The 230,686-nt window shown below is 43.2% G+C and carries 180 protein-coding genes (2 of these 180 cut by a window edge); 93 read left to right on the top strand and 87 right to left on the bottom strand.

Annotated elements, in window-relative coordinates:
* Positions 1-6, top strand: partial view of an NAD-dependent epimerase gene (locus ACIGBM_RS05865; RefSeq protein ID WP_397477069.1) — the 3' portion only. Its footprint begins 1,008 nt before the window's first position; only the last 6 of its 1,014 coding nucleotides appear in the window; the start codon falls outside the window, past its left edge; it ends in the stop codon at positions 4-6.
* A 93-nt stretch (positions 7-99) separates the two neighbouring features.
* Positions 100-867, top strand: a complete 768-nt coding sequence (locus tag ACIGBM_RS05860; protein ID WP_397477068.1) for a hypothetical protein — start codon at positions 100-102, stop codon at positions 865-867.
* On the opposite strand, the gene ACIGBM_RS05855 is transcribed toward ACIGBM_RS05860, so the two are convergent.
* From ACIGBM_RS05855 to glnE, 5 genes are all read right to left on the bottom strand, one after another.
* The gene (locus ACIGBM_RS05855) at positions 864-1,964 is read right to left on the bottom strand and encodes a glycosyltransferase (protein ID WP_341609089.1); all 1,101 of its coding nucleotides are present in this window, start codon (positions 1,962-1,964) and stop codon (positions 864-866) included. The two genes, ACIGBM_RS05860 and ACIGBM_RS05855, sit on opposite strands and share 4 nt — an antisense overlap.
* Before the next feature lie 64 nt (positions 1,965-2,028).
* On the bottom strand, positions 2,029-2,895 hold the full coding sequence (locus tag ACIGBM_RS05850; protein ID WP_397477067.1) for a glycosyltransferase: 867 nt from the start codon (positions 2,893-2,895) through the stop codon (positions 2,029-2,031).
* Positions 2,896-2,998: 103 nt separating this feature from the next.
* Entirely contained in the window at positions 2,999-3,835 is an 837-nt protein-coding gene (locus ACIGBM_RS05845) for a glycosyl transferase (protein ID WP_397477066.1), read from the bottom strand.
* Between the two features lie 106 nt (positions 3,836-3,941).
* Positions 3,942-4,871: a branched-chain amino acid transaminase gene (locus tag ACIGBM_RS05840; protein ID WP_238069605.1), complete on the bottom strand. Its 930-nt coding sequence runs from the start codon at positions 4,869-4,871 to the stop codon at positions 3,942-3,944.
* Positions 4,872-5,247: 376 nt separating this feature from the next.
* Positions 5,248-8,112 carry a bifunctional [glutamate--ammonia ligase]-adenylyl-L-tyrosine phosphorylase/[glutamate--ammonia-ligase] adenylyltransferase gene (gene glnE / locus ACIGBM_RS05835; RefSeq protein ID WP_397477065.1) on the bottom strand — a complete coding sequence of 955 codons (2,865 nt, stop codon included), beginning with the start codon at positions 8,110-8,112 and terminating at the stop codon, positions 5,248-5,250.
* Between the two features lie 408 nt (positions 8,113-8,520).
* On the opposite strand from glnE, the gene tusD reads away from it, so the two are divergent.
* The 4 genes from tusD to ACIGBM_RS05815 all read left to right on the top strand — a co-directional run bounded on the left by tusD (position 8,521) and on the right by ACIGBM_RS05815 (position 10,116).
* Positions 8,521-8,988 carry a sulfurtransferase complex subunit TusD gene (gene tusD / locus ACIGBM_RS05830; RefSeq protein WP_296207729.1) on the top strand — a complete coding sequence of 156 codons (468 nt, stop codon included), beginning with the start codon at positions 8,521-8,523 and terminating at the stop codon, positions 8,986-8,988.
* Positions 8,989-9,055: 67 nt separating this feature from the next.
* Complete coding sequence (locus ACIGBM_RS05825) at positions 9,056-9,379, top strand: hypothetical protein (protein WP_101204423.1); 324 nt, start codon at positions 9,056-9,058, stop codon at positions 9,377-9,379.
* A 54-nt stretch (positions 9,380-9,433) separates the two neighbouring features.
* On the top strand, positions 9,434-9,763 hold the full coding sequence (locus ACIGBM_RS05820; protein WP_397477064.1) for a hypothetical protein: 330 nt from the start codon (positions 9,434-9,436) through the stop codon (positions 9,761-9,763).
* Positions 9,764-9,771: 8 nt separating this feature from the next.
* Positions 9,772-10,116 carry a TusE/DsrC/DsvC family sulfur relay protein gene (locus ACIGBM_RS05815; RefSeq protein ID WP_224737920.1) on the top strand — a complete coding sequence of 115 codons (345 nt, stop codon included), beginning with the start codon at positions 9,772-9,774 and terminating at the stop codon, positions 10,114-10,116.
* A 135-nt stretch (positions 10,117-10,251) separates the two neighbouring features.
* Here the strand turns inward: ACIGBM_RS05815 and ACIGBM_RS05810 are convergent, their stop codons facing one another.
* A complete protein-coding gene (locus ACIGBM_RS05810) occupies positions 10,252-10,812 on the bottom strand; it encodes a tRNA (cytidine(34)-2'-O)-methyltransferase (RefSeq protein ID WP_102092185.1) in 561 nt (186 codons plus the stop codon).
* A gap of 257 nt (positions 10,813-11,069) precedes the next feature.
* Here ACIGBM_RS05810 and ACIGBM_RS05805 point away from each other — a divergent pair, with 257 nt between their 5' ends.
* A complete protein-coding gene (locus ACIGBM_RS05805; protein ID WP_057759705.1) occupies positions 11,070-11,210 on the top strand; it encodes an entericidin A/B family lipoprotein in 141 nt (46 codons plus the stop codon).
* Positions 11,211-11,311: 101 nt separating this feature from the next.
* Here the strand turns inward: ACIGBM_RS05805 and hemW are convergent, their stop codons facing one another.
* Complete coding sequence (gene hemW, locus ACIGBM_RS05800) at positions 11,312-12,613, bottom strand: radical SAM family heme chaperone HemW (protein ID WP_397477119.1); 1,302 nt, start codon at positions 12,611-12,613, stop codon at positions 11,312-11,314.
* A 317-nt stretch (positions 12,614-12,930) separates the two neighbouring features.
* On the opposite strand from hemW, the gene ACIGBM_RS05795 reads away from it, so the two are divergent.
* The 4 genes from ACIGBM_RS05795 to accC all read left to right on the top strand — a co-directional run bounded on the left by ACIGBM_RS05795 (position 12,931) and on the right by accC (position 17,329).
* Positions 12,931-13,419 (top strand): EVE domain-containing protein, encoded by a 489-nt coding sequence (locus ACIGBM_RS05795; protein WP_397477063.1) that lies wholly within the window; start codon positions 12,931-12,933, stop codon positions 13,417-13,419.
* A gap of 383 nt (positions 13,420-13,802) precedes the next feature.
* Positions 13,803-15,170 carry an MATE family efflux transporter gene (locus ACIGBM_RS05790; RefSeq protein WP_397477062.1) on the top strand — a complete coding sequence of 456 codons (1,368 nt, stop codon included), beginning with the start codon at positions 13,803-13,805 and terminating at the stop codon, positions 15,168-15,170.
* Between the two features lie 240 nt (positions 15,171-15,410).
* Complete coding sequence (gene accB / locus ACIGBM_RS05785; RefSeq protein ID WP_102092842.1) at positions 15,411-15,842, top strand: acetyl-CoA carboxylase biotin carboxyl carrier protein; 432 nt, start codon at positions 15,411-15,413, stop codon at positions 15,840-15,842.
* A gap of 125 nt (positions 15,843-15,967) precedes the next feature.
* Positions 15,968-17,329 carry an acetyl-CoA carboxylase biotin carboxylase subunit gene (gene accC, locus ACIGBM_RS05780; RefSeq protein ID WP_057759692.1) on the top strand — a complete coding sequence of 454 codons (1,362 nt, stop codon included), beginning with the start codon at positions 15,968-15,970 and terminating at the stop codon, positions 17,327-17,329.
* A gap of 129 nt (positions 17,330-17,458) precedes the next feature.
* Here the strand turns inward: accC and ACIGBM_RS05775 are convergent, their stop codons facing one another.
* Positions 17,459-18,094 (bottom strand): hypothetical protein, encoded by a 636-nt coding sequence (locus tag ACIGBM_RS05775; RefSeq protein ID WP_397477061.1) that lies wholly within the window; start codon positions 18,092-18,094, stop codon positions 17,459-17,461.
* 217 nt (positions 18,095-18,311) lie between these two features.
* The gene (leuA, locus tag ACIGBM_RS05770; RefSeq protein ID WP_397477060.1) at positions 18,312-20,096 is read right to left on the bottom strand and encodes a 2-isopropylmalate synthase; all 1,785 of its coding nucleotides are present in this window, start codon (positions 20,094-20,096) and stop codon (positions 18,312-18,314) included.
* A gap of 221 nt (positions 20,097-20,317) precedes the next feature.
* On the opposite strand from leuA, the gene ACIGBM_RS05765 reads away from it, so the two are divergent.
* Entirely contained in the window at positions 20,318-20,806 is a 489-nt protein-coding gene (locus tag ACIGBM_RS05765) for an Lrp/AsnC family transcriptional regulator (RefSeq protein ID WP_397477059.1), read from the top strand.
* 5 nt (positions 20,807-20,811) lie between these two features.
* Here ACIGBM_RS05765 and ACIGBM_RS05760 read toward each other — a convergent pair whose 3' ends face one another.
* From ACIGBM_RS05760 to ACIGBM_RS05740, 5 genes are all read right to left on the bottom strand, one after another.
* A complete protein-coding gene (locus tag ACIGBM_RS05760; RefSeq protein ID WP_397477058.1) occupies positions 20,812-22,068 on the bottom strand; it encodes a YbfB/YjiJ family MFS transporter in 1,257 nt (418 codons plus the stop codon).
* Positions 22,069-22,192: 124 nt separating this feature from the next.
* Positions 22,193-23,536 carry an ABC1 kinase family protein gene (locus ACIGBM_RS05755; protein ID WP_397477057.1) on the bottom strand — a complete coding sequence of 448 codons (1,344 nt, stop codon included), beginning with the start codon at positions 23,534-23,536 and terminating at the stop codon, positions 22,193-22,195.
* A 170-nt stretch (positions 23,537-23,706) separates the two neighbouring features.
* Positions 23,707-24,510, bottom strand: coding sequence for a HesA/MoeB/ThiF family protein (locus ACIGBM_RS05750; protein WP_397477118.1), 804 nt, complete (start codon positions 24,508-24,510; stop codon positions 23,707-23,709).
* A 47-nt stretch (positions 24,511-24,557) separates the two neighbouring features.
* Entirely contained in the window at positions 24,558-25,430 is an 873-nt protein-coding gene (gene prmC, locus ACIGBM_RS05745) for a peptide chain release factor N(5)-glutamine methyltransferase (protein ID WP_397477056.1), read from the bottom strand.
* Positions 25,431-25,480: 50 nt separating this feature from the next.
* Complete coding sequence (locus tag ACIGBM_RS05740) at positions 25,481-27,397, bottom strand: AmpG family muropeptide MFS transporter (RefSeq protein WP_397477055.1); 1,917 nt, start codon at positions 27,395-27,397, stop codon at positions 25,481-25,483.
* A 783-nt stretch (positions 27,398-28,180) separates the two neighbouring features.
* On the opposite strand from ACIGBM_RS05740, the gene katG reads away from it, so the two are divergent.
* The 5 genes from katG to ACIGBM_RS05715 all read left to right on the top strand — a co-directional run bounded on the left by katG (position 28,181) and on the right by ACIGBM_RS05715 (position 35,905).
* The gene (katG, locus tag ACIGBM_RS05735; RefSeq protein ID WP_397477117.1) at positions 28,181-30,364 is read left to right on the top strand and encodes a catalase/peroxidase HPI; all 2,184 of its coding nucleotides are present in this window, start codon (positions 28,181-28,183) and stop codon (positions 30,362-30,364) included.
* 361 nt (positions 30,365-30,725) lie between these two features.
* Positions 30,726-31,655, top strand: coding sequence for a LysR substrate-binding domain-containing protein (locus tag ACIGBM_RS05730; RefSeq protein ID WP_057759664.1), 930 nt, complete (start codon positions 30,726-30,728; stop codon positions 31,653-31,655).
* Positions 31,656-31,859: 204 nt separating this feature from the next.
* The gene (locus tag ACIGBM_RS05725) at positions 31,860-34,343 is read left to right on the top strand and encodes a glucose/quinate/shikimate family membrane-bound PQQ-dependent dehydrogenase (protein WP_397477054.1); all 2,484 of its coding nucleotides are present in this window, start codon (positions 31,860-31,862) and stop codon (positions 34,341-34,343) included.
* Between the two features lie 347 nt (positions 34,344-34,690).
* Positions 34,691-35,692 carry an LLM class flavin-dependent oxidoreductase gene (locus ACIGBM_RS05720; protein WP_397477053.1) on the top strand — a complete coding sequence of 334 codons (1,002 nt, stop codon included), beginning with the start codon at positions 34,691-34,693 and terminating at the stop codon, positions 35,690-35,692.
* A 48-nt stretch (positions 35,693-35,740) separates the two neighbouring features.
* Positions 35,741-35,905 carry a hypothetical protein gene (locus ACIGBM_RS05715; RefSeq protein ID WP_160021934.1) on the top strand — a complete coding sequence of 55 codons (165 nt, stop codon included), beginning with the start codon at positions 35,741-35,743 and terminating at the stop codon, positions 35,903-35,905.
* A gap of 110 nt (positions 35,906-36,015) precedes the next feature.
* On the opposite strand, the gene ACIGBM_RS05710 is transcribed toward ACIGBM_RS05715, so the two are convergent.
* From ACIGBM_RS05710 to ispF, 5 genes are all read right to left on the bottom strand, one after another.
* Positions 36,016-36,975, bottom strand: coding sequence for an AEC family transporter (locus ACIGBM_RS05710; RefSeq protein WP_397477052.1), 960 nt, complete (start codon positions 36,973-36,975; stop codon positions 36,016-36,018).
* Positions 36,976-37,214: 239 nt separating this feature from the next.
* The gene (mnmG, locus tag ACIGBM_RS05705) at positions 37,215-39,110 is read right to left on the bottom strand and encodes a tRNA uridine-5-carboxymethylaminomethyl(34) synthesis enzyme MnmG (RefSeq protein ID WP_397477051.1); all 1,896 of its coding nucleotides are present in this window, start codon (positions 39,108-39,110) and stop codon (positions 37,215-37,217) included.
* 600 nt (positions 39,111-39,710) lie between these two features.
* The gene (locus tag ACIGBM_RS05700) at positions 39,711-40,259 is read right to left on the bottom strand and encodes a hypothetical protein (protein WP_191115162.1); all 549 of its coding nucleotides are present in this window, start codon (positions 40,257-40,259) and stop codon (positions 39,711-39,713) included.
* Positions 40,260-40,527: 268 nt separating this feature from the next.
* Positions 40,528-40,878: a Grx4 family monothiol glutaredoxin gene (gene grxD, locus ACIGBM_RS05695; RefSeq protein WP_057759647.1), complete on the bottom strand. Its 351-nt coding sequence runs from the start codon at positions 40,876-40,878 to the stop codon at positions 40,528-40,530.
* A 117-nt stretch (positions 40,879-40,995) separates the two neighbouring features.
* Positions 40,996-41,499 carry a 2-C-methyl-D-erythritol 2,4-cyclodiphosphate synthase gene (gene ispF, locus ACIGBM_RS05690; protein ID WP_179797303.1) on the bottom strand — a complete coding sequence of 168 codons (504 nt, stop codon included), beginning with the start codon at positions 41,497-41,499 and terminating at the stop codon, positions 40,996-40,998.
* A 374-nt stretch (positions 41,500-41,873) separates the two neighbouring features.
* Between ispF and mnmA the strand changes: the two genes are divergently transcribed.
* Both mnmA and purB read left to right on the top strand, forming a co-directional pair.
* Positions 41,874-42,986, top strand: coding sequence for a tRNA 2-thiouridine(34) synthase MnmA (gene mnmA / locus ACIGBM_RS05685; RefSeq protein ID WP_397477116.1), 1,113 nt, complete (start codon positions 41,874-41,876; stop codon positions 42,984-42,986).
* A gap of 212 nt (positions 42,987-43,198) precedes the next feature.
* Positions 43,199-44,590 (top strand): adenylosuccinate lyase, encoded by a 1,392-nt coding sequence (gene purB, locus ACIGBM_RS05680; RefSeq protein ID WP_057759636.1) that lies wholly within the window; start codon positions 43,199-43,201, stop codon positions 44,588-44,590.
* Between the two features lie 213 nt (positions 44,591-44,803).
* Here purB and ACIGBM_RS05675 read toward each other — a convergent pair whose 3' ends face one another.
* A complete protein-coding gene (locus tag ACIGBM_RS05675; protein ID WP_057759633.1) occupies positions 44,804-44,989 on the bottom strand; it encodes an NF038104 family lipoprotein in 186 nt (61 codons plus the stop codon).
* 190 nt (positions 44,990-45,179) lie between these two features.
* On the opposite strand from ACIGBM_RS05675, the gene ACIGBM_RS05670 reads away from it, so the two are divergent.
* Positions 45,180-46,352 carry a JmjC domain-containing protein gene (locus ACIGBM_RS05670; RefSeq protein WP_397477050.1) on the top strand — a complete coding sequence of 391 codons (1,173 nt, stop codon included), beginning with the start codon at positions 45,180-45,182 and terminating at the stop codon, positions 46,350-46,352.
* 191 nt (positions 46,353-46,543) lie between these two features.
* On the opposite strand, the gene ACIGBM_RS05665 is transcribed toward ACIGBM_RS05670, so the two are convergent.
* The 3 genes from ACIGBM_RS05665 to ACIGBM_RS05655 form a co-directional block, all read right to left on the bottom strand.
* The gene (locus ACIGBM_RS05665; RefSeq protein WP_397477049.1) at positions 46,544-47,236 is read right to left on the bottom strand and encodes a 1-pyrroline-5-carboxylate dehydrogenase; all 693 of its coding nucleotides are present in this window, start codon (positions 47,234-47,236) and stop codon (positions 46,544-46,546) included.
* A gap of 11 nt (positions 47,237-47,247) precedes the next feature.
* Positions 47,248-50,511 carry a bifunctional proline dehydrogenase/L-glutamate gamma-semialdehyde dehydrogenase PutA gene (putA, locus tag ACIGBM_RS05660; RefSeq protein WP_397477048.1) on the bottom strand — a complete coding sequence of 1,088 codons (3,264 nt, stop codon included), beginning with the start codon at positions 50,509-50,511 and terminating at the stop codon, positions 47,248-47,250.
* 738 nt (positions 50,512-51,249) lie between these two features.
* Positions 51,250-52,545: an NCS2 family permease gene (locus ACIGBM_RS05655; RefSeq protein ID WP_101204806.1), complete on the bottom strand. Its 1,296-nt coding sequence runs from the start codon at positions 52,543-52,545 to the stop codon at positions 51,250-51,252.
* A 628-nt stretch (positions 52,546-53,173) separates the two neighbouring features.
* Here ACIGBM_RS05655 and tolQ point away from each other — a divergent pair.
* From tolQ to ACIGBM_RS05630, 5 genes are all read left to right on the top strand, one after another.
* The gene (tolQ, locus tag ACIGBM_RS05650) at positions 53,174-53,896 is read left to right on the top strand and encodes a protein TolQ (RefSeq protein ID WP_057759620.1); all 723 of its coding nucleotides are present in this window, start codon (positions 53,174-53,176) and stop codon (positions 53,894-53,896) included.
* Complete coding sequence (tolR, locus tag ACIGBM_RS05645; RefSeq protein ID WP_397477047.1) at positions 53,893-54,351, top strand: protein TolR; 459 nt, start codon at positions 53,893-53,895, stop codon at positions 54,349-54,351. Before tolQ ends, tolR begins: the two co-directional genes overlap by 4 nt.
* Before the next feature lie 73 nt (positions 54,352-54,424).
* Complete coding sequence (locus ACIGBM_RS05640) at positions 54,425-55,447, top strand: cell envelope integrity protein TolA (RefSeq protein WP_397477046.1); 1,023 nt, start codon at positions 54,425-54,427, stop codon at positions 55,445-55,447.
* A gap of 136 nt (positions 55,448-55,583) precedes the next feature.
* Complete coding sequence (locus ACIGBM_RS05635; protein WP_397477045.1) at positions 55,584-56,876, top strand: translocation protein TolB; 1,293 nt, start codon at positions 55,584-55,586, stop codon at positions 56,874-56,876.
* Between the two features lie 505 nt (positions 56,877-57,381).
* Entirely contained in the window at positions 57,382-58,788 is a 1,407-nt protein-coding gene (locus ACIGBM_RS05630; RefSeq protein WP_397477044.1) for a nucleobase:cation symporter-2 family protein, read from the top strand.
* 318 nt (positions 58,789-59,106) lie between these two features.
* Here ACIGBM_RS05630 and ACIGBM_RS05625 read toward each other — a convergent pair whose 3' ends face one another.
* Positions 59,107-59,772 (bottom strand): TetR family transcriptional regulator C-terminal domain-containing protein, encoded by a 666-nt coding sequence (locus ACIGBM_RS05625; protein WP_057759606.1) that lies wholly within the window; start codon positions 59,770-59,772, stop codon positions 59,107-59,109.
* 523 nt (positions 59,773-60,295) lie between these two features.
* Here ACIGBM_RS05625 and uraD point away from each other — a divergent pair.
* From uraD to ACIGBM_RS05590, 7 genes are all read left to right on the top strand, one after another.
* Complete coding sequence (gene uraD, locus ACIGBM_RS05620) at positions 60,296-60,817, top strand: 2-oxo-4-hydroxy-4-carboxy-5-ureidoimidazoline decarboxylase (RefSeq protein ID WP_397477043.1); 522 nt, start codon at positions 60,296-60,298, stop codon at positions 60,815-60,817.
* Between the two features lie 77 nt (positions 60,818-60,894).
* Positions 60,895-61,263, top strand: a complete 369-nt coding sequence (uraH, locus tag ACIGBM_RS05615; protein ID WP_397477042.1) for a hydroxyisourate hydrolase — start codon at positions 60,895-60,897, stop codon at positions 61,261-61,263.
* A gap of 111 nt (positions 61,264-61,374) precedes the next feature.
* Complete coding sequence (locus ACIGBM_RS05610) at positions 61,375-62,706, top strand: urate hydroxylase PuuD (RefSeq protein ID WP_397477041.1); 1,332 nt, start codon at positions 61,375-61,377, stop codon at positions 62,704-62,706.
* A gap of 81 nt (positions 62,707-62,787) precedes the next feature.
* Complete coding sequence (puuE, locus tag ACIGBM_RS05605) at positions 62,788-63,768, top strand: allantoinase PuuE (RefSeq protein WP_397477040.1); 981 nt, start codon at positions 62,788-62,790, stop codon at positions 63,766-63,768.
* A gap of 150 nt (positions 63,769-63,918) precedes the next feature.
* Complete coding sequence (gene alc, locus ACIGBM_RS05600) at positions 63,919-65,019, top strand: allantoicase (RefSeq protein WP_397477115.1); 1,101 nt, start codon at positions 63,919-63,921, stop codon at positions 65,017-65,019.
* Positions 65,019-65,549: an ureidoglycolate lyase gene (locus ACIGBM_RS05595; protein WP_397477039.1), complete on the top strand. Its 531-nt coding sequence runs from the start codon at positions 65,019-65,021 to the stop codon at positions 65,547-65,549. The genes alc and ACIGBM_RS05595 overlap by 1 nt, the downstream gene beginning before the upstream one ends.
* A gap of 499 nt (positions 65,550-66,048) precedes the next feature.
* Entirely contained in the window at positions 66,049-66,843 is a 795-nt protein-coding gene (locus tag ACIGBM_RS05590; RefSeq protein ID WP_397477038.1) for a DUF5020 family protein, read from the top strand.
* Between the two features lie 126 nt (positions 66,844-66,969).
* On the opposite strand, the gene guaD is transcribed toward ACIGBM_RS05590, so the two are convergent.
* The 5 genes from guaD to ACIGBM_RS05565 form a co-directional block, all read right to left on the bottom strand.
* Complete coding sequence (gene guaD, locus ACIGBM_RS05585) at positions 66,970-68,376, bottom strand: guanine deaminase (RefSeq protein ID WP_397477037.1); 1,407 nt, start codon at positions 68,374-68,376, stop codon at positions 66,970-66,972.
* Positions 68,377-68,495: 119 nt separating this feature from the next.
* Positions 68,496-69,467 (bottom strand): XdhC family protein, encoded by a 972-nt coding sequence (locus ACIGBM_RS05580; RefSeq protein WP_397477036.1) that lies wholly within the window; start codon positions 69,465-69,467, stop codon positions 68,496-68,498.
* Entirely contained in the window at positions 69,460-72,033 is a 2,574-nt protein-coding gene (xdhB, locus tag ACIGBM_RS05575; protein WP_397477035.1) for a xanthine dehydrogenase molybdopterin binding subunit, read from the bottom strand. Before xdhB ends, ACIGBM_RS05580 begins: the two co-directional genes overlap by 8 nt.
* 95 nt (positions 72,034-72,128) lie before the next feature.
* Positions 72,129-73,847, bottom strand: a complete 1,719-nt coding sequence (locus ACIGBM_RS05570) for a xanthine dehydrogenase small subunit (RefSeq protein WP_397477034.1) — start codon at positions 73,845-73,847, stop codon at positions 72,129-72,131.
* A gap of 916 nt (positions 73,848-74,763) precedes the next feature.
* Positions 74,764-75,381: a flavodoxin family protein gene (locus ACIGBM_RS05565; RefSeq protein ID WP_397477033.1), complete on the bottom strand. Its 618-nt coding sequence runs from the start codon at positions 75,379-75,381 to the stop codon at positions 74,764-74,766.
* A gap of 689 nt (positions 75,382-76,070) precedes the next feature.
* Between ACIGBM_RS05565 and ACIGBM_RS05560 the strand changes: the two genes are divergently transcribed.
* Entirely contained in the window at positions 76,071-77,324 is a 1,254-nt protein-coding gene (locus tag ACIGBM_RS05560; protein ID WP_397477032.1) for a YeeE/YedE family protein, read from the top strand.
* 236 nt (positions 77,325-77,560) lie between these two features.
* Here the strand turns inward: ACIGBM_RS05560 and ACIGBM_RS05555 are convergent, their stop codons facing one another.
* A complete protein-coding gene (locus ACIGBM_RS05555; protein ID WP_397477031.1) occupies positions 77,561-78,439 on the bottom strand; it encodes a polyphenol oxidase family protein in 879 nt (292 codons plus the stop codon).
* A gap of 40 nt (positions 78,440-78,479) precedes the next feature.
* The gene (locus ACIGBM_RS05550; RefSeq protein WP_397477030.1) at positions 78,480-79,745 is read right to left on the bottom strand and encodes an RluA family pseudouridine synthase; all 1,266 of its coding nucleotides are present in this window, start codon (positions 79,743-79,745) and stop codon (positions 78,480-78,482) included.
* A gap of 720 nt (positions 79,746-80,465) precedes the next feature.
* Between ACIGBM_RS05550 and ACIGBM_RS05545 the strand changes: the two genes are divergently transcribed.
* The 7 genes from ACIGBM_RS05545 to ACIGBM_RS05515 all read left to right on the top strand — a co-directional run bounded on the left by ACIGBM_RS05545 (position 80,466) and on the right by ACIGBM_RS05515 (position 89,510).
* A complete protein-coding gene (locus ACIGBM_RS05545) occupies positions 80,466-81,647 on the top strand; it encodes an outer membrane protein assembly factor BamD (protein ID WP_101204786.1) in 1,182 nt (393 codons plus the stop codon).
* A gap of 142 nt (positions 81,648-81,789) precedes the next feature.
* Positions 81,790-84,009: a DNA primase gene (locus ACIGBM_RS05540; RefSeq protein ID WP_397477029.1), complete on the top strand. Its 2,220-nt coding sequence runs from the start codon at positions 81,790-81,792 to the stop codon at positions 84,007-84,009.
* Positions 84,010-84,539: 530 nt separating this feature from the next.
* The gene (gene rpoD, locus ACIGBM_RS05535; RefSeq protein WP_191115137.1) at positions 84,540-86,462 is read left to right on the top strand and encodes an RNA polymerase sigma factor RpoD; all 1,923 of its coding nucleotides are present in this window, start codon (positions 84,540-84,542) and stop codon (positions 86,460-86,462) included.
* Positions 86,463-86,842: 380 nt separating this feature from the next.
* On the top strand, positions 86,843-87,286 hold the full coding sequence (locus ACIGBM_RS05530; RefSeq protein ID WP_397477028.1) for a MarR family winged helix-turn-helix transcriptional regulator: 444 nt from the start codon (positions 86,843-86,845) through the stop codon (positions 87,284-87,286).
* 16 nt (positions 87,287-87,302) lie between these two features.
* On the top strand, positions 87,303-88,097 hold the full coding sequence (locus tag ACIGBM_RS05525; protein ID WP_397477027.1) for a siderophore-interacting protein: 795 nt from the start codon (positions 87,303-87,305) through the stop codon (positions 88,095-88,097).
* 30 nt (positions 88,098-88,127) lie between these two features.
* A complete protein-coding gene (locus ACIGBM_RS05520) occupies positions 88,128-88,658 on the top strand; it encodes a DUF2798 domain-containing protein (RefSeq protein ID WP_397477026.1) in 531 nt (176 codons plus the stop codon).
* Positions 88,659-89,201: 543 nt separating this feature from the next.
* A complete protein-coding gene (locus tag ACIGBM_RS05515; protein ID WP_101204781.1) occupies positions 89,202-89,510 on the top strand; it encodes a helix-turn-helix transcriptional regulator in 309 nt (102 codons plus the stop codon).
* A 275-nt stretch (positions 89,511-89,785) separates the two neighbouring features.
* Here the strand turns inward: ACIGBM_RS05515 and ACIGBM_RS05510 are convergent, their stop codons facing one another.
* Positions 89,786-91,285: a SulP family inorganic anion transporter gene (locus tag ACIGBM_RS05510; RefSeq protein ID WP_397477025.1), complete on the bottom strand. Its 1,500-nt coding sequence runs from the start codon at positions 91,283-91,285 to the stop codon at positions 89,786-89,788.
* A 664-nt stretch (positions 91,286-91,949) separates the two neighbouring features.
* Between ACIGBM_RS05510 and ACIGBM_RS05505 the strand changes: the two genes are divergently transcribed.
* The 7 genes from ACIGBM_RS05505 to yfaE all read left to right on the top strand — a co-directional run bounded on the left by ACIGBM_RS05505 (position 91,950) and on the right by yfaE (position 99,833).
* A complete protein-coding gene (locus ACIGBM_RS05505) occupies positions 91,950-92,909 on the top strand; it encodes a bestrophin family protein (RefSeq protein WP_397477024.1) in 960 nt (319 codons plus the stop codon).
* A gap of 546 nt (positions 92,910-93,455) precedes the next feature.
* Entirely contained in the window at positions 93,456-93,746 is a 291-nt protein-coding gene (locus tag ACIGBM_RS05500; RefSeq protein ID WP_057762424.1) for a YbeD family protein, read from the top strand.
* Between the two features lie 490 nt (positions 93,747-94,236).
* Positions 94,237-96,513, top strand: coding sequence for a class 1a ribonucleoside-diphosphate reductase subunit alpha (gene nrdA, locus ACIGBM_RS05495; protein ID WP_102090443.1), 2,277 nt, complete (start codon positions 94,237-94,239; stop codon positions 96,511-96,513).
* A 201-nt stretch (positions 96,514-96,714) separates the two neighbouring features.
* On the top strand, positions 96,715-97,479 hold the full coding sequence (locus tag ACIGBM_RS05490; protein ID WP_397477023.1) for a DUF4145 domain-containing protein: 765 nt from the start codon (positions 96,715-96,717) through the stop codon (positions 97,477-97,479).
* 342 nt (positions 97,480-97,821) lie between these two features.
* The gene (locus ACIGBM_RS05485; RefSeq protein WP_397477022.1) at positions 97,822-98,193 is read left to right on the top strand and encodes a hypothetical protein; all 372 of its coding nucleotides are present in this window, start codon (positions 97,822-97,824) and stop codon (positions 98,191-98,193) included.
* 97 nt (positions 98,194-98,290) lie between these two features.
* A complete protein-coding gene (gene nrdB, locus ACIGBM_RS05480; protein WP_057759544.1) occupies positions 98,291-99,424 on the top strand; it encodes a class Ia ribonucleoside-diphosphate reductase subunit beta in 1,134 nt (377 codons plus the stop codon).
* A 139-nt stretch (positions 99,425-99,563) separates the two neighbouring features.
* A complete protein-coding gene (yfaE, locus tag ACIGBM_RS05475) occupies positions 99,564-99,833 on the top strand; it encodes a class I ribonucleotide reductase maintenance protein YfaE (RefSeq protein ID WP_057759542.1) in 270 nt (89 codons plus the stop codon).
* Positions 99,834-99,998: 165 nt separating this feature from the next.
* On the opposite strand, the gene ACIGBM_RS05470 is transcribed toward yfaE, so the two are convergent.
* Positions 99,999-101,324 carry a S1C family serine protease gene (locus ACIGBM_RS05470; RefSeq protein WP_201566687.1) on the bottom strand — a complete coding sequence of 442 codons (1,326 nt, stop codon included), beginning with the start codon at positions 101,322-101,324 and terminating at the stop codon, positions 99,999-100,001.
* Between the two features lie 380 nt (positions 101,325-101,704).
* Between ACIGBM_RS05470 and ACIGBM_RS05465 the strand changes: the two genes are divergently transcribed.
* Both ACIGBM_RS05465 and ACIGBM_RS05460 read left to right on the top strand, forming a co-directional pair.
* Entirely contained in the window at positions 101,705-102,529 is an 825-nt protein-coding gene (locus ACIGBM_RS05465) for a Nif3-like dinuclear metal center hexameric protein (protein ID WP_397477021.1), read from the top strand.
* A gap of 1,095 nt (positions 102,530-103,624) precedes the next feature.
* Positions 103,625-104,833, top strand: a complete 1,209-nt coding sequence (locus tag ACIGBM_RS05460) for a transglycosylase SLT domain-containing protein (protein ID WP_102077942.1) — start codon at positions 103,625-103,627, stop codon at positions 104,831-104,833.
* A 164-nt stretch (positions 104,834-104,997) separates the two neighbouring features.
* On the opposite strand, the gene ACIGBM_RS05455 is transcribed toward ACIGBM_RS05460, so the two are convergent.
* From ACIGBM_RS05455 to ACIGBM_RS05445, 3 genes are all read right to left on the bottom strand, one after another.
* Positions 104,998-107,988 (bottom strand): LysM peptidoglycan-binding domain-containing protein, encoded by a 2,991-nt coding sequence (locus tag ACIGBM_RS05455; protein ID WP_397477020.1) that lies wholly within the window; start codon positions 107,986-107,988, stop codon positions 104,998-105,000.
* A gap of 243 nt (positions 107,989-108,231) precedes the next feature.
* On the bottom strand, positions 108,232-108,726 hold the full coding sequence (locus ACIGBM_RS05450; protein WP_101205368.1) for a hypothetical protein: 495 nt from the start codon (positions 108,724-108,726) through the stop codon (positions 108,232-108,234).
* 374 nt (positions 108,727-109,100) lie between these two features.
* Entirely contained in the window at positions 109,101-110,399 is a 1,299-nt protein-coding gene (locus ACIGBM_RS05445) for a CNNM domain-containing protein (protein WP_165597340.1), read from the bottom strand.
* 547 nt (positions 110,400-110,946) lie between these two features.
* On the opposite strand from ACIGBM_RS05445, the gene yajC reads away from it, so the two are divergent.
* The 6 genes from yajC (at position 110,947) to ACIGBM_RS05415 (ending at position 117,692) form a co-directional block, all read left to right on the top strand.
* The gene (yajC, locus tag ACIGBM_RS05440; protein WP_057759529.1) at positions 110,947-111,276 is read left to right on the top strand and encodes a preprotein translocase subunit YajC; all 330 of its coding nucleotides are present in this window, start codon (positions 110,947-110,949) and stop codon (positions 111,274-111,276) included.
* A 392-nt stretch (positions 111,277-111,668) separates the two neighbouring features.
* The gene (gene secD, locus ACIGBM_RS05435) at positions 111,669-113,546 is read left to right on the top strand and encodes a protein translocase subunit SecD (protein ID WP_397477019.1); all 1,878 of its coding nucleotides are present in this window, start codon (positions 111,669-111,671) and stop codon (positions 113,544-113,546) included.
* A 9-nt stretch (positions 113,547-113,555) separates the two neighbouring features.
* Entirely contained in the window at positions 113,556-114,818 is a 1,263-nt protein-coding gene (gene secF, locus ACIGBM_RS05430; RefSeq protein ID WP_290177817.1) for a protein translocase subunit SecF, read from the top strand.
* A gap of 231 nt (positions 114,819-115,049) precedes the next feature.
* Entirely contained in the window at positions 115,050-116,456 is a 1,407-nt protein-coding gene (locus tag ACIGBM_RS05425; protein ID WP_397477018.1) for an MATE family efflux transporter, read from the top strand.
* 155 nt (positions 116,457-116,611) lie between these two features.
* Positions 116,612-117,343, top strand: a complete 732-nt coding sequence (locus tag ACIGBM_RS05420; protein ID WP_397477017.1) for an AzlC family ABC transporter permease — start codon at positions 116,612-116,614, stop codon at positions 117,341-117,343.
* Positions 117,333-117,692 (top strand): AzlD domain-containing protein, encoded by a 360-nt coding sequence (locus tag ACIGBM_RS05415; RefSeq protein WP_397477016.1) that lies wholly within the window; start codon positions 117,333-117,335, stop codon positions 117,690-117,692. Before ACIGBM_RS05420 ends, ACIGBM_RS05415 begins: the two co-directional genes overlap by 11 nt.
* 118 nt (positions 117,693-117,810) lie before the next feature.
* Here ACIGBM_RS05415 and purF read toward each other — a convergent pair whose 3' ends face one another.
* The 11 genes from purF to ACIGBM_RS05360 form a co-directional block, all read right to left on the bottom strand.
* Positions 117,811-119,346, bottom strand: coding sequence for an amidophosphoribosyltransferase (gene purF / locus ACIGBM_RS05410; RefSeq protein WP_101205374.1), 1,536 nt, complete (start codon positions 119,344-119,346; stop codon positions 117,811-117,813).
* A gap of 236 nt (positions 119,347-119,582) precedes the next feature.
* Positions 119,583-120,080 carry a CvpA family protein gene (locus ACIGBM_RS05405; protein WP_102090972.1) on the bottom strand — a complete coding sequence of 166 codons (498 nt, stop codon included), beginning with the start codon at positions 120,078-120,080 and terminating at the stop codon, positions 119,583-119,585.
* 30 nt (positions 120,081-120,110) lie between these two features.
* Positions 120,111-121,145 (bottom strand): quinone-dependent dihydroorotate dehydrogenase, encoded by a 1,035-nt coding sequence (locus ACIGBM_RS05400; RefSeq protein WP_397477015.1) that lies wholly within the window; start codon positions 121,143-121,145, stop codon positions 120,111-120,113.
* Positions 121,146-121,359: 214 nt separating this feature from the next.
* Positions 121,360-121,761 carry a hypothetical protein gene (locus tag ACIGBM_RS05395; RefSeq protein WP_227526596.1) on the bottom strand — a complete coding sequence of 134 codons (402 nt, stop codon included), beginning with the start codon at positions 121,759-121,761 and terminating at the stop codon, positions 121,360-121,362.
* A gap of 224 nt (positions 121,762-121,985) precedes the next feature.
* Positions 121,986-122,555 carry a type II secretion system protein GspM gene (gene gspM / locus ACIGBM_RS05390; protein ID WP_296211010.1) on the bottom strand — a complete coding sequence of 190 codons (570 nt, stop codon included), beginning with the start codon at positions 122,553-122,555 and terminating at the stop codon, positions 121,986-121,988.
* A gap of 32 nt (positions 122,556-122,587) precedes the next feature.
* Positions 122,588-123,859: a type II secretion system protein GspL gene (gspL, locus tag ACIGBM_RS05385; RefSeq protein WP_397477014.1), complete on the bottom strand. Its 1,272-nt coding sequence runs from the start codon at positions 123,857-123,859 to the stop codon at positions 122,588-122,590.
* 191 nt (positions 123,860-124,050) lie between these two features.
* A complete protein-coding gene (locus tag ACIGBM_RS05380; protein WP_397477013.1) occupies positions 124,051-124,509 on the bottom strand; it encodes a SixA phosphatase family protein in 459 nt (152 codons plus the stop codon).
* Between the two features lie 57 nt (positions 124,510-124,566).
* Positions 124,567-125,859: an NAD(P)H-dependent glycerol-3-phosphate dehydrogenase gene (locus ACIGBM_RS05375; protein ID WP_397477012.1), complete on the bottom strand. Its 1,293-nt coding sequence runs from the start codon at positions 125,857-125,859 to the stop codon at positions 124,567-124,569.
* 127 nt (positions 125,860-125,986) lie between these two features.
* A complete protein-coding gene (locus ACIGBM_RS05370) occupies positions 125,987-126,655 on the bottom strand; it encodes a nitroreductase (RefSeq protein WP_397477011.1) in 669 nt (222 codons plus the stop codon).
* 122 nt (positions 126,656-126,777) lie between these two features.
* Positions 126,778-127,878: a cell division protein ZapE gene (zapE, locus tag ACIGBM_RS05365; RefSeq protein WP_057759500.1), complete on the bottom strand. Its 1,101-nt coding sequence runs from the start codon at positions 127,876-127,878 to the stop codon at positions 126,778-126,780.
* A 142-nt stretch (positions 127,879-128,020) separates the two neighbouring features.
* Complete coding sequence (locus ACIGBM_RS05360) at positions 128,021-128,671, bottom strand: alpha/beta hydrolase (protein WP_397477010.1); 651 nt, start codon at positions 128,669-128,671, stop codon at positions 128,021-128,023.
* 302 nt (positions 128,672-128,973) lie between these two features.
* Here ACIGBM_RS05360 and ACIGBM_RS05355 point away from each other — a divergent pair, with 302 nt between their 5' ends.
* The 3 genes from ACIGBM_RS05355 to xseB all read left to right on the top strand — a co-directional run bounded on the left by ACIGBM_RS05355 (position 128,974) and on the right by xseB (position 131,564).
* A complete protein-coding gene (locus ACIGBM_RS05355; RefSeq protein WP_397477009.1) occupies positions 128,974-129,342 on the top strand; it encodes a hypothetical protein in 369 nt (122 codons plus the stop codon).
* 385 nt (positions 129,343-129,727) lie between these two features.
* Positions 129,728-131,260: an exodeoxyribonuclease VII large subunit gene (gene xseA / locus ACIGBM_RS05350; RefSeq protein ID WP_397477008.1), complete on the top strand. Its 1,533-nt coding sequence runs from the start codon at positions 129,728-129,730 to the stop codon at positions 131,258-131,260.
* Positions 131,261-131,318: 58 nt separating this feature from the next.
* Complete coding sequence (gene xseB, locus ACIGBM_RS05345; RefSeq protein ID WP_296210982.1) at positions 131,319-131,564, top strand: exodeoxyribonuclease VII small subunit; 246 nt, start codon at positions 131,319-131,321, stop codon at positions 131,562-131,564.
* Positions 131,565-131,658: 94 nt separating this feature from the next.
* Here the strand turns inward: xseB and pncB are convergent, their stop codons facing one another.
* The 4 genes from pncB to ACIGBM_RS05325 all read right to left on the bottom strand — a co-directional run bounded on the left by pncB (position 131,659) and on the right by ACIGBM_RS05325 (position 138,044).
* Positions 131,659-132,885, bottom strand: a complete 1,227-nt coding sequence (gene pncB, locus ACIGBM_RS05340; RefSeq protein ID WP_397477007.1) for a nicotinate phosphoribosyltransferase — start codon at positions 132,883-132,885, stop codon at positions 131,659-131,661.
* Between the two features lie 301 nt (positions 132,886-133,186).
* Positions 133,187-134,098, bottom strand: coding sequence for an ATP-binding cassette domain-containing protein (locus tag ACIGBM_RS05335; protein WP_397477006.1), 912 nt, complete (start codon positions 134,096-134,098; stop codon positions 133,187-133,189).
* A gap of 85 nt (positions 134,099-134,183) precedes the next feature.
* A complete protein-coding gene (locus ACIGBM_RS05330; protein ID WP_397477005.1) occupies positions 134,184-136,106 on the bottom strand; it encodes a glycine betaine ABC transporter substrate-binding protein in 1,923 nt (640 codons plus the stop codon).
* A gap of 453 nt (positions 136,107-136,559) precedes the next feature.
* Positions 136,560-138,044 carry a coniferyl aldehyde dehydrogenase gene (locus ACIGBM_RS05325; protein WP_397477004.1) on the bottom strand — a complete coding sequence of 495 codons (1,485 nt, stop codon included), beginning with the start codon at positions 138,042-138,044 and terminating at the stop codon, positions 136,560-136,562.
* Positions 138,045-138,437: 393 nt separating this feature from the next.
* On the opposite strand from ACIGBM_RS05325, the gene lipB reads away from it, so the two are divergent.
* From lipB to ACIGBM_RS05310, 3 genes are all read left to right on the top strand, one after another.
* On the top strand, positions 138,438-139,277 hold the full coding sequence (lipB, locus tag ACIGBM_RS05320) for a lipoyl(octanoyl) transferase LipB (RefSeq protein ID WP_397477003.1): 840 nt from the start codon (positions 138,438-138,440) through the stop codon (positions 139,275-139,277).
* Positions 139,278-139,471: 194 nt separating this feature from the next.
* A complete protein-coding gene (locus tag ACIGBM_RS05315) occupies positions 139,472-140,002 on the top strand; it encodes an inorganic diphosphatase (RefSeq protein WP_057759479.1) in 531 nt (176 codons plus the stop codon).
* 157 nt (positions 140,003-140,159) lie between these two features.
* Positions 140,160-140,624: a hypothetical protein gene (locus ACIGBM_RS05310; protein ID WP_379544100.1), complete on the top strand. Its 465-nt coding sequence runs from the start codon at positions 140,160-140,162 to the stop codon at positions 140,622-140,624.
* Between the two features lie 146 nt (positions 140,625-140,770).
* On the opposite strand, the gene ACIGBM_RS05305 is transcribed toward ACIGBM_RS05310, so the two are convergent.
* The 5 genes from ACIGBM_RS05305 to ACIGBM_RS05285 form a co-directional block, all read right to left on the bottom strand.
* A complete protein-coding gene (locus tag ACIGBM_RS05305; protein WP_397477002.1) occupies positions 140,771-141,586 on the bottom strand; it encodes a sulfite exporter TauE/SafE family protein in 816 nt (271 codons plus the stop codon).
* Positions 141,587-141,699: 113 nt separating this feature from the next.
* The gene (locus tag ACIGBM_RS05300; protein WP_397477001.1) at positions 141,700-142,215 is read right to left on the bottom strand and encodes a flavin reductase; all 516 of its coding nucleotides are present in this window, start codon (positions 142,213-142,215) and stop codon (positions 141,700-141,702) included.
* A gap of 105 nt (positions 142,216-142,320) precedes the next feature.
* Positions 142,321-143,349, bottom strand: a complete 1,029-nt coding sequence (locus ACIGBM_RS05295; protein WP_397477000.1) for a methionine synthase — start codon at positions 143,347-143,349, stop codon at positions 142,321-142,323.
* A 54-nt stretch (positions 143,350-143,403) separates the two neighbouring features.
* A complete protein-coding gene (locus ACIGBM_RS05290) occupies positions 143,404-144,441 on the bottom strand; it encodes a DUF1852 domain-containing protein (RefSeq protein ID WP_397476999.1) in 1,038 nt (345 codons plus the stop codon).
* A gap of 309 nt (positions 144,442-144,750) precedes the next feature.
* Entirely contained in the window at positions 144,751-145,638 is an 888-nt protein-coding gene (locus tag ACIGBM_RS05285; protein WP_057759469.1) for an SDR family NAD(P)-dependent oxidoreductase, read from the bottom strand.
* Positions 145,639-145,848: 210 nt separating this feature from the next.
* On the opposite strand from ACIGBM_RS05285, the gene ACIGBM_RS05280 reads away from it, so the two are divergent.
* The gene (locus ACIGBM_RS05280) at positions 145,849-146,250 is read left to right on the top strand and encodes a DUF1622 domain-containing protein (RefSeq protein ID WP_298807801.1); all 402 of its coding nucleotides are present in this window, start codon (positions 145,849-145,851) and stop codon (positions 146,248-146,250) included.
* 79 nt (positions 146,251-146,329) lie between these two features.
* On the opposite strand, the gene dusB is transcribed toward ACIGBM_RS05280, so the two are convergent.
* The 3 genes from dusB to ACIGBM_RS05265 all read right to left on the bottom strand — a co-directional run bounded on the left by dusB (position 146,330) and on the right by ACIGBM_RS05265 (position 150,282).
* The gene (dusB, locus tag ACIGBM_RS05275) at positions 146,330-147,361 is read right to left on the bottom strand and encodes a tRNA dihydrouridine synthase DusB (protein ID WP_397476998.1); all 1,032 of its coding nucleotides are present in this window, start codon (positions 147,359-147,361) and stop codon (positions 146,330-146,332) included.
* A gap of 121 nt (positions 147,362-147,482) precedes the next feature.
* On the bottom strand, positions 147,483-149,528 hold the full coding sequence (locus tag ACIGBM_RS05270) for a BCCT family transporter (RefSeq protein ID WP_397476997.1): 2,046 nt from the start codon (positions 149,526-149,528) through the stop codon (positions 147,483-147,485).
* A gap of 313 nt (positions 149,529-149,841) precedes the next feature.
* A complete protein-coding gene (locus ACIGBM_RS05265) occupies positions 149,842-150,282 on the bottom strand; it encodes an HIT family protein (RefSeq protein ID WP_397476996.1) in 441 nt (146 codons plus the stop codon).
* A 232-nt stretch (positions 150,283-150,514) separates the two neighbouring features.
* On the opposite strand from ACIGBM_RS05265, the gene ACIGBM_RS05260 reads away from it, so the two are divergent.
* From ACIGBM_RS05260 to ACIGBM_RS05250, 3 genes are all read left to right on the top strand, one after another.
* Positions 150,515-151,270, top strand: a complete 756-nt coding sequence (locus tag ACIGBM_RS05260; protein ID WP_397476995.1) for a hypothetical protein — start codon at positions 150,515-150,517, stop codon at positions 151,268-151,270.
* Between the two features lie 220 nt (positions 151,271-151,490).
* The gene (gene ilvD / locus ACIGBM_RS05255) at positions 151,491-153,377 is read left to right on the top strand and encodes a dihydroxy-acid dehydratase (RefSeq protein ID WP_057759459.1); all 1,887 of its coding nucleotides are present in this window, start codon (positions 151,491-151,493) and stop codon (positions 153,375-153,377) included.
* Positions 153,378-153,627: 250 nt separating this feature from the next.
* Positions 153,628-154,875, top strand: a complete 1,248-nt coding sequence (locus ACIGBM_RS05250) for a cation:proton antiporter (RefSeq protein WP_397476994.1) — start codon at positions 153,628-153,630, stop codon at positions 154,873-154,875.
* A 55-nt stretch (positions 154,876-154,930) separates the two neighbouring features.
* Here the strand turns inward: ACIGBM_RS05250 and ACIGBM_RS05245 are convergent, their stop codons facing one another.
* From ACIGBM_RS05245 to ACIGBM_RS05230, 4 genes are all read right to left on the bottom strand, one after another.
* Entirely contained in the window at positions 154,931-156,355 is a 1,425-nt protein-coding gene (locus ACIGBM_RS05245) for a serine hydrolase domain-containing protein (protein ID WP_397476993.1), read from the bottom strand.
* A 211-nt stretch (positions 156,356-156,566) separates the two neighbouring features.
* Positions 156,567-157,139, bottom strand: a complete 573-nt coding sequence (locus tag ACIGBM_RS05240; RefSeq protein ID WP_397476992.1) for a serine/threonine protein phosphatase — start codon at positions 157,137-157,139, stop codon at positions 156,567-156,569.
* A gap of 58 nt (positions 157,140-157,197) precedes the next feature.
* A complete protein-coding gene (locus ACIGBM_RS05235) occupies positions 157,198-158,112 on the bottom strand; it encodes a MaoC family dehydratase (protein WP_394124174.1) in 915 nt (304 codons plus the stop codon).
* 324 nt (positions 158,113-158,436) lie between these two features.
* The gene (locus ACIGBM_RS05230; RefSeq protein WP_397476991.1) at positions 158,437-159,837 is read right to left on the bottom strand and encodes a 3-oxoacyl-ACP reductase; all 1,401 of its coding nucleotides are present in this window, start codon (positions 159,835-159,837) and stop codon (positions 158,437-158,439) included.
* A 549-nt stretch (positions 159,838-160,386) separates the two neighbouring features.
* Between ACIGBM_RS05230 and ACIGBM_RS05225 the strand changes: the two genes are divergently transcribed.
* Together ACIGBM_RS05225 and ppk2 are read left to right on the top strand one after the other, a co-directional pair.
* Positions 160,387-161,916 (top strand): acetyl-CoA C-acetyltransferase, encoded by a 1,530-nt coding sequence (locus ACIGBM_RS05225; RefSeq protein WP_397476990.1) that lies wholly within the window; start codon positions 160,387-160,389, stop codon positions 161,914-161,916.
* A gap of 186 nt (positions 161,917-162,102) precedes the next feature.
* Positions 162,103-163,182, top strand: coding sequence for a polyphosphate kinase 2 (gene ppk2 / locus ACIGBM_RS05220; RefSeq protein WP_397476989.1), 1,080 nt, complete (start codon positions 162,103-162,105; stop codon positions 163,180-163,182).
* Between the two features lie 187 nt (positions 163,183-163,369).
* Here the strand turns inward: ppk2 and ACIGBM_RS05215 are convergent, their stop codons facing one another.
* From ACIGBM_RS05215 to rsmG, 10 genes are all read right to left on the bottom strand, one after another.
* The gene (locus ACIGBM_RS05215) at positions 163,370-163,717 is read right to left on the bottom strand and encodes a PilZ domain-containing protein (RefSeq protein WP_101205408.1); all 348 of its coding nucleotides are present in this window, start codon (positions 163,715-163,717) and stop codon (positions 163,370-163,372) included.
* A 111-nt stretch (positions 163,718-163,828) separates the two neighbouring features.
* Entirely contained in the window at positions 163,829-164,959 is a 1,131-nt protein-coding gene (locus ACIGBM_RS05210; RefSeq protein ID WP_397476988.1) for a DNA polymerase III subunit delta', read from the bottom strand.
* A gap of 104 nt (positions 164,960-165,063) precedes the next feature.
* Entirely contained in the window at positions 165,064-165,876 is an 813-nt protein-coding gene (gene kdsB / locus ACIGBM_RS05205; RefSeq protein WP_397476987.1) for a 3-deoxy-manno-octulosonate cytidylyltransferase, read from the bottom strand.
* A 49-nt stretch (positions 165,877-165,925) separates the two neighbouring features.
* Positions 165,926-167,056 carry a tetraacyldisaccharide 4'-kinase gene (gene lpxK, locus ACIGBM_RS05200; RefSeq protein WP_397476986.1) on the bottom strand — a complete coding sequence of 377 codons (1,131 nt, stop codon included), beginning with the start codon at positions 167,054-167,056 and terminating at the stop codon, positions 165,926-165,928.
* 66 nt (positions 167,057-167,122) lie between these two features.
* On the bottom strand, positions 167,123-168,910 hold the full coding sequence (gene msbA / locus ACIGBM_RS05195) for a lipid A export permease/ATP-binding protein MsbA (RefSeq protein WP_397476985.1): 1,788 nt from the start codon (positions 168,908-168,910) through the stop codon (positions 167,123-167,125).
* Positions 168,911-168,985: 75 nt separating this feature from the next.
* Positions 168,986-169,417 carry a biopolymer transporter ExbD gene (locus tag ACIGBM_RS05190; protein ID WP_057759437.1) on the bottom strand — a complete coding sequence of 144 codons (432 nt, stop codon included), beginning with the start codon at positions 169,415-169,417 and terminating at the stop codon, positions 168,986-168,988.
* Between the two features lie 65 nt (positions 169,418-169,482).
* On the bottom strand, positions 169,483-170,208 hold the full coding sequence (locus ACIGBM_RS05185; protein WP_397476984.1) for a MotA/TolQ/ExbB proton channel family protein: 726 nt from the start codon (positions 170,206-170,208) through the stop codon (positions 169,483-169,485).
* An 86-nt stretch (positions 170,209-170,294) separates the two neighbouring features.
* Positions 170,295-171,461 carry a ParB/RepB/Spo0J family partition protein gene (locus ACIGBM_RS05180; RefSeq protein ID WP_397476983.1) on the bottom strand — a complete coding sequence of 389 codons (1,167 nt, stop codon included), beginning with the start codon at positions 171,459-171,461 and terminating at the stop codon, positions 170,295-170,297.
* Between the two features lie 157 nt (positions 171,462-171,618).
* Positions 171,619-172,398 carry a ParA family protein gene (locus ACIGBM_RS05175; RefSeq protein ID WP_102078567.1) on the bottom strand — a complete coding sequence of 260 codons (780 nt, stop codon included), beginning with the start codon at positions 172,396-172,398 and terminating at the stop codon, positions 171,619-171,621.
* Between the two features lie 240 nt (positions 172,399-172,638).
* Entirely contained in the window at positions 172,639-173,355 is a 717-nt protein-coding gene (rsmG, locus tag ACIGBM_RS05170; RefSeq protein WP_397476982.1) for a 16S rRNA (guanine(527)-N(7))-methyltransferase RsmG, read from the bottom strand.
* Between the two features lie 357 nt (positions 173,356-173,712).
* On the opposite strand from rsmG, the gene ACIGBM_RS05165 reads away from it, so the two are divergent.
* From ACIGBM_RS05165 to ACIGBM_RS05155, 3 genes are all read left to right on the top strand, one after another.
* Entirely contained in the window at positions 173,713-176,553 is a 2,841-nt protein-coding gene (locus ACIGBM_RS05165) for an AAA family ATPase (RefSeq protein WP_397476981.1), read from the top strand.
* A 241-nt stretch (positions 176,554-176,794) separates the two neighbouring features.
* Positions 176,795-177,937, top strand: coding sequence for a helix-turn-helix transcriptional regulator (locus ACIGBM_RS05160; protein ID WP_397476980.1), 1,143 nt, complete (start codon positions 176,795-176,797; stop codon positions 177,935-177,937).
* Positions 177,938-178,034: 97 nt separating this feature from the next.
* Positions 178,035-178,682, top strand: a complete 648-nt coding sequence (locus ACIGBM_RS05155) for a TerD family protein (RefSeq protein WP_397476979.1) — start codon at positions 178,035-178,037, stop codon at positions 178,680-178,682.
* Positions 178,683-178,809: 127 nt separating this feature from the next.
* Here the strand turns inward: ACIGBM_RS05155 and ACIGBM_RS05150 are convergent, their stop codons facing one another.
* Positions 178,810-179,793, bottom strand: coding sequence for an ion transporter (locus ACIGBM_RS05150; protein WP_397476978.1), 984 nt, complete (start codon positions 179,791-179,793; stop codon positions 178,810-178,812).
* Between the two features lie 713 nt (positions 179,794-180,506).
* Between ACIGBM_RS05150 and ACIGBM_RS05145 the strand changes: the two genes are divergently transcribed.
* Complete coding sequence (locus ACIGBM_RS05145) at positions 180,507-181,139, top strand: OmpW family protein (protein ID WP_296207900.1); 633 nt, start codon at positions 180,507-180,509, stop codon at positions 181,137-181,139.
* Positions 181,140-181,330: 191 nt separating this feature from the next.
* Here ACIGBM_RS05145 and ACIGBM_RS05140 read toward each other — a convergent pair whose 3' ends face one another.
* Both ACIGBM_RS05140 and aceE read right to left on the bottom strand, forming a co-directional pair.
* Positions 181,331-183,028 (bottom strand): 2-oxo acid dehydrogenase subunit E2, encoded by a 1,698-nt coding sequence (locus ACIGBM_RS05140; RefSeq protein WP_397476977.1) that lies wholly within the window; start codon positions 183,026-183,028, stop codon positions 181,331-181,333.
* Positions 183,029-183,056: 28 nt separating this feature from the next.
* Entirely contained in the window at positions 183,057-185,867 is a 2,811-nt protein-coding gene (gene aceE / locus ACIGBM_RS05135) for a pyruvate dehydrogenase (acetyl-transferring), homodimeric type (RefSeq protein ID WP_397476976.1), read from the bottom strand.
* A 608-nt stretch (positions 185,868-186,475) separates the two neighbouring features.
* Here aceE and ACIGBM_RS05130 point away from each other — a divergent pair.
* From ACIGBM_RS05130 to ACIGBM_RS05110, 5 genes are all read left to right on the top strand, one after another.
* Positions 186,476-188,389: a hypothetical protein gene (locus ACIGBM_RS05130; RefSeq protein ID WP_397476975.1), complete on the top strand. Its 1,914-nt coding sequence runs from the start codon at positions 186,476-186,478 to the stop codon at positions 188,387-188,389.
* A 241-nt stretch (positions 188,390-188,630) separates the two neighbouring features.
* Positions 188,631-189,095: a hypothetical protein gene (locus tag ACIGBM_RS05125; RefSeq protein WP_191115072.1), complete on the top strand. Its 465-nt coding sequence runs from the start codon at positions 188,631-188,633 to the stop codon at positions 189,093-189,095.
* A 77-nt stretch (positions 189,096-189,172) separates the two neighbouring features.
* Positions 189,173-191,284, top strand: a complete 2,112-nt coding sequence (locus ACIGBM_RS05120) for a beta strand repeat-containing protein (protein WP_397476974.1) — start codon at positions 189,173-189,175, stop codon at positions 191,282-191,284.
* A gap of 139 nt (positions 191,285-191,423) precedes the next feature.
* Positions 191,424-196,751, top strand: coding sequence for an SdrD B-like domain-containing protein (locus tag ACIGBM_RS05115; protein WP_397476973.1), 5,328 nt, complete (start codon positions 191,424-191,426; stop codon positions 196,749-196,751).
* Between the two features lie 71 nt (positions 196,752-196,822).
* Complete coding sequence (locus tag ACIGBM_RS05110; protein ID WP_397476972.1) at positions 196,823-197,599, top strand: hypothetical protein; 777 nt, start codon at positions 196,823-196,825, stop codon at positions 197,597-197,599.
* Between the two features lie 53 nt (positions 197,600-197,652).
* On the opposite strand, the gene ACIGBM_RS05105 is transcribed toward ACIGBM_RS05110, so the two are convergent.
* The 4 genes from ACIGBM_RS05105 to glpK form a co-directional block, all read right to left on the bottom strand.
* On the bottom strand, positions 197,653-198,345 hold the full coding sequence (locus tag ACIGBM_RS05105) for a TetR/AcrR family transcriptional regulator (RefSeq protein WP_057759404.1): 693 nt from the start codon (positions 198,343-198,345) through the stop codon (positions 197,653-197,655).
* A 237-nt stretch (positions 198,346-198,582) separates the two neighbouring features.
* Positions 198,583-199,605, bottom strand: a complete 1,023-nt coding sequence (locus tag ACIGBM_RS05100; RefSeq protein ID WP_397476971.1) for an endonuclease/exonuclease/phosphatase family protein — start codon at positions 199,603-199,605, stop codon at positions 198,583-198,585.
* Positions 199,606-199,872: 267 nt separating this feature from the next.
* Positions 199,873-200,385, bottom strand: a complete 513-nt coding sequence (locus ACIGBM_RS05095; protein ID WP_057759401.1) for a hypothetical protein — start codon at positions 200,383-200,385, stop codon at positions 199,873-199,875.
* A 235-nt stretch (positions 200,386-200,620) separates the two neighbouring features.
* Positions 200,621-202,231 (bottom strand): glycerol kinase GlpK, encoded by a 1,611-nt coding sequence (gene glpK, locus ACIGBM_RS05090; RefSeq protein ID WP_397476970.1) that lies wholly within the window; start codon positions 202,229-202,231, stop codon positions 200,621-200,623.
* 527 nt (positions 202,232-202,758) lie between these two features.
* On the opposite strand from glpK, the gene ACIGBM_RS05085 reads away from it, so the two are divergent.
* From ACIGBM_RS05085 to ACIGBM_RS05065, 5 genes are all read left to right on the top strand, one after another.
* Positions 202,759-204,417 (top strand): TolC family protein, encoded by a 1,659-nt coding sequence (locus ACIGBM_RS05085; RefSeq protein ID WP_397476969.1) that lies wholly within the window; start codon positions 202,759-202,761, stop codon positions 204,415-204,417.
* Between the two features lie 102 nt (positions 204,418-204,519).
* Complete coding sequence (locus ACIGBM_RS05080; RefSeq protein WP_397476968.1) at positions 204,520-205,386, top strand: YihY/virulence factor BrkB family protein; 867 nt, start codon at positions 204,520-204,522, stop codon at positions 205,384-205,386.
* A gap of 48 nt (positions 205,387-205,434) precedes the next feature.
* Positions 205,435-206,634, top strand: a complete 1,200-nt coding sequence (locus ACIGBM_RS05075) for an HlyD family secretion protein (protein ID WP_397476967.1) — start codon at positions 205,435-205,437, stop codon at positions 206,632-206,634.
* Between the two features lie 3 nt (positions 206,635-206,637).
* Complete coding sequence (locus ACIGBM_RS05070; protein WP_397476966.1) at positions 206,638-207,948, top strand: ABC transporter permease; 1,311 nt, start codon at positions 206,638-206,640, stop codon at positions 207,946-207,948.
* A complete protein-coding gene (locus ACIGBM_RS05065) occupies positions 207,948-209,138 on the top strand; it encodes an ABC transporter permease (RefSeq protein WP_397476965.1) in 1,191 nt (396 codons plus the stop codon). The genes ACIGBM_RS05070 and ACIGBM_RS05065 overlap by 1 nt, the downstream gene beginning before the upstream one ends.
* Before the next feature lie 93 nt (positions 209,139-209,231).
* Here the strand turns inward: ACIGBM_RS05065 and sthA are convergent, their stop codons facing one another.
* The 3 genes from sthA to ACIGBM_RS05050 form a co-directional block, all read right to left on the bottom strand.
* On the bottom strand, positions 209,232-210,881 hold the full coding sequence (gene sthA / locus ACIGBM_RS05060) for a Si-specific NAD(P)(+) transhydrogenase (RefSeq protein WP_057759390.1): 1,650 nt from the start codon (positions 210,879-210,881) through the stop codon (positions 209,232-209,234).
* Between the two features lie 100 nt (positions 210,882-210,981).
* Positions 210,982-211,383: a DUF4377 domain-containing protein gene (locus ACIGBM_RS05055; protein WP_397476964.1), complete on the bottom strand. Its 402-nt coding sequence runs from the start codon at positions 211,381-211,383 to the stop codon at positions 210,982-210,984.
* 129 nt (positions 211,384-211,512) lie between these two features.
* The gene (locus ACIGBM_RS05050; RefSeq protein WP_101205440.1) at positions 211,513-212,409 is read right to left on the bottom strand and encodes a pyruvate, water dikinase regulatory protein; all 897 of its coding nucleotides are present in this window, start codon (positions 212,407-212,409) and stop codon (positions 211,513-211,515) included.
* Positions 212,410-213,087: 678 nt separating this feature from the next.
* On the opposite strand from ACIGBM_RS05050, the gene ppsA reads away from it, so the two are divergent.
* The 8 genes from ppsA (at position 213,088) to ACIGBM_RS05010 (ending at position 221,707) form a co-directional block, all read left to right on the top strand.
* On the top strand, positions 213,088-215,472 hold the full coding sequence (ppsA, locus tag ACIGBM_RS05045) for a phosphoenolpyruvate synthase (RefSeq protein WP_102091300.1): 2,385 nt from the start codon (positions 213,088-213,090) through the stop codon (positions 215,470-215,472).
* A gap of 114 nt (positions 215,473-215,586) precedes the next feature.
* Positions 215,587-216,567, top strand: a complete 981-nt coding sequence (locus tag ACIGBM_RS05040; RefSeq protein ID WP_397476963.1) for an RDD family protein — start codon at positions 215,587-215,589, stop codon at positions 216,565-216,567.
* A gap of 291 nt (positions 216,568-216,858) precedes the next feature.
* The gene (rpsF, locus tag ACIGBM_RS05035; RefSeq protein WP_101205443.1) at positions 216,859-217,263 is read left to right on the top strand and encodes a 30S ribosomal protein S6; all 405 of its coding nucleotides are present in this window, start codon (positions 216,859-216,861) and stop codon (positions 217,261-217,263) included.
* Between the two features lie 16 nt (positions 217,264-217,279).
* Complete coding sequence (gene rpsR / locus ACIGBM_RS05030; protein WP_010198808.1) at positions 217,280-217,510, top strand: 30S ribosomal protein S18; 231 nt, start codon at positions 217,280-217,282, stop codon at positions 217,508-217,510.
* A 20-nt stretch (positions 217,511-217,530) separates the two neighbouring features.
* Positions 217,531-218,037 (top strand): 50S ribosomal protein L9, encoded by a 507-nt coding sequence (gene rplI / locus ACIGBM_RS05025; RefSeq protein ID WP_057759378.1) that lies wholly within the window; start codon positions 217,531-217,533, stop codon positions 218,035-218,037.
* Positions 218,038-218,391: 354 nt separating this feature from the next.
* Positions 218,392-218,631: a hypothetical protein gene (locus tag ACIGBM_RS05020; protein WP_397476962.1), complete on the top strand. Its 240-nt coding sequence runs from the start codon at positions 218,392-218,394 to the stop codon at positions 218,629-218,631.
* Between the two features lie 468 nt (positions 218,632-219,099).
* Positions 219,100-220,458 (top strand): GntP family permease, encoded by a 1,359-nt coding sequence (locus tag ACIGBM_RS05015; RefSeq protein WP_397476961.1) that lies wholly within the window; start codon positions 219,100-219,102, stop codon positions 220,456-220,458.
* A 112-nt stretch (positions 220,459-220,570) separates the two neighbouring features.
* The gene (locus ACIGBM_RS05010) at positions 220,571-221,707 is read left to right on the top strand and encodes a glycerate kinase (RefSeq protein ID WP_397476960.1); all 1,137 of its coding nucleotides are present in this window, start codon (positions 220,571-220,573) and stop codon (positions 221,705-221,707) included.
* 111 nt (positions 221,708-221,818) lie between these two features.
* Here the strand turns inward: ACIGBM_RS05010 and ACIGBM_RS05005 are convergent, their stop codons facing one another.
* A complete protein-coding gene (locus ACIGBM_RS05005) occupies positions 221,819-222,688 on the bottom strand; it encodes a LysR family transcriptional regulator (RefSeq protein ID WP_397476959.1) in 870 nt (289 codons plus the stop codon).
* A 107-nt stretch (positions 222,689-222,795) separates the two neighbouring features.
* Between ACIGBM_RS05005 and ACIGBM_RS05000 the strand changes: the two genes are divergently transcribed.
* Positions 222,796-223,296, top strand: coding sequence for a lactoylglutathione lyase family protein (locus ACIGBM_RS05000; RefSeq protein ID WP_101205448.1), 501 nt, complete (start codon positions 222,796-222,798; stop codon positions 223,294-223,296).
* Between the two features lie 194 nt (positions 223,297-223,490).
* Positions 223,491-224,303 carry an enoyl-CoA hydratase gene (locus ACIGBM_RS04995; RefSeq protein ID WP_397476958.1) on the top strand — a complete coding sequence of 271 codons (813 nt, stop codon included), beginning with the start codon at positions 223,491-223,493 and terminating at the stop codon, positions 224,301-224,303.
* A gap of 178 nt (positions 224,304-224,481) precedes the next feature.
* Here ACIGBM_RS04995 and ACIGBM_RS04990 read toward each other — a convergent pair whose 3' ends face one another.
* From ACIGBM_RS04990 to ACIGBM_RS04980, 3 genes are all read right to left on the bottom strand, one after another.
* Complete coding sequence (locus ACIGBM_RS04990; RefSeq protein ID WP_102091315.1) at positions 224,482-224,820, bottom strand: RidA family protein; 339 nt, start codon at positions 224,818-224,820, stop codon at positions 224,482-224,484.
* Between the two features lie 163 nt (positions 224,821-224,983).
* Entirely contained in the window at positions 224,984-226,231 is a 1,248-nt protein-coding gene (locus ACIGBM_RS04985; protein WP_397476957.1) for an NAD(P)/FAD-dependent oxidoreductase, read from the bottom strand.
* 343 nt (positions 226,232-226,574) lie between these two features.
* Positions 226,575-228,779 carry an ATP-dependent helicase gene (locus tag ACIGBM_RS04980; protein ID WP_397476956.1) on the bottom strand — a complete coding sequence of 735 codons (2,205 nt, stop codon included), beginning with the start codon at positions 228,777-228,779 and terminating at the stop codon, positions 226,575-226,577.
* Positions 228,780-229,188: 409 nt separating this feature from the next.
* Between ACIGBM_RS04980 and ychF the strand changes: the two genes are divergently transcribed.
* Complete coding sequence (gene ychF, locus ACIGBM_RS04975) at positions 229,189-230,280, top strand: redox-regulated ATPase YchF (protein ID WP_102094907.1); 1,092 nt, start codon at positions 229,189-229,191, stop codon at positions 230,278-230,280.
* Between the two features lie 128 nt (positions 230,281-230,408).
* Positions 230,409-230,686 carry the 5' portion of a hypothetical protein gene (locus tag ACIGBM_RS04970; RefSeq protein ID WP_397476955.1) on the top strand. 334 nt of this gene lie beyond the right edge of the window, so the window shows 278 of its 612 coding nt (coding positions 1-278); the start codon lies at positions 230,409-230,411; its stop codon lies beyond the right edge, outside the window.

Genomic DNA, 230,686 nt, shown 5'->3' with positions numbered 1-230,686 from the left:
GTTTAAGCAGGAATATTTCATAAATTATTTTGGTATCAATTTTTTCGACAGACGTTTAAGCTCTAATTGCATCATACTTGTTCAAAGGATTTTAGTGACATGACTACACCTTCAAACTGGCAAAGAAAACTGCTATTGATATTTCTAAGTGAAAAAAGATTGAATGCGGGTAAGATTGTCAAAAACTATGATGGTAAAAGCTTTGATGAGATGAAAACGACAATAATCACCGAGTCATCGTGTGATATCGAAGCACTGACAGATGAGCGTAAAAGTACAGACTTAGAAATCCACTTAAATAATTTAAAGTATCAATCTTTAGGAGATTCTGAGCTCTGCTTTTATCACAATACGCTTATTATATTAATGCGCCGCAAATACAAAATAGATAAAACTTTTACTGAATTTGAGAAGCTTTGGGAGTCAGAAAGCGACTATTTATTAGAGCATCTTTCGCTGCGCTGGATTGTCTCAGCCTGCGATACTTTCATTGATCACTCAAATAACAGTCTTAGAGCTGCTATTTTAATGAACGTCATCACTCTAATGAATACCTTAAGAGTTCATGAGACCAAAAACTTTTTACAACTGAGCACTAATGCTGAACCTATGCCGTTATTAAACGAAAAAACCGACATACTTTATGCCGGCGATTTGCCTCTATACGATGGGCTTACTTATTTCCGTATTGGTACCGATGATAGCTTAAGAAATATGCGTAAACGCTATAATAAATTTCAGAAAGTCGATAAATTGGCTACGACTATACTGCTTGCTGTATTCGAAAAACTACAGAATAACCAGAGTGCTTTCGCTACTCTACGGCAATTGCATAGAGATGATTGGTCCAAATGGTGGTTAGATTAAGACCTTTTATCTATATTCTTAACATTCGATGCAAATTCAATATACTTCTTGGCTATTGTGACAGGAAGAAGTGCTTCGCTAAATTCAGAGTGGAATTGCTCTGGATCTTTCATAGCTAGGCTTAATTTAGCTGCAATAGCATCTATGTCTCTCATAGGCATTAGGTTTTTTTGAGGTAACAACTCACTTGGCCCGGATTGGCAGTCAGTACTGATAACTGGTGTTCCTAACACTAAAGACTCTGCTATCACCAAGGCAAACCCTTCCCAATCAGAAGTCAATACTTTAAATTGCGCATGCTTTATATACGGAAAAGGGTTTTCATGGAAACCTAAAAAGACAACTTTATCTTCTAAGTTGAGCTCTGCTACCAACGCCTCTGTACTGCTTTGAAGCTTACCTTTACCCAAAAGAAGCAACGGCAAAGACTGATCTGTCTTTGCGTAAGCTCTCAATAGCACATCATGACGTTTTGCTTCTTTAAAACTGCCAACGTGAATAATATAATTTTGATATTCTGGAATGAAAGCATCAGCTAACTTTTGAATACCGTCTCTATCAATAGGATTATGTATTGCTGTAGTTGAGGTAACATGACCAAAGTTTTCTACAAAATCTTTTTCTACTCCGTTACTAACACAGGCACAAGGATTTTTGGAATAAATTCTCGTAAAGTTTTCTTTTCTCTGATGACCAACATCTGTTTTTGCAAACTTATACAATAATGACAAAGTATTATGAATCACGTAAATGATGTTCGGCAGGCTACTATAGCTAAAAATACTGTCTGAACGATCAAGGTTAGACAAAATGATATCAGGCTGTCCGATATTTTTTTTGACATAACGATCTACCGCATGAGCGAAAAATTTATCGCGACGCTGTGTTCCTGGTATCATCTTGTAGGGCTTGAATTTGAGCACATGATAAATAAGGTTTGGATTAAGATCATATTCAACCCGTGGTTTGAATCTTAAAATATGTACTTCGTATCCTAATTCGTAAAACCCCTGCCCCAAAGTAAGAACGACTCGCTCTGCCCCTCCACCTTGTAAACAATTAATAGCGAGCAACGCTACTTTTTTATCCTGCTTCATAAACGACAACCTATGGATGAATTTCTATTCATTTAATGTGTGAAATATTATTATATTAAATGAATCAACGTTTAAATAATTTTGCAAATAGCGATTTAGAAGCCTTTGGACGAGTTACTTTATTGCCTATATATCCTTGTTGTGATTTTTTTGGAAAACTACCAAATGGCTCGATTCGATAACTTTCTAAATCATATCCAGCAGTAAGCGCTTCATTATAGTAGGTATCGAAAAGATCGACCAAATCCTGTCTTGGATGTGGTAATACTTCGCCATCAAACCAATGCTCAATCCCTTCCTCACTCACTCTAGGTAAGGAGTACTTATGACTGAATTGCGTGCCCATATCCGAATAATGCAAAATTTTGATTTCTTCTATTGCTAAGTCTTCACCATCGATACAGTTATAGCTATCTTGATAAGGCTCAATCAGTTGCGTCTTTTTCTTAAACAAAGCCATCATCTCTTTGTGACTTTTGGGATCTTTTTTAAGTTTCTCGATAGGCAAAACCACATTTTTTGCAGCATCACAATCCCACACACAGGTGCATAGACGAGTCATATCAGCATTTGCTTTAGCGGCTACTATAGACTGCCCTTGGATAGGATGCTGCCATAGCTTTGCTAGATCGTCTAAAATAACAACATCAGCATCCATATAGATCGCACGTCCAGAGTAATTGCAATACTCTGGAATCGCCCATCTAAAACCAGAAAAAGGTGTTGACCATTTAGTAGTATCCCAGCCCTTACCAGTCTCAGGATTTGAATACCAGTAGCTGTGCGGATCGCGCGATAACTGCATCCATACTATTTCCACTGGTATACTAGTATGTTTATGAATACTATAATCCAGAACCATCATCTGCTCTAAATCACAGTTATTTGGGTCACAGCCAACAAAGACTCTGATGGTATCATTTGTTTTCATAATTTTATCCATTCACTGGGTCATGCTTCTATCTTCACGAATATAAAGATAGAAAGCATCAATACTAACGTTTGCTAATATGGTAATAACTATAAAATTAAATCTATTCTTTCCAGTACTTCTCAATCCACCCTACTGGCAAAATAAAATGACGCAAATGGCGCAATGGGCGTTTCAAGTTTTTAGGTTCAGTAAGTCTTTTTAAATGGTCTTTAGCATTATTGGCGGCGTTTTTATTGTATCTGCCTTCAATAGCGTGCGTAGGATACAAATCACCTGGGAAGATAACAATACGAGCGCCTTTAGGAATCTTCGGTTCTTTGAGGTAGTTAAGCGGAAATGGTTGGCGACATTTACGTCTAAAGTGTGCGACCCAAGCTTTTGGAAATAGTTTTACACCACCTGGTGCATTGCGGGTGACAAAGCGCTGCTCAAAACGATATTCATCAGCGATACCTTGTGGATCAGCTTTGAACTTCTCTTGGAGTGAAACAAGTGACCCTATCTGAAATCTAAAGCAAGAGGTCTGCCCCAAGCGCTCTAATGGATTGCTTGGGTTATAAGACAAGATAACATCATCTGGCTCGCCATATTCAAAGAAAGGATCGAGACTATTAACGATAATCACGTCCAAATCTACAAATAATACTGTCCCTGTTAAATCACCGAGCTTTTCACCCCACAAACGAGATTTCGGCCACTTTCCTAACGTATTCGTTGGCATAGTGACATCTAATGGTGGCAGTTCTTGACATTCGATTTCTGGACGTACATCAGTCGTATCATCCGTAAAACACACAAAACGAAATGGCGGGGTGATATTACGAGATACCATACCATATAGTTTATTGGCGTAATCAGCACCGTACTTTGTACCCCATTTAATACAAATAATTTGTTTGATATTTTTATTATCAGCTGTACTAGAATCTATTGGCATTGACTGCTCACTTTAATCGTATGGATAAATATGATGGCTATATTAGCATAAAAAAAAGACTGAACAATTATGTTCAGCCTTTTTGGCCTTTAAAGTAACGGCATTATTAATCAATAAAGCTTAACCAGTCCATATATTTCTCATTACGACCATGAACCACATCAAAGTATAGGGTCTGTAGTTTTTCAGTCAATGGACCGCGGCCACCATTACCGATGATGCGATCGTCATATTCACGAATAGGCGTGACTTCAGCAGCAGTACCTGTCATAAATATCTCGTCAGCCAAGTAAAACTCATCACGAGTGATACGGCGTTCGATGACATTGATACCTAGGTCAGCCGCGAACTGCAAGATAGTACGACGAGTGATACCGTCTAATGCACCACCTGATAGGTCTGGCGTATGTAGCTCACCATTTTTTACCAAAAATAAGTTCTCGCCTGCGCCCTGACATACAAATCCTTGTGGATCCATCAAGATAGCTTCGTCATAGCCATTACGCGTCACTTCTTGGTTGGCCATGATAGACACAGGATAGTTACTAGAGGCTTTAGCCTTACACATAGTCACGTTTGGCATGTGATGCGTATATGATGACGTTTTTACACGGATACCGTTTTTGATGCCTTCTTCACCAAGATAAGCACCCCAATGCCAAGCAGCAACCATGGCATTGATGCTGTTGTCACGTGAAGACAAGCCAAGTTTTTCTGCACCCACCCAAATGAGCGGACGAATATAAGCTTCTGCCAAGTTGTTTTGCTTGACCACATCCTTATGTGCTTGCTCTAAAGTGGCAGCATCAAAAGGCACGTCCATTTGAAAGATTTTGGCTGAGCCAAGTAGACGCTCGGTATGTTCTTTTAAGCGGAAAATAGCAGTACGATTATCCGCGGTTTGGTAAGCGCGTACGCCTTCAAACACAGCCATACCGTAATGCAAGCTATGTGTAAGCACATGAACTTTAGCATCTGGCTGTTCGATCATTGTGCCATTCATCCAAAGCTTACCATCTTGTGTTGCCATATTCATTTTATTGTCCTTATGCTAGCACTGACGTCTAACTTTTTTTAGGTAGGTTTTATTTAACAGTATTGATCAACATCGTATGATAACACCGCAGCGTCAATTTTTATTGCCTAAACAACAGCTTCATTATGACAAACGACTGACAGTGTTATGATGATGTGTGACCGATTATATCACTGGCCGTCTTGGCAAATGAAATCTTTTGGTTTGGCACTATATGGTTTTTAATTATATCGTTCCTAGCTACCAATTCTATCCATAGTTTTTGTTCATAGCTTTTATTGATAGTTTTTGTTCATAGCTTCTATTTATCGTAACGCATTACAGTTTAAGCGTCTCTTGGACTATCGGCAAGACCTTAATCATACAAGTTACGATATTACTCGTCGTCTGTCTCCACACCCATAAGATGCTGCCATTGTGACTGTACTAACGCTCGCGTCTCCTGCCACAATAACTCATCAACGAGCAAAGACTGCTCTGATAGTGCCAACTGATGCGTGGCAGCACGTATTCTTAGATAGGCATCGGTCAAATCCTGACAGACTTGGTCATCCCAAATACCAAGCAAAGCAACTTCTGCAAAAATTCGCACATTATCGCTCCATTTGGTCAAACTTGGATATTCATGCGAGTAGGCCAATACGGCAAACTGTGCTAAAAACTCAATGTCTACAATCCCGCCTGCATCTTGCTTAAGATGAAACTTGCCCGCCTCCTGCTGCCATTGGCTCGTGCCTAGATGCTTTTGCATTTTGATACGCATGCTGGTGACTTCGCTACGTACTTGATCCAGTGTCCGTGGCAACGACAATACATCGCGGCGAATATCACAAAAGCGTGCAGTGACTCGTCTGTCCCCACAAATCGCACGAGCACGTACCAACGCTTGATGCTCCCATGACCATGCTTTATCCATTTGATAGGTTTCAAACGCATGACAAGACACCACCATCATGCCAGCATTTCCTGAGGGTCGCAGACGCATATCAATCTCATAAGCACGGCCATCACGGGTTTGAGTATTGAGATAATTCATCAGCTTTTGTACAAGACGCGCGGCAAACTTCATACCACTGACTGATTTTTCACCAGTGGTCATACCTTGCTCTTTTATCTTGTGTAAGAATACCAAGTCCAAATCTGAAGAATACGATAACTCTAAGCCACCAAGCTTGCCATAACCAATAATTGCAAAGCCACAGTCCGCTTCAGTAACCGGATCGCCATCTTGGCCAATAGGATACCCATAACGGTTAACAATCTCTGCAAAAGCACGCTCTAATGCTGCTTCTAGTACGACTTCAGCGATATAAGTCAATGAATCCGACACTTTCATAATCGGGCGTTCAGCCAATACATCACTAGCCGCGACCGCCAACACCTGATTCTTTTTAAACAGTCGCAGGACGCTTAACAGCTCTTCTTCATCGTTTGGCTCGACGCGTAGCAACTGTTGGCGCAAGATATCACGTAGCTCACGCTTATCTGGCAGGTGGCGATAACGCTGCTGCAAAAATGTGTCTAATAATACAGGATACTGAGCCAACTCTTTTGCGATCCACGGGCTGGCAGATAACATTGGAATCAGCTCAATCGTTGCATTGGGGTTTTCAGCAATCATGACCAAGTAGATAGAACGGCGGCAAATCGCTTCAAGCAGTGAGATCAATCTTGGTAAAGCAGTATTGGCAAGTTGCTGCTGTTCTTGATGCGCTAACAACGCATGGACAATGACAGGATATGCGTCGTCTAAACGCTCTCTGGCCTCATCACTTAAGTTAGCCACCATTTTTGATTGCCAAAAGTTCTGTAGTAACTCGCGATTTTCTTTTGTTAGCACTTCATTTAAACGGGCAATTTGCTCATCTAAGTGCTCTGGTTCTAGATCAGTATCTTCATTATCAGGTACTTGGCGCTCAGTGACCATACGCTCAAACGGTACATTGACACTCTCGCGATGACGATTAAGCTGGTCTAATAAGGAATGCCAGTTTTCAAAATTTAGCGTCACGGCTAGATTATGCTGCCATTGCTCATCGTGTGGTAAGCGCTGGGTCTGCTGATCATTAATCGCTTGAATAGCATGCTCAAGCCGGCGTAAAAACCGATACGCTGCCTGTAGCTGCTCGTAAGTTGAATGCTCCAGATAGCCAAGCTCACACAATACTTGCATCGCTTGCAAGCAAGGTTTGATTTGCAGCTGTGGATGCCTGCCGCCATAGATAAGCTGAAAGGCCTGTACGATAAACTCAATATCTCTAATACCACCCGCGCCAAGCTTGATATTGTCCAAGTCTTCACGCTGTGCAACTTGGTTTTGAATAAGAGACTTCATCTCTCTCAATGCCGAAAACGCACTGTAGTCCACGTAATAACGAAAAACAAATGGCTTAATTAGCGCTTGTATCTCTTCATAAAATGGCTGATCTATTTGTCCGACTACGCGTGCTTTTAACCAAGCAAAACGCTCCCATGCACGCCCATGCATCGTAAAGTATTTTTGCAATGCAGACAGATGAATGGCCAAATCACTTCCATCGCCCCATGGACGTAAGCGCATATCTACACGAAAGACAAAACCGTCAGCGGTCTTGTTATCAAGTAGTTTAATAATGCCTTGACCCAATCTAGTCATAAAGCGTTTGTTATCTATACTACGTGTGCCTTGTTCTTTATTGCCATTGGTCTCGCCGCGCGCTTGATGCACAAAGATTAGATCAATATCACTTGATAAATTCAGCTCTTGCGCACCAAGCTTACCCATGGCCATGATTGCCATATCATCAATCTGTACATTGCCTTGTTCATTGATAAAGGTCGGCTCGCCATATTTAGCAACCAAATGCTGATAGGTATAATCCTTAGCAAAAGAGATACAGCCATCTGCAAACTCAGACAACTCATCGGTCAGCTGCTCCAGACTGATCGTCTGCAAGGCATCTTGCCAAATCCAGCGCATCATTAGTAGCGTGCGCAAGTGACGCAAACCACTCATGACCTTGATTTCATCAGCGAGTTGATAGTTCTCATCTAACGTATAATCTTGTATCAGATCATCGATTTGCTGACGGGTCAGCGTACTATTCAATGGATAGCTACGCAAAAACGTCTGACATGAAACGGTCCGACTTTCCCAAATCTGATAAGCGAACTCGCTCGCTGTCTGCAGGACTTGCAGTTGTTCTACGGTAGGCTGATAATCTGTACCATTGTTCACACGTGAGGGCATAGCAGGTAACATAGTGACAAAAACTCCTTACATAGAATGGTAAGACTACGTGAACCTAGCTCATAAGTTTATTGTTTTTTCTTACGAGGCAGTCACAGCATCAGATAATAATACTCAGTGTGCCTACACTTGAGATAAAACCACGTTAAATAACAGTGACTCTATTTGGTTTGCGGCGCTTTATGGTAGCATAAACATCTTTGATAGAGACGACGCACCTCTCTTTTATGACATAACGCTATTTGATATGACAGTATGATCCGCTGTATGTCTCATTATCAGTATAAATTCTGTTTTCTGTCACGCAAATTTGCACACAAGCACTATAATAATAACGACCAAATTACTTTATACAAAGCATTTATAGCAACTCGGCCATAATTTTTAAACTCTTATTTATAATATGTGATACCGCGCCTTATGACGACCACTACCCCGTTACTACTGATTACTGCTGACCCTAGTCACCCATTGGCACACTTGGCGTTACGCTATGCGCGCGCTTACCTGAATGGCGCAGCGAATAGTGATGATATTGATAACAATGACACTAATAGTACAGGTACAGGTAGCAGCGATAATGCTACCTCTGAACAACCCCTGCTCAATGTCTTCTTTTATGGTGATTCGGCTCACATAGCCAATCGATTACGTTGGCAGTCAGCCGATCAATTAGACTTGACCAAAGAATGGCAGTCTTTGGCTGAGCAGTATCAATTACCCTTGCCCGTCTGTGTCAGCACAGCCCTTAGCCGCGGTGTGAGTGATGTAGACAACAGCTCACGTCATCAGCTTGACGGTGCCAATCTTGCGACAGGGTTTACGTTAGTGGGACTCAGTGAGCTTGCGATGATGATGCAGGATGACTGTCGTTTGATACAGTTTTGATAGCGTATCGTTGGATAACTTGTCTATTGAGATCACTGGTAGCGGTAAATATTTTTAGGAATAAATAATGAGATTATTAATTCAGCTGCACACGCCCACTGAAGCAGCAAGCTACGAAGGTTGTGCGCTTGCGCTAACTTTAGCGACATTTGGTCATGAGGTGCAATTGTTCTTAGATGCGCCGGTCTTTGGCCTATTGATGCAATCTGACTCGCGGCTACATGGCATGATTCAGTCACTTGAGCTTTACGATATGCCCGCAGCTTGGCTACCCGATGACGTCTTTAGTGGCTGGGTCACCGGTATGTTGCCGACAGATCTGGCATCACAGCTCACACTCGTGCCAGAGGTCATTAACTCGCAAGACTTTGAGCAGATACTTACCTTTTAAATCGCTATATAACTTAGATTTATAAAATAATAAAGCACGTAATCGGATACCTTTATGGCAACTTTATATCAATTGCATAGCACGATGGCTACCCTCAGACACAGTACAGAAGAGATGTCTCGCACTTGGCGCACAGGTGATAGTATCCTTCTGCTTGGCAGCACCCCTGCTTTTATCGACTGGCTCAATGCTTATTTAAATGATAGCGATATCGAGGATATTGCTGGTATTTACGCATTGGCAGATGACATCGCACAGCTCACGGCAAATACAACTGGCAAGCTTAATTTAGAGACTAAGTTGACTGCTATTTTAAACGACGCAGAATGGGTCGAACTGACTCAGAGCAGTGAGTTTGACAAAGTGGTGACGATTGCCTTATGAGTAATGATATGACCACTCACAACGCTGCATTATCAGCGGCTGATATCGAATTAGATCAAGACGGCCATCTGTGTGACCATACGATTTGGACACCTGTTATCGCGCAGCAATTGGCAGACACATTAGAGGTCAATCTGAGCGACGAGCATTTAGAAGTTTTGCAACAAGTGCGCGCGTTTTTTGACAAATTTAATCACGCGCCAGCAACCCGTCCATTAATCAAATGGCTGCAAAAGACTTTGCCAGAACTCGATATTAGCAATCAAAAGCTACAGCAATTGTTTAATACAGGTTTAGTCGCGCGTCATGTCAATCGCTTAGCAGGACTACCCAAACCACCAAACTGTTTATAAGTGCTTTATAGTCGATAAGATACAATCGATAGCGCACTAGAAAATTATCATATGTACATGAGCAGCATCTAATACTTCACTGCTCATTGAGTACGCAAATATTTCTAAGTCTATAGCTATTGTTTAAAAAAATAGCTATTTTGGGTCATAGACTGTCAATGTCTCATACCCAATACTACGACCTTCATCGCCTGAAAATCCTTGCTGTCGCCATATCTCGTACAAACAAATGGCTACGCTATTTGATAAGTTCAAACTACGCGAGTCAGCCAGCATGGGTAGTCTTAACCAGTTATCCGCACCGATATCTTCACGTATATCATCTGCCAGACCTGCCGTCTCAGAACCAAAGACTAGCGCAATATTGGGCATAGCAGCCTTATCAGATGCTTCAGAGTCCGAGTGCTTACCAAAGTCATAATCGTAGAATGGTTTGCTTAGCTTGGTTGTCAATGCGGTAACGACATGGCAATCAGCGGCTTTTAGTGCTTGCCTTGCAGCCGTCCAATCATCATGCACTTGCAAATGCGCATATTCATGATAATCGAGACCTGCGCGGCGTAGCTTTTTATCATCAAGCTCAAACCCTAACGGTCTTACTAAATGCAGCTGTGCCCCGCTATTGGCACACAGTCGAATAATATTGCCAGTATTGCTCGGCATTTTTGGTGCTACTAACACGATATGGATAGTCATTCTTACTCCACAAATATTCAACGCTCTAATATTTAAATTTATGAGCGGTAGGTAATCGAAAGTTACAGTTTACTGCCAATAATTACATTTTGATACTGTGCAGCGTTTTTAACTTTCACTATGATGTCTGTAATGGATAACGCGATAGCATTTATGTATGACTGTCTCATCCAATACCCCTTCAGTGAAGCTTGAGCACGATGCTTAGCGTCACTGTTGTTATTTATAACCATTCATTTATCTTTGAGGATACTATTATGAAAAAAGTAATCATCGCATCTTTAACTGCTATGTTCGTTCTAACTGGTTGCAACACGTTCAAAGGCTTTGGCCAAGACGTATCAAGCGCTGGTGATGCTGTAACTGGCGGCGCACAAGAAGTACAAAACAAAATCTAAGGTCTGCTTTTTTTAGATTTTTAAAAGGGCTTATCATTCATTTGATAAGCCTTTTTTGTGTTCTTACTTCGCTGTTATTAAACAATCGCCCAAGCACGATTTTATAAAAACGCGCGTAATATCTGATTGAGATAACGCTGGCCTAATACCGTCGGTTGCAACTGCGTATCACTATCTACCAACAATCCTTGTTTGACCAAACTGTTTACTTGTTCAGCAATACTATCAAGGGTTAATCCAGTTCTCTCTTCAAACAGTGACCAAGCGACGCCGCCATGTAAGCGCAGTGCGTTTAGCATAAACTCGCTCACCAACTCTTCTTGATCAATCGCTTGCCAGCCAACCATCTTTGGTGTGATTTGGCGTATATCAGACATCTCCGTGGCATCTGGATTCATTACTACATAATCTTTTGGCAAACGTGATTTGCTAAAACGATAGATACCTGACGCTACTAACAAGTCCTCTTTCATTTTATCTTTTACGTCTGATGAATTGCTATCGTTACGACAAATCGTCACCTTACCATGTGCTCCAGCGCCAATAGCTAGATAGTCGCCAAACTGCCAATAATTGATATTATGACGGCATGGTTTGTCTGACGCACCTGCCCATGCTGACACCTCATAATTGCTATAACCTAATTGCTGCAATAGCGACTGACCTGCTTGTTCAATATCTGCCAAATTGTCTTCATCAGGTAAAATAGGTTGGCTACGGTAAAACACGGTATTTGGCTCAATGGTTAGTTGATACCAAGAGATATGCGTTGCACCAGCATTATGCGCCATTTGGATATCTTCTAGCGCTTCATTCATGGTTTGCTGCGGTAGACCGTGCATCAAGTCGACGTTGACCCGTGCAAATCCAGCCGCTTTGGCAGCGCGAATTGCTGATAACGCTTGTACAGGATCGTGGATACGCCCAAGTACCTTTAGCTTATCAGCAGCGAAACTCTGTACGCCGATAGACAGACGATTGATACCAACCTCTAAATACTGCGCAAATGGTGCATGCTCAAGCGTGCCAGGATTGGCCTCCATCGTGACTTCGATGTCTTCTGCAAATTCAAAACATGTACGTAACCCAGAGAACAATCGCTGATACTGAGAAATGGGTAGCAAAGACGGCGTACCACCACCGATAAATATCGAACCAATTTTTCGGTCCTGAGCTAAAGGTTGCTGCATTGCGGCATCTAACAGTAACGCATCGACGTATTCCTCATACATGGATAGCTCACTGTCTATCGGTAGCTCATGCGAATTAAAATCGCAATAAGGACATTTCTTCACACACCACGGAATGTGAATGTAAAGAGACAATGGAATGTCGGTCACGTCTACCGCGATAGTATCCGTCGTTGGTTCAGTAAGACTTAACGTATTCAGGTCATTTAGCATACTGTCTGTATTCACTTTGGGCATAAATAAACTTATTTTGTAGTGAGCAATAATGATCGATATCAAAAGTAACGCTAGGATAGCGATTAGATGAGATAAAGAAAAGCCTATCTATCATAAAACTATTAACAAAAACACGTAGAAACGTCCTATTCACCATGGCAACTTATGGGCAGTATATAGAGGGTCTGTTAAAAACAGCCTCTACTAAAAACAGAAACTATTAAAAACGGGTTTGAGAGTGAGTCAATAGAAACTAACTCTGATAATTTTAAGAACCAATTAAAGAATAAAATAAAAAATCGAAGGACAAATATATGGCGTATTGGTTAATGAAATCCAACCCTAAATTTTTTGGTATTGAAGATTTGCATCGCTTGGGCACCGACGGTTGGGACGGCGTTCGCAACTATCGCGCGCGTAATTTTATGCGTGATGATATGAAAGTTGGTGACAAGGTATTCTTTTATCACTCTAGCGCCAAACCGTCTGGAGTCGCTGGTATCATGACAGTCACTACAGCAGGGTATCCCGATCCTACTCAGTTTCACCCTGAGCATCGTCATTATGATCCTATTGCGACTGAAGAGGAACCTCGTTGGTATATGGTCGATCTCACTTTTGAGCAAGCTTTTACAGAGGTGTTACCACTATCAGAGCTAAAGTTTTTGCCAGCTTTGGAAGACTCGTTATTACTAAGGAAAGGCTGTCAGCAATTAACAGTGATTCCATTAGAGCCCAAACATTGGCGAGCGATTATGGATATGGCGGAGACACTTGAGTTGTTACCGGAGCAAACTTATTGAATTGGCTATTGGCTATTGGCTATTGGCTATTGGCTATTGGCTATGAAGCAGAGTACAAAAAACCTAAGATTAATACCTGCATAGCGGCGCTAAAGCGTTGACATCATAGTGCGGCTTCTTTACCATCTTACTATGTATATGACCTGTCAATCCACTACTTGGATCGACGGGTTATTTTTATTTTAGTGTCTTTACTTTTATTTTCATACTCTGTCTATCTACTTATGCAACATTATAAGCTTGCTCATATTATTTATCGGAGTATTATCGTCGGCACTACGCTCTCCTTGCTGCGTCAATCTTAGTCGATTGATAGCAGTGTTTGTTTATTAATAATAACTACCTTAATAACAATTACCGCAAAGAATAAAAAGTTGCTTACTATGGTTTTTCCATTGTCTTTCAAAGATTTTAAAAGCTACAGCTTACGTCTAGGCGTACTCGCCCTCCCTATCTTAATCACTCAGTTTTGCCAAGCAGCACTTGGCGTGGTCGATGCCATCATGGCAGGTCAAGTATCGGCGCTTGATTTGGCTGCGGTAGCAGTTGGGTCTGGTATTTGGCTACCATTGTTTTTATTGGCCACAGGTGTACTAATTGCAACCACACCTCTGATTGGTGAAGCGATTGGTCAAGACCAGCACGGCCAAGTGCCGCATATCACGCAGCAGTCTCTATGGACCGCAGGTGTCATTGGCATTATCGGTTTTATCATTGTTAATTTAGCTCCCAATGTCCTTGGCATTATGGGTGTCCCAGAAAACATTCAGCCGATAGCGACACAGTATTTACATGGTGTCTCATTTGGTTTCCCAGCGCTCGCTGTATATGCCGTTCTACGCAGTTATTGTGAAGCATTGGGTCGTCCTGAGCCTGTCACTGTCATTAGTATTATTGGCCTACTTGCAGATATTCCTTTGAACTATATTTTTATTCATGGGTTATTTGGCATGCCAGAAATGGGCGGTGCAGGCTGCGGGGTGGCTACAGCGCTAGTATTATGGATAAATGTCCTATTATTGGCTGCCTATACTAGCTTCACAAAACGCCGTGAATTTGTGAGCACGCGTTTCTTCTACGGCTTCTCTAGTCCCAATCGTACACAGATTAAAAAGCTGTTAAAACTTGGTATTCCTATTGGCATCTCTATCTTCTTTGAAGCCAGTTTATTTAGCTTAGGCGCACTCGTTATCAGTCCATTGGGTGAGCTAGCAACAGCATCGCATCAAGTGGCGCTGTCAGTGACCTCACAGCTATTTATGATACCGATATCTGTCGCCATGGCGCTCACTATCATGGTCTCCAATCGGTTTGGTCAAAAAAACCTATTAGCACTGCGCCAAGTGCAAGCTACCGGACTGGTATGGACCGTATTGATCGCTTTGACCTGTATGCTTGGAATATGGCTATTCAGACCAGAACTGGCAGCAGCATTCACAGATAACCCAGAGGTTAGAGCCCAGTCTATGCATTTGCTTATCTTTGCGCTTGCCTATCAGTTATTTGATGGCTGGCAGGTTAACGTCGCTGGTATATTACGCGGCATGCAAGACACCACCATACCTATGTGGGTAACGCTCTTCTGCTATTGGTTAGTTGCCTTACCACTTGGCGTCTATCTAGTGCGTTTCACTGACGTTGGTGCACAAGGGTTTTGGATGGCGTTGATTACAGGTTTGTTCTTATCATCTATTTTACTTACTTTGCGTCTACGCTATCAGCAAAAACGCTTAACTATGCTATGGGGTTAAGCCAATTGCTTATTGATTGAATTTTATAGTCATTGTTAGCGTCATTTGATCATACAGACTATGAAAAATCGTAGATATTTTCTTGCTAAAAAGATGGCTTACGTCAAAATATGTAAAAATTCTCAGTTAACAACTGTACATTGATTGCTCATTGCCCTGAATCTAGGTATCATTAGCAATTAATTAGACAATATTTAGTTACACTATTTCTCGAATTTAGTACAAGGCCAGATAAAAACTATGGATATTGAAAAAATACGCACCCTCATCGCCCTTATGGAAGAAAGTGAACTGGTTAATTTAGAAATCAGTTCTGACGACGAGCATATTAGCTTAACTCGTCACTATGACGCCCCTGCGCCAACTATGATGGCTGCCCCTGCTGCGAGCGCTGCTCCTGCTGCCGCTGTCGAAGGCAAACCTGCAGAAAAAGCGGGTAGCGTTGAGTCTTCACCAATGGTTGGTGTTTTCTATTCAGCACCAAGTCCTAATGACCCACCATTTGTGAAAGTCGGTCAAAAAGTTCAGGCAGGTGATACCTTAGGTATCATCGAAGCTATGAAAATCATGAACCCGCTTGAAGCGACTCAAAGTGGTATTGTTGACGAAATCTTGGTAGATAACTCTGAAGTCGTACAGTTCGGTCAACCTGTCATACGCTATAAAGCGTAACGATATTTGCCATACTTTATTTCATTATGGCTGACTTTTGGTATATATACCGCGTCACTGCTAAATAACATGATGCTATGTATCGAAACTCAGTCAATGACTGACGCTTCGACAAGGATGAACCCATGATAAAAAAATTGCTCATTGCCAACAGAGGTGAAATTGCCCTGCGCATCGTCCGCGCCTGTAAAGCGCTAGGTATCGAAACGGTAGGTGTCTACTCTACTGCGGATGCCAACTTGATGCACTTGCGCTTTGTTGATGAGGCAATTTGTATTGGCAAGCCTAATGCTAACCAAAGCTACCTTGATATCAATACCATCTTAACTGCTGCTGAAATCACTGGTGCAGATGCTATCCATCCTGGTTATGGCTTTTTGTCTGAGAATGCTGAATTTGCTGAACAAGTAGAAGAAGCAGGATTGACCTTCGTTGGTCCTAATGCTGATCATATTCGCCTTATGGGCAACAAAGTTTCTGCCATCAACGCTATGAAAAAAGCTGGCGTACCAACTGTACCTGGTTCAGTTGGCGCTGTGACTCTGCATAATGCTGAAGAGCAAGCACGCAATATCGGCTTCCCACTATTGATTAAAGCGGCTTCTGGCGGCGGTGGACGCGGTATGCGTGTGGTTGAGCGCTTTGACGAACTAATTGGTCAAGTACAAGCGGCCAAACAAGAAGCTGAGCTTTGGTTCGGTGATGACACTGTCTATATGGAGCGCTATCTACAAAACCCGCGCCACGTAGAAGTACAGGTACTAGGCGATGGTAATGGTAATGCTATCCATCTATATGACCGTGATTGCTCATTGCAGCGTCGCCATCAAAAAGTACTAGAAGAAGCACCTGCCCCAGACATCCCAGATGATGTACGTGAGCCAATCTTAAAGGCGTGTGTAAAAGCGTGTGAGCTTGTTAAGTATCGCGGTGCTGGTACGTTTGAATTCTTGTTTGAAAATAACGAGTTTTTCTTCATTGAAATGAACACTCGTGTACAGGTTGAACATCCAGTGACTGAGATGATTACTGGTATCGATGTTGTCGTCGAGCAGCTCAAAATCGCAGCTGGTTACGGTCTGTCTTATCGCCAAAGCGAGATTGAGATCCAAGGTCATGCGATCGAATGTCGTATTAACGCCGAAGATGCAGCGACTTTCGTACCTTGCCCAGGCACTATCAGTCAATTGTTCACGCCAAGTGGTTCTGGCATTCGCTTTGACTCTCATCTATACCCTGGCTATGAGATACCGACCTATTATGATTCATTGATTGGTAAATTGATCTGTCATGGTCAAACTCGTCAGCAAGCCATTGCTAAGACAGTACATGCCCTTGATGAGCTGATTATTGAAGGTATCAAAACCAATATACCTTTGCATCGTGATGTGATTTTGGCGGATGATAACTTTACTCGTGAAGCGCAAAATATTCATTATCTCGAAAGAGAGCTGCTGACTGCGAATAAAGCCAAAAAAGACTCGTAGGCTAAAATACTTGTAGAGTTTGCTAAGTTTAATTAAAACAGTACATAAAAAAACCGCTATTAATATAGCGGTTTTTTTATGTCATCAATAAGCTGTCAATCATACGTAAAGTACAACGAGCATATCTGATTACGGCAACACTCTATTGAAGTTCATAAAGCACTCGTTACCATCAGGGTCAGCGCACCATTGCATCTGGTTGCCATCATGATTGATAAATGCAATCAACGCTTCATCAGTTTGATCGATCTGATTGCCTGAGCAGTCTACTTCATTATTATCATAAACGGTCTTGATCGCAATAACTGGCAGTCCTTCTTCACGGTGGGTGACTAGATAGCGGCCGTATGTCCACTCTTTGCCACTGACAGACCACATTTCATTATCCGCACTAAAGTTATATAGCTCGCGGCACTGATTAGACTTACCAACTGACGCAAGTAAGTTCTTACTAGTAGTTGGTTTGATGTTTAGAACCCGCTCTTCACTTTGAGTTAGTACGCCGCCGTCCATGCCCGTCATCACTTTAGGCTCTACACTGCTAGGCTGTTGCACACTATTTGATGCAGACTGATTAGCTTCCGCTTCCCTAGTCATCGTGGCGTGAGTAGAATGAGCGCTGCTGTCCAAGTCTATTTCCCACTGTCCGGCAATGGCTGGACTAATGTGAGTGGTGATGGTCGGCTTGGTAATAGCCTCACCGTTCGCAGGCAATGAAGCCAAAATAGATGCTAGCGTGAATGAAGCAAATGAGATAGGTTCCATAATTAACCTTTTATTTATAATATTTTAATATATACATTAGCGTAAGTCTTAGACACCAAAAACACAAGTAACATTATGCTATTGCTCATAAACCTATAGTCGGAACTTCATAGGTATTTATAGAAAAAAATAACGCCATCGCTTTACTTGCTAGAGACAAGAAGCGATGGCGTTATTAGCATACAGAATTCTGCGTGATATTAATGACTACTTAATATTAAGCAGCTTCTGTATTTAGCGCTTGGGCAAAAGCTGATAACGCCCCTTTTAGCATGGCTGATACTGTACTGCTACAAGTACCGATGCCTGAGTATACCTCGCCATCTACATTAAGCTGTATATAAGCGGCAGCATTGGCATTGGTTTTGTTATCACTATTGGTATCATCATCGATACCATTACCGCTGTTATGATGCGGGTTAATCGCATGCTCTGCATAGTTAATAATATGTAGTGATTTGCCCGTATGCTGTGCAAGTCCGTCAATAAACGATGATAATGGGCCGTTACCCGTGCCATCAATATCAATGGTATCGCTATTCATCTGCACCTGACCACTAAAGTAAACCGCGCCGCCTTTATTGTTGACGCTATAGTCTAGCAGCTCAAACTTGCCTTGCTGCAAGTAAGTATCTTCAAAGGTCTGCAAGATTTCATCATTCTGCAATTCTCGTGCTGCTGCTTCAGCTTGCTTTTGTACCACACGGCTAAAGTCAATCTGCATCCAACGTGGTAGGTTAAAACCGTAGTTACGCTGCAAAATATATGCGACGCCGCCTTTGCCTGACTGGCTATTGATACGTACTACATCTTGGTAGCTACGGCCAATATGCGCAGGATCGATAGGTAGATAAGCCACGTCCCAGACATTGTCTGTTTCGCTCTGATTGCTTTCATTGTAATCGAGAGATTTTTTGATAGCATCTTGATGTGAGCCACTAAATGCCGTGAAGACCAACTCGCCTACATAAGGATGACGAGGGTGCAATGGTAAGTTATTGCATTCGCTCACAACCTGTACGATTTCGCTCATGTTGCTAAAATCAAGCTCAGGATCGATACCTTGGCTAAATAAGTTCATGGCCATGACCATGATATCCATGTTACCTGTACGCTCACCGTTACCAAGCAATGTGCCTTCGATACGATCTGCACCCGCCAGCACACCTAACTCAGCCGCTGCTACCGCACAGCCACGGTCATTATGGGTATGCAAGCTCACAATCACGTGCTCACGCTGCGCTAAATTGCGGCAGAAGTACTCTACTTGATCAGCAAAGACATTGGGCATAGAAGCCTCAACCGTCGCTGGCAAGTTAAAAATAACTTCCTGACCCTGCTGTGGTTGCCACACGTCACACACTGCATCGCAAACCTCTACGGCATATTCAGTTTCTGTCTGGCTAAAGCTCTCTGGCGAGTACTGAAATACCCAATCTGTCTCAGGGCATTTTGCTGCATACTCTTGCAATAGCTTGGCACCTGCAATCGCAATCTCTTTGATTTCAGCTTTATCTTTGCCATAGACTTTTTCGCGTTGTACACGGCTGGTTGAGTTATAGACATGGACAACCGCACGTTTAGCACCTTTTAATGATTCAAAAGTACGGGCAATCAAATGCTCGCGCGCTTGTACCAATACTTGTAGCGTTACATCTTCAGGTACGTGGTTTTCTTCAATAAGCTTACGCGCAAAGTCAAACTCTACCTGCGCCGCTGACGGAAAACCAATCTCAATCTCTTTAAAACCAACATCTACTAAGGTCTTAAAGAAGCGCATTTTTTGTTCAATGGTCATCGGATCAATCAGTGCTTGGTTACCATCACGCAGATCCACACTTGCCCATATCGGTGACTTCTCAATCGTTTTGCTTGGCCAAGTACGATCTGGCAGCGATGGCGCAAATGCAAATGGACGGTATTTACGGAAGTCAAAAGCGGCACTTTTTGGTATGATCTTTGCAGTCCCTGTGACTGCAGTGTGCGTGGCTTGGTCAGACATAATCAATCCTTAGATGATATGGTTATTTATATATTTAGCTAGGCGATTAGCTGTTGATTAGATCAGTATTTATCATATGAGATAACTAGTGTTTATACCATAATAATATCAAAGTTTAACAGAGAGAAACCTGCTTTCTTTTACTTTATTTTCTGTTATTTTAGTGGAAAAACATAATTTAGACATTATAATCGAATAAATTCACTATTAAGGCTTAAGAAATGCCAGATAATCATATTGATAGTACAGGGACTGCAGATATAGACGAGATAGATAGAAAGTTGCTACGCTTATTGCAAACGCAGGCGCGCATGAGCATTACTGAACTCGCTGAGCGCGTCAACCTGTCTGCTACCCCTTGCGCACGTCGTATCAAACGCTTAGAGGATGCGAACATTATCAGTGGCTACCACACCAAAACCGATGCACAAAAACTTGGCTATCCGCTAGCCGTGTTTATCGCTATTAGTATGGATCGTCATACAGCAGAACGTTTTGAGCAATTTGAACGCAAAGTTCAAAGCTTTGAGGAAGTCATCAGCTGTAGTATTGTCACAGGTCGCACCGAAGACTATCTGATTAAGGTCAGAGTACGTGATATGACACATTACGAAGAGTTTTTATTGCATCGCCTTAATCGTATCGAAGGCGTGGCTCAAGTTCATACCAGTTTTGAATTACGAGAAGTATTTAGCCGTAGCGTGGTTTAGACAATCTAAGCGGTCTTTGGTGACTGTCGACGGAACCATACTAATAGTACAAATCCGATCATCAACCCGACAGCAGCGACAAGTAATCCTGCGTTGAAATTGCCATCTTTCCCTGCCAGTGCCACTGTCACCAAGGGTCCTAAAAACTGCCCCAATGCATAAGCTAACGTCGCTAGTGCAATCAGTAAATTAGAATAGGCAGGATTGATGTTTTTAAATAAACTCAGTGTCATCGATACCATACCGACAAAGGTCAATCCTAAAATTGCAGCATTGCCATACAATCCAAGCGCCCCATCAAACCATATCGGCAAGCACATGCCAAATGCTTGCAATACCGTCAGCCCCATTAAGGTTTTTATCTCACCGATACGTTTGGCAAGCGCGCCCCATAGGGGGTTTGACAACATTGCAAAAATACCAACGACCAACCAAATCATTAATCCAGCATACGTCTGTGTCGTTAGCCGCTGTGCTGCCATAACGGGCAAAAAAGTCGCTGAGCTAATATAACCAAACCCTGCCAGTACGTAGCTGACGAAAAGTAAAGCAAGCGCTTTATGATGTCCAGAAATTGCCTCATATAAGGAGCGTTTAAAGTTCAAATAAGCCTTATGCACTGATACGTGTTGTTTGGCATCAATCTGCTGTGAATCAACAGCCTGTACTTGTTTTGGCTTTATCGCATAAAGTAGCCATACAAGTGGCAAACTGGTGACACCTGCGACTAGCCAAATTACATCGAAGTGATAGCCTAATTTTAATAGACACCATGTCACTATGGCAGAAGCGCTAATGCCGACACCAATACCTGCATAATGGACTGCTGATAATACAGAACGGCGCTCAGGGCTGAGGGTTTGAATCACAAAAGATGAGCTTAGAATCATCGCCACACCACTTGCAATACCTGCAATTAAACGAATGATATACCATAGCGTGAGCGACATATTTGGTATGACGAGTAGCATCGTTGTGGCAACACTGATAACCGCCCAAAGTGTCATCGCCTGCCACGTTGAGCGCTGAGGCACAAACATAGCAATAAGCGCACCGATAAAGTAGCCGATATAATTGATTGATGCCAGCCAGCCTGCAATCGTCGTTGATAGCGACAATTGCACCATAATATCAGGTAAGGTGGCGGTAAACAGAAAGCGGCCATAACCCATAACGACTGCCATGCAGTACATACCGATACAGGCAATGGCAGCTTCGTTGGTAATCGTCGGAACCATACGGCTTTTAAAAGCAGTCATCATGACAGCGCCATTTTTGTGGCAATTAGCACACAATCCTTTGTGTTAGACAGTCAAAAGCAGTAGTAAAAAAGCAAGAATGAACAGTTATTAGATATGTTAGGTCGAGATGAAATATCAGCAAAAACTATGATACGTCTAACGTTGGTGTCTCTACCGTATCTTGTCCTAGCATCTGTACACGCTGATCGCTAAACATATCCATATCTGGAGCTAGCGTACGCATAAATCGATCAAAATACAACATCTGTTTGGTTAGTAAAGCAAAGTCGCGTGGGAAATGGATACCATGACGTTTACCAACTTCGACAATCTCAAGCATCATTTTATTAAGCTCATCGGCTTGCTCTTTACTATTGAAAGGTACACCGCTCGTAAAGGTCTTATCTTCTGCCATGATGGTTGTCATCATACGCTGCAAATCATTCCCCAGTGCAGCCACATCGACTTTATTACCACCATGCGTCATTTCCATATCAATCATATGGCGTGCCATGGCTTGATAGTCGCTGTCTTGCATGGCTTGCATCATGCCCATGCACGCACGCCAGCTCTCAGCTTTGAGTTTACCCACAATACCAAAATCCAAAAATCCAATACGACCATCAGTCAATAGCATTAAATTGCCCGCATGCAGATCAGCATGGAAGCTGTTACACAGCATGAGGCTGGCAAACCATGTGTTCAAAGTGTCTGCCATGACTTGTGCAGGATCGGCACAGTATTGGCGCATGAGCGACTCATCGACCATAGAGACGCCATATAGACGGCTCATCGTTAGCACACGCTTGGTGGTCAGCTCTTCATAGACAGTTGGTGCCACCACGCGAGTATTGCCTGATACGGCTAAGAACTGCTGAAAATCGCGAATATTCTGTGCTTCAGCGATAAAATCAGTCTCGGCAAGCATACGCAGACGAATCTCATCGATAATCGGCGCAATACTCGCAAACTTCATCGATGGCATTAGTATTTCAAGTAGCTTAGTTACGCCATGTAATACACCCAAGTCAGTCTGCATGATGGTTTCGACACCAGGCTTTTGCACCTTTAGCACCACTTCGTCACCATTGTGCAACCGTGCTGCATGCACTTGAGCGATAGAAGCTGAGGCTAATGGCTCTGAGTCAATATGCGCAAACGTATCATCAAGCGTCCTGCCATCAGTCGCTAGCTCCTCTCTTAGCACTTGCTCGATATAAGCGTAAGACAATGGCGTGGTTTGATCCAAGCAGCTCTGGAAAGCCTTGACATAGTCACGTGGAAACAGCGACGGTGTACTGGCGATAAATTGACCGATTTTGATATAAGTCGTACCTAACTGCTCAAAGGTTTCTTTGAGTAGCATCGCGTCAGGCTTCTCACCTTTTGCCACTCTCAGCGCAGACAGACCTGCCACACTCGCTGTTTGGCGAACACGGTTCATGACATTAAAAGTATGCTTTAATAAATGCGGACGATGAATTTTCATAAAAAACAACTATGGTAATAAGAAGGAGGTTTGAAGATAGGCAATACAATATAAAAATGCGTTAAAATCAGATTACTCAGTTATAGTCGGTTCAATATAATTTGGATATAAGGAAGGCGAGTGAAAGTACTACAACTCGTAGACTAAGCAAGCCTGACACCGTATCCAATTTATAGAGAGTTGATTATAGGACTACTACAGACAGGACACTGTGGGTCTTTCCGATAACCCATTAGCCGCTGCTGCATCTGACTACCATCCCATATGAGCAGCTTGTTTGTCAGTGGATTTTTGGTTAATCCTAAATATTGCAGTGCAGCATTGGCTTGCAGATTCCCCATGACGGCAGTGGTACTGGCCAGCACTCCTGAATTGGCACACGTACGTTCGTCAGCGGCTTCGTCAAGCACTACGGAGCCAAATACGCAATGGTAACAACCAGTATCGAGTTGAGGTTCGAACAGTGCTAGCTGTCCTTGCATAGCAATCGCTGAGGCAGATAACAGGGGAATCTGGTATCGCACGCTGATACGATTGATGATGTCGCGCGTGGCAAAATTATCCGTACAGTCTAAGAGTAAGTCAGGCTTGCCTGCTGCCATATCGAGCAATTCATAAGCGTTGTCTTCATCTAACCGTGCGACTGTGCCGTAAGTCTTTATCAAGGGATTGATGCGCGCTAATATGGCTACTGCGGTCAGTGCTTTGGGCTTACTGATATCGTCAGGTAAAAACAGCGTCTGCCGTTGTAAGTTGCTCGCCTCAATCTCGTCATCATCAATCAGATGGACATAACCCACCCCAGCACGCACCAATGTCTCAGACGCAGGACAACCAAGGCCGCCTGCCCCTATTATGACCACACGAGCTGTCTTTAGTCGCAGCTGAGCATCCATATCCCAACCGTCTAATAAAACTTGCCGAGCATAACGGAGCAGCTCGTCATCTGATAGCTGTACCATCTCTTTTACCATATTCATCTACAACCTATAACCAAAGAAATCTACTATCAAGAAACTATCTATTGAACTTGCCCTAGCGTAACGCGATCATTACCACCATAATCTTTTACGGTATGTACTGACTCAAACCCATTGTCTAGAAACAGCTGCCGAACCGCATCACCTTGATCATGGCCATGCTCGATAGCCAATAACCCACCTGTACAGAGATATGTCGTTGCTTGCTGGACGATATGCTCAATATCAGCCAGACCATGATTGGGTGCACTGAGCGCACTAATAGGTTCAGCTGTTAGACCCGCCAAATGCTCGTCTGTCTCGTCAATATAAGGAGGGTTTGACACAATAATATCAAACTGATGCTCATCATTAGTAGGTAGCGCTTGATACCAACTGCTTTGGACAAACTCAACATTGGCAACATTATTGCTCATGGCATTGTACTGAGCAACTTCAAGCACCTCTGACGATAAATCAACCGCCACGACTTGCCAGTTAGCGTGTTTTAATTCATGGGCAAGACTGATAGCGATACAACCTGACCCTGTGCCCAAGTCTAACAATCGCTTATTATTGAGTTGCGCTGGCTGAGTGTTTATCCAATTCAATACTTGCTCAACCAATACTTCGGTATCGGGTCTAGGAATCAAGGTATGCTCGTTTACCCTAAAGCTAAGCGACCAAAACTCCTGCTGTCCAGTCAGGTACGCAAGCGGTATGCCTTGCTGCATTTTTACCACACCGTCATTGAAACGTGCGACCTCACTATCAGCTAACTGATAATCTTCATCCGTCATTAACGCTATCGCAGGCTTATCAATGACATGCAATAACCAGTCCGTGAACCAAAACGACGGCAGCTGATTATCTGACTCACCATTCGTCAGTTGTTGAATCTGCTGCTTAATTTGACGAATGGTTGATACGGTCATAGATAGCTCTTAAAAAACAATGAATGGATAAAGGTAAAATACTGCTTAGCCTATTCTGATGCGCGTGGTGGCTCTTTGGTATCGGTCAGGTTAGGATTGGTTTTACTCAGTTTGTCACCTACCCTATTGCCACCGCTGCCATCATTATTGTCATCGCCATAAATATCATCGTTATCACCAATGACAATATGTCTATCGACAAAGTAGATCAGTGCCAGAATTGGAATACCAATAGCGAAGGTAAAGATAAAGAAAAATGGATAACCCATATTATCGACGATAGCACCTGAGTACCCACCCATCACTTTTGGTATCAGGGTCATCAATGAGGAAAAAATCGCATACTGTACTGCGGTAAAGCGAATCGATGTCAGTGCTGATAAGAAAGCGATAAATACAGCACTCGCAAGGCCCGCAGCCAAGTTATCAAATATCACTGCCATATACATGATCGGCAGGCTACCTGGGTTGTATGTCAATACCACAAACAACAGGTTGGTCGCACACGCTAAAATCGCACCAATCATCATGGCATGCATGATACGGAAACGCTGAGCCAAAATCCCGCCCAAGAAGCCACCTGCAATTGCCATAATCACACCGACCAGCTTTACGGCATTGGCGATATCAGTTTTGCTAAAGCCCATGTCTTGATAAAAGACGTTGGAGATCACGCCTGCGACGATATCTGAGATACGGTATAGACCAATCAATGCTAATAGTAGCAGGGCTTTTTTGCCATAACGTCGGAAAAAATCTAAAACAGGCTCGATCCATGTTGCCATGGCCACTTCTTTTTTCACCAGTCCTACTTGTACCAGGGCATAACCTGCTGCCATCGCCGCGCCTAGGCTTACTAATAAGTGCAAAGTTTCTACAAAGAAGCTAGAAAAAGCGCCTTCGAACTCCGGTAAGACTTGTCCCATCAATATGTAAGCAGCGATAAAAGCAATCACTGAAAATACAAACAACGCTACCAGTCTGACGTAATCTTCACGAGTTTCAGCAACCAACGGAGCTTTGTTAATGATTTTTGGTTGATTGATAATAAAGTACAGCAATAATAATGGCGCGCACGCGACCAATGCTAAAAAGTAAAACTTAATCGCTGGCATTACCATTAGTGGTATCAAGACCATTGTGCTATCAAATACTGTATTGATCAAAATATTAACTAGGTAAATAACACCAAACAGCAGGCCTGGGATAAGCAGTAACGCTGAATAAATCAGGAATACTTTTAAGTTACCCTTTTGCTTTTTACTTTGCAGGGTCTCAGCGGTTGGCTCATAACTGGCAAACGTCGTTAATACCCCTAATGTCATAACCCCTGCCATGATGTAATAGGTATTGCGCCACGCTTCATAACTATAAAATGTCTCATTTGAGCCGAAATAATCAGCCAAATATAACGCGCCTGCCCCTGCGACAATCATGCCGATACGGTAGCCTGACACATAGATAGAGGACAAGATAGACTGCATAGACGGCGGTGCAAGCTCAATACGGTACGCATCAATTACGATATCTTGCGTCGCAGAAGAGAACCCAAGCAACACGGCCGCGCCTGCCATATAAACCAAGACATCTTCGCTAACAGGATTTACCCTTGCCATCAAAAAGATCGCCAGCACGATAAGCAGCTGTGATACCACCATCCAACTACGACGACGCCCCAGCCACTTGGTCAAAAACGGCACAGGGAGCGCATCAATCAATGGCGCCCAAATAAATTTGAACGAATACCCCAGTGCCGCCCAGCTGAACATAGTGACGACACTACGATCAATACCTGCTTCTCTCAGCCATAGCGACAGACTTGAGAAAATCAGCAGAATAGGTATACCCGCTGAAAACCCCAAAAACAGCATAATAATGACACGAGGGTCGAGATAAGCTTTTGTAGCCTCGCCCCATGACTTTTTGGCAATTGGTTGATTGGGCGGTACAGATTTGACAGCAGACATAATAACTCACCAACAATTCAGACAAAGAACACAACCGCGCACAATTTTTATCAATCTTTAGAATCAGTTATCGACAAAAGGATCGATAAAAATTGCTCTACGTTGCACCAATATTATCATTACAACAAAATCCAGTTATGGTACTTGAGAACCTTTATCTTGACTAGATGTTTTTGCATTAACTTAGCGATTGTAGGCCATGAGCAATCGCTTATATTTCTTAATAGTAACGCAAAAAACTGCAATGTTTTACCAAGGTTATCTTAGCTCTCTTTTTTATTGCTAATTTCTATTTTGAAAGATGTCTGACAATGACATTATTTATAGGTAATATAAAGGTAGTAGTAAAACTGACGCAGGCTTGATTGGTTAGGTGCACTCTATTGGTTTACTCTTAACTGGCGATGATAAGCACGGGCGTTAATGAAGATTGAGATAAACAAAACATCAAGCTTTTTATGATTAGTAATTTAAAACTTATAATTCTTATATATTAGTTTTATAAATCTACTCAGCTTAGTTATGCTTTGTACATAAACAACGACTACCGAGATTCACGGTTTGTTCTTTCTATTATCATAGCCTAGGAGTTATACCATGTCCGACTCAACCAATAACACCACCGACAAAAACACTGCCCCAGATGCTGCTCGTTGTCCTGTAGATCACGAAAGCAACAATAATACTGAATCAACCAATACCACTTATGACAAAGGCGATGGTCAAGGTCCAACGATCCATAGCGAAAACGTTGATAACTCGCATGAGCCTGAGCGTCCGAGCATGGGTGGCTGCCCTGTTATGCATCAAGCGCACACTACTACTGCTTCTGCTGCGACAGATTGGTGGCCAAATGCACTGAACTTAGACATATTGCATCAGCAAGACAAAAAGACTGACCCAATGGGTGAAGACTTTGACTATGCTGAAGCTTTTAAACAGCTAGATCTAGAAGCGGTCAAAACTGACTTAAAAAACCTAATGACTGAGTCGCAAGAATGGTGGCCAGCGGATTGGGGGCACTATGGCGGCTTGATGATTCGTATGGCTTGGCATTCAGCTGGTACGTATCGCGGTGCTGATGGTCGCGGCGGCTCTAATACTGGTAACCAACGCTTTGCACCATTGAATAGCTGGCCTGACAACGTCAACCTTGATAAAGCCCGCCGTCTATTGTGGCCAATCAAGAAAAAATACGGCAACAAATTGTCTTGGGCCGATTTGATGATTTTGGCAGGTAACATGGCTTATGAATCTATGGGCTTCAAAACCCTAGGATTTGCTGGTGGCCGAGCTGATATTTGGCATCCAGAAAAAGACATCTATTGGGGTTCTGAGCGCGAATGGTTAGCCGCTACCAAAAACCGTTATGATAGCGACGAAGACCGCGCGTCACTAGAAAACCCACTAGCAGCAGTACAAATGGGCTTGATTTATGTTAACCCTGAAGGTGTAGATGGTAACCCTGACCCACTAAAGACCGCTCAAGATATGCGTACTACTTTTGCTCGTATGTCAATGAATGATGAAGAGACTGTCGCTCTAACCGCTGGTGGGCACACCGTTGGTAAATGTCACGGTAATGGTGATGCAACGATACTAGAAGACGAGCCAGAAGCCGCTGATATTAAAGAGCAAGGTCTAGGCTGGCGCAATCCTAAGGGTCGTGGTAATGCAGGCGATACTGTTTCAAGTGGTATCGAAGGCGCATGGACCACCAACCCTACCCAGTGGGATCATGGTTACTTTGAGCTTCTATTGAACCATGAATGGGCATTGACCAAAAGTCCAGCGGGCGCATGGCAGTGGGAACCAACTGACATCAAAGAGGAAGATCGTCCGTTAGATGCTCATGATCCAAGTGTACGTCGTAACCCAATCATGACTGATGCAGATATGGCATTGAGCAAAGATCCTATCTATCGTGAGATTTCAGAGAAGTTCCATAACAACCCAGAGTACTTTGATAAAGTATTCGCTAGAGCGTGGTTCAAACTGACTCACCGCGATTTGGGACCGAAATCTCGTTACTTAGGTGCCGACGTACCGAGCGAAGACTTTGTATGGCAAGACCCTATTCCTACAGGTAATGCGGACTTGACTGCTGATGATATTGCAACGCTAAAATCGCAAATATTAGACAGTGACATTAGTCGTCGTGAGTTGATCATTACAGCATGGGACAGCGCTCGTACATTCCGCGCTTCGGACTATCGCGGCGGTGCCAACGGTGCACGCATCCGTTTAGCCCCACAAAAATACTGGGCAGGCAACGAGCCAGAACAATTACAGCGTGTGCTTGAGACATTGACAAGTATTCAGTCTGGCTTTGAGAAAGAGGTTAGCTTAGCAGACCTTATTGTGTTGGCTGGTAACACCGCTATTGAACAAGCAGCAAACGATGCAGGTATAGATATTACTGTACCGTTTAATCCAGGTCGCGGTGATGCTGACGCTGAAATGACTGACGCCGAATCTTTCGCTGATTTAGAACCACTACATGATGGCTATCGTAACTGGATTCAGGGCGACTATGCGGTATCACCGGAAGAGATGCTGCTTGATCGTACGCAGTTGATGGGATTGACAGCACCTGAGATGGTCGTATTGCTTGGTGGTATGCGAGTGCTTGATACCAACCACGGTCAGAGCCAACATGGCGTCTTTACTGAACGCGCTGGCGTACTTACCAACGACTTCTTTGTCAATTTAACAGACATGAACTACACATGGCACCCTGTAAAAGCAGCCGACAATACTGCTAATAGCTACGAAGTACGTGAACGTGGTACAGGAAACGTCAAATGGCAAGCAAGCCGTGTAGACTTGGTATTTGGCTCTAACTCTATATTACGTGCTTATGCTGAGCTATACGCGCAGGATGACAACTTAGAGAAATTCGTTCGTGACTTCGTCCGCGCTTGGAACAAGGTTATGAATGCAGATCGCTTTGATATTGCAAAATAAACCAAGTTTGAAGTTGGTCAGTATCAACTAATTACCAGTAGTAAATAACTTTATAACTAACGAACAGCTATCTTTTAGAAGGTAGCTGTTTTTTTATGCTTAGTTTTTTATGCTTAATAATGACCGCTCTTTATGAGTTGTTAGATCAAATGGCTTCACTGACTAGACAGCGTTTACGGAACGAATAATTTTTTAGCATTGCAAAATACAAGTTCTATATTCATAATTATCATAAATTGATAGCTATTTATTATATACAAGAATAATAACTTTGTTTTACACTACTTTATTACTGTATGTTCAGACATTTTTACTTTCATATACAGACGAGGTTTGTATATTTATACAATAGGATTAAGTTATGGCAATCGACGTAGTGGTCAACCAACGGCATTTGCAGATTCAGCTCAAACAGCTAGAAACAGTATGGCATACGGTGATTAACGGTTATAACTTAAGCCAAGCGGCGACCGTGCTACATACCAGTCAATCAAGCTTATCAAAGCATATTGCTGCGCTAGAAAACCAGTTAAAGACGGAAGTGTTTGTGCGTCAAGGCAAACGCCTGACGGGACTGACCACCATGGGCACAGCGCTTATGCCTCATATCGAGTCTATATTCGCTGAAATTCGTACTATTGAAAATCTCAGTCTAGATTTTAATAATCCAAACATCGGTACGCTGACGATTGCTACCACTCACACACAAGCGCGTTATGTACTGCCGCAAGTGGTTAAAGAATTCAAAGATCGTTTCCCTAAAGTAAATTTGATTTTGCAACAGGCAGATCCTGAGACCATCGCTCAGATGGTCATACGTGGTCAAGCCGATATCGGTATCGCCACTGAGTCCTTATTACATAATAATTATCTTAGATGCTATCGTTACTATGACTGGACGCATCGCGTTATCGTACCGAGTGATCACGAACTGGCTAGCCAAGAGTCTATCGACCTGCCCACGCTTGCCAGCTATCCGATTGTGACCTATCACGGTGGTTTTACAGGACGCGGCGCGATTGACAAGACGTTTGATGAAGCAGGACTGGAGCCAGATATCGTATTAGCGGCGCTCGATGCCGATGTGATCAGCACCTATGTCGGTCTGGGCCTAGGTATTGGTATCATCGCAGAAATGGCATTTGAGCCAAGCCATTATCAAAACCTGACGGCCATCCCCGTCGATCATTTTGGTCGCTTTACCAGTTGGATGGCGGTACGTGATGATGCAGAAATCCGTCAGTATGGTCGCGCTTTCATGGAGCTATGCCAAAAGCAATTTGCAAATTAATGAGCATTTGTTAAATAAAGTATCTCAGACTTGCTCACCCTTACTCGACTGAGCTGTGGATGATAAAATAGATTCTAGAACGTTATTCAATGTTTCTTTTATATATTATTCACACTTGTATTGATATTTGGTCGAATGAAATTGATTAGCGACTAAATATCAATACATATTAACTTGCTCTTTTGTAAACAGGTGATACCGCTCATGGAAAAATTCGTAGCGATCATTATGGCAATTTTTGCCGCCCCTCTACTCATTGGCGGCGCTTATTTATTGTCCTTAGGCGGTAGTCCTTACTACCTCATTGCTGGCGTTATTATACTAACGACAGCTTTTTTATTGTTCAAAAAACACTGGAGTGCTTACGGGTTATATGCGCTATTTATCGTAGCAACCATGGCTTGGGCACTTTGGGAATCTGGGTTCTATTGGTGGGCGCTAGCACCTCGAGTTGGCTTCCCGCTTATATTTGGTTTGCTCATGCTATTGCCATGGGTATCCAACAAAATGCGTGGGCCTAAAACTCAAGTAGCCGCAAATGCTGCAGCTAATACATCAACCACAAACAACGCTAAGAAAAGCCCTCTGTATTATTGGGGTCTACTCGTAAGCGTGGCCGTAGGTGCACTGCTCTCTTTTGGTAGTTTAGCTAACAATGCCACTGACAAACTCGGTGAACTAGACTTGACTGCTGCAAATGATGACGAGCAAAACGTCAGCTCAGATGAGACGTCAGCCAACCTTGGTGATCCGTTATCAAACGGTCAACAAACACCAGATGGTGAGTGGAGTGCGTATGGTCGTACTGATTATGGTCAGCGCTACTCGCCTCTCGATAAAATCAATACCGATAACGTCAAAGATTTAGAACTGGCATGGCAAATCCAAACAGGTGATGTCAAAGGTCCTAACGATGTCGGTGAGACCACTTATCAAGCAACACCATTAAAAATTGGCAACGGTTTGTACCTATGTACCCCTCATAACTGGGTACTAGCGCTAGATGCCGACTCTGGTGAGACGTTATGGAAGTTTGATCCTCAAGTAGAGGAAAACTTACAACGACAGCATCAAACCTGTCGCGGCGTATCTTATTATGCGGGTCAAGCGACCAGTCCTGTGCAAGTACAAAAAATTGCTGGTAATACCTTTGAAAATGCATCTAAGCAATGTGATGCCAAGATATTTATCCCAACTTCTGATGCGAAACTATATGCACTCGATCCAAATACTGGGCAACGCTGCCAAGACTTTGGGGATGATGGTGCATTAGACTTGATGCATAACATGCCGTTCAATCAAGCAGGTTACTATTACTCAACGTCACCACCAGTTATCGCGGGTGATACCATCATCGTCGCTGGTGCTGTCAATGATAACTATGATGTTAACTCGCCTTCTGGTGTAATCCGTGCGTATGATGTTAATACTGGTGAGCTTCTTTGGAACTGGGACTCAGGCGATCCTGATAATACAGCGCCTTTCGATGTTAATGATCCAACCCAAACTTATAAGACCAGCTCGCCAAATTCATGGTCAGTCGCTACTGCCGATGAAGAGCTTGGATTGGCGTACTTCCCTATGGGCAACCGCACACCGGATCAGCTAGGTAGCTACCGAAATGCCGCTGAAGAAAAGTATGCAACGTCTGTTGTCGCATTAGATATCGAAACTGGTGAAGCACGCTGGGTTCAGCAGTTTGTCCATCATGACCTTTGGGACATGGACACGCCTGCTCAGCCGACCTTACTCGATCTAGATACGGCCGACGGCGTACAGCCTGCGCTGGTTGTACCAACCAAACAAGGCGATGTATACGTCTTGAACCGCGCAACGGGTGAGCCTATTGTACCGATTAAGGAGCGTCCTGCACCACAAGGCTATCTCATAGCGGGAGAGCACGCAGCGCCAACTCAGCCTTATTCTGGCTTGAGCTTTGAGCCTGAACCACTAACTGAAAAAGACATGTGGGGTGCCAGTCTCGTCGATCAAATGATGTGCCGTATTGAGTTCAATCAGCTCAACTATGATGGTCGCTATACCCCACCATCAACCAATGGTAGCTTAGTCTATCCTGGTAACTTTGGTACCTTTAACTGGGGCGGTATTGCAGTCGATCCTGAGAATGGCGTGATGTTCGGTATGCCGACATACTTGGCATTTACCTCAAAACTCATTCCTAGAGACACGTTGGGTGATGCAGAGACCAATAAAGGCGAGCAAGGCGTCAATGCCAATGAAGGTGCAGATTACGCAGTAGAATTGGGTCCCTTCTTGTCACCGCTAGGCGTACCTTGTCAGCAGCCACCATGGGGCACGATCGCTGGTGCTGACCTGGCCACAGGTGATATCGCTTATCAACGCAAAAATGGTACGGTACAAGACTTGTCTCCTATTCCTATCAAACTGGAATTGGGCGTACCTGGTATCGGCGGACCTATCATCACTAAAGGTGGCGTCGCGTTCTTGTCAGCGGCGACAGAAAACAACTTCCGAGCTTATGACTTGAAAAATGGTGACGTGCTATGGAATGTCCGTATTCCAGCAGGTGGTCAAGCGACGCCAATGACTTACTTGAACTCTAAAGGTGAGCAAATGGTCGTATTGGTCGCAGGTGGTCATGGTTCAGTTGGCACAACCATTGGTGATTATGTCTTAGCTTACAAGCTTAGTGACCAAGATAAATAATGTTGTATTTGGTTCTTAAGATAGTGATTATTTAATTTATCATTATCTTATAATCGACTAATTAGAGAAGCAGGTAACTTAGGTTGCCTGCTTTTTTTGATGCCATCTTTTTTTAATGCCATAGTGTAATACTGCTAAATCCTTTTATGACCTTACTTACAGTTTATTTATCGCTTATTTTGACCAACGACAACCTTCATAAATACACCTTAATAATTGTTAAGCGAGCTTAAAAACACAGTTAGCTGGCTTTGTTATGATTCATTAACAGTGGCTAGTGGCACTTGAAACTACCACTGTCTATAAGCATATCAGTAGAAAATAATTTACACACTACTGGAACATTTATGAGTAACAAAATCCCCTTATCTTTCTTAGACCTCGCACCTGTGCCTCAAGGCAAAACCATCGCTGAAGGCATCGCCCAAACAGTCGAAACCGCACAGCAAGCAGAAAAATCAGGCTTAAACCGCTACTGGATGGCAGAGCATCACAATATGCCCGGTATTGCCAGTGCAGCCACCTCAGTACTACTATCGCATATCGGTAGTCGAACTGACCGTATCCGTATCGGTGCTGGCGGCGTCATGCTACCGAACCATGCCCCCCTCGTGATTGCCGAGCAGTTTGGCACTTTGCAGGCACTATATGGCGACCGTGTAGACTTAGGTCTAGGCCGTGCGCCTGGTACTGATGGTGCGACGTTTCAGGCACTTCGTCGACAAATGAAAGATGCAGAACGCTTTCCACAAGATGTGCAAGAGCTGATGTATTTCTTAGGTAATGATACAGATGGCAGTCCTGTACAGGCATTTCCTGGCGCAAAATCAGGCATACCGATTTGGATATTAGGCTCTTCTCTATTTGGAGCGACTTTGGCTGCACATTTAGGACTACCTTATGTGTTTGCCTCTCACTTCGCCCCGCAAATGCTTGGGCAAGCAATTGAGGCTTACCGTGAGCAGTTTAAACCGTCTGTCTATCTAGATAAGCCTTATGTGATGTTGGCTGCAAACTTGTTACTGGCTGATGATGATGCGACCGCGCAGTATCACTTTACCTCAGCACAGCAGAGCTTTGTACGTCTGCGCCGTGGTGAGACAGGTCAAATGCCTAAGCCTACTCACGATATGGACAGTATCTGGAGTCAAGCAGAGAAAATGATGGTAGACAATGCATTGTCAGTATCATTCATTGGCTCTGTCGACACGGTCAAACCAAGACTCGCTGCGTTTTTGGCAACCTATCAGCCAGATGAGCTGATTGTGACGGCCAATATTTATGACCAAGCTGCCCGTATCCGTTCACTTGAACTTACACCTGAGCTAAACTTATTTACTTTACAATGAAATGAGACACTTGCATAATTATTGATGAACCTTAACTGGATTTTTGACATGGAAGCAACTCCCATTATCGGTGCATCGCTCATGATTGGCTCGTCGATATTTATGTATATCATCGCCTTTCTTGCAGTTATGGCTATCGGTGGTTATTTGACCTACCGTACTAGTCCAAAGCGAAAGCAGCGTCGTGAAGACAAGCGCAATAGTGAACGCTAAGTTAATACCAAAAGCCCTCTTTTCTTATTTGAAAAGAGGGCTTTTTTAAGGCTATCAAAGTTAGATAAAGCGGAAGTACTCACTTATTTAAAAATAGTACAAAATCTGCATTACATCAGTCCAAGCGCACGTAACGTCGCTGCCCCAATCGCCATACCAAACATGCCGACAACAGTAGTAAATGCCAAAATATTAGCCGCCAATACATCATTGCCACCCATTGCTTTTGCCATGACATAGCTGGCTGCAGCTGTGGGCGATGCGACCATCAAGAACAACACCCCCATATGCACGCCTGATAATCCAAAGCCGAGCCCAACAGCGATAGCAATCAATGGTGCGATGACAATTCGCCCAATGCTTGCTTGCATGGATAAGCCCGAAGGATGCAACATGGACTTTAGGTTAATACTAGCACCTGCACAGATCAGTGCTAACGGTAGAGCCACCGCTGCCAGTAAGTCACCAGTCGTATGAATCACCCCAGTGAGTGGCGGTAGCGGCAGCGCCTTATAGACGAATGCCCCAACCAATGCCAAAATTAAAGGATTGGTTAGCAACTTTTTCACAATCATCGTACCGCGACTAACCCATGTGTCATCCATGCTTTTGGATACGCGGCTCAAGGTAATGACCGCCAAAATATTAAACAGTATCGTCACCACGCCCATATAGACAGCACCGATACTTAATCCTTGCGCGCCATAAGCATTAGCCACGGTTGCAAGGCCAATGATGGCCATGTTGCTACGGAATACGCCTTGTACAAACACACCTTGGTCTTTAGGACGCTTGACGAAGCGTTTGGCATAAAACTCTGCGCCAATAAATAATATAAACGTCACCAAGATACCAACAATGATAAGCGTAATTTGCTTACCATAATCGACGTCGCTATCGACCACGCTAAAAAACAATAAACACGGCAAGCAATAATTAAAGACAAAACTTGATGCCTGATCGATAAAAGTTTGGCTTGCTTCACCACGTCGTTGCATAAAAAAACCCAACCACATTAAGGCAAGGTTGGGTAAGACAATGGTAGTAGCAAAAACAATAGCATCAATCATAAGTAGACTCAGTTCGGTGACAAGCCCATGAATATATGGACATCAGCGAGACAAATTAACAAGTAGTAAGGAAATTTACTGACCTAGTATAGAGACAAAGTAGCAAGTAGGACAAGGTTACATATGATTTTCTTTCAAAATCGATCGTTTTTTTGGCAAACAAAAGCCCGTAACGACATGTCGTTACGGGCTTTTTATACTATAAGTACTTTATTATAAAAGGCTTTATTACATAGCTATTATGAGTCCAAGGCAGCTTTTGCTTTTTTATGCTTTTTAACCGTCATTGCCAACAACTGAATAGCAGCAGGGGTTACACCGCTTACGCGTCCCGCTTGAGCTAGCGTCGCAGGACGAATTTGCGTAAGTTTCTGTACTATCTCATTCGATAGACCTGACACGATACTATAATCAAAATCTAGCGGCAGCGCCGTGTTTTCTAAACGCTTCATTTGATCAATATCTTCTTGTTGACGGTCGATATAGCCAGCATATTTGACAGAAATCTCTATCTGCTCACCCACTTGTGCATCAACAGTTGAGTCAGTGATAGCTGCGATATCGGCAAAATGTATTTGCGGACGCTTTAGCAAATCAAAGGCAGTCGACTCTTTAGACAACACTTCACCCGTTTGCTCAGTCACTTGCTTACCTAAAGCATTAGCAGGCGTGGCCCACATATCTTTTAGGCGTGAAGTTTCTGTCGCAATGGCTTCCATTTTCTCTTGATAGGCTTGCCAGCGTACATCGTCTACCAGACCTAGCTTACGACCAGTCTCAGTCAAACGCTGATCTGCATTGTCTTCACGTAAGAGCAAGCGATATTCTGCACGGCTCGTAAACATACGATACGGCTCGGTAGTACCATGGGTAATCAAGTCATCAACAAGCACACCAAGATACGCTTCATCGCGGCGCGGGGTCCATGTGTCAAACTCGCTATTGTTAGTAGTGACCAATGCCGCATTGGTACCTGCTAGCAAACCCTGCACGCCCGCTTCTTCATAGCCTGTCGTACCGTTGATCTGACCCGCAAAGTACAGACGATCAATCGACTTGGTTTCAAGCGTTGGCTTTAGGTTTTGCGGATCAAAGTAATCATACTCAATCGCATAACCCGGACGAGTAATATGGGCATTTTCTAAGCCTTTCATACTATGAATAAAGTCTAACTGCACATCAAATGGCAAACTGGTTGAGATACCATTGGGATACAACTCATGTGTGGTCAGACCTTCTGGCTCGATGAAAATCTGATGGCTGTCTTTATCCGCAAAGCGATGAATCTTATCTTCGATAGATGGGCAATAACGCGGGCCTACGCCTTCGATTTTGCCAGAGAACATTGGTGAACGGTCAAGGTTTTCACGAATAATGTCATGAGTACGCGCATTGGTATGGGTTATATAACAATTGACCTGCTCAGGATGCATAGAAACATCACCCATATAGCTCATCACTGGCAATGGTGTATCACCCGGCTGTACCGTCATTACACTAAAGTCAACGCTACGCGCGTCGATACGTGCCGGCGTACCTGTCTTTAGACGACCAACTGGCAGCTTAAGCTCACGTAAACGATCTGCCAACTTGATAGAAGGCTGATCCCCTGCACGGCCACCATTTGAGTTCTCTAAACCGATATGAATCACGCCGCCCAAGAAAGTCCCTGAGGTCAATACGACTGTTTCGGTCTTAAAGATAATACCTGTAGAAGTAACGACTGCGGTCGCACGACCGTTTTCAACCAAGATATCATCAGCAGCTTGCTGGAATATATCTAGGTTTGGCTGGTTTTCTAGCGTATGGCGGATAGCTGCTTTATACAAGATGCGATCTGCTTGCGCACGCGTGGCACGAACGGCAGCCCCTTTACGGCTGTTTAGTACGCGAAACTGAATACCAGCCTTGTCCGTTGCCAATGCCATTGCACCGCCCAACGCATCAATCTCACGCACCAGATGCGATTTACCGATACCGCCAATCGCAGGGTTACAACTCATCTGCCCGAGCGTCTCAATATTATGCGTCAACAATAAGGTCTGTGCGCCCATGCGTGCAGCCGCTAAAGCAGCTTCTGTACCAGCATGACCACCGCCGATCACTATCACGTCGTAATGTTTTGGGTATTGCATGTGTGCCTCACTTGACTCATAACGCTGCTGATTGCCATATCTTATGTTCAAATAAGAAAACAATCAGCAAATAAACGTCAGTCGAATTTATAAGAAGATAACGACTCAGATAAGTCGTTCATAATTGGTTAGGGCGTGTTCTTATTTTGAAAATGGTGATAAGAATGAGATAAATTGCAGCCAAACAAGGAAAATAGCGCAGATAATATCAGGGCATTAACCAGCTATTTGACATAGTTTGGCAATATTTAACCATTTTTAGCCCATTCAGATGCTTTTTTTCAGATTAAGGACACGACCTGAATAACCCATAATTATAACAATTTTTTGATACTTAAAAAACGTTAGAACAAAAACTATTAAATTTAAGCAAAAAGTTCTCTACTCTGGTTATTGTCTTGCTAGTTGTTGCCTTACTAGGGCGTGTCTTCATTTCAAAAATGGTGATAAAAATGAGATAAATTGCCGTCAAACAAGAAAAATAGCGCAGATAATATCGGGATATTAAACAGCTATTTGACGATGTTTGGCAAGATTTAGCCATTTTTAGCCCATTTAGATGACTATCGGGTGAATTGAAGACACGCCCTAGTTACTATTTTAGTCATCATTTTGATTATTATTGCCAGGGCTAAGCGGTACGATCTGATCTGATTGACCACTAGACAGCATATGATGGCTACCATACCCTTCTGGATTGATCTGTAGATAGGCGTTCATTTGACCAATCGCCTCACCATCATCACTGGCCAAAATCTGCTCTTTAATGAGCTCAACCGGCGGTAATGGTAAGTTTTTAAGCAATGCCAAGCGTTGATGGTTATCACCCTTGTTGACTACCAACTCGATAAGCTGACGGGCATCGATAGGCAAATCTGGTGTGTTTTGTGCTAAAAGTGCCAAATGATAAGCACCTGCAGGATCTTGGTCTACAACGATGCGCTGCTCGATAGCGACATATGTCGCTTCAGTTGCACCGCCTGCCACACTAAGCTGATGAATACATTTAAGTGCTGAGTATGACTCATTATTAGCAATCTCAATAATGCGTGTCGATTCATTTTTTAACCGTTCACGGCGTTTTTCAATCGCTGCCTGCTCAGCCGCTTCTCTTTGCTCATTTAACTGTTCGCTGGTTTGGTTATTCATAAAGCTCTCTTACTCATCTGATAATTATTATTTATATCGCTGATATCTTGGACACTATATGGGGGTAAATCCTATAAAAACAACGAAGCCTGATGACATAGGCGCGTGGAAATACTAGTAGGGACAGAAATAGATATGCTACTAACAACACTAATAGCGACAATAAAAAAAACCCAAACAGCCATTAAATGACTATCTGGGTTTGCTGTGCTTGTATCTTGCAAAGGCTAATTGGACATTAAAGACATCCAATTCACACTTTCAAGTATTAAGCAGCAGGGCTGTTTGCTTCAACCAATGGCTTTAGCTCGCCTGACTGATACATTTGCAAGATGATGTCTGATCCACCCATTAGCTCGCCATCAATCCATAACTGCGGGAACGTTGGCCAGTTCGCAATTTTTGGCAACGTTGCACGGATTTCTGGGTTTTCTAAAATATTTACAAACGCAAATGGACGACCAATCTGAGTCAACACTTCGATAGAGCGCGCTGAAAAGCCACACTGTGGAAATTGCGGTGTGCCTTTCATGTAGATAATAACTTTATTGTCACGGATTTGATCACGGATCAATTGTTCAACGTCGTTTGCAGCAGTGTTTGGGGTTTGCTCACTCATAAAAGCTCCTATTGATAAAGCGGTTCATTAAAATGATTATTTATATAAAAATAATTGTGTAAAGACGTGGCTGATACATGGGGCGACTGCCGCTGTATTACAAGCACGAATTTCTATCTATGTAGGTTCGATAGCATTAGGGACTAATAATACCACGGCATTGGCCATGATGCCCTCTTGACGACCTGTAAATCCCAATTTTTCAGTCGTGGTGGCTTTCACGCTGATATTGCTAATATCTGTTTGCAGGTCACTAGCGATATTAGCTCGCATTGCCAGATTATGCGGCGCTAACTTTGGACGCTCGCACATCACCGTAATATCAGCGTTGCCTAGGCTATAACCAGCCTCTTGCACTTTGCTATAAACATAACGCAGCAGTACTCGTGAATCCAATCCAGCATGTGCCGCATCGGTATCGGGAAAATGCTGCCCGATATCGCCAAGCGCCAATGCACCAAGTAGTGCATCAGCAAGTGCGTGCAAGACCACATCCCCATCAGAGTGTGCGAGCAAACTGTGAGTATGCTCAATAGGTACGCCCGCTAGTATGACATATTGTTGCTGCTGACCATTATTATGGAAAGCATGAACGTCGATACCTTGACCAATTTTTATCATTATTATTCCAAGATGAGTTAAAGGTGATTAAAATAATTCAAAACCACTATCTGAATTTTCAAAGTGGTTTTACTGGTAGCCAGACACCATCGGTCGCCACCAGTTTCAATTAACTGGTATAATATGACGTTTATTTTATCATAATACCAGATCTAAAAGACAAGCTGACATTATGGTGTTGAGACTACGTGTTGTAGTGATTGCATAACACTTAGCGTCGGCATGTACTTTGGATAACGTATAAATAGTTGAGCCGTTTTATGTCAGCCATACAAAATACCTCAAGCACAACCGTTTCTGAGTCTTTTAATGCTCATCGCCCTTTAACACTTGCTGATGTCGAAAATCCTAGCACCAAGCATGTGATTGTCGGTATGTCAGGCGGGGTCGATTCTTCTGTATCAGCCGTATTACTTCAACAGGCAGGCTTCAAGGTCGAAGGCTTGTTTATGAAGAACTGGGAAGAAGATGACGGCACCGAATACTGTACGGCGATGGATGATCTAGCAGACGCGCAAGCCGTATGTGACAAAATCGGTATGAAGCTGCACACGGCCAACTTTGCTATGGAATATTGGGATCGCGTATTCGAGCACTTTTTAGCGGAATATAAAGCAGGCCGCACCCCAAACCCTGATATCTTGTGTAATAAAGAAATTAAGTTTAAGGCGTTTTTGGATTATGCGTTGACCCTTGGTGCAGATTATATCGCTACAGGTCACTATACACGCCGCAGTGTGAACTATACCAATGCTGAAGGTGAAGAGGTTGCACAGCTATTGCGCGGGCTTGATAATAATAAAGACCAAAGCTATTTCTTGCATGCGGTTGGCGGTGACAAAATCGCCAAAACGCTATTCCCAGTCGGCGAGCTTGAAAAGCCAGTGGTACGTCAGATCGCTGAAGAGCATGACTTAGCGACGGCTAAAAAGAAAGACTCTACAGGTATTTGCTTTATTGGTGAACGCCGTTTTAAAGACTTCTTACAACAATATCTGCCTGCCCAAAAAGGCGAGATACTTACTGATGATAATAAAGTCATCGGCACTCATGACGGTCTCATGTATTACACATTGGGTCAACGCGGCGGCATCGGTATTGGCGGCGTTAAAGACCGTCCTGAAGAACCATGGTTTGTATTGGCAAAAGATTTAGAGAAAAATCGTTTAATCGTCGGTCAAGGGCATGAACATTCAATGCTAATGAGCAACGAGCTAAAAGCCTATAAGCTCGACTGGATTGATGGTTTACCGCCTGCGGATGTGTTTAGCGACGAAGGTCTAGCATGTATGGAAAAGTCTCGCTATCGCCAGCCAGACCAAGCCTGCCGCGTATTTGCGACCAATGCTGATGGCAGCGAAGTGCGCGTGGTATTTGATGAGCCACAGCGCGCTGTCACCCCTGGTCAGTCAGCGGTATTTTATATCGATGAAGTATGTCTAGGCGGCGGCGTGATTGAATCTATCGATGCACCTTGCGGATTCTAATTGATTCCTAAGACCCAACTTAAAGCACAGATGTTGACACAGTGAATAGATTGATTTTAGCGGGCGTCAACATCGCTTTATTTGCATAGACCGCTTTTTTAATATCATATTTCTGCTATATTACGCGCAACGATTTCGACGTCGTTTTTTATATGGTAATTTTTTATCTAGACTCTTGCAGTTTTTTATTTCATAACTACTGAGGCATAACCATGACCCCACTTACCGCTCTCTCTCCAATTGATGGCCGTTACGCATCGAAGGCTGACAGCTTACGTCCTTATTTATCTGAATTTGGTCTAATCAAAGCTCGCGTTACGGTAGAGATTCGCTGGTTGCAGTCTTTGGCTGACAACAGCGCAATTGGTGAATTAGCAGCATTTGATGACCAGACCAACGCTTTTTTGAATGCAATCGTTGATGATTTTAGCGAAGCAGATGCTCAAGCTATCAAAGACATCGAAGCGACGACCAATCACGATGTAAAAGCGGTTGAGTACTTTATCAAAGACAAGTTCCGTGGTCAGGATGCCTTGATTGACTCACTTGAGTTCATTCACTTTGCCTGTACCAGTGAAGACATCAATAACCTATCATATGCGTTGATGCTCAAAGACAGCCGCGAGCTGGTCGTTGCGAAAATGCAGCAAGTGACTGATAGCATCGTTGACTTATCTATTGCTCACGCTGATCAGCCAATGTTATCACGTACACATGGTCAGACAGCCAGTCCAACGACACTTGGTAAAGAGATGGCAAACGTGGCCTACCGCCTAGCCCGTCAAATCAAGCAAATCAATCAAGTAGAGCTATTAGGTAAAATCAATGGCGCCGTCGGTAACTATAATGCGCATTTTTCAGCGTATCCTGACGTCGACTGGCAGAGCCATGCTGAAGCGTTTATCAATCAGCGTTTAGAGCTAACATTTAACCCTTATACGACTCAAATTGAGCCACACGACTATATCGCTGAGTTGTTTGATGCCGTTAAGCGCTTCAATACCATCTTGATCGATTTCAACCGTGATATCTGGCAATATATTAGCTTAGGCTATTTTAAACAGCGCCTAAAAGACGGTGAAGTTGGCTCTTCTACCATGCCGCATAAAGTTAATCCAATTGACTTTGAAAACTCTGAAGGTAACTTAGGCGTTGCCAATGCGATGCTAGCCCATTTGGGTGAGAAGCTACCAATTTCACGTATGCAGCGTGACCTATCGGACTCAACGGTATTGCGTAATATCGGTGTTGGTCTAGCACAGAGTATGATTGCTTTTGACGCTTGTCTAAAAGGCGTGGGTAAACTTGAGCTAAATGCACAGCGTTTAAATGATGACTTGAATCAAGCGCAAGAAGTGTTGGCAGAGCCGATTCAAACGGTCATGCGTCGCTACCGTGTTGAAAACCCATACGAGAAGCTAAAAGCCTTGACTCGTGGTAATGCCATGACTCGTGAAGCCATGCTAACGTTCGTCGAAAGCGATGAGCTATCGGCAGTTAGTGATGCGGATAAAGAACGTCTACGTGCATTGACGCCTGCTACTTATATCGGTAATGCCGCTGAGCAAGCACGCGCTATTAAAGAATGGATTGCCAAGCTTTAATAACTAATAAGAGCATACTGATAATAAGATCGGACTAGAAAGGTAGGAGCGCATAGTATTGTTTACTCGCTCCTATCTTTCTAGCACTTTTATCTTATTCAATTGTTATCTTAATAGCTATTATCTGGATAAATAGTAACCTTACTTTGAACGCTATGATTGGTTTTGATTCGATTGCTTTTGATTCAAAACTCATAGTCGATAAGTAAGGTTTTATTTTTTATCATCATCGTCATCACTGTCGCCTGGTATGATGGCTTTACCCACAGCAACGGTTCCTTTGACCACGCCTTTGGTAGTTTTGTAAGCGATTTTTGCGGGTACTGTGACGATTTTATGGACACAGGCTTGTAGCAAAAATACGCTAGCGATGATGACAACAAAATGCAGCTTTTTCATAACGTTCCTACGATTGAGTGGATGCTCTGATGACAGCTATTATTTTGATAATCGTTATTGCTTATATGTACTATATAAACGTCACCAAAATAATAGACATCAAATAGATGACAATCTTAAACTATTAAAACCCTCCTATAAAGCATCCCTTATTATTAATCTTGTACACCGCCAAAATATGGATTTATCAATGACTTCTATTTCTCTTTGTTTACCCGACTCTATCACACCTGAGCAATTCTTATCTGAATACTGGCAAAAGAAGCCACTGCTTATTAAGCAAGGGTTGCCGCAGCTAGTTGATATGTTTGAACCAGATGATATGATTGGTCTTGCGCTTGAAGAAGATGCTAGTGCAAGATTGCTGACTCAGGCAGCCAGTAAAAAAGAAGGTCAGGCACAGTGGCAACTTAAAAAAAGCCCACTGAATGAAACGGATTTTGAAAACCTACCAGAGCAATGGACCGTATTGGTACAGAATCTTGAGCAGTGGTCACCAGAGCTTGGTCAATTGTGGCAAGCATTTGACTTTATTCCGCAATGGCAGCGCGATGACATCATGGTCTCTTATGCGCCAGCAGGTGGGTCGGTTGGTAAACATTATGACGACTACGATGTGTTTTTGGCACAAGGCTATGGCTCTAGACGTTGGCAACTAGGCAAATTCTGTGATGACCAGACAGAGTTTGTTGCTGATGAGCCGCTGCGTTTATTTGACGACATGGGCGAACTGATCTTTGATGAGATACTAGAAGCGGGTGATGTCCTTTATGTACCGCCTAAATTATCACATTTCGGTGTGGCACAAGACGACTGTCTGACTTTCTCGTTTGGTTGCCGCCGTCCAAACCTGATGCAAATCATCGATAGCGTGGCCGATATCGCAACCAATGACAGCAAGTTATTTATCCCGATGTTACTACCGCAAGCGCTACAAGCGTCAGGTGAATTGCAATCAGATAGCATTGCGGCTATCAAGGCGCAATTGCTAGAAATGCTACAATCTGATCGCGGTGATGATATGATTCGCCAAGCAGTCTCTGAAGTGGTTAGTAAGCGCCAATATGATGCGCTGATGCCAGAAGAAACGTTAGATACCGATGAGCTTATGCAAGCGCTATCAGAAGGGGCCACATTGCAGGCGGACTATAGCAACCGCCTACTCTATAGCCAGACCACTGATGGCACCGTGCTGTACGCCAATGGTCAACGTATCGATGGGCTCGATGAAGCTGCGATAGCAGTACTAGTACGCTTGGCCAATGGTGAAGCATTACAACATAGAGACGTCACCGATGTTGATGCAGATGATTTGAGCGAATGGCTAGAGAACGGTTGGGTATGGGTGGATGTGGCTGAATAAAATCTCATAATCAAACTTCAGCCAAACAACGCAAACAAAAAAACCGCTATCTGATAATTACGCAGATAGCGGTTTTTTCTTATACATTTTTTGCAATTACTAGTTTGGCATTTATAGCCCTACCAAACACCGCTTAGCCTTTATGAGAATTGATATAAAGGCTAAGCGGATTCGTAATTAATGCAGTGATTCTACTCTGTACCAAGCTCAAGCAAGCTCGCGTTACCACCGATTGCTGTGGTATTGATAGTCTTGACTCGCTCAGTGACAAAACGATGTAGGTAATCAGGCGTTAGCATTTCTGACAAGCCTTCCATATCAGTAACACTAATAACCTGCGTCAAAATACCATCAGTATTGGCAAGCTCTTGACTGATGACTTGCACTTCGCTGCGGCTACCAGAGACAGCCACCTGTGCTAGACGATCGATATATAAAAGCGTGACCGTTTGCGAATCGTTAGCCACACTTAGTACATCTTCGCTGATACCTGTGTCGTGCAGTATCTTAGCAGCTTCATTACACATCTCATCTTGGCTTGGGCAATGCAGTATAACTTCATTACCTGTCAACAATGCCGCGATGAGCTGACCTAATACTGCCATGGCTCTAGCAGTTTCGCCGCCGATGACCATCGTCTTACCACGACCAGTCACATACAAGTCATTGGACTCGCCTGTTGCCCCTGTCATACGATGCATCTCATCCAAGCTAGGCGCACCGCTCAACAAATGGTTGAATAAACGCTTTGCTTTATTGGCATCGCCAGTGAGCAATGCCAGTTTTGGAATGGCTGCTTGTAGATACGTTGCGCGATTCACTGCGCCGAGTAATCGCCAAGATTCACAAACCTGGGCATGATTTTTTTTGAATTCAGTCGCCATGTTGCTACTCCTTATGCGAGTTCTGTTTGAGTGGTAGTTTGGGTTTCGGTCGCTGTCATATGAGCAGCTGACTGTTCAGCATTGACTGATTCTGAGCTAAGTTGCATGAGACGCGCGACATAGTGCGGGCCACCAGCTTTAGGGCCAGTACCAGATAGGCCACAACCACCGAATGGCTGTACGTTTACGACCGCGCCGATTTGGTTACGGTTGATGTAAGTATTACCAACAAAGGCACGGCGCTCAATGTGTTCAACAGTATTTTCGATACGGCTATGGATACCTAACGTCAAGCCAAAGCCTGTGTTGTTAATGGCATCAATCAGCTTATTCAAATCACGTGCTTGGTAACGCAGTACGTGTAGAATTGGGCCAAAGTGCTCACCACCGATCACATCAATGCTCTTCACTTCGATTGCGGTTGGCAATACAAAGGTGGACTTCTCTTGACTGACGACTGAGCTCGAGCTCATCGGCGTCTGCGCCAAAATAGTAGCAGTCGGCTCAGCACTCATACGTTCGATGTGCGCCTCTAAACCATGCTTAGCATCTGCATCAATTACTGGACCTACATCTGTCGCAGCATATAGAGGATTACCTACAGACAGCTCAGCCATATTACCTTGCAAGAGCTCGATTAAATCATCCGCCATTTCTTCTTGTACACACAATATGCGACAAGCTGAACAACGCTGACCTGCTGAACCAAATGCTGATAGTACCGCATCTCTAACGACTTGCTCTGGCAATGCTGTTGAGTCAACGATCATCGCATTTTGACCGCCAGTCTCAGCGATAAAGACAGGCAATTCGCCACTGGTTTGTGCATGATCATTTAGGCTTTGGTTAATACGTTGAGCTGTTTGAGTAGAGCCTGTAAATATCACACCTGCGATATTATCAGCAGCCGTCAAAGCACCACCTACGTCGCCTGCACCAATGACCAATTGCAATGCTTCTGCTGGTATACCCGCTTGATACATCAACTGGGCACCAAAGTGAGCTACCAAACTGGTTTGTTCAGCAGGTTTCGCTACTACCGTGTTACCTGCAGCAAGTGCAGCTACGATCTGTCCCGTATAGATAGCCAATGGGAAGTTCCATGGACTGATACAAACGAAAGTGCCACGTGCTTTATACACTTGACGAGACTGCTTACCAGCCAAGTCTGTGAACTCATGTACGACGTCATCTAGACGCTCTGCTTCGTCAGCATAGAAACGACAGAAATCAACAGCTTCTTTGATTTCATCGATACCATCCTGCATGGTTTTGCCCGCTTCAACTTGGCATAGTGCCATTAGCTCAGCGTAGTTTTCTTCGTATAGCTCAGCAATCTTACGTAATATCTCAGCACGCTTAGCAGCTGGTACATTTTTCCATACATCTTGACCGGCAACAGCAACGTCAATCGCTTGGCGAGCCACTTCAGCGTTGGCATAAGTTACTTTACCAGCACTAACTTCGTGGTTCCAAGGCGCAAGTACAGTTTGCGTATCAAGCTGATTCGTTTGACCATCTACTTCGTAAGTATCAACAGCTTTACCATTAATGATAGAGGTTGCTGACCATGTCTTATGCAGATGGCTATCAATAGCTGATTTGAACGGCAACCATTGTGACTCTACAAAGATATTAGGGCCAAAACTTGCACGACGTTCACCGTAAATCTCTAACGGTAACGGGATGTCTGGATTGTGCAATGTTGCATTACCAAGCAGCTTGTCGTATGGATGCACTGTTAGCTTTTCGATTGGGTAAGACTTGTCTAGCAACTGATGAACAAACGAGCTGTTGGCGCCGTTTTCTAACAAGCGGCGTACCAAGTATGGTAGCAAATCTTTGTGTGCACCTACTGGCGCATAGATACGTACAGGAATCTCATAAGCTTGCAAAATATGATCATAAAGCGCATCGCCCATGCCGTGCAGACGTTGGAATTCAAAGTCTCTATGTGCACTCATGGTCATGATTGATGACAGTGTATGCGCATTATGCGTCGCAAACTGTGGCCAGATTAGCCCGCGCAGATGGTCTGACAATAAGAAGCGCGCACAAGCAAGGTATGCAGTATCCGTACCTTCTTTACGTGTCCAAACGGGATAGCCTGATAGACCTTTTTGCTGAGCAAGTTTGATCTCAGTATCCCAGTAAGCACCTTTTACTAGACGTACTGGAATACGATCACCGACTTCAGTAGACAAACGAGCAAGCCATGCTAATACAGCGATAGCACGTTTAGAGTACCCTTGTACAACGATACCTAAACCATCCCAGTCCGCTGTCAAATTATCACGGTACAAAGACTCAAACAGTTTTAGAGAAATCTCAAGGCGATCTGCTTCTTCAGCATCAATACTGATATCGACATTGACTTCACGTGCCGCTTCAATCAATAGCAGGCAGCGCTGACGCAATAAGCCCATTACTTGTGCTTCTTGCGTAGCTTCATAGCGAGGATGCAGTGCTGATAATTTGATAGACACTGACGGCTTTGGCATGCCTTCTTTAACTTTTACGTTCGCCGTAGCTCTGATCGCATGTAGATAGTCGTTGAAGTATTTTTCCGCATCTTTATGCGTGATCGCCGCTTCGCCTAACATATCAAATGAATAGGTATAGCCTCTATTACGATATGGTTGGCTGTTTTTATTGGCGTCTTCGATGGTTTCGCCCAATACAAACTGATGGCCCATGATACGCATGGCTTTTTGCATCGCACTACGAATGACAGGCTCACCCATCTTCTTAGTCATGCGATCCAAGAAACCTGATGCAGTGGTGCTGCTGTCAATACTGACAACGCGACCAGTCATCATCATGCCCCAAGTAGAGGCATTGACCATAAAGCCATTGTCATTTTTAATGTGCTTTTTCCAGTCAGCCACACTCATTTTGTCATGAATCAATGCATCAGCCGTATAGTTGTCTGGCACACGAATCAAGGCTTCTGCCAAGCTCATTAGCAAGATACCTTCTTGGGTATCAAGGCTATACTCAAGCAATAATGAGTCAACCATCTTGACGGCTTTACCATCATTACGTACGTGCTCGACCAGTTTGCGCGTTTGCTCAGCAGCAGCATCGCGTTCTTCTATACTGGGTTTGGCAAGTGGCAATAACTCAGACAACCAACGTTCTTCATCGGCGCTATATAGCGGCGAAATACGCTTATTTAGCGCTTCTGCTGACTGGGCGAGATACTCAGGCGACAGCATATCAACAGGATTAAACAAGATCGGCTCTTGCGGGGTAAACTGGTCTACTGGGTTCATAATAACTCCATAACTATCGTTTAAAAACCATAATAAATGGTGCTTTAGGAAGTCTGATCGTCCTGTATAACTGCTCATAACCGCTATCAAAAAATAGGGGTTATTGACGGATATTCACAGCAATAATCAAAAGACCAAACGGCGCCATCACAAAACTAAAAATCCAGCATAGGCTGGAGACGGTTAAGTAGGTCGTTCGACTGTTAAACGGGCTACGTTAACAATACAAAGGCAACAACGAAAAGCTAAGCGGCATTAGTGCCTTCTTCTTGTTAGTAGTGAAAGGAGTGTGATGACCAAATATCGCCTTATTGAACCGAAAAATCGCTCTAATAATCACAAATCTGTCATCTTTGGTGATGCTAATTCACTGTAAGAAAAACCTCTACGGCGTTGATTGAGGTGATGCGCTTAACTCGGCTATAATATCACGAAAGTTTTTTTCAAACTAACGAAATTTATTATTTTCATAAATTAATATATATCTAAATAACAATAACTTACAAGCACTTTATTGGCCATGACGCTTTGGTTACGTTTTTTTGTTTACTATTGCCCATAGTTTGGCATCACCCTACTTAATACTGGTATCAGAAATACTAAACATTACCCCCAAGAATACTGAGCTCAAATTAAGACGATAGGCTTATAATGCTGACAAAAAAAACCCTCCTTATCATCAGCTGGTAAGGAGGGTTTTTTGTTTAAGATGCTATTAATGTCTTACTACACTTTGCATTATAAGAAAATAATCTTGAACAACAATATAGCAGTCAAAATCCAGACAGCGATACTGATATCTGCAAACTTGCCTGCAATTGCTTTTACAGCTGTAAAGGTAATAAAACCAAGTGCGATACCGTCAGCGATAGAGTATGTAAGTGGTGTGAATAGCAATACCACGACCACTGGTGCCGCTTCTGTTAAGTCGCTCCAGTTAATGTCCTTTAGGGTACCCATCATAAGTACGGCTACATAAAAGATAGCGCCAGCCGTTGCATAAGCTGGAATCATACCTGCTAGTGGCGAGAAGAAAATACTAAACAGGAATAACACACCTACCGTAACAGCCATTAAGCCTGTACGGCCACCTGAGGCGATACCAGAGATACTCTCGATATAGCTGGTCGTCGATGAAGTACCCAATAAAGAACCCGCTACTGTCGCTGTTGAATCAGCGAGTAGTGCTTTACCCATGTTCGGGATATTGCCATCTTTGTCCGTTAGTTTTGCTTGGCTAGTGGTAGCAATCAAAGTACCAGCAGTATCAAACAAATCGACAAATAAGAAAGCAAAAATAACACTGATCATACCTACATCAAATGCACCAGCAATGTCTAACTGCATAAGCGTCGGTGCAATAGAAGGCGGTGAAGAGATGATACCTGTGAACTGTGTATAGCCCATTAATAAGCTAATCAGTGCAACCAATAAAATACCAATGGTTACCGCACCTGGGACTCTCTTATAAGACAGGCCAATGATAACAACAAAACCTAATGAAGCCATGACAGGACCAAATGACGTCATGTCACCAAGGCCAACTAAGGTTGCATCATGATTGACGATGATGCCTGCGCTTTGCAATGCAATAAACGCCAAGAACGCACCAATACCAGCGACTACGCCGTTTTTGAGAGACGTTGGAATGGCATTAATGATTGCTTCACGAATCTTAAATAGACTCAATAGTACGAAGATACAACCAGACAAGAACACCGCACCTAACGCTGTCTGCCATGCGTAGCCCATACCAAGCACCACACCATAGGTAAAGAAGGCATTAAGACCCATACCTGGTGCGAGCGCAACTGGTAGTCGGGCGTAGATACCCATGATGAAACAACCTACTGCTGCTGCTATACAGGTCGCTACAAATACGGCCCCTTTATCCATACCTGCATCGGCTAAGACGTTAGGGTTGACAAAGATAATATAAGCCATCGTCAAGAACGTGGTTATACCAGCGATGATTTCTGTTTTGATCGTGGTATTTTCACCATTAATCCCAAAATAGCGTTCAATTGCATTCATAAGTGTCGCCCCCGACTGGCTAATAAAAAGTCATCATTACCTAAAATTAAACATGACCTCAGCGAAAAAATAATGATGCCACAATAAGAATAATGTAGTAACAAAGCGTAACATATTAGACCAGTTATCTTACAAACTCAATCGTTGATAATGTCTATCTCGTACAAAATGCGATTTTGAGAGACTTCAAGACTATTGGTCAGAAAAGCCATATGAAAAGCCACATACAGCCATGTTGCCCTACGCTATTCGAAAAACTACTTTCTATTCGTCATTAAGGTGATATTCGGTTTGAGTCATGAGTTTTAGGTAGTAAGTATTTGCTCGGTCATTATTCATGTTATCCAACTAACTATTGAATGAATCAATAGCAGCCCAACTAAATAGTCGTTTAACACATTAATAATGACCTTTCTCTCATTTAGAAGTAAACTAGGGGGTTATTATACCGATACCTAAATCGCGATACTTACTGTTGCAGCATTTTTCTAAGCACAGTTACAAATTTTTAGTAAAGAAACGTGCTGCGTATTAAATAATAAAAAGTAAATAGTGTTTGTTTAGAGGTTGTCTGGTTCGGATATCACTATTCCAGCCAGCTGTTATCAATTATTCGTGAGTCCATTACATGCCTGAATCATTAAATATTGTCGATCTTATTACCCAAGCCAGTCTATTGGTGCAGATTGTGATGGCACTATTGTTATTAGCCTCTTTGCTCAGCTGGGTTATTATCTTTCGCATGAGTGCGCGACTTGGTACAGCCAAAAACTTTGATCAACAATTTGAGACTTGGTTTTGGTCAGGCGAAGATTTGGCCAAGCTATATCAAGGCATTCAGGGCTCTCCTGACCGTCAAGGACTTGAGCAAATTTTTTATGTGGGCTTTTCAGAATACCTGAGAATGCATAAAAAGCGTCAACCTAAAGACGACATTATCGATGGTGTTGAACGCAAGCTACGCGTGGGCTTAGGTCGTCAGCAGCAATTGCTCGAGTCAGGACTGACGACGCTAGCCAGCATTGGCTCCGTTGCTCCGTACATCGGACTGTTCGGTACAGTATGGGGCATCATGAATGCCTTTTTGGGACTGTCTCAAACTGAGCAAGCTACCCTCGCCTCTGTCGCTCCCGGTATCGCCGAAGCACTGATTGCCACAGCCATGGGTTTGTTTGCCGCTATCCCTGCGGTATTGGCATATAACCACTTCACAGCAAAATCGAGCCGACTATATGACTCGCGTGCCTTATTTTGTGATGAGATGACAGGCATGCTGCAGCGTGAGACCAGCGTACAAGCGCCTATTAGCAAAGAAACCCAAGTTAATGCAGGTCAGGTGACAGGGCTATGAAACCAAACCCCTACGGCCGTGAAAAAAAAGCCCTTAATGCAGAAATGAACGTCGTACCTTACATTGACGTCATGCTGGTGCTACTGGTGATATTTATGGTGACAGCGCCGATGCTGATTACAGGCGTCGATGTTGATCTGCCAAAAGAGCAAACCAATACCATGAGTCAAAGCCAATTACCTGTGATTGTCTCGTTGACTGATAAAGGTGATATTTTTATCAGCTATGAAAGCAATGTCGACATGCCTGTAAGTGAGCCTGAGCTGATTAATACATTATCTAACCTGCAGTCTCAGAGCGATAATAGTAACGCTGAGCCAGTACAGGTAATGATCAATGCCGACCAAAACAATCAGTACGGTGCCATCATGACACTCATGGCAACCTTGCAACAAGCAGGTATCGAAAAGGTGGGTTTACTGACTGGTGCACCACTACCCACGCCTTCTTTATAGTGATCAGCGTCCTTTAGTAAATATCTTATATCATAATAGCCAATCCTAGTAATCATTCTGAAAAATCACGTTCATGAGTATCCTTACCATGCATAATGCTCCTGCCGTCTATGTACCTACCGAACCAGAAAGCAATGGGCTAACACTGCCTACATTGCTAAGCTTACTGGCGCATGGCCTTGTCATTGGCATACTGGTTTATAACTATCAAACCACTGAAGTTGAGACTGCTGGTAGTATCGAGACGGTCATGGTATCTCCTGAGCAGCTTGCTGAAATGCAAGGACAAATACTGGCCAACCGTGCAGCAGCCAGTGCAATGCAGATGGATAGTAGCACTAGCGACTCGTCCACTAGTGCTCAGCCAGAAGTATCTGGTAGTAGCGTCAGTGTGCAAAATCCAAGTCAGTCAAGCTCTCAGCGCGTACCTGTATTTACACGATCTGAGGAGCCAGCTGGTCAACCTATACTTATGAGCGAAGACCATCAACAACGGCTATTTGAGCAGAATCAAGAGTATGAACGCAAAATGGCTGAGTGGGCAGCACAACTAGACGAATCAGCCATGGAAGAGCTTGATCAAGTCGATCAAAGCAAACGTGATCAGCTCATAGAAGAACAAAAAAGGCTGGGAGAGTTTCGTCAAAAGCAAAACAATCCACCAAAGATAAAACGTCCCACTGCTACTGATCGCAATATTGAGATTGATACTGCTGGCTCTGGTAATGCAGGGAAAACTTTTAGCCTATCAGATGGGCAGTCTACTATGTCTGGTGATACGTCAACCTCTAGTACGTCCAAGGGCAGTAGTCGTTCTGCATCCAGTGGCAGTCGCGGTGCCAGCAACAGCGAAATCATCAATTTAATCAAGCGCAACTATACGCCGCCTACCGCCGCGCGAGGCTCTACTCAACGCGCCACCCTAACCATCACTGTCAATGCAAATGGCAATGTGATCAATGTGACCGCCTCTGGACCTGATAGCACGGTCAACGAAGCGGCAAGACAAGCGGTACTCAATACTGGCAGTCTCCCGATTGATGCTGATGACCCTAAATACCCGACTTTTACCATACAGTTTAAAGGCAGCAATTAATCGGTTGCTAGGTTCTTATAATATTGGTAACGTGACGTTAAGCGGCTTGTCTCGCATAGGTTGCTGCCTCATCTAGATGCTTGTCTCATTAAATAAAAAATGAATATCATACTAATTTTAGGAGCTCCATTTACTCATGCGTACCCAAAAAAAATTACTAGTATCGTTACTCGCCAGTACCTCAGCATTACTAGCATCGCAAAGCGTGCTCGCTGCACCTGTTGTACTAGAATTGGACTATGAGATTCCTGTTCAGCAAAACCAAGTCGCGTTTGTGCCGTTTGCGGGTGACTCGGTCTTATCACCGATTGTATTAAATGACTTGAGTAAAACCGAGCTAAAAGTAACCAATCAAGATCTACCGCAGCAGCCGCACAGTAGTAAAGAGCTGACAGGTACATTACCTGTTTGGCAAAGCATGGGCATACCGTATCTGGTTGTCGGCAGTACGCGTACCAGTCGTGGCAAAATAATCACCGATTATGAAGTCATCGATGTCAAATCTGGTCGTGTGATAGAAGGCAAGCAAAGCCTAAGCGCTGACAACAATAGAGAAAGCATGCGTTATGCCGGTCATGTCATCGCAGACAAAGTGTACGAGCTGATTACTGGTATTCCAGGGGATTTCTCAGGACGCATTGCTTATATTGAAGAAACAGGAACTGGCAAGCAAAAGATCTCGCGTCTCAAAGTGATGGATGCTGATGGCGAAAATGCTAGAACCATTACTGAAGTGACAGGCTCTATCTTCTCACCAGCATGGTCACCTGATGGCAACCGTATCGCCTACTCAGTACAACGTGAAAAATCATATCCCGTCATCTACGTGCAAAACGTCAGTGGCGGCGGCGCAACTGCCCTGACGCCTTTTTCAGGTAGTAACCTAAGCCCGTCTTTCTCTCCTGATGGCAGCAAGATATTATTCTCTAGTAGTTTTGAAGGTAGCGCTGATATCTATGAGATGAGCGCCAGCGGCGGTACACCTAGAAGGCTCACTAATTTACCAAGCAGTGAAGTACAACCAAGCTATGCACCAGACGGTAAATCTTTTGTGTTTGTCAGTGATAAAACTGGCTTTAACAAGCCGCAAGTCTATCGCTACGAGTTTGCTACGGGCCAAACGACTAAAGTGTCAAACGGTGGTTATGCAACCAGCCCGCAGTTTAGCAGTGACGGTACACAAATTGCCTTTTTGAGTGGGCGCTCAGCAGCTATTATGAATAGTAATGGTGCTATCACTACCAATCTTGGCAATACAGGTATCGACGAAGCACCAAGCTTCTCACCAAACGGTAAACGCGTGGTCTACGCATCGACCCAAGGCGGCAAAGGCGTACTAACCATCAAATCACTCAACGGTGGCGAAGCGTTTGGTAAATCAGGACAAGGCGTTATCCGCTCACCCGTATGGTCATCAAGCCCAAAATAATTGGTCGTACACTAAAGTAGCAATTTTGGTTATAGTGGAATAAGTATCAACCGTTAAGCAAAATTGAAATGCCCCAATCATAGTCGTTATGGTTGGGCTTTTTTTTGTTTAAAAAACAGCAATAGAAATAACGATAGGTCTTAGTACTTATTTACTTTCAATAGTCAGCACCCCTCGTCTTTGATCTACCTTCCAATGTTACCTAACCCTCCCTCTTTCGTAACAAAACTGTAAACGCACTAGTACCAAAAAAAACATTGCAATGACTTGTATTTTACCTATACCCTAAATAGACCTGACTAATTGGTCAGGTTGTTCAAATATTAGCCAACATATATTAGTTATTTTCATTGTTTATCTTACAGACGGATGCGTACCCCTATTGTTTACATCGATAAAAAAACAAGTCAAAGATTGGGTTAAAACTTTGATCTCGTGATCTACCACATTGTCTGATATCTACAGTTAAGCGGGTGCTAAGCAGTTATTTTAGGAGGAAACCACCATGAGTGAAAACGTTCCAGCGAATACCGATTTACTGTATAGACTGCATGACCGTCCTACACCCATTAAAGCATTTTTAGGTGCTATACAGCACGTACTTGCAGCGTTTGTAGGTATCATCACACCCTCTCTTATCATAGGTGGCACATTAGGTTTAGGAGAGCATATCCCCTACCTTCTCAGTATGTCATTGATAGTATCTGGCGTCGCAACCTTTATTCAGACTCGTAAAGTAGGTCCTGTTGGCTCTGGCCTCATGGCGTTGCAAGGTACCAGCTTTGGATTTTTGGCAGCAGTACTGACGGCAGGGTTTGTGGTAAAAAACCGCGGCGGTGGTCCAGAAGAGATATTATCCGTTATTTTTGGCGTTTCATTTCTCGGTGCATTTGTTGAGATATTTTTGAGTCAATTTATAACCAAACTCAAATCTTTTATGAGCCCTATTGTTACAGGCTGCGTGATTGTCACGATTGGTTTGTCATTAACCAAGGTAGGTCTGACTGACTTAGCGGGCGGGTTTGGTGCTGAGGATTTTGGTAGCATTCCGAACTTACTTTTGGGCGGTGGTGTGCTGGCAAGTGTCGTACTGATTAGCATCATCAATAATAAAGTCATTCGCTCAAGCGCCATCTTTATCGGTTTGATGCTCGGCCTTATCGCGGCCGTATTTATGGGACGTATCGATTTTTCATTGGTTTCTGAAGCGGCTTTTTTTACGGTGCCGATCCCTTTTAAGTATGGCTTTGGTTTTGATTGGCAGGCTTTTATTCCTATTGCCTTTATGTACATCATTACCAGTATCGAGACCTCAGGCGATTTGACGGCTACCTCAATGATATCAGGTGAACCGATCAAAGGCCCTCTTTATGAGAAACGCATCAAGGGCGGCGTACTAGGAGATGGTGTTAACTCTCTGATTGCTGCAGTATTCAATACCTTCCCTGTGACGACCTTTAGCCAAAACAATGGTGTGATCCAAATGACGGGTATTGCCAGTCGCTATGTGGGTTTCTATGTAGGCGGCCTCCTATGCCTGATGGGACTATTCCCTGTCCTTGGTGCTATTTTTACGCAATTACCGAAGCCTGTCGTTGGCGGTGTCACGCTACTTATGTTTGCGACGGTGGCGACTGCTGGCATTCGCATCTTATCTACCGTGCAATTTACGCATCGTAATGTCTTAATCATTGCCACCTCACTGGGTCTGGCAACGGGTATCGCCTTTGTCCCTGACGTACTGTCACAAACGCCGCAGTTCTTTCAGAATATCTTTGGCTCAGCGGTAACGATGGCAGGGATTGTGGCCATCACCCTTGATATGATTTTACCCAAAAACTATGGCATCGAGTTTGATACCAAAGCACAGCATGCTGACGACGGTTTAGAACCAACGCAAGAAGTAGCGTAAGGCTAAGCGTAAGCTAGGGCTGAACATATCGAAGTGTTTCGCCGTAAATGAGGTGCACAGAAAAATAGAAACAATCTGTGCACTTCGCTGATTAAGCACCTGACTTATTGAATAGACACCCTGTCAAATAGACACCCTGTCAAATAGACACCCTGTCAAATAGACACCCTGTCAAATAGGCACCCTGTCAAATAGGCACCCTGTCAAATAGGCACCTTGTCAAATAGGCACCCTGTCAAATAGGCACCTTGTCAAATAGGCACCCTGTCAAATAGGCACCTTGTCAAATAGGCACCCTGTCAAATAGGTACCTTGTCATCATTCAAGGCCACAGCCTTTTAAAATAAAAGGTACCAGAAAGTCTGCCGCACGTGCTTCATCTGCTGCGTCATAAGCGGTCTTATCCATTAATCCAACGATTTCAATCTCAAATTCAGCATAACGTTGGGTAGTCGCCCAAATCAAAATCAGTAGTTGTAGAGGATCAGTAATCCCAATTTTGCCTTGCTTGTGCCACTCTTTCATTACCTGTGCTTTATCGTGTACCCACTCCTTCATCGTGGTGGACATAAATTCATGCAAATGCGGTGCACCGCCGATGACTTCAATTGCAAATAGTTTATGGCGACTTGGATTGACAAAGGCTTGATGTAGCTTGGTACGGACGAATTTTTCGATGACTGTTTTTGGGTCGCTATCTACCGTCATGGTTACCAAGCCTTCATTCCATTCTTGAATGATCGAGCGTAGCACTGCCATGTAGAGGTTTTTTTTATTTTTAAAGTAGTAGTGAACATTGGCTTTAGGTAAGCCTGCCCTATCGGCAATGCCCTGCATCGTAGCGCCGCGATAGCTCTGAAGCACAAACTCTTCTTCAGCTGCCGCTAAGATAAGCGCTTGATTCTGTGCGCGAATGGCTTGTTGGCTACGGTGCGAGGGCGTATCAGTCACTGAGGTTTCTTCCTTTTGATTGTTTTGAGTCATAGCAGTGGTATCTCACTTTAAGAGACAGGTTCGACAAAATAGTCGCTATATTTTGCTGTGTATTCTTATATAAACACATAGATTTGATCAGCATAACCTGTTAAATAAAAATATTTCGCATAAAACAGTTGACCAATTAGTCAGGTTTTAGCAAAATGGGAACTGTAAATCAATTACGCCGTCATTAACTACCTCTTGCCAGACGTTTTGGACGGCTAAAATATCAGTGTTTCCTTAGCAAATCTGTTTCATATTGTCAGTTCACTATAACTTGAAATTATGCAAAGCGTATATAAGCGCCAAAGCTCTGACTACGAACACATAGATTATCAGCTTTTGATTTTATGCAAATTAGTAGCTGCTAGCTTAATCAAATTATTCATGAAGCTGAAGCAACCGCCACTTATCAAGATTACTGCTTATACCTATAAGTTTATGCAAATAATCATAAGGTATAAACCTCTATCAAACATTTATCGCCCGATACAGATAACGGGCTGTTCTATTAGAAAAGGATGTCATCGTGAGCTTAACCTTAGCGCAATTCAACGACCTATCACAAGAAGTCGCCATCGCTCAGCTATTGACTTGCTGCACCAGTAAAAGTTGGGCCTATAAACTTGCAGACGCTCGCCCTTTTGCAGACGTTGATGCACTGCTAGAAAGTAGCGACGCTATCTGGGACAAAGTACAAAACGATGAGGCTAACTTATTAGAAGCGTTTGATGGACATCCGCAAATCGGTAACGTGGCATCTCTAAAAGAAAAATACCGCAACACACAAAGTAGCGCTGCACACGAACAGTCAGGCGCTAACGATGCAGCAGATGAGGTGCTCGAAGCACTTGCCAAAGGCAATCGAGACTATCTTGATAAATTTGGTTTTATTTTTATTGTCTTTGCGACCGGTAAAAGCGCGCAGCAAATGCTGGATCTGTTATTAGCGCGTCTGCCTAATGATCGTGCTACTGAACTGGCAAATGCAGCCGCTGAACAGAATAAAATTACGCGTTTACGTTTAACTAAATTGCTAGACAATGCTTAGACAAGCAAATAGTAGTCGCAGAGTTAGACTAGCATTTTCACCCGATTTATATTTTTCACAAATTTAAAGGAAGCATCATGTCTGCCACCCTATCATCACATATCCTAGACACTCATCTTGGCAAACCTGCCGCTGATGTCGCCGTTACCTTACACCGCGTACAAGACAATGGTGTCGCCACATTACTAGCGCATGGTACAACCAATAGTGATGGCCGTGTCACACCAGACGCTTGGCAGTTTGATACAGCCATCGATAGCACAGAGCATCAGCTAGATACCGGACGCTATACCGTAACGTTCGATACTCAGTCTTATTTTGATGCTCAGCAGCTGACAGCATTTTACCCGCAAGTGGTTATCGACTTTGTGGTAAACGATGCCAGTCATTATCACGTGCCACTTCTGCTTAGTGCGCACGGTTATAGCACTTATCGCGGATCGTAGCTTTGGCGCTGTTTAGCTCTCTGCGTTGTTATTAGTGTTCAAGAAATACTATCAAAAGAAATTATCAAGACATTTTATCAAGACACTGTCATATTAAAGGACATTTATTACATGGGCGCCTATCTTCTCGAATGGTTGAGTTTATTTTTCCGCTGGTTTCATGTTATCGCTGGGGTAGCATGGATTGGTGCATCGTTTTATTTTGTGTGGCTAGATCTAAGCCTACGCAAACCGCCACAGTGGAAAACAGACAAAGGCATTTCGGGTGATCTTTGGGCCGTCCATGGCGGCGGATTTTATGAGATTGCCAAATACAAACTCGAACCCGAAGAGATGCCCAAAACGCTACATTGGTTTAAGTGGGAAGCTTATACCACTTGGCTGACGGGTGCGGCGATGATGTCTATCGTCTATTATGCCAATGCAACTGCCTACCTGATCGACCCAAGCAAAGTGCCTTTTACTAGTATCGGTGCCATTGCCACCAGCTTGCTTTTCTTGTTTGGCAGTTACTTCATTTATGAAGTTATCGTGCGCAGTCATTTGGGTAAAAACGCGTTTATCTTTAGTACCTTGATTTTTATCTTGCTGGTCATCGCGAGCTGGGGTTCTTACCAGCTATTTAGTGATCGCGCCTCATTTATACATATCGGTGCTATCTTGGGCACGGTGATGGTAGGTAACGTATTCTTCGGTATTATGCCGGCTCAGCGTGCACTCGTTGACTGTGTGCGGCGCGGTGAAAAACCGGGTAAAGAAGTGGCTGAATTGGCATTACAAGCCAAAAATCGCTCACTGATGAATAACTATTTTACCCTACCGCTGATTTTTACCATGATCAGCAACCATTACCCAATGATGTATGCTCATGAGAAAGGTTGGTTGGTATTGGTCTTCGTCGGTATCATTACCGCGACTGCCCGTCATTACTTTAACCAAAAGCACTTAGGTCATAAAAAACCACGCTACTTGGTCATTCCAGCCGTATTAACCGTATTGTTGATTATTTGGATGCGACCTGAGCCGATTGAGCCATTGCCTGCAATGCCTGCTACTGCCTCCGTAGCACCTACAACAACTGATAGCACGCCGCCAGCTATAAGCGCGACTACTGACTCAAGCACTGATACCGTTGCTAATGCTAATAACAGTATTAGCACTGATGCAGCTACTGCTGAAGCCGTACCCGTGAGCGCATCAGCAGATGACGCTATGATGGATGTCGTGCATACGCGCTGTAGCACCTGTCATGCTGTGCAGCCAACACAGCAAGGCTTCGCCGCACCACCAGCAGGAATCATTTTGCAGACACCAGAAGACTTAAAAATTCATAAAGCGAAAATCGTCACTGCGGTACAGACTGGCTATATGCCGCTTGGTAATATTACTCAGTTGACGGATGCGGAGCGTCAGCAGCTCGTGGCCTATGCATCATCACTTTAATTTGTGATAAAAAATAACTGTCCTTTACGAGCAATATTTAAACAAATATCTAAGGCTCTAAGCGATATAGGAATATAAATAATGAGCAAAAAAATTACCAGTGACTTTGATCTGAGCACATACCCTCGTGACCTAAAAGGCTATGCTGGCAATCCACCGAAAGCGAACTGGCCAGGCGGCGCAAAAATCGCCGTACAGTTTGTATTAAACATCGAAGAAGGTGCAGAAAATAGCGTCATCCATGGCGATGGTCAATCAGAGCGTTTTTTGTCTGATATCTTAGGCACACCAGAATTTAACAACCGTCACCAGTCTATCGAGTCTGCATTCGAATACGGTAGCCGTGTCGGTGTATGGCGTGTGCTAGATGTCTTTAAAGAATATGGCGTGCCAATCACCACGTTTACCTGTGCCGCCGCTGCTGAAAAAACCCCGCATATTATCGAGCGTGTATTAGAAGACGGTCATGAGATTGCCAGTCATGGTCTACGCTGGATCACTTATCAGGATATGTACCGTGAGACGGAGCGCGAACACATTCACTGTGCCACCCAGATATTTAAACGTATGCTCGGTGGTCAACCTCTCGGCTGGTATACAGGACGCGATAGTCCAAATACTCGTGAACTGGTCGCTGAACAAGGTGGCTATACCTATGACTCTGACTCGTACGGTGATGAGTTACCATATTGGCTCAATGTAAAGGTCCAAGATGGCAATCTGATCACGCGCAAGCCGCATTTGGTCATACCTTATAGCCTCGAGACCAATGACATGCGTTTTTCTTCTAGCCCAGGATTCACCCACGCTGAACCATTTTATCAATATCTCAAAGACAGCTTTGACACCTTATACGAAGAAGGCGCACACACTCCTAAAATGCTAACCATTGGGCTGCATTGTCGCATTATCGGACGTGCAGGACGCATCAAAGCGCTAAAGCAGTTTTTGCAATATATCACCGCTAAGCCTGACGTATGGATATGCCGCCGTGATGATATCGCCAAGCACTGGTACGAAAACCATCCTGCCGCGCCGGACAACACGGCTAACTGGATGTAAGCTCAGTCTATCGTCCTAGTATCCGTTCTGCTTAGCTGAGCGAGTGCGAATTAGCATAGATTAATATATAAAATAATACATACGTTATTAATAAACACCATTATTAAAAAAGGAATCATTGTGAGTCAAAACACTTCAGAAGTTGGACAAATTATTTCCGCAAACAATCTACCTGATACCCTGCCAGCGTTTACCAAGAAATCAAACGTCGCTGACAGTCGCTTGGGTGCAAAATCACTATTCGCTACCGATGACTTCTTTGCGGATAAAAGCCGTATTCTAAATCCTGATGCACCTATATTTGTCGTGGGTAAGTTCGATGACAACGGTAAGTGGATGGACGGCTGGGAAACTCGTCGCAAGCGCCACTTGGGTTACGATTATTTAGTTATCCAGCTTGCTCGCCCAACCAAAATTTCTGGTCTCGATATTGATACCAGTCACTTTACGGGTAATTTTCCATCTTCCGCCAGTGTCGATGCTTTATACGCGCCCGAGCTACTGCAGCAAGATGAAGCTGAACTTACTAGTCTAAGCAAAGAAGATTGGGACAATAAAAACTGGCAGGCACTAGTGGGTATGACCCCGCTTCAAGGTCACAATCATGAGCTTGTCGAGATTGATCATGAGCAAACGGTCACCCATATTCGTTTAAACATTTATCCAGATGGCGGCGTTGCCCGACTACGTGTCTATGGTGATATTCAACTTGATGCGAGCCTAAATACACAAGATGAGACACTTGACTTAGCGGGCGCATTAAATGGTGGTCGTGCCATTGCCAGTAACGATGCGCACTTTGGTGCGGCTAGTAATTTACTACTACCAACTAAAGCGCCTAACATGGGTGATGGTTGGGAGACTCGTCGTCGCCGTGAGCCAGGCAATGACTGGTGCATCATCGCACTAGGTCAAGCAGGTATCGTTGACGCTATCGAGATAGATACTGCCCATTTTAAAGGCAATTACCCTGATAAAGTCTCGATCCAAGCCGTCTACTCACCAAATACACCAGAGCAAACTTTAGTGACTCAGAGTATGTTTTGGGAGACCTTGCTTGAGCCGCAAAAAACCAATGCTGACGACGTTCATACTTTTAGTAAAGATAAGCTTAAGATAGGCCAGCCTATCACCCATATTCGGGTCAATATTTTCCCAGATGGTGGCATTAGCCGTGTACGCGTGTATGGCAAAATTGCTGAGGCTAATATTGACACTGGTACTGATGTTGATAGTAAAGAGGCTAAATAATGAGTGTCACTTTAACAGCTAAGCCTTTAACCAAGGCAAACTTTGCCCCTTACGGCTCGGTTATCGAGCGCTATAGTGATAATGAGCAAACGGCTGACAATACTTATGAAATCAATAATGGCTATGCGGTTCGTCATCATGAACTTGCCGAAAGTAAACTAGACGGTGGTTCAGTTGGCATGAGTATCTTTCGAGCCAAAAAACGTGAGAATCCGATTGCGCTCTCGGTCATGGAATACCATCCGCTTGGAACACAAGCATTTGTATCTATGGAAGGCCAAGACTATATAGTCGTCGTCGCTAAAGCTGGTGTGCCGCCGCAGTCGCCTGATGACCTAGCCGTGTTTTATGCAAAATCTCATCAAGGTGTACAGTACGACGCTAATGTCTGGCATCACCCTCTACTCGCTCTTGGCCGTGACAGTGATTTCTTAGTTATTGATCGTATCAATGGTGAGGGTAATAATTGTCATGAGATTGATATCACGGATTGGCGTGTGTCTATTGAGGTAGAAGATGAATGCAGTTAATTGAATAGAAAATAGTCGCATCCAACATGTACAAACTTAACGCCAGCTAATGTCTATTAGCTGGCTTTTTTATGTTCATCGAGTTATTAAATCATATGCCTATCAATTGATTAAAGCCTGTCAGACGACCCAATTTGGGGCACATAGATATCCATTTTGGTGCTTTTATGGCGGATCTGATACTTCGAAAAACATTGTTTGCCACATATATATAAATGCACGGAAATTGGCTCTATCATTTGAGAACAGTTAAAGACTATTTTGCTTATTTCTACCCTAATTAGTGGTTAATAAGACTAAAAGTTATACGACTCTGTAGATGACAGCTCTCTAGGTCATTTGTGGCACAGTTATTGAATGCTCTTTAGTAGTAAGCATTTAAGCGCTATCAATCAACCGTTGTCTAACGAGCATTGGATTAATAGTTTGTTTACTAGCAGATAATAACGATGCAGTTTTGGGGCAATCAACAATCAATTGTACATAAAGGGGTCATATTTTGCGTTTTGATTTATTAACGAGCTTATCCTGTCATACCAAATCATCTAGCCAAAAGCTAGCTTTACTCAAACCATTGTCGATGGCAGCTGTTGCTATCGCTGCTTTAGGTAGCATGTCGAACATCCATGCTAAGACCTTCTTTACTGATACGAGTGTCTCCGTACTTTACGGTAATGACTATGAACTTGTAGAAGACGGAGAGCTGACGACCGTTACATTAGAGCATGCTTCTGCGCATGACTGGGGCGGCGTGTTCTTCTTTGTCGATCGAAACCAAGGTGCCGATGACATTGAAAACAATAGATTTAGAGAAACTTATGGCGAGCTGTCTCCTACATTCAAAATAGCAACTTTTAATGACAGTTTTATCAAGCAGGTTAATTTAGCCGCTACTTATGAATTTGGTTCGAACAGTACGGGCTTTGACCAAGATAATTATTTGGTTGGTATTGGTGCAGATCTCAATGTGCCTATTCCAGGTACGACGTTTGCGTCGGCTACTCTATATCATGCTTTTAACGACAATACTGACGATGATCAGCAAATTACCTTAACCTATGGTTGGGAACGCAATAATTTTGTCGTAGACGGCTTTATTGATTATTCATTTAATAATGATGATATTGAAGATAATATTCATATCAATCCGCAAATTAAATACAACTTACAAGAAGTGCTCGGTATTGATAACCGTTTAGAAGTCGGTATGGAGTATAGCTATTGGAAAAATAAATACGGTGTTGATGGCGTGAATCAAAACTCCCCTAGTGCATTGGTAAAGTTCCATTTTTAATGTCTAATAAAAACTCTCTTGGCAGAAATAAACCCTTGTTCCAACTATATAGGAACAAGGGTTTATTTTTTATATCTGAAAGAAGTCTCACTTATTTTCAGATTTAGGTACAGCGTTTATTTACACCTATAAAGTTGATTTACGATAGCGACTCACGCCTGCGATTACCGTCTGATCAATTACTCTATCATCGCCTAGCATCATTAGTACAAACAACTGCTCTTCAAGTGTCTTAGTCTGCGCCATACGCCGCTCAAGCAATGCCGTTGCACCCATATCGATCACCACAAAATCTGCTTCTTTATTGGGCATAAAGTTACCGATTTTATTGTCCAATAATAGCGACTGGGCATTACCCAACGTAATTTGATATAGCCCTTGGTGAGCTGATAGCTGATTGCTTTGTAGTTGTTGGATTTTATACGCTTCTGACAGAGTCGTCAGCATCGATAGACTTGTACCTGCTCCAACGTCGGTGGCGATACTGACACCGGTATAACTTAACGTCTTGGGTAAATCGAACAGCCCACTACCCAGAAACAGATTGGACGTCGGACAGTGTGATATCTGCGTACCAGTCGCACGCAGACGCTCATACTCAGATATTTCAAGGTGAATACCATGTGCCAAGGTGGTACGTCGACCCAATAATCCCATCGTATCATAGACATCAAGATAGCCTTTATGATTGGGATACAATTGTTTTACAAAGGCAATTTCATCATGATTTTCTGCTAGATGCGTCTGCAGATAAACACTCTCGTAACTGGCATACAGCTCACCTGCCATTTGTAGTTGCTTGGGTGTCGAAGTAATAGCAAATCTTGGCGTAATAGCCACATGTTGGCGACCGCGCTCATGCCAATTATCAATGATGTTTTGGGTATCTCGAATGCCTTGCTCAGCAGGCACACACAAGTTATCAGGCGCATTTTGGTCCATCAAGACATTACCTGTGATCATGCGGGTGTTAAGCTTATGACTTTCCGTAAAAAATGCGTTCACTGATTCAGGGTGACTGGTAGAAAATACCATGGCGCTCGTTGTACCATTGGCCAGCAGCTGATTTAAAAAGAACTGCGCTGTGTCATGTGCTACTTTTGGATCGCCAAAATTGGCTTCGGTGACGAAAGTATAATTATTAAGCCAATCAAGTAATTGTTCACCGTAAGCAGCAATCATATCTATTTGCGGATAATGCACATGAGTATCAATAAAACCTGGCATAACAAGTTTGTCGCGATAGTCATGTACTTTGACTACTAACTGGCCTATTTGCTCAGAGGTATTATTATATTTCGCTAATATTGTCTCGTTATGCCCATACTCTACAACGCACCCTGTCACATCATCTACGACAAGCGCACCATCAGCGATATATTCAGGATACGCCTGTACACCTTCAATCACTGGTAGTAACGTAATGTCTCGTTCCACAGCTAATGTCTGTGAATGATCAGAGGTTGCACGCTCAGTACGATCGCTTTCGGTCAAGTAGTGCAGCAGTCGAGCTTGATAAATATGTAGGGTCATTCGTAGATCTCACAATGGCTTGGTAGTCCTGAGCGTTTTAATAAATAGTACTGAGCGCTTTAATAATTTGATAAAAAGTATAAAAGTTATATGGAGTGAACCGTTATGGAGTGAACCGTTCAAGAAATAGCTTGATGATACTGCTGTAAGAGCTGTGCCACGATAGAAACCGCCACCGCCATCGGCTCTTTCCCACCAACTTGCAATCCGATTGGCATGACCAACTGATTGACCAGTTGCTCACTGTAGCCACGCTGCATCAAGCGATCTCTAAAACGCTTGGCTTTGGTTGCCGAGGCAATGCAGCCTATGTAAGGTGCTGAAATATCTGAACATTGATCCTCAGACGAGCTAGTATCATAAATAGTATCTAATGCCGCCCGCACTAACTCAAAATCAACACTATGGTCATGAGTCATAACCAGAATAAAACGCTGACCACCCTGCTCGATAAATGGGCGCACAAAATCTACAGGCTCATCATCGATATGCGGACGGATATGCGCTGGTAAGTTATAAAGTTTGGATTGATTAGTAGTAGATTCATCAACTAAGTAACGCTTAAACATCTCTGGGCGACTGTCCACCCAATCTACCTGACAAGGTAGCTCAGCGAGGATGGTCATTAGCGCTGATGCTACATGCCCTGCACCAAACACTAGTACTGACATCGGCGGCGTTACATTGAAGCATTCGAACATAACGGTGACGCTACCGCCGCAACACTGTGCCAATTTCGCACCTAGCGGGTAGTGCTTGGTGTAGACAGCATCACGGCGCACTGCTTTAGAAGGTATTAACGTGCTTTTACCGTCAGTTTCAGCGACTTTTGGTTTTACTTCTTTTGATACCGTTGCCGCTATTTCACCATTCAATAGCTGCCGTGCCGTATTGACAACGTCGTGCTCTAGACCGCCGCCGCCTAGCGTATCCACGATACTATCTTGCGTGACAATCATTTTTGCCTGTAGCGCTCGAGGAGCAGATCCATTCACAGCCACGACCGTCGCCAATACGTGAGCAATGCCTTGCTGCTGATATCGCGCTAGACCTTCATACCAGACGACTGGCGGTGCTAACGACTCATTCACTGTGCGCAGGACCTCTTGCCCCTGCTACATTCGGATGCTCTATCGCATTAGGCTGATCATCGGTTTGTTTGCCAACCACCTCCAATGGGTCGATGTCTTTAGCGTGACGTACGTCTTGTGGCATTGCTTTTTCGTTGTAAAGGTCACTGTTCTCTTCTGCACCTTTGACTAAGCTATCAACCGTATCTGTATCTGCTTTAGTTTCTAAATCCCACGACGTACCTTGCATGCGCATGACTGCTTTTAATACCGCTTCTGGCGTCGCAGGCATGGTCAGCTCTGGATTATTTTTATAGTCACCAAGGCTCGCGACTGCATTATTGAGTGCGCACCAAACGCTGGCTGCCAGCATAAACGGCGGCTCGCCAACGGCTTTAGAGTTATAAATCGTTTGTTCTTCGTTTTTGCGATCGTACAGTTTGACATTCCACTGCTTAGGTAAGTCATGGGCAGTTGGGATTTTATAATTGGCAGGACTGTCGGATGCCAGCTTTCCTTTGTCATTCCAAATCAGCTCTTCTGCCGTGAGCCAACCCATGCCTTGCACAAAACCCCCTTCAATCTGCCCAATATCAATGGCAGGGTTGATCGATTGTCCTGCATCATGTAACACGTCACAGCGTAGTACTTTATACTCACCTGTCAACGTATCAATCTCAACCTCAGCACAAGCTGCACCCAAGGCAAAGTAGAAGAACGGACGTCCCCATGCTTTAGAGCGATCATAAAATATTTTAGGCGTTTTATAGTAGCCAGTAGATGATAGACTAATACGGTTTTGGTACGACAGTTGAATCATTTCAGCAAAAGTCAGCGTTTCTTTATCACCGATATAGACATGATTTTTTTCAAAACGTATGTCTTCTTGTGCTACGTCGAAGTGCTCAGCAGCAAATTCAAGTATGCGCGCTTTAATGCTTAGACAAGCGTTCTGTGCTGCCTTACCATTAATGTCTGTACCTGATGACGCGGCAGTTGGTGAAGTATTAGGCACTTTGTCGGTACGTGTCGCTGACACCTTAACCGTGTCCAGATCAACATCAAATTCATTGGCAACAATTTGGGCAATTTTGATATATAGCCCTTGTCCCATCTCCGTACCACCATGATTGAGATGGATACTGCCATCAGTATAAATATGTACCAATGCACCTGCCTGATTAAGCGTCTGCACCGTAAATGAAATACCGAATTTTACTGGCGTTAGAGCAAGCCCTAAGCGCTTATCACTGCCTTCAGCGGCAGCTTTTTGATTGGCTTCTAGAATTTGTTGACGGCGATTGTCATAATCGCAATCGTCTGCCAACTTGGTCATGATAGTCGCTAAATCAAAATGCTCAATCGTCTGACCGTAATGCGTACTTTGACCATCTTGATATAAGTTTGCCAAGCGTACTTGTAATGGATCTTGCCCCATCGTATAGGCAATATGATCCATCATATATTCAGCAGTCATCAGACCTTGTGGACCACCAAATCCTCGATAGGCAGTATTGGATACAGTATGCGTTTTGCAGCGATGCCCTGCTACATGAGCAGCTGGATAGTAATAGGCATTATCACAGTGGAACATCGCTCTATCAACGATGGCATCAGACAAATCTGGCGCATAGCCACACAAACCAGCCAGCTGCATATCGACGCCCAATATACGCCCAGACTCGTCTAAACCAACCTCATAACGGTTGGCAAACTCATGACGCTTACCCGTCACCACCATGTCATCTTGACGATCTAGACGCATACTGACAGGGACATTATGGCGTTTGGCGATGATACCGCATAGACACGCCCAAGCAGCGGCTTGCGTTTCTTTACCACCAAACCCGCCACCCATACGGCGCACGACTGTGTTTACCGCATGAAATGGCAAGTCTGTCACTTCGGCGACCAGCTGCTGTACTTCGCTTGGATGCTGTGACGACGTGTACACCTCTAGCCCGCCATCATCACAAGGCACCACATAAGACACTTGGCCTTCGAGATAAAAGTGCTCTTGCCCGCGCATATGAATATGACCTTCAATGCGAATCGGTGCGTTCTCAAGCGCAGTCGCCGCGTCACCACGCTTCATAAAGTGACTCGGACGCACAAATAACTCTTGCTCTAATGCTTTATCAATACTAAGTACTGCTGGCAATGGCTCATATTCTACCACTGCCTTGGTAGCCGCTTTTTTGGCAGCGCGATGACTGCTCGCTACTACTACAAATAACGTCTGACCCACATACTCTGTGATGTCATCCACCATCAGTGGCTCACCGTCGAATACCGCACCGATATCCGTCTGCGCAGGCAAATCTTTAAAACTTAAGACATCTACCACCCCATCCGCATCTCTAACAGCGCTTAAATCCATACTCAGTACACGTGCATGAGCATGGCTGCTTTTACCTACTGCCAGATGTAGCGTGCCTTGCGGTTTTGCAATATCATCCACATAAGTCGCCGTCCCCATGACATGACTAATCGCACTATCATGCTTAGCCGAGGTACCAATTTTATTTTTTGGCGGACGCACGCGGCGGATACTATAACTGTCAAATAAGGACGAATGATGGCTCATGGCGGATCTCTTCTATTAGGACGCTTTGATTAATGCTCTGTTATTCTTGGCAAATATAACGATAAGGCGGTATTAGCAAACAACAATTCTGCTAGTTAAGCAGTCTCAGTCTGTCTACCTGCTACCAACTGCTTACCGCACTTCACTAGCAGACGCTGTACCACATGTGAGCGATATTCACGGCTGGCTCTGACATCAGTCATAGGCGTAACGTCTGCAGACAAGACTTGTGCTGCTTGCTCAAAACTCGCAACTTCAGCCGCTTGCCCAATGAGCGCTTGCTGACAGGTTGTGGCTAATAACGGTATGGCAGCCATACCACCAAGTCCAAGCTTTGCATTCTCTATCGTCATGCCATCTGCTGATACATCGATTCGCGCAGCCAATAGACACGCTGAAATATCATCCTCATAACGTTTGCTAATTTTATGAATAAATAAGTGCTGATTGTCATGCATCAGAGGAATATGGATAGCGACTACGTAACTGCCTGCTTGCAGTTTGGTCTTTTTATAATCTAAGAAAAATTCTGATAAAGGTATAATCTCATCCGTATAAACCGAATCACTATTATCTAAATCGTTACCTGATTCTTCATGATTAGGCGCGCAATGACGCAGATGAATTGACGCATCTAACGCCAATAAAATCGGTGGTAAATCACCAATCGGCGACGCGTTGGCTATATTGCCACCGATGGTGCCCATATTACGAATTTGCGGAGAAGCAATACGCTCAAATACTTGCGCAAAACTTGGAAAATACTGCTCAAGCACAGGCAACATCTGCTGATAGCTCATGCCAGCACCTAATACTAGTGATTGGCTAGGAGCTTGCTCGTTATCTAACCCTTCATTGCTTGAGTCAGACTTTGCGTCAAGTAATGACCATGATTTTAGTGCCTCAATACCTGAAAGCTGGATAATGACCTCGTGATCAACCAAATGCTGGGTTACACTCAATCCCAAATCCGTACCGCCTGCCCAAATCGTTGCCTGCGGATAGGCCGCTAATACTTGGTTAAGCTCATCTAGTGACTTGGGCATATATAATTGTCGCCCAGCATCACTGATTACAGGGGCAATCGCTTTCGACTCTTCATTCTTTAATTCGACGTTATCTAGCACGTTTTCAGATACTGCTGATTCTTTTGTACTACGCATCGCGTCTGTGGCTAGACTGATAGTCAGGTCTTTCACCGCTGACTGCTCCGCCTCTCTCTGCTGACCGATATCGCTCATCAATAGGCCCGCCTCGATAATCGGTCGATAACCTGTACAGCGACATAGGTTGCCAGAGATTGAAGCAACCACTTCATCATAGCTTAGTTGCTTGGCATCGTTCTGACTTGCTGTCTCTTGACTTGTCTGCATACGATTGTTTTCGTAAACACAAGCCAGCGACATCACAAACCCAGGTGTACAAAAACCGCACTGCGATCCGTGACATTCAACCATCGCTTGCTGTGCTGGATGCAGCAAAGCACGTTCTGGGTGATGTTCTGGATTATCTGCTAAATAAGAAGCCGTCATCAGATGATGACCATCCATAAGCGACACTAGCGTAATGCAAGAGTTGACTGTATAGAACGGTGGCGTAGCATTTTTTTCGTCGCCATTTTCATCATTAAGCACTTGCTGGCTAGCGTTAGGCAGGCGCTGAACCATCACAGTACAGGCACCGCAATCACCACTACCACAGCCTTCCTTCGTATCCGTTTGGCCTTCATGCAATCGTAGATACTCAAGCACCGTCGTATTAGGGTTAAGCTGGGTTAGCTCGTGGCGTTTCCCATTTAAGTAAAAACTAATCATAGCAAGACTCGGCTAAAATAAAATAATGAAGATAAGCATAAGGCTTAAGGAATTTAACGGCTTAAATGCTGAACGTAAGCACTTGGTTTACATCATGCTGCAACCGTTCAAGTACGGTTATTCTGTTTTATTCGCTAACACATTCTTAAGAGACCAAAGAATCTAGGACAGCGCACTTTTTATATCAGGTAAATCGGTTGCAAATATCAGCAATCATCGAACAATTTTGTTAGAAAAATCGTACTATAGGATACTTGACTATTTGGTCAGCTTTCAACATATTATCACTATTCTTATTTATAACACAACCCGTTAAAATGCCTATAGATACTATCGAATAGTTGGTAAATATTTGGCGAATAACTTCAATCTAAGGAAATACTTACACGTTTTGTAGACTTTATTGATTGCTCAGCTACTTAATACCAGACGTTATTTTTATAAATAGCTTTAATTTTATACATGACAAATCAAACGAAGTATTAGATAAGCCATACTCTAAATAGCGAGATAGTCTGCGTAAAAACAATATCGAATACATATATCGCCTTTAAACTGCTATGAACAGCTGATTTTTATATATAATGTCTGCAAATAAGCCTGACTCTTCACTGTTGTGACTTCTAATGATAAGTAATCGTGACATATCGTTGGGCTAAAATCGTTTTTGAGATATTACTATGAAGTCATTTGCCTTTACCTATTTGCTAATAGCAACGATGCTTTTAGGAGGTTGTCAATCATTTCAATTCGTTGACAGTCCTATCCCCGTGAAGCCCGCCCCTACTAAGCTTGTTGCTCCATGAAAATCCTAGCGCTTAATAGCACTTATCGCTCGATAAAAATTGGCACAAAAAAAGCAGACATTGATAATGTCTGCTTTTTTATTTGATTGCTCTGTCGTTTCTAGCTTTTTTTAGAGCTTAGCATCAGCTGGTTGATGCTTAATAATCGTTTTGGCCAGATGATCACCAAACCAAATAGCAGTATCAATATCACCCGAACCTGGTGTCTCTTCAGGTGGCCCATCAAGCGATTGAGTCATCAAACCCAAAAAGCTAGACAGACGGTTTAAGTCGTGAGCCTTATGACCTGTCGGCATCAATGGCAGACCAATCCAGTTCATACCATGTTGCATCGCATATAGAGAAATCTGCTGCAATACAGCAAGTTTATCACCGCTCAGGCCGCCCGAATTGGCAAACGCTGCTGCCCATTTACCCTCCCACTTACGATGATACCAACGCTTAGAAGTCTCATCCATAAAGGTTTTAAATTCAGCCGTCACACTGCCCATATACACTGCACTACCGAAAACCAGCAAATCTGCCTGATCTAAATAATCCCAATCAACATCATAAACATCGACAGCCTTGGCTTGCGCTTCTGGCAATTGCTGATGCGCACCTTGTACTATCGCCTCAGCGACACGCTTGGTATGACCATAATTACTATGGAAGATAACGGCGATTGAGACATTAGGCGCATTATCAGTAGATGTAGAGGTGTTAGACGATTTAGCAGGTGTATTCATACGTACTCTAATAATAAATAATTGGTTGAATATAAAACTTATAAAATATTGGATACTTAGCCACAGCCGACAGTTAGTGGCCTCACTTTCACTGATAAGTACTTATCGATAGCTCAAACTTTCGAACTATCAGGCGATATAACAGAATCAAGCAACGCTTCTTTGAGTCAATTTAACTGGCATAAACATCAATGGTGATGGAGCAATCGCATAGTCTTTATACGTCAGCATATACATACCAGTATATATGCGATGAACTCCATTGAATTCAAGCCCATTGTATCAGACGTATTTTCGTTTTTAAGTTATTTATTAAAGTCTGACTAATCAGAGCACATATATTTTTAATAAATTTTATATAAATGGGTCAGTCGCATTAACTGATAATGTGACACAAACAACTTCCTAATAACTGATAAACCTATGATTATTAGCACTATAGGAAACTATTAATATCAAATAATATATACAGCAATTTATTTATTCCATATCCTCATATACTAATTCTATTTTTTCTAATCTCTCCGTATTTACATTAATAACAATAGGATTATGATGTAACGCTTGTTACTGCTAAACCAAATTAACAGAAATACAGTTTCCAATTCTGCAAACCTGCGTAACTATACTCATATAAATTCTTATAAAAATGATATCTGATAACATCATCGGATAAGGAAGCTATTACCTTGACTACTCTCGTTCAACCTGTAAATGATACGAAAGATCCTATCATTAGAGATGATCTGGCCCTAAATGCACCGCAAAAACCCTTGATTATGGGTGGTGGCATCGTAGGATTGATGGTGCTTGCGTATCTATTAGCCACTCAACATATTTCTCAATCATTGCTACTTGGCATAGGTCTTTTGTTAGGCTATACCCTTTTTCATGCCCGCTTTGGCTTTACCTCTGCTTTTAGACGTATGATGGCAGTGGGCAACGGTCAGGCGATGCGCTCACACATGCTAATGTTGGCAGTTGCTGTCACGCTATTTGCGCCAATCCTTGCTTATGGCACGACGCTATTTGGCGGTCCTGTCGCAGGTTATGTCGCGCCATTAGGGGTCAGTCTAGTCGTAGGCGCATTTGTATTTGGTATCGGCATGCAACTTGGTGGCGGCTGTGCCTCTGGTACGCTCTATGCGGTAGGCGGTGGACGCTCTGTTATGTTCATCACCTTTATTTTCTTCATAGTGGGCGCCACGATTGGTGCTTATCATTTGCCATTCTGGACAGAAGAAATGCCCGCTTATGCGCCTTTCTCTTTGGCAACCTCTACAGGTCTTGGCTATACAGGAGCGTGGCTGGTGTCGCTTGCTATATTCGGCATTATCGCATGGGTGACGTTAATCGTTGAGAAAAAAAGAAACGCACCGAAGATGGCACCTGTACCTTCTGAGTCTGGTTGGAAACGAATCTTTCGTGGTTCTTGGCCGCTATTTGCTGCCGCAATCGTCTTAGCTTTACTTAACGGTCTGACATTGCTTACACGTGGTCAACCGTGGGGCATTACGTCAGCATTCACATTGTGGGGCTCTAAAATTGCAAGCGGCTTTGGTATGGATGTGGCTAGCTGGGGCTACTGGCAAGGGGGCAATGCAGCAGCGCTTGAAGCTTCTATATTTGCAGATTCGACCACTGTATTAAATATCGGTATTATCATTGGCGCGTTTATCGCATCTGCTGCGGGTGGCTTGTTCAAGTTTACTAAGATTACTGCAGGTAACTTTGCAGCGTCAGTCATCGGCGGATTGATGATGGGGTACGGTGCACGTCTCGCGTTCGGTTGTAATATTGGCGCTTACTTCGGTGGTATCGCTTCTTTTAGCTTACATGGCTATATCTGGGGCATACTGGCAATGGCAGGTACGTTCTTGGCACTATATTTACGTCCTCTATTTGGCTTATCAGTACCAAAATCTAGCGACTCCGTTTGTTAATACAGATTTTTTGTTAATACAGACCTTGTGTTAGTACAAACTTAGTACTCAAACAAAAAAAACAGCAGAATAATCTGCTGTTTTTTTATTGTTTATCACTTCCTTGCCACTACTCATTATTATATAGTCAAAGAAATCTAAAACAGCTACAAGGCAGCCGACCGTAGATTGTACATATAGTACATCTAGGGAGGGTAACACCGTAGCGGTTTAGTAGTTCGCTGACTATAAAGCTGCTAACGACGAACGATGACCAGTGCCATCCGACCTGTGGCAGCTTGCTGCATATGAGTCTGGCGGCGATACGAGTAATAGTGAGTATCTGCGTAACTACAGTCAACAGGTAAATCATTCACAACTGTAGCACCAGCAGCTTCTAACTGCATGGCAGCAAGCTTCGGTAAATCCAACTTTATTTTGTCATTATGAGACGATATAGAAAATAGCGAAACAAAGTTATCGATATGCGTCTCTGGCAACGTCTGGTTGACTATACACCCAGCCAATAACTTATCGCGAACGTCTACATTTACTTCATAATTTTCCTGACTGATACACACTCCTATCCAAGCTTGTATAGGGCCTGAATCAGTAAAGCGACTAACAGTCTCTTGTATCACACCGCAGGCCAATCCTTGCCAGCCTGCATGAATCGCTGCGATTTTTCCACTGGTTGGCTGATATAATACGATAGGCACACAGTCCGCCGTCATGATTGCCAGACCGCGACCACTTTGTTGACTGACCATCGCATCAGCAGACATTGGCGCCATATTCAGCGTAGTAGCATCGACATCATGAATATGTTTGCCATGAACCTGACTGACCCAATGTAAGCGATTAATAGCCGCATGCTGCTCATTTTGTGCAGACTTATCTGTCAGTTGCTCATTGATAGCAGCTAATAGATTCATGCGGTTATCTAATACTTGCAGTGCATTATCATTGACATGCAGACCTAAATTCAGCTCACCGTAATTTGACTGACCCGCATACCCTGTACGCTGGTTTTTAGCAGCAGAGTCATCAATATTATCAAATGCAAAAGCAGCCGTCTGAAAAACAGCCACATTATCAATTTGCGCAATCATTGTCATCGGGAACGTGTTCGTCATGGCTGCTCGCTCTCACCTCTTATCTAGTAAACGTTAGCGTTTACTCTTCATAATAACCGTCGCTTAGTACGGCCATCAGTTTTTGCATGTCTTCAGGTAGTGGCGTCGTGACTTCAATATCCTCACCTGTCGTCGGATGCACAAATCCTAACGTATAGGCATGCAATGCTTGGCGTGGGAAATTATTGATAGCTTGGCGCTGAGCTTCTGTCAATCCAGAGCGCAACTGACGACGGCCACCATAGACACGGTCGCCGACTAGTGGATAAGTAATGTGACTTAGATGCACACGAATTTGATGCGTACGTCCAGTCTCAAGTCCAACATCTAGCAGACAGTAATTTTCGTTCAATGGTGTGACATTTAATAGATGCGTTACCGCTTCACGGCCAGCGGTCATCACCGTCATTTTAGTACGCTGATTGCGATGTCGACCAATCGGTGCATCGATACGACGATGACGAGATAAACTTGCTTGGTCCCCTGCCACCACACACTTATAGTGACGATAAACAGACTTGTCTTTTAGCTGTTCCATCAGTGCCATCTGAGCAGGTTTGGTTTTGCCAATCAATAGCAATCCAGAGGTGTCTTTATCAATACGGTGCACGAGACCTGCACGCGGTAAATGATGCTGCTGAGGATAATGATATAGCAATGCATTGACCAAAGTGCCATTTTGATTACCCGCGCCTGGGTGAACCACCATACCGACAGGTTTATTGATTACTAATACGTCATCATCTTCATAGACAACATCGATATCTATGTTTTCTGGTTGGTCTTCGCCATGCTGCTGTAACGTCGTTGATAGATGCAATACGTCATCTGCTTTGACACGGACTTTCGGTTTTTGGACACTGCCGTTATAGAGCAGACTGCCGTCAGTGATCCAGTTTTGTAGTTGCACACGCGAAAAGTCTGAAAACGCTTGTGAGGCGACCTTATCAATACGCAGACCAGCTTGATCTTCTGTGACCACATGCGTCATGTCTACAATCACTGGTACAGCTTGACCCGCTACTGGGGCTTCATCGTCGTCGCCGTCCATATCGCTGTCATCAATATCATTATCATCAATGTCACTATCGTTCAGACCATTACCATCATCGATGAGCAACTCTTCATTATCAAACGCATCATCATGCACTTGCTCATTTATTACTGGTTGATTATCAGGTAGCTCATTATTGTTCAAAACATCATTTGGCATTGGTGACTCTTGTGCTGATGAATCAGTATCTAGCGATTGATTCGGTGATAAATTGGTAGTCATGGCATCATTATTCATAGCGGATTGATACATGGCAAAGTCCCTGACAGTGTTTTGTGAGGTGACTTCGAAGATAGTATTATAAATAGCAGTATAAAAAATTGTCGTTTTTTGATTATCGTGTTTCGCCTATAAATAGCAGATAACAACCTTCAAGGTACAAAAAAGCGAAGACAATACCGCTCTAGTGTATCATGTCGCACGCATAAGCCCTATAGAAGCTGCATGCTATCTGTGAATTTTTGAGCATACCTTTGGGCTGTAAGATGCATCGCTTAACTCTCTAGAACATGACATTGCTGTAATTTACTGTATATTTACTCATGCTAGCGACATTCGATATCGCTCGTGACAGCCGCTCATGTTAAACTGCCTATACAATATAGATGGCGAAAAAATAGACGTAGCAAATGTTATTCTATAAAGTATAGCCATGTTTTGCTGTATGCTATGGCACTGTATGCGAATGCCGTATTTAGATACAGTATGAAAATAGCATGGGGTTTTGTTGATCGTGTTTGCCATTTAAACCGTTTGACTATGATTAAATGCATGTGGTCTATGACAGGCTTACTATACAAGCACTATGTATCAGACCCAATCTATCAGTACAATACGTCATAACAAAAACTGCATTCGATAAAAAATTTTTGCTAGTGGATCGCTGACTATTTAGCGTCGTTTTTTATCACTAACCTTTTATATAGCATGATAGCGCCGCTGCTATTATGCGTCTTGTGTCGGAGAAGAAGTATGCAAGCTGTTGGCAATACGTTTATCAAACTGTCCTCAATAACCCTACTGGCGCTTAGCGTCAATCTAGTGGGTTGCCAGACTTTCAAAAATCTAACTGGCGCCAAAGATGGTGAGGCAGTAGAAACAGCTGAAAAATCAGAGCAAGGGTATTATAACGAGGCCGTCAATCAGATTGACAAAGGTCACTATATCCAAGGTATCGAAGAGCTGACCAATCTGCGTACATTCTACCCAACCGGACAGTACGCTGAGCAAGCCTTGCTTGACATGATGTATGCACAATACGAAGGCGACAAGTATGAAATGGCAGCAGCAAGTGCTGAGCAGTTTATCCGTCTCTACCCGTCTAACCCACAAGTCAGCTACGCCTACTATGTGCGCGGTGTTGCCAATATGGAAGGTTCATCTGAGAGCCTAAAGCTATTTAAACTGAACCAAGCTGAGCGTGATACCGCGTATTTGCGTATTGCCTTTGCCAACTTCCAAGAGCTTATCAATAAATATCCAAACAGCCCTTATGCACCAGATGCCGCTCAACGTATGACGTTCATCTATAACCAGTTTGCTGAGAGCGAAATGAGTGCAGCCAATTGGTATATCGAGCGTGAAGCTTATGTAGCAGCAGTTAACCGTGCCAAATGGGTATTCCAGTACTACCCGCTGAGTGAGTCAACGCCAGATGCTCTTGCGGTACTAGCCTATAGCCATGAAAAACTTGGTCTAACCGATTTGGCCAATGAGTACAAAACGCTGTTGCAGATCAACTATCCAGAAATGTTGACCAGCAACGGTAGTGTGAAATTAAGCACCAAACGTGACCGTACTTGGCTCAATAAGATTACCTTTGGCAAGCTTGGTCGTTCGAACACAACTGACAAATCAGTCGCATCTGGCGAGTATAACGGCGCAACCAAGACACAAATGATTCGTAATGCTGCCCAGTTGAGACTAGCAGGGACAAATACGACGCCTGCTAATACTCCAGTCGCCAATAATACTGCTGCACGTAATGGTATTAGCGTAGGCTTAGGTCTGCCTGAAGCGTCAGCTGAGCGCGTGACCAGTCAATCAAGTACTGGCTCAACTGCACGAGAAGCCAACGTCGATCCACTAAATACCAATCCAACACGTCGCACTACGCTAAATGACGACAGTGTGAGTGATATGGATAATAATTGATTACGTTAAGTCTCTTCTTAGCCTAGCTAACACAGTCTGTATTCATTGATAATAAGGTCAACATTATGTTGGCCTTATTTTTCTAGCAGTACCTTATTACCTCTGCCCCAACATAATCGACCTATGGTAAACTGTTTTTTGTATGAGCATTCCTAACCATATTCTTGAACAACTCAATAGCCAAGCTGACCTGATCAGCATCATTGGTAAACACACCACGCTTAAACGCGCTGGTAGTGAATATAAAGGCTGCTGCCCTTTTCACGGTGAAAAATCGCCTTCTTTTTATGTCAATCCACAAAAAAACATCTATCACTGCTTTGGCTGTAGCGTCGGTGGCAATGCCATCAGTTTTTTGCGTGATTATGAGAATTTGACATTCATTGAAGCGGTCAATGAACTATCAAAACAAACAGGCATCGAAGTACCGAAAGAAGAACAGCAAAACGTTAGTTATCAACGTCGCGCACCCAAACCTATTGCACCGCCGCCAGTTCACAATGTACCTAGTCCAACGATAGAACACAGCAAAGTAAATCAAGACGGTGCAGACCAAGACAACTATCGAAATAATCGTCAAGACATTTATCAAGACAATCATCAAAACAATGTTGCCCAAAGTGACCAAAACTACATAGACCAGCCCAGTTACGATGACAATCAGGGCTATGAGAATTTTCCACCGTTAGAGGCGTATGATTCAGCGTCCTATTCGATGGACTCGTATTCCTCCGAGCCGTATTTGCCAAACCATGCAGACGACAGTGGCTATCCGCCAGCATGGTTGACAGATACGGATGCTAGCACTGGTATGCAGGACACTCATGGTATTGAACAAAGCGATGATAAAGATGGCAATCTATATGAGCTACTAGAGCAAATCCAGCAGTTCTATCAGCACAATTTGACCACGCATCCCCATGCCAAGCACTACTTTTTATCACGCGGTATCACCGAAGACATCTTTGAGACCTTTGGTCTGGGCTATGCGCCATTTGGCTGGCAGCATCTTGAGCATCAATTTCCGCAGGATATTGAGGGTCTAAAAGCCTTAGGATTGGTACGTCAGTCAGAGTCTGGCCGCGACTACGATCTATTGCGCGACCGAGTCATCTTCCCAATTCGTGATAACCGAGGCCGCACTATTGGTTTTGGCGGTCGAGCGCTCGATGACGAAGTAAAGCCTAAATATATCAACTCCTCAGACTCGCCCGTCTTTCATAAACAGCATGTACTGTATGGCTATTATGAATCACGTCAGCAGCGTGCAGACAGTTGGCTGGTGGTCGAAGGCTATATGGATGTGATCGCCCTGTATCAAGCAGGTATCTATGGGGCAATCGCCTCGATGGGTACAGCAATTAATGAAAGCCAAATATCGCGTCTACTGACACTCAATCCAACGCTTACCTTGAGCTTTGATGGAGATAGTGCAGGCCAAAAAGCCGCTTGGCGTACACTTGAAGTTGCTCTGCCTGTATTGGCCGATGACAAAGAGCTGCGGTTTTTAACCCTGCCTAACAATCATGATCCTGATACTTTTATTAAGAGTCAGGGCAGCGGTGCCATGCGTGAGCAAATCGCTAATGCCATGCCGCTATCACAGTATATTTTTGCGTATTTGAGTGAGCGTTATGACATGAGTCTGGCTGAAGGCAAAGCCAAGCTCATGTCTCAAGTACGCTCGCTGACGACTGCTTTACCCAAAGGCAGTAGCTTTCGCTATTTGCTCAACAATGACGTTTATCAAAAGCTTGGCGGTAAACGCAGTCAAAATGTCGAGGCCAAAGATGCGCTGCTAGACTTTGATGGTGATATGACCATCAGTCAGCAATTGCAGCTTTGCTTTTTGTTTCAGCCGCGCGCGTTAATTGACGACCCTATTGAGTCTATTTGGCAACAATCAGGGATTAATGGCTTACATCTACCTGCTCATATCAAACAAAAAGCATCGCCTGATACTCTGCGTCCTCTTGCTTGGGAAGACTTGCAAGATGCCGCCCTGCTAGACATCGTAAGCACCATCAAGCGCTGTCTTAATTACCTACCAAAAGATGTCAATGCAGCGGCGCATTTTATTTTATCGAACGTAAAACCTGCGACCCAAGACATGCTCAGCCGTAATTGGGGCGGCTTCTATAAAGCGCTAACTGCACGTAATATTTTGGGGCTTGATGGCCTAATCGAAGAGCTAGTCAGTCAGCTGCTTGAGCGCAACATGAAGAAAAAAATACAAGAGCTGATACAGAACCCAGATCATATTAAGCTTGCGATCGTCCGTAAACAAACCCAATTATTGAATGATTGGCTACGCGCACAGCAGGCAGAGCAATCGGCACAGATGGTCACTGTACAGTCTTAATGTTTAATTTCAAATGTTGACCCTTTAAAAGTCTAGCAGCTGCCCCCACTACTAATGATTATGCCCAGTAGCATGAGTCGCTCCCAAATCATTTAGCTGATGGCAAATAATCAGTAAAAAATGGTCGGTAGCTATCACTAGCTCGTGCTTGACCACTGTGGTCTGTGTTAAACTGTGTCGCTGTATATTGACAGCACTGCTTGGTGAATGATTGTGAGCATGCATCGTTAAGCACAAATTTTAGGTATTATTTTTACGTATCAGCTTTTAGATACTATTTTTGAGTATTAAATTTTAAGTACTGTATTTTTTTAAGTACCATATTGAAGTCTTTTGAGCTTTTCTAATTTTTAGCTGTTTATCAGCATTGTTATTGTAGTGTTTTGAGCCTTTATTCATATCAACTCATTTTTGATATTATTGACAACCTCTACGCCATATTTTGATCAATCGATTGATAAGATCAACGCAAAGAGCGAGCGATAGCGAGTCACAATATAAAAATGTCCGATGCAAGTAAGCGAGTATTTATGAACGATAAGTCAGTTTCTAAGTCCACATCTCAACTGGCCACCTTAATCCAAATGGGCAAAGAGCAAGGGTATCTTACCTATGCTGAGGTGAATGACCAGCTGCCCGACTCTATTACCGAAAGCGATCAGATCGAAGACATTGTGCAAATGCTGACCGATGTCGGTATCAAAATCTTTGAATCAGCTCCTGATGCCGATGACATCTTGATGAACGATGATTCAAGTGATGATGATATGGCAGCAGATGAGGCAGCGGCAGTACTTGCCTCTGTTGAAACTGAGCCTGGTCGTACCACTGACCCTGTACGTATGTATATGCGTGAAATGGGTACGGTTGACCTACTAACTCGCGAAGGCGAGATTGCCATTGCGAAGCGTATCGAAGAAGGTATTCGTGATGTGCAGCATGCTATGTCTTACTGGCCTGGTACCGTACAATTTGTCCTTGACGAGTATCAAAAAGTACAAGATGGCGAAAAAAAGCTATCTGACGTCATCACTGGTTTCTTAGACCCTGAAACCGAAGAAGACAAAATCGCTGCCCAAGAAGCAAAAGAAGCGGCGAAAGAAGAGCGTGAGCGCATTAAAGAAGAAAAAGAAAATCCACCGGTTATCAAAGCCAAGGTCAATGCGAAAGCAGCTGCGCTTGATGATGACGACGAAGACGAAGATGATGTTGAAGACGAAGCTGAAGAAGAAACCAGCGGTCTTGATCCAGAAGAAGTTCGTTTACGTCTAGAAGAGATCGAACATCTATTTATCAAAGCCAAGCAAGCATTGCTAGATTATGGCCGCGGTAGTGTACAGGCTGATACAGCGTATGCCCTACTTGCTGAGCGCTTTATGATGCTAAAGCTAAATAACCGCTTGTCAGACCAAGTCATGGCTATCATGCATGACGTCTATGACGACGTACGTAAGCAAGAACGTCAAATAATGCGTTTGGTGATTCGCCGTGGTCGTATGCCGCGTGAAGAGTTCCGTAAGACCTTTCCTAGCAATGAAACCAATGTTGATTGGTTGATTGAACGTATCAAAGGTAAGCCTGCATTTGCTGGTACGCTAGAAAAAGTCACTGATGACGTCATTTTACTTCAACGTCGTATCCGTGATTATGAACAGCAGCTCGACATGAAAATCCACGACATGAAAGATGTGGCACGTCGTATGGCTGTTGGTGAAGCAAAAGCTCGCCGCGCGAAAAAAGAAATGGTTGAAGCTAACCTACGTCTGGTTATCTCTATCGCCAAAAAATATACCAACCGTGGCCTACAGTTCTTGGATCTTATCCAAGAAGGTAACATCGGTCTGATGAAAGCCGTTGATAAGTTTGAATATCGCCGTGGTTATAAGTTCTCGACCTATGCTACTTGGTGGATTCGTCAGGCGATTACTCGCTCTATCGCTGACCAAGCGCGCACCATCCGTATCCCTGTGCATATGATTGAGACGATCAACAAGATAAACCGTGTCTCACGTCAACTGCTACAAGAAATGGGCCGCGAGCCAACGCCTGAGGAATTAGGCGAACGCTTAGAGATGGACGAAGTTAAAGTCCGTAAAGTGCTGAAGATTGCCAAAGAGCCTATCTCTATGGAAACCCCTATCGGTGATGATGAAGATTCTCACCTAGGTGATTTCATCGAAGATGGTACAATTTCAAGCCCTGTCGATGATGCGACTGCTGCTGGTCTACAAGAAGCGACGCGTGATGTACTTGGCAACCTGACTGAGCGTGAAGCACGTGTCCTCAAAATGCGTTTCGGTATCGATATGCCAACGGATCATACTCTAGAAGAAGTCGGTAAGCAGTTCGATGTAACGCGTGAGCGTATTCGTCAGATTGAGGCAAAAGCATTGCGTAAATTGCGTCATCCATCACGTTCTGAACACTTGCGCTCTTTCCTTGAAAATGATTAAATTTTCAGAGAAATACTGAGCCTAACTAATAGGTTTTAGATAGTTGCCAAAAATAAAAAAGCTGAGTATATCTCAGCTTTTTTTGTGCCTGCTTTTTTAGTTCTAGAATTTATTAATCACAGCGTTTGTTAATTACAATTTTTTTAATTGCAAAGCTGTTTAATTACAAAGCTCCTTAATTACAAAGCCTCCTAATAATAAATCTCTTTAACCCAAGCGCTCCTCGTTCAATACATCCCTATTTTTTTACCTTCTACTATCTTCTCTTATTCAAAATTATCCAAGTTTAGATACAACTCTCCTTCAAAAACCACTTTATAGTTGACACTATCAACCTTATTCTATATAGTTGCTTCTATCAACTATATCAAAGGGTCTTTATGTCTAATAATTCATTGAGCGAAACACTACATCAATTGATGCATACCTATACCAATCTATTGCTAGAAGGCATTCGCCAGCAAGGTGTGGAGTTGTCCGTGACCAATATCAGAACCTTAAAAGGCGTCTGTTACAACCCGAATAGCACTGCGCTATCTATCTCTAAACACATGCAGCGAGACAAAGCGCAAATCACTCGTGCCTTAAATAACCTATTGGCGGCTGAGCTAATTTTAAAGACGGATAACCCACTTGATGGTCGCAGCCAATTACTACAGCTGACCCCTAAAGGCGAAGAAGTTATGACAAAACTTGATGCAGCAGAAGAATGGACAAGACAGCAATTAACGAAAGATTTAAGCCTCGTAGAGCTTGCGTTATTTTTCCGTGTCAGTCGCACCATGATAGACAACGTTAGCAACAGCAAGACTACCGATAAATAAGTAAGGACAGATCCATATGAATAATACAATAAATCAAAAACCAGTGCGTGAAATCATGACCGTTGCTCACAAGCAAATGATTACTCCGCACTACATCCGTATATACCTCACAGGGCAAGCAGATACTATTGCCAATATTGCGACTATGACGGTTGGCGCAAATAACAAAGTACTTATTCCTGTCGATAAAGCTCAGCCAATTGACCTAAATGACAATACTACATTCGTTGTTCGCACTTATACTCATCGCGGCGCCGATGTGGCAAAACAACAGATCTGGATTGATTTTGTCGCTCATGGTGATGAGGCACCCGCTTCAGGCTGGGCCACTCATGCTGAGGTTGGCGACGAGATTGGTATCTTAATGAAGCCTAAAACCAAAGCGCTTTGTCCCGATGCAGATAATTTTCTACTGATTGGCGATGCCACAGCGATACCAGTGCTCGGCTCAATATTAGAAAGCTTGCCTGCCAGTGCGACTGGTCAATGCATCATCGAAGTGCACGGTACAGAAGATGAGCAAGAATTGCCGGCAGTAGCCAATATCACCATGACATGGTTACATAACCCAGATCCAACGCAAGGCAGCCAATTAATCGACACAGTAAAATCTCTCGATTTGCCAACTGCAGAGCAGAGTCGTTTTGCTTATATCGCTAGCGAATTCTCATCTGTCAAAGCCCTTCGTCATTACCTAAAGGTCGAGCAACAGTGGTCTAAAGATGAACTATATGCCTTTTCTTACTGGAAAGCAGGTGTTGCAGAAGACCAATCTGTAAGCGATCGACAGGCAGAAAAAAACACTGACTAATTAAACGCTCTTTATGAGAGGAAAATGACTATGGCTCCAAATACTATGCCGTCAAATACCGAGACCCTGCTCATTGATGGCTCTAAAAATAGTGGCGCTAAGAATGATGGCACTAAAAAAACACCGTTGCTCTACAAAGTGTTATTAATACTTGCCTTAATGACTGTCATAGGTGGTCTCTTAACAGGTGTGATGACCTATATAAATGTCGGATACTCCGATACGTTTTTTATAGACTGGTCTAGAGCGCTACTGGCGGCGTATGCGATCATGCCGATTGGCTTCTTACTGATGGGACTGGTCACAAAATTTATTAATCATAAGTTATCTAATACCAAAGCATACAAGCGCAATCTCATTACAGGTGTGTTAATGGCTTGTATAATGGAGTCTATGTTGGCCTTTAGTACTGCCTCAAAGACGATTGGTTTTGCTAATCAAACGGCATTTTTAAATGGCTGGTTAGAAGGGTTTCTAGTTGCATTACCAGTAGGATTGACGTTAATGGTCATCGTTTCTATGACTATTAAACCAAAAATTGAGGCATTTCTAAAAAGCTAAGATATCACGACGATGCTTATTAGGTTTTTCGGTACTTTACCACGACGCTAACCAGATTAATAAAAAAGCTTAATAAAATTGAAGAACATAAAGCATCAAGGGCGTGTTGAATATTCAACACGCCCTTGTCATGTCGGAAGCTTTCTAATACTATTTTACTGCTAGTTTGGCAAAGAACTAACGTGTATTTAATAAGTCAGTCGTAACAACCTTTACTGTTAGATTCGATTTGAAACAGTCTTTTTTTGTCCATCATATATTGTTACTATTCGACAATATTCCGATGACTAGACAGTACAACTGTCATAATTAATTTAGTTTTGGCTGTATACTCTACTGTTATAGAAACGTATAGTCAGAAGATAAACGCTAGTTATAAGCTGTATGCTACTAGTAGCCGTTTATTTGTATATGGTTGACACACTAGCGGTAAATAGATTCTACTCCGCTTTAGTGTTTATACCCATAATGAGTAAGCTAAAAATCTAATGTTCTACTCTAACAGTTGTTGATTATTAACTAGGTATCGATATCACACATTTTATGAATACAGAAAACATAATATCTGCACTTAACAACCCCATGCGTCGTCAAATCATAAAGTGGTTGAAGGACAGATCAAACTTCCCAGCGTCATTACCAGAGCATGCTAATTTGGATGGAGTATGCGTCAGCTACATTCAAGAAAAAGCTGGATTGTCGCAATCAACCATTTCAAACTATATGGGTGTGTTAAAAAAAGCAGGATTGGTTACGTCCGAACGCCATGGACAATGGACGTTTTATCAGCGTCATGAAGCTAACATCGAAGCATTTCTCAATGAAGTTGAAAAAGAGCTGTTAAAGCTTTAAAAATTTCTCATAATCTTTAGAGCTATTTTTTTTCACTACACAACATCTAAATATTTCAATATAACGATTAACTATCTCAATATCACACCATTTTCTAAATTATCATCCTCTTCTCTTCTAGCTATCTTGTCCCTTCTGATTATCTATTGCCTCCTAAAATATTTATCCATAATAGAATATAGTATTCTAATCAGTTTTTAATTTGCATAAAAAAAGCCAAGGTACACTCAGCTTTTTTGTATTTATCAATATGACACTATTAATACGTAGCTAATTTAATGCGCGCCTAAGCTTTGCTCAGCATCTGGCTTATCATGCACACCGAAATTGTCTATCATCGCTTGGCTCGCCTCGTTCAAACCGATGAGCTCTACTTCAGTGCCTTCGCGGCGAAATTTAATGATGACTTTATCTATGGCAGCGACTGCTGTCACGTCCCAAAAATGCGCGCGCGACACGTCAATGACCACGTTAGAGACAGATTCTTTAATATCAAAGGAATCAATCATACGCTCTGCTGATGAGAAAAATACTTGTCCATCAACTCGATAATAACGCGTTTGCGCTGCTTCATCCATGTGACTATGCACGCTCATATAGCGCTCAATCTTATTGGCAAAGAACAGTGCTGACAGCAATACCCCAATCAATACGCCATAGGCCAAGTTATGCGTTGCGACTACCACAGCGACGGTCGTAATCATGACAACATTACTTTGCAGCGGCTTAGTTTTTAGCTCTCTAAAGGAACCCCAGTTAAAAGTACCGATAGACACCATAATCATTACAGCGACCAATGCGGCCATTGGAATAATCTTTAGCCAGTCGCTTAAAAACACCACCATCAATAACAAAAATACGCCTGCCACTAAGGTAGAAAGACGCGTATAGCCGCCTGATTTGACGTTGATGATAGACTGCCCAATCATCGCACAGCCTGCCATCCCGCCAAAAAAACTGCTAACAACATTGGCAATACCTTGGCCTTTGCACTCTTGCGTACGGTCGCCTTTGGTATCAGTCAAGTCATCTACGATAGTCATGGTCATCATAGACTCAAGTAAGCCCACTATCGCCAAACTAATAGAATACGGAAAAATAATAATCAACGTATCTAAGTTCAACGGGATATCAGGTATCAAAAACATCGGCAGAGTGTCAGGCAACTGACCCATATCATTGATGGTTCGAGCCTCTGCACCTAATAAGATGGCTATAGCCGTGACCAGTACAATACTGACCAATGGCGATGGAATCACTTTGCCAATCTTTGGAATATATGGATAGCCATAGATAATGACTAGACCTAGCGCTACAAGACCGTATACGTGTACTAGATTTGAACCTGCCTGCGGCATCAGCTCAGGAACCTGCGACATAAAAATCAAAATAGCCAAGGCATTGATAAAGCCCAGTACCACAGATTGAGACACATATTTCATAAGATTACCTAGCTTTAAGAAGCCAAATATAATCTGTATAACACCTGTCAGCACACTGGCTGCTAACAAGTACTGCAATCCATAATCCTTGACCAGCGTCACCATTAGTAACGCCATCGCACCCGTCGCCGCCGAAATCATCGCTGGACGACCGCCGACAAACGCAATCACTACTGCGATACAAAATGAGGCATAAAGCCCTACTTGGGGATCGACACCAGCAATGATAGAAAACGCAATCGCTTCAGGAATAAGCGCCAAAGCGACGACCATGCCAGCCAAGACATCGCCTCTCACATTGGATAGCCAATGCTCTTTAATTGTATTTAACATATTTAACTCAGTTTTGGGGAACTGCTATAGTCTGTCAATAAACGAGGTATCTGATAGTTATTTGGAAAGTATCCAATGGTTACTTAGGAAATATCTAAAAAGTAGTTAAAAACCCGCTCACATCAAAAGTCTGACACATCTCTATCTAGGTACATTGCCCAGTGCTTATCAAATGATAAATATAAAAATGTGAACGATCATAGTTAGCGAGTTATCGTCATAACTTACTTTTAGTGGGGTAATCTTTACGATCCACTAGGTATATCGAATAGTGATACAAACGTTAAAGCAGTGCGTGCGCACAAGAAAAAGCGTCAGACGCTTTATGAGAGTAATTGCTATAGGAAGCAATCATTATTGAGGAGAGGGTCAGCTAGGGTGGCGTATTCATCTTTGTGGTGACAGCTTTTATAGAGTTAAGAAGTAATATTTCGCGTCATTTTAACATACATAAAGTGGATTAATAAAAACATCGCCCTTTTCGCCGAGGATTTAACTCCTTTAGCTATCTCAATTACCGAGCTTAAGTGATTACCTTACTCTTCTGTTTGAATAAATTTATAGTCTTTTGGGCTTTACAGATTTCGTTTCTATATTAGAATCACACGAGACATTGAATAGTGTCTTCATATGTCTCCATATACCCCATCGCTAGGAAACTGACATGATTGTCCGGCAAACGCCCAATGCCCTTAAGATATTTTTGACCCTGCGTGGATCAATCATTCCAAAAATCTATCCGCAAATTTTGCTGATTACTATTCTTAGTACGCTTATCACGATTATCCAGCACTGGCTTCCTGACTCGTTTCCTTATTATGGTATGGCAACGTTTACCTTGCTTGGAATTGCGTTATCGTTGTTTCTTGGGTTTCGAAACAATGCCAGTTATCAGCGTTGGTGGGAAGCGCGCGGACTGTGGGGTCAGCTGGTATATGATTCTCGTAGCTTAACGCGCCAAGTGCTGTCTTTTATAGATGATGACGATGCGACTGCCATAGATGATAGCGAGGATAACAATGCAACTGCACGCGATACTCAGCGAACGATGGTATATCTGACCATTGCTTTTGCCCATGCGGTGCGTCATCGATTGCGTGGTACGCCACCTTGGGCGGATATCGAGCCTCTTGTCGCAGCGTTACATCATGACCGTATGCGCCAAGCGAAAAACGTACCTGATTATATAATGCGCCTAATGGGTAAGCAGCTAGGCGACATTCGGCGTCAAGGACTGGTATCGGAGCAAGTCATACAAAATATGGACGAGCGCCTGACCTCTATGACAATTGTACTGGCAGCTTGCGAGCGCATTCATAACACCCCACTGCCATTTGCTTACATGCTGCTGGTACATCGCACCACCTATTTGTATTGCATTATGTTGCCTTTTGGCTTGGTGGCCTCACTTGGTTGGGCGACCCCGTTGATTTGTGCGGTGATTGCTTATACCTTTTTTGGTTTGGACACGCTTAGTGAAGAGTTAGAAGAGCCTTTTGGCTTGGCGGCTAACCAGTTACCTTTGACTGCCTTGTCACGCACTATCGAGATTAATCTACGAGAGGCATTGGGAGAGACGGATATTCCACCTGATATCACTCCTATCAATGGTTATTTACAGTAGCTTCTATTAATAGTTTTAATAAAAGCCACTTAGCTTACTACTTCAAGATGAAACGGACTAAATACAGACTTCACTTGAATAATCGCTCATAGACCACTATAAACAGTGCATATATTCTCTGCCTAATATAGCCAGTCCACTATAAAAGTATGACAGCGTTAACCTCGCTTGAAGTATCACAGTTACATCTACACTCGGTTGCCTTGTACTACTTTTAAATTGAATAGACTATAGCTTGACTGATTAAACTGCCACTTACGACCATACTGAGCATGCCTCAGGTTTTTGCGTTATGCTTTTGGCATAGTTTGAGCAGATGTTTAACTAACTGAATGTCTATAGCAGCGATTTTCGAATGACTTAACGTTAGTTACTTATTTACTTATTTACTGCTAATGACTGATTAACTTTTTTCTATTTACCTATATAAGCGAGGCTCATATCATGAGTGATGATTCAAAAGACAACAACGACAACAGCGCAAATAACCCAACCAGCAATCAGCCATCCGTTAAAGTAACTGATTTGACGCCAAATAAAGGTGCGTTGGTAGGCAAAAAGACCGATATTCAAAACCCAGAGCTTTGGGAGTTCCCGATGAACTACCCACTAAGCATCATCGGTCATGAAGGCGAGCGTGAAAGTTTGCTTAATGAAGTGAAGCTAATTTTGGGTAGCCAGTTCCCTGATTTTGATTTGGCGTCTATTGAAGTTAAGCCGTCTAAAACGGGTCGTTTTCACTCAGCACGGGTCAATTTGTACCTCACCGCTGCTGAGCAAGTGAATGCGCTTTATGCCTCATTGGACAATGCAAAAACGGTTCGTATTGTTTTATAAGTGGCCTAAAAAACTTTAACGCCTTTTTAGTCCAAATCGTCACTCATACGGGTGGCGATTTTTTGTGGTTTGATGTACAATCTGCGCCCGCATTATTGCCGCTATGACTCCCATTATCAGTCGACAATAACCGAGAGAATGAAAAGTAAATCTCACGATATTTTTACAAAAATTTTATTATTGACCGCATTTGCGTCTAACCCTTATCCCATCGTCCTTTGCCAAAATTTGGACCGCCTACAACCTTGTAGCAACATAGTTTTATTCTAAAATCAATATAGTATTTTCAAAATTTTCCCGCTATATTGTGCCTACCAATTAACAAACACGCTATATGTAGTACTCAGTGATTTTAACCGTCACTATGAGTAGTGGTAGCTTTTTGCCCAAAAAAACCAGCTAGCACAATCCAGCATAATAGCGTTATAAAGAATGTCTGCCGCCCACTCGGCGCGCAGCATCACAATAAGCAATCAAAATAGAGGCCAGCATGACACATATTGACAAAATCCAAGTAACCAAACGTGATGGACGTTTAGAGCCTATTGATTTAGACAAAATTCACAAGGTAATAGCGTGGGCAGCTCACGGCTTGGACAACGTGTCTGTTTCTCAAGTTGAGCTAAAGTCGCACATCCAGTTTTATGAAGGTATCAAGACTCGTGACATTCACGAAACCATCATCAAATCTGCCGCCGACCTAATCTCTGAAACCACACCTGACTATCAATATCTTGCTGCGCGTTTGGCTATCTTCCATTTACGTAAGATTGCTTATAACAAATTCACCCCGCCGCACCTATATGATCATGTCAAAACCTTAACAGACGCTGGCAAATACGATCAGCATATCCTAGCTGACTATAGCCGTGCTGAATTTGATGAGTTAGAAGAGTATCTGGATCACTGGCGCGATATGAACTTGGCTTATGCTGCTGTTGAGCAAATGGCTGGTAAATACTTGGTACAGGATCGCGTGAGCAAGACTGTCTATGAAAGCCCGCAGTTCTTGTATATGCTCGTCGGTATGTGCTTGTTTAGCCAATACGACAAGTCAGATCGTCTTGATTTCGTCAAACGCTTCTATGATGCGACTTCAGAATTCAAAATCTCACTACCAACCCCTATCATGTCAGGCGTACGTACGCCATCGCGCCAGTTTAGCTCGTGCGTATTGATCGAATGTGGTGATAGCCTAGACTCTATCAACGCAACTACTAGCGCCATCGTACGCTATGTGTCACAGCGTGCTGGTATCGGCATCAACGCAGGTCGCATCCGTGCCCTTGGTAGCCCTATCCGTGGCGGTGAAGCACAGCACACCGGTTGTATCCCATTCTACAAATTGTTCCAAACGGCAGTTAAATGTTGCTCACAAGGCGGCGTCCGTGGCGGTGCTGCAACCCTATTCTACCCATTGTGGCATTTAGAAGTTGAGTCATTACTGGTACTGAAAAACAACCGCGGCGTCGAAGACAACCGTGTCCGTCATATGGACTACGGCGTACAGTTAAACAAAACAATGTACACGCGCCTCATCAAAGGTCAAGACATCTCGCTTTTCTCACCAGGCGATACGCCAGGCCTATATGATGCGTTCTTTGAAGATCAAGACAAGTTCGAAGAGCTATACACCAAGTACGAAAATGATCCTAACGTACGTAGTCGTCAGATCCCAGCCGCAGACTTGTTCAGCCTGATGATGCAAGAGCGCGCCAGTACTGGCCGTATCTATATTCAAAACGTCGATCATTGCAACACGCATAGCCCATTTGACGCGACGGTTGCCCCGATTCGCCAGTCAAACCTATGTATGGAAATCGCGCTACCGACCAAGCCACTGGATAACATCAATGACGAAGAAGGCGAAATCGCCCTTTGTACGCTATCAGCGGTCAACTTAGGTAAAGTCGAAAACGTCAGCGACATCGAGGAGCCAGCTGAGCTAATCGTCCGTGCGCTTGATGCCCTGCTCGACTATCAAGACTATCCAGTAAAAGCGGCTCAAAACGGCAGTATGCGTCGCCGTACGCTAGGTGTGGGCGTAATCAACTATGCTTATTACTTAGCTAAGAATGGCGCACGCTACTCTGACGACAGCGCGCTTGGTCTGACCCATCAAACGTTTGAAGCATTGCAATTCTATCTCTTGAAAGCGTCAAACAAATTGGCAAAAGAGCAAGGCGCGTGCCCTGCGTTCAATGAGACTACGTACTCACAAGGTATCTTGCCGATTGATACGTATAAAGCCGACTTGGACAAAATCTGCCAAGAGCCGCTACATCTCGATTGGGAAACGCTACGTGGCGAGATCACCGAGCACGGTCTACGCAACTCTACCCTAACCGCCTTGATGCCGTCTGAGACCTCTAGTCAGATCGCCAACGCGACCAACGGTATCGAGCCACCACGTGGTCTGGTCTCTATCAAAGCGTCAAAAGATGGCATCCTAAAGCAAGTCGTGCCTGAGATTGATAAGCTAAAAGATCAGTACGAGCTACTATGGCAAATGCCAAACAATGACGGTTACCTAAAGCTGGTCGCTATCATGCAAAAATTCGTCGATCAAAGCATCTCTGCCAATACCAACTACGATCCTGTTCGTTATGCTGGTGGCCGTGTACCGATGAAGATATTGCTAAAAGACTTGCTAAACGCTTATAAGATGGGTGTGAAGACGTTGTACTACCATAACACTCGTGATGGTGCGAACGATGCCCAAGCGGATATGGAAGATGATTGTGCTGGCGGTGCATGTAAGATCTAGGTTTGTAAGAGAGGTTCTTTAAATAGAATTTCTGATGGATGGCGGGTTTGGCTTTTTTGTTGGGCTCGCTATGCTTAAATATTTAGACTAGCGGTGAAACCTCTGTGCCAAGTAAGATTATTGTATTACTGGCTTAAAAAATAGCATAGTAATTCATTAATACATAAATAGTTATAGACTTACCACATGAGACCATATTTCATGATTGACAAAGAACTCCTAACTTCTTACTTCACAACAAACCAAAATACTTATTGGCCTTGTTCAACTTGTTCTAATGGTTATCTACTGCTTCATGAGAATACGTTTTTTAGTGAAGAAACTTCTGCTTCTCAAAAAACACAATCTCACTATGGATGGGAGCCAGAATTGATTAGTCTCGTATATAGTTGCATTTTTAGATGCTCAAATAACAATTGTAATGAACAGTTTGTAAGCTCAGGTCATGGTTGTTTGGAGTGGGATATAGAGGAAGATGAACACGGTATCGAAAAGCAAGTTTATTCACCATGTTTCGAGCCTTATTATCTTTATCCATCATTAAAAATCATCGACATACCTAAAAATGTTCCAGATGATATTACCAATCAACTTAATAAGTCTTTTGAATTATTTTTTAGTTCTCCTTCTGCTGCAATAAATCATGCACGCTCCGCCTTGGAGCTAATATTGAATCATCTCAAAGTACCAAAGACTACTATAAACAGTAAAAATAAGAGAGTTAAAATAAACTTACATAATAGAATTGATAAACTAGCTAAGCAAAATTCTGAACTCAAAGAATTACTTTTGGCAATTAAATGGATTGGTAATGAAGGTAGTCATCCAGAAAAGAGATTAACCAAAAATGATGTCATTGACTTGTATGAAATTTTAGAACATGTTCTATCTGAATTATTCGAAAACAAATCTAAAACCATTCTAGCGAAAGCTAAAAAAATCAATAAGGCAAAAGGCATTAAATAACATAGCTCAGATTAGCCAAGGTTGTAGGTTGGGTTGACGAAGGAAACCCAATGGTTTGAGTCTTTGTTGGGTCTCGTACCTCGACACCAACCTACTCAAAAGCATAGAAAGTTGTTAAGAAAAAAGAAAGACGCCTGAATAAGGCTTTTTAGCCCCGACTATAGCGGTATCCTGCTGACGACGATGGCGATGCAGTCTGTGACTGGACGTAGTATCGAGACAACAGGAATGCGGTCAGACACGATAGACTGCACGCCAGCGGCAAGGCAGATACAAGCGGTAGGCGGGATTGGCTACTGTTATAATTAAAACATACAGACAGAATAAAACGACGGAGGTCATGTGCAATATACCGCAATCATCAAAGACGGTGGTTTGTTTATCCCAAACGTATTTTCAGACCTAAACGATGGTGGCTCGCATATCGTACAAGTCGAGGTTGATATTGCAGAGGTGCGTCAGCAGTTAGGCATGAATGAAGCACCAAAGGCAGCCGTCGCCAAAAAAAGCGTGGCAAAGGCAGCCAAAAAACCCGTGTCGAGAGCGGCTAAAAAAGACATAAAAATAGCAGCGGAAGAGTCTGATGTGAGTACCTTACGCAAAAGCGCGCTTGATGAATTAGAAGCACTCGATGATAGTGAGCTGAGCGAAATATTCAAAGCCTATATGAACGATGGGCAAGAGTCATCACAGATATCACTAGAGAACCTCTAAGCTAAAACGCTATAATCCAAAACCGTGTCATAACATCACATTAAAGCCAGTCAAACCCCTATAAATTAATAACCGTATCAATTATAAAGGCAGTCCCATGACTTACTCGATTTTTTCTCAAACGCCAAACAATGCGCTAAAAGAGCCGATGTTCTTTGGTCAGCCCGTCAACGTGGCGCGCTATGATCAACAAAAGCACCCAATCTTTGAGCAATTGATTGAAAAGCAGCTATCGTTCTTTTGGCGTCCAGAAGAAGTCGATGTATCACGCGACCGTATCGACTTTAGCAATCTGTCCTCGCATGAGCAGCACATATTTTTGAGCAACCTCAAGTACCAGACCCTACTCGACTCTATCCAAGGTCGTAGTCCAAACGTAGTGCTACTGCCACTGGTGTCTATCCCTGAGCTTGAGACGTGGATTGAGACATGGTCGTTCTCTGAGACCATTCACTCACGCAGCTATACGCATATCATTCGTAATATCGTCAATGACCCAAATATCATCTTTGATGACATTATGCAAAACGAGCACATCTTAGGCCGTGCCTCTGATATCGCCCAGTACTATGATGAGCTGTATCGCAACTCACAGCTATATAGCCTGTACGGTCCAGGTACGCATAACATCAATGGCGAGCAAGTAACGGTTGATTTGAGATCACTGAAAAAGCAGATGTATCTATGCATTATGGCGGTCAACGTCCTAGAAGCCATTCGTTTCTATGTGTCGTTTGCCTGCTCGTTTGCCTTTGCTGAGCGTAAATTAATGGAAGGTAATGCGAAGATTATCAAGCTAATCGCTCGTGATGAAGCGCTGCATTTGACTGGTACTCAGCACATGCTGAACCTGATGCGTAATGGTCGTGACGATCCTGAAATGGTCGAGATTGCCGCAGAGTGCTACGAAGAAAGTATCGAGATTTTCCGCAAGGCGGCTGAGCAAGAAAAAGAATGGGCAGGCTATCTGTTCAAAGATGGCTCGATGATCGGTCTAAACAAAGACATTCTTTGCCAATATATCGAATACATCACCAACTTACGTATGGAAACTGTCGGCTTGCCAGCGGCATTCCCGAACTCAAAATCAAACCCAATCCCGTGGATCAATACGTGGTTGTCGTCTGACAATGTGCAAGTAGCACCGCAAGAGACCGAGATTAGCTCGTACTTGGTTGGTCAGATTGACTCTGACTTATCAGACAGTGATTTTGATGACTTTGAATTATAAGAGCTGAGTTGTAAGAGCTTTGAGAGATAAAGGCTTGAGCAGTAGAGATTTGAAGCTATAAAACTTCTACCGCTGTAATCGTCTTATGGGTTAATAGTAGGGATAGCAATAGCACAGACATATCCCAATAGGATTAACAATGACTTGGGTAATGACCAGCAAAAAGCAGTTCTATCTACATGATGACGAGAGTCTGCTAGATGGACTGCTACGCACCGGACACGATGTAAACTATCAATGCCGCGAAGGCTACTGTGGTAGTTGCCGAGTCAAGCGTATTGCTAGCTCGCATACGGTCGATTATCCATTTGATCCACTGGCGATGATTGAAGAAGATGAAATCCTGCCCTGCTGTTGCCGTGTGCAAGGTGTCATCTATATCAATCATGACCCGATTGAGAAGTTATAGCAGGGTTATGTATAAATGAACCTAGCCTTCTAGTTTCAGAAAAACTAGCTGCAACAAAAAGCGCGCTCCTTATCTAAAGGAGCGCGCTTTTTGTTGCAGCTAAATAAAAGTGCTGAATCATATATACATTATGAGTCAGCACATAGTGGTAAGAATAACTACGACTTACTGCGACGCGGCATCTTGTTCAAACAGTTTCATCAGCTCCTCACGCATACGATCACGCTCTGCCTTTGACATCATCGGCGTTTCTTCATCGCCTTGGATGTTTGGCTGCTCCATTCCGCCCATACTCTCATTTTGTAGTACGACAGGACGCTCAAGTGGCTCTTGCGCTGGACGCTCTTCTAACGTGATTTTTACTTGGGCGTTTTTACCTTGACGCAATATTTGCGCATCCAGTTCAGTATTTGGTGGCTTACGGGCAACATACTGAATCAAGGTATTGGCATCTGTCATCTCCACATCATCGATGGTTAGGACGATATCACCGACGCGTAGACCGCTTTTTGCCGCTGGACTGTTATCAATGACGTTTAGTACTTCTACGCCTGTTGATGTCTCTAGCTGCGTTGGGTCACGTAGCTGTGACTGAATCTCGATACCCAACCAGCCACGACTGACACGACCATCTTTGATCAAGGCATTCATCACTTGCTCAACCAATGCCGTCGGAATCGCAAAGCCAATACCCATTGAGCCACCAGAGCGCGAGAATATGACAGTATTGATACCGACTAGCTCGCCATGAGCATCGACCAGCGCGCCGCCTGAGTTACCCGGATTGATCGCCGCATCGGTCTGGATAAAGTCTTCAAACTTATTGACGCCCAGTCCAGTACGTCCAGTCGCTGAGATAATTCCCTGCGTCACTGTCTGACCCACACCGAATGGATTACCAATCGCTAGTGCCAAATCCCCTACACGAATCGGATCTTCGCGGAAGCCAAGTGGTGTCAGCCCTGTCATATCGACCTTGATCACAGCTAGGTCACTATCAGGATCTGTACCGATAATTCTGGCACGGCTCTTACGACCATCATTAAACGCGACTGTGATTTCATCTGCTTTTTCGATCACATGGGCATTGGTCACGATATAGCCGTCTTCTGATACGATCACACCAGAACCTAAGTTGGTATTGCCCTGCTCTTGTGATGGGCCACCATGATATTCAAAAAATCGGCGCAGTACGGGATCATCCATATAAGGATGTTCGGTCATCGTTTGCGTCGTATAGATATTGACCACAGACTGCGATGCACGCGCCACCGCATTATGATAAGAAGAGATAGGCGCTGGCGTGTCCGACACTGGCTCTGCTGCTTGCTGCTCCGCAGGCGGGGTTCTCGGCGGCTCCCATGTGGCCTCCGATGTCGATTTCATACTCGTGAACAACCAGATAAACGCTGCCAACACTAGCAGCAATAAGACCCAAGGTAACCATTTTAATAAAGACGCCTTGTTATTGGTGTTCCGGGATGACGACATATAAAACCTCTATAAATTTATTGCAAACAGACAATGAAAAACGATGTGAGATAATGGCGACCGCTTAGCTAATCTTGACCCATTCATAGGATGATCAAATGCTATACAGCTAGGCAGACTCACGTGTATAAATTATAACCGCAATACCAGTAAATAGTAACGTATCGTGTACCATTTCAGTTATCCAGCTTGTCTGCTTGCTTACAACGGCATGTTAAAATAGCTTTTACGATACTCGACACTTAAGAATGTCGAGAGTTGAGCATAAAGTCAAAAGAGCAAAACCAAACATTCTCAAATATGATAGATAATACATAATTTTTGCTTAGTGAATCCATAGCACCTTATGACATACACTTTATTGATGACAGGAAAGCATAATGACTGCAAATCATACGATAGCTGAATCCAATACTCAAAGCATCAGCGTTCAGGAATTGACACAGTTCTGTGACGACTACTTATCTGCCAGCGCGTTTAAAGACTATGCGCCAAATGGTCTACAAATCGATGGTGGACGCCCGATTCAACGTATCGTCACTGGTGTCACGGCTTGTGAAGCCCTAATTGATGCTGCGATCGCTGACAATGCCGATGTGATTATGGTGCATCATGGATACTTCTGGAAAGGCGAACCTGCACCGCTTACTGGCATGAAAGGTCGACGCGTGCGCAAATTGATGCAACATGGTATTTCTATGATTGGCTATCATCTACCGCTTGACGCACACCCAATCTCTGGCAATAACGCAAAACTTGCTGACATGCTCGGCCTGACGATTACTGGTGCGCTCTATCCTACCGAGTCACATCCTGTAGGCAATATCGCTACTTGCACACCGCAAACTGCTGACGATCTCATTGCCACCATTACTCAAACTTTAGGTCGCGCGCCATTACATATCTCAGCTGAGTATCATGCAGACTCATCTGCTCAGACAAATGGTAGACTGATCGAACGTGTGGGTATATGTACGGGCGGGGCGCAGGATATGATTGAGCAGGCGGCTAGCATGGGCTGTGATGCGTTTATCTCTGGTGAGATATCTGAGCGTACCACGCATAGCGCGCGTGAGCTTGGGATTGATTATTTTGCTTGTGGTCATCATGCGACGGAACGTGGCGGTATTCAAGCATTAGGAGAGATAGTCGCTCAAAAATTTGGTCTGCCAGTTACTTTTATTGATATCGAAAATCCAGCATAAAGTAGCCACTTAAATTGTCAGTTTAAACGGTTGTCATTTATAGAGAAAAATTTGCAGAGAAAAGCTTATAAAGGAAATGATAGTTCAAAAGCCAAACTAGACTTGCTAACAGCTTCAGTCAAACCATAATCACAAAGTCTAGTTTGACTACTATTTAAACTTTGTTATTCTATTTTTGATTATTATGTACCAAATATCTAGAAAATTAACCGTTTATATCTCAATTGTTAAGTTTTATCGCTTTTTTCTTAACTCCACTTGAATAATGCAATTAGTAACCGCATATTACTACCCGTAAGAAAGAACGTTTTGTCATGAAACTTCCCATTATTACAGCTTCCGGTTATGGCACCAAAATAATGCTGGTCGTTATTTAAGACTTTATCATGCTATATCAGCGATAAGATTTTAAACCGCTACCCATTGAAATACTATGTTTGCACTATATATGTTAGCAGCATGGTATTTTTTATTTTTGGTGTCGCGATGACGGTATGACATAGTCAGTTTGATAGACAGCTATAAACTATCCATTCTGGTTATTTTGCTTACCCTCATTGCTGGACAAACAACTTTAGTAGCCAGCTATCCTATTACTAGTAACTTAATATTAGTGATTTAAAGTATAGCCAGCCATCAAAGTTAGCATAGTTAAAACAGATGAATGTATTTGCCTCATTGGCAAAACCTTACATCAATGTTTCAAGCTATGCCTTTGTCTCAATAACTTAATCATGACCTTACCTATGTTTGATATATAGTTGTTTGGCCACTAGCCATATTTAGTTATCGATGAAGGAATCATCTGATTTATATCCTTCGCGTCGTTGTGCGTTCAGTATTTTAAACCAATACTTATAAACACTGTTTTAGAACGCTCTTATGACATATCGATAGCTGGCTGACAACAAACTATCCCACTAACTCTTAGAGAGAGTACGCTAGTGGCGCTATAGTCAAACAAGATAGAGCGGCATTTATCCTATTAAAAATGCCACTCTATTTAAGATACGATATCGATATATGTCAATATTATGCACATATATTTATACGTGTTTTTGCGGTAAGAAGGATGGCTAAAATCAGGAGACATCCATGCAGCGTATTACTTATCGTGTAAAAGTATCTGCGCAAGGGGCCAAACGCCGTATTTCATATTTACTGCGTCCATCTAAACGCCTACTGAACACCAAAAGTAACATCGTTTCATCCGTTACCCCTATTGCGTCTAATCGTTTTGCCAGAACCAAGAAGCTGGCACAAATCTCTAGCATCGCTCTACTCTCGTTGCCCGCTGAGAGTTTGACGACCATGAACACATCGGTACCAGCCTATGACAATGTCATGCTGGAAAATACCTTGACCATTGCTGCGGTACCTGGCGATAGCACTTACTTTGCTACCGATGGTTTCCAACATGGTTTTGGGTTTGATCTGGTGCGCACTTATGCCGACGAGCTCGGTGTCGATATCAATCTAAAAGCCTATGCCAGTGAAGAAGCGGCACTAAAAGCACTAAGAACCGGCAACGCTGACATGGCGTTGACTACGGCTAGCACTAAGCTAAAAAGTCAGCTAAATCTATCGTCTATCAATGTCAGCTGTGGTTATGATTCTAGTCTGACTAAGAACGGTCTACATCCTAAGGTAAGTTGGACGTTTAGCTCATCCAATGATCCACTATCAAGAAAGGCCAGTTACTTTTTGTGCGATAGCATCAAGCTACAAAACACACAAAAACTTGCCGCGTTCTACAATCAAAACTTGCTTAAAGATGCCTATAGTCAGGATCATTTCCAGAGAACGTTGACGGAAAAGTTACCGGACTATCAATCTTCGTTTGAAGAGCAAGCACGCAATTATAATCATGATTGGGAACTATTGGTCGCGATGGGTTATCAAGAGTCACATCTTGATGCCAACGCTGTCTCGCCGACTGGCGTACGCGGGTTGATGATGCTGACCAATAACACTGCGAAAGCGATGGGTGTCTCAGACCGTGTTGATCCTTACCAAAGTATTGGTGGCGGTGCACGCTATCTAGAGCAAGTGAAAGCAGACTTCTCTGATGTGCCAAAAACTGACCGTATCTGGTTTGCCCTTGCAGGTTATAACATGGGTCCCAATGCGGTAAAAAGAATCCAGCGCGAACTACGAGCTCAAGGTATCGATGATAAAAGTTGGGCGAACGTCTATGCTTATTTAGCAGATAATAGAGCCTCGAATAGCCGTTATGGTCAAGCCATGCATTATGTCAGTAATATCAGAAGCTATCTTGAGACTATTAAAACTCAGACGGTCTAGTTTGTAACTATTACTAGACGGTTCGCAAGCTAACTTTTCACAGTAATTTATTCTTATTAAATAAAAAAGCTGCTCTTATAAAGAGCAGCTTTTTTTGTGCGATACGATTCATAATTAATATTAATGACGCCTTATGTAAAAGGCATTCATTAATATCTTATTCATTAGCGATTAGGTACAGTCAGACGCTGACCACGTTGCAACATCGTATCAGCGGCAATATTATTCATATCGGCCAGCTCTTGTGTTGAGACACCATATTTACGTGCTAGACCAATCAAGCTATCACCCGAGCCAACCGTATAGCTTACTGTCGCTTTTGGTACTTTAAGCGTTTGGCCGCGCTGTAGCTGAGCATTGGTCGCTAGATCATTGGTCGCTGCCAAGTCCTCTACCGATATGCCAAACTGACGTGCCAAAGCAATCAGACCATCGCCAGATTTAACTTTGTAGCTTTCAGTGTTGCTCAGTTTTGTTCCACTGCTTGCTGAGCTACTACTGTTACTACTAGCAGAGCTGCTGCTTTGGCTACTACTAGATGCACTTGCCACACTGCCGCCAGCAGGGATAGTGATAGTACGACCCAGTATCAGATTCGAGTTGGTATTCAAGTTATTCGCTGATGCCAAATCACTTAAGCCAATATTGTAACGTTTGGCGACACCCGTTAAGGTATCACCTGATTTTACTTTGTAGCTGACCGCTTTGTCATTCAACTGACGATCGACCAACTCTTTAGTAGCAGGAACTTTAATCGTTTGACCACGTTGCAAGCGAGCCTTTGCATCAAAGTTGCTGTTTACCGCAGCCAGTTCCGTTGCACTCACTCCGATGCTGTTCGCAATGCCAATCAGCGTATCACCTGATTTTACTTTGTAATTGGTGGTCGCGACCGAGCTTGAGCTGTTACTACTGCTAGCACTTGTCGTGCTTGCAGCATCGAAATCAACACTGGCTGGCACTTTAAGTGTCTGACCAACATATAGCGAGCTTGTGCTGTTGATGCCGTTGAGGCTGGCTAAAGTATCTGTCGACACGTTGAATTGACGTGCCAATGCAATTAAGCCGTCCCCTGCTTTTACTTTATAATTCTTGGTCGCAGTACTTGATTTACTCGGCTTAGTAGAAGGCGCTGCAGGCGTCGTTGCAGGGGCAGTCACTTTACCCGGTATGAGCCATAGTTTTTGACCTCTGAGCAGATCAGCACGGCTGCTCAGATTATTGTAGCTAGCTAGCTGGGTAACCGATAATCCAAAACGATTGGCCGTACCGATAAGCGTATCACCACCTTGTACAACATAACTGTCAGGCTGACTAGCGGCGGCGTTATTAGCAGTACCCAATGGCTCGATAGTCTTGGCGTCATATAGATACAACGTGCTGCCAGAGAGCAAATTAGCACTGGCATCTATCTGGTTCCATTCTGCAATATCACGCCAGCTAACCCCTGCTCGACTCGCAATGTTCGATAGCGTATCGCCACGTTTTACCGTATAAGTGGTACGTGCGCCTTGTGGTTTTGGCTTACTTACCGAGGTTTTGGCAAAGCTAAGTTTCTTCTCTGCACCACTCGCTTCTAAGATAGACTGCTGCGTCTGTACGGCTGATAGATTGATGTTGCCGTCAGCATTGATAACATTGGTTTCAGAAGTGTTTCTACGGATTTGATTGGCGATGAAATCACGCTCTTCTTTGCTAAGCGGTGGTTCTTGGACAATCGTATTGTTCTGAGTAATCTGTGCTGAGGTAGTCGGTAGACTGTTACTGCTCTTAAGCTCAGCATTGATTTTGTTAGTCTCTGCTGTGGTCAGTGGTGGCTCAGTACGAGCTGAGGAATTACCGCTGTATACCGAGCTGCTAGTTGGTGTCGCAGATGGTGAGATATAGCTGGTAGTCTGCTGAGGTACACTTGCGCTAGCTGCATAATCAGCCAATGCGCTACCAGTAGATGGCAGTGATGAGGCAGTATATGGTTTGTTATTATAGCTTGGCGTAGTCGCTGTCGTGCTCGAGCTACCTGCGTTGTTTGAGGCAAGCACATTGCCTGTACCGTTACCTCTAAGCCCACTTAGTTTGGCATCGGCATTAAGGCTAACATCGTTAGGAATGATGACACGCTGTGGACCTGAAGAATCAACACGGCCTGATGTCAGTGCAGTATTTAGACGCTCTAGCTCATCGTAGCTAACGCCAGTCAACTGCGATACTTCTGCCAAGCTCACACCATAGTTAACAGGTACACTGCGGAAATGCTGACGGTTAGCGATAGCGGGTAGATACACACCATACTGCTCAGGTTTAGCGACGATTTCGGCTACAGCTAAGAAACGTGGCACATAGTTCATCGTTTCAGTCGGCAGTTGAAGTGACCAATAATCTGTTGGCAGTCCGCGCGCTGCGTTGGCATCGATTGCTTTTTGTACACGGCCAGGCCCAGCGTTATAAGCAGCCAATGCTAGCTCCCAACTACCGAACTGGTTGTGCAATGCTGTCAAGAAGTCATAGGCAGCACGTGTCGACTCGATAACATCGCGACGACCATCATAAGTACTGCTCTGGTTCAAGCCATAAATACGGCCTGTACTTGGGATAAACTGCCATAAACCCGCAGCTGCTGCACTACTCGTACCACTTGGATCGTAAGAGCTCTCGATAACTGGTAACAAGGCAAGCTCTGTTGGGATATTGCGACGCTCTGCCTCTCGTACCGTATGATAGATATAACGGCTGGCACGTGCAGTTAGGCGATTTAGATAATCCTGTCTACTGGTAAACCAGCTTTTTTGACCTTCAATACGCTGATTGTAGATTGGCTTACCACCATTCATGCGGTAGCCTGCGCGTAGACGATTCCACAAATCACCATATTGCTGAATAGCAAGTTGGTTACCTTCTACCATGGTCATGTCAGTGGCTTCTAACAAGTCAGCCAACTCATCCAAGCTCTCTGCATCCAAAAACGCAGTCGAGTAGTCTGCACTACCTGTATTAGCCCCTTGATTGGTAGGACTTTTGGTGATGACAGATGAGCTATTGGTCGCACCTTTGTTTTTTACCGCTGATGTATTGCTACACGCACTAATCAGTAAAGTGGATACCGCAAGCGTCAATGGCAACGCAATAAATGAGCGAGAGTGTGATAGCACAGTAGACATGATATTGGAGGTTTCCTAACGACAGAAATTAATAAGATAAAGTTGATGGATAGTATAGTATGCAATGTAAAGCAAAGACTAGCCTAATATAAAAGATAATCATAGACGCTCAAGTAGCCTATAAAACTAAGTAATAACTGTTTAACCAACTAAAACCCTTTATAAGTTAGAATTTCAGCCAGTTAGATTAGCTATTGCTTATATGGCCTATTGTATTTCGAGTCTTGCTTGGTCAATGGCGACTTAATTAATAGCTACCTGTGATACTGCGCGCAAGAGCACTGCATTACCAGTAGACAAGGTTAAGGTCACACGAGATGTGGTGACAAATGATACTTGCTGACCATTTTTTACCCAGCTCTCATTGGTCGTCACATTGGCTTTGGCTTGTGAACCAGTAATTACCACATTGTCTACCGAAATATCATAGCGATAATTAGACGTATCATTCCAACTGTTTTGAAGCAGCTTTAAGTACGCGTCTTTGTCTAGACTGGTAGATTTGCCTTTTCTAGATAAAGAAATAAGCGCGTCATCTGACACAAGGCGCGATACCTGATTGATACTTTGGCTATTCGCTGATGCTTTCATTGCGGCGGCATAGTTCTGTACCAAATCTTCGGTCATAGTTGCCGCTTGTGCATTGATACTGATGGTGCTGGCTACTGCTACGATTGCAGTGATGCTGGCGCTTTTCACCAATAGAGCTAATAGCCTATTTCCCAATAATTTTTTCATGATAATCCTTAGCGATATTTTTTTCGTTAGTGTCATATAGTGACGATTAACGCTCTTTTATCATTTATTTCGGCAGTGTATCTGTATAGATATATCTATATAAGTATACTCATATCATATGCCGAGCCTATCATCGAATTCTCACAGCCATGTGACACCCTGTGTAATTATTGCGAATAGAAACACAAGCTATCAAATCAAATGTTCTTAACATTTTATGCTGTAAATCCTAGCTCAAACGGTTAGATGCTTTGTAGCTCTAGCTTGATAGTCAGCCCATAATGAGCTGACCATTTTTAAACCATCAATCTTTAGAACCATCAATACTTATAGTTAAGCTATTAACGTTAGAGTTTGGCTTCGTTAAGGCATAGTTAGGACTTAGGTTCGCTGTTACTATCTTCATACTGCTCATCATCGCTGAGCTTCATGCCCAAACGCTCTACTCGTCTATCCATCATCTGACGAGCCAAGGCTTGCATGTCTTCGACGCGGTCTATTTCATCAACAATTTCAAGACCTAACAATGTCTCAAATACATCTTCTAACGTGACCAAGCCTTTAACTTCACCATATTCACCGACTGTAATCGCAATATGAATACGGTTTTTTAGCATCAACTCTAACAAATCAAACAGCTTCATCTTAGAGAAGACAAAAGTGATGTCTCGTTGAAATTGCGTCAACGGCTTATGCATAGCATGATTAACTTTAGCCAGTAGCATGTCCGTTTTTAGGACAAAGCCTGTAATGTTGTCCAAGTCACCATCGTAGATTGGCAAGCGAGAAAACGTCAGCTTTGGACGATCAACCAATAGTTCAGCGACGGTCTTATTCTCTTCAAATGCAAGCATCACCGAGCGTGGTGTCATGATATCTTCGACTTTAATCGCGCCAAACGCGAGCAAGTTACGAATGATACGCGACTCTAGTGGGTCGATTTGACCTGACTCTTCACCGATACTAGCAAGAGCAGCAAACTCACGGCGACTAAATGTTTGCGGCTCTTTACCGCGTACCAATAGTTTCGTCAGACGCTCTGAGAACCAGATTAACGGGTATAGCAGCATGATGATGCCACGAACGAAATAAGCAACCAAACCACTTAGTTGACGCCAGTAAACTGTACCCAGTGTTTTTGGAATAATCTCAGATAAGAATAAGATAGCAAGCGTCATGAGGGCCGAAAACAGACCAAACCACGCACTACCAAATACGATCGTAGCCTGTGCACCCGCACCGATAGAGCCAAGTGTATGAGCAACCGTATTTAACGTCAAAATAGCGGCTAGCGACTGATCAATATTGTCCACTTTAAGGCTTTTAAGCATTTCTGCTTTTTTAGGACTGGTCTCTTGTACATCCGCAATAAACGATGGCGTCATGCTCAGCAAAACAGACTCTGCTAATGAACAGACGAAAGAGACACCAATGGCGAGTAAGACAAAAAATATCAATAAAGAAACGCTAAGCGCAGTTGGTGCTGCCGCCTCGCTGGATGTTGATACAGCACCAGCTGCCCACACTGCCTGCGGTAGCATAAGAATTGCTAATGCAGATAGCGCCGAAAAAGAAGTATAACCAAATCGAGAACTAGTAGTCATTCTCGGGGGAGGTTCTGCAGATGCGTCTTTACGATGAGCGCGCGGACGACATAAACGAGGTACAAACATAAAAGTGGTGAACAAGTTAGGTAACCTAAAAAGAGTAAAAGGAAGATAATGTCATGAGTAATTTATATTGATTTTTAGATTATCTTTAACAAAGTAATAAAAGACATCTGTCTATCGTATAAATAGTTACTCAAAGCTGATTTAATAACTATTTCAAAGCCATACTATGCTTTAAAAAGCCGTAATATGGTTCAATATGTAGCATACTAAATACAGGCAATCATTGCCATTTGATAGTAGCATTGATGATACCATTTCACAATAAGTCACCATTTTTAAGTTTTTGTTTTTTGATGACTTTTATTACCCTACTATTAACGGTTGTATGACGAAATCTTTACTAGCCAATTCATGACAGTTATTTAGCCTGAGGCTTTATATGGATTATCTGAATATAGTAAAAACATTGTTGTCCTATCCGTTGGCTGATAGTATGCCTTACGCTAAGAAAAACACGCTCAGCCTATGATTAACAGTTACCAAGTCTGGGATTTTTTGTTACTATGCGTCTAATTTTATTATTGTCTATGACTTACTGAGAGATATTATGAGCTTATTTATTCAAGCTGCCCATGCTGCACCAGAGACTGCAGGTGCTGCAGGTCTATTTGGTCAGATTTTACTGCCTGTTGCGTTTTTTGCGATTTTTTACTTCTTGGTCATTCGCCCGCAGTCTAAGCGTACCAAAGAACACCGTGCCATGGTTAACGCATTAACCGTTGGTAGTGAAATCATTTTTGCTGGTGGTTTAATGGGTCGTATCAAAGCAATCGAAGGCGACTATGCCGTTGTGAGCCTAAACAACAATACTGACGTAAAAGTACAACGTGCTTCTGTTATTTCAGTATTGCCTGCTGGCACGATCGAAAGCGTCTAATTAGAATGTTCACTGGTTTTTATTAGTGAACATTTATTATTGAACATTCGATAGTCGTCACATTAATGAATGTAATGACTAAAAAATGACCGTATATGATTTACGGTCATTTTTCGCTATTAACACAGTAAGGTAAAATTGCTATATAAATTAGGCTTACTGTTTAGATGTCCTATCTTTATCCAAGTCAGACATATGATTTTTGGTGACCAGATAAACAGACATCTGTATTATTTGCTTTACTGTTTTATGCGTTACTATCATCGCGGATGATCGCAATGGTGCATGATGACGGCTGCTGAACATAGCACTCGACCGTTGCTATCGCTAACTTCCCATCTGCTAACTTGTGGCCTACGTCGCCAGTCGTTTATCAACTTAAAGAAGTGATTATGCAATATCCCGCTTGGAAATACTTACTAATTGCCGTCGTGCTACTCGTTGCCGGTCTATATGCTGCCCCCAACCTTTATCCTGACGAACCTGCTGTGCAGATTACGAGCGCAGCCGCAGGAACTCAGCTATCTGAAGGCATCTTGACTGAGTCTCAAAGCTTACTCGAAGAGGCAGGTCTAGATAACCACGATGGTACGTTTGAGGGCAACAGCGCGCTGGTACGCCTCAACAACCCAGTCGATCAGCTAAAAGCGCAAGAAGTGCTACGTCAAAACTTGGGCGAAGACTATGTCGTTGCCCTTAACCTAGCACAAACTACCCCGCATTGGCTACGCGATATTGGCGCAAGACCGATGAAGCTTGGTCTCGATTTACGTGGTGGTGTACGCTTTGTACTCGAAGTCGATATGGACAAAGCGCTTGAACAGCGTTTGACCAGCGCTAGTCGTGATATGCGACGTGAGCTACGTGCTGAGCGAGTAGCAATCAAAGGTATCAAAACCGAAGATCGCGGCGTGGTATTGCATTTTGCTGATACCGATACTCGTAACCGTGCCCAGAATGTATTGCAAGGCTCGATGAGCAATACCTTTAACTTGCAGTCTTCTATTGATGATCAAGGTCCTGCATTGGTTTTATCGTATAACGATGCGACACTTGACGAAATCAATAGCTACGCGGTCAATCAGAACTTAACAACCTTACGTAACCGTATTGCTGAGCTGGGTGTGACCGAAGCTTTGGTACAGTCGCAAGGCGCTAGCCGTATCGTCGTTGAGCTACCTGGTGTACAAGATACTGCAGAAGCGAAACGTGTACTTGGTCGTACTGCAAACCTTGAGTTCCGTATGGTGGCAGAAGATGCCGATACCTATACTGGCGGCATACCTCCAGCAGGTACAGAGGCATTCCCATTTGAGACACTCGATGGCCCGCCTGTATTGTTAGATCGTCAAGCGATCGTCACCGGGGACAAAGTAACCAACGCACAAACTGGCTTGGATGAAAGTGGTCTACCTGAAGTAAGTATTACCTTGGACAGTGCTGGCGGCAAGCTCATGCAGAACGCCACTCGTACAGCGGTTGGTCAACAGATGGCTGTATTGTTCATTGAAAACAAACAAAGAATTACTTACGAAGAAGATCCAGCGTCTGGTGAGACGACTGAAGTACGCACACCTTACGCTGAAACCAAAGTCATCAACCGTGCCAACATTCAAGCGGTATTGGGTTCATCATTCCGTATTACTGGTCTAGATAGTAGTGCTGAAGCAGCTGAGCTTGCCCTATTGCTACGTTCAGGCGCACTTGCTGCACCGATGTACTTCGTAGAAGAGCGCACTATTGGTCCATCACTCGGACAAGAAAACATTGATAAAGGGTTGTTCTCTACGCAGGTCGGCTATCTACTAGTCTTCGCGTTTATGATTATCTTCTATCGTCTGTTTGGTGTGATTGCCAACGTTGCGCTAGCCGTTAACGTTATTATTATCATTGCGATTATGTCAATTTTGGGTTCATCACTTACCCTACCGGGTATCGCAGGTATCGTTTTGACCATCGGTATGGCGGTTGATGCTAACGTACTGATTTTTGAGCGAATACGAGAAGAGATTGCCAATGGTGTACGGCCAAAATCAGCCATTGTGGCAGGTTTCGATCGCGCATTTAGCAGTATTTTCGATGCCAACATTACAACCTTATTGGTCGCGTTTATCCTGTTTGCGATTGGTACTGGTCCGATTAAAGGCTTTGCGATTACGCTAGCTATTGGTATTGTCAGCTCGCTATTCACCGCAATTTTGGTGACACGTGCACTGGTACAAATTGCTTATGGTAAGCGTAAATCCATCAAAAGTCTGAGCATCGGTTAGGAGAATATTATGGCGATCGATAATAACAACCCTTTAGAACAGCAGAATAATCCTGATCGAAATGGCTCAAACGGTGACACGACCAATGCAAGTACGCGTCGCCGTAACAAACCGCGTCGTGATGGTAAAGGTAGCAATACTAAAACCAATAACCCTACTACCGCAAAGTCAGGAAAAAGCTCTAGTCGTCGCGGTGGTAAAGGTCAAAATGCCAAAGACAGTCAAGCACTGTCTACCGCTGTTGATTCTGACGTAATATCAGGTGACGCCGCTGATGATGCCGCAGCTGTCGCTGAAGGTGGCATCAAGGCAGTTGGCAACCAGCGTATCATTCCATTTATGAAGATAGAAAAGCCGATGGCACTACTATCTTTATTTATGGTAATCGGTAGTATCATTGCTATCGCGGTAAATGGTCTGAACTTAGGTCTTGACTTTACTGGTGGTGTCTCTGCTGATGTACGCTATGAGCAGCCTGTTGAGCAAGTTGCTGTTGTACAAGCACTAGCAGACAATGGTTTCGATGATGCGGTTGTACAGTACTTAGGTACGCGTGAAGAGCTATTGGTACGTCTGCCCCCTCAGTCTGATAACGTCGATGGGCTAAGCGCAAATCTGACGCAAGCATTGGCATTACCTAGCAACACCGCTACGATTAGCAACGTGAATATCATTGGTAGCCAAGTTGGTAATGAGGTTTATTTAAACTCAGTCATGGCATTGGTATTGGCACTGGTATGTATGCTTGGCTATGTTGCCCTACGCTTCCAGTTCAAATTGTCTCTAGGTGCCGTACTGTCACTGTTCCATGATGCCGTCGTAACCATCGGTGTATTTGCACTATTCGGCTTCCCGTTTGATTTGACAGTATTGGCTGCGGTATTGGCATTGATTGGTTATTCATTGAACGATACGATTGTTGTCTATGACCGTATCCGTGAAAACTTCCGCCGTGTTCGCGGAATTACGCCAGAACAGACGATTGATTTGTCATTGACCGAGACGCTACGCCGTACGATTATGACCATTTCAACTGTTTTGTTGGTCGTACTAGCCATGCTTTTCTTGGGCGGTGATGGGTTATACTGGTTCTCAGTAGCTCTGTTTATTGGCTTGCTTGCGGGTACTTACTCATCGACTTATATTGCCAGCTCGATTCCGCTGCGCATGGGTCTGTCGCGTGATGACTTTATCGTAAAAGTAAAACCAGAGTTTGAAGAAGAAATCGTTACTTTCAATGATCCAAAAATGTTTGAGCAAGACAACGTCTAGTAAGGTATATTAGATGGATTGATACGCTGAACTAGCGTGTCATCAATCTTTATAGACCTACTGATTGTACAGCTACAACGTTTAAATAAGAGCACCTGACTCATGAATAATGAGTCTAGGTGCTTTTGTCTTTATAGCTATTTTGTCTCTTATATTAAATGTACTGCCTTACGAGTCTATTATCATTTAACGAACACACCTCTTTATCGTTCACGTATAAACGAGTCACACATGTCAGCTAATTCCGCAACTTCTCACGCGATGCCACCTATTGATACAAGCTATAAGCGTATTATCGCGATTGCGCTGCCTGTGCTACTGGCTAATTTGGCTATGCCATTGCAGAGCGTCATTGATACGGCCATTGTCGGCAATATGAATGACACGGCGAAACTTGCTGGTATGGGTTTGGCCATACAGCTGCTGTCGCTATTGCTTGTTAGCTTTAACTTTTTGCAGTATGCATCATCTGGGCTTGCTGCGCAGGCATTGGGACAACTGGCTAATAATAATAGCAATATATCAGCTGTATCAGCACCTACGCCTTTACTGTCTATCTTACAGCGCGCGTTACTATTGGCATTTGTTATTGGAGCAATATTGCTACTCGCAAAGCCATGGCTGATTGATTTTGGCTTAAAAGCACTGTCAGCTAATCCTGAAAGTGGACGCGCGGCGAAAACCTATTTAGACGTACGCTTTTGGGGCGTGATCGCAGAACTGATGAACTTTGCATTTATTGGTTGGTTTGCAGGACAAGGTAAGACCCGTTATATGCTTTATCAGCAAGGCTTTATTGCCGTACTTAATATCGTACTGACTCTGTTTTTTGTATTTGCAATGCAGATGGGATTGGCTGGTGTCGCACTAGGAACCACTATCGCATTTTGGTTTGGAATACTGATGGCATTATGGTTGAGCCGCCAACATCTAAAAATATCGTGGGCTGTATTATTCAAAGCGGATCGACAGTATTTTACGAAAGAAAAAATGCTTAGGCTATTTTCTTTAAACAAAGATATCTTTGTACGTACTCTTATTTTAACGCTAAGCTTTGCTTGGATTACTCGACTATCTGCGCAAAGCGGTGATGTCATACTGGCTGCCAATGCTATTTTATTGCAAGTATTAAGTATATCTGCCTTCGCTCTTGATGGCGTCGCTGTCTCTGCTGAAACGTTAAGTGGACAAGCTGCAGGACGTCGCGATTGGCCACGTTTTCGTATTATTGTGAATCGTACAGGCGTAGTTAGTTATGGTCTTGCTATCATGTTGAGCGCCATTTGGTGGCTTTCGATGCCTACGTATTTAGAATTTATGACCAATATTGAGTCAGTGTTTACCCTCGCCTATGATTACCATCTATACGCTGTATTATTGCCTCTTGTCGGCGTTGGTGCCTATTGGTTGGATGGGATATTTTTTGGTTTAACGGCTGGTAGCGTGATCCGTAATGCGGCGCTGATACTGGCTGCTATTTTTTTTCCGTTGAGCTGGTTGCTCTATCAGCAATGGGATATGACTGGTATTTGGCTTAGCGTGTGGTGTCTATTATTATTGAGACTAGTCATCCTAGGTGGGTTTTTGTACCATGCCAATCAGACTGGCAGTTATGAGAAACTACAACCTGAAGCTTAGTTAATTTTATACTATGTTTACTCTATCAATTTACGATAAATCATTTTTATTAAGCTCGTTTTTCATTTTTTAATTTTGCAGCAATACCGTTTGAATTAATAATTTTTATATCGATAGATTTATAAAAATATCATAAGAAAAATTTAGGATGTCATGTGAATACTCATTCAAATGAACTAAGTCATCAACATGAAAACCGCTACCACTGGGCTGAGGGCTTTAAGAAAAGCTTGCCAGTTGCTATGGGATATCTGCCTGCCGGTATTGCCTTTGGTGTACTCGCACAGGTAGCAGGTATCCCGATATGGGCAACGATTATGCTCAGTATCGTTCTCTATGCTGGTGCAGCTCAGTATGCTTGTTTGCCAATGCTGAGTGCGGGCCTACCGATTGGCAATATCGCCACCAATATTGCCGCGATTAATCTACGTCATGTATTCTATGGTATGCCATTATTACAATATCTACCAAAAAATAAGCTGGCTAAAACGTATTGTCTGTTTGCTTTGACCGACGAGACTTTTTCGATCATGACAAGCTTACCAAATGAGTCACGACGAGCGCTCATACTTCCTATCAGCCTATTTAACCAAAGCTGGTGGGTGCTCGCGAGTACGGTAGGTGTAATGATTGGTAGTACGCTCAGTGATTTGGTGCCAAATTTAGATTTTGCTTTGGTTTGTCTGTTTGCAATTCTCGCTTATGAGCAGTTTCAAAGCATCAAACGCTACTTCCCAATTGGTATTGCCGTGCTTGGCTTAATCATTGCTTCGCTATTTACCAGTGACTGGTTGCTACTAGTAGCCATCACTATCTGCATGTTTATGATCTTGGTACGTGGGTTTTGGATAGAGCGTCAAAAGACTGGAGAACATTATGACCAGTAGTTATCTTATTTTTGCCACGCTTGCCATGGCAGCCGTGACCTTTATCACTCGTGCGCTACCCGCACTGATACCTAGAAAGCTGCTCGATACACCTTGGTTACATCGGTTAAATGAGAGCTTACCGTTATCGGTAATGGTGCTGCTTATTTTGACTAGCCTGTCCTATCAAGACGTATCGACGACTGTTGCTTTAAGCGATACCGAGTTGCATCTATTAATGGCACAAGTCGGCGCACTTATTTTGGTATTGTTTATCTATCATATCAGCCGGCAGCTTTTGGTCAGTATGGTTGTCGGTATCGCAGCAATCAATGGTCTGTTTTGGTTATTTAACAGTTTTCTAGGCTAAAACTGTTTCGCCCATTTATATAAACGTCAGTACTCTTAGCGATATTTTAAACATAAAAAAGCTAGATTCTATTTAGAATCTAGCTTTTTTTAGCTAAAAACAATGGCTTTAGTTTAGCTTAAAGCTCTTCTACACCCATCATATCAACTGGGGTATCAGCCACTATTTGTACGCCTTTTTTACCAGTTTTTGCAGTATCATTACGCTGCTCTTGCAGGTGATCAAGATACGCTTCATTGATCTGACCAGTGATGTAACAGCCGTTAAATACCGCACAATCAAAACCTTCCACTCGGCTATGCTTGGTATCTTTTACTGCGTCAATCAAATCATCCAAATCTTGGAAGATCAAACGATCTGCGCCGATGATATCACGTACTTCTTCAACGCTATTTCCTGAGGCAATAAGCTCGCTACGTACTGGCATATCAATACCGTATACGTTTGGAAATTTCACTGGTGGCGCAGCGCTGGCAAAAAATACCTTGTTAGCACCAGCATCTCGTGCCATTTGAATGATTTCATGACAAGTCGTTCCACGAACGATAGAATCATCAACCAACAGTACGTTTTTGCCTTTGAACTCTAGTGGCACAGCGCTGAGTTTCTGGCGAACTGATTTTTTACGCTGCTGCTGTCCTGGCATAATGAACGTACGACCGATGTAGCGGTTTTTCATAAACCCTTCACGGTACTTGACGTTCATTTTTAGCGCTAGCTCCATCGCTGAAGTACGCGACGTATCTGGAATTGGAATGACCACGTCGATATCGTGATCCTCACCCCATTCCGCAAGGATTTTATCTGCCAGTTTTTCACCCATGCGTAGGCGTGATTTATAAACTGAGATATTGTCCATAATCGAATCTGGACGAGCAAAGTAAACATACTCAAAGATACAAGGCGTGTATTCTTTTTGCTCGACGCACTGATGCGTATGCAGTTTATGGTTCAAATCAATGAAAATTGCTTCGCCTGGTTTTACATCACGAACGATAGTAAAGCCAGAACCTGTCAATGCAACTGATTCAGAAGCAACCATATACTCAGTGCCGCCATTCGGTGCCATACGCTTACCAAAGATAAGTGGACGGATACCGTTTGGATCGCGGAATGCAAGTAAACCATGACCAGTGATCAAAGCGACAACGCCGTAAGCACCTTCACAGCGTTTATAGACAGCTTTTACTGCTTCAAAAATATCATCAGCAGTTGGATGGGTTTTGCCTAGATTCTGCATCTCATGTGCCAGTACATTTAACAGTACTTCAGAATCTGAGTCAGTATTAAGATGGCGGCGATCTTCGATGTACAAAGATTTGGCCAAACTCTCAGCATTGGTCAAGTTACCATTGTGCGCAAGGGTAATACCATAAGGTGAGTTGACATAAAATGGTTGTGCTTCGGCGCTGCTAGAAGTACCAGCTGTCGGGTAACGAACGTGACCGATACCGAACTTACCAACCAGTTTCATCATATGACGATTCATAAATACGTCACGTACCATGCCATTTTCTTTACGTAGATAAAGTCGCCCATCTTGCAAAGTGACAATACCTGCTGCATCTTGCCCGCGATGCTGTAGCATCGTCAAACCGTCATAAAGAATCTGATTGACTGGTTCGTGAGCTGCAACTCCAATGACTCCACACATAATAGCTATATCCTATTTTGACTCATACATTAGTACGACAATAACGGCAAACTTAACGACAGTATATTGCTAAAATCACTCACTGTCGCACGCCGCTAACCTGATGATATTGTAAGAAACTTAACGAGATTTTTCGATAATCTATTTCTGATTACCAGTGACACGTGCAAACATTTAGAAGTATAAAAAGAAGTAAAATAATAGACAGTCAGATAAAATAATAGGCAATTAAACAATTATGACTGATTGACCTGATCCCAAGCCATGCCTAATACGTCTGACACTAAAGCCTTGCCCATCGGTGCATATGGCATCAGCTCAGGCGCTAGTACTGAGGTTTGCCACTGCGGCATCTGTACTAGCAATGGCGCACTGACGCTCAATACAACCAAGACCATCAATACGTTTTTGGCAGCACCCAGTACGCCGCCCGCCATTTTATCCAAGACGCCCAAACGTAAGGTTTTGAGCACGCCTGAGAATACAAACGCCATCAGATGCATGACTGCTAATATGGCAATCACTACCAATAAAAAAGCCATGGCCATCTGTAACACAGGGTTTTGTACGATACCCGTTAATTGGGGTGACACTACTCCTGCCAACCTAGTAGCAGCGATAAGAGCGATAAACCAACCTACCAAGCCTATTGCTGTTTTAATCAGTCCTACTTGAAAGCCGCGCCATAAGCCAATCAAGACAACAATAGCAATCACAATATCTAAACCACTCATGCTTTACGCCTTATTACCTTATTTATTGGATTAGCTTTCCATGGCATCGTAATAGCCACCGATTGCCTGAATGCAAGACTGCACCAGCCCAGGGCCACGATAGATAAGCCCTGTATAGAGCTGTACCATGTCTGCGCCTGCTTCGATTTTTTTGACGGCTTTGGCACCACTATCGATACCGCCTACGCCTATCAAAGCGACTTTACCCTCTAACTGATCAGAGAACTGTTGCAAAATCTGAGTACTAATATGACTCACAGGACGACCAGATAAGCCGCCCATTTGGTCACCATCACGCAAATCTTCGACACCTACGCGGCTCAATGTCGTATTAGTAGCAATCAAACCATCAATTTCAAAGTCTATTAATTGCTGCGAGATATAATCAACTTGTAATGGCTCTAAATCCGGAGCAACTTTAAGCACTAATGGGACATAAAAACCATATTCAGTAGCCAACTGACTGTGACGGTTTTTAATCGTATCCATCAGCTGAGTCAGCGCTTCACCACTTTGCAAATCACGTAAGTTTTTGGTGTTTGGCGATGAGATGTTGACCGTAATATATGAGGCATGCGGATACACACGCTCTAAGCAATACACATAATCATCGGCGGCTTGCTCTACCGGCGTGTCGGCATTTTTGCCAATATTGATACCGATATTGCCTTTGTATTTACAGCGTTTGACATTATCGATTAGATAATCAACGCCTTCATTATTAAAGCCCATACGATTGATAATTGCGTCTGCTTGCTTGATTCTAAACAGCCTTGGCTTATCGTTGCCTACTTGCGGTCTTGGCGTGACGGTTCCTACTTCTATAAAACCAAATCCCAACTCAGCCAGCGCGTCAATATAATCGCCGTTTTTGTCCAAGCCTGCTGCCAGACCAACTGGGTTAGAGAATTGCAACCCCATACAGTCTGTTGGTTGCATTGACTGACCATACGCCAAGCCTAAAACACGCGCTTTATGCGCTTTATCCAATAAAGATAGCGTCATCTCATGGGCGTGTTCGGGATCCATATTAAACAAAAAAGGACGAAGTAAGGCATAAGACATAGTGATGGCAGACCCTGCTTGGAAGAAATAGTGAATAAAAAATACGAATGAAATCGGGCGCAGCGATTATATCAGCTTAACAGAAATAAGAGCAAAGTTTCAGTCGCTAAATTTCTACATTTAAGCAGTAACCAATACTGATGAGTCTCTGCTACATAACAGTGAATTGTCGTTTTCTAAGCTAAAGACATAGCACAAAGGTACTTTTAAAAATCTACGGTACTGGACGCCCATCAGTCAACGCAATCCAACCACGTATAATGCGATATAAATGCCAGATGAAGGTAAAGGTCATAATCAGTAAACCAAGCCCAGCCAGTAATATAGAGCCAATAGCGATATTGCCACTATCCGCCAATACGCTAACGCCAAAGCCGCCTAGCGCAAAGGTAATCAAAATGATGCCAATGACGAACCAAACGATACTGTACCAAAAGGTCTTGATTTGCCAATCGAAATGCGTGGCTAACCATGAACCATTAGCATCATGGCGCTTGGCATAATTCATGACAATCGGCACAATCCACAGTAAACCCGCAGTAAAGTAGCTGATCACATATAAGAAATAAGTGATGTGATTATAAGTAATTAACGAACGGCGCTTATCGTTGCTCATACTGTCCCGCATTATGTGAGGTTTTCCTTACTAGTAATATTTTTGTTCGATAGTCATATGATTAACTATTTAATGGAGCCGGATAAATGGCTTTTCAATGATACCAACGATAAAGCTGTATTCTGCTGTCTAATATCGAGTGTCGAGTACTAAGCATACAGTGATATAAGTATCTAAAATTTCTGACATAAGCATCTAAAATATTTATCACAAAATGATGCATTTTAAGAAGTGACCGTTGCTTGTACCTGAATAGATTTATTGGTCAGGTCTTGCTGCATAGATAACTGTGTAAATTGCCAGCCTTGCTGTTCAAGCTTACCCAGTGCAGTGCTGACGACCGCTTGACTAGGATGCGTAAAGCTCAATTGCACTGCATCGCCAGTCGAAACCACCTGAGCATCTGCTATACCTGAGTTATTGAGCAGCGCATTGATACGACTAGCAGGCGGCATATCAACCTCTCCAGTAGCGTTGTTACCAGAATTCAATGCACTACTATCAATATTACCTGCTTGAGCACGCAACCAAAAATAATCCGCCACTTGCTCCTGATAGTCGTTTTTACTATCACTCGCTGCTTGATGAACGCTATAGCCACCATAGCCGCCTATAAACAACAGTAAAAATATAGACAATATAGCTAATGCGAGTTGATCACGGGGAGGTAATGCTTGCCAGCGCGTCGTTAGTACATTCTGATAATTATTCATACGCTCTGACAATACATGAGCCTTAGTACTGGTTGCAGAAACAGCTGCATTACGTTTGGTACGGCGTTGTAATCGTTTCATGTTTTGACCTTTATTACCAATACCTTGATGAGTTACGACGCTGCCGCATTGCTTGCCATGTCGCTGTTTTCTGCAATATTATTTTCTATCACATTAACAGTGACTTGACCACTAAACTGACCTTGCTCATTACTATTCACTTGCGCAAGTTTGGCATTCAAGCCTTGCGCCACCAGTGTGCTTGTGAATTTATCAAGACTACTACGATCTGGGGCAATCAAGGTAAAGCTGAGCGCTGATGGCTGCATTACTAGCGACTGTGCATGCAATGAGGACTGTTTAATTAATGGTGATATGCGTGACAGTGCGGCCATATGCGATGCAGGCGCTTGGCTATCGCTACGCAGTTTTGGTTGCAGCTGTACTTGCAGTTTGGTGCGCGTACTCAGTGGCTCATCAGCAAACCAAGACTGATATTGTGCCGCAATTGCAGTCTTGGTTGCTGCGGTTGCTTCATTATACTTATACCACTGCACACCATCGGTTGCCATTTGCAGCACTAACGCTGATAACGCAACCATCATTGCCACTCGCAAATATGGTGACAGTTGTGAGTCAGTAGATTTCATAAAGAAATTGAGCGCGTGACGTTCAGGACTGTCAATTGGCTTAGGTACTGTAGGCAGGGTCGTCAGCAATAGCTGATGATCGGCGATCAACGCTTTAGTTTGCGCTATAAAATCCATGGGTGATGAGGAATCTAGTGAGTCAAGCGATGCGTCAATAGCTGCCTCAATAGACGGCAGTACCATTACCTCACTTAAATGCGGGAAACGCTCAAACATTAGCGGTAAATAGCTGACGGCCATACCCTGACGCAATGATTGGCGCAGCAGCATAGTCTGTGAATCTTGATAGAGGGTCACTTGTTGACCTGCGCCCTCTTCTGGCGGTGGCAACAATAAAAAATCTGGCAGTAACGCCACTATATTCATACCGGCTAGCTGCACACTTTGTTGCCAGGATTCAATGTCGTTTTGTGCCAGTGCATACAGTTGCGTCGTATCAGCATGGCTCAATTGACGGATGTTTAATTGCTCAATAGGCGTTAATGAGGTTTCTTCAAATAAATATTGCTTGCCACTATTACCAAGCTGTTTAAGCTGAGTAGCATTAAGCGCCGTGTCCACTTGCAACGCATGACTTGAGGGAAAGTATAGACAAAGCGTCTTTTGGCTATTGGACTTATAGTTACCATAGATTGTCTGTAGCTGTTGCCAACCGTCAACCATTTGCCATTGCTGTACATCTTCGTGCCAGACAGCTAGCGGGCTATACTGCGCTCGTAACCAAACATGTAACACTAAACGTGTCCTCAATTATTGCTGCGGTTATCAAAATATCGTTAAGGATTGATGCGGTTTTTGAAACAGCTGGACGATTTTATATGATTGATAAAGGGCTGAACTTTGTACCAATACCATTTTAAATCCGTCATATCTAATCAATTCTGCTCTAGCAAATCGTTTCTAAGCAAAATATTAGAATGTCTAGTCTAATAAGGCTGGTCAGGAACAAAACGATCAACTTCCGTTGCCATGCCAGTCATCACAAATTCCATATCAAACACTCTGGCTTCCGCTAGAGAGAACGATTCTGGATAGTCGCCTGTCAGCAATCCCGCGATATAAGCGACGATAGACATATGACAAACAACGACCAAACACTCAGCTTCAATATTGGCAATATCTATTAGAGCTTGGCGAGCATCATCCGAGGGCGTGATATTGTCCTGCACAGATGATAGTACTTGCGGCGCTCGTGACTGGAACGCAGATAATGTCTGCCGCGCTCTCGTATAAGGGCTGACCACAAAACGATCTGGGCTATAGTAAGTGGTCACATACTCTGCCGTTTGCGCTGCCTGCTGCTGACCAAAGTCCGTCAGCTGACGCGCGCTATCTGGACGTGTCTCGTCTTCTGCTTGACCATGACGTACTAATATAATTTTCATAACCTTCCTTGGAGCAATGAGTTCGACTTTCTTAATACTGATTTTTAATGGTGTGTCTTACTTATCAGCATCGCTGTCTTTGCTTTTGGTATTGCTACCAGAGGTTTTCATATGAGCGGTAAGCGCAGCATTGCTATGATCATGCGCCATGACAAACTCAACATCGCTACGGAACCCTGCTTCCATTAGATGTAGTGCAACGCCTAGAGCAGCTTTGTCTTCATAAATGACTGCATAGAGCGCATGGGTAATTGGCATATAGATACCCGCTTTGGTCGCTTTTTCATGAACTTGCTGAATAGTATTTACCCCTTCAGCGGTCTGTCCAAGCTTTTTGACCGCGGCATCGATACTCATACCGCGTCCAAGCATATTACCGATACGATAGTTACGACTCAGCTCTGAGCTACAAGTAGCATATAAATCGCCTACGCCAGATAAGCCCAAGAAAGTGAGCGGATTGGCGCCTTCCTCAACACCAAAACGACTCATTTCTGCCAAAGCACGAGTAAGAATCATCGCTTTAGTATTCTCACCTACTTCATAAGCTGCCGCCATACCCATGGCAATTGCGTAGATGTTTTTGAGCGCGCCGCCAAGCTCGACGCCGCGTATATCATCACTAGCAAATACCCTAAAGAAGGCACTATGTAATGCTGCTTGTACGGCATGACGCAACGGTTCCGACTCACTTGCGATAACCGTAGCAGACGGCATATTTTTCATGATTTCTATGGCAAGGTTCGGCCCTGACATGACGCCAAAGTTCACTTCTGGCAGCACTTCTTTAATGATATCGCTCATCATCGCAAAGGTGTCTTTTTCCATACCTTTAGTCAACGATACAATGGACTGACCACTGATAAAAGGCGCGATGTTTTTTAGCGTTTCGCGAAAGGCCAAACCCGGCACAGCAATAAAAATAATGTCTTTGTCTTTGGCGCTTGCCGCCAAATCATGGCTATATTTCAAGCGATCATCAAGCTTATAACCTGGTAAATACTTTTTATTGGTCTGTGTTTTTGCCATTGCTTTTACGGTACGCTTATTACGTACCCACAGCGTAGTATCACAGCCATTACGTGCGGCTAAATTTGCCATTGCCGTACCAAAGCTACCACCACCTAAAAACGCCAAACGCAGCTTGGTTGGATTACTATGAATGTCGGCCATGTCCTTTGCCACAGCTGATTCAACAGGACTAGGATTTGACTTTTTACGGCCGAGACCTGACTTGGTTGCTCGCTCAAAAATACCTGCAAGCATACCATTCTGTTTTTCAGACGACTCTTTGTCCGTCTCATTATTAGCACTGATGTTGTTTTTATTACTATTGTTAGGGCTTGTCATGTTCTTTTATCCGTGTTGACTGACGTATTATCAATAGAATCTATCGTGCTCAGCTACTGAGCCTTATTATCTTTGAATTACAACTTTGTGCAATTATAATCTTATAAATAGACAGTACTGAGCTACATTACGACTCGAAGCGAACTAGCGGTTCGATATCAATAGGTTTGCGTTTGGACTCGTCCTTGGGACTTGTGCCAGTATAAACAAAAGCGGTCACATAATCATCTGCGCCTACACCGAAATACGCTTTTACCGCAGGCTCATTGCATAGCAGCCCAGTGCGCCAAACCGTACTAAACCCTTGAGCTTTTAATGCCAAGATTAGATTTTGCACAGCAGCGCCCGCACTGAGCATCTGCTCAAAAGGTGGTACTTTTTTGTGTTCTTGCATTTGAGTCACAGCCGTTATGATCAGCGGCGCTCGCAATGGCATATTTTGAGTTTTAGTGATGGTTTTTTCAGACAACTCTTCGCCATCTTCTAGCGCCTTTGCTTGGGCAGCTTCGAGCAAGGCACGGCCTAATTCATGGCGCGCTTCACCTTGCGTCACAATAAACCGCCACGGACGCAATTTTTTATGATCTGGCGCAGTTGCCGCACATTCGATGGCAGATTCAATCTGCGCACGCGTCGGTGCTGGCTCATCTAGATTGCCCATGCTGCGTCTTGAATTGATCCAACCTATCAGCTCATCACTGGTAGATGAGATATCATTCGCTGCTACGTTCTTAACAGACAGTTTGTTATCTTCAGTTTCTTGGCTTTCATTATCAGTATTGTCATTTGTAGTCATTGTTTTATCCTTAATTTATTATTATCTATCACTACTTATTATTTATAATATCATTTTCTTATTTTTTAACAGCTATAGAGCAGTTGAGAGCGACACATATGCAGTCTCAACTCAGCGATAAACTACGCAACATCTTCGACTCGGTGGTCCATGCGTAGATAGTCTTCTGACTGCATCTCAAGCAAGCGTGAACGAGTACGCTCAATCTCAAACGCCAACTTTTCTCCTTGGTACAAGTCTAGAATCGGCTGCTCTGCCCGTACCAATAGTTTTACACGGCGATCATAAAATTCATCGACGAGGTAAATGAAACGGCGCGTTGGATCACGCAAGTCGTCATCCAGTGCTGGCACAGAGTCAACTAAAACGGTACTAAATCGTTTGGCAAGCTCAATAAAATCAGCGGCTGATCGCGGCGCCATACAGAGATGACGGAAGTCACAGAATAAGATATCTTCGGTACAAGCGTTGATTTTTACTTCTCGTCCATTGATAGTAATAGGCTCTTTACTGATTTTCTGATTATTCGACAAGCTCGCAAAACGGTTGGCTAACCAATGGTAGTTCGCCTTAGTAAGCGGCGCTTCGTATAGCTCAGCTTGCTGCAATACGCGCAGACGATAATCAATTCCCGAGTCAATATTCATGACCGTCGTATGACGCTCAACTTCCGCAATGGCAGGCATAAAACGGTCACGATGTAAGCCATCTTTATACAATCCAGCTGGTTCAATGTTTGAAGTAGCAACCAAAGTAATACCGCGATTGAACAGCATAGTGAACAAATCGCCCAATATCATGGCATCAGAGACGTTAGAAACAAAAAACTCATCAAAACAGATGATAACCGCTTCTTTATAAATAATATCAGCGACTTTTTCGAGTGGATCGCTCTCACCTTGTAGTTTGTTAAGCTCTCTATGGACACGCTGCATAAAATGATGGAAATGCAGACGCATCTTGCGCTCGATGGTCAACGAGTCATAAAACATGTCCATCATCCACGTTTTACCGCGGCCAACACCGCCCCACATATAAAGGCCCGTTGGCGCGACTGGCTTAGATTTTAAAAAGCCAAAAAAACCTTTCTTTTGCGGTGCGCTATTGATGAGCTGATGGTATATCTCATCAAGATAGCTCATGGCCTGAAATTGCTGCTCATCCCGAGTAAACTCATCTGTACTGACGGCTTTCTCGTAACGTTGCAATGGAGATAAACTCATAATACGACTCATCGTTGGATTAAATAAATATCAAAATAATAGGATGATTTAGCACGGTACTGGTGCTGCCAAGCAAGCCATGCTAAACCATATCAAAGCAGAAGCTATCAAGCTGAGCTAGGTAGCAAATAAATTAGCTATCCTACCCAAAGCTATGCTTGTCTAATAAGCCTTTGAGCTCTGATAAGCGACCATGGAAGAAATGACCCGCGCCATCGACCACGCTGACTTCAATGCCTAATCGGTCTGCAAATGCCTGCATATTATCAGGTTCAATCACCTCATCCGCATTACCATAAATCTCAAAAGTTCTATCCGCAGGCAAATTAATATCAGTACTGTCGTTTTTTTCGACTGATGGTGCGATCAGGGCAATTTTCGTTACTTCAAAGTCACCCAGTCCCCATATGTGTGCGGCTTCAAGCACTTGCTCAGCCACGCGTGCCGTGACATAGCCACCAAAAGAAAAACCACCTAGCCATAGCTTTCGAGCATTGGTTTGTTCAGCAATCCATTGTAGCACGGTCATCGCATCGACCACTTCACCTTCCGCATAATCATGCTCGCCTGTCGATTGACCAACACCGCGAAAGTTAAAGCGCACCACATGCATACCATTGTCGCGGGCAAAACGATACATGGTGGTGACCACCTTGTTATTCATCGTACCATCAAACAACGGATTGGGATGGCACAGCAGCGCCACCGTGTCTGTATTTGGGTCATTAGGATTGTCATTTTGCCACAGTGCGTCAACCTCGAGCACGCCAGCAGGAGCAGGAATCAATTGCATAGTATTACTTATTAATAAAAAATGAATGGGTCAATTATCCTAGATACAATTTATATTTCAAGTGATTTGCTGTGTACGGATGCGACTTGTTTTATTTTTGGTCAATAACGGTTGTCTGTAGTTTTGCAATATTGCTGTTCTTAAGATATTAAACTGGTTTATATCTAGGGCAAGGTTCATCGGCAATATACCGGTAATACAGCACACAATAACTGTCTAGACAGGTAATATCTGGATAAGTTACATTCATAAAGCTTTGCCTATAGCTAAGACGTTCTGCTTATATAAATCAGGAATTACTTATGAACACTTTTAATAAAACTGCCAGTTTGACGGCAACGTTAGTGGCTGCACTTGCTTTGAGCGCCTGTCAGAGCACGCCTTCCTCACCCGTGATTCAGCGTGCCAACTCTATCTATGAGACAACCGGTATCGCTGATACCAAGGTCAAAGCACAACAAAATGCGATCGATAGTGCTCAAAAAACTTGTCGAAGCAAGCAAGTGATTATCGTTGATGACAACGTAAAATATAACGGTATCTTAAATGAGCGTACTGGCCGTATGGTTGGCCAAGTAGGAGCTGTCGTTGGCTCGATATTTGGCACGGGTACACCAGATCTGTCACGTAACGATGATTATGAATACACCATTAACTTTCGCTGCCAATAAATATCGTCAATACCATATAAATCAGATACAGTGTCAGGCTCACTCAGTCTACTATTTGTAGCACTTTCGCTTGCCTTCCTTGTATCTGAATTATCTCGAACCGACTATATCTAGCTATAAACATATCTAGCTAAAAATATCCATCTACTTTTCTCTACACGACAATCTCTTTTAGACGCAAACAGGTTTACGATCTAATCGCTAACATTAAGTGACATACAATCTTTCTCTGATTAAACAGCCAACAAACTGCGATATAGATAATATATCAATCAAAGCTTGTTGGCTTCGCTTTTTGTACTCTCCTTTTTAAGTTAAACTATCCGCTACGTATTCAGCACATCCTCGTCAGTCTTTATATTTTCATTATCTTTGGTCTAATATTATGCGCAAACCCAATCTTTCAAATATTAAACAGGCCAAAGTATTAGCACCTGCCAAAGATTTGGCTACCTTGGAAGCGGAACTCGCTGAGCAGGAAGACCATCTAGAGGATACGGTCCTACGCCTAAGTGATTACTTGTCAGCGGTTGAAATGGTCATCAAACAAACTTTTGACCACCGTGTATGGGTAAAAGCTGAAATTCGTAATCTGTCGAGTAAAGGTGGTCATTACTACTTTGAACTGGCAGAAAAAGATGACGATGGCAAAGTGGTCGCCAGTTGTCGTGGCAATCTCTGGCGTTTTAAAGCTGCTCGTGTATTAGCTAAGTTTGAACGTGCGACTGGCATGCCGCTTGAGCGTGATTTGACCGTACTCCTCAAAGTATCGGCAGGATTTCATGCCCAGTACGGTTTTTCAATCACCATTGAAGATATTGATCCTAGCTATACGCTAGGCGACTTGGCACGGCAATATGCAGAAATGGTTGACCGCCTAACAGGGGAAGGGCTATTACATCTTAATCAACAGCTACCTGCCCCTTTTGATATTGAGCATGTGCTGGTCATTGCCCCTGAAAAGGCCGCTGGATTGGGAGACTTCCAAGCAGATGCGGATCGCTTAGCCAGTACAGGTGCGTGTCACTTCCATTATCATAACGCTACGTTTCAAGGCAATCATGCGCCCGCCGAGATACGCCAAGCCATCGTTAGCGCCCAGCAGCAGTTTTACGATACTTATCAGCGTCTACCAGACTTGTTGGTCATTATTCGTGGTGGCGGTGCGGTTGGTGACTTAGCTTATCTCAATGATTATGAGTTGGCAGCTCTGGTTGCTGAGCAGCCTGTCCCTGTCTGGGTGGGTATCGGTCATGAGCGTGACAAAGTCATCTTAGATGAAGTGGCTCATACTAGCTTTGACACCCCATCAAAGGTGATTGCTGCTATCCATAGCCACTTGGCCCAGCTCGTCACTCAGACGCTACAATATCAGGCACAAATCAAGCAAGCGGCTCAGCGTCAATTGAATACTGCTGAGCAACAAACTGCGCGACAGTTAAGTCAAATACAGTCGCAAACGATTGGGCAGCTCACCGCTCTACGAAAAGACAGTGACTATGCATGGCGCAGTATTCAACAAAGTGCCCAGCGCCAAGTAAAGCAAGCAGTCAGACTGACGGCTGAGCGATACACACAAACGCAAACCTTAGCGCATCAACAGCTCGCAAAAGCCGCTACCAATAGCAGAAATCATCAAGAGTCAATCATACAAAACGCACAGCAGCAAATTGTGCAAGCACAGCGCGATAGCGAACATCTACGTGACATTGTGCTATTACATCGCCCCTCTCGCGTGCTCAAGCAAGGCTATACCATGCTCACGGATGCTAAAAACAAGCAGACGCTCACTAGTAGTACCCAACTGTATCCTGAGCAAACCGTTAATATCATTTTAAAAGATGGCAACGCAAAAGCGCAGATTATCGATGTCACTATGGATAAAGAAGCGACGGAAACCTCAGGCGCTCTAACTTAACCACATAATAATATCTACAGATTACTCACCGACTTACCTTTAACAATTAGGAAATTTTATGACAACCCCTACTCGCCGACGCAAAAAAGCCGCCCCAAAAACCTTTAAAGCGGCTTACGATATTTTAAAAACCAATGCGGCTGAACTACAGCAACAGGATGAGCCTGATATTGATAATCTAATGACAACGGTCGAAGAATCTATTGCCGCTTATCGTGTTTGCGAGACTCGTATCAATGCTGTACAGCAAGCATTGGATGTGGCCTTTGCCGAAGAAAAATCCACCAGTAGTGTTGATAGTTAAACAAAAAACAGCCACTAGATAGCAGCTGTTTAGTCAAGCCAAGCGCATCAATCTCATTTGGCACATTTGGCAACGCAACAGTTTGATACTTGGTTTACTCTGGTTCGTCAACCTCAAAGACTTGGCGTAGATAGGCAAGATACGTGTCGTTATTGATCATGGTCTTGCCTGGGCTGTCAGACAGCTTAGCGACTGGCTGACCATTGCACTCTACCAATTTAAGCACGATATTAATCGGCGTAATGCCCATATCATTGGTCAAATTGGTGCCGATGCCGAAACTGGTTCTAATGCGCCCTTTAAAATATTGATGCAGCTCCCACGCCTTCTCTAGATTTAACCCATCGCTAAAAGTCAAAATCTTGGTTTTTGGGTCTATTTTTAACTTCTCATAATGGGCAATCGCCTTATCGCCCCAGATGTAAGGGTCGCCGCTATCATGACGCAGACCGTCGAATAGCTTGGCAAAATACAAGTCGAAATCACGTAAGAACGCATCCATGCCGACTACATCTGTCAATGCAATACCTAAATCGCCACGATACTCATGCACCCATGCTTCAAGCGCGGCCTTTTGTGAATCACGCAGACGCACATCTAATGCCTGAAACGCCTGCATAAACTCGTGCGCCATGGTGCCTATTGGCGTCATTCCTAATTGCTTGGCCAAATACACATTTGATGTACCACCGACTATCTTTGGCTCAGCTTTATGTAGCGTCTCCACTACATGTGCCTGCCAACGTCGACTAAAGCGTCTACGCGTGCCAAAATCCGCAACGATAAATGGCGGCGTATCTTGACCGTACTGAGCTTGCTTTTCAGCATACTGATGTAATAGCGCTACTTTTGCATCAAGGCGACGTTGCCCTTCTTTAATCACGCTGTCATTAGATAGCGCATTAAAATACAGCTCATTGACAATGGCTAGTACAAATACTTCAAAGAACATCGCTTGAATCATTGGTCCTTCGATATCGATAAACAGGCGACCTTTATCGTCTGTACTTACCGTAATAAAACGGCGTTTTAGCTTAAACAGCTCTAGGTAGTCAACGAAATCTGAGCGAATAAAGCGTAAGCTACGTAAGTACTCTAGCTCATCTGGTAAAAAGCGCAATTCGCATAAGCTGTCTAGTTGCTGCTCTAGATCTTTTTGGATATCAGCCAATGGATAGGCGGCATCTTTGTTATTACGACAGCGAAAGCGATAAACACCATGGGTTTGCGGAAACTGATGCAGCATGGCTTGTAACATCGTAAATTTGTACAAATCATTATCAAGCAATGAAGTAATAATAGGTGCATAAGAAACGGTCATGCTATGGCCTTAAAAGTGCAAAATAAGAAACAAACGTCATTTGATAGACAAAGCGACATCATGTGTGGACGATAAACAATACACGCTCATTCATTATGAGCCATCGATAAACCGTTCAGTATAACGAAGTTTGGTATTTATTTCAGAGTTCACTTTTGATTGCAGCAAAATGATAGTGAAATGATTGCGATTAATAGTGACTGCCAGCACCACATTTGTATGTTCAACAGATCCTAAAACCATTCATAAAAATATCGTATAAGTCTATCCAGACAACCTATTCATGGATCGTTAACACGGCTTACGCTTTTGCACTCATAAACTGCTCCACATAATCATCAGCAGGATTATGTCGCAACTCGTTTGGCGTCCCCGTTTGTATGAGTCGACCGCCATTTAACATACTAATACGCTGACCTACTTTGACAGCTTCATCGATATCATGGGTAATAAATACAATGGTTTTGTTCAATCGTTCTTGCAATTCAAGTAGTTGGTCTTGCAGTTGAGCGCGAATAAGCGGATCAAGCGCAGAGAATGCTTCATCCATTAGTAGAATTGGATTGTCCGTCGCTAAGGCACGAGCCAGACCAACGCGCTGCTGCATACCCCCTGACAACTCATCAGGGTAGCTGTTTTCCAAATTCGATAGACCGACTTCATTGAGCCAATGTCGTGCCGTTTCATGTCGCTCGTTTACGCTCATTTTTCGAACACGCAGCCCATAAGCGACGTTTTGTATGACCGTCATGTGCGGCACTAAGCCGAAATGCTGAAAAACCATACTGACTGTCTGCTGACGATAATGCTGCAACTGCTTGTCGTTGAGCGCTAAAATATTAATAGCCATAGCAGAACTGTCTTCTACTGCCGTACTTGTATTATCTGTCACTGATTGCCTATCAGCCATTGTATGAGTCGCATCTTCTCTATTCAGAGCAGTATCTACCCATATCTCACCACTGGTTGGATCTATCAAGCGGTTAATATGACGTATCAGCGTTGATTTTCCTGAGCCTGATAGCCCCATAATACAATGCAACTCGCCTGCCTTAATATCTAGATTAATATCATACAGACCCACTGAATAGCCCGTTTGCTCTTTTACCTTGATGCTATCCATACCCTCAGCCAGCAATGCCAATGCAGACTGTGCTTGCGTACTACTGGCATTATAAATTTTACTGATATTTTTTAATTGGATATGATTCATCGGTGCTCTCACTATTCACGTGGTTTTTATTATCAGGGCTTCGGTCGATTACCATGGATTCAGTCATATACCACTAGATAATTTTTTATCCAATCGGACGTCTGCCTGCTTCGATGGTTTTTTGACGGGTACGCTTACCTTGACCAAATGCTTGCGTGATACGGTCAATGATAATAGCAACAATAACGATGGCCGTACCTGCTTGTAGACCCTGACCGATATTGAGCGTTTGGATAGACTGCAATACATCTTCACCAAGCCCAGGAGCACCAATCATTGAGGCCAATACCACCATGGCAAGCGACATCATCACAGCCTGATTGATACCTGCCATAATACTGGGCAACGCTTGTGGCAATTTAATCCAGAGAAGTAGCTGTAAATGCGTACTACCAAAGGATCGTCCTGCTTCGACCATTTCATGATTGACTTGTGTAATCCCTAATGTCGTCAAACGAATCAAGGGTGGCAAAGCATAAATCACGGTCGCGAATAACGCAGGCACTTTACCAATACCAAACAACATCAGCACTGGTATGAGATATACAAAACTTGGCATGGTCTGCATGATATCTAGCACTGGCGTCACAATCTTGCGTAGTAGTTTGCTACCTGACATAGCAATACCAATAGGAATACCAATCACCACCGTGACCAGTACCGATACGATCAGCAGCGCTAGAGTGTCAATTAATGCGCCCCATAAGCCAAAAGCACCAATCAAAAACAGCCCTGCACCACATGCCAGCGCAAACCAAATCTTGCGAACACCAAACCAGCCAAGCACAGTCACAAATGCAATAATCAACCAAGGCGGGATAACCGTTAATAATCGTTCAATAGGTAGTAGCAAATAAGTAAGGGCCATCGTGCTAATAGTACGAAATACATCGCCATAGTTTTGGACCACATTCGCTAAAGCGTTATTGAGTGGGGTCTCAAGCGACCATGAAGGAAAGCTTGATGCAAGCGCTGACGCATTGATACTAGATGCAGTTGTACCGGTAGCACCCGTTGAGCTAAGACCTAACTTGGTAGCGAGATTGGTAGCGGCTTCATCGGATAACCATGCTTGCCAAACCTCTGGGTTGTCACGCAAAAACACCATGGCCTGCTCATCGCCAGTACGTTTACTTTCGCTCATCTCCAAGATAGCACCGTTTAGCTCATCAGAGGTAAATTGCACCTTTTCAAAGACAGCTGCTAGTTCAGGATTTGATTCGACAAACGGCGTAGAAACGGCAATACCTAACGGTGATACTGGGAATCCTGACACACAATTCATCTTACCATCAGCGAGCAGCAGATTTTGCCAACAAGCATCCTCATAAGCTGGAAACTCTAATGGCGCAAGGTCATATTTTGCCATTAGCCCAGTAGGCTGCCAGTAGTAAAACAACAGTGGCTTATGCTGTTCAAAAGCGGAGGCAATTTCGGCATCGAGAGCAGCGCCCGTACCAGGGTGTGCATTGTTAAAGAGATTGTCTAGGCCGGTGGTTTTTAGCAAACGTGTGTTAAAAATCTCACATGTCCAACCAGAGGGGCAGTTCATAAAGCGAGATCTACCAGGGTCTTCAGGGTCTTTAAATAGCTCAGTATATTTAGGCAAATCTTGATAGCTGCGAAGTCCTGGATTCTCTTCCAAGACGTATCGCGGGACATACCAGCCTTGAGTTGCACCCCCTTTGAGCGTATCGCCGATGATGGCCACTTGATTTTGCTCAATGGCTTTTTCCATGATTGGCGAGCGACCAACCCACTGCTCCCCGATGACCTGAATGTCATTCTGTGATAGCGCTGTATCAAGTGCAGGCCCTGCTCCTGGCACTTCTTCTACCGTACAACCGTATCCATCTTCTACGATATGTCTGAGTACGCCAGAGGTGAACTGCCCACTCTCCCATGTCAGTGCCCCAAATTTAATCGTTGAGTTGCAGGCAGCAGACGCCGATACAGGCAATAGTATCGCGCTCATCCACAGTAAGCTTAATGCAATCCATTGGCGCATACTCTTTCCTATTATTATGTTGTATCGGTATGAAGTCACTATCAAAACAATAGAACTAAAAAATAGCTGAACGTCGCTATATCATGTTTACCAATGCTAGCTCTAGACCATTCAGCTACTATCTACTGTTGTTTAGACTTACTACAAAGTGTAGCGATTTATAGAAGTGATGACAAACGCTTATTTGTCGATTAACGCATTAGATAAATTTACGATAATTTTGATAAAGCTCTTATGACAAGTCGCTCTTAATTTTAGAAATCTATATTTGAGAAGTCATATTTTAGATAAAAAAATAGCACCTATCTGGATAGGTGCTATTGGTTATGATATCAATTAAACAGGTCACTATTAATTTCTATAACTATTAGAGAACGTCTCATTCAAGAACAGTTACTTTGAAGACAACTCTTTTAAGAGTGGTTATTTTAAAGACCTTTATTTCAAGAACAGTTATTTTAAAAACAGCGCCATCGCCTTTTTAAACAGTCCACCATATGGCGGCAATAATAAATTCAGACCATTGAGCTTGGTTTGTACAAAAATCGGCTTCATATGGCTTAGACGTTCAAAGCCAGCCTTACCATGGTACGCACCAGTACCAGAGTCACCCACGCCACCAAACGGCAAGTCATGCTGAGCGACATGTATCAAAACTTCGTTGATACACAGACCACCCGAGACCGTGTTATTACGCACGTTTTCGATACTGCTGTAGTTATCACTAAACACATATAGCGCCAATGGACGTGGACGCGAGTTTACAAAGTAAATGGCATCATCAAGCGTCTCATAATGCATCAGCGGCAAAATCGGGGCAAAAATCTCGTTTTGCATGAGGTCGCTGTCAGGCGCAGGCTCGCTAACAATGACTGGTGGCATTAAGCGGGTTTCTATATTGGGCTCAACGGCAGTTAACGCATGTACCTCGCCACCTGTTAGCGCATCTAGATAGCCTTTTACCCGTTTGAACTGCTCACCATTAATAATGCGAGAGTAATCTGGGTTTTCTTCGATATCAGGATAATGCTTGGTCATCCACTCTTTTGCAAGTTGGATAAACTGGTCATGGTATTGGCGCTGAATCAAGACATAATCTGGCGCAATACACGTCTGCCCAGCATTTAGTGTCTTACCCATCATCACTCGATTGACGACAGACTCTAGATTGACATCATCTAGTACGATCACTGGTGATTTGCCACCAAGCTCAAGCGTCACTGGCGTTAGATTTGGTGCAGCGGCAGCCATGACTTTTTTGCCCACCGCAGTCGATCCGGTATATAGAAGATGGTCAAATGGTAGCTCACTAAAGGCGGCAGCAATCTCAACTTCACCGAGCACCACACAGATCATATCTGGCGAAAAATAACGAGCAATGGCATCAGCAAATGTCTGAGCAAATTGCGGCGCGGCCTCACTCATTTTGACCATAATGCGGTTGCCTGCGGTGATTGCATCAATCATCGGGCCAATTGCTAAAAATAACGGATAGTTCCAAGGCACCATGATACCGACCACACCCAATGGCTGAGGCTGGATTTCATTATGGGCTGGCATATACAGCGCTGAGATAGGCGCGCGATGGGCTTTCATCCATTTTTTGCCGTGTTTTTTGGCGTGGCTAATACCAGTAAAGCTAGGAAATAACTCAGCAAACTGCGTCTCTGACTGGCTACGATAGCCAAAGTCTGCACTAATCGCCTTTGCAAAACTCTCTTGGTTGTCACTAAGCATCACTTCTAGATTGTCTAGCTGCGTCGTACGAGTGCCCCAATCGTTGATTGGCTGGGTGCGGCTTAACATTTGCAAGCGTGAAAATTGCGCTTTCATCTCATCGATAGTCGTCGCCGTACTTAGGGCTTCAGGCACACGCTGCAGCGCAAAACCTGACTCGGTCACTGCCTGCTCATGGGCGATTTGGTTGCTATCTGTCATTTGTCTTCCTTGTCATAGTCATAAGGTTTGTAGTCACTATACTATATTGGGTTAGAGGCTCTATCTTTCTAGTCAGGTGCACTCTTTGATAACCTACTCTGACTATAAATTTCATCAGATTCCATTCATTACACTTTAATGTAGCGCATCGGCTGAGCAATGAACAGCACCTTTGGTTGACTACTGCGTCTGTACTAGCAGTACTTTATAAGCGACTTACCACTGTTTTATACCTGTTATTTCATCAGCCATTGTTAGCTGTTTGCTATTAGCATTTACGCCACTTGCAGACATTGCGACAGTATATATCTTTGGGCGATAGTCGCCAAAACTGCTACACTACCGATGAGCATTATTTATTTTAAACTTGATAATAATAAGACAGATACTCTCATGCAAAATGACACACAACCCCTCAATGATACGCTTGTCAGCAAATCTCTATCAGCCGCCGATTATGTCCCTACTCTCGATGCGATGCTGGCACGCACCCTCGAACGTATCGATCTAAAAAAACAACAAGGGCTGCGTACGCCTGATGAATTGTGGATTGTCGATCATAACGATGTCTACACGCTTGGACAGGCAGGTAAAGAAGAGCACATATTACAGCGCACTGATACGCCTATCATCAAGACCGATCGCGGTGGTCAGGTGACATGGCACGGTCATGGGCAGTTAGTAATCTATTGGTTGTTTGATTTAGACAGCCTCAAATGGAGTGTGCGCAATCTTGTCTCCCATGCTGAGCAAGCGATAGAAGACGTCATCAATGACTGTTTGCGTAGCTCACCGTCTAATAGTGACAATATCAGTGCTCATGCGCGCCGCGATGCCCCAGGTGTCTACCTATATGCAGATACTGCTGCAACAGATGATAGCACCGCTACAGATGACAACTCTCTTGATAATAAGATTATGCTGGGCAAAATGGCCTCGCTAGGCTTTAAGATTAAACATGGCTTTAGCTACCATGGTATTGCGATTAATTTAAATTGTGACCTGTCCTCATTTAACGCCATCAATCCTTGTGGCTATGCCGGCATGCAGATGTTGCGACTGTCTGACTTTGTAGCCATGCAAACAGATTCAGAGCAAACAGAGCTAGAGGCGCAGTCTAAACAGCAGATGAGCGATTCATTCAGCTATGAGACAGTCACTCAAAAACTTATCGATAACATCGCCAAGCGCCATGCTGGACTGATTGAGTTGCGAGCTATCGCACCCAAGTAAGTTTTGAGCCCATTTTTGCATAATCTTTTTTTGCATAATATCTTGCACGCTTAGACTTAAGCATTAAGAGAAAATTCAGTACAAACTTGCTATAATCGCATGCAGTACAAATCGGACGCAGCAACTATCCTTGCTGTCTCCCTAGCTCAACCCCTTATTCAAACATTTAAAACAAAAGCAAATTGGAGCATTTTATGGCAGATTTTAACAAAATTTTGGACGCAGGCGACGTAGACGGCGGCATCATCAACGTAGTAGTAGAGATCCCAGCTGGTAGCAGCCATAAAATTGAGTGGAATCGCGAATTAGCAGTATTTGAGCTTGACCGTATTGACCCACAGATTTTTGCCAAACCTTGTAACTATGGTTTCATCCCGCAAACACTTGACGAAGACGGCGATGAGCTTGACGTATTGCTATTGACTGAGCAGCCACTACCGACTGGTATTTTCTTAAAAGCAAAAGTTATCGGCGTGATGAAGTTTGTTGATGATGGCGAAGTAGATGACAAAATCGTTGTTGTCCCTGCTGATGACCGTGACACAGGCAATGCTTACAACAGCTTAGAAGACCTACCAAAGCAGTTGATCAACCAGTTAGAGTTCCATTTCAGCCATTACAAAGACCTGAAAAAAGCTGGTACGACGGTTGTTGAATCTTGGGGCGATGTCGCAGAAGCGAAAGAAGTTATCAAAGAGTCTATCCAACGTTGGAAAGATCTATAATTATCGAATATTGGCAAAAATGCCGATAACGATAAATAATAAAATACCGCAGTCACCATAGTGGCCGCGGTATTTTTTTGCTTGAACATTGCTTATCTAACATGGTTATAATGAGCATATTATTCATTCACACTTATACGCCGTAATAAGGACAGTCATGTTTAACCCCGACCCTAGCGCAAAACCGGTCAATACCAAGTTGCCAAGAGACGTCATTATGATGGTCGAAAAAAACAACCTAGTAATGGCCATTAAAACTTTGGCGGCAGACGAAAACATCAGTATGGATGAAGCCAAAAGTAGAATTGATGCTTATGAGACTCAGCTAAAGGTAAAGCAACAACAGAAGCTCAATACCATCGCTAGTAAACAAGGCATTCCAAATCAAGCCATCAGTTTTGATAGAGAGCAAGAAGAAGACGAGCCTGGGCCATTGGTAAAAAATCGTATTAAAACCACCAAACAGAGTCAAGGGTTTAAGGGGCTGCAAGATGGTGTCGATAGTCAGTTGAATGACTTAGGCTACAAGAAACCTCTACTACCTTATTGGCTAAAACGACTGCTCGTGATTGCTGTCTTGATGATAGGAATATTTTGGATATTGTGGCGAGTATTTGGTTAAGTGATTTAGCTAAACAAAGGACTGAATCAACATACCTTCTATAAAACTGCATACCGACTAGCTACAATTTAAGAATGTAGCTAGTCGAATAGTTCATTGAAAACCTGCCCTTGAATCCTTTCAAGCGTTCATTAATCTCAAATCACTTAGAACAATCCTTTATATAAAAAGTAACAGCCTACGACGGTCAACAGTACTGCAAAGCATTTTTTCAGCAACTGCGGCGATAATGCGTGAGCGACTTTTGCGCCTAGCTTGGCGGTGAAAAAGCTCATGGTGCTAATACCTAAAAAAGCATAGATATGGACAAAGCCAATCGTATTGGGCACATCAACTTGAGCTTGCATGCCAAAGAACATAAACCCTAGCGCACCTGCAATCGCGATAGGCAATCCACAAGCGGCTGAGGTTCCAACAGCCTTTTGCATCACCACACCGTAACGCGTGAGATAAGGTACGGTTAAGCTACCACCGCCAATGCCAAAAATAGCAGAAGCGATACCGATACCAGCCCCTGCTGCTAGCTGCTTAGGCTTTGAAGGCAAAGCTATATGGACATTACCAGCATCGCTATTTGCTTTCTTTTTGCCACCCATAAACATTTTATAAGCAACCCAAAGCAAAAACACACCAACAATCAACTGGAGATATAACCCAGATATCTGTCCTGCGATCCCTGCTCCTAAAAAGCAGCCTATTACTAAGCCTGGCGTCAGATTTTTAAAGACAGGCCACATGACCGCGCCCTTTTTGTTATGCGCCATGAGCGAGCTTATGGACGTAACGATAATAGTCGCCAGTGAAGTACCCAAGGCCAAGTGCATAATAGTGTCAGGACTGTAACCCATTTGCGTAAAGACAATAAATAGCAGTGGTACGATAATAGTGCCACCGCCTACTCCAAATAGCCCTGCAGCAAATCCTGCTAGCGCCCCTATTATTAAAAAAATTATTAATTCCACAGGATAGTTACTTCTTATTTAGATTTAATGAGATGATTATTATAGTTAAACGACTGCTCAATATTGCACGAGCAATAGCCCATAGGCTTAGGTGTTGGATTATAGATATTGGATTAAATAAGCTCCACTTGCCCAACTCTAGAATAGGCACGATTGAAGTAAACCAACCCTTCATCAGTTCCGCCTTGTGGCTCAGCCTGATTGATGGCGACAACGCGGCACATAAAGACGCTATGCGTGCCGACTTTTTGAATTTGCTCAATCTCACAATCAAAGCTGACCAAGGCATCCTCCAATACAGGAGCACCTGTTTGTAATTGTGTCCAAGAACCATATTCAAACCGTTCTTCTGAACACAGTTTAGAGGCAAAAGCATTGGACAGCTGCTCATGTTGCGCGCCCAATACATTGACACTTAAAACCTTATTTTCCAGAAAGTAGCCATGTGACCGAGACGTTTGATTCATACAGACCAGCAAGGTCGGCGGTGTGTCTGTGACACTACATACTGCCGATGCTGTAAACCCATGTACGCCCGTTGCACCTGCTGTGGTCACCACATTGACCGCAGTCGTTAGCAAAGACATGGCATCTCTAAAGTCGGTCGCGTCAATCCTATCTTTAATCATTGCTTCAATCCCGAGAAACGTTAAAAAATAACGTTAAAAAATTGTGCTTCAATTTTAGTTTTGCAAAGGAAATTCTTTAAATAGAATTTCCTAAACGGCTAAACTCTAAGCAGTCAGTTCTTGACGAACGATTTGAGCACCAGCGCTTAATGCTGCGAGCTTACCACGGGCGACTTGGCGAGACAAAGGTGCCATGCCGCAGTTGGTCGCAGGATATAGCTTATCAGCATCGACAAATTGTAGCGCTTTGCGTAGCGTATCTGCCACCTCTTCCGGTGTCTCGATAGTGTTGGTTGCCACATCAATGGCACCGACCATCACTTTTTTACCACGAATCAATTCAATCAGATCCATAGGTACACGTGAGTTTTGACACTCCAGTGAGATGATATCGATTTTCGACTGTTGCAGTTTAGGGAATGCTTTTTCGTATTCGCGCCACTCTGAGCCTAGTGTCTTTTTCCAATCGGTATTGGCTTTGATGCCATAGCCGTAGCAAATATGCACAGCTGTCTCACATTTTAGGCCTTCAATGGCGCGCTCTAAAGTCGCAATACCCCAGTCGTTCACATCATCAAAGAATACGTTAAATGCAGGCTCATCAAACTGGATAATATCGACGCCAGCCGCTTCTAATTCTTTTGCTTCTTGATTCAGGATTTTAGCAAATTCCCAAGCCAATTTTTCACGGCTTTTATAATGACCGTCATATAACGTATCAATCATCGTCATCGGCCCTGGCAACGCCCATTTGATTGGCTGATCAGTTTGCTGACGTAAAAACTTGGCATCATCAACGAACACAGGCTTCGGGCGGCTCACCGCACCAACGACTGATGGCACGCTCGCATCGTAGCGATTACGGATTTTGACCGTCTCACGCTTCTCAAAGTCGACACCATCAAGGTGTTCGATGAACGTAGTCACAAAATGCTGACGGGTCTGCTCGCCATCACTCACAATATCAATCCCTGCATGCTGTTGCTCTTGCAATGATACGCGTAGCGCGTCTTGCTTGGCTTCAAGCAACTGCTCGCCCTCTAACGCCCAAGGTGACCAAATTTTCTCGGGTTCTGCTAGCCAAGAAGGTTTTGGTAAGCTGCCAGCGGTAGACGTCGGTAATAGTAGTTTCATACGAGTTATCTTCTGACTAATTTATTTTTTATTATGTTGATGAGTGATGCTCAGTTAAGCGGCTTGCTTCCTAGCCATTTCTTTATCAGCAGCTTCTTTTTCAGCAGTATCGCCTGTTACATCATAGCTTGCAGCCCATTTCTCAAGGATGGTTTGATACGGCTTGATAAAGTGTGTCTCAGTAAATCTGCCTTGAGTCACTGCCATCTGACTACGTTCAGCACGGTCATAGACTACTTGAGTCAATGAATAGTCTTGGTAATTCAGGCTAGGTTGATACACTTGTCCAGCGCTTGAGTTGGCGTTGTAAATCTCAGGACGGTAGATCTTTTGAAAGGTCTCCATAGTACTGATTGCACTAATCAGCTCAAGATCGGTGTAATCACTTAGCAAATCCCCTGCAAAATAAAACGCTAATGGCGCGGCGCTACCCTCAGGCTTAAAATAACGTACCGTTAAGCCCATTTTATGAAAGTAGTCGTCGGTCAACGAGTATTCATCCTGCTTGTATTCAATGCCCAATACAGGATGCTGATTGACAGTACGGTAGTAAGTCTTGCTAGTTGAAACACTCAGGCAAATCACAGGTTTTTTGTGAAAATGAGTGTTATAAGCCTCTGAATTCAATAAGTATTGAAACAGTTTGCCGTGCAACTCACCAAAATCATCTGGCGTTATGGATGCTAGGTTTTTGTCGCGATGCTCTGGTAACACAATACTAAAGTCATAATCACGCACATAAGATGAGAAACTGTTGCCAACCATGCCGTCGATACGCTTGTTTTCTTTGTGATCCACAATCGTGGTTTTTAGCGTTTCGATAATAGGGAACGTCTGACCATTGCCTTTAACATCCAGATCGACAGAAATGATATCAACTTCAACAGAATAACGATCTGCTGTCAGATTGTCCCAATGCGCCAATGCATTGAAGCGGTTATTGATCATGGTTAACGTTTTGCGTAAGTTCTCTTGGCGGTGCACGCCGCGTGCCAAATTTGCAAAGTTAGTCGTCAAACGCGTGCTATCTGCAGGCTGATAGTTTTCGTCAAAACGAATGTGCTTAATTGAACAATTGAATTCTTTACTCATGGTGATCCGCTACCTTATTTATCTGAGATAAAACCAAATCTGTGTATGAGGTGAATCATACCGAAATCTAAACATGAATAAAAACGATACAATTTAAACATAAGATGAATTTTATTCATCTTTCTGAAAATTAGAGATATGAAGGAAATTTAACAGCGGAAGTTTCAAGGGTTCATTTAACGTATAACTAAGCCTTTCACACACTGGCAGCGAAGAAGGCTTTTATACTGCTTAAGAGTATTTGAGGCATAAAAAAAGGATACCGTAGTATCCTTTTTATTCAAATTCGAGCCTGATAACACATCGATTCTAGTGATGCTCACCAGGAAGAATTTTGGCAAAGGCACGCTGAGCAAGGTTAGGCTTGCTATCAGTCGTTTGTGCGGCGGTCGAACTTGGGAAAATGCGATAACCAATGGACTGGACGCCAACGTTAAAGGCTGGTACCAGTGAATAAGTCGCCGATGCAAATTTACCCATATTACTAGCGATGCTATTTGGCTTATGAACGATGGCTTTTGCGACCATCATCGCTGCTTCGTCAGGCATCAGTGCTGGCATATAACGATATAGCTTGGTTGGCGCAATCATCGGGGTACGCACAAGTGGCATAAAGATATTGGTCACTTTGATATTATCGCCTTTGACTTCAGCAGCCAAACAGCGACTAAATGCGTCTAAGGCAGCTTTTGACGCGACATATGCTGAAAAACGAGGGCTGTTTGCCAATACTCCAATTGATGAGATATTCACGATTTGACCAGTTTGGCGACCAATCATCGTTGGCAAGAAACCAAGAATGATTTTGACCGCGCCAAAATAATTAATCTCCATGGTACGTTCAAAATCATGAAAACGGTTGACCGACTCATGCACTGAACGGCGAATCGAACGACCCGCATTGTTGACTAGTACATCGACATGCTTAAAGTCAGCCAAAATCTTTTCACTGGTTTTTTCAATCTCATCCATATTGGTCAGATCGCATGGATAGTAACTAGCCGCGCCGCCAAGTGTTTCAATATTTTCTTTGACCATTTTTAGCTTATCTTCAGTACGGGCCAGCAAAATAACATGCGCGCCGCATTCACTGAGCAAAAAAGCCGTACGCTCGCCGATACCACTTGAAGCGCCTGTGATGATAATATTCTTGCCTTTGACGGCTTTGGTGATTGCTTTTTTCGAGAGATTGGCCATAAAAAGTCCTTTTCGTTTATTCTATAGTTATTGGTATTCGGTTATAGCATAGCAAAAAATGTCGTATGGAGTGAACAAAACCATAGTGGGCGTTAGCTAACGGGACTTTTACAAATTTCGTCGACATAAATATTTATAAATATATTTTTAGCTTGTTGTTAACTACTAAGTGCTAAGCTTTTTTCTGATCAATTATGAGGGGTACCTGCTTTGATAGACACACTAACTCACTATATCGACTTAATTGCCAAAATGATCGAAGTCATTGGCGTCCTCATTATGTTTTTTGGGCTATTTCTTGCTTTGTATAGAGCTTTTCGAGCGTCTGGTCATTTCAATAATGATACTTATGTTGAAATCAGACAGACCGTAGGTAAGTCTATACTGTTGGGGTTAGAGGTGCTAATCGCCGCTGATATTGTGGCTACTGTCGTCACCGAGCCATCGCTACGCAGCGTACTGGTGCTAGGTTTTATCGTACTGATTCGAACCTTTTTAAGCTTATCGTTACAGGTTGAATTAGAAGGACGATTCCCTTGGCAAAATAGAAAACCTGCGCCTGACAAACAGCCTGATACTGACAATCATACTGTGCCAATTGATAAAGCATAGCTGATATATAAAAGCGCCATCAAAAAACGATGCATAGACATGGTTAGCACTGATTTATAAAACAATATTTAAGCGATTACTACTCGTGCGCCTGCAAAAAAGTCTCGACCACTTTGAATTGCCCAGCGGTGCTTTCTTCACCATACATCGCCTGTCTAAAGGCGTTAGAGTTTGAAATACCTGTCGTATACCATGCAATATGTTTGCGAGCGATACGGCAGCCTGAGTACTCCCCGTAGAAATCATAAAGCTCTTGCAAATGGGCCAGTACGATCTGTTTTATCTCACTCACGCTTGGTGCCTCTAGGCGCTCGCCAGTACGCAAAAAGTGCTCAATATCGCGAAATATCCACGGCTGCCCTTGTGCAGCACGCCCAATCATCACCGCATCACAGCCTGTCATCTCATAGACGTGTTGGGCTTTTTGTGCACTATCGATATCACCATTCGCAATGACAGGAATACTGATACTTTCTTTGACTTCGCGTATTAGCTCATAGCGCGCATTGCCTGTATACATGTCTTCACGCGTACGTCCATGAATAGCAATCGCTGCAATACCTGCCTGCTCAGCACGCTTGGCGACTCGTAAGATGTTTTCACGACCGTTTTCAAAACCTAGACGTGTCTTTAGTGTGACAGGTGCATTCACAGCATTGACCGTGGCATCTAGCAATCGCGCGACCAAATCTTCGTCTTGCAACAATGCAGAGCCTGCCAGCTTACGACAGACCTTTTTCGCCGGACAACCCATATTGATATCAATAATCTGTGCACCATTATCAATCTGATATCGTGCCGCTTCAGCCAGTTTATCCGGTTCAGCACCTGCTATCTGCGCCGAAATAGGCGCAATCTCATTGTCAAAATTGGCACGATACAAGGATTTTTTGCGCGCATAAAGAGCCGTATCAGCGATGATCATCTCGCTGACCGCATGACCTGCGCCAAATGACTTGCACAGTCGGCGAAAAGGATTGTCTGTCACGCCTGCCATCGGTGCGACCATCAAACGGTTTTCAATCGTTAGGCCACCTATGTTCAATGGCTGCAACAATGGATGGTCAGACAAAGTCGAGGACGAAGGTAAAATGGGAGAATCAATAGACATAAAAAAACGGCTTGATTTGTAAGGAAAACAAGCCGTTATTCTAAGGATTCCTGCGTTTATTGCAAGCGATTAACGTGAATAGCTTGCATAAGCATTACTCGTTTTTAATACATCCCATGCATTATTTATCAAGCACACTGCCCTGCTCTAGCGTGATGTCATCATCATGCTCTTGCATGCGCCACGGCAGACTATCAGGCGATACATTGAGGAAATGTAAATACTTCTCGAACTGATCGATGATGTCATTAATCACTGATTCAGATTTGTAGCCGTATAAGTCATAGGTCTGACCACCACGGCGTAGATACACCTCAGCGCGATGATGATGCTCTTGTGGCAAGGTATCTGCGCTGTCTTCAGTATAATAATCAGGCGCATCATGTTCAGATAAGCGCACCTCATACCAAAACTCGACATCGTCACCACGCTGTAGCTCTAATACGGCTCGGTTATTGACCCCGTCATAGTTGACCTCAGTCGTCCAGCCGGTTTCTGCAAATTTAGACGACACTTCCATCATCGAAGGCATAACCACTTCTTTAATATAGCTAAGAACCTTTTCACGCGTTGGCTTATCGGTCATATAATCAATACGCTCGCGCCATGCAGACGGTTTGAGTAAATGCGGCGGCAGTCTGTTGTCATTACCGAGGCTCTGATTACGATGTCCTTCGATACGCAGCGCACGCCACATACCAAACATTGAAATAAGAATAATAACCGCAAATGGTAACGCACTAACGATAGCCGCTGTTTGTAAGGCTTCTAAACCACCTGCAAGTAGCAATACTGCTGCGACAGCACCTTCAGTCACTACCCAAAAGCTACGCTGCCACCATGGTGTATCACTGCGACCACCTGCCGCTAGCGAGTCGATTACCAATGAGCCAGAATCCGATGACGTCACAAAAAAGGTAATAATCAATAAAATGGTCAACGACGACACAAATTCAGTAAACGGTAGATTCTCTAACAGTTTAAACAAAGCAATTGCTTGGTTGTTTTGTACTTCACTGATTAATGAGGTATAACCATCGACCATAATCATATGTAGCGCGGTATCGCCAAACACCGAAAACCAAAAGAATGTAAAGAAGGTCGGTACTAGCATCACACCCAATACGAACTCACGAATAGTACGACCACGGCTAATCTTGGCGATAAACAGACCCACAAAAGGCGCCCATGCAATCGTCCATGCAAAAATAAACAAGGTCCAGCTGCCGATCCAATTGCTATTTTCGTATGCCTGCAAGCTAAAGGTACGTTCAACGATGTTACCTAAATAGCTACCCGTATTTTCCATGAAGGCATTTAAGATAAAAATCGTCGGACCGACAACAAATACGAATAGCATCAACGCAGTTGCCAACAGCATATTTAAAATAGATAAGCGTTTTACACCCTTATCCATCCCTGCCAATACCGATACCAATGCCGCAGCGGTCACCAAGGCAATGGCAATCACCTGTACGGTCGTATTCACTGGAATGATATCTGGCAACAGATAATTGAGTCCCGCATTAATTTGCGACACCGACAAGCCAAGACTGGTAGCAATACCAAACATCGTACCTAATATCGCAAACACATCGACTGTATGACCGATAGGGCCATGAATCCTGTCACCAATAATCGGGTACAGCGTCGAGCGTATTGATAGTGGTAGACCATGACGAAACGCAAAATAAGCTAGTGATAAACCAACGACACCATAAATCGCCCAAATATGAAAACCCCAATGAAAATACGCTATTTGCATCGCCTCTTTTGCCGCGGCAATAGTCTGTGGATCCGACATTGGCGGACTAGAAAAGTGCATCACTGGTTCCGCTACCCCATAAAACAGTAGCGCAATCCCGTAACCTGCCGAAAACAGCATGGCAAACCATTCAAGGAATCCGTACTCCGCCTCAGTATGATCAGGACCTAGCTTGATACTGCCATAAGACGAAAACGCCAGTACAATAATGAACATCAAAAACAGTGCCACTGCCAGCATATAAAACCAACCGAATGTCTCAGTCGTAAAACTAAGCACATTACTAAACAGAGCACCCGCTGCTTCAGGGTTAATAGCCGTACCAATGACCAATAGCAGCATAATAATTGCTGCAGGTACAAAGACTGGTAATAAAATAGTCGAACGAGGTAATTTACTCATGAAAGATAATATCCTCAAAAGTTGGCGATGCCTTTTTATAGAAAAGTTTTAATTAAGGCAAAGATTAGAAAATGTGTGTGAATGGTTATAATAATTATCACACTCTTTTCCAAAACCCTAGACAAGCGTTCAACTCGTAACATGACTTTAACGAATGTTACATGACTATTACCAAGAAAATAAAAAAGGCAGCTTGTTAGCTGCCTTTTGATTGTATATGTATTCTATTTTAATAGTTTCTAACCTATAAATGCTCGCTAATTCGTAAATACTAATACTTTTTATACCTAAACAGAAGCACTCTGTTTCCTGACTAGGCATCAATCACTGCCGCCAACTTCTGCGCAATATCTGCCAAATCATTGTTGTCGGCTTGGGTCACTGCATGACCTCCCAACTCATGGATACTTGATGGAATGAGATGCACATGATAATGAAAGACTGTTTGACCTGCTTGTGAGCCATTCAACTGCATTTGGATAACGCCTTCACGCTCAAACACTTGACGCTGGGCTTGCATGACCTTTTTAGACGTCATTAATACCGCAGCAGCATACTCTGGCTCAAGATCGGCCAAATCTACCGCTTTTTGCTTCGGTATCACCAATACGTGGCCTTCTGCTTGCGGCATGATATCCATAAAGGCGAGCGTTTTATCATCTTCATATACTTTGTGATACGGAATATCACCATCTAACATTTTGGCAAAAATATTATTGTTGTCATAAGCAGTCTGTTGATTCACGTCAGTCATTACTTTTCCTTTAAGAGTTTTATTATCAGTTAATTAATAGCTTAATAGCTATCCAAGATAGATAAAAGCGTCTGTCATATAGTGGACGAAATATGACTTTAGTACAAGTCAGTATGACAATCGAATTTGAAAAATATCAAGCCATATTCCAACCATGCTAGCTCACTAATTTATTGGCGGGTCATGCCTTTAAAATGTTATATTAACCCTCTATTTTAATAACGCTATGTTTATGGATTTGCCTACTTTGCCAACTCAAACAGATATGGATAACACTGCTGCAACTCTTGATAATAAGGAAGAACACTCTGATATTGAGAGTGGAAGTGGTACTCAAACCATCGATCCGAACGCTATCATATTAGCAGAAGCATTGACTGATAAAGCCATCAGCTGGCAGATACACAACTGTAAAATTATAAAGAAGACTGTCACGCAAGATTTGCCACTGCCCTTTTTGTATCACTATGACAGTTTAGATGATGCGACCAAGCAAACGCACCCGCTCACTCCTGAGCTACTGCTTCAGTTCAACACACCCATGTCGGCTCATCAAGCTGCTAAATTAATCGGCATTGACGAGGAGCTGCTGACCAGTCCTTGGCATGTAAAAATTATCGGCTCGTTGGTAGTCTTTAGTGAGGCATTGCAGTTGGCTGTACGCCTACACTGGACCAATACGGGTAAAGAGACGCAGCAGGTATATACCAAGGATGCTGCCGACGCTATTATTGCCGCTTTTAAAGACTGGCAGTTTTTTGGTCGTGTAGACGTCCTTTATAAAAATAATAAGCAGACATTAATTAGTATTGACGAGCTAAACCCTAACACGCAAGCACTACCTGCCGAGTCACTGTTAACGATTGAAGCTAGTGGCGATTATCAACAGCTACTGGCTACTCATGCGCTTGCAGCCATTGTGAAATTAGAAGCAGACAAAGCCGATCTTCCTTGGTTTGACAAAGCCATATTAGAACGTATTGAATAGATATTTTGAATAACTGTTTTTTCGCTCATCGCTTGTGATTATTAATTCGTTATTATTAATTCACTGTTATTAGCATATTGTTTTTAGTTATTCATATCTAATGGTATGGTAACGAATTAGTATTATTCACTAGTACTCACTCTCTATAAAAAGCACACTATCCCTATTAAAACTGAGGGTGCACATTTTAACAACCCCGCCTATTTGTAAGGAATATCACATGGATTATCGCTCAAAAACTTCTACCGGCGGTCGTAATATGGCAGGCGCGCGCGCATTATGGCGTGCAACCGGCATGACTGACGGCGACTTTGGCAAGCCAATCATTGCGATTGCTAACTCTTTTACCCAGTTTGTACCCGGCCATGTGCATCTAAAAGACCTTGGACAACTGGTCGCCCGTGAGATTGAGCAAGCAGGCGGCGTTGCAAAAGAGTTCAATACCATTGCGGTCGATGATGGTATTGCGATGGGCCATAGCGGTATGTTGTACTCGCTACCAAGCCGCGATTTGATCGCTGACTCTGTCGAGTATATGGTCAATGCTCACTGTGCAGATGCACTAGTTTGTATTTCTAACTGTGACAAAATCACTCCGGGTATGTTGATGGCCGCCATGCGTCTTAACATTCCAGTGGTGTTTATCTCAGGTGGCCCAATGGAAGCGGGCAAAATCTTAGCCAGTACCGTTGGTAAGAGCCACAATACCGATAGTAGTGACAGCAGTGCTGTTCGCAAACTTGACCTTGTCGATGCAATGATGGACGCTGCTGATGATAGTATCAGTGATGAAGATGTCGCCGCTATCGAAGCTTCAGCCTGCCCTACTTGTGGTTCGTGCTCTGGTATGTTTACAGCCAACTCGATGAACTGCTTGACCGAAGCTTTAGGCTTAGCTTTACCAGGTAATGGCTCACTGCTAGCTACTCACTCATTGCGCCGCGAGCTATTCTTAGAAGCGGGTCGTACCATTGTGTCGCTTGCTAAGCGTCGTTATGAGCAAGATGATGACTCTGTACTACCACGCTCTATTGCTACCAAAGCTGCTTTTGAAAATGCCATGAGTCTAGATATCGCTATGGGCGGCTCAACCAATACCATCTTGCATCTACTTGCTGCAGCCAATGAAGCAGAGATCGACTTTAAGATGGCTGATATTGACCGTTTGAGTCGCGGTGTGCCTTGCCTTGCAAAAGTAGCACCTGCCTCACAGAAATACCATATGGAAGACGTGCATCGTGCTGGCGGTGTCTTTGCATTATTGGCCGAACTTGATCGCGCTGAGTTACTAAAAACTGATGTACCAACTATCCATAGCGCAACGATGAAAGAAGCGATCGATAAGTGGGACATCATGAACCCTGACAATCATGAAGCTCGCGCACGCTTCCTTGCAGCACCTGGTGGCGTACGTACCACAGAAGCATTCTCACAATCAAAAGAGTGGTCAAACCTCGACGTCAACCGTGAGTCAGGCTGTATCCGTAGTGCCAAACATGCCTACTCTACAGATGGCGGCTTAGCCGTACTATATGGCAATATCGCTGAGCGTGGCTGTGTGGTCAAAACCGCAGGCGTCGATGAAAGCATCTTGACCTTTACTGGTCGCGCGCGTTTATTTGAATCACAAGATGATGCGGTTGCTGCGGTATTGGCTGATCAAATCGTTGCAGGCGATGTGGTCATCATTCGCTACGAAGGCCCTAAAGGCGGCCCTGGTATGCAAGAGATGCTGTACCCAACGACTTATCTGAAGTCAAAAGGATTGGGTAAAGAATGCGCCCTACTGACAGATGGTCGTTTCTCTGGTGGGACATCAGGTCTATCAATTGGTCATGCCAGCCCAGAAGCTGCTGAAGGCGGGGCGATTGGTTTGGTTGAAGAAGGCGATAGTATTCATATCGATATCCCAAATCGTACCATCAACATGCAAGTAAGCGATGCAGACCTAGCTGCTCGCCGAGAAGCCATGGAAGCACGTGGACGTGATGCATGGAAGCCTGTCAACCGTGACCGTCATGTCTCGCCAGCATTACGTGCTTATGCGGCTATGACCACCAGTGCTGATACTGGTGCCGTACGTGACGTGAGTCAAGTCGAACGCTAGTCTATAAGCTATCAACGCTCCAAATATACTAATGAAAATATATTAAGCCTGCGCAATGCAGGCTTTTTTTTCACCAAAAAACAACGTAGCTGTCGTTTTGATAACTATTTTTTGCGGTAATTATTTTATTTTGACGTCATGATAAAGAGTATCAGTGACTGACTATCAACTATTGCTGTGAATTGTCATCAATATCTAGAATTACCCTCATAAAATCGACCCTTAAAACATAACGACGTGCGTAAACCTTATGATTGAAAAATATAACTTATTCTTATTAATCTGCGGGATTGCCTTTTTATTCGGGGCCTTGTTTCCTGTTATTTTTAAGCGCACCTCTATCTCATTACCGATGCTCCAAGTCAGCTTCGGTCTGATGATGGGCTACTGGTGGACGTCTTTATCCTTTTTGGACCCACTTGATAACGGTTTACTCATCGAAAAACTGACTGAAATTGTTGTACTGGTCTCATTGGTTGGTGCTGGTATTAAAATCGATACAGAGTTGTCTTGGCGATTGTGGCGACCAACAGTAAGACTGCTACTCATTACCATGCCCATTGGTATTTTTGCGATGGCAGTCTTGGGGTATTACGCGTTTGGTTTGAGCCTTGGTGCTGCTATTCTGTTAGGTGCAGTGTTAGCGCCTACTGATCCAGTGTTAGCTTCCAGCATTCAGGTGGGACCTCCCAATACAGGAGGAGAAGACACACCGCGCTTTACTTTAACGTCAGAGGCAGGGTTGAACGACGGTTTGGCTTTTCCATTTGTGTATCTAGCGATTAAAATTGCGGAAGCATTCAGTGAAGGCAAAGCCTTTACTTACGAGATGCTATGGTCGTGGTTTACTCATGACGTCTTGTGGAAGATTGGCGCAGGCGTAGTGGTAGGTGTATTGGTTGGTAAATTATTGGCCAAAGTCGTGTTTTCTAAACACACTCGTGAGACTACCATCTCGCAAGGTTATGTGGTTATTGCATTGACGCTACTAGCCTATGGTCTTGCAGAGTATGTACACAGTTATGGCTTTATCGCTGTATTCGTGGCCGCATTTGCGTTTCGTCGCTCGGAGTGTGAGCATACCTATCATCAAAAACTGCATGATTTCGCTGAGCAATCAGAAGGCTTACTGATGTCATTAGTGCTGGTTATCTTCGGTATGTTCCTTGGTCAAGGATTGCAGGCAGGTGTCGAGTTGACATGGCGTGTCTATATCGTCAGCTTTACTTTCCTACTACTCATACGTCCGATTGGTGGATTTATTGCCTTATCAGGATTGAACTTACCTCATACCGAGAAATACGCAATATCAGCTTTGGGTATTCGCGGTATCGGTACTTTATATTATCTGTCCTATGCGCTTAATCAAGGTTTCTTCGCGGATGAAGATGCGCTTAAATTGTGGATTGTTTGTTCAATTGTCATTTTGACTTCTATTTTTATCCATGGTCTCAGCGCATCAAGATTGCTTAAAATGACACCAAACAAGCAGCATTAACATTAATGCTGCTTATATTTGAAACAGAATCAATTCGCGATTGAAGTTGGCACAATTAAAGTATCTCTTCTACCCAGCTTAAGACGGCTTCTGTCAGCGCAAACTGACGAACGTCATTGAGCATAGTGGTATCAAAATTATGAATAAAAGCAAATGACAATTGGCGCTCAGGATCGCACCAAGCAACCGATCCGTTATATCCCATATGCCCAAATCCTGATAAAGCAGAACTCATTCTCTTATCCGTATCATCGTTGTTAGCATACAAGCTGAATAATCTATGGTAGCCCAATCGCCATTTCATAGCCGCTGGCATAACCGCATCTAAACCCTCAACCTGCGGCGTAGATAACTGCTCAAAAGTAGCACTATCAATCAGCGTCTTTCCTTGCCATATACCACCATTAGCAAGCATCGCATAAATCGTTGCCAATGCTTTAGCGGAAGCAACACCATTTGCCGCTGGAATGACCGCCTGTAATGTTTGACGGTTATGATAATCAAGGGCATGTTTGCCAGCAGGTATCAGCGCCGCCTTATAGTTTTTTAGATTAAGCTGAGTGGTATTGAAATATAAGCTATTAATACGCGCCGTATTTAATACAGGTTGCACGTTATCAATATCAGAGCTATCTAGGCTGTCATCTAGGCTACTTTGCGTCTCAGCTGCACGTTTGTCATTTAGCATTTTCTGTTGCCAGTAATGATAACTAGGCAAGCTTGCATAAGTACGTAAAGTCTCTTGAGAGTCTACTTTTAAGGTTGGTTTTTGGCGTCTCGATTTTAATTGAGAACTCGTATCCTCTGTTTCTTCAAAATCTTTGGCTAATTTTGCCACCTGATCTACTTTGCTATCTGGCACACCAAAATAGCAGCTGTCGGCGATACCCAGAGGCTCTGTTAGATACTGGCGCAGTGCTTCAGCGAACGATAGATTCGTGACCGCCTCTACTACGCCGCCCAATACCCAACCGTAGACCAATGCACTATAAGCGCTGTCATACTTGGTCGCATCTTCGGGAGAGGTAATGGGCATCGCTGCAATGTGGCGCAGCATCATATCCCAATCGAGTACTGTCTCGCTATCGACATCGATACTTTGAATCGAAAACAAATCGGCTTGATGTGACATGACTTGTCGCAACGTAATTTGGTCTTTGCCGTCTGAAGCAAATTCTGGCCAATAATGGGCAATAGGTTTGTCATATTCAAGCAGTTGCTGCGAAACCAGCACATGAACCAATGTTGCCAATACTCCTTTACCAGTAGAAAAATTAATGGCCAACGTATCAGGCTGCCACGGCATATCAGGACGCGCCATACCTGTACTGACTTGCGCGATACAATGACCTGCCTGATACACGGCCACAGCCCCGCCAGCAGGTACATCATCAAGCTGTAAATCTGTCAATAATTGCTGTAATTTTTTTTGAAATTCAGCATTTATAGATGTATTAGAATTTTCTGTATTATGATCCATTATTATTACCTTGCTCCAGTGATATGAATTATTCTGTTTTTAAGATGATAGGAATACGTAAGCTATATAAAATATTTGAACCAGTATAAATGAATTGTGAGCCAATAAAAAAGGCCACCCATTGGTCGCCTTTTTTATTATTTATTTTGATGTTATTTTTAGAGTTTACTCACGTCTAAGACAGCATTGAAATGCAGTGCTGTAAATTTAGTTAACGCGGTACTAGCAAACGATTATGAACTTCTTGTTCAAGCTTGGTCAAACCATGACTGCGACCACGTTCCATCGCTGTATCCATCTTACGTCCACGCAACCATCCTGCCCGCAGCGCTATTGCAGCTCCCACTCTATTACCTGACCCACAGTGCATAGCGACTTTTTTGCCATGGTGCTGGCGTAATACATTATCAAACGCCAATATCTTAAGCTGCTTTAGCTCTTTAGCACCGCTGATAGGCAGCTGTTCGTAGTGCATACCTGCTTGCTCAACTGCTGATGCCTCATCAAAGCTTAACTCGTCATCAGGCTGCAAGTTGATGACCAGCTCGACGCCCGCTTTCGCTAAAGCCGCAACTTTTTCGTCATCTAATGCACCGCACACGATAGTGTTTGCATCTGGACGAAAATAAGGCTCAAAGATATCGGCCAAATCAACGCCATTATCGGCACTAATATGAATGTTAGCGCCGCTATCGTTAGCAGCAACCGTATTAGTCGCTATCGAGCTATCTGTTTGATCTACGTCTATCGCGTTTTCTTCTGAAGGCATGTTTTGTGAAGTCATAATAATAAATATGTACGTTAAATATGGCTGTTAAAATAGAAGCTTTATGATGTTTATATTACTTGCTGTCGCTCTTTAAGGTCACAACACCCGCCAAATGCGGTTTATTGTTTTTAGAGCTATACAGTCCAAACTCACAAGTATCATCTACGTTTGTAAGTTGGGCTACTGGCTCAGCAATCAGCTCTACTTCAGCTGGCAAAAAGATAGGCAGCTTAAATGAGACGTCAATTGTGTAAGCATCAGGCAGGTCACCCATCAGAGCAAGGCATTTAGCCTTTGACCACATACCGTGTGCAATCGCTTTAGGGAAACCAAACGCACGTGCTGATAGTGGATGCAAATGAATCAAGTTAAAATCGCCTGAGACAAAAGCATAACGACGACCGATATCTTCTGGCACTTCAAAAATGCTATGAACACCTGCTTCGTTTACTTCAGGCTTGACCATTACCGGACGCGGCGCGCTCTTTTTATCTTTACTACTAGGTTTTTTGCTACGTGATAAATAAGTCGATGTACCTTCCCAGATGACTTCATCTTCTGACTTTACAATAGTCACAAAGTCAAACTGCTGACCTTGAGCATGATCGCGTAGGTTATCAAAAGTAACCGACATTGCTACCGTTTCACGCTCTCCAATCGGACGATACTGAGTGACGCTATTATCAACGTGAACAAGACCTAACATGGCAAATGGGAATGGCTCTTTGACCATCATGTTCATCTGCAGCGTCTGCGACAATACCGAGAAATAGGTCGCTGGCACTTTACCATCATCAGCAAAACCGCAAATTTTGCGATAGTCATCTAAGTTTTCTTGATCGATATGCAAGTCATCTACATAGTAAGTAGATTGTGGCAACTGGTCTCTACTAACCTTGCCGCCATTACCGATAGGCAATAAGCTTTTGACAATATTGGCGTAAGTGGTGTGCGCTTTTGGCAACGCATCATAATGTTTGTCTGACATAAGTACATCCTAAGTGTGGCTTGAACAAGTTCTTTAACGTATATAAAGACAATCTGCAGTCATTGACTAAAGCCTACTATTAAATCATCTAATAAGCATTAAATTTAATCAACCTCATGAGTATCTTTAATAGCAAAAAATAGTTTGGCTATTGGTTCTTGTGTTTTTATCATAAAAAAGCCACCCTTGGGCAGCTTTATTACACTTTATCAAAGATTATTTCGTAAGCATATGTGATACAAACGAGAAATAATAGCTCATATGATACAACTACTTTCTCTACCTGCACCTTATTTCTCACATATACTTATCAATTAATCAACGTTATGCACCAAGTAAGCTTTGACCACAGACGCGAACCGTGTTGCCATTTAGACCGCCAGACGCAGGTGACGCGAACCATGCGATAGTCTCAGCCACATCTACTGGCAAGCCGCCTTGGCTCATTGAGTTCATGCGGCGACCAGCTTCACGAATAGCAAATGGAATAGCTTCTGTCATTTGGGTTTCGATGAAACCAGGAGCGACTGCATTGATCGTCATGCCTTTAGCATTGTCTTCTAATTGCTTGGCAGTTGCGTTAACCAAACCAATCACACCGGCTTTAGAAGTGGCATAGTTGGTCTGACCCATGTTGCCCGCGATACCTGAAATTGACGACACACATACGATACGTGCGTTTTCTTTCAACACATCATTGTCTAACAAGTAGCGATTCAATCTAGCGATACTGCCTAAATTGATATCGATGACCATATTCCATTTTTTCTCATCCATCTTAGCTAATGTCTTATCACGAGTCACGCCAGCATTATGGATGATTGAATCTAAACCACCACGTTTTTGAGCAGCGTCAGCGATTTCTGCACCAGCGTCTTCACTAGTGATATCTACTGTCAAAGCAGAACCACTGATTTCGCTAGCAACTTTTTGTAGGTCAGCTTGCTGCTGCGGTACATCTAGACAGATAACATGCGCCCCTTCACGAGCCAATACACGAGCGATAGCTTCGCCAATACCGCGACTTGCGCCAGTCACTAGCATAGTTTTGCCGCCCAAAGGTTGGTTCCAGTCAACATCGACTGAGCTGCCTTTACTGACACGTACTACTTGTCCTGATACATAAGCTGAACGAGCTGAAGTAAAAAAGCGTAAGGTTGAATCTAGGTTTTCCTCTGCGCCTTCTTCAACATAAATCAGCTGCGCTGTGATACCGCGTTTAAACTCTTTACCCACTGATTTCACAAAACCTTCAAGCGAGCGTTGAGCCATTGCAGATTCAATATCAGTGATGTTCTCTGGCGTACGACCAACAACAACCACACGACCTGATTTTTCTACGCGGCGTGCAACTGTATGGAAAAACTCATAAAGCTCTTTCAGCTGTTCAGCATTGCTGATATTACTGGCATCAAAAAGCAGTACTTTGAATTGATCATCGCTACCCGTGTTGGCTTTTGCCTCTACGCCTGCATCAGCAAGTGCGTCTTTGATGTCATCACTGCTGTTTACATATACTTCGGCATGGACGTCTGACAGGATACGGGCAACAGACTCACTGACGCTCTTGTCATCACCAGTAGCACGGCCAACCAATACACTACCACGCACCAAACGCTCACCGCTTTCGAAACGATCAAGCGTCGTTGGCATCGGCAAACCTAAGTTTTTTGCTACTTTTTTGCCAATAGAAGATTGAACAAAATCACCGTAACGGTCTGACATAATATAATCCTTATAATTAATGATTCGTATAATAATAAAAAATGCAATGAATCTATTATATAGAGACATTGACATCGTAATTATTTAAATTTAGTAAATCGCCTCAAAACTAGCCTAACTATACACTTCCCTTATAAACAAGTCCAAAAACAGATAATGTCTACAACAATCTGTAAACAAGTCAGTATACAAGCCAGTCGTTTTTAGCAGCGTTAAGCGCCACTATAACATGTTAAAATCTGACCTATAGGTTATGGCATACTTAATTATTGATAACAATATATTATCAAACGTACTGTTATGCAATGCTAATATTTCTTACTAGCCAGTCTATTACAGCGATGCGTCATGGTCATGAATCTACTACCGACCTCATACAAGCGTCACATAGTTTGCTAAAGAGATACATTAAGTGAATAAAAAACGCCTTATGATAAACAGCTGTATTGCGTAATAAATGATAATATTTGCCTGTATAAAATAACTTAACTATTTTTTATTGTTACCTATCACTTTTTACTTCTACCCATACTTTTTAAGGATAATATTATGAGTAATAAAAACAATCATCCAGATAGCCCTGTTGTTGAAAGTACAGTTGTTAAAGCAACGGATACAAAATCAGATACAGCAAAAAAAGAAACCGCTGCAAAAAACACCTCGACTAAAGACAATAGCGCTAAAGAAACTAGTGCTAAAGAAACTGCTAGCCAAAAAGCGGCCGATGAAAAAGTAGAAACCACTGCTGCCAAAAAACCTGCTCCAGCTAAAAAAGCTAGCGCGACCAAACCAACTGCAAATCTAAACCGTGTTGCGATCTTAGGTGGTAACCGTATTCCATTTGCGCGCTCAAATGGATCATACGCTGATGTTAGCAACACAGACATGCTAACCGCTGCATTGGACGGTTTGGTTGAGCGTTATAACCTGCAAGGCGAAACCGTAGGTGAAGTGGTATCTGGCGCTGTTATGAAACTTAGCCGTGATATCAACCTTACTCGTGAAGCGACATTGAATACCTCGCTAAACCCACATACGCCAACTTATGATATCTCACAAGCTTGCGGTACTGGCTTACAAGCGACATTTGCTTCAGCTAACAAGATCGCACTTGGTCTGATCGATTCGGCCATCACTGGCGGTGTAGATACTACTTCTGACGCTCCTATCGCTGTCGGCGATGGCTTGCGTAAAGTACTGATCAAACTTGGTGCAGCAAAAGACAACAAACAACGTCTAAAAGCACTAATGGGTCTCAATCCAAAAGACTTAATCGATTCACCACAAAACGGTGAGCCACGCACTGGCCTATCAATGGGCGATCATCAAGCGATTACCACGCTTGAGTGGAATATCAGCCGTGAAGCGCAGGATGAGCTTGCATTTAACAGCCATCAAAACCTAGCACGCGCTTATGACGAAGGTTTCTTTGACGACTTGATCACGCCATACAAAGGCCTAACTCGTGATAACAACTTGCGTCCAGATACTACATTAGAAAAACTGGGCAAATTAAAGCCAGTTTTTGGTAGAAAAAATGCAAATCCAACGATGACAGCTGCCAACTCTACGCCGCTTACTGATGGTGCTTCTTGTGTGCTATTGGGTACTGATGAGTGGGCAAAAGAGCACGGCCTAAAACCACTTGCTTATATCGTTCATCAAGAAACCGCAGCAGTAGACTTTATTGGTAAATCTGGTACTACAGAAGGCTTACTAATGGCACCAGCTTATGCGGTACCACGTATGCTTGAGCGCGCTGGACTGACTCTACAAGACTTTGACTTTTATGAGATTCATGAAGCCTTTGCTTCACAAGTACTATCAACCTTAGCTGCTTGGGAAGATGAGAAATTCTGTGAAGAGCGCTTAGGCTTAGATGCCCCGCTAGGTTCTATCGATCGTAGCAAATTAAACGTAAACGGTTCATCACTAGCGGCAGGTCATCCATTTGCGGCAACTGGTGGTCGTATTTTAGCTACTGCTGCTAAATTATTGGATCAAAAAGGTTCAGGCCGTGCACTTATTTCTATCTGCGCAGCAGGTGGTCAAGGCGTGACTTGTATCCTAGAAAAATAAGCTTGGTCACTTTTAAGTGAAAAAGATACGCTGACTTATTATTTTAATCAGTACATATCTATCAATAAAAAAATGCCCTTTAATTTATTTAAAGGGCATTTTTTATTGTCTGTACTTTGCTATGATAGAAACGACCTAGATAGTAGCCTCTTAAAAAAGCCGATACGCAAAACAAAGGTAATATTTATGGGTAAGACAAAAATTTTATTAAGAAAAATGAGGCAAGTCATTTTTGGCTCCGGAAAACTGGTGATGACAGAACCGCTTACAACCGCTGATTTTCAATCTCTAACGACTGAAGAGAATTTAGATCGGTACCATCAGGAACAAGCCATCCTTACTGAACGCATCGAAAAAGACATTCTTGATGATGATTTACGTCGAAAAATGCATCAAGACTTAATTGATACATATGATGAAGAACTAGAAAATGAAATAGATGACTATGCACGTGACTTTCGTTTTAACGGACGTGAGATGAGCGAGCAAGAAAAACTGGATCGACGCACCTACTTTCAAGAGTTGGTACGACTACAGCGAGAACTGATAAAACTACAAGATTGGGTCGTTGATCGCGGTGAGCGTATCGTCGTTATTTTTGAAGGGCGGGATTCTGCTGGTAAAGGTGGCGCCATTAAACGCATTACCCAACGATTAAACCCACGCGTGTGCAGGGTAGCTGCCCTGCCGGCTCCTACTGAGCGTGAGCAAACACAGTGGTACTTCCAACGTTACGTGGCCCACTTGCCTGCAGCAGGCGAAATCGTATTGTTTGACCGTAGTTGGTACAACCGCGGAGGCGTTGAGCGTGTCATGGGGTTTTGTACTGACGCGCAATATGAAGAATTTTTTCAATCAGTACCAGAGTTTGAGCGTATGCTCGTACGCTCAGGCATTCGCTTAGTAAAATACTGGTTTTCTATCACCGATGATGAGCAACATGCACGATTTATGAGCCGAATATATGATCCGCTTAAGCAGTGGAAACTCTCACCAATGGACCTACAGTCGCGCCGACGCTGGGAAGATTATACCAAAGCAAAAGAAACCATGTTTGAGCGCACTCATATTCCTGAAGCACCCTGGTGGGTTGTCGAAGGCAATAATAAAAAACGTGCTAGGCTGAACTGTATTGCCCATTTGCTCGACCAAATCCCTTACAAAGAAGTGCCTCGTGACGAAATTGAGTTACCCAATCGCAAACGCGATGATGAATATTACCGCGAACCTATTCCCGATGATATGTATGTACCGCCTCGTTATTAAGCGATTAGCACCTACTACTATAAAAAATTAAATACACTTGATTTAAAAAAGCAGCCTTACTAAATAATAAGGCTGCTTTTTTATATTAATAAGTTAAAAACCACAGCCAAACTCATTAAAGATACAGGTGTGATTTCTAGATACTGCCTAGTTATCACCTAGTTATCACCTAGTTATTACCTAGATACTACATCGTATAAGTCGATTGCAAACTATCGATTTTTCCCGCTAGCAAGCGCTCAACCTCATTCTTGATTCTTTGGCCAGAGACATCACTACCAATTTGCACAGCAAACCCTGCTGGGCGACTGCCTTGACTCTTAGAGTTAATCCAAACCACCTTACCATTCATTGGTAGACGTTCACTAGAGTTGGGTAGCGTGATAGCGATAAACACTTCATCACCCAATTGCTGAGGTTTGTCAGACGGTACAAATAAAGCGCCATTACTGACAAATGACAAATAGCTGGCATATAACATTTCGATACTTTCATAATGACAGGTTAAAATCCCGCCACGTCCTGGCATTGCCATAGTCAGCTTCCTTCATCAACTGGGTTTAATATGTTTATATAAATAATTGTTAGTATATAGTTAAGAATAATTGCAGATTTTCGAACACAAATTAAATGCTCAAGCATGGCTCTATAAGCTTGCCAACTCTTGCATTAGCTTATCATAGGCAAATTTTTCTTGCACATTTTGTTGTAGTGCGATTTTGGTCTGCTGTACGCTGTTGGCAAATGCCTCTAACCCGCTATCAGTAGGCTGATAAGTCGCCAATACTGTTGATAGATTGACATCCTTTTGTAGTTCACTCAGCCCCAAACAGACACGGCGTATATCAAGGAGCATCAGCTCAGACAGCTGTATAAATTCTTTAATATTGAGCTGACCTTGCCAATAATCACTTGCCGCCACACCACTACGTTTACCGCTACGTAGCGCCTGCCATGTGGTCAGCCATAGGCTGCGCTTGCTATACCATGGTGCTTGCGCCAAAGCTATAGCAGCTAAAGGCGCACCATTGGCCAGTTGTATCAACTGCTCAATCGCAGCGGTACCGACGGCTTCGCGGTTAATCGTGTGACCTAACGCCTGCGTCACGTAATCGACAGCAACAGTCGGCTCAATTGTCTGTAGTGCCAACTGTTGCACACGACTCTTAATCGTTGGCAATAGCTGAGCAGGCGTATCACTAATCAAAAACAGATGTACCTGCGCTTGTGGCTCTTCCAATGTTTTAAGCAACGCATTAGCAGCGGCTACTGTCATTTTTTCAGCGTGATCTAATACACAGATGCGCATCCCCTGCCCACCTTGATAAATAAAAGGCTGCAAAGCACGAATATCATCTACTTTAATCTTAAGAGCACTATTGCTAGTAGCTTTAGCGCCTTTTTTATCTTTTGTGCTACTTAATTTTTCTTGAAGCGCATCGCTTTCGACACTGATAGGCATACTAACGAGTGGTAATACTTGCAAGCTCGGATGAGTTCCCGACTTGAGCCACTGACAGCTCTCACACGCTTCACAAGCACCTAATGGGTGTGTGCCACGCTCACGGCATAATAGCCAAGCGACCAATCGCCATACAAAGGCGCGTTTGCCCATACCTTGCATACCAGCAGCGAGCAATGCATGCGGCAAAGACTGCTGCTTAAGTACGCGCTCGGTCAACTGTAACCACAGTACTTTTTGCCATGGTAGTAGTGGCGCAAAATACATACGGTCTGTGTTATCTAGTGCGTCCATATTTCCTGTCAAATTATTCATGGTTATGGCTCTGTCACATTGATTAGATACTTCAGGTATAGCCACGACAACGATACTTTAGCGTTGTAGGAAGCTTAGAATCGTACGCAACTTTGCTCAGACTATTACTTATTAGGGTTCTGAAAGTTATCTAAGCTCATCGCATTTAGACGGTCTAAATCTTCTTGTGTATCGACGCCAGCTGGTAGCTGACAGCCAGCTTCTGCGATGGCGATATGCTGACCGTTTTCTAAAACACGTAATTGCTCTAGACTTTCGAGTATCTCAAGTGGCGTTTGTGGCCAGTTTACGAACTGCTGTAATAGACTGACACGATAAGCGTATAAACCCAAATGGCGATAGGCGTTCTTTGGTGGTTGCGTCTGATTATTATCAGCTAATACGACGTCACGGTCACAAGGAATCGGTGCGCGGCTGAAATAGAGCGCACGCTGTAAGTTATTAGCAGATTGGCTGACTACTTTTACTACCGATGGCCGCTGGAACGTATCATAGTCATTAATAGGCTCACAAAGTGTGGCCATCACGCTATCCTCATCCGCTACCAAAAGCGCCTGTACTTGCTCCAAAAGCAACGGCGGTACAAGGGGCTCATCGCCTTGCATATTCACCACAATATCGTGGTCAGCCCAACCTTTGATAGCTGCTACCTCTGCCAAGCGATCCGTACCTGAAGCATGCTCGCTACTGGTCATAACCACATCAAAGCCTGCATCGGCGCAAACTTTTGCGATTTGCTCATCATCAGTCGCTATACACATGTCATCAGCAAAACTTGCTGTCTGCGCTTTTTCTGCTACCCAAAGTATCATCGGCTTACCATGAATAGTTAGCAATGGCTTACCAGGTAGCCGTGTACTCTTAAAACGTGCAGGAATCACGATATGGGTTTTGGCAGGTGTGGTGGCGAACGACATGGCGTATTCCTATAAAAGTGGTACGGAGATTTAAAACATTAACTGATATTTATAATGAGGCTGACGTGTTCATATCATGGTCGATACGAACCCCTAGTGCCTTTAGTTGCTCATCTAGATTATGATAACTATTCTCTGATAATACAGCCGTCACTGGCAACACCCATAGTCTACTGACAAGTTCTAAATACTCATCATTGAGTGCTTGTGTCGCTGTATAGTCCGCCAATAATGCGCTGATTTTTACCGCATCTTTACTGGTTACGATAATAGGATAGTCACCATATTGTAAAAGCTCAGCCAAACTAAAATCATAATGGTCAGGATAAGGATGCCCTATGACCTCAAAGCCAATAGATTCCAAGGTATCAAAAAACCGCTGCGGATAGCCGATACCACTAACAGCATGAACACGACTATTATTAGTAGGCATCACACTATTAAGTTGTGCTGCGCTCGATGTAGGATTCCATAGACGTTGTAACTCATCAGCTTGCAAATGCATGGTCAAACGGTCAGTAGACTGTATCTTATTACCATTTCTAGAAGTCCGAGTTAAATCTGTACTTGGTTTTTCATGATAGATAACATTTGCACCCTCTAATCGTGACATCGGCTCACGCAAAAAACCTGTTGGTAATAGCTGCTTGTTACCAAACCCACGGGCAGCATCTACCACAATCCATTCGATATCACGCTGTAGTGCATAATGCTGCAAACCATCATCTGCAATAATCAATTGCAAATTAGGTTCTGCCTTTAACAGAGTAGCAATCGCTTGTTGGCGATTGGGGCAGACTGCCATAGCAGCGCCTGTCATATGAGCAATTAAACACGGCTCATCCCCTACTACATGGGGTAAGCTGGTAGCACTAACCAATTCCGGCATTTGACTCGTATCACCGCCATATCCGCGACTGATTACCCCTACTTTTATGCCTTTTTTTTGTAAGTAGCCGACCAGAGCAATAATCAGCGGCGTCTTACCACTACCGCCCACACTGATATTACCAATGACCATCACAGGAATAGGCGCTCGATAGCTTGATAATAGCCCAGCCTTATAAGCTTGACGACGTAATAAGGTGATGAAACCGTATAACCAACTGATAGGCAGCAACAACCACAACCAAACAGCTTGACGTTGCCATGCGCGGGTGACTGTCGTCTCAATACTCATTAATCAATATCGCTTATCTTATTGGCTCATGGCTGCGTGAAAATTAGCTGACAACTTCTAAACTGACTACTCGAAATCTCGAGCATACATTTGCGCATAGTGGCCTTGCAGCTGCATCAGCTCATTATGCGTTCCTAACTCAACAATCTGGCCGCCATCCATCACAGCAATACGATCCGCTGATTCGATAGTCGTCAGTCGATGGGCAATAACCAATGTAGTACGGTCTTTCATCACATTATCGAGCGCTTGCTGGATATAATACTCAGACTCATTATCAAGCGCGCTAGTGGCTTCGTCTAAAATTAGAATCGGTGCATCTTTTAGTAGCGCGCGAGCAATCGATAATCGCTGGCGCTGACCACCAGATAGTTGCAACCCTTCAGCACCAATTTCACTCTGATAGCCATTTGGCATTTTCATAATAAAGTCATGAGCGAAGGCATCTTTTGCTGCTCGCTCAACCTCAGCTTGAGTCTTGTCAGCTAGGCTGCCGTAAGCAATATTATTAAATACGGTGGTATTAAACAATACTACCTGCTGGTTCACCATTGCAATTTGAGCACGCAAACTCTCTAACTTAATATCTTCAATTGGCATACCATCCAATGTGATTTGCCCTGAAGACGTCTCTAGAGTGCGTGTTAATAAATTGACCAATGACGACTTGCCCGCGCCACTTCGCCCGACTAATGCAACTGTCTCACCTGCTTTGATATTCAAGGTAAAGTCACGTAGAGCCACCGTCGAATCTGGATATACCAAGCTGATATTATCTAACGACATTTGCCCTGATAGCGCTTTGCTGATTGTGCCCGTGTCTTCTTCTTCTGGCTCATCAAGTAGCGCAAAAATCGACTCACCAGCAGCCAGACCTTTTTGCAGCTTCTGATTAATATCAGTCAGCGAACGTACTGGCTTACTCAATAAACCTGCGGCTGCAATGTAAGAGATGAACTCACCTGCTGAAATATCATCTATTACTGCAGGTCGCAGCGCAAGCCAGACGACAACGGCCATCGCAACCGCCATCAACAGCTGTACGGCTGGCGTATTAATACTATTGGTAACAACCACCTTCATACCTTGGCGTAGATTTTTCTTCGATGTCTTATCAAAACGTGCTGATTCGTATGATTGACCACCGTAATTTTTGACCACTTGATAGCCGCCGATGACTTCATTAGTAATGTGACTGACATTACCCATCGTCTCTTGGATACCTTTTGAGAGCTTAAGGTAGCGCTTTGATGCAATGCGTACCAGCCATAGTATTGGTGGCAATACCACAAATAAAATAAGCGTTAGACGCCAATTGCTATAGAACAAAAAACCGATCAACGCGACAACGGTCAAACCATCACGCAGCAAGGTCTTCATTGAGTCTGTACTGGCAGCCGTGACCTGCTCAACATCAAATATCAACTTCGATGAAATCGTACCCGCTGGATTGGCCAAATAAAATGAACTAGGCAAGCGCAGTAATTTATTGAAAACTTCTACACGTAGCTCATAGACTAAGTTGCGTGAGACCAATGCAGAGTAATAGTTACCCAAAAAACTACCAACCCCACGCACAAAGAATAGCAGTATAATCAATAGCGGAAATAAAGCTTGTTTGCTTCGATCATTCTGATTGATAGCATCAGTAATATATTGCAGAAGCTTGGCAGTCCAAATCTCTGTCCCTGCATTAATCGCAAAACCTAACGCCGTCAATAGCAACGCCCACCAGTAAGGCTTCAAATACCTTAATAAGCGTAATAGTGTCTTACTCTTAGGCGTAACGGGCGATACTGCCGATGCATTTTTAGCAGAAGATTTTTTAGAGTCAGGTAAATAAGCTTGGCTCATAAAAGCCTCAATTTGGGTATCGTGGTATGAATGGGCTGTGTTTTACACAGTTTTATGATGATAAGACTATATCTGTTATTGCGGAAGCGTTTGGCCAAGTGGTACCACTGTACTGATGTTTAAATTCAAAAATCCGAGCTTTCCAGCGATATCCATCACTCGTACCACAGACTGATGAGTCGCATTGGCATCCGCTGCAATGACAAATAACATATCGCGATTGCTGCCCGCCTCTTGCTGCAACATACTGGTCAGTTCAGCCTCATTGCTACTAGCAAGCGTAATGCCGTTGACCAAATAGCTACCATCTTCTTGCACAGCTACTTCGATACTGTTGTTTTGTTCTGTCAGTGCGACACCTTCCGCTTCAGGAAGGATAATATTTAAACGACTAAAGTGATTAAATGAGGTAGCAAGCAATAAAAAAACAATCAAAAACAGTAAACAATCAATCATCGGTGTTAGATTAATTTCAAGTGGTTCAACCGTTGGTTTTCTAAAACGCATATCAATCTCTTTAATTCAGCTACCAGTTATAGGCTTAAGATTTCTATTCTTTAAAACCGCATTGACTACACTGCCGCTATGCTAGTCTTATCCGAATCCAACCCACCGAATGAACGTTCTTGCACAACACTATCTTCTATTGACAGACGGCTAGAAGCTGTAGATGGCTGCGCACTAGCAAGCAAATGATAATCATACAGCTCTTGAATCATAAGCCCTGCTTGAGTCTCAAACTGAGCATTAATATCAATGATACGGCGCTGAAAATAACGATAAGCAACCAACGCAGGGATAGCAACGATCATACCAGCAGCGGTAGTGATTAGTGCCTGTGATACACCAGCAGCTAGCATCGTCGGATCTTGCATTGCACCATCAGTAATCGCTAAGAATGACGAGATGATCCCTAGTACCGTACCTAACAGGCCAAGCAACGGCGCTATCGCACCGATAGTTCCTAACATATTGATGTTTTTTTCTAACTGATGAACTTGGACGCTAGCACGATTTTGCATGTGCATCGTCATCGACTCTAGCCCATACTGCCGATAAAGCAAACCCGTTGCCAAGATATCGCCAAGCGCCGTCTTTTCTTTTACATTCATCAATTGTGTACGACCAATATCGCCATTTTCACGTAAACGAGTTATTAGCTGTTCGCGCAACCTGCTAGGAGCAACTTTATTAAACTGTAGCGTATGACTACGTTCAATAATGATGACTAATGCCAATATAGAACAGACCACGATAGGTGTCATTAGCCAGCCACCTGCTTTTACCAATTCCCACATACTCACTCTCTTCCATATTTTTGCAAAAATAATTATTACAGAGGCGATTTAGCGTTTGGATAGATACAGCTAACTCGCAAACGTTATTAAGCCTGAGCTTCTATATGTTTAATCAACGCAGCTAATTGGTCTTGATTGTGGAAAAATATCTCAACACTACCTTGACCATCTTTTTTATGTTTTAGTTTGACTTCAGCACCAAGCATGTCTGTCAATCTTTGGGTCAAACGCTCTACATCACGAGATTGTATTTGTTCAGCACGGTTGATCTTGGGAGCTGGCTGCAAGATTGATTTGACCAATTTTTCAGCCTCTCGCACGGTCATACCGCCATCAATAATCTTTTGCGCGATGATAGGTTGTTGTTCAGAGGACAATGCTAAAAGTGTACGAGCATGACCCATATCTAGCGCACTGTTGGCTAAATGGTCTTTTACTGTATCATGCAGCTGATTTAAACGAAGTAGATTCGATACTGTCGTACGCGCCTTGCCAACGACTTCAGCGATCATGGCATGACTCATACCAAATTCGGTATGAAAACGCTGCAATGCTGCTGCCTGCTCAATCACTGATAAGTCTTCACGCTGGATGTTTTCAATCAGTGCTAATGCAATTGCCAACTCATCAGATAAAGCACGCTCAATCGCAGGGATAACCGCTTTTCCTGCCATTTTTGCTGCGCGCCATCGGCGTTCACCAGCGATAATTTCGTGAGTGACAAATGCTTCACTCTTATCCTCATTTGCTAATAGTGGGCGGATAACGATAGGCTGCATTACGCCATGCTGCTCGATAGAAGACGCCAACTCTGCAAGTGCTGTCTCACTCATATCACGACGAGGCTGATACTTACCTGCTTGCAAACGTGTGACATCGATCTGCACAAGGCTAATCTGATCTTCGGTCGCGCTCGTATCTGCACTATTGCCACGCGATTTGTTGAGCGACGCCTTACTGGTAGTACGAGGTAAACGTGGCGCGCGAGTACTATTCTCACTAGCAGTATCATTATCAGTATTGGTAGTCGACTTTTTACTGGCTTTCGTCGAAGTGATATCAGGTGCTATGTCTGTGGACAAAGTATCTACAGGCGCATTAGCATCTACAGGAACATTAGCATCTGGCGTAGCATTTTCACGCGCCACCATGTCGTCTTGCAAGGCAGAGGCGGTAATTTGCTTTTCTTTTTTGATTGACCCTAATAAGGCATCTAAGCCCCGATTAGCAGCCAACCCTCTTTTCTTCGCCATGATTACCTATCCTCTAACGCTAAAATAAAAGCCAATTGATTACTGATGCGGCTTACTAAATACAATGTTAAGTGTTCTATACTTATACTATTCATTCACTGTGCTGACCAGTGACGCTTTTTATCTAAAAATTCTTTGTAAGAGCTTTGGATAAAAACTAGCTACTTTGTTTCATCACTTCAGCGGCCAGCTTTTGATACGCGCGTGCACCTTTTGACCATCTCTCATACGCAATAACTGGTAAGCCATGCGCAGGTGCTTCTGCCAAGCGAATATTCCTTGGAATATGAGTCTTGTACATGATATCGCCAAAATGCGCTTCTAGCTCAGTAGAGACATCACGAGCAAGCGTGTTACGCGCATCAAATAGCGTTCTAACCACACCGCGAATATATAGCTTAGGGTTCAACTCTGTAAGGCGTTCAATCGTTTGTGATAAGTCTGCCAACCCTTCTAGTGCATAATACTCACACTGCATAGGAATAATCACACTATCTGTAGCCACCAACGCATTAATCGTTAGTAGATTCAAACTAGGCGCACAATCGATAATCACATAATCGTATGGCTGTTTTTGTGTGGATACCTGATCGTTAACCAATTCGGCCATCGCAGTCTTAAACAGCTCATGACTGTCCGTCTTACTCATTAGCGTAATGTCCATGCCAGCCAAATCGCGATTAGCACCGATGACATCGAATCCAGCAGGACTAGTAACGATTGCTTCAGACAGCGCGACACCATCTAGCAAAACGTCCGCTATGGTAAGATCTAACTCGTTTTTGTCAACGCCTGTACCACTGGTCGCATTACCTTGTGGGTCTAAGTCAATCAGCAGTACATGCTTGCGTTTAGCAGCCAAGCTGGCGGTCAAATTTACTGCCGTTGTGGTTTTACCCACACCGCCTTTTTGATTCGCAATTGCTATGATTTCCATACACTCACTCAATTCTATTAGGGTCTATTACTTTTGACTCGGTTGGTACAATTATTTTTTTATTCAATCTTGTACAGCGACACTCGCTCAATATTTAAAAATAAGCAATTTATGGTCTAAAATGCTCAGTTTGCGGTCGAGCATTTTAAATGCTTTTAAATACTATGTCATTTAGATACAGACGTAAACTGTGTTTCACAAAAAACAGTGCCTGTTTCATGACTGCGAAGTGTTTATGGTTCAACTATCTTTAGCAGACATTTCAATTAAATGACGACTGTCGTGCAAACGTGGCACCGTCAGTTTAATAGTTTTGATATGCCAATCGCTATCGAGTGCTTGTAGCTCTTCCTCACTCGGCACTTTGCCCTTCATAGCACATAAGAAGCCACCATCTGCTAATCTTGGCTGCGCTACCTCTACAAAATCTATCAAACTGGCAAACGCTCGTGATGTCACCACCGCATAACTTGCTTCATGCGCTTCAATACGCGATGCAATCGGCTGCATATTACTCAAGCCAAGCTCGCTGCTGATTTGCTTAATAAAGCGGATTTTCTTCTGATTGCTATCAAGCGCCGTACACTGGCGCTCAGGCTGACAAATGGCAATGATAACTGCCGGCAACCCTGCTCCCGTGCCGATATCTAGCAACGATCCGGCGGGTAAATGCATTATAATAGACAGACAATCTATCACATGCTTAATCAGTGCTTCTTCTGGATCAGTGATCGCGGTCAGATTATACGCTTTATTCCATAGTAAAAGCTGGTCTAAGTACAATAATAACGTGCGCTGCTGAGTTTCACTTAACGGCAGACCCAGCTCATTTATCGCTTGCGCCAAGATATTAGCCAGCTTTGGCAATTGCGAACCAAGCTTTACGAAACCAGCCGGATCAATATTGATATTACCCATACTAGCAGACGATGAAGAGTTTTTAGCGGAAGCTGACATACAACGAGTTATCCAGTTTTGACTTGTGAACCGTTTATTTTATCATGCAGTCTGCCCATTGAATAGTTGCAGATTGCGCCAATGTGGGACATCTTATACTATCTACGCTTATCATGAGGTGTTATTCTGCTTTGATTACCTCCAATTCGCTGATTAAGTCATTTGTTTTTTACCAGTTTCACTCAGGCATTTGTCTAAATATGATACAAAACTGCGCTTAATGACTTCGCTAATAGGTGACTATATCTTGTAAGATGTCATGATTAATTATAAAAAACTCAGAATACGCCTGAACAGATAAAACCAATCACTTCTCATATTCCTTTAATACTTTTTAAGATGATTTTTCAAACGCCTATGACAGAACAACCCTACACCCCTATATCGCAAGTATCAAAAGACGCTAACAATATGGTAGTACCTGCTACCGACTCAAAAAATACTAAGCAAACAGCACCTGATACCCCAAACCCTATCTTCATAGAAGTTCAGCAAAATTGTCGCATTTCCGCTGAGCAATTAAAACGCTATAGCGACCCTGATGAGTTGCCTACAGACACACGTACTGCGCCCGACTTAGATGTGGGCTTCGGTCAACAACGCGCGCTTAAAGCATTGCATACAGCGCTGGATATTAAAGCCAGTGGCTACCATGTGTTTGCCGCTGGTGAAAACGGTTTGGGCAAGCGTACTGTGATTAGTCGTCTTTTGACGCGTATTGCCGCCGACGCACCGACGCCTGATGATTGGGTATATGTGCATAACTTTACCGATCCACGCACACCATTGGCGCTGCGTCTACCAGCTGGTCAAGCCTCGCTATTACAGCAGCAAGTTAATAACTTATGGCAGCAAGCAAAAAAGCGTTTAAGCCAACGCTTTCGTAGCGATCAATACCAAAGCAAAATTGAAGCCATCAAAAACAGTACTCATCAAAAAGAAAGTCATGCCTATGACGCGCTTAATGCTGAAGGCAAACAATATGACCTAGCATTAACGTTTCGCTCGTTCGATAATAAAGCCGTATTTGTTCATCCTAGTCAGCTGCCTACAGAAAGTAATAGCGATGATGACAAGCAAATAAAAATACCTAGCAATCATAAAAATTCTGAAAAGCTCGATGATAGCGAAAAAGTTAATATTTTGAGCGAAAAAAATAATGAGCGTAAGGAAAACCAAGACTCTACATATGGCAATAATGAGTATGAAGCTGAGCTGAATAACTTCGTGCAAAAAAACCATATGCAAAAGCGCCTAAGTCAATTGACTATCGCTTTAGAGCAACTAGAAGACGAAGCCAACGATGAGATAGAGGCATTACATCGTAGTATTGCCCAACGTGCTTTACAGCCATTATTTACCCCTATCTACGAGCAGTTTGCGACTCATCCACTTGTCGTAGAATATCTCAAAGCTGTATTTGATGACATGGTCACTCACGTAGAGCGTATCGTCAATGGCGATGATGAGGAGTTTGTGACAGCAGTGTTGGCTACGACGCCTAGTCGTTATGCGGTCAATGTTATTGTCAGTCATACACCTGACAGTGGCGCGCCAGTGGTATTTGAGGATTTGCCAACCCATCTCAATTTATTAGGGCATGTCGAGCAAATCACCCAATTAGGCACAGTAACCACTGACGTGAGTATGATTCGTGCAGGTGCTCTACATCGCGCTAATGGCGGCTATTTACTGTTAGAAGCCAGCCACGTCCTTGAGCATCCTTATGCATGGCAGGGCTTAAAGCGCGCATTACAATCACGAAAAATAAAACTGTCTAGTCTAGAGCAAATGCTGACGCTAACCGGTAGCTTATCTCTTTCACCAGCGCCTATTGATTTAGATATCAAGGTTATCTTGTTAGGTGAAGCAGATTTATATTACGAGCTACTAGAGCTTGAGCCTGAATTTGATGCGGTATTCAAAGTCCGCGCTGACTTTCATGACGATGTGCCTCGTACCATTGAGCATGAATTGGCACTGGTCGCAAAAATGGCCGATATCATCGACCATGCCGACCTTTATCCGTTTGATAATAGCGCGCAGGCCACACTACTTGAACATCTAAGCTTGCAAGCTGAAGAACAAGATCGCTTAAGCCTACACAGTGACTTATTGATTAAACTACTGCATGAATCAAACCGTCACGCTCGCTTAAATAATGAGACTATGGTGACGGCAGATCATGTCACTCAAGCAATCGATGACATGGATGAGCGTTCAGGATATTTGCGCGATCTGTACTGGGATGAGCTGAAAAACGGCCAACAACTAATCCAAACGCAAGGCGATGCTATTGGACAAGTTAATGCATTGACTGTGGTCAGTTATGCCGATAGTGAGTTTGGCATGCCAGCACGGCTTACTGCGGTCATTCAGCCCAATATTGGCACAGGTGAAATTCTTGATATTGAGCGTGATGTAGACTTGGGTGGTAGTTTACACGCCAAGGGCATGTTGATTATGACCAGCTATTTGCGCGCGCTGTTTAGTCAACATCATGCACTGAATTTTAGTGCCTCACTGGCGTTCGAGCAGAGCTACGCGCAAATCGATGGCGATAGTGCCACTGTGAGCGAAGGCTGTGCATTGCTATCCGCGTTAGCAAACGTGCCTATAAATCAGTCTCTTGCGATTACTGGATCTATGAACCAGTTAGGCGAAGTACAAGCAGTTGGTGGCATCAATGCTAAAATCGCAGGTTTCTTCGATGCATGCCGCGAGCAAGAGCTAACAGGCGATCAAGGTGTCGTCATTCCGATGGCTAATGTCAAACAACTGATGCTACGTGACGATATTATCGATGCGGTAAATAGAGGAAAATTTCATATCTATGGCGTCTATACTCTAAGTGAGGCCCTGACGCTGATGACTGGTTTGCCCATCGACACCATCAATAAAAAAGGCCGTTATCGTAAAGATACTTTATTTGGCAAAGTATTAAGCCGTCTGATGCTGTGGGATGAAAACCAGGAAAGCACTGATGACATCGATGATGAAAAGTCCAAAAAGAAAGCGAAGAAAAAGCGTAAAGAAAAACGTCAAAAGAAAGAAGATAAGAGAATAAAAGAAAAGCGAAAAGGTGAGAGAAGTAATGAGAAAGGTAGCGAGGAAAGTAACAAGCAAAGCGATGCTAAGCCTATTGATGACACCCTAAACGATAGCGAGACAACAGCTGTCGATGAGGATGGCAATTAAAATTTAAACGGTACTACCGATACGCACGCACATTGCTGTTCGACTAGATTCATTGTTATGTCTATGGCTAGATCGAACAGCAACCATTGAATAATAACCATCGAATAGCAACTATTAAATAAACATACGCATGCATGAACGTCGCTAGACGCTACGCTGCTTTTCTGCGATGATTAACGGTTCCTGATCGAGCAATATCGTGCCAGAAACCGACTTGTAATTTCATAAAGGGTATCTCTTAATGACTGTACATCCTACTGATGCTGATAACATCCAAGCTCAGTCCAATCCTAGTGAGCAGGCAGGTGCGCTTGCAGCTGTAGACACTGGCACCTCAAAAGAAGCCAATGCCGCCAATATTAGTGACAATCGACATGGTGCGGCAACGACTGCTCGGCAATGGCAGGTACTATCACAACTACAGCGCAATCGCTGGGTAGGCACCACGCATATTTATGAGCAACTGATGATGGCAGGCTTTGATATCAGCCTACGTACTGTCCAACGCGATTTAAATGCCCTTGCCAAACGCTTCCCTATCGAAAAAAATAATGCCAATCCTCAAGGTTGGCGCTGGAAAGAAGACGCACCATTGCAAAGCTTGCCGCATATGAACTTATCACAAGCGGTTGCTTTTAATATGGTCGAGGCCAATCTGACCCAGCTACTGCCACCTGTTATTTTAGATGAATTATTTCCTTGGTTTGACTTAGCACGGCGACAGCTCAAGAACAGCAAAGTGACCCACTCTTGGATAGACAGAGTGCGTATCGAACCTGCCACACAGCCGCTTATCGCACCAGATATAGATTTGGATAGTAAAGACAATATTTACCACGCGCTATTTTATCAACTACAGATTCATGCTTGTTATACTCGTAGCAACAAATTACAAGCCAGCGAATACATCCTAAATCCAATCGCAATTATCCAGCGTGGCGTGATTATCTATCTACTGGCAACTCGTACCGATGACCCAGAAGCCACCATTCGCACCTTTGCCTTACATCGGTTTGATAGTGTTGAGATTCTCGAAACCGCTGCAAAAACACCAGAGAATTTTCAACTCGATACGTATTTGGATGAAGGCAGCATGGGCTTTAGTCACCCACTGTTTGGCGAATTGGACGAGCGTGGCAAGAATACCGCTGTTGAGCTTAGGTTCACTAGGCAAGCAGGTAAAAGTCTGACCGAAAGTAAGCTTAATGACGATCAAACCGTTACGTTAAATGAGGATAACACCCTTACTGTAAAGGCCACTGTTAACTTAACCTCACAGCTGGTTTGGTGGCTACGTGGATTTGGTAGTGGCTTATTAGATGCCAAGCCTGAGCTACTTTATCAAGCAGTATTAGATAAGTCTTCGACAGCAATCAGTGAGTGATATCACTGACCTGAGATAGGCTTACCTCAGCACGCCTTAAGTAAGCAAATACCAAATCTAGATAACGGTTAGAAACTAAGAATAAAAAAGGAAAGTTATGTCGACCACTGCCCCATCACCACTGTTGTCAGATAGTTTACGAGGACTGGGACTAGACGCAGGAATGTTGTTCTTTGCGCTCAATTATGAATTTACCAAAATTGAGCCAAAAGGCATGTTTAAGCGCTTCAAAAAAAATCAAAGCGCGATGGATATTGATCTGGCTTGCGTGTTGTACGATGACAATTGCGTCATCAGTGACATCGTTTGGTTTAAGCAATTACGTGATAAAGCTGAATCGGTCAAGCATCAAGGTGACAGTTTAAATGGTAAGGATCGCGGTGAACAAGCCATGTATCTTGCCCCACTTGATCAAGAGCAAATCAGATTGGAGCTCGAAAAAATTCCCGCTCATATTACTCACATTGGTTTAATTGCCAACTCATACCACGGTCATTCGTTTTCTAGGGTGAAAAAAGGCGAAATTCATCTGAGTGACGATGAAGGAAACCGTTGTTTTGAGGTAAACCTTAAGCAGCTTCCACGCGACTGCACCACGTTATGGGTGGCGCATTTGCGCCGATCTGTTGATGACTGGCATTTAACGTTGCAAAACTTACCACTCACTGCAGAGGGTCTAGCAAATGCAGCACAAGAAGTGGCTCATGAGTTAGCACGTGCATTGCCTATCCCTCAGGGAATATAAGGGCAACTGCTAATCGCATATAAAAGAGGTCTTGTGCTATCCAAACACAAGACCTCTTTTTATGGGTAAAACATTGATTGTAATTAACTTCTAAGAACTTATCTGTTCTAAAACATCTCACACTTGCCTATAAAACTTCACCGCAATGCGGACAGAAGTTTTTTCGGTGCGTTTCAACTTCTTTTTCACGCCGTTCAAGCTCTTGCTCTCGAAGTACCTGTAAGACGATATTTTGTGCCTGTTCTTTATCTAAACCCAGCTCTCGACGAATTTTATCAATCATCATCTGATTCTGTACCAAATCAAAGTCACTATCAATGAGCTGCTCACGAAAATGCTGTTCAAGCTCCTCGCGGCGCTGAGCCAACTCATTTGCCAATCCTGTCGCTAGAATACCAGCCGGCAGTGCTGCGAGACCTACGCCCAGTATCGTAATGACAGCACCCAATATTTTGCCCGCATTAGTAATTGGTGTGACATCTCCATAGCCTACTGTTGTCAGTGTCACCACAGCCCACCACATTGCTTTAGGTATGGACTCAAACTCATCTGGCTGTGCGTGATTCTCTACTAGATAAATACCGCTAGAGGCGGTCACAATCATAATAATAAGAATAAAGATAACAGCCTGAAATGAGCCTCGCTCCTTGCTAATCACGACTAGCAAGATACGCATTGACGCAAAATAACGCGTCAATTTTAGAATTCGAAACAAACGTAAAATACGTAAGAAACGCAAATCAATGTTGACAAAGAAATTCAAAAAGGCGGGCACGATGGCTACTAAATCAATCAATGCGGATGGGCTTCTAAGCCAATCCCATCGCTGTTTCCACGTTGTATTGTCAGGCTTTGCTTCAGCCACACTCCACAGACGCAATAAGTATTCAATAGAGAAAACAACGATAGAGAAGTTTTCGAATAAGGTAAAGTAATCTTGATAAGGGTAATACCACTGATCGACAGACTCTGCTATCACAGCCGCTACGTTAGTCATAATCAAAAATATAAGAAAATAATCAACGTAACGGCTAAATAACGTGTCATGCTCTTCATTTTGTAAAATATCATAAACAAAATGACGCAAGCGCCGTATAGATTGGAATAACATGCCAGCCCTATGCGGTGAAATACCGATTTGATATTAGTAGAATAAAACAACGGTCAAACAATAAAGACCAAACTTTCATCACAGGACATAGGAGATATTTGCAGCAATCATCCGTGACTTTTATCAGAAATGCTTCATTTGGTACTGATTCGTCTATTATCAGCCATGACTATCGGCTATACAAAATGCAGATAATAAATATAGACCGATACCAGCAGTATAAACACAATTAGTAGGATAGAGAACCTTAAGAACTGTTCGTCAGCACGAAGCTGCTGGCTAATATCTTGCGCAGGTATCAAAAACAAGTGACATTCAGGACAACAAGAGTCTACCTGATTCAGTATTTTCATCGTACGCGCATTCGTACAGCGTAGAGGGGAGTTACTGCAATAGCCAAGCATAATATATTGCACCTCTTGTTGAATCATAAATAAGAGATACCGACTCACGTCAATGACACTTACTTAAAAAGCAGCTTTTGTTTTGTTTAATTATAGACTGTAGACAATTGAATTACATGTAAATGTAATTTATTGCAGAAATATTGCTACTTTATGCTCAAAACCTTACCAATAATAATGATTTTCGTATTATAATAGAGATTAAATGTTACAGATTAAACTTTAATCATGACATTATGTATCAGTAGCTAATGCCATCCCTCATTAGAAAACTGCTGATAATTTTTTATTACGTTAAGGAATGAAATGATGAAACTACAATCCCTAGTTTTAGCAACTGCTGCTGCACTTACAATGACAACTGCTTTTGCAGTCCCTGCTGGTACTTGGTCTGTTGCTGCTGGCGCGCACATGGTTGATCCAAAAAGTGATAATGGTCAATTAGCTAACGGCACTTTAGCTGTAGAAGTTGACGACGACATTCGTCCAACTATCAGTGGTGAGTACTTTATCGCTAACAACGTTGGTATCGAACTGCTAGCTGCTATTCCATTTCATCATGACATTACCCTAACAGATAATGCTGGTAACGAAATTGATGCAGAAACTCAGCACCTACCACCTACTCTATCTGTACAGTATCACTTCGATGGCTATGATCTGCCTATGAATGTGAAGCCTTTTGTTGGTGTTGGTGTGAACTATACAACTTTCTTCAAAGAAAGAATCTACCTTGGCAACGGTAATGATTTGGAGCTTGATGATAGCGTTGGTGTAGCTGGCCATGTTGGTCTTGATATTCCTTTTGCTCCTACCGAAGCTTTCCGTATTGATGCCCGTTATATGGACATCAAAACAGATGCAAGCCTAAACGGTACTGATATCGGCGAAGTTGATATCAGCCCTTGGGTATACGGCGTAGCATTCGTTAAACAGTTCTAAATTAGTAAAATATAATACGTAATAAGAGCCAGCTTGATAGCTGGCTTTTTTGTGCCTATTAATTATGGATATTACCCTCTACTCTAGTTATTAAGCAATTATTTATAAAAGCGGCTAGCAACCTACAAGAACAAATAATCTCCATAAAAAAAGACCACCCTTGGGCAGTCTTTTTTAATTGCTAGCTAGCTTTAGATCAAGATACGACGTGGGTCCGCTAGTAGCGTTGCGATATAACGAGTAAATACAGCAGCGTCTGCGCCATTAATCACACGATGGTCATAAGACAAAGACAGTGGCAACATCAAACGTGGCTCAAAGCTTTGTGTCTTAGCATCCCAACGTGGCTGCATACTTGCTTCAGAGACACCTAAGATACCAACTTGTGGCCAGTTCACTAACGGCGTAAAGGCGGTACCACCCAAGTTACCTTGGCTAGATATGGTAAAGCTTGCCCCTTGCAAATCTTTAGTGCTGAGCTTCTTATCACGAGCTTTTACAGCAAGCTCGCCAATCTCAATTGCTATTTGCTTCAGACCTTTATCTTGTACGTTTTTGATAACAGGTACGATAAGACCATCATCTGTTGCCACAGCAATACCCATATTGACACTTTTACGCAATATAACCTGAGTATTGTCATCGCTCAAATGACTGTTGAATCGTGGATGCTGGGTCAACGCATAAGCAGTTGCTTTAACCACGAATGCCAAGATAGTAAAGCCAATACCTTCAGCTTTCATACCACCTTTTAGCTCACCACGTAGCTTTTCAGTCTCAGTGATATCAGAGAGATCGAACTGCGTTACTTGCGGTAGCAAAGTATTGTAGTTGAGCTGTGGTATCGAGACTTTCTGCAAGCGGCTGAGGTCTTGTGTTTCCGTCTCACCCCAGATCTCAGCGTTACTCATGTCAGGCAGTTTCGGTAGACCTGAGCTAACAGGATTACTGCTCACAGGTGCCGCTTTCTGCTTGGTTAGACTGTTTTTAACATGTGCAAACAAGTCTTCTTTTAGAATGCGATCGTTTAGAGCTGAACCATTCACTTGTGTGATATCAACACCTAACTGACGGGCTAGTTTGCGAACAGCAGGACCTGCGTACACATCAACCAATTTTTCATTGACCTGTGCTTCAGTTAACTTACCCTCTGTTTTGCTAGCAGCTGTATCAGTATTGGTCGGTTTGGCAGCTTGTTTTGGCTCACCAGTGGTTTTAGCTGGTGCTGGCTCTTGTGGCTTAGGTGCTTCAGATTCACTATCACTAGCATCATCTGTACCACTTGCCATGATAACGATAAAGTCCTGACCATTAGCAACCATATCGCCTGCTTCGACCAAGATTTTTTCAATCTTACCGGCAACTGGTGCTGGTACTTCAACCGATGCTTTATCTGATTCAATTAGCAAAATCGACTGTTCAGCGCTAACAGTATCACCAACGCTCACCATAATTTCAGAAACTTGTGCTTCATCAACACCTAAGTCAGGTAGTGCATGAGTAGTTGCTTTACCAGCATTAGCGGCTGGCTTGGCAGCAGACTCTGATTGCGTTGACTCAGTTGCAGCAGGTTCAGGTTTTGATTCTGGTTTAACATCGTCTGTGCTGTTCGCTTCTTGCTCTTCAGCAGCAGCAATGTCATCGTTGCTTTCTGCGCTATCGTCTGCGCTTTCAAGCTCAATTAGCACCATACCTTCACTGACTTGATCACCGATAGCAACACTAATCTTAGTCACTTTACCAGCAGCAGAGCTTGGTACTTCAACTGAGGCTTTGTCAGATTCTAATAATACGATGTTGTCGTCTTTTGCGATGACATCGCCAACTTCTACCATAATCTCGCTGACTTCGGCGCTATCCACACCTAAATCGGGGGCTTTAATGTCCATGATTTATTTCCTCGTCTTATGGTTATTATTATTTGACATCTTTATCATCAAGTACATTTGCATCTGCTTGATCTTCAGCACGGCCTTCATTACTGATTTCATCATCGTCTTCAGCGATAAATTCAGGTACAGGATTTGGATTTACGTTACCTGGCGCTGGTGCATCTGGAGACTGATCATAGTAAGACTGCTGCTGCCATGCAGGAGGATGATCCACATCGATACCTAAGCTTGAAATCGCGTCTTTAACCAAACGCATCTCAACTTCGCCTTCATCGGCTAGACGTTTAAGCGTTGCCACAACGATATGCGCCGCATCAACGTTGAAGAAACTACGTAGGTTTTCGCGCGTATCAGAACGACCATAACCATCGGTACCTAGAGTCGTGTAAGGACGATTATCTGGTAACCAAGCACGGATTTGCTCTGAGTAGTTACGCATATAATCTGTCGCTGCAACCACGATACCTTCGTGCGGTGCTAACTGCTCAGTAACCCAAGGCACTTTCTCTTCATCCATTGGATGTAGACGGTTGTAATCGTCACAAACCATACCATCACGAGTCAACTCATTAAAGCTGGTTACGCTCCAGACGTTAGACGTAATATTGAACTCGTCTTTTAATATTTGTGATGCCTTCTGTACTTCACGTAAAATAACACCAGAACCTAGTAGTTGCACTTGTGTTGAGCCATTGTCTTCAAGTAAGTACATACCACGTTTGATACCTTCTTCGGCACCTTCTGGCATAGCAGGTTGCTCGTAGTTTTCGTTCATCAACGTCAAGTAATAGTAAACGCGCTCGCCTTCACCATACATACGGCGTAAACCGTCATGCATGACCACAGCTAGCTCATAACCAAAGCAAGGATCATAGCTGACACAGTTTGGCACGACATTGAATAGAATCTGTGAATGACCATCTTGATGCTGCAAGCCTTCGCCATTAAGTGTCGTACGACCAGCAGTTGCGCCTAATAAGAAGCCTTGTGCTTGGCAATCACCTGCCGCCCAAGCCAAATCACCCACACGTTGGAAACCGAACATTGAGTAGTAGATATACATCGGAATCATCGGTAATGCGTTCACAGAATAACTGGTTGCCAATGCAATCCAAGTACTCATTGCGCCCGCTTCGTTGATACCTTCTTCTAGCATGTGACCATCGATAGCTTCTTTATAGCCCATCAACGCTTCACTGTCTTCTGGCGTATATTTTTGGCCAACAGCCGAGTAAATACCCAATTGACGAAACATACCTTCTAGACCAAACGTACGCGCTTCGTCAGGTACGATTGGTACGACGCGATCTTGGATGTCTTTGTTTTTGAGCATTGCAGATAGCAATCGCACAAATACCATCGTCGTCGATTGCTCTTTACCGTTACTGCCTTTTAATACCCGATCAAACATCGATAATTCAGGTATATTCAGTGGGATATGACCACTACGACGGTTTGGTAGATGACCACCTAACGACTCACGACGACCTTTAAGATACTTCATCTCCGCCGAACCTTCTTCAGGGCGGTAGAACGGTAGAGTATCTAACTGCTCATCAGTAAATGGCAAATCAAAACGATCACGGAAATACATCAACGCTTCTTGATCAAGCTTCTTCACCTGATGCGATTTGTTGACTGCTTGCGTTTGGGCAGACAAGCCATAACCTTTAACGGTCTTAACCAAAATAACTGTTGGTTGGCCTTTTGTTTTCATAGCTTCGCTAAAGGCAGCATAAACTTTAACTGGATCATGGCCGCCACGGTTCAGACGTGAGATTTCTTCATCAGTCAACGCATCTGCCATCTCTTCCAACTCTGGATACTTACCAAAAAACTCTTTACGAGTAAATTCGGGCGTACGAGCTTCATATAGCTGATACTCACCATCCACCACTTCTTCCATACGTTGCTTGAGGACACCCGTATGATCTTTACCAAGTAATGAATCCCAGTTGCCACCCCAAATGACTTTGATGACTCGCCAGCCTGCGCCGCGGAATACTGACTCTAGCTCTTGAATGATTTTGCCGTTACCACGGACTGGACCATCAAGACGCTGCAAGTTACAGTTAACTACCCATATTAGATTGTCCAACTTCTCACGACCAGCGAGAGAAATTGCCCCTAAGCTTTCTGGCTCATCAGTTTCACCATCACCCAAGAATGTCCAAATCTTACGACCTTCTTTTTCTAGCAATCCACGATTTTCCATATAGCGATGTACATGGGCGTGATAAATAGACATGATTGGGCCAAGTCCCATTGATACCGTTGGGAACTGCCAGTAATCAGGCATGAGATATGGATGCGGATAGCTTGATAGACCTTTGCCGCCTACTTCACGGCGGAAATTATCAAGCTGATCTTCGGTCAAACGACCTTCTAAATAAGAACGGGCATAGATACCTGGTGCTGAGTGACCTTGATAATAGATCATGTCACCACCGAAATGATCGCTAGCGGCGCGGAAGAAGTGGTTAAAACCCGTTTCATAAAGCGTTGCACTAGAGGCGAATGTCGCTAAGTGACCACCCAAGTCGTCGTCATTTTTATTGGCACGCATAACCATAGCAAGTGCGTTGTAGCGAATTAGCGCACGTATCTTACGCTCCATGCCTAGATCGCCTGGGTACATTGGCTCATCCTCAACAGCGATACTATTGACATACGCAGTGTCTAGTCTGTTAAACGGCAGTCCTTCTTGAACCGCCATATTGTATAAAGCTTTTAGGAGAAACTGAGCACGGTCCTTGTCTGCATGTTTAACCACAGACTCAAAGGCTGCCAGCCATTCCTGAGTTTCGGTGCTATCAGCATCCTTATAATAATTCATTCTTGTTAATCCTTTTATATCAGTCATACCTACCTAATGGCAGGGCTTCGTTGAATAATGCATGATGAGAGATTTATTTACTTATGACATCCTTGCTACGTCCAAGCATTCCATTGTTTTGTGCGATGATATACAGCTTGATTATAAAAATAGTATTACTCATATTGGCAAATGCATCAAATCAACACACCTGCCAAACCGTCATAATGCTACAACTATCCATTCAATCATTAATTACTATGACATTCCATTATAAGCGTTTACGCGCTAGTTGTTTATGGCTGTAGAGAAATGATGGAATAACAAGTATTTTTTAAATAAATAATGATTAGTTGTTAGGTAAATATTATTAATTGATAGCTTTGTGGAATATGATTGCTTGGCTATGCAACATACGGTAACTGGTCATGACAAAAACGCCATTCATCTATTTAATATGATTTTTACAAAAACATTACTTAAAATACAAAATATGTATAACACATTTTTTTTTGGTAAATAAACGTTTACATTAGGCTTTAATACATAGGAATATTGAGATGCAAAAGGTAGAACGACTTTTGAATTCAACGAAAAAGCATTTATTCAATAGATATATATGTCAGATAATGACATTGCTAGCTGCTATTCCTATGTTTTTTATTAGTAATGTAGCTTTTGCTGAAGCTGATCCCGTATGTCCAAGTGGACATGCTATGTATTATTTAGGTTCTAAGAGTACTACAACAGCGCCTAAAGCTACTTTAAGTTGGTCAGCAGCAGGCAACTCTAGTACCACTTATAGCTTTGACAGTGGTCTTAAACTTGTCTTATCTTTTTCCGATATTAACTTTGTTAGGACTGGCTATCCAGAAGTTAGCAGTTTTACTGGTGTTACTACCAATGCTCTTAACATGCGTCATAGCAGCGAAAAAATCGATGTGAATCACAGGTTGACGGCCACTATTAATAAACCCGTTACAAAATACGGTTTTGTCGTTCAAGACTTGGATGCGAATGCTGCTGGAAGATACACTGAATCGGTATCAATTGTTACTACAGGTGGTGCTTTTAGCAATTTCGCTAATAACTTTACTGTATCTAATTCGAATAAAACGATTACCGCAAACCAGTGGACCAACTGTAGTCCCACTCTTCCCTGTAATTTTAATATTGAATGGGATGCCCAAGCAGCAAATACACCGTTTATTACGACTCATGGTAATAATTATGCTAGTGCCTCTACAACTACATCAACAGGTGATCATGTAGTAGGTTATTCAGACTTCTATTTCTGTCTGGCACCGCCTAAGCTCACCGTAAAAAAAGCGTTGAGTAGTACACGTGTCAACACTAACGACCAATTTGAAATAGCAGTTAGTGGTGGATCATTAGCTGCTAATAGCTTTACTACTACTGGTACAGGCTCGACCATTACTAACGGAACCAGTGCAACGCTTACATTAGCAGATAGCACAAGTTATACCATTACTGAGCGTGTAATGAATGGTACTACACTAGGTGACATAGCCAACTATAGTGCGACTTACACTTGTAGTAATGCTACGACCGGTAGCACAACATCTATGCCTACCTCCGCAATGAGCTATAACTCCTTAGCTAAGACTCGTTCGTTTACACTTAATAATGCCACTTACGGTGATGATATTACTTGTACTATTACCAATAATGCAAACTACGTATTCTCAGGTACAGTATTTAACGATAACGGTAATGTCTTAAGTCCGTCTAAGGATGATATATCTAGCAAATACCTAAATAATAGCCTTTATTTCAATGGTAAATACGATTCACCAACTGAATCTGGTATTCCCTTTACTACGGGTCATACCATTACTCTAAACAAATGTACAGGTGATAGTGGTACGTTCTCACCTCAGACGGTAAACATTGGTAATGATGGAACCTATAGTTTTAGCTTGACGGCAGCACAAGTAGGTAGTTATACAAGGCTTTGCGTTACTCAAAATGAGCCTAGCAACTATACATATTCTGTAGATACTACGAGCAATGTCCTACAAATAGACATTACTAACAGTAAATACAACTACCCTAGCAATGATTTTGGTGATGTTGTTCAAGAAAATGCTGCCTTGGTATTAATCAAAAGTCAGTATGTCCATGACTGTAGCCTAAATAACCTTGCCACAATTGGTGTTAATTATGACGGTAGTGCTAGTAGTGCGTATAGTACAAAACCAATATCTAACATTATCCCTGGACAATGTATCGCTTATAGAATTGAAGCTATAAATCGCGGTAATGTTTCCTTAGCAGATATTGTTATTAAGGATACGCTACAGATTAAAAATGACTCTAATAACTCATCGATTACCTCTACCTTGGCCAATCCAACACCTATTGGTGAAAATAGTGGTATTCCATCATTTGCAACAAATTCGGTATCTATTGGCAACAACGGTACAGTTACTACCAATACTTTTTCTTTAGGTGCTACTACCGCTACTCGCCGTCAGGCTATTCGTTTTAATACTAAATATGGTACTACCATTAGTAACTAAACACCTGTTTATTAAACGTTTACTCAAGCCCTGTCCAACCAGACAGGGCTTTTACCGTTTGTATACTCCAAAATGCCAGTTGTCATTTTTGTGATGATTAATTGTATTAATTACGTGAAAATAGAAGAAAGGGAGATAGATGCCTTTTAAAACGACGAATGATATTAGATTAATAGCTCCTCCATCATGATATACGACGTTCGCTTTTTACTGATAGTCATGTTCTAAGAAAGGATTTTATATGAAACGTTTTAACCTCTTACATAATGTCATGCTAGCAACTTTTGCCTCTGCTTGTTTGCTAGGTACTGCTCATGCTGACGACGCTCTAAAAATGGAACTGACTGCTAATCAGGTCATTAAGAATGCGGACGGCAAAACAGTATATTCACCAGTACGTACAGCACCAGCTGGTACTGTCATTCAATACAAAGCAACTTATACCAATACCATCAATAAAGACATTAATGATCTGATGGTGACACTGCCTATCCCTGCAAACATGACATTTACTGGTGAGGCAAATCCTGCCAGCGCACAAGCCAGCACTGATGGCAAAAACTATGCTGATATGCCTTTGATGAAAAAGGTAAATGGCAAAATGGTTCAAGTTCCGTATTCTGAATACCGTACCTTACGCTGGAATATCAAGTTGTTACCAGCTAAAAAATCAGCTGCTGTGGCTTTAAACACTACTGTTAACTAGTTAACAGAAGGTTAAACCTTTATTTTTCACCCTTCCATTATTAATTCGGCTTTTTACCATCCATTTTGGAGTACTACATGAAATCAAATACTTTTAACTATAGCTTGCTTGCTGTCGGTATTGCCGCAGTAATGGGTATCTCTGGTGGTGCTAATGCAGCTACTCCTAATACTACTGGTGGTGTTAGTGCAGGTGCTGCTGCCATCAATAACGTTGCAACCGCAAACTATAGTGTTGCTGGTATCGCTCAGCCAAACGTGTCGTCAAACATCGTGACTGTCAACGTTAGCGAAACGGCTAACTTTGCACTCACGTCGACTATTGATGATGGCAGCATTGGTGACGATATTGCTATTAATCAGACTGCTACGCCAGGTGGTACGACTACCTTTACTCATAACTTAACCAACACGGGTAACGTGACGGATACTTATACCATTAATACCACAGGTAATGACTCAGCACTAGTAACGGCTAATCCAGACTATGCTTTAGGTACTGCGCCTGTTACGTTTACTATTGTACAAGCAGATGGTACTCCTCTAACTTCTGCTCAAATAGCCGCTTTAAATGGTCAAGCACAGACAGGTACCATAGCTAATGGTGGTACTATTAAACTACAGCCAGGTACTAGAGCTAATCTAAGCTACGAAGCAGCTACGCCAGACGCTCGTAATGGTAATGACAAAGGTGTAGGTACATTAACAGCAACCAGTACTTTCTTTACTGCTAATCTTCCAGCAAATGCGACATTGGTGAATGAAAACCAAACTATTGTAAGACTACCTACCTTTAAAATTGTAAAAACAGCTACGAGTACTGTCGATTTGACAGTGGCTAATCCGCAGATCAACTATAGTATCGTAGTAACTAACGCTACTACTGACTATAGTGCTGCTGCGACCGATATTGTCATCAGGGATGTCCTTCCTACAGGTTTAAGTTTGCCTAATGGCGCAGCATCAGACGTGACCGTAACTGGTGGTGCTGGTACCGCTACGATTTCTACTATTAATGGTCGACGAGCTATTGATGTTGCCGTAGCAAACTTAGCCGTTGGCGCAAGTCGCACAATTACTTTCACAGTTAACGTCGATAAAACTCAGTATACAACTGCTAATAGTTCAGCAACGAATAACGTGGAAGTCTACGATAAGTTCGTCGGTCCGATTGGTGTGTTACCTGCTGTTCCTGTACTTGGTACTGACTATAATATTTTGGATAGTACAAATAACAATATAGATGTTACTAGAGTACCTGCTGCTGCGGATCTAGCTAACGGCGCTGGTATAGATACTGCTGGTGTGACTAACTTTACCAGACGAGCGGTCGTAGTGAGCAATCCAACGACTAGAGAGATTGCCCCTGCCTCAGGTACTGCTAATCAAGCTATTCATTCAACTCTTATTACTAACAGCGGTCAAGATGCTGAAGGTACTAATACCAATCCATTGACTTTCACTATTGCTGATGGTGGCAACAATGCGGCTGTCAGACCTGTTACTGGTCCTGTTAGTGTTACTTATACGCCGCCTGGTGGTGGAGCCCCGGTTACTATAACACTGCAACCTACCGTTGCTGGTGGTAATACGTACACTCTTAATAGCTCTACACTACCAACAGCTCAATTTCCAAATGGTATTGCACCTGGTGGTACATTAGCGATCAACTATAATGTGTCTTCAGGCAATGTAACCACTCCTACAACTGTTGCTGACGCTGCAGCTGTCGGTAGCACTGAAACGACTATCGTAACTTTGACCCCAGCTGGCACTAATCCACCTGCTGTGACTTCAGTGACTGATACGACTAATGTTAGAGGCTTAAGTTTAGTGAAGGCTCAATCATTAGATGCGACTTGTTCAGGTACGGTTGCTTCAAGTACCTTTGTTCAAACTGCTATTGATGCAACCCCTGATCAATGTGTTATCTATCGTATTCAGGCGACTAACACTTCTTCAGCAGCATTAGGTTTTAATCTTACTGGCGTAACGATTTCGGATTTGCTGTCTAACTTTTCAGCTGGTGCGGATTTAGTAGCTAACTCACCTGCTACTTCTGCTACTACGTCATCTACTGCAGGCACAGCTAGTACTACCAGTACTGCGGTTCTTGGTACTAACTATACTATAGTTCCTCAGGGCGTTGGCACTTTGACCTTTAAGATTAAAATCAAAAACGCTCGTTAATTTATATTTAATATTTCAAAGTCTATAAGCTTCACAAGACGCTTATAGACTAATGCTCCAGCTTGACCTAATCGATTTTGATTAGCCAAGCTGGAGAGTTACTACTCTACCCCTTTATATTTTATTGGATAAGCGACATATGACTAAATCTTTAATGACACTGTCTAATCGTGCTACGTTGCATACAGCGAAGATCTCTGCGCTGTCATTTGCAATGTTGCTTATGCAATCAAATACCGCATCTGCTGCAACTGATACATTGGTACAGCTGATCAGCAATACTGCTCAAGCCAGCTACAACGTTGACAGTGAGACCAGCACGACTATCAGTACTGACTCAAACCAAGTACAAGTAAAAGCCTCAAATTTACCTGAATATGGTATCAGTTTGACTCAGCATGCTTTACGTACAGTCATGCCTAATACACAGGTAAGTTGGGTCAACGTACTGAGTAACACCAGCTATAGTGATCAGACTGTTGAATTGACACTTGCTATATCGCCAACTGTCTCTAATTTAAAAGTCTATCAAGATCTTAATAATAACGGAGAAGTCGATTCAGAAGATCGACAAATCATGCTCGTTAACCTGAGCGCTCAGATCAAACTTGGTCAGAGTGAGAGTATTCAGCTTATCGTACAGGCTCTATCAGATGCCGACGGTGAAGATGGCGATACCGCTGATGTGAAGATTGGCGCTATCATATTAGAAGACCCATCAATAGCAGCTGTTGAAGCAATTGACAGACTGATTATTGTTGAACCTAAAATCAACTTTACTACCCCTCAATTTGACGGTACTAAAACCACCTCGCAAATCGGGGACAACGTTTATATTGATGCCAGTTACGCGCAGTGTAACGTGCAATCTGATAAACCTGATCAAGTATGGATTACTGTTAAGTCGCCAATGACTGGTGATACCTACTCTCTTAAAGGAATTGAAACTGGTAATAATACAGGCAAATATCACTTATCTGTACCAACACAGAATAATGCCAATGCTATTGACGATAAACTGATTCAGACATTGGTCGACGATACGTTGACTGCTGAGTTAACAGCTTGTATTGCTCCTTCTGTTGGCACAGGTGCTGATCAGCTACCAAATGATAGCGATTTTACTGTACGTATCGATGATCTGAGCTCTCAAGTAAACATCATCGATAATAATGCAAGCCTAGTCGTCACTAAAGAAAGCGATGTCAAAACTGCAGAGCTTGGTGATTATGTCAGCTATACCATCGATATTACCAATAACGGCAAATCGACTGCTTACGATGTACAACTAAAAGACGCTTTACCACGTGGTTTTGACTACGTTGAGAACAGTGTACGTGTTAGTCCAACGACTAATCTTGATATCAATCAAGCACAGACTACCGAGTTTAAAGCTGATGGTAAATATCAGGTATTGAACTTAGGAAACATGGCAGTTGGCGAAAGTAAAAAAATTACTTATCGTGTGCTCATAGGTGCGTCATCACTAGGCGGCGATGGTATCAACCGCGCCACCGCAGTTGCTAGAAATGACCAAGGTCAAAGTGTAGGCTCCAGAGAAGCTCAGTGGAAAATTGATGTAGAACGCGGAGTGATGAATACCGACGGTATTATCGTCGGCAAGGTCTATCACGATATCAACCGCGACGGTATTCAGCAAAAAGAAGACGGCGAACTTGGTGTCGCTGGTGTACGTATCTATATGGAGAACGGCAACTTCATCGTGACTGATCCTGAAGGTAAATATAACTTCTATGGTATCAGTGCCAAAACACACGTACTAAAGGTCGATCGTACTACTATCCCTAGAGAGACTGAACTGGTTACCCAAAGCAATCGTAATGCTGGTGATGCCGGTAGTCGTTTTGTTGATTTGAAGTACGGCGAATTACATCGTGCGGATTTTGCAATCGTTGCTGGCATGGCAGATAGCACTGAACGCTTAAACGCTGAGCTAATTGCTCGTAGCAAATTAGTAGAAGCTAAAAATGACACGTTAGAGCAAGCGGTAAAAACCGAGCTGACTTTAGATCCTGATTATGATACCGATACTACTGACAATGTAGATGCTAGTGGTTGTAACATCAATGGTGACTTAGACCTTGGTAATAACTGTGATTCGGCTATCGTTAATGACATGGCCAATCCAGTAGATAGCCGTGTTGATATGACAGTGACCACTGTTGCTCCGCCAGTAGAAAAAGAGCTCGAAGAATACTTAAAAGAAGTGGCGAGTAACGATGTTGCCTTCATTAACCTAAACGAAGGTCAGCAGCTTAGCACTTATAAACAAATGGTACAGGTTCAGGCACCGCTTGGGTCTGTGTTCACACTATATGCCAACGGCAAAGCTGTATCAGAACAAAAAATAGGTAAAACTGCTGAGCAAGAAAAACAGAATGTAACGGCTTTCGATTACTATGCTGTTGATTTACAGCGCGGCAAGAACACATTACGCGGTGTTGCGACTGATATAAATGGTCAGATCATCTCTGAGCAGACGATTAAGGTATTAACTCCTGATAGCCTACAAGCTATCGACTACCGTACCCAAGCACAATTAGTTCCAGCTGACGGTATTAGTGAATACCAAGTCGTCATCAGCCTAAAAGATCGCGATAATCGTCCTTATATTGGTACTACTTCTCTTACGCTTGATACTAATATCGGTCGTATCAATTTGGAAGACAGCAGCAAAGATCAAGCTGGCACCCAAGTGACTGTATCAGGTGGTGAGCTACTCATACCAGTCATCGCGTCAAGCGTACCAGGTAAGGGCGAGCTAGTAATTGACACTGGTAGCAGCAAACAAATCATTCCGTTACAGTTTACTGCTCAACTACGTCCACTACTCGCTGTTGGTATTGTAGAAGGTGCTATTTCACTAAAAGACTTTGATGGTAGCAGCATTACCGATGCTCAAGGTGCGTTTGAGCAAGAGCTAAATGACTTTGCTGGCAATGATGATTACACAGCTTCTGGTCGTGCCGCGATGTTCCTAAAAGGAAAAGTACGCGGCGACTATCTGCTAACGCTTGCATATGATAGTGATAAAAAAGGCGAGCGTTTGTTCCGTGATATCGATCCGGGCGAATACTATCCTGTCTATGGCGACTCATCAGCCAAAGGCTTTGATGCGCAGTCTACTAGCAAGCTTTACGTGCGCCTTGATAAAGGTCGTTCGTTCGCTATGTATGGTGATTTAAAAACTCAGATTGATGATGACGAAGGTATCAAGCTTGGTCAATATAACCGTACATTAACTGGCCTAAAGGCTCAATTTGAAGATAGCAATACTCGTGTTACTGCCTTTTTAGCAGAGACCAGTACTAGCCAACGTGTAAATGAGACTCGCGGTTTGGGCATTTCAGGCCCATATCCATTGGCTGAGAACTTCGATGCGGTATTAGAAAACTCTGAAACAGTTGAAGTTATTACTCGTGATGCCAACAACCCTGGGCTTATTATCAATCGTGAGACGCTTACTCGCTTTGCTGATTATGAGATTGACCCCATCAGCCGCAGCTTATTCTTAACTGCACCAATTGCTAGTCAAGATATCGAAGGAAATCCTATCTATATCCGTGTCACTGTCGAAGTTGATGAAGGTGGTGAAGATTATTTGGTCGGTGGTATTGCCGCGAAGCAGCAACTAACGAATAAAGTCGCCATCGGTGGTAGCTATGTGAATAGCGATGACCCATTGAACAAAGAAGAGTTGGCTAGTGTTAATAGTGTTGTTAAATTCAATGATAAGCTAAAGCTGGTCGCTGAATATGCGATGAACAAAGCTGAGAACCCAAATTTTCAGTCAAGCAATCAAATCAACGCGACAGAATTGACTGATAGTGACGTTGAAGGTAACGCATTACGTATTGAGCTTGATTTTGATAATAAGAAAAATACGCGAGCTAAAGCTTATTATAATGATGCTGATGAAGGTTTTGTCACTGGTGCATCACCGCTTACCGCTGGACGTACTGAATCTGGTGTAGAGGTTACTCATACTCTAAATGATAAGAAAACTGCTCTTAAGTTAGAAGGTATACGCACAGAAGAGCATACTACTGACGCTAGCCGCGAAGGCGTGCAGGCAAGCGTTGAGCATCGTTTAAGCGAAAACATCGTTGGTGAAATTGGGGTTCGTTATTACAAACAAGACGCGACTGCTGCCTCACGTAATACTCAAGCCGCGACAGACGTTGTAGATATTACAGACGACACTTTGTTTAATGATGACATTATCAATCAGTCAGCGTTGAGCAGCGTTAGTAACGCTGAAGAAGATATTGAAGGTACGACTGTTCGTGCTCGTGTTACCTCTCGTCTACCTAAGTTGAATAACAGCTTGGTATTTGCAGAGTATGAGCAAGATATCGAAAACAGCTCACGTAATGCAACTTCTATCGGTGGTGAGACACCACTCGGAAATCTAGGTCGACTATACGCACGTCATGATTTGATTAATAGCCTATCTGGTACTTATGGTCTTGATGATACAGATGAGCGTCAACGTACCACTGTTGGTTTTGATGCCACTTACATGAAAGATGGTAAGGTTTATAGCGAATACCGCATGCGTGACGCCATCAGTGCACGTGAGGCAGAAGCAGCTATTGGTCTAAAAAACAAGTGGTATGTTCAAGAAGGTTTAACCTTAAACACTTTATTTGAGCGTGTTGAATCTCTGGAAGGTGAAGAAAGTAACACTGCAACAGCGGCAGGTATCGGTGTTGAATATCTTGCCAAAGAGAATTATAAGGCATCGGGACGTTTTGAAAAACGTTGGGGCGAAACAAGTGATACGCTACTTGGTAGTGCTGGTATCGCCTATCGCTATACTGATGAGGTTACCTTCTTAGCCAAAGACATCTATTCACGCACTGACTATAGTGATGGTGATCGCACTATCAATCGTTTTCAGCTAGGTGCTGCGTATCGTGACTACGACAGCAATCAGCTAGATATGCTTGCAAAGCTCGAATATCGTTTGGATGACAACAACACTGGTGACGATGCTTATCAAAAAAATACGACCGTTTGGTCATGGAATGGCAATTACCATCCCACACGTCCGCTGACACTGTCTGGTCGTTATGCAGGTAAGTATACAGAGTATCAAGCAGATGGATTGACCAGTGATAACACGGCTCATGCGGTCTACGGCCGTGGCCTTTATGACATCAGTGAACGATGGGATGTTGGCTTGCAAGCGGGAACTTACTGGAATGAGCAAGCGAATGATTTGGCCTATATGCTTGGTGCAGAAGTGGGCTATAGCCCAATGACCAATCTTTGGTTGTCACTTGGTTATAACTTCATGGGCTTTGAAGATGAAGATATTGCTTATGACGACAGTACTCAAGAAGGCGCTTACTTTAGACTACGCTTTAAGTTTGATGAAGACTTATTCAAACGCGAAGATCCTCGCAAAAATAAACGCCTAAACAGCAACTCTGCATTTTAGGGCGTGTTCTCATTCTAAAAATGGACTCATTTTTGCCAAACGAGGACACACTCTAACATAAGGTTTACACCATGTTTGATTCAGCCATCAATGCAGCACCTTTCAAGCGCTCAGTATGCGTTACACTATCAGCTTTATTTTCGTTAACCTTTATGCAGCCAGCTTTAGCTAAAAGTGAGACTGTCCAAGTGGCTAATTCAACTAGCATGGCTGAATACTGCCGCGATGATAGTCAGACTCAAGTACGCTCTTATAGATATCAAAGCGAACAACAGCGCCTGTTAAATTGTATGGTCACGCAATTAAAACCCTATCAACAAAAAGACAAGACAGCCGCTCAACAGTATTTCGCTTACAAAGCGCAAGCGTGGTTGAACTATGCTATTCATCAAGACAGTATGAATAGCCGCTCATCCGCAGGTCAAGTTGCGTTAGAAATGGCAGAGCCTATATTGCAAGCGCTAGATAATGACACGGTACAAGACTTGGGCTTGCATCAAGATATTCCGTCTACCTCTGCCTTAATGCGCCCTGATCTATGGGCAACTGTAAGCGCACTTAAAGACGGTGATGGCATAGCGTCAGCACCACGTGAGATGGCATTTAGTGAAGTGGCTTTAATTTGGGCAGCAACCAATCAATGTGCGCGAGGCTGGCGCGAATCTGGTATGCATTTTCGCATGGCCGATCGCTGGCTTGAGCAGGCCCGCGAAGCTTATGTCAATGCCAATAACTCACAGACCAATGTAGCGCTAGAGAAGTCAATAGTCAGTTATCATAAACAGTACTCGCCTTTAGATGCGAGCGATGATACTTGCCGTGGACAAGATTTAACATCTAACCGTTAGACGTAAAAAAGCCGACATATTTGTCGGCTTTTTCGTGTTTAACTCAAGTTCAATTAGCGGTTTTTACGTGGCAACTTTTCTGGTAGGTAACAACGTAAATAAGCAATAAATGCTGTATTTGCTTCTTGGATATACTCTTCAGTAATACTCTGATGACGGCGATAAGACAACGTAAAGATAGCATTTACGATGCTATAAGCAATCAACAAGGTATCTTGGATATCATGGAAGTTTGGCATCTCATAACGCTCTGACAAACGCTTATAGACCAGATCAACAATTTGATGATCCATATCTTCACCGAAGCTGTCACCTTCAAAATCAGGTGTATTGGTGTCATAGATAAGCTTGGCTTTTGTCTCATCGTTATGGAATATCGTAATACAACGATCGATAAGCGCCGTTAGATACCCTTGCCATCTGTCATAGTTACCAATATCGACCGTCTCTACCATCTCTAATATTTCAATCGCATTCAAAAAACGCAATGCTAAAAATATTGCTTCAATATTAGGGAAAAAGTGGTAAGCAGACGCTCTTGGTATACCCGCTTCTTCACACACAGCTGCTAACGTAATATCGTTAATAGCATGTGTTTCGCTCAATTTTTTGGCACCAGCCAATAGTTTTTGACGACGTGCACGGCCTTGCTGGCTAGTAAACTTAAACTTATTAGGTACAAGCTTTTTTGCCAATTCCGAATCTACTAACACATCTTCAATCTTTTCGTCTTTATTATCACTCATTGTGAATCTCTTAATGTTGCGCCCTATTTTATAAATATAATCTGCATTGAATAGTATTTATCCTCAAATAAAGGATGGTTGACTGTTGGCTAAAATATAAAGCCTATATGGTCAATACTCTATTCAATGCAGAGGCATCATAAACGCTTGCACATTATCAAGCAAGGGACATGAATAGGTTAAAAAACAATACTACGATCAGCAATTTAATAGAGCTAACCGTCTAATTTTATAAAGTTAATCATTGAGTTTTATTTTCGCCCTTATAATACCATGATCAGTGACTCTATCGGCATAGTCCCACTTTAAATGATCATTAAAATAATCGACCCGTTCAACATAACCGAGCGAAAACTTACTATCAGGCAAAAACTCTTCTGAGACAAATAACTGGTCGATAACTTCTGGCATGCCTTGATATATATGGGTATAGGCAACATCTTTCATCCAGCCATATCTTGCTTGAATCCGAGCAGCATCAAACAGTGCAACATCACGCATACTTTTATCGTAATTAACCTCCCCAGTTTCTGTCATCAACTGAGTAGTCACGCTACCTGTGACATCATTCATATCGCCCAATAGAATCAATGGTTCACGGGTATGTTGCAATCGTTCTATGATAGACATACGGATAGAGGCAGCTTCTGCCGCGCGCATACATAAACTACGAAGCTTGGCGCGAACTCGAATATTTGGATCGTCCATGTCTTCTAATAAATCACCGTTTTCGTCACGTAAGAAAAAAGCACGTTTGCTTTTTAGATGCGCTGTAATAATAGTAATAGGCTGCCCGTATGCGTCAACACGTAACACTAATGGAGGACGGTTGAAGCGTTGATAGGGACCGATATCAGGTACATCAATAATGGCTTTCGGTGCTATATTTTCTAGCAAACTGGTTTCTAACTGCTTAAATCTGCTGATAATACCGACAGCAGGTGTATTCTGTGCACCCATGCCTTTGGTATATATACTGGCGCTATCATTACTTGCAAGTGGAATGACCGCATGCTCAGGCTTGAAACCTAGTGAAACAGCCAGCGCCTCTAATGCATTACTATCCCAAACCTCTTGTACTGCGATAATGTCAGCATGCGCTTTAGCCAATAAATCTGTAAGACCTCGCAGCTTATGTTCGTAGGCTTTATCGTTATAAGCTGGCGCATTTTCATAATAAGTTCGATTAGGGTTCGCAAAGTTCAGCAGGTTTGCCGTTGCGATATAAAACTGTTTATTGCCTTCAGTATTATTACTCATATATTCCCCATCGTTCTCATTATTATAGTACATAATATTCACTTATGTGTATACGTTGCAAATTTTATGCCTAAAAAAACTCCCAAAGTTAAACTTTGGAAGTTTTAAAATAGCATAAATGTTGATAAGTAGATTTACTAATAGAACTGGACATACAATTAATCTATTTTAGGTAATAATATAGCAATCCTTGATATTAGCTAATTACTAAATGTATTGGTTGCCAAGCTATTTGCCTTAACCGCCCTATTAGTTATTTAACCTGTCTTATGATACGCGGTTCCATGCATCACGTGATGCTTGACGCGCTTCGTTCCATTCCATACGAGACTCACCTTTTACTTCATGCCATGAGCGCTCTAAATCTGCTTCATGATCTTCAAAACGAGCATCTACTGGATAACGAGCACGGTTTGCATAACCAACTGCATATGCTGGATGTAAGTCACGGTCGAAATCGTATTCTTCTCTATGGTAGTCAGCGTTTGCATACTCTGCACGCCAATACGCTTCCTCGTGAGTTGGATCGATGGCTTCTGCTGCTGCATGACCTGCGCCGCCACCAACGATAGCACCAATAGCACCACCAATTAGTGTACCTAACGGACCTGCCATCGTACCGATAGCTGCACCTGCTGCTGCACCGCCTACACCGCCGATACCTGTACCTACTGGATGCGAGCCTGGCTCACCGGTAATGATGTCTGCGTTTAAATCTTCTTTTGTCTCTTTTGACATGTGTTTTACTTCACTGCGATCGATAGCATCATGGTTACTCATAGTATTGTCCTTAAATTATTTATTATTTATTTGCTAATTATTAACGGTCTTACTAAATCCAATTGAAGTATAGAAATTTATAGGTAAGGACAGATAGGCCGATTTTGTAAACTGTGTCCGTATTGCGATTATCTTGCGTTACAGCCTGTATCTTTATCACATTTGTGTACGGCAGCCTCATACTTTGAGTAATTATAAATGTACAGCTATGACAAATTTATGAAGTAAATCAATCTTATAACGGCATTAGAGACCTTTTGATAGCCTGTTGCCATTTAGCAAGATGACGCTCACGAGTATCAGCCGACATACTTGGTTCAAACACGCGATCTACCTGCCATGAAGCTTTCATGGTCGATTCATCATATAGCCCAGTTTTCAGACCTGCGAGTAGTGCCGCGCCCTTTGCCGTAATCTCTGTATCTCTAGGACGTAATACCGGAACACCCAACAAATCTGCTTGGAACTGCATGAGTAAATCATTATTTGCAGCGCCGCCATCTACTCTAAGCTCAGTCAAAGGATGAGGGCTGTCTTTCTGCATAGCGATAAGCACATCATAAGTTTGATAAGCCACAGCCTCCAATGCAGCGCGTGCAATATGTGCCTTAGTAGTGCCGCGGCTCATACCAGTAATGCTAGCACTGATATCCGAACGCCAATAAGGCGCGCCCAGTCCAGTAAAGGCAGGTAATAGAACAACATCTTCGCTACTGTCTACTTGACGGGCTAAGTCTTCGACATCACTACTTTGCTGAATCATACCCAAATTATCACGCAGCCATTGAACGATAGCCCCTGCCATAAATACACTGCCCTCTAGGGCATAAGTGACTTCCTTTTTGGGTGGTTGTAGCATGCGTTTGCCTGATTGTACGATTTGGTCAAATGATAAATTGTCTGGACGAATTGGTGACGTTTTACGTTGCCACGCGATGGTGGTTAGTAGCTTATGCTCACTCAATTTTGGCTGCTGGCCAATATTCATCAGCATAAAACAGCCTGTGCCATAAGTATTTTTGGCCATGCCTGCATCAAGGCAACCTTGTCCAAAGAGCGCTGCTTGCTGATCACCCAATACCGCTTGAATGGGTATTTGCTTTGCAAACAGGCCTTTTTTGGTTTTGCCAAAATCACCGTCGGACGATAGTACTTTAGGCAATATATTCATAGGTATAGCAAATCGGTCACAAAGTGTCTCTGACCATGCCAGCTTATGGATATCGAATAACAATGTACGAGAAGCATTGGTCACATCGATGACATGCTCCCCGCCTGTGAGCTTATAAATCAGCCAACTATCAATCGTGCCGACCGCTATCTCACCTTTGCTGGCTCGTACACTAAGCTTCGGGTTATTTTCGAGCAACCAAGCGATCTTACTGGCACTAAAATATGGGTCTAAACGCAGACCTGTAATACGCTGAACCTCGTGTGCCATGTTGATACTATCAACATCCTGATGCACAGGGTCATTCATACTATTGCTAGCACTTTCAGCAGCAAGCGTCTTACAGTAATTTGCGGTACGCCTGTCTTGCCAAATGATGGCAGGAGCCAGTGGCTTGCCAGTTTGCTTATCCCACATCACAATCGACTCACGCTGATTGGTAATCGCGATACTGGTAACGTCAGTGGCAAGCAGCCCTGCCCGATTAATAACATCGTGTGCACAGCTAATCTGAGTTTGCCAAATCTGCTGTGCATCTTGTTCAACGAACCCAGCTCTTGGTGTTTGCAGCGTCGTTGGCTGTTGTACCATTTTGATAGGACGCGCATGATCATCGTACAATATCGCTCGACTCGATGTAGTCCCTTGATCCAACGCTAAAATATACCCTGCCATGACACACCCTCTACTAATATTATTTATTCTATTAGATAGCCATTTAGTGACTATTCATTGACTGCTACTTATCGACTAATGCTTATTGAGCATTTTTTATTTATTAATTACTACCTAAATGTTTTCATAATAAGATTAAAAAAAAATCTAACTAAAAATAAATTGCGCGAATTTAAAACGTCTTATTGGCTATGTTGTTACTTATAAACAGATATTTAAAAATTAAATCCAACCTCTATCATACCGCTACTGGCTGCACAATAGAAAACGGCAAAATACTGAGCATTGACCCGTCACCATTGTGGCTCTACAGTGTACCTCTTATGACGAATGACCGCTTGTTAGCGCTTTTAATATAGACGTATTTTTATATTAGAATATGAATGATTTATTTAAGCATCATTTTTTCGCTAGCTGGCAAATAGTCTATAATAGTTCAGCAACTTTATATCCTGAGCAATGAAACCTATTGGTGCTGTTCCTTATTTTATAATACCTTACATTCTAATTAATGGCTTATGTGACTTATGAAATTCATTTTATCAGCGCTACCGACTGCTATGATGACAGTTGCAGTAATGAGCGTGCCTGTCATGACTTACGCGAGCACTGACACTGACAGTATAGAAGTGTCAGATGATGTTACACCAGTGGCTGTGACACAAATCATAGATGTTGATAGTCTGACTGATAATAATAAACCAGCTGCAGCGCCTTTTCATACAGTACCAAACCCTCAACACGCTGAGTCGCAGGCACTGTCTACGCTTGTTGACCCTATTACACATAAAGCCGTCGATAACAGCTACGCACTAGACGTCTCAAGCTTTTTGAGCTTAGAGCAAGCGCAGAAGCTTCTGGTACAAGTATCACCTAAAATCGCTGCCAATCAAGCAGCAATTGCCGCTAGCGAATACCAAACTGACGCGCTCAGAACCATCGACAATCCGCTCGTATTTGCTCGAGTATCTGCCAGTGCCTATCATTTAGATGAGGATATAGATTTATCCTCTCTCAGAAGCGGTATCGTCAACGAAGTAAACAATGGCGTAGATAACATAGTCCCTCCTACAGCAGACCTACCAGACTTTGGTGAGCTGGTCGGTGAGCGTATTCCCGACTCTTATAACCTCAAGCGCTCAGGCTCTACGTCGGGTGCAGGTCTTGGTGTCGTTTGGCCTATTTATACTGCTGGGCGCACAGACGCACTGACTGGCGCCTCGGATGCACGTACGCAAGAAGCGATGGCTGATAGCGTACTGGATAAAAATGAGCTTTATAATACGTTAATTGAGCGTTATTTTAAGGCACAGCTAGCGATTATCGCTGCTTACTTACGAGAAGACGCTTACGATACATTGCAACAGACCGACCATATGGCCGAACGTCTGTTTGAAGAAGGTTTTATCTCACGTGTCGATAGACTAGAAGCACAGTCGGCGCTTGCGGATGCCAAGAGTGAATCCGTCAATGCCAATAATGACGCGCGCCTAGCTATGATTGCGCTACAGCGTCTACTACGTACCGACTATCGCATCAAGCCGACCACACCTTTGTTTGTCTCTAGTCGCGCTCTACCAGATGTGAGCTACTTTCAGGACTTGGCACTAAACAATCATCCTGGACTACAAAAAGTTGCAGCCAAGCGAGCACAGGCTCAGCAGTTACATGCGCTATCAGATACAGGCTACAAGCCTACGGTATTGCTATACGGTTATGGTCAGGTGGAGAAAGATCCAAGCTGGGTCGCTGGTATATCTGCCAGTTGGAAGCTATGGGGCGGACTCGATAAAGCCGCATCATTAGCATCCAGTAGTGCCAAAATTCGTCAGGCCGATCTCTCTGAGATTGAAGTCAGTGACAATTTATTGCTACTGGTAGAAAAAAACTGGCACGATGTCAATAATGCCCAATCACGCTATCAGGCATTGCAAAGTAATGTTGATTTGGCAGCAGAAGTATTGCGACTACGACGCTTAGGGTTACAAGAAGGTGTAAATACCACCGTTGACGTGGTGCAAGCACAAACGCAATCACTTAAGGCACGTACTGAGCAAGCACAAGCTGCTAATGACTATGTACAGTCACTGGCTGCCCTTATGCAGAGCTGCGGTACGCCACTTGCTTTTAATGCTTATCTCAATGCCGCTGACATTCAATTGCCTACTTTATATACTGAGCAATGATGTAACGTGAGAAGCCATAAGTCGTGCTGATAAACGCTTTGTATTACCATGAAGCCGACAGCGAAATTACTATTACCAACCCTATTACGAACAGCTGCTTTTATGAAAAAATTGACCTCTAAATCGATAAAAAACTGGCTACAGACGTTACTAGAAACGTGGCGTATTGCCAATAACTCTAATGTTTGGGCGCATTGTGCAAGTGTAGGTTTCTTTGGATTCTTATCAATTTTTCCAGTAATGGCTGTGTTTGTCCTGCTTTATGGTCTTGCGTTTTCTCCTGCTGAGATGCAAGAGCAAATCTCGCTTTTGAGTCAGTTTATACCTGATACAGTATATGAAGTGCTCAACTCCCGTCTGAGCGAGTTGGTTTCTACGACTACGTCTGCCCTGACTTTCAGCCTGCTTGTATCGTCCTTGCTCGCACTTTACGCGGGCTCTAAAGGTATCAAATCTTTAATTATTCTTATTAATCTTGCGTTTCATATAACTCAGGAGCGCAATTTTGTACAAAGCACGATTCGCGCAGTTGGTTTGACCTTCGCAGCAGTAGTCGTATTGATTATCGCAGTCTCCTCTATCGCGATTATTCCCTTGGGAGCTGCCTACTTCCCTTTCCCTCAGATAGCAAAGACAATTGCGCTTTGGAGCAGGTGGCCCATATTGACAGGTATCATATTCTTAAGCTTTTTAGGCCTTTATCGTCTAGCCCCAAATCGTGATGCCGTCGCCCTCAAAAAGTTGATGCCGGGCGCCGCGTTAGCCACTGTCTTATGGATTATATTGTCCATCTTATTTTCAATTTATGTGCAAAATTTTAATAACTATAGTGCTGAGTTTGGCGCGCTTTCAGCTGCTGTGGTCATTATGCTGTGGCTCTATTATTCAGCATTTATCGTCGCTCTTGGTGCTATTTTTAATTCTGAAACCATAGACAACGCCAAGCCTTATGCGTTTCGAGTGTACTAGTAATAAACCCTTTATTTTCAACTTTGTTGCTTTAGGAATCTCATTGTCATGACAGAATTACCACGCGAATCAGACGACTCAAATAAATCAGCTGATGCAACCGAGTCAGTGACCTCTCAAGATATACAAAATTCAATCGATCCTGTAGAAGACGTGTCTGATATTGAACCAGAGCAACCGACACCTACTTATAATCGTGACGCCTCTAAAACTGACAAATCTGCGCATATAAAAAAAGCATTACTTGCACTATTCATACTGATTGTCCTTGGTACGATTGCGTACGGCTTATACAAAAGTAATGCGCATAGCGAGCCAGAAGTTATTACGCTGCAAGGACAAATGCAAATGCAGCAAACGTCGATCGCTGCAAAAGTACCAGGGCGTATTGCCCAAATTATGGTAACAGAGGGTGATACGGTAACGGCAGGTCAGCAACTGGTTGAGATGGATTCGCCTGAGATTAATGCCAAGATTAATCAAGCACGTGCTGGTAAGCAAATCGCGCAAAGCCAATTAGACAAAGCAGAGAATGGTGCGCGCCCGCAAGAAATCGCCCAAGCAAAAGCTGCTTGGCAAGCCAATAAAGCGGCGTCTGACTTGGCAGAAAACACCTATCAGCGTGTCAATCGCCTTTACGAAGAAGGACTGATGGCGCGACAAAAGCGCGATGAGGCGTATGCGCAATATCTTGCTACTCAAGACCAAACCGAAGCAGCTCGCTTGCAATATGATTTGGCACTAGAAGGCGCACGTACTGAAGATAAGTCAGCGGCCACTGCACAAGTCGCACAGGTCGATGCAAAACTCGATGAAGCGCTAGTAGCAAAAGAGGAAGCGAACCTAAGAAGTCCTATCGCTGGTATCGTCGACAATGTCATCGTGAGTGCTGGAGAAGTTATCGGTCAAGGGGTTCCACTCCTGACGTTGGTGGATACTAATGACCAATGGGTGGTACTTAACGTCACTGAGTCTTATTTAAATCAATTTGCTATTGGTCAGACATTTACCGGTACTATCCCAGCGCTGTCATCAGCGGATAAGCCTTATACAAAACAGTTTACCGTCTATGCGACATCGACCTTATCAGACTTTGCCACTTGGCGTCCGACCAATAACGATGATGGTTTTGATGTGCGCACTTTTGAGGTAAAGGCACGACCATCTAAGCCCGATGCCCGTATCCGCTCAGGTATGAGTGTGGTCGTACGTATCAACTCTACTCCTGTCAATCAGAACCAAGAGTAAGCCATGCACTTGACTAAGTTAAGTGAGGCTTTTTTACGCAGTGCAGCCTACGAGCGCCGTTTTTTGGCAAAAAATCACTGGGACTTTAGCATGGTGGTATGGATACCACTGGCAACGGTGCTGCTAATATGGTGGATATTTTCACAGACTCAAATTACCGATTTGCCTATCGGGGTCATCGATCAAGACAACAGCGCTGTTGCCAATACTGCCGTCCGTTACTTAGAGGCCAGTCCTACTTTGACAGTCAGACAGCTTTATTACTCCCAAGCAGATGCAGAGGCTGCGATTTTACAGCGCGATATTTACGCTGTTGTCATTATCCCAGAGGACTTTTCTCGTAATATCTTATCGAGCCAGCCTGCTCCGTTGACTCTACAAGTTAATGCACAGTACGGTACACACTCTGGTATTATTCAGGCAGGTGTCCAAGCAGTCGCTAGTACATTATCCGCAGGTGTAGAGATTAAACGTTTGGTCAAACAAGGCGTAGCACCATCACAAGCGATGACGGCTTACGCGCCTATCAGTGTGCAGCGTATTAGCTTATTCAATGCTGCGACCAATTATCAGCAGTTTTTGGCTTCGACCGTCATACCTGCCTTATTACATATACTGGCAATGGTCATTGGCGCAACCACGATTGGCCGCGAGTTACGTGATAAGAATATCGGTCGCTGGTACCGTTTTATTGATATAGGAAAGCCTCATTTAACCTTATCTAAACCTTCAAAAACGACATCTTCGCTATCAACCAAACAAGATAGCAGCGATAACAAAGCATCATCGTCAAGCGCAAAAGTGCCCCATTCGGTCAGCTTATCAGTGTTAGGATTTGGCTTATTAGGTAAATACTTTTGGCCAATACTGGCTTATAGCTTGTGGTCAGCGTTAATATTGTGGCTGGCAACGTCCAATCAGAATATCAACATCATGTCTCTTATGGCAGTCTATGCTGGGTTTCTGTGCCTAATGGTATTGTCGTTTTGGCTAGGTGCTATTTTTACTTTGAATTCTTTTTCATTACGTATGGGTCTATCGACTACTGGATTTATTTCAGCGCCTTCTTACGCCTTTGCAGGTGTTACTTTTCCTTATATTGCGATTAGTGATAGCGCGCAATATTGGTCAAATGCCCTGCCGCTAACGCATTATCTCAAACTCCATATTGCACAGTTACAAATGCAAGCACCGATCGCCATCTCGCTACCTATCGTCTATGGCCTCATGCTTGCAGCCATAATAGCGCTAATACTTGCGGCACTATTAACCAAACGCGCATTGGCGCATCCTGAACGTTGGGGAGCACGCTAATGTCTGCACAATCAAATAATACACACTCAAAAACTACATCAACGGTCACGCCAGCATCACAAAGTTTTTGGAACAGCTTTATTCAAACTTTCAAAGACGTCTTTAGTGATAAAGGCGTACTTTTGATGTTGATTATTGCCCCTATTATCTATGGGTTTTTCTATCCCTGGCCTTACTCGTCTGAGGTGGTCAATCATGTGCCAGTAGGTATCATTGATCATGACAACAGCAACTTATCGCGTACTCTCGTACGCTATACGAGTGCTAGTCCATATTTAGACACTGAACGATTTATCAATGAGCAGGCTGCCAAAGAAGCCATATGGTCAGATCAAATTGCAGGCTATATGGTGATTCCAGCTGGTCTTGAAGAACAAGTTCAGTCCGGAGAGCAAGCGCACGTTAGCGTACTGGGTAATGGCGGTTATTTTATTTTAAATAAAAACGTCCAATTGGGGTTCTCTCAAGCAGTAGGTACGGTATCGGCAGGTATAAAGGTAAAGAAAAGCATTGCGAAAGGCGCTTATGCATCTACCGCAGCACAGAACACGCAAGCTGTACCGCTACGGATTATGCCACTGTATAACCAAACCGAGGGCTATGGTGCTTATGTCGTACCAGCTGTCTCTGTTATTATTTTACAGCAGACACTTTTGATGGCGACTGCGATGCTGATTGGCACATGGTATGAGCAGCGCCGTCACAGTACCAGTATACGTGGCTGGCTAGGACGTATTGGAGCGCTAAGCTCACTTAGCTTTATCGTTGGCTGCTTTTATTATGGGTGGGCGTTTGAGTTACATCATTATCCACGCGGACAAAACATGCTTGGTACGCTGCTGTTTTTGGCACTATTTTGTCCGACAGTCGCAACGCTCGGCTGCGTGCTCGGATTATGGTTCCGGCAGCGTGAGCGCAGTATGCAGATATTAATTTTTATCTCCTTACCGATATTTTTCTTAAGCGGCTACCCTTGGCCAGCAGACCAATTGCCTCAAGTATTGCAAGTAATACGTTGGCTAGTACCAACCACGCCTGCAATTAACACCTCTGTGCAGCTTAACCAAATGGGTGCCAGTGTCTCTCAAGTCGCTATAGGACTTTATGCGTTGGCTGGCTTATGGTTGCTCTATTTTGTTTTATTGCTATTTTTACGCAAGCGTATTCCACAGCGAAAAGCCTACTTATAAACCTTCAAATCAATTAACTCTATGAGCATAAAAAAACGCCTGCTAATAATAGTAGGCGCTTTTTTTTATTTATACAATATTAATAGCGGTGGTTTAAAACACCCGGTTCAAACCATTCAATGCTGCCACACGATACGCTTCTGCCATCGTTGGATAGTTGAAAGTCGTATTTACAAAGTACTCAAGCGTATTGTTGCTCTTACACTTCATCACTGCTTGACCGATGTGAATAATTTCTGAAGCGTGGTTACCGTAGCAATGGATGCCTAGAATCTCTAACGTATCACGATGGAATAATATCTTTAATACGCCTGAACGTTCACCAATGATTTGGGCACGTGCCAGATGTTTAAAGAATGCCTGACCCACTTCATATGGGACTTTTTCATCCGTGAGCTCTTGCTCTGTCTTACCGATACAAGAGATTTCAGGAATCGTATAAATACCAGTCGGTACACTAGATACTGGCTCAGCATCACTATCACCAACCATAAAGGCAGCGGCACAGCGACCTTGGTCATAGGCAGCAGAAGCTAGTGATGGCCAACCGATTACGTCACCCGCCGCATAGATATTGTCGACGTCCGTACAGTAAGTGTCATCTACTTTTAACTGACCACGGCCATTTGCTTTTAGCCCAATGGCTTCTAAATTCAGGCCTTCTGTATTACCTGAGCGACCATTTGACCAAAGAATGGCATCAGATTTGATGCGCTTGCCGCTCTTCAAGTGTAAAACCACATAATCATCATGAGTCTCAAGATGATCAATCTCTTCGTTACTACGGATAAGCACACCGAACTGTCTAAAGTCATGCGCGATGGCATCACTGATTTCGCTGTCTAAGTAATTGAGCAATTGATCTTGGTTATTGATTAGATCAACTTTATAACCAAGTCCAGTAAAGATAGACGCGTACTCACAACCAATCACCCCTGCACCATAAATGATGATTTTTTTGACCACATAATCCATTTGCAAGATTTTGTCAGAGTCAAAAACGCGTGGATGGTTAAAGTCTAAAATTTCAGGACGGTAAGGACGGCTACCGACAGTAATGATGGCTTTATTGAAAGTGATGGTTTCATAAACATTTTCATCGACTTCAATACGTAGCGTATGTGCGTCAATGAAACTTGCCCAACCTTGGATGACTTCGATACGGTTGCGCTCATAAAAGCGTGTATGGGTACTGACTTGACGACGAATAACTTGACGCGCTTTGGCGAGTACTTCATTTAGCGGTACCTGCTTATATTCCATCGCCTTGGTAAACATTGGATCGCGGCGGAAGTTAATCAAGTTAAATACAGATTGGCGTAGTGCTTTACTTGGAATTGTACCGACGTGAGTAGAGTTACCGCCTACTTGATCACGCGGATCGACGACGACTACTCTTTTACCAGATTTAGTCAGCTTCATGGCAGCGGCTTCACCAGCAGGGCCCGCCCCTAAAACAACGGCGTCGTACTCATACTCATGATCGTCACTTTTTAGACGGCGAGAGTCTTTGGTAAAGCCAGATTTAATATCGATTCGTGTATCATCGAGCGGATTCACTAGGTCAGGATGATGCATGACATCATCAGTCACTTGCTCGTGAGTCTGCTCTATCTTTTCTTTTTTGTTCTTACCTTCGGTATGTTCAGGGCTTGGCACGTGTCCGCTAGATTTATTTGATACTTCGGTATGAATATCTTTACCAGTATCGTTGGTCTCGTCGCTTGCACTTTTACTTACCATGATGTCCTCTTTATATTTATTTATCGAGTAAATGTTTGAGATATAAATGAATCAATATGTAGATGAGTTAGTATCATGTAGATAAATGAATACCATCCTACTAAGGCATGCTCACCATACGTTGTGACAATATGTTTTGCAATGTCCAGTGACCAGTAGCGCTCTGTTGCCCTTCGTCAATCTGCGGGCGGGCGCTAATAATGTACTCTGTACCAAGGGTTGGTTTGAAGTCGTCGATCCAGTCATAAGGAATCTGGAATACGCTACCGTCTTTAGATTTAGCAAGTAGACACTGCATTGGCAATTCTGAAGCACAAGCAACACGGTTTGGCATAACGGTCAGTGTCTGTGCTTCTCCCAATACGATACTTGGAATATAGCGCGGCTCAGGTACTGGATCCTTTGCAAATGGTGATGTTTGACAAGCACTCAGTAAAGTCGCTGCACTGATTAAACCTGCCATCAACAACGATGGCTTTATAGATTGATAGGCTGAAATCATAGTATTCTCTATATGGTAATTATCTAGGATGAAATGATGTATGTTTATTAGTGTTTTTTGCGCATTTACGAAAGCTGCTTGAACATTTATTGATACCGATTGAACAGATACTGTTTAAGCTGACATTCACTACCCAATACGGCGTTTGAGACCTGTCATCTGCAAAATACGCGTGGCAATCTCTTCAACAGACATCTCTGATACATCTAAGCTTGGGATACCGTGCGTGATATAGATACCCTGAATCGCGCGCTGCTCTTGCTGGCATTGCTGATAGCTAGAATAACGACTGCCTGCACGGCGCTCTTGACGGATTTTTACCAAGCGATCAGTATCAATAAGCAAACCAAATAGCTTGTCTTTGTGCTCACGTAATGCTTTTGGCAACTGATTGTCGTACAAGTCATCTTCGGTTAAAGGATAATTAGCCGCTCGAATACCGAATTGTAATGCTAAGTATAAAGAAGTCGGCGTCTTACCTGAGCGCGACACACCCACCAAAATAATATCGGCTGCATTATAGTGACGAGTACGCGCGCCATCGTCATTGTCTAAGGCAAAATGCACTGCGTCGATCCGCTCTTTATAGGTTTCAGAATCGACATCGTCATGTGCATGCCCTGAATGACCATCTGGCTCCACACCAGTCTCTTCTGCAACACGGCCAATCAGACCTTCATACATATCTAAATTACAACTGTGTGCTGAGTTGATCTTTTCACGAATTTCAGGATTGACGATCGTATCGAAAACTAATGGCAACGAACCATCGCGCTGATACGCCATATTGATTTGTTCAACCGCATCTTCCGCACGTTCTAAGCTATCGACGTATGGCAATACTCTTGTCTCAAAAGGAACCGAGGCAAACTGACTCAAAATAGCGCGTCCAAGTGTCTCAGCCGTAATCGCTGTGCCATCTGAGATAAAAAACGCCGTTCTAATGGCTTGTGAGCTGTCCAAGTTTAGCGCATGGCGATTTTGGATAGTGGACTTAACTTGTTCAGATGGATTGCTTGAGTACATATCGTTGACACCTCGGTTGAAAACTCAATAGTGACCTTCATTTAGTTTTTGGTATAGATTTTAGTAATAATTCAGACTTGGTAAACAGTTATCAGTTATTGACTATTAATAGCATGAATTTTGCCCGACTTTTTATAGTTGCCTTTATAACTCGTATAACTAGGTTCTATAACTGCCTTCTTCAAACGAACCTTTTTCAACACCTATACCGCACATTTATCATGCAATGTGCATCAACTATCTATGCGCTACATTATACGCATATTAGCCTCTTAATAGAAATCAATGTTACAGGCGTACACTTAGCACCAACATTGTTTTTCATCTTGTCGTCATAGTTAATTCACCTCTTATTAAGACGTTTTTTATGGCACCTCCAATATATGGACATAAGATTGAAACATAAATTATGGAAATACTCTAAATGTGGCTTATTTGAATGCATCTATTTTATGCAGTAATTGGCTTCTGTAAGCGTATAACATCATCACTAACAATGATATTTTTCATCCGAGTAAATACGAAACCTAATCGAACTGGCCCCAATTTATGTAGCAAACCCCACAATTTGTATATTTTTAACAAGTTTTTTGGTGAAAACCCTCGAAATTGTCCTAATATGGCGGTATAATTCACCGTTATAATCTTTACTAAATAACCTTATTTTCTGGAGTTATCATGGCAGCGCAATCTACAGCACTTGTAATCAATCTTGATCAGCTAGGAAAAGACGACATCGAAATGGTTGGTGGTAAGAACGCTTCGCTTGGCGAAATGATCAGCCATCTTTCTGATTTAGGCGTTAGTGTTCCAGGCGGCTTTGCCACCACTTCAAATGCATTCAACCGCTTTTTGACTGAAACAGGCTTGCTTGACAAAATCAATAGCGAGCTAAAAACACTAGACGTAAACGATGTTAATAAGCTTGCCGCTACTGGTAAAAAGATTCGTACTTGGATTATTGAACAAGAACTGCCAAAAGATCTTGAGCAAGAAGTACGTCAATCATTTGAAACCATGAGTGGCGGCGAAGACATCGCTGTTGCTGTACGTTCTTCTGCCACTGCTGAAGATTTGCCAGATGCGTCATTTGCCGGTCAACAAGAAACCTTCTTGAACATTCGCGGTATTGATAACGTCCTAATTGCTATTAAAGAAGTATTTGCCTCTCTATACAACGACCGTGCAATCTCTTACCGTGTACACAAAGGTTTTGAGCACGAAGGTGTTGCACTATCTGCTGCTGTACAGCGTATGGTACGTTCAGAGACTGGTGCTGCTGGTGTTATGTTCACGCTAGATACCGAAAGTGGCTTTGATCAAGTGGTATTCATCACGTCAAGCTATGGCCTAGGTGAAATGGTTGTACAGGGTGCGGTTAACCCAGATGAGTTCTATATCTCTAAGAAATTGCTAGCCAACGGTAAGCCATCAGTTATCCGTCGTAACCTAGGTAGCAAGCATAAGAAAATGGTTTATGGTGATGAAGGCAGCACTGCTAAATCAGTTAAAACCGTTGATGTTGAAAAACAAGATCGCATGCAGTTCTCTCTATCGACTGAAGAGCTAACCTCACTTGCCAAGCAAGCGGTAACGATTGAACAGCATTATGGCCAAGCGATGGATATCGAGTGGGCAAAAGACGGTGATACTAACGAAATCTTTATCGTTCAAGCACGTCCTGAGACTGTTAAGAGCCGTCAAGACAGCAACGTAATGGAACGTTATGTCATCGACACGACTGGCGCAAAAGTATTGTGTGAAGGTCGTTCAATCGGTCAGCGTATCGGTTCAGGTAAAGTGCGTATCGTTAGCAACCTAAACGAGATGGACAAAGTAGAAGAAGGCGACGTACTCGTATCAGACATGACTGATCCGGATTGGGAACCAGTTATGAAGCGCGCTTCTGCTATCATCACCAACCGTGGTGGTCGTACTTGTCACGCTGCTATTATCGCGCGTGAGCTAGGTGTGCCAGCTATCGTTGGTTGTGGTAACGCAACTGAGCTATTGGTTGATGGTCAAGACGTAACTGCTTCTTGTGCTGAAGGTGACACTGGTTTCATTTATGAAAGCCAGATTGATTTTGAAGTACAGACTAACTCTGTTGAATCTATGCCAGAGCTAGCATTCAAAGTGATGATGAACGTTGGTAACCCAGATCGCGCATTCTCATTTACCCAAATGCCAAACGAAGGTATCGGTCTTGCACGTCTAGAGTTCATCATCAACCGTATGATTGGTGTGCATCCAAAAGCTTTGCTAAACATGAACAGCTTGCCACGCGAAATTGCGCAAGCAATCCAAGAGCGTATCGCAGGCTATGCGTCACCTGTTGACTTCTATGTTGATAAATTGGTCGAAGGTATCTCAACGCTAGCTGTTGCCTTTATGGATCAGCCAGTTATCGTTCGTATGTCAGATTTCAAATCAAACGAATACGCTAACCTGCTTGGTGGTAAATTATACGAGCCATCAGAAGAGAACCCAATGCTTGGTTTCCGCGGTGCTAGCCGTTATGTGTCTGATAACTTCCGTGACTGTTTTGAGCTTGAGTGTAAAGCACTAAAACGTGTACGTGATGACATGGGCTTGACCAACGTTGAGATCATGATTCCATTCGTACGTACTGTTGGCGAAGCCAAAGAAGTCATCGAGTTACTTGAGAAAAACGGTCTAAAACGTGGCGAAAATGGTCTACGCGTCATCATGATGTGTGAGCTACCAACCAACGCCCTATTAGCAGAAGAATTCCTAGAGCATTTCGATGGTTTCTCAATCGGTTCTAACGATTTGACTCAGCTAACACTTGGTCTTGACCGTGACTCAGGTATCGTCTCGCATCTATTTGATGAGCGTGATCCTGCTGTTAAGAAGCTATTGTCTATGGCTATCGAAGCTTGCCGTAAGCAAAACAAATACGTCGGCATCTGTGGTCAAGGCCCATCAGACCATCCAGATCTAGCGTTTTGGCTAATGGAGCAAGGTATCAGCTCAGTGTCATTGAACCCTGACTCTGTACTAGATACTTGGTTCTTCTTAGCTGGTGAAGAAGCGAAGTAAACCGCTACGTTTAGTCACAGCGGTCATTCACACAGTCATTAAAGATACCACTATTAGGGTCTATTTGATTTTTTCAAATAGACCCTAATATAATGTCCTAAGACATGACTAACTATGCAGGCAATTATGCAGATTTTCCTTGCTCGAAATAACGTACAAGCTGGCCCATATCAGTTGGAGCAGCTGAATATCATGCTGGCATCTGGTGAAGTATTGCTTGATGATTTGATGTGGCATGAAGGCTTAGCTCAGTGGCAGCGCGTAGGTGATCTTACCAATAACCAAACGGTTTATCGCCCGACCGGTGCTAACACGCCTGAAGTAAATGACTCTATCATCAATAACGTGACCGTCTTCCCTGAAGATACCAATAAAACGAAAGATGATAAGTCAGTATCGTTAGACAGACTATATGGCAAGCCTGAACGTCCTAAAAACGTGAAAGCCGATATGACGACCAATCGTCATCAAACGCCGCACAACAATGTCTCACTGAACAAGTCTACTCTCAAAAAGGCTGTTGCAGACAATGATAAAGTCGTCGGCAACGTGGTACTCGCGCCAATCATGTCACGCGTATTGGCGACTGCATTGAATGGCCTACTTTATATATTGGCCATACTGCCATTAGTAATGGCATTGACTAAGATGGATGTGGACTATACCAAGTTTCAAAACATTCAAGATATGGATGCCGCCTATCAATATTCAATGACGCTAATGGAAAGCCTTCCTAGTAGCACATTGATGATGTCACAGGTGATGGTCTTTGGGCTATTTGCCTTACAATTGGTATTTATTACCATGCGTGGTCAATCGCTAGGCAAGCTGATCACTGGTATTCGTGTTGTGGATCAAACCACGCATCGCCTACCTTCGTTTATTAAGCTTATCGGTACACGTACGTTACTGTTATTTATTATCTATAACTTACTGTTTTCGTTTACCAGCTTTTTAGGCTTTGTGATTATTGCTATCCATTACTACATGGCATCTAAAAGCCCTGAAAACATTGGTTGGCATGACAAACTTGCCAAAACCTTAGTGGTTAAAGCAGACAGTAGCCAACTGGTAAAAAAGTCAAAATCTGAATAATAGTATTTTGGTTTGGTTATTGGTTTTATAGCTCGTTATACTTAAAAAAGCTGCGTACTATCGCGGCTTTTTTATTTAGCAAAGCCTATTTAGCCTCTTTTTATATTTTATTGACAGTAGCTTGATGATTAACCTTTGTGTTAGTTGCCGAGTACTGTTATAATACGGCGCTTTATAAACTAAGCTTATTCTTGATTGTTTTTTATAAAATATGACTAGAATTGGGCTTACCTTATAAATCTCCTTGCTATTAACATAGGGTTAATAGCTACTAATCCGTAAGGAGTCATAATGCGACATTACGAACTGGTGTTACTTGTACACCCAGACCAAAGCGACCAAGTGGTCGGCATGGTTGAGCGCTACATCAAGTTAGTTCAAGACAACAACGGTGTTATCCATCGTCTAGAAGATTGGGGCCGTCGTCAACTGGCTTATCCAATCAACAAGATTCACAAAGCTCATTACGTTCTTTTCAACATTGAAACTGACGGTGAAACTTTAGCTGAACTTGAAGAATTATTCCGTTATAACGACGCGATCATTCGTAGTCTAGTTATGCGCCGTGACGAAGCTGTCACTGAAGAGTCGCAGTTAGCCAAGAATGCCGATGAAAAACGCGCACGCAAAGCAACTACTCGTCGTCCAGACAATCGTGAAAACGATAATGACGACAACGACAACAGTGAAGACTAATTAAAGGAGAATACTCATGGCACGTTTCTATCGCCGTCGCAAATTCTGCCGTTTCACTGCTGAAGGCATCACTCACATCGACTATAAAGATGTTGAATTGCTAAAACAGTACATTAGTGATAATGGTAAAATCGTACCAAGCCGTATTACTGGTACATCTACTAAATATCAGCGTCAATTAGCGACTGCTATCAAGCAAGCTCGTTACTTATCGCTACTTCCATACACTGATAACCATCAAGGTTAACCGCTAACTAGGAATGACTCATGCAAATTATTTTGTTACAGCGTATCGTCAACCTTGGTAAACTCGGTGAAACTGTCGATGTAAAACCAGGTTACGGACGTAACTTTCTTATCCCTCAGGGCAAAGCGCTACCTGCTACTAAAGCTAACATTGAAAAGTTCGAAGCACGTCGTGCTGAACTTGAAGCTGAAGAAGCAAAAGAGATCGCTGTTGCTCAAGAGCGTGCTGATGCATTGACTGACGTTAATGTTATCATGCGTGCTAAATCAGGTGACGAAGGCAAGCTATTCGGCTCTATCGGTACTCGCGATATCGCTGAAGCATTGACTAACTCAGGTCTAGAAGTAGACCGTGCTGAAATCAAGCTACCTGAAGGGACTCTACGTCAAGTTGGCGAATACAATGTTGATATTCAGCTACATCATGACGTTACTGCTAGCATCTTAGTTACTATTCTTTCTGAAGATGGTAACAACGAAGATTCAGCTGACGAAGAAGCTGCTGAAGAAGACTATTCTGAAGAGTAATCTTCTATATAGTTAGACTCAGTCTATAAAAAACCAGCAACTTAGGTTGCTGGTTTTTTTACGTGCGTCATTTTTGACCTTAAGGTCTATGTATTTAGAATATTTATATCGCTAACTTGCACTCCTTTATCTCGATAAATTAGGATTTTATATATTCCTAAACAGCTTAGAATTCTCAAAAAATCTATTGCTATGATAGCGGTGTTATCTATGCAATGTTGTAGTAACTAAATGCAACAACTACCTTAAAAACGCTATACCAAACAACAAGATACTGCCTATATAATCATCTTTATTACTATTAGCAGAATTGATAATCTACTGCTATCTAATGTACTAATAGGGCGCAAGAACATGAAAGAAAATAATAACATCCATACCGATGACAAGCTTATCTGTATCCAAGGTAATGCATACTATTCCGAAGGTGAAATATATACAGTTGGCAGAATAGTTAATGACAAATACTTTCAGCTGCTGACCAGTGGCAACGATGATCATTGGTATGCCACGTTGGATGATCAAGGCATTTACGTCAGCTTTGATACTGAAACTGCTACCAATAATAAAGCTTTCTTTGATAAGATTGCCTAATTGTTAATCAGGGTACTTCTTAGAATATCTATCCTAAAAATAATTATTACTCAGGTAGATAAATATTGTTTAGACAAAAACTGGTCATTATAGATGGCCAGTTTTTTTGGTTTGAAGTATTAGCAATTGCTAGTTATAAAAGTATTTCCACACACGTCTTCGACGTTTTATTACTAATTTCTCTCATTTCAAAATTAAGTATCTCTCAATTTTTTGTCGACAGCGCCAACTATTTAACGAATCTATTTCCTAGCGGCGTCTATTTGCTATAAAATATGCCCCTTTAAAATTTCGTATCGTTAGTGATGCAGATAGTTGGTTCGATATCGTTTACATGTAGACATGGTAAAAGCCTGTGAAAGTACTACACAGAGTAGACTTAGCAAGCTATATACCCTGTTTAATCTCGATATAATTGGCTATATTGCATTGGTAATCAATTAAGATATAAACCATATTGAGACAGTGATGATTGTATTTTGGCTTGTGCTGACCATTCTTTTTATTATTTTCGCTACCGCAAAACTAAAGTGGCATCCCTTTTTAGTATTGATCTTGTCCGCTTTTTTGGTCGCGCTATTTTATCAAGTACCGCTTAATACTGTCGCCAAAACGATTTCTGATGGTTTCGGTGGTATCTTAGGCTATATCGGTCTTGTGATTGTATTTGGTACAATTATTGGCTTAATCCTTGAAAAAACAGGTGCGGCTATCGTAATGGCAGAGTCAGTCATCAAAGTATTGGGGCCACGCTTCCCTACTTTGACCATGTCTATCGTCGGTGCAGTCGTTTCTATACCTGTATTTTGTGACTCTGGCTATATTATCTTGAACTCTCTAAAAGAGTCTTTAGCTGAGCGCCTACATGTATCAAGTGTCGCGATGAGCATTGCCTTGGCAACTGGTCTATACGCTACCCACACGTTCGTACCGCCGACGCCAGGCCCAATCGCAGCGGCAGGTAACTTAGGTCTAGAGTCAAATCTAGGTTTGGTCATTATGGTCGGTGTGGTCGTGACAGCAGTTGCGGTACTAGCTGGCTGGTGGTGGTCTAATCGCTTTCTTAACGCTACTCCTGACAATATCAATGCGGCAGACGCTCCTACAGCCGCAATGCCTGAAGGAATGAAGACTCGTGATGATTACAGCCACTTGCCTTCAGCGACAATGGCGTTTTTACCGATTATCGTGCCTATCATATTAATCTGTCTGTCGTCGGTTGCTAATTTCCCAAGCGCACCATTTGGCAGTAGCATGGTAGCAGAGATTTTAATATTCATTGGTAACCCGCTTACTGCACTACTTATCGGTTTGTTCTTATCGTTTTTCCTGATTAAATCAAGCCAAAAAACGCAAGAAATCAGCGACAGTATCTCGCAAGGCTTGGTAGTGGCAGCCCCTATCCTATTGATCACTGGTGCTGGTGGCGCGTTTGGTGCCATGCTAAAAGTGACGCCGATCGGTGATTACCTAGGTTCGACGCTATCTGCTTTGGGTTTAGGTATCTTCATGCCATTTATCGTCTCTGCTGCACTAAAAACAGCACAAGGCTCAACCACAGTCGCATTGGTTACGACTTCTGCTATGGTTGCCCCACTATTGAGCCAGATTGGCCTAGACAGCGAACTTGGACGCGTGTTCTGCGTGATGGCAATTGGTGCTGGTGCAATGACCATCTCACATGCCAATGACAGCTTCTTTTGGATTGTTAGCCAGTTTAGTCGTATGAGCGTGGCACAAGCGTACAAGGCTCATTCAATGGCCACTGGTATCCAAGGTGTGACTAGCATCGTATTTATCTGGTTGTTGACCCTAGTATTTATCTAGTTCATGAGATTGGGTACTTATACATACGTTTATTTGATTATTACTAAGTAAACGTTTTAAAACATGACACTATCGCAATGATCGTGTCATTAAGATATTCAAAGAGAGCCGTATGAAAATTTTGATCGCCCCTGACTCGTTTAAAGAAAGTTTAGAAGCACTGGACGTGTGCCATGCCATTCAGTCTGGCTTTAGTCAAGTGTTTCCAGATGCTGACTACAAGCTGTTGCCAATGGCCGATGGCGGTGAAGGCACCTCAGCGGTATTGTCTTATGTATTGGGCGGGCGCTGGAAAGAAGTCAGAGTACATGACCCATTGATGAGACCGATTACCGCAAAGTATCTGTTATTGCCTGACGCGACCGCTGTTATCGAAGTGGCTCAAGCGTGCGGATTGCATCTACTGACAGCTGATGAGCGTAATCCTGTTATTGCGAGCAGTTATGGTGTTGGGGAGCTGATCGAAGATGCATTAGAAGAAGGTGCTAAGCGTATCGTTATCGGTCTAGGTGGTAGCGCAACCAATGATGCAGGCCTTGGCATGCTAATGGCGCTAGGCATAACATTTCATGACATCAATGATAGCCTACTGACTCATGGTGGTGGCGCACTTGCCAGCCTACATAAGCTCGATAATACTAGCCTGCATGCAAAGATATCAGACACGGTATTTGAGGTTGCTTGTGATGTGACCAATCCATTATGCGGTCTGCTGGGTGCAAGCGCAGTATTTGGCCCACAAAAAGGCGCGTGCCCAGAACAAGTCAATACTTTGGACAAGGCACTCAGTCAATTTGCGACCATATGTGGACAGCATGGCTATGAAGACTGTCAATACGTTGAAGGCGCTGGCGCGGCTGGCGGTCTTGGCTATGCGATGATGACGTTCTTTCAAGCTCAGCTAAAGTCAGGCTTTGATACGGTGGCCGAAGTGGCTCACCTGTCACAGCATATCGCAGAGACTGATCTCGTCATCACTGGCGAAGGTAAGCTCGATGCACAAACAGCCATGGGTAAAGTGGCAGGCGGTATCAGCCAAATCGCTAACGCCAGCCGTACACCTGTTATCGCTATCTGCGGCAGCGTCGATGGGCTAAAACCTGCTCAGACTAGCCAGTTCGATGTGGTCATGCCGAGTATCCAAAAAGTAGACACGATTGATAACGTGTTAGGCTCTGCTTATAACAATATTGAAACTACTGCTGCTAATATCGCTGCAAGTATCAAACTTGGGCAGACTTTAAGATAGATGCAATTTTTCATAGGCTCAATCTATCAATAAGCCTCCTTCACTAAATGCACAGCTATTGAACTTTCGATTAACCCTTCGTTAGCTGTGCATTTATCATTCTTAACATGTCTATAGCCATTTTTTTACTTCGTCAATGACCGTATGCATTCTATTAGAAAGTGCTTGCTGTCGTCTGACTGCCAGATATAGCGTCTCACTAACGGCAACTGGTAAATGATGACTGTTAATCAGCTCAGGCTTTGAATAAGCAGCCACGGCATGTGCTGGCAAAACAGTAAAGCCTAATCCTCTGCTGACTGGCTCTAAGATTAACCCTATCTGATTCGAAAATCCTTTTTTCTCAAAATCATTGATATGCTGAAATTGCTCATAATTGGCAGTCAGTAGCATGCCTGCATGATGGGCGCCATCCGGATGATCGATAAATCCAAGTGCCATAAGCTGCTCCCAGCTAGGCTCTACTGTAGCCGCAGGGGTTACTAGTATCAATGCTTCTTGTGCCATAGGTTTGCAGCTAACCGTTTCATCGTCTGATACATCTGTCATAAAGCCGATATCAATCTCGTGATTTGCCAACGCCCGCTCAATGTCAGAATTGGGTGCAAAGCGGTAATCAATTACTAGTTTTGGATGCTGCTGCTGTAGTGTCAAAAGCTGCGGATATAGTTTGAGGCCCACACTACCCGGTGACATCAACCGTACCAATCCTTCATAAGGCGGATCTTCACCGATTCGCTGTTCTAAATTTGATAATCGCTGCAGTATCTCGCCTGCTTCTTTATAAAGCTGCTCACCTGCATTGGTCAATGAAAACTGCTTTCCTTGTCGAATCAACAAGTCTGTATCTAGTTGCTCCTCTAACTTACTTATGTGTTGGCTCACACCAGACTGCGTCATATATAGACGTTCAGCCGTACGAGTAAAGTGTCCAACTTCGGCAAGCGTACAGAAAGTTCGTAGCCATGTGATATTTATCATTACATCTCATACTTATTTATATAATATTTGATAATTTTACATAATAACGGTGCATTTGTATACTGGTCTCACGTTAAACAAGAGCACAGCAAACAGGAGCACAAATTATGAACAACGTTTATCCAAGAAGCTTTTCGCACATCGGTCTGTCAGTCCCTGACTTAGATGCCGCCGTAAAATTTTATACCGAAGTGATGGGTTGGTACACCATCATGGAACCAACTGAGATTGTCGAAGATGACAGCCCGATTGGTGAGATGTGTACTGAAGTATTTGGTGCAGGTTGGGGCAGCTTCCGTATCGCTCACTTATCTACTGGTGACCGTATCGGTGTTGAGATTTTTGAATTCAAAAATCAAGAAAACCCTGAAAACAACTTTGAATATTGGAAAACAGGTATCTTTCACTTCTGTGTTCAAGATCCAAATGTTGAAGAGTTGGCTGAGCGTATGGTTGCAGCAGGCGGTAAAAAGCGTATGGAAAAACCACGCTACTACTACCCTGGCGAAAAACCTTACCGCATGATTTATATGGAAGACCCGTTCGGTAACATCGTTGAGATTTATAGCCACAGTTACGAGCTTATCTATAGCGAAGGCGCATACTAGGTTCAGTATATATACAGCTTAGTATAGATTTAGATTATATCTGATTGAAAAACCAATAGCGTACTAATCATCTGAGTGCGCTATTTTTTCGTGCGCTTTCTATGTGCTCCATCTATCGTATAGAATATGAGCCATGCTACTATTTAGTCAACTATATATAAAACTATAAACCAACCCATTATCAAGGATGATAAATGACTCAATTAGGCACCACTCTAGACCTAGACGACCTTCTGGTTATTAGAGAAGACAATAAAGAAAGTGGCGTCGTCACGCTCACCTTAAACCAACCCAAACAATTCAATGCCCTGTCCGTTGAAGTACTATCTGCCATGCAAGCAGAGCTAGACAAAATCGCTCAGGATGACACAATTAGAGTAGTCGTGATTCAAGCGACAGGCAAAGCATTCTGTGCTGGTCATAATCTAAAACAGATGCACACGCATGCAGATGCAGCATTTCACCGTGCCCTATTCCAGCAATGTAGCAAAATGATGCTTACTATCAACTGTATGCCACAAGTCGTTATTGCAAAAGTACAAGGGATTGCTACCGCTGCAGGATGTCAGCTGGTCGCCGCTTGTGACTTGGCCGTTGCCGCTGATAATGCAAAATTTGCCACCTCTGGGATAAATGTTGGACTGTTCTGCTCCACGCCTGCCGTTGCTGTCAGCCGTAACCTACCTCGTAAGCAAGCTTTTGAGATGCTAATCACAGGTGAGTTCATCGATGCGCATACTGCCTTGCAATATGGATTGATCAATCGAGTCGCACCAGCAGAGCAACTCGATCAAACACTACAGTCACTGATAATAGCAATTACTTCCAAATCTCCGGTAGCGGTGAGAACTGGCAAAGATATGTTTTATAAACAACTGGATATGAACGTTGAAGATGCATATGACTATGCCAGTGAAGTAATGACGGGCAATATGATGGCAGACGATGTGGGTGAAGGTATTGATGCTTTTATTGAGAAACGCCAAGCGGTATGGAAAGGGTGCTAATTCCTATAATAATCATTGTATTGCTTAGCTGACGTCACATAGCGTAAGCTTTATCTAGAAAGCTAGCACGCCCTTTTTCAATAATTAAACTTGCTTATTGCCAAGTACAAAAAAGGCCACGATATCGCTATCATGGCCTTTTTTATTTCTATTTGATACAGATACTGCGAGCCGTTTATTACTCAGCAGCAATGGCGATCATCTCAACCAATAGCTCAGGACGTGCTAAAGCTGACTCACCACAAGCGCGAGCTGGTGGCTGAACACCTTCAAACCACTGGTCATAGACTTCATTCATGGCAGCAAAGTCAGCCATATCTTTGATCCAAACCGTTACTGATAGTAGCTTTGATTTATCACTACCAACTTCTTCTAGCAACGTTTGGATTTTTTCTAGACAAGTCAATGTTTGCGCTTTGATATCGTCTTCTGCATTACCTACCTGACCACACAAATAGATAGTTTGGTTATGGATTACGGTTTTGCTCATACGTTGATTGCTGTGTAGCTTCTTAATCATGTCTATACCTTTCATTTATTAATTTAAGTCTGTGCTAACTATAATCAATCCACTATAAAAGCGTTACAGCGTTAACCTCGCTTGAAGTATCACATATACATCTGCACTCGGTTGCCTTGTACCGCTCTTAAATTGGATCAACTATATATCAGATACGCGCTTAGTTAGAAAAACGCTGGGCACTAAATGGTGCAAGATCGACCAATGCAGGCTTATCGTGAATCATCTCTTCGACCAGACGCCCTGTCATTGGTCCTAAGGTAAAGCCTTGATGGCTGTGACCAAATGCGAACCATAGTTTGTCATGCTTGTCTGCAGGACCGATTACTGGCTTCATATCAGGCATACAAGGACGAGAGCCTGCCCATGCTTCACTCTCAACCGCATCTTCTAGTGGCAAGATTTTTTTCGCCAGCTTCAATACAGTTTTTAACTGACCAAAGTTCTTTGGCGCATTCATCGTGGTCATCTCAGCACCAGTAGTAATACGGATACCCTGCTGCATTGGCCCCATCACAAAGCCTTTGTCCATATCAAACATACTGTGATTGATAGTGTTCTTTTCTGTCACTTTGAAATGCTGATGATAGCCGCGCATTGGGAACAATGGCAAGTTATAGCCAAGTGGTCTGATCAAATCATTAGACCATGGGCCTGCTGCGATAACCAATTTGTCACTATAGTAGGTATCGTTATCAGTGATAACTTTCCAGCCTTCGCCGTCTTTTACGATTTCTTTCACATCGCTTTCTTTGATCGTACCCTGCATATCTTGGAAGTTTTTTGCATAAGCTTTCACGAGCGAGCTTGGGTTCGATACTTGCCAAGAGTTTTTCCAATGAATCGCACCAACAAAACCTTCAAAATTGGCACTAGGCTCCATGGCTTTTAGTTCTGCAACGTTCAACACATTATGCTCAACTCCTTGGTTGCGAGCATCAATGGCTGCTGCTTGCGCTTCTTTAAACGTCTCTTCTGAGCGATGCAATTGCAACCAACCATCACGAGTAATGAGCTCGTCAGCACCAGAAGCGCTAATCATGGTTTGGTGCTCACTGGTACAATGCTCAATCAACGTCTGCCACTCTGATTCAATCTTTTTGACTGAAGCAGGTGTAGAGTATTTCCAGTACTGAAGCAGGGCTTGGTGATAACGCAAAATGGCTGGAATACGATAGCGAATATCGGTACCTTGGTTTGGCAACACTCTGATCATTTCTGTCAGCTGACGAGGAAAAGGATGTGTATGAATGGCTTCGCGCTGAATCAATCCTGCATTGCCGTATGAGGTCTCTGACCCTGGCAACTTTTTGTCTAACAATAATACATTTGAGTTATTTTTTTGTAGATGCCACGCGATTGACGTGCCAACCATACCTGCACCGATAACGATAACTTCGTAGCGCATAACCTATCCTTTTCTTAGGGTGTTAATACAGAGTATCAAATATAAGGGTCTAACAGAATTAGGTGGTAATAGTAACGCATTAGGACAAATTTGAAACCCTTATCTGAGAAATATTTTTGCGTCACATACTTTTGGTTATGAGGTTTCTGAGAAGGTATTTTTGATAGGAATAATACTAGCTCTGAGCAATAATCTAGCAACAAATTTGATGAAAATAGCGTCAAATTATTCCATTTTTTTGATCATGAAACTTTCGACTATTCGAAAGCTCACTTATCTATATTACTGAATAACCTTATTAGCTTATGTTTAATTGATTGGATAATCAACTCAACATAGCGTATTACCACCAAATGGGATCATCGTCTTCTATCATGGTCCGCCTTGTCGTCTCAACCGTTACCTCGTTTGCAGATAGCTCAGCGATAAAACGTGACGGCTTATCAAAATATCCAGAATAACTAGAAAAGTAGTTTGGTGCTGTCAGATATAACTGCGTTTTGGCACGACTACAGGCAACATAAAACAGCTTACGCTCTTCTTCTAATGCTTCAAAGTCATCCAAAGAACGGTGATGCGGCGTGATGCCATCTACCAATGAGTTAACAAACACTACTGGCCACTCAAGTCCCTTAGCACTATGAATGGTCGAGATAGTGACTTTGTCATTGCTACTGTCTTGTCCATTATCCAGATTACCCATGACAGCCACCGAATCATTAGGAGGGTCTAAAGCGAGGTTTTCTAAAAAACTATCAAGGCTTGTGTGCTCTGTCGCTAAGTTCTTTAGCACCCGAAAGTCTTCGGTACGCTCACGCCAATTGTCTTCAATCAGCTTTAACACTGGAATATAAAACTCAAGAATATTCTCAATAGCTGTCTCGACCGATTCAGCTTGCTGTGCCTTAGTAAGCGCATGATATAGAGGTTCTAGCTGATCACTTTTTTTTGCAAAAGGCGCTGCCAGTAAAGATTCAAACGCATTATTGTCAGCAGTAATAGCTTGGGTTAAGCGCGTCGCCGTCACTGCACCCACCCCTTTAAACAAAGTTAAAATACGATGCCAAGCGATTGTGTCATTTGGGTTGTAGAGTATTTTGACAAAGGCCAATACGTCTTTGATATGACGTCTTTCAATGAACTTGATACCACCCACGACGATAAAGGGAATATTGCGCGCCATAAACTCTAGCTGTACGTAATTGGACTGAAAAGACGTACGGCATAATACCGCAAAGTCGTTGTAGTCATACTCTGGCTTTAGCGCGACAATTTTATCAGTGATATAGCCCGCTTCTTTTGGCTCATCACTTAGTCGTCGAAATACTGGTTTGTGTCCTTCTATCGGCGCATCAGAATACAGCTGCTTTTGATAGCCTAGCGTGATTTGCGCGGACAACGCGTTGATATAATTTAAAACGGATGGCGAGCTGCGATAATTTTGCTCAAGCTTAATAAGTTTGGCTTGAGGATAAGTCTCACCGAATAGCAAAATATTTTCATAATTGGCACCGCGAAACGCGTAAATACTTTGATTGTCGTCGCCGACTACCATCAGTGATACCGTCTCAGGCTCACATATTAAGTCGATTAGCTGCTTTTGCGGAATATTAGTGTCTTGATACTCATCAACCATAATGTAACGATACTGGCTTTGCAGTAGCTGTCGAAAGGTGTCATTGGTCTTCAAATGACGTACCACTTGGCTGATAATATCGTCAAAATCATATAAGTGATTGGCCCGCTTGTACTCATGAAAGTCGACTGCCAATTGTTCGATAATTGGAATATGTACGGCGATATCTGGGTAGTTACTTTCGATTAAGTCGCGAATATGTATACGTCTACTTCTAGACGTCGATATGATATTTTGCAGTGTTTTTTTGCGCGGAAAGGCCTGTGCCTTGGTTTGAGCAGGATACTTTTTTTCTTTATGCACCAAGTCGATAGCATCCTCACTATCGCCAGTATCCAAAATCGTAAACCTTGGATTGATACCGAGTAGTCCTGAATACTGGCGCAGCAGCATATTACAAAACGAGTGAAAAGTACCACTAGTGATGCTATTTAATGCTTTATCAGTTGGCAGCTTATCCTCAGCCAGCTCTTCGTCTGATAGTTCTTGATTTGAAAGACTGCTTGCTAGCAAGGACTTAGCTCTATCCTTTATCTCATTCGCGGCTTTACGCGTAAAGGTCAGTAGCAAAATCTCTTTAGGCGACACCCCATTTTCTAATAGATAACTGGTCCGATAGGTCAAGGTTTTGGTCTTGCCTGAGCCAGCTCCAGCAATTACCAATACTTTGCCCTCGATCGTAGTCGCGGCCATTAACTGATCGGGATTTAACTCTCTGGCATAGTAAACCTTTAACCCCAATCCACTATCTAGCCTCTGCTTTAACAACTTAATATTTGTCGTCTCAGCAGTATCGATTAAATTCGCTTCTAACTTTTTAATGGCCTGCTCAAGTCGAGTCAGTTTAGGCTTCATCTCAAGGAAGTTCTGCGGGTATTTATAGTGGCGTGTGTCAAAAATCGAGGTTGTCATTGTCTAAAATTGCCTTACATTTTATTTTAGCGATATTATCAGCGTATGTCTGACTGTTTATAGCTTTAGAATAAGTATGATTTGCTAAAATTGACAGAATATATGTGCTGAATTTACGTGAAGTTCAAGCCCTTATCTATGCGTGACAGTTTAGCATATTAAAAAATAGGATTTATTAGCCCACATGAGCTATGCGTCACTCTTATTGATTCGCCTTATTCATTTCTAAGCCCCAAATATGACCTGCTTTTATCATAAAGCTGCTTATCATTATCAGGTAAAAACCTGAGCATATACCGTAACAACCTCACCCCTATTCAGGTAAATTTGCTACAATGTGCCCAATTTTGATTTATCATTTAACCAAACTTTATACCAACTGATTTTATTAATACATTGAGAGAATGTTATGGGTTTTAATTGCGGCATCGTCGGCCTACCAAACGTGGGTAAATCCACCTTGTTTAATGCGTTGACCAAAGCGGGTATCGCCGCTGAAAACTTTCCATTTTGTACCAAAGATCCCAACACGGGTATCGTGCCAGTACCAGACCCACGCCTAAAACAACTGGCTGATATCGTCAATCCTGAACGCGTATTACCAACGACCATGGAGTTTGTCGATATTGCAGGTTTGGTCGCAGGCGCGTCAAAAGGCGAAGGCATGGGCAACCAGTTCCTAGCGAACATCCGTGAGACCGATGCAATTGCTCATGTGGTACGCTGTTTTGATGATGACAATGTGGTACACGTTGATGGCCGCGTTAGCCCGATTGATGATATCGAAACCATCAATACTGAACTGGCACTTGCGGATCTAGAAGCTGTTGAGCGCGCGGTATTTAACTTGACCAAAAAAGCAAAAGGCGGCGATAAAGATGCTGGCGCCATGCTTGATGTGTTCAAAAAGATTGAGCCATTACTAGCAGAAGGCAAAGCGGCTCGTGCTGCTAACCTAGACGCTGATGAGAAAAAACTGATCAGAAGCTATGGTCTAATCACGCTAAAACCAACCATGTATATCGCTAACGTCTCTGAAGATGGTTTTGAAAATAACCCATACCTTGACGCTGTTCGTGATTATGCCACTGGTGAAGACTCTATCGTCATCGCCCTATGCAACCAGATCGAATCTGAAATCGCTCAGCTCGATGAAGACGATAAAAAAGACTTCCTAGCTGAGATGGATATGGAAGAAGCTGGTCTTGATCAAGTCATTCGCGGTGGCTATGACTTACTTGATATGCAGACTTACTTTACCGCTGGCGTAAAAGAAGTACGTGCTTGGACTGTCGCTATTGGTGCGACAGCGCCGCAAGCAGCTGGCGTGATTCATACTGATTTTGAGCGTGGTTTTATTCGTGCTGAAGTCATTGCGTATGACGACTTTATCGAATACAACGGTGAAAAAGGCGCTGCTGCTGCTGGTAAATCGCGTCTAGAAGGTAAAACTTACATCGTGCAAGATGGCGATGTGATGCACTTTAGATTTAACGTGTAACTTTAAGTAGTACAGATTATTTAAAGTTAATTAGCCGATGTTGGATATTCTCCATCATCGGCTTTATTTTGTCAGTATATTGTTATATTATAACATATCTTTATTTTGCTTATTTAAGGACTTATATTATGGCGGCTTATTTCTCTTTCTCTAAACTTGCAGGTATTACTATACTAGGTAGTGTGATGGCAGGCTCTCTATTGGGCTGTCAGCCAAACAACGATACCGATGCAGTGGCATCTGAAGAAGCACCAATAGATAATCACGCCGAACATGAACAAGGTCATGAGATGCATGATGATAAAGAGCATGAAGATCACGGCCACGAAGAGCATAGTGATATGGAACACGATCATGAAGGGCCTAATCATGAAGATCACAGTCATGAAAGTCATAGCCACGAGGA

It is taken from the genome of Psychrobacter sp. NPDC077938 (assembly GCF_044542635.1).
Classification (GTDB): Bacteria; Pseudomonadota; Gammaproteobacteria; order Pseudomonadales; family Moraxellaceae; genus Psychrobacter.
Note: the sequence above shows the minus strand (reverse complement) of the source record. Positions and strands in the feature narration are given on the sequence as shown.

Excerpts from the sequence above, each read along its gene's own strand:
- ACIGBM_RS05860 (WP_397477068.1), top strand. The coding sequence starts at position 100 with ATGACTACACCTTCAAACTGGCAAAGAAAACTGCTATTGATATTTCTA.
- ACIGBM_RS05855 (WP_341609089.1), bottom strand. The coding sequence starts at position 1,964 with ATGAAGCAGGATAAAAAAGTAGCGTTGCTCGCTATTAATTGTTTACAA.
- ACIGBM_RS05850 (WP_397477067.1), bottom strand. The coding sequence starts at position 2,895 with ATGAAAACAAATGATACCATCAGAGTCTTTGTTGGCTGTGACCCAAAT.
- ACIGBM_RS05845 (WP_397477066.1), bottom strand. The coding sequence starts at position 3,835 with ATGCCAATAGATTCTAGTACAGCTGATAATAAAAATATCAAACAAATT.
- ACIGBM_RS05840 (WP_238069605.1), bottom strand. The coding sequence starts at position 4,871 with ATGAATATGGCAACACAAGATGGTAAGCTTTGGATGAATGGCACAATG.
- glnE (WP_397477065.1), bottom strand. The coding sequence starts at position 8,112 with ATGTTACCTGCTATGCCCTCACGTGTGAACAATGGTACAGATTATCAG.
- tusD (WP_296207729.1), top strand. The coding sequence starts at position 8,521 with ATGACGACCACTACCCCGTTACTACTGATTACTGCTGACCCTAGTCAC.
- ACIGBM_RS05825 (WP_101204423.1), top strand. The coding sequence starts at position 9,056 with ATGAGATTATTAATTCAGCTGCACACGCCCACTGAAGCAGCAAGCTAC.
- ACIGBM_RS05820 (WP_397477064.1), top strand. The coding sequence starts at position 9,434 with ATGGCAACTTTATATCAATTGCATAGCACGATGGCTACCCTCAGACAC.
- ACIGBM_RS05815 (WP_224737920.1), top strand. The coding sequence starts at position 9,772 with ATGACCACTCACAACGCTGCATTATCAGCGGCTGATATCGAATTAGAT.
- ACIGBM_RS05810 (WP_102092185.1), bottom strand. The coding sequence starts at position 10,812 with ATGACTATCCATATCGTGTTAGTAGCACCAAAAATGCCGAGCAATACT.
- ACIGBM_RS05805 (WP_057759705.1), top strand. The coding sequence starts at position 11,070 with ATGAAAAAAGTAATCATCGCATCTTTAACTGCTATGTTCGTTCTAACT.
- hemW (WP_397477119.1), bottom strand. The coding sequence starts at position 12,613 with ATGCTAAATGACCTGAATACGTTAAGTCTTACTGAACCAACGACGGAT.
- ACIGBM_RS05795 (WP_397477063.1), top strand. The coding sequence starts at position 12,931 with ATGGCGTATTGGTTAATGAAATCCAACCCTAAATTTTTTGGTATTGAA.
- ACIGBM_RS05790 (WP_397477062.1), top strand. The coding sequence starts at position 13,803 with ATGGTTTTTCCATTGTCTTTCAAAGATTTTAAAAGCTACAGCTTACGT.
- accB (WP_102092842.1), top strand. The coding sequence starts at position 15,411 with ATGGATATTGAAAAAATACGCACCCTCATCGCCCTTATGGAAGAAAGT.
- accC (WP_057759692.1), top strand. The coding sequence starts at position 15,968 with ATGATAAAAAAATTGCTCATTGCCAACAGAGGTGAAATTGCCCTGCGC.
- ACIGBM_RS05775 (WP_397477061.1), bottom strand. The coding sequence starts at position 18,094 with ATGGAACCTATCTCATTTGCTTCATTCACGCTAGCATCTATTTTGGCT.
- leuA (WP_397477060.1), bottom strand. The coding sequence starts at position 20,096 with ATGTCTGACCAAGCCACGCACACTGCAGTCACAGGGACTGCAAAGATC.
- ACIGBM_RS05765 (WP_397477059.1), top strand. The coding sequence starts at position 20,318 with ATGCCAGATAATCATATTGATAGTACAGGGACTGCAGATATAGACGAG.
- ACIGBM_RS05760 (WP_397477058.1), bottom strand. The coding sequence starts at position 22,068 with ATGATGACTGCTTTTAAAAGCCGTATGGTTCCGACGATTACCAACGAA.
- ACIGBM_RS05755 (WP_397477057.1), bottom strand. The coding sequence starts at position 23,536 with ATGAAAATTCATCGTCCGCATTTATTAAAGCATACTTTTAATGTCATG.
- ACIGBM_RS05750 (WP_397477118.1), bottom strand. The coding sequence starts at position 24,510 with ATGGTAAAAGAGATGGTACAGCTATCAGATGACGAGCTGCTCCGTTAT.
- prmC (WP_397477056.1), bottom strand. The coding sequence starts at position 25,430 with ATGACCGTATCAACCATTCGTCAAATTAAGCAGCAGATTCAACAACTG.
- ACIGBM_RS05740 (WP_397477055.1), bottom strand. The coding sequence starts at position 27,397 with ATGTCTGCTGTCAAATCTGTACCGCCCAATCAACCAATTGCCAAAAAG.
- katG (WP_397477117.1), top strand. The coding sequence starts at position 28,181 with ATGGGTGGCTGCCCTGTTATGCATCAAGCGCACACTACTACTGCTTCT.
- ACIGBM_RS05730 (WP_057759664.1), top strand. The coding sequence starts at position 30,726 with ATGGCAATCGACGTAGTGGTCAACCAACGGCATTTGCAGATTCAGCTC.
- ACIGBM_RS05725 (WP_397477054.1), top strand. The coding sequence starts at position 31,860 with ATGGAAAAATTCGTAGCGATCATTATGGCAATTTTTGCCGCCCCTCTA.
- ACIGBM_RS05720 (WP_397477053.1), top strand. The coding sequence starts at position 34,691 with ATGAGTAACAAAATCCCCTTATCTTTCTTAGACCTCGCACCTGTGCCT.
- ACIGBM_RS05715 (WP_160021934.1), top strand. The coding sequence starts at position 35,741 with ATGGAAGCAACTCCCATTATCGGTGCATCGCTCATGATTGGCTCGTCG.
- ACIGBM_RS05710 (WP_397477052.1), bottom strand. The coding sequence starts at position 36,975 with ATGATTGATGCTATTGTTTTTGCTACTACCATTGTCTTACCCAACCTT.
- mnmG (WP_397477051.1), bottom strand. The coding sequence starts at position 39,110 with ATGCAATACCCAAAACATTACGACGTGATAGTGATCGGCGGTGGTCAT.
- ACIGBM_RS05700 (WP_191115162.1), bottom strand. The coding sequence starts at position 40,259 with ATGAATAACCAAACCAGCGAACAGTTAAATGAGCAAAGAGAAGCGGCT.
- grxD (WP_057759647.1), bottom strand. The coding sequence starts at position 40,878 with ATGAGTGAGCAAACCCCAAACACTGCTGCAAACGACGTTGAACAATTG.
- ispF (WP_179797303.1), bottom strand. The coding sequence starts at position 41,499 with ATGATAAAAATTGGTCAAGGTATCGACGTTCATGCTTTCCATAATAAT.
- mnmA (WP_397477116.1), top strand. The coding sequence starts at position 41,874 with ATGTCAGGCGGGGTCGATTCTTCTGTATCAGCCGTATTACTTCAACAG.
- purB (WP_057759636.1), top strand. The coding sequence starts at position 43,199 with ATGACCCCACTTACCGCTCTCTCTCCAATTGATGGCCGTTACGCATCG.
- ACIGBM_RS05675 (WP_057759633.1), bottom strand. The coding sequence starts at position 44,989 with ATGAAAAAGCTGCATTTTGTTGTCATCATCGCTAGCGTATTTTTGCTA.
- ACIGBM_RS05670 (WP_397477050.1), top strand. The coding sequence starts at position 45,180 with ATGACTTCTATTTCTCTTTGTTTACCCGACTCTATCACACCTGAGCAA.
- ACIGBM_RS05665 (WP_397477049.1), bottom strand. The coding sequence starts at position 47,236 with ATGGCGACTGAATTCAAAAAAAATCATGCCCAGGTTTGTGAATCTTGG.
- putA (WP_397477048.1), bottom strand. The coding sequence starts at position 50,511 with ATGAACCCAGTAGACCAGTTTACCCCGCAAGAGCCGATCTTGTTTAAT.
- ACIGBM_RS05655 (WP_101204806.1), bottom strand. The coding sequence starts at position 52,545 with ATGAATGCAATTGAACGCTATTTTGGGATTAATGGTGAAAATACCACG.
- tolQ (WP_057759620.1), top strand. The coding sequence starts at position 53,174 with ATGCCTGAATCATTAAATATTGTCGATCTTATTACCCAAGCCAGTCTA.
- tolR (WP_397477047.1), top strand. The coding sequence starts at position 53,893 with ATGAAACCAAACCCCTACGGCCGTGAAAAAAAAGCCCTTAATGCAGAA.
- ACIGBM_RS05640 (WP_397477046.1), top strand. The coding sequence starts at position 54,425 with ATGAGTATCCTTACCATGCATAATGCTCCTGCCGTCTATGTACCTACC.
- ACIGBM_RS05635 (WP_397477045.1), top strand. The coding sequence starts at position 55,584 with ATGCGTACCCAAAAAAAATTACTAGTATCGTTACTCGCCAGTACCTCA.
- ACIGBM_RS05630 (WP_397477044.1), top strand. The coding sequence starts at position 57,382 with ATGAGTGAAAACGTTCCAGCGAATACCGATTTACTGTATAGACTGCAT.
- ACIGBM_RS05625 (WP_057759606.1), bottom strand. The coding sequence starts at position 59,772 with ATGACTCAAAACAATCAAAAGGAAGAAACCTCAGTGACTGATACGCCC.
- uraH (WP_397477042.1), top strand. The coding sequence starts at position 60,895 with ATGTCTGCCACCCTATCATCACATATCCTAGACACTCATCTTGGCAAA.
- ACIGBM_RS05610 (WP_397477041.1), top strand. The coding sequence starts at position 61,375 with ATGGGCGCCTATCTTCTCGAATGGTTGAGTTTATTTTTCCGCTGGTTT.
- puuE (WP_397477040.1), top strand. The coding sequence starts at position 62,788 with ATGAGCAAAAAAATTACCAGTGACTTTGATCTGAGCACATACCCTCGT.
- ACIGBM_RS05595 (WP_397477039.1), top strand. The coding sequence starts at position 65,019 with ATGAGTGTCACTTTAACAGCTAAGCCTTTAACCAAGGCAAACTTTGCC.
- guaD (WP_397477037.1), bottom strand. The coding sequence starts at position 68,376 with ATGACCCTACATATTTATCAAGCTCGACTGCTGCACTACTTGACCGAA.
- xdhB (WP_397477035.1), bottom strand. The coding sequence starts at position 72,033 with ATGAGCCATCATTCGTCCTTATTTGACAGTTATAGTATCCGCCGCGTG.
- ACIGBM_RS05570 (WP_397477034.1), bottom strand. The coding sequence starts at position 73,847 with ATGATTAGTTTTTACTTAAATGGGAAACGCCACGAGCTAACCCAGCTT.
- ACIGBM_RS05565 (WP_397477033.1), bottom strand. The coding sequence starts at position 75,381 with ATGAATACACCTGCTAAATCGTCTAACACCTCTACATCTACTGATAAT.
- ACIGBM_RS05555 (WP_397477031.1), bottom strand. The coding sequence starts at position 78,439 with ATGACGAACACGTTCCCGATGACAATGATTGCGCAAATTGATAATGTG.
- ACIGBM_RS05550 (WP_397477030.1), bottom strand. The coding sequence starts at position 79,745 with ATGTATCAATCCGCTATGAATAATGATGCCATGACTACCAATTTATCA.
- ACIGBM_RS05545 (WP_101204786.1), top strand. The coding sequence starts at position 80,466 with ATGCAAGCTGTTGGCAATACGTTTATCAAACTGTCCTCAATAACCCTA.
- ACIGBM_RS05540 (WP_397477029.1), top strand. The coding sequence starts at position 81,790 with ATGAGCATTCCTAACCATATTCTTGAACAACTCAATAGCCAAGCTGAC.
- rpoD (WP_191115137.1), top strand. The coding sequence starts at position 84,540 with ATGAACGATAAGTCAGTTTCTAAGTCCACATCTCAACTGGCCACCTTA.
- ACIGBM_RS05530 (WP_397477028.1), top strand. The coding sequence starts at position 86,843 with ATGTCTAATAATTCATTGAGCGAAACACTACATCAATTGATGCATACC.
- ACIGBM_RS05525 (WP_397477027.1), top strand. The coding sequence starts at position 87,303 with ATGAATAATACAATAAATCAAAAACCAGTGCGTGAAATCATGACCGTT.
- ACIGBM_RS05520 (WP_397477026.1), top strand. The coding sequence starts at position 88,128 with ATGGCTCCAAATACTATGCCGTCAAATACCGAGACCCTGCTCATTGAT.
- ACIGBM_RS05515 (WP_101204781.1), top strand. The coding sequence starts at position 89,202 with ATGAATACAGAAAACATAATATCTGCACTTAACAACCCCATGCGTCGT.
- ACIGBM_RS05510 (WP_397477025.1), bottom strand. The coding sequence starts at position 91,285 with ATGTTAAATACAATTAAAGAGCATTGGCTATCCAATGTGAGAGGCGAT.
- ACIGBM_RS05505 (WP_397477024.1), top strand. The coding sequence starts at position 91,950 with ATGATTGTCCGGCAAACGCCCAATGCCCTTAAGATATTTTTGACCCTG.
- nrdA (WP_102090443.1), top strand. The coding sequence starts at position 94,237 with ATGACACATATTGACAAAATCCAAGTAACCAAACGTGATGGACGTTTA.
- ACIGBM_RS05490 (WP_397477023.1), top strand. The coding sequence starts at position 96,715 with ATGATTGACAAAGAACTCCTAACTTCTTACTTCACAACAAACCAAAAT.
- nrdB (WP_057759544.1), top strand. The coding sequence starts at position 98,291 with ATGACTTACTCGATTTTTTCTCAAACGCCAAACAATGCGCTAAAAGAG.
- yfaE (WP_057759542.1), top strand. The coding sequence starts at position 99,564 with ATGACTTGGGTAATGACCAGCAAAAAGCAGTTCTATCTACATGATGAC.
- ACIGBM_RS05470 (WP_201566687.1), bottom strand. The coding sequence starts at position 101,324 with ATGTCGTCATCCCGGAACACCAATAACAAGGCGTCTTTATTAAAATGG.
- ACIGBM_RS05465 (WP_397477021.1), top strand. The coding sequence starts at position 101,705 with ATGACTGCAAATCATACGATAGCTGAATCCAATACTCAAAGCATCAGC.
- ACIGBM_RS05460 (WP_102077942.1), top strand. The coding sequence starts at position 103,625 with ATGCAGCGTATTACTTATCGTGTAAAAGTATCTGCGCAAGGGGCCAAA.
- ACIGBM_RS05455 (WP_397477020.1), bottom strand. The coding sequence starts at position 107,988 with ATGTCTACTGTGCTATCACACTCTCGCTCATTTATTGCGTTGCCATTG.
- ACIGBM_RS05450 (WP_101205368.1), bottom strand. The coding sequence starts at position 108,726 with ATGAAAAAATTATTGGGAAATAGGCTATTAGCTCTATTGGTGAAAAGC.
- ACIGBM_RS05445 (WP_165597340.1), bottom strand. The coding sequence starts at position 110,399 with ATGTTTGTACCTCGTTTATGTCGTCCGCGCGCTCATCGTAAAGACGCA.
- yajC (WP_057759529.1), top strand. The coding sequence starts at position 110,947 with ATGAGCTTATTTATTCAAGCTGCCCATGCTGCACCAGAGACTGCAGGT.
- secD (WP_397477019.1), top strand. The coding sequence starts at position 111,669 with ATGCAATATCCCGCTTGGAAATACTTACTAATTGCCGTCGTGCTACTC.
- secF (WP_290177817.1), top strand. The coding sequence starts at position 113,556 with ATGGCGATCGATAATAACAACCCTTTAGAACAGCAGAATAATCCTGAT.
- ACIGBM_RS05425 (WP_397477018.1), top strand. The coding sequence starts at position 115,050 with ATGTCAGCTAATTCCGCAACTTCTCACGCGATGCCACCTATTGATACA.
- ACIGBM_RS05415 (WP_397477016.1), top strand. The coding sequence starts at position 117,333 with ATGACCAGTAGTTATCTTATTTTTGCCACGCTTGCCATGGCAGCCGTG.
- purF (WP_101205374.1), bottom strand. The coding sequence starts at position 119,346 with ATGTGTGGAGTCATTGGAGTTGCAGCTCACGAACCAGTCAATCAGATT.
- ACIGBM_RS05405 (WP_102090972.1), bottom strand. The coding sequence starts at position 120,080 with ATGAGTGGTTTAGATATTGTGATTGCTATTGTTGTCTTGATTGGCTTA.
- ACIGBM_RS05400 (WP_397477015.1), bottom strand. The coding sequence starts at position 121,145 with ATGTCTTATGCCTTACTTCGTCCTTTTTTGTTTAATATGGATCCCGAA.
- ACIGBM_RS05395 (WP_227526596.1), bottom strand. The coding sequence starts at position 121,761 with ATGAGCAACGATAAGCGCCGTTCGTTAATTACTTATAATCACATCACT.
- gspM (WP_296211010.1), bottom strand. The coding sequence starts at position 122,555 with ATGAAACGATTACAACGCCGTACCAAACGTAATGCAGCTGTTTCTGCA.
- ACIGBM_RS05380 (WP_397477013.1), bottom strand. The coding sequence starts at position 124,509 with ATGAAAATTATATTAGTACGTCATGGTCAAGCAGAAGACGAGACACGT.
- ACIGBM_RS05375 (WP_397477012.1), bottom strand. The coding sequence starts at position 125,859 with ATGACAAGCCCTAACAATAGTAATAAAAACAACATCAGTGCTAATAAT.
- ACIGBM_RS05370 (WP_397477011.1), bottom strand. The coding sequence starts at position 126,655 with ATGACTACAAATGACAATACTGATAATGAAAGCCAAGAAACTGAAGAT.
- zapE (WP_057759500.1), bottom strand. The coding sequence starts at position 127,878 with ATGAGTTTATCTCCATTGCAACGTTACGAGAAAGCCGTCAGTACAGAT.
- ACIGBM_RS05360 (WP_397477010.1), bottom strand. The coding sequence starts at position 128,671 with ATGCAATTGATTCCTGCTCCTGCTGGCGTGCTCGAGGTTGACGCACTG.
- ACIGBM_RS05355 (WP_397477009.1), top strand. The coding sequence starts at position 128,974 with ATGAACACTTTTAATAAAACTGCCAGTTTGACGGCAACGTTAGTGGCT.
- xseA (WP_397477008.1), top strand. The coding sequence starts at position 129,728 with ATGCGCAAACCCAATCTTTCAAATATTAAACAGGCCAAAGTATTAGCA.
- xseB (WP_296210982.1), top strand. The coding sequence starts at position 131,319 with ATGACAACCCCTACTCGCCGACGCAAAAAAGCCGCCCCAAAAACCTTT.
- pncB (WP_397477007.1), bottom strand. The coding sequence starts at position 132,885 with ATGACCGTTTCTTATGCACCTATTATTACTTCATTGCTTGATAATGAT.
- ACIGBM_RS05335 (WP_397477006.1), bottom strand. The coding sequence starts at position 134,098 with ATGAATCATATCCAATTAAAAAATATCAGTAAAATTTATAATGCCAGT.
- ACIGBM_RS05330 (WP_397477005.1), bottom strand. The coding sequence starts at position 136,106 with ATGCGCCAATGGATTGCATTAAGCTTACTGTGGATGAGCGCGATACTA.
- ACIGBM_RS05325 (WP_397477004.1), bottom strand. The coding sequence starts at position 138,044 with ATGACAGATAGCAACCAAATCGCCCATGAGCAGGCAGTGACCGAGTCA.
- lipB (WP_397477003.1), top strand. The coding sequence starts at position 138,438 with ATGCAAAATGACACACAACCCCTCAATGATACGCTTGTCAGCAAATCT.
- ACIGBM_RS05315 (WP_057759479.1), top strand. The coding sequence starts at position 139,472 with ATGGCAGATTTTAACAAAATTTTGGACGCAGGCGACGTAGACGGCGGC.
- ACIGBM_RS05310 (WP_379544100.1), top strand. The coding sequence starts at position 140,160 with ATGTTTAACCCCGACCCTAGCGCAAAACCGGTCAATACCAAGTTGCCA.
- ACIGBM_RS05300 (WP_397477001.1), bottom strand. The coding sequence starts at position 142,215 with ATGATTAAAGATAGGATTGACGCGACCGACTTTAGAGATGCCATGTCT.
- ACIGBM_RS05295 (WP_397477000.1), bottom strand. The coding sequence starts at position 143,349 with ATGAAACTACTATTACCGACGTCTACCGCTGGCAGCTTACCAAAACCT.
- ACIGBM_RS05290 (WP_397476999.1), bottom strand. The coding sequence starts at position 144,441 with ATGAGTAAAGAATTCAATTGTTCAATTAAGCACATTCGTTTTGACGAA.
- ACIGBM_RS05285 (WP_057759469.1), bottom strand. The coding sequence starts at position 145,638 with ATGGCCAATCTCTCGAAAAAAGCAATCACCAAAGCCGTCAAAGGCAAG.
- dusB (WP_397476998.1), bottom strand. The coding sequence starts at position 147,361 with ATGTCTATTGATTCTCCCATTTTACCTTCGTCCTCGACTTTGTCTGAC.
- ACIGBM_RS05270 (WP_397476997.1), bottom strand. The coding sequence starts at position 149,528 with ATGAGTAAATTACCTCGTTCGACTATTTTATTACCAGTCTTTGTACCT.
- ACIGBM_RS05265 (WP_397476996.1), bottom strand. The coding sequence starts at position 150,282 with ATGACTGACGTGAATCAACAGACTGCTTATGACAACAATAATATTTTT.
- ACIGBM_RS05260 (WP_397476995.1), top strand. The coding sequence starts at position 150,515 with ATGGATTTGCCTACTTTGCCAACTCAAACAGATATGGATAACACTGCT.
- ilvD (WP_057759459.1), top strand. The coding sequence starts at position 151,491 with ATGGATTATCGCTCAAAAACTTCTACCGGCGGTCGTAATATGGCAGGC.
- ACIGBM_RS05250 (WP_397476994.1), top strand. The coding sequence starts at position 153,628 with ATGATTGAAAAATATAACTTATTCTTATTAATCTGCGGGATTGCCTTT.
- ACIGBM_RS05245 (WP_397476993.1), bottom strand. The coding sequence starts at position 156,355 with ATGGATCATAATACAGAAAATTCTAATACATCTATAAATGCTGAATTT.
- ACIGBM_RS05240 (WP_397476992.1), bottom strand. The coding sequence starts at position 157,139 with ATGACTTCACAAAACATGCCTTCAGAAGAAAACGCGATAGACGTAGAT.
- ACIGBM_RS05235 (WP_394124174.1), bottom strand. The coding sequence starts at position 158,112 with ATGTCAGACAAACATTATGATGCGTTGCCAAAAGCGCACACCACTTAC.
- ACIGBM_RS05230 (WP_397476991.1), bottom strand. The coding sequence starts at position 159,837 with ATGTCAGACCGTTACGGTGATTTTGTTCAATCTTCTATTGGCAAAAAA.
- ACIGBM_RS05225 (WP_397476990.1), top strand. The coding sequence starts at position 160,387 with ATGAGTAATAAAAACAATCATCCAGATAGCCCTGTTGTTGAAAGTACA.
- ppk2 (WP_397476989.1), top strand. The coding sequence starts at position 162,103 with ATGGGTAAGACAAAAATTTTATTAAGAAAAATGAGGCAAGTCATTTTT.
- ACIGBM_RS05215 (WP_101205408.1), bottom strand. The coding sequence starts at position 163,717 with ATGGCAATGCCAGGACGTGGCGGGATTTTAACCTGTCATTATGAAAGT.
- ACIGBM_RS05210 (WP_397476988.1), bottom strand. The coding sequence starts at position 164,959 with ATGAATAATTTGACAGGAAATATGGACGCACTAGATAACACAGACCGT.
- kdsB (WP_397476987.1), bottom strand. The coding sequence starts at position 165,876 with ATGTCGTTCGCCACCACACCTGCCAAAACCCATATCGTGATTCCTGCA.
- lpxK (WP_397476986.1), bottom strand. The coding sequence starts at position 167,056 with ATGAGTATTGAGACGACAGTCACCCGCGCATGGCAACGTCAAGCTGTT.
- msbA (WP_397476985.1), bottom strand. The coding sequence starts at position 168,910 with ATGAGCCAAGCTTATTTACCTGACTCTAAAAAATCTTCTGCTAAAAAT.
- ACIGBM_RS05190 (WP_057759437.1), bottom strand. The coding sequence starts at position 169,417 with ATGCGTTTTAGAAAACCAACGGTTGAACCACTTGAAATTAATCTAACA.
- ACIGBM_RS05185 (WP_397476984.1), bottom strand. The coding sequence starts at position 170,208 with ATGTGGGAATTGGTAAAAGCAGGTGGCTGGCTAATGACACCTATCGTG.
- ACIGBM_RS05180 (WP_397476983.1), bottom strand. The coding sequence starts at position 171,461 with ATGGCGAAGAAAAGAGGGTTGGCTGCTAATCGGGGCTTAGATGCCTTA.
- ACIGBM_RS05175 (WP_102078567.1), bottom strand. The coding sequence starts at position 172,398 with ATGGAAATCATAGCAATTGCGAATCAAAAAGGCGGTGTGGGTAAAACC.
- rsmG (WP_397476982.1), bottom strand. The coding sequence starts at position 173,355 with ATGTCAGCTTCCGCTAAAAACTCTTCATCGTCTGCTAGTATGGGTAAT.
- ACIGBM_RS05165 (WP_397476981.1), top strand. The coding sequence starts at position 173,713 with ATGACAGAACAACCCTACACCCCTATATCGCAAGTATCAAAAGACGCT.
- ACIGBM_RS05160 (WP_397476980.1), top strand. The coding sequence starts at position 176,795 with ATGACTGTACATCCTACTGATGCTGATAACATCCAAGCTCAGTCCAAT.
- ACIGBM_RS05155 (WP_397476979.1), top strand. The coding sequence starts at position 178,035 with ATGTCGACCACTGCCCCATCACCACTGTTGTCAGATAGTTTACGAGGA.
- ACIGBM_RS05150 (WP_397476978.1), bottom strand. The coding sequence starts at position 179,793 with ATGTTATTCCAATCTATACGGCGCTTGCGTCATTTTGTTTATGATATT.
- ACIGBM_RS05145 (WP_296207900.1), top strand. The coding sequence starts at position 180,507 with ATGAAACTACAATCCCTAGTTTTAGCAACTGCTGCTGCACTTACAATG.
- ACIGBM_RS05140 (WP_397476977.1), bottom strand. The coding sequence starts at position 183,028 with ATGGACATTAAAGCCCCCGATTTAGGTGTGGATAGCGCCGAAGTCAGC.
- aceE (WP_397476976.1), bottom strand. The coding sequence starts at position 185,867 with ATGAATTATTATAAGGATGCTGATAGCACCGAAACTCAGGAATGGCTG.
- ACIGBM_RS05130 (WP_397476975.1), top strand. The coding sequence starts at position 186,476 with ATGACATTGCTAGCTGCTATTCCTATGTTTTTTATTAGTAATGTAGCT.
- ACIGBM_RS05125 (WP_191115072.1), top strand. The coding sequence starts at position 188,631 with ATGAAACGTTTTAACCTCTTACATAATGTCATGCTAGCAACTTTTGCC.
- ACIGBM_RS05120 (WP_397476974.1), top strand. The coding sequence starts at position 189,173 with ATGAAATCAAATACTTTTAACTATAGCTTGCTTGCTGTCGGTATTGCC.
- ACIGBM_RS05115 (WP_397476973.1), top strand. The coding sequence starts at position 191,424 with ATGACTAAATCTTTAATGACACTGTCTAATCGTGCTACGTTGCATACA.
- ACIGBM_RS05110 (WP_397476972.1), top strand. The coding sequence starts at position 196,823 with ATGTTTGATTCAGCCATCAATGCAGCACCTTTCAAGCGCTCAGTATGC.
- ACIGBM_RS05105 (WP_057759404.1), bottom strand. The coding sequence starts at position 198,345 with ATGAGTGATAATAAAGACGAAAAGATTGAAGATGTGTTAGTAGATTCG.
- ACIGBM_RS05100 (WP_397476971.1), bottom strand. The coding sequence starts at position 199,605 with ATGAGTAATAATACTGAAGGCAATAAACAGTTTTATATCGCAACGGCA.
- ACIGBM_RS05095 (WP_057759401.1), bottom strand. The coding sequence starts at position 200,385 with ATGAGTAACCATGATGCTATCGATCGCAGTGAAGTAAAACACATGTCA.
- glpK (WP_397476970.1), bottom strand. The coding sequence starts at position 202,231 with ATGGCAGGGTATATTTTAGCGTTGGATCAAGGGACTACATCGAGTCGA.
- ACIGBM_RS05085 (WP_397476969.1), top strand. The coding sequence starts at position 202,759 with ATGAAATTCATTTTATCAGCGCTACCGACTGCTATGATGACAGTTGCA.
- ACIGBM_RS05080 (WP_397476968.1), top strand. The coding sequence starts at position 204,520 with ATGAAAAAATTGACCTCTAAATCGATAAAAAACTGGCTACAGACGTTA.
- ACIGBM_RS05075 (WP_397476967.1), top strand. The coding sequence starts at position 205,435 with ATGACAGAATTACCACGCGAATCAGACGACTCAAATAAATCAGCTGAT.
- ACIGBM_RS05070 (WP_397476966.1), top strand. The coding sequence starts at position 206,638 with ATGCACTTGACTAAGTTAAGTGAGGCTTTTTTACGCAGTGCAGCCTAC.
- ACIGBM_RS05065 (WP_397476965.1), top strand. The coding sequence starts at position 207,948 with ATGTCTGCACAATCAAATAATACACACTCAAAAACTACATCAACGGTC.
- sthA (WP_057759390.1), bottom strand. The coding sequence starts at position 210,881 with ATGGTAAGTAAAAGTGCAAGCGACGAGACCAACGATACTGGTAAAGAT.
- ACIGBM_RS05055 (WP_397476964.1), bottom strand. The coding sequence starts at position 211,383 with ATGATTTCAGCCTATCAATCTATAAAGCCATCGTTGTTGATGGCAGGT.
- ACIGBM_RS05050 (WP_101205440.1), bottom strand. The coding sequence starts at position 212,409 with ATGTACTCAAGCAATCCATCTGAACAAGTTAAGTCCACTATCCAAAAT.
- ppsA (WP_102091300.1), top strand. The coding sequence starts at position 213,088 with ATGGCAGCGCAATCTACAGCACTTGTAATCAATCTTGATCAGCTAGGA.
- ACIGBM_RS05040 (WP_397476963.1), top strand. The coding sequence starts at position 215,587 with ATGCAGGCAATTATGCAGATTTTCCTTGCTCGAAATAACGTACAAGCT.
- rpsF (WP_101205443.1), top strand. The coding sequence starts at position 216,859 with ATGCGACATTACGAACTGGTGTTACTTGTACACCCAGACCAAAGCGAC.
- rpsR (WP_010198808.1), top strand. The coding sequence starts at position 217,280 with ATGGCACGTTTCTATCGCCGTCGCAAATTCTGCCGTTTCACTGCTGAA.
- rplI (WP_057759378.1), top strand. The coding sequence starts at position 217,531 with ATGCAAATTATTTTGTTACAGCGTATCGTCAACCTTGGTAAACTCGGT.
- ACIGBM_RS05020 (WP_397476962.1), top strand. The coding sequence starts at position 218,392 with ATGAAAGAAAATAATAACATCCATACCGATGACAAGCTTATCTGTATC.
- ACIGBM_RS05015 (WP_397476961.1), top strand. The coding sequence starts at position 219,100 with ATGATTGTATTTTGGCTTGTGCTGACCATTCTTTTTATTATTTTCGCT.
- ACIGBM_RS05010 (WP_397476960.1), top strand. The coding sequence starts at position 220,571 with ATGAAAATTTTGATCGCCCCTGACTCGTTTAAAGAAAGTTTAGAAGCA.
- ACIGBM_RS05005 (WP_397476959.1), bottom strand. The coding sequence starts at position 222,688 with ATGATAAATATCACATGGCTACGAACTTTCTGTACGCTTGCCGAAGTT.
- ACIGBM_RS05000 (WP_101205448.1), top strand. The coding sequence starts at position 222,796 with ATGAACAACGTTTATCCAAGAAGCTTTTCGCACATCGGTCTGTCAGTC.
- ACIGBM_RS04995 (WP_397476958.1), top strand. The coding sequence starts at position 223,491 with ATGACTCAATTAGGCACCACTCTAGACCTAGACGACCTTCTGGTTATT.
- ACIGBM_RS04985 (WP_397476957.1), bottom strand. The coding sequence starts at position 226,231 with ATGCGCTACGAAGTTATCGTTATCGGTGCAGGTATGGTTGGCACGTCA.
- ACIGBM_RS04980 (WP_397476956.1), bottom strand. The coding sequence starts at position 228,779 with ATGACAACCTCGATTTTTGACACACGCCACTATAAATACCCGCAGAAC.
- ychF (WP_102094907.1), top strand. The coding sequence starts at position 229,189 with ATGGGTTTTAATTGCGGCATCGTCGGCCTACCAAACGTGGGTAAATCC.